The sequence below is a fragment of the Photobacterium sp. GSS17 genome (assembly GCF_028621875.1).
In the GTDB taxonomy this organism is placed as follows: domain Bacteria; phylum Pseudomonadota; class Gammaproteobacteria; order Enterobacterales; family Vibrionaceae; genus Photobacterium; species Photobacterium ganghwense.
The window spans coordinates 1,384,118-1,614,803 of sequence record NZ_CP117517.1 but is presented as its reverse complement, the minus strand read 5'-3'; the positions used below and the strand labels follow the sequence as shown (position 1 = coordinate 1,614,803).

Below are 230,686 nucleotides of genomic sequence, written 5' to 3'. Positions count from 1 at the left end.
GTCTGCACCACGTGGCATTGTTGACAGAAGTAGCGCCGGGGCGAAAGCTCTGCCAGAAAGTTACCGTCACGGTCCATATAGTGCGTCACACTGATCATGCGGGCCTGTGTTTCTTCCACCCGGCTGCGAGCATGACAGGCCATACATTTGTTGGCATTCAGATCGACCTGATAGTTATCGATCTTGTGCGGGATCACCGGCGGCTGCATCGGATAATTGCGTTTCGGTATCCGGTCGGTGTTGAGTGTATTGTTCATTGCCGGCGGCTCTGGTTCGCCCACCAGAGCAAACTTACGCAGCGTCGCCAGCTCATCGCCCTTGATCACAGTGGTGGCGGCAATCACTCCGGTAGTAAACAGCAATATCATCAGCATTATGATGCGGTTCATAGCAGGCTCCTGAGCCAATGCTTGGCTGTTGGGTATGCTCTTCTCGGTATCAGGCCTTCACGACCTTAACGGCGCATTTTTTGAAATCGGTCTGTTTGGATAACGGATCCGTTGCATCCAGTGTCACCTTGTTGATGAGCTGACTGGCATCAAACCACGGCACGTACACCAGACCTTTCGGCGGTTTATTCCGTCCCCGGGTTTCAACCCGAGTAATGATCTCACCTCGCCGCGATATCACTTTCACCGCATCACCCCGTCGCAGACCTCTGGTACGGGCATCTTCCGGATGCATGAAGACCTGTGCATTCGGATAAGCCATGTACAATTCCGGTACACGTCGGGTCATTGAACCGGAATGCCAGTGCTCCAGCACCCGTCCGGTCGAGAGCCACAAGTCATACTCTTTATCAGGGCTTTCCGCCGGCGGCTCATAAGGCAGCGCAAAAATCACAGCCCTGCCATCCGGTTTTCCGTAAAATTCAAAACCGGTTCCGGGTTTCACATACGGATCGGAGCCTTCTCGGAATCGCCATAAGGTTTCTTTACCGTCGACGACCGGCCAGCGCAGCCCGCGTTCTTCGTGGTATCGCTCAAACGGCGCCAAATCATGACCGTGACCGCGTCCGAACTGGGCGTATTCTTCAAACAGCCCCTTCTGGACATAGAAACCGTATTCGGTCGATTCGTCATTACTGCGACCTTCGGCAATCTCTTCCAGCGGAAACTGATTCACCTGACCGTTAACGAACAGCACGTCAAACAGCGTTTTATCCTTATACGCAGGGTTGGCATCTAACAGATCTTTCGGCCACACCTCATCGGTCTTGAAGCGTTTGGAGAATTCCATCAACTGCCAGAGATCTGACTTGGACTCTCCCGGTGCATCGACCATCTTGTGCCAGAGTTGGGTACGGCGTTCGGCATTGCCATACCCCCCCTCTTTTTCGACCCACATGGCCGTTGGCAATACCAGATCGGCTGACTGCGCCGTGACCGTCGGGTAGGCATCCGACACCACGATAAAGTTATCCGGATTGCGATACCCCGGCAGGGTCTCTTCATTGATGTTCGCCCCGGCCTGGAGGTTGTTGTTAACCTGAATCCAGTAAACATTAATCAAACCGTCTTTGAGCATCCGGCTTTGCAGCACCGCATGAGCCCCAACCTTCTCAGGCACAGTTCCCTCCGGCAGTTTCCAGATTTTTTCAGCTGTTTTACGGTGTTCCGGATTGGTTACGACCAGATCAGCAGGCAGTCGATGCGCAAATGTCCCGACTTCACGCGCAGTACCACATGCTGACGGCTGCCCGGTCAGTGAAAACGGACTGTTGCCCGGAGTCGATATTTTCCCGGTCAGAAGGTGAATGTTGTACACCAGGTTGTTACACCAGACACCGCGGGTATGCTGGTTAAATCCCATCGTCCAGAACGAGGTCACTTTGGTTTCCGGGTCGGCGTACAGCTCAGCCAGTTCAATCAGCCGGTTTTGTGGTACACCCGACATTTCGCTGACCTTTTCAACGGTGTACTCCGCCACAAAATTTTTGAATTCATCAAAGGTCATCGGATCCGATTCGCCGCTGTCCGGATTTTTGGCTTTTTGCTGCAATGGGTTATCCGGTCTCAGACCATAGCCGATATCGGTCGCCCCACGGCGGAAATTGACATGCTTATCGACAAAGTCATGGTTCACTTTGTCGTTGGTGATGATGTAGTTGGCAATAAAATTGAGAATGGCCAAATCCGTCTGCGGGGTGAAGACAATCGGAATATCGGCCAGTTCGAAGCTACGGTGTTCAAACGTCGACAGCACAGAGACTTTAACATGCGGATTCGACAGACGCCGGTCAGTCACCCGAGTCCACAGGATCGGGTGCATTTCTGCCATGTTCGAGCCCCACAGCACAAAGGCATCTGCTTCTTCGATGTCGTCATAACAGCCCATAGGCTCATCGATACCAAATGTGCGGATAAACCCCACAACGGCAGAGGCCATACAGTGTCGTGCATTGGGTTCAATGTTGTTTGAACGGAACCCGCCTTTCATTAACTTTGACGCGGCATAGCCTTCATAAATCGTCCATTGGCCGGAACCAAACATCCCGATGGCCTCCGGGCCTTTGGCTTTGAGGGTCGCTTTCCATTTCTCAGCCATGATGTCGAACGCCTGCTCCCAGGTGATTGGCGTAAAATCACCCTCTTTATCAAATTTGCCGTTTTTCATTCTTAGCAACGGCTGCGTCAGGCGATCCTCCCCGTACATAATTTTGGAGAGGAAGTATCCTTTCACACAGTTCAGGCCGCGGTTTACCGGCGACTTAATATCGCCATGAGTGGCCACCACCTTGTCGTCCTTCACCCCGACATTCACCGAACACCCCACGCCGCAAAACCGGCAGGGTGCCTTTTCCCAGGTGATTTGCGTTTTGCTGGCATCGGTAACGACATTACTGGCCACAACCGGTATGGAGATACCAGCAGCGGCAGCAGCCGATGCGGCGGCCTGCGCTTTGATAAAGTTACGCCGTGAACATTTCATTGCGTCCTCACTCTGCTGCTTAATCTATGCTGACAATCTGCTGTGCCTGATCAGCAATCGGCTGTAGGCTCAATGGCTGACCAAAGCTAATAGTAGGCTCTGTAAACTGGCTCTTTAGCTGTTTTTTCATTTGGCGCTAAGCGTTTATCCCGCCATGACCTGTAAAAACCACACTAGGAAGCCGTAGCCACCAACCACAGCGACCGCCAATACAGGAAACAAAATAACGGTGATAAACAGGAAGGCTTTCAGCTCTGAGCCTCGACGGTTTGCGTCACTCATAGTGATATCCCAATATCCATTCCCTATCGGTTTATTATGTTTAACTCTAGTTAGCTTCTGAGAATTTGATAACTTAGTCAGGCAGGAATTAGGACTAAAGGGGTAGCCGATCGGCGCTGACGCACGGTAGAAAAGCGATCAAGGCAAAGAACCTCGATGCAATGAGAATGGACTGTTGCCGGACCCATTTCAGTGATAGGCTTATTTACAGCCTAAACACCTGCTAACCATTTGTTTTATAGGCACCCTGACGATAAGTGTTCAGGCTGAGAAAAACGCGTTCACAAACTGTTCAGCCAAACAGAATTCCATCAGGTATGCGAAGGGAAATGCCGGGCAATAACAAAGGCGACGCAATAAGGATTTTTCAAGAAGGACCGTCTGAAATGACAATTAGCAAGACCAAAACCAGCTTTTACCGCCGCCTTTATGTGGCATACCTGATAGATAACGGCATCGCCACGGTGCCGGGGTTACTGGAATACACCGGTATGCCGCGCCGTACAGCGCAGGACACCATCAAAAGCCTTGCTGATCTAGATATTGTCTGCACGTTTAAGCAGGCGCAAGGTGAACGCAATCGAAGCGGCATGTATGTGATTGAAGAATGGGGTGCCATTAACAAACACTGGATTCATGACAATCTGAGCGACATCAAAATGGTGCTGGACTACCCGTAACATCCCGGATTCACCAGCGAGGCCAATCCGCGTGTTTGCGTCCTGGCTTGCACCTTTACTTGCACCTTTAGCTGAACTATTCATTGCACTCTTAGCCGCGCAATTAACGTCACTCCGCTAACTTAACTCTGCACGCTCTTTGCCCGGCTCACGTCAGACGGGCAAAGCATGTTTTGATTCCACTGCATTAGCCTCATTGCCAAAAACAACCGGCAACGGAGGCATAATCCGTAAACATTTTCCTGCAAACCCAGCCAGATACGCTAAAACTGAAAAGGGATACGCATCTTGTGGCCGACCGGGCAGATTAGCATGCGTATTTTTCCGCGATGACAGAGCTTTGTCAGAGATTTTTGATGGTAAAGTGAGCGACAGCGAAACGAATTGATTTAATTAGGGCAAAAAAATGACAGGCTTAGATGTAATGCACCCTGATTATGATAAGATTCGCCCTAATTTTGAATAAGAATCTCACTGTTTATAGAGAATACGGAATATGGCTTTTGATTTTTCTAATCTGACTGTGGATCTATCGGCAATGCCGACAACTATCGACATGGGTCACGCCTGGCTGGCAGGTCTTGTCGTTGTTCTTCTGGTGCTGTACGTCGCCAAAAAAGGCAAACCGGTAGAAATCGAGAAAGTCGTTGAAAAGGAAGTGGAGAAACTGGTCGAGGTTGAAATACCCGTCGAGAAGATTGTTGAAGTTGAAAAAGTGGTTGAAGTCGAAAAGATCGTCGAAGTTGAACCAAAACTGAAAACCGCCACGCCTGATGCGGCACTTCAGTTACTTTCACTGCTTCAGCAGGAAGCCCGTTTCATCGACTTCATGCAAGAAGATTTGAAAGGCTTTGCCGATGCTGAAATCGGTGCTGCTGCGCGCGTTATTCACGAAGGTGGCCAGAAAGTACTGAACGAGTACTTCAGCTTTGCCCCAGTGCGTAGCGAAGACGAAGAAACCCGCATTACCCTGCCACAAGGCTTTAATGCATCAGAAGTTCGTCTGACCGGCAATGTTGTTGGTGAAGCGCCATTTACCGGAACATTAATCCACCGCGGCTGGAGAGTCACTGACGTCAAACTGCCTAAACTGGCAGAAGGTCATGATGCGCGTATCATTGCCGCCGCTGAGGTAGAACTGTAATGCACGAAACACAAGAACACCGTTACAGTGTCGGTATCGACCTGGGTACCACACACTGCGTTTTATCTTACGTTGATCTGCAAGATGAAGATGCTCGCGTCAACGTGATGCCGATTGCCCAGCTGACTACGCCAGGTAATGTCGAAGAAAAAGATCAGCTGCCGTCTTTTATGTATCAGGCTCACGAGTCTGAACTGGCACCGGGCGACACGGCCCTGCCTTGGAACGGTCAGCCGAAAGCCATCGTCGGTGCCATGGCTCGCCACTTAGGCAGCAAGACCCCTATCCGTCTGGTTGCCAGTGCAAAAAGCTGGCTGTGCCATGGTGGCGTAAACCGCCGTGATGCGTTTCTGCCGCTGAACAGCCCGGAAGAAGTTGAGAAGGTTTCGCCACTGGAAGCGACCCGTCAGTACCTGTCTCACCTGGCTGATGCGTGGAATCACCAGCATCCTGACTCTCCGCTGTTTGATCAGGACGTGACCATTACGGTACCGGCCTCGTTTGATCCGGCAGCCCGCGACTTAACCGCCGATGCGGCCCGCGAAGTTGGTTTCCGACACATGACGTTGCTGGAAGAGCCACAAGCCGCGGTATACAGCTGGCTAAAAAACAATGAAGACAACTGGCGTGACCAGGTTTCTGTCGGCGATGTGGTTCTGGTTGTTGATATCGGTGGTGGTACTACTGACCTTTCACTGGTTGCCGTCACTGAAGAAGACGGCAATCTGGTACTGAACCGTGTTGCAGTCGGCGATCACATCCTGCTGGGTGGCGACAACATGGATTTGGCGCTGGCTTACCGTCTGAAAATGAAACTGGCGCAGGAAGGCAAGCAGCTTCAACCATGGCAGATTCAGGCCATCACACACGCTTGTCGTGATGCGAAAGAAGCACTGCTGAGCGACCCAGAGCTGAAAACGATGCCGATCGTGGTGCCTAGCCGTGGCTCGAAGCTACTGGGCGGCACACTGCAGACTGAACTGACTCAGGAAGAAGTCCAACAGACACTGGTTGAAGGTTTCTTCCCACGCAACAGCATTAACGAACATCCTGTTGAAATGCAGCGTGGTGCACTGACCCAGATGGGTCTGCCATACGCACAGGATGCAGCGATTTCCCGTCATGTTGCCGGCTTCCTGAGCCGTCAATCTTCTGCGGTTGATGAGCTGTTTGAGAAATACGACCAACTGCACGAAGATTTCATCCGCCCGACCGCGATTCTGTTTAACGGTGGCGTTCTGAAATCGGATCTGCTGTCACAGCGTCTGATGTCCATCATCAACAGCTGGCTGACCACCGCAGGCAGCCCGGAAGCGAAGCGCCTGCAGGGTGTGGATCTGGACTTGGCCGTTGCAAGCGGTGCCTCTTACTACGGTTCGGTGCGCAAAGGCAAAGGCGTTCGTATCCGTGGCGGTATTGCAAGCAGCTACTACGTAGGTATCGAAAGCTCAATGCCTGCAATTCCGGGCATGGAGCCACCGTTAGAAGCTCTGTGCGTAGCACCGTTTGGGATGGAAGAAGGCACTCATGCCGACGTACCAAGCCGTGAATTTGGTCTGGTGATCGGTCAGCCGGTTCAGTTCAAATTCTTTGGCTCAACGGTTCGCCGAGAAGACCCGGCCGGCACCCATCTGGACTGGTGGCAACCGGAAGAACTGGAAGAGCTGCCTGCGATTCAGGTTACCCTACCAGTTTCTGAAGGTCGTACTGCAGGTGAAGTGGTCCCTGTTCGTCTGGCTTCTCGTGTGACTGAACTGGGTACTTTGTGCCTGGAAGCGATTCCGACTGACGGCGGCCAGAAATGGCAGGTCGAATTCGACGTTCGCGACAAGTAATCCCCTCCATAAAACGGCGCTTAATGCGCCGTTTTTCTTATCGTTCGTTATTGTAATCAAAGATTTGACTCAACAGAGACCGGTTTACAACGTTATAATGGCCGCTGTCTTTTTGCATACTAATCTGAATAAGGAAGATTCAGTTTCCGGTCAGTCCCCTTTCAGCCCATCCTGATAAGGTGATTTTCAAAACCTGTATCCGCACTGAATCCAACATGTTCTGAACACTGAATGATCAGCCTGGAGTAATCATGTCATCCCCTCGTTATCTTGTCGGTATTGACCTCGGGACAACCCATACCGTTGTTGCCTACACCCCGATTTCTGACGATCTAGAATCGAGTCCAATCAAGATATTTGAAATTGATCAGCTCATTGCTCCGGGAGAGGTCGCCCGTAAGCCGCTGCTTCCGTCATTCCGCTACCACCCAGCCGAAGGCGAAATTGATCCATCTCAGCTGGTACTGCCGTGGGACAATACGCCGGTTCGCGGTGACATTCCTCATGCCATTATTGGTGATTTTGCCCGTGAACTTGGCGCTAAAGTAGAAGGCCGTCAGGTCGTCAGTGCAAAAAGCTGGTTGTCACACACCGGCGTTGACCGTAATGAGCCTATCCTGCCTTGGTCTGCCAACACCAGCGTGCAGAAAGTGTCTCCGGTCGTTGCCAGTGCCAGTTACCTGAACCATGTACGCCAGGCGTGGGACTACCACCACCCGGATGCCAAACTGAACAGACAGGAAGTCGTCATAACAGTGCCGGCTTCTTTCGATGAATCAGCCCGGGCGCTGACCCTGGAAGCCGCAGCCATGGCCGGATTAACCAATATTTTGTTATTGGAAGAGCCACAGGCAGTCTGCTACGACTGGTATGCACAGAATAAATCGCAGGCGGAGCATCTGCTGCAGGATATTCCGTTGCTGATGGTCTGCGATGTCGGAGGAGGAACCACAGATCTCAGCCTGATCAAAGTCGGTACAAAAGCAGGCAAACTAACATTGGATCGTATCGGTGTCGGGGATCACCTGATGCTGGGTGGTGACAATATTGACCTGGCCCTAGCACATCTGGCTGAAAAACGACTTCACGGCGACAGTAAAAAGCTCAGTGCCGCCGGACTATCAAAGCTGATTCAGCAAACCCGCAAAGTCAAAGAACATCTGCTCTCTGGTAACGCGCCGGAAAGTGCCAACATCACCATGCTTGGCAGCGGTTCACGCCTGATTGGCGGAGCAAAAAGTGTGGCTCTGACCCGTGACGAAGTACACGGTGTTGCGCTTGATGGCTTTTTCCCTCGCACTGCGTTCAGTGATCAGCCTGCCCATCGTCAAGCTGCCGTGGTGGAGTTTGGCCTGCCCTATGCTGCCGATCCGGCAATCAGTAAACACCTGGCGCAGTTTATCTCATTGCACGACAGTGTTTGCCGCGAATCTCTTCGTGAAAAAGGTATCGAGCTATCCAATGGGCAACCCGCAATTCCGGCCGCTGTGATCCTTAACGGCGGGGTGTTTAACAGTCCACTGCTCTCCGAGCGGGTGCTGGAAAACTTTTCTGCATGGCGAGGTGACACTGTCACTGAACTTGAAAACCCACATCCGGATCTGGCCGTCGCCTTTGGTGCTGTTGCGTATGCCAAAGCCCGTCACGGGGCACAGCTTAAAATCGGTGGCGGTTCAGCCCGCTCGTTCTTTCTGGTTCTGGATGACAAGAAAAAAGACAGACAAGGCTTATGCCTGCTGCCGAAAGGGCTGGATGAAGGCACTGAAATTCGTCTGAAAGATCGTAAATTTGCCCTGACGCTGGGCGAACCGGTTCGTTTCAACCTTGTTTCTTCCACTGACGATCAGCACACACAAGCCGGCAAGCTTTACCCTATCGATCATGAGAGCTTCGTTAGTCTGCCGCCTTTCATTGCCACACTCGACAGTGAGCGGGATCGCTCTGAACTGGCTGCCAACCAGAAAGATCGCGAGGAAGTTACCCTGGCCTGCCAGCTTACCGAGGTGGGAACACTGCAACTGGAATGCGTCAGTACCCAGGACGACACCAAACGCTGGAAAGTCGAATTTGCCATCCGAAAAGATCTGGCAAAACTGAATCAGTCTGGTCACGCGAATCTGGCCGAGTCCGGTGTACCGGCCAAAATGGATGACGCAGTAGCACTAATTAAACAAGTGTACGGTGGCAGCACCAAAACGGCCGATCCAAAAGCCATCAAAACCATCAACAAACAACTGGAAAAATTACTGGGGAAACGAGATAGCTGGGAAACGCCGTGTTTGCGAGAGCTGGCCAATGCTCTGCTCGACAGCCGCAAGCGCCGTCGCCGTTCAGATTTACACGAACGAAACTGGCTAAAACTGGCCGGATTTACGATGCGTCCCGGTTTTGGTTACCCGTCAGATGAATGGCGCATGGAGCAAATCTGGTCGCTTTACCAGCATGGTATTCAGTTTGATAACCCGAAAACCTGGAGCGACTGGTGGACCTTCTGGCGGCGCGTCGCCGGGGGGCTAACTCAGGAACAGCAAAAACTGATTTTTAAGGAAATTGCCAAGTACATTAATCCGTCGGCATTGCGAAACAGTAAGCTGGCTAAAGAAATGCAGGATCGCAGCTACGAGGACATGGTTCGTTTAGCAGCATCACTGGAAAACCTGCCGTTTGAGTACAAACTGCAGCTGATTGAGTGGCTTTTCGGCCGCTTGCAGAAGCCCCAGTTCGCTCAGGCACATTGGTGGGCCATTGGCCGGATTGCAACGCGTAGCCCGTTTTATGGCAGTGCGCATAACCTGCTAACACCACAGCACGTTGCCTACTGTTTACCAGAGCTGATGGAGCTCGATTGGCGCAATGATTCCAACATCGCCTTTGCGGCCGTTATGATGTGCCGCATGACCGGTGACCGGACACTGGATGTGGATGATGAAAGCCGTCAGGCTGTACTGGAAAAACTGAAGCTCAGCAAAGTACCTGAAAGCTGGATTGAGATGGTATCTTCCGTGAAAATGCTTACAGAAAGCGAAACAAAACGCGTATTTGGTGATGCACTACCAGCAGGTCTTCGCTTGCTCGATTAAGGTTCTGTTAGGGTTCGGCTGGTAATCTCTGTGGCATAAATAAAACGACTTTTTACTTTTGAGCAATTTTAGTCCTTTTTTGCCGAGCGAGTAATACCAGATGAACCGAGCCCAATACCAAATTATCGCACAACGTATTTTTAAATCTGACAATCAACGCGTTGCTGTCGAAGCTGTAGTGTTTGAAGGCCTTTCCAGCTACGAAGCTGAGAAACGCTTTGATGTTCCTAAGGGCACACTGTCACGTAATGTTCGTAAGTACAAGCGTGAAGTAGACTACATCAAGAGTGTCACAACAGCCTGACCGCTGTTGCTGACAGGGAAGAAAATAAAAACGGAGAGCACTGCTCTCCGTTTTTATTTCTATCAGTTCAAGGTGCTAAACAGTGTGTCCTAACTGGCTCTATTCGCTAGCTAACATCGCTATCACATACGTAGCATTTCATCTCGCCCGCGTAACCAGACGGATGCCAGGAACAACAGCACACTAGCAACCAGCAGTACCGCGTTCAGCCAGCCTAACGTCAAATAAGCGAGTAGAGGTTCACTGCTGGTCAATACGGTTACCGGTAGCCAGTAAATATCAGAGAGTCGACTTCCAAGTTCCGTTGAACCTGTCGCCTGAATCATCGCAACCTTGAAGATAACAATCGCCATAATCACTGTTAATAGTGGATAACGTGTCAGCTGAGAAACTGCCAGCAGCAAGGTGGCAATCGGCAATAATGCCAGGCTCATCAAGCCAAGGCGCGTCACATAACCAATCCAGTGCATTGCGGCACCAGTTACTGAAATGCCCAGCGAGGCAATTACGTCCTGCGGCATAAAGAGCGACGCCAGCACCCAGACAATGGCATCAGCGCTAAGCAACAAAACGGAAGAGATAGCGGGAATAACCACCAGCGCGAAACAAAGCTTGGCCGCCACTGCCAGCGTGTCAGACACAGGCATTGAACGCCAGAACATCAGACTTCCCTCTTGTTTTTCTTTACGCATCGTCTTCGGAACATAAATAAAAAACAGCACTAAAGAAACAATACCGGCGAGCAACTCATTCAATTTCCCGATGAGTCCCGCAAACGCATCCACTTCGATTCCCCAGTCAATCATCGCGCCCGAGCTCTTTACAGAGAACATCACCTGACTGTCCCCGCTAAGAACAATGGCAAAATTGACCACGGCAAACACGACAAGAAACAACGGCAGCTTGATAACGATTCGATATTCCAGCAGTTCTTTCTGTAGCAACGTCATCCAGCTTTTCATTGTTCCTCCTGCTGTAATGCCAAAAACACTTCTGCCAACGTTGGGATAGAGAGTTCCCCTAAGCGAGCCAGTTTTTCAGGGGGCTGATTGCGGTAATACCCCACTCGAGAATTTGCCCCATGTTGAATCCAAACCGGGCGGGCCACTTCTGCAGCATGGTATTGCTCGGGCAATAACTGTACTTTCGTCAGTTGAGTTACCGCATCGGCAATGGTTCCCATAAACACAGGCTTGCCGCGTTTTAAAATCAACACATCTGTCAGTAAATGGGCAATTTCATCAACTTCGTGGCTGGCAATAATTAACGCTCGGTCGCCTTGCTCAAACCATTGCATCAGGTGCTGGTAAAATGTCTCACGGAACATTAAATCCAGTCCCAGAGTAGGCTCATCAAGAATCAGAACTTTTGCCTGACTCGACATAACTAACCCTAAATGCAACTGCACTTTCATACCTTTCGACAGACGAGAGATTCGGGTTGATAACTGTATATTTGTTTTTTTCAGAAACTCATGAACAGCGTCTTTACTGAATTTCGGGTGCACGCCGGACACATAATTGATCACCTGCTTCACGGTCATCCACTCCGGTAACATGGCAACATCAGAGATGTAGGCCAGATCACGGACGATGTTCACCCGATCCTTACGGGGCGACAACCCAAAAACAGAAAGCTCGCCATCAAAATCATGGGCACCAAGTAAACTTTTGATTAATGATGATTTTCCTGCACCATTGTGGCCAAGCAGCCCCATCACCTGCCCGGCTTTCAATTCAAAACTGACATCCATCAGGGCTTTAAACCGGCCATAAGATTTGCTCAGTTGTTTCGCTTTAATTAAAGTTTCCACACTTTACGCCTGTATATTTTTTCTTTGCATTTATTTTTTGACAGGCCAGATTTCTTGGCACAATCAATGCTGAAGCACTAGTTTATACCAAGCCTAAATTGATATACAGAATCCAATAGATTGCTCAGTTGATAGCACAGAATGAGCAAGATGACAGCGTCCGTTTCAATTGTAAGAAACTTATATTACATCAGACAAAGGAAAGACAATAAAAGACAGAAGCGCCAAACCATATTTGGCGCCCAAGTAAGAGGTAAAGAGAAAATCACTCTCTTTAATCATTAGAATTCATTGAGAGTTAACTGTGTACGCATTACACGCAACAGAAAATCGATAATTAAATGGCTTAATTATCGGTGAACAAGATATCTTTTTCTTATTCACGAATCAGAACTTGGTGCTCAAAACTCGCCAACCAAATATATGCAGTCAGTTTTATACTTCGTAGCTGTTTTCCAGCAATTCTTCCGGGTGTACCCCGTCTTTTTCCATCTGCGCCAGGATCTCATTCATACGAACCTTACGCGACTCTTCTTTAAACTCGTGCAACACAGCAATCAAGTTATTAATCTTCTGTAATGGAATACGCTTAATTACAGCTTTCTGACGACCAGGAACCTCATCAGCAAAATCAATCAATATCTGGCGGTAATCAACGCGCTCTTCTTTAACTGAACCTGATTTACTATCAACGCTTTTCAGCATCGCTGATAGCGCCTTTTCAGCGGCAGCAAAATTATCCATGAATTATACCTCTTAAACCGAATACCACATCCGGCTCATTCTGAATCGACAGAAGATATGATTGACTCTCAGCGAGGCACGGAATTGATAATCGAAAAGTCACAACAAAAAACACAGCCTCAGAACTGAGCTGGTTTGACAAACATTCTGAACCACATTCAATATGCAGGACACTCGTCATTTAAAGCATTGTCATTGAGAGCATAGAGCGTGGCAATCAGAAACCACTAAGGTTAGACAGGCCGATGATACCTCTACTTCTTGTACATGTGAACTTAAATTTCTTCAAAATTAACCTTCGTTCAGGTAGTAGCAGGTTTTTGTTCTTTCAAAATGAGTGTGGTTCACACTTGTTTGTTTGGCAACAGTTTATCTATATGAATCGTATCCTCTATAATATCTGCAAATATTTCCATACATACGCGCCTAATTAAATCATGCCAATTTCACAGACTCGTCCAATTAAACATTTCGCTTTTCTGCTCATTGCCAGTTTAGTCCCAATTACCAGTTTCGCTTCAGTTAAGGTTAATGGATCGTTCACTGCCTCAGAACGGTGCCCGGCTTTTCAATCCATCAAGAAACAAGCTAACCCGGGCGACTGGTACACTGATTCCGGCAACACCTATCAGGCATTACAGCTTAACAAACCAAATGGCGACTGGGTTCAGTTGGCCATTCCTGGTGCTCACCCGCAAGAACGCTGGGTAAACCTTAATTGCGGTAAAGCGGATTTCACACAATCTCAGTCGCCGCCATTTACGGCATCTCAGAATAATAAACGCCAAAACAACCAATGCCAGATTCCAAACCAGCATGACTCCTATGTTCTGGCTGTCAGTTGGCAAAAAGGATTTTGTGAGCACAACAAAAATGCCAATCAAAAACCTGAATGCCGTGCGATTAACCACAATAAACTCACTGTTAATAATCTGACCTTGCACGGTTTATGGCCGAATCGAAATGTTTGTGGCACCCAATATGGGTACTGTGAACCCGCTGAGCCAATGCGCCTTTCACCTTCCACGATAAAAGCGATCGCTCCCTGGATGCCTAACTTTTATTATGAAACTGACTTTGGTGAATACCAGTGGAAGAAACACGGTGCCTGCCAGAACCGCGCAGATGACGACTATTTCTTATTGGCCACAAAATTAGTGCAACAGGTCGATCAGTCTGTGGTAGGGCAATTCATTAAAGCTAACATTGGCAAATCCGTCCCTGTAACTCACTTCCGTGAGATGATGGTTGCGTCATTGGGCGAAAGTGCGACCCAAGGTATTCAGCTTTCTTGCCTGAACGGTCATTATCTGCAAGAGATACGCCTTTCACTGCCGAATGATTTTGAACAACACTCAACACTGCGTGCCAAGCTTGAAGCATATTCTGCCCAGACCGGTTTTAAAAAACGGGGACAAGACAAGGCGTTCAGAGGGAACTGTCAGGCCAATATCCGCATCGAGGATTAAACGCTCCCCCAGTTATAGCCAGGAAACCTGATTTTCCCACAACACAAATGTTCTCCCATTACACGAATGCAGCCTGTAATGGCCTTACCGGCTGCATTTGTTTCTACCCTTAGCGCGCTATCCTTACTTAGCGCCGCTCCTCGTCATGACTTGATTAAACACCGCGAATGCTTCTCTTACATTTTTACGACAGGCACACAATCATCAGTCAATCAGTAGCCAGTAGCCAGATATCCAAAAACAGACATACACAGCCAGACAGTTACAAACCAGAGATAAGATGGGGAATTTTTCACCAAACAACCGACCTGTTCTGAGAGATAGCTTAAATTTCTCGTGGAGAGGCTATTGCATTCTTTATTTTCTTGAGTACACTCATTTGCACTAACGTAATGAATATAAAGCCTTTTGGCGGACATTAGCGCAGCCTGGTAGCGCACTACTCTGGGGGAGTAGGGGTCGCTGGTTCGAATCCAGTATGTCCGACCAGAAGGCTTTTTTATTCTGATGCATCTTCCCTACTCTCAACATTCACTTTCAGAGCACCTTTTTCATGCCTCCTTCGGCTGAAGGTATTTTTCTGTGTACCTTTCCTTAATCCTTTGTTACCAGTGAAATTTTAGTCATCTCTGATTAATAATGCCGCAGATCCCGTCGCGACATGAGGACGATTCTGACCGTTAGTTTACAGAAAGTTATCAATAAATTAAGGTAGTATACTTACAGCAGGCTTGAGCGTATGTTGTTCAGTCATGCTGCTAATGATGAATAGTAATGAGGCTTTCACAGATATATGGTTCCACTTCTTTTATGAAACTGCTGTTTTTCTTACGCATCAGTGTTGTTTTTCTGATTCTGTTTGCCTCATCTGCCTTGCTTGTTGATCGGTGGTTTACGTCTCAGGCTTCGTCGCGAATTTTTGAAGATACTGCAGATATCCCAGCCCGCTCAGTCGGTCTGGTGCTGGGCACCAGCAAATATATCGCGAAGTCACTGAACCCCTACTATCAATACCGGATGAATGCCGCCCAAAACCTGTACCAGTTAGGAAAGGTCAATGTGCTGCTACTCAGTGGTGATAATGCCCATCGTTCTTACAATGAACCCTGGACCATGAAGCGGGACTTATTGAAAGCCGGGATCCCGGATCAAAACATCGTGCTGGATTACGCGGGGTTCAGAACGCTGGACTCTGTAGTGCGCGCTAAAAGTGTGTTCGATGCCGACCACTTTGTCATTATCACACAGCGCTTTCACTGCGAACGGGCACTCTTTATTGCTAAACAAAACAACATCGATGCCATTTGTCTGGCCGTACCTGAACCCAAAGGTGCTGCGGGAATGAAAATCCGTGTTAGGGAAGTATTCGCACGCGTAAAAGCGGTTATTGATATCTATGTGCTAGATATGCAGCCGAAGTTTCCGGGACCGAAAGAGCCAATCTTGCAACAAAGGCTTGAACAGGATGCCCCACATTCATCACTGTAAGCCCGCAACGCACACGCTGACGTAAATATAATGCTGTGTCATCAATTCCTTTCGATGAACCGGCTGACTAACGGATACAAAAACGCCACTGAGTTTCAGTGGCGTTTTTCATCACAAATACTGTTCAATTGACTTTCGCCTTAGAGCCGTCGGCAAAGGATCTGATAAATTTTGCTCTTACGCTACGCATGTGAGTTTGTACTTCACTCTGAATGCGCTTTTTCATCAAAACCTTCTTTGTACTCATTGTGTCCCTAGCCTTTTTGTATATTAATTATGATTCCTTTTTACTTATGATACATAAGGCATAACAGTAACTAAATACTGTATTCATCAGGCGCCAACCTTAATTGGAGCAAGATCACACTTGTTTCGCCAAAAACCTGCTGTGCGTCCATAACACCAGTCAAAGTATTGACATTGTTGTTCAGGTCAGATTCATCCAAATGATGCCCTTCTGCCAGGCGAACATCATCATTACGCCACGACTTTTTTGTTAACATCTCTGACGGTGTACCCCATAAGATGCGACGGGGAATACTTTCTGTTTCATGGGTGACAGCTTCAATGGGTATATTCCCACACATTCCCTGAACACCAACTCACAAAAAGAAAAACCCACCCGATAAAGGCACAACATTTGCGCGCTCTTTGGTTAACAATAGCCATACAACTGATAACATCTGTACCCGATTCACCGCCAAGACAAGCACTTGCTCGGTAATAACTATAATCTAGCGAAAGGAACTATTATGACAGCCTTGACCATGACCCTACGTAAGTGGCTGTTTGACCGGAACAGTATTATTCTGCTGGCAGACATCGCCCTTTTTACAATACTGCTGAATACCCTGCCTTTTGACCACAACGTGGTTGTCGGCCTGAGTATTCTGGTGTTCGTTGCTGTACTTTGGCTGACGGAAGCGCTACACGTCAGTATTACCGCTATCCTGATTCCTATTCTGGCAATTGGATTTGGCATTTTCCAGACGCCTCAGGCGCTCAGTAACTATGCCAACCCGATTATTTTCCTTTTCCTGGGTGGTTTCGCTTTGGCAGCCGCACTGCATAAGCAAGAACTGGATAAAGCGATTGCTGACAAAGTACTGCTGATGGCTAAAGGCAAGATGTCTGTTGCCGTATTCATGCTGTTTGGGGTGACTGCAGGTCTGTCTATGTGGATCAGTAATACAGCCACTGCAGCAATGATGCTGCCACTGGTACTGGGTGTCCTGAACAAAGTTAACGCCAAAAGTGAACGCAGCACTTATGTCTTCGTGTTGCTGGGTATCGCTTACTGTGCAAGTATCGGTGGTATCGCAACCATCGTTGGTAGCCCACCAAACGCCATTGCCGCTGCAGAAGTGGGTCTGAGCTTTACAGAGTGGATGGCATTCGGTGTGCCAGTTACAGCTATCCTGCTACCTGTTTCTGTAGGTTTGCTGTACCTGCTGCTTAAACCAAACCTGAACCACACGTTCGAACTGGATCATAAGCCGGTTGAATGGACCAACGGTAAACTGGCGACACTGGTTATCTTCTCTATCACTGTCTTCCTGTGGATTTTCAGCAAACCGATTAACGCATTCCTGGGTGGTTTCGGCAGCTTCGACACTCTGGTAGCTCTGTTTGCCATCGTCATGCTGGGCACCTCGCGCGTTGTTGAGTGGAAAGATATCCAAAAATCAACTGACTGGGGCGTTCTGCTGCTGTTCGGTGGTGGTATCTGTCTGAGTAATATCCTGAAAGCAACCGGCACCAGTGTGTTCCTGGCTGAAGGGCTGAGTGGTTTCCTGGATCAAGCTGGTCTGTTCTTCACGATTCTGGTTATTGCGGGCTTCGTTGTCTTCCTGACTGAGTTTGCAAGTAACACGGCAAGTGCGGCACTGCTGGTGCCAGTATTTGCGACCGTAGCAGAAGCGTTGGGTGTATCACCTGTCATTCTGTCTGCTCTGATTGCTGTTGCCGCTTCATGTGCCTTCATGTTGCCAGTGGCAACACCACCTAACGCAATCGTGTTTGGTTCGGGCCACATCAAGCAGTCTGAGATGATGAAAGCCGGTATCTACCTGAACCTGGCTTGTATTGTGGTGCTGACACTGATTGCTTACCTGTTCTGGTAATCCGCCAGCCTGCTCAAACATTCAATAAAAAGGGCCTCTCAAATTGAGAGGCCCTTCTGTTTCTGCCATATCCCGGCCCAATTACCCCCAATCGCCCCAATAAAAACGCCTTCATAGCACTCACGGATGCCAATCTACTGCCCTCTCGTCGTAATACACGAATGCTCCCTAGCGACAAAAAAGCCAGACAAGCATCTCCTGGCCGGGTTACACACAGATTCAAATAAAAAGACCAATATGAACAGCTGTAAGCTGAACATATCGGTCTTTTTTCGTTCATCGATATCGTGCGTCTAAAAGCACCTGTGTTTTTAGGTATCCTTCAGTTGCTGCTTATACATCGACTCAAGTCAGACGAGCAGTATTCACTGATTAGGTATTACAGCTTATCGGCCGGATAGCGCACACCAATAATTTCTCGAGCCTGAGTAATGATTGCACTGACAATCTGGCTGCGCAGTAACCCTTCATGGTCAACCTGCTGGCTCTCTACCAATTCGGCAAAAACTTCGGCCTCATAGCGCATCGCATTCTCATCCTGCGCTACGGACAAATCGACGACGGGTTCACCTCGACGGTGCAGTTTTACACCATGACATTCAGAAATAAAATCAACCAGTAACGTACCCTGCTCGCCCTGAATTTCACTTGGGATAATTCCATCGCTCACTTTTGAGTGACACACCACCACGTCACACTCGCGGTAATGCAACACAAGCGTACCGTGCGCATCAACACCCGAATCCAGAAGTGCCCCCTGTGCCGTAAAACTGTTAGGCTCACCAAACAGTGCAATCGCCGTGCTCAACGGATAAATGCCAATATCCATCAGTGAACCATTGGAAAACGCCGGGTTAAACGTATTCGGATTTTCACCGTCCAGGTATTTCTGGTAACGGGAAGAGTACTGGCAGTAAGACAAATACACTTTGCGCAATTTACCCAACTTCGGTAACGCCTGTTTCATGGCGTAAAAGTTCGGCGTATACGTTGCTTTCATAGCTTCAAACAGCACCACCTGATTCTGTTGCGCGACATCAATCAAGTCCTGAACTTCAGTGAAGTTCGATGCAAGCGGCTTTTCACCAATCACGTGTTTACCTGCCTGAAGAAACTGTTTCGCCTGCGGGGCATGAAACGAGTTCGGGCTGGCAATGTACACTGCATCGATAGCCTCAGAGGCCGCCATCGTTTCCAGCGAGTCAAAGCACTCAGCGGTATCATATTTTGCGGCAAAGGCTTTCGCCTGCTCCATTGTCCGGGAGTATACCGCTGCCAACTGATACTTGCCTGACGCGAGCGCTGCCTCGATAAAACGGTCGGTAATCCAGTTTGTGCCTATTACACCCAAGCGAATCATGGTTTATTCCTTTTTTTAATGTGTACCTGCTGATTGTAACAAATCCTTTTCCTGATGAATCGCTCCATATTTCAAGCTGACGCACTGATTTTCTGTTGTAATTACGTTAAGGTGTCATGGCGAAATTGTGTTGGACAACAATAATAAGAGTCATCCTATGTACTATGCCGAAATTACTGGTTGGGGAAAGTGTCTGCCGCCAACCGAACTGACAAACGAAGAACTGAGTCAGTTTGTTGATACTTCTGATGAATGGATCCGCACCCGCACCGGTATTCATTCTCGTCGCATCAGCCATGTGAAAACTTCTGAACTGGCCAAAGTGGCTGGCGAACGCGCACTGGCTGCGGCAGGAATTGATGGTTCCGAGCTGGACCTCATCATTGTCGCGACGTGCTCACCGGATACCCTGGTTCCAAATATCGCGTCGAAAGTCCAGCTGGATTTAGGGGCTAAGAAAGCCGCAGCATTTGATATGAATGCGGCATGCACAGGATTTCTCTACGGGCTGGAAACAGCCAGTAAAATGATTCAGGCCGGCAACTATGAGCATGCACTGGTTATTGGTGCTGAGCGTCTGTCCTGGTATCTGGACTGGAGTAAACGTGACACGGCAGTTCTGTTCGGTGACGGTGCGGGTGCTGTGGTATTAAGCCGCTCCACACAGCATTCTGGACTACTGACAGCTCAGCTGGGTTGTGATTCAGAAGGTCGCGACGTACTGGCGATTCCGGATTTTGGAGTCGGGATGGATCGCTACAGCCCGGATGCAGGACACTTTGCGTTCAACTTTGTCGGACGTGAAATCTTCCGCCGTGCGGTGCGTGGAATGGGAACCGCAGCCAAAATGGTCATGGAGCGCGCTAACCTGACGCAGGATGACATTGACGTCGTCATCCCCCATCAGGCAAACCAGCGCATTATTGAAGCGCTGTGCGAGCATTCCGGCATCCCGCTGGAAAAAGCCTTCATCAATATCCATAAATACGGCAATACCTCGGCTGCCACTGTGCCTATCGCGCTGTGTGAAGCCGTTGAAGAAGGCAAAATCAAGCCTGGAGACACCATTCTGTCAGCTGCCTTTGGTGCAGGGTTGACCTGGGGGGCTGGCGTCATTCAATGGGGACCGAGGGTTGAGCCACGCCATCCGTGCGATGCGGATTTGCCTGAATGCCACTTCACAGCCACAGAATTACTGGCCGACGCCATCAAAAACTGCAAACGTTAACAGCAGTTATCGGATATGTCCGTCATGAGTCTCTGAAACAACAAAACCCGTGCAGCCTAATGCACGGGTTTCTTTTCGTCGAGAGCACACCTTTTGGGGGCTGAAATATTCTGGTACTTAAGGTGAAGGCTGTGGAAAGTTACGCGATATAGCCAAATACCTATTAACTTAACCAAACAGCTATTAGCTAAACACATATTAGCCAAACATCTATTAGCCAAACACCTATTAAATACAGATACCGTTAGCGGCTGACACGACGCCCACGATTCTTATGAATCTGATGCTTAGCTTTGGCGCGGCGCTTATCGCTTGAACGACCACGACGGAGATTTTCCGGCGGTTCTGCCATTGGATCCGGCTCATAGCCTTCCAGCCATTGCTGCGGCAAGCGGGTATCCAACAGTTCTTCAATGGCTCGCAGCGCCCATTCTTCATCAAGACTCATCAACGAAATCGCCTTGCCAGTCTGGCCTGCACGCCCGGTACGACCGATACGGTGCACATAGTCTTCTGCTTTAAACGGCATATCGAAGTTCACAACATGCTCTAGCTGTTCGATGTCCAGCCCTCGAGCGGCCACATCCGTCGCCACTAATGCACGCACTTTACCTTCTTTGAACTGCTCCAGCGCACGTTGACGAGCGCCCTGACTTTTATCCCCGTTAATAGAAACTGCTTTGATCCCATCTTTACCCAGCTCTTTGGCCAGTTCATCGGAGCCCTGTTTGGTTTTCGTGAAAATCAGTACCTGCTGCCAGTTGCCGGAACCGATCAGATAAGAGAGCAACTCGCGCTTACGATGCTTATCTACCGGGTAGACCATTTGTTCTACCGTGACGGCAGTACTGTTTGCCGGAGATACTTCAATTTCTTTCGGATCCTTGAGGATACGGTACGCCAGCTCTTTCACTTTCGGGCCAAACGTCGCAGAAAAAAACAGTGTCTGACGCTCAGCTTTGATGCGCTTCATGATCCGTTTGATATCGTCAATGAAACCCATATCCAGCATGCGATCCGCTTCGTCCAGCACCAGCATGCTGATCTGGCTGAGATCAACGGTCCCGACATAGGCATGATCCAGCAGGCGTCCCGGCGTTGCGACCAGAATATCCACGCCCTGTTCCAATGCTTTTACCTGCATCTTAATACTGGTTCCACCGTAAGCCGTGACAATGCGTAAATCGGTTTCTTTGGCATAACCGCTCAGGCTTTCAAAAACCTGCTGCGCCAGTTCACGGGTCGGCGTCAAAATCAGCGCCTTCACGGTTTTAGCGCCATAAGAACGTGCCGGTTCCGCCATCAGCTGCTGGATCAACGGCAAGCCAAACGCTGCCGTTTTGCCGGTTCCGGTCTGCGCGCCCGCCAACACATCATGCCCGGCAAGCACTTCAGGAATAGCCTGTTGCTGAACCGGTGTCGGCTGTTGAAAACCCAGAGCATGGATATTGGAGATAAGTTGGCTGTTAAGCCCTAAAGCTTGGAAAGGCATGTTGGAATCCGGCATTGATAAAACGAGCGGGGATTCTAGCAGAGTTCATTCACAACCGTTAGCATCTGGCGAGATTCATTACACTTTCTCACTGTCTACCTTTTCATGATTCTGGCTGTACCCCGTCAGTATCAGCCAACACGCGGATTCCCCGAAAAGCAAAAAAGCACCGCCAGCGGTGCTTTTTTCATTGAGGTTATTTCTTTATAACCTTGTGTCCTTATAAAGAACAAAAATAGTTTTGCTATGCGATTTTGCTACAGCCGCCGATTAGCGGATGTTCAGGAATGCCGCACCACGAACACCACCAGCATCACCGTGTTTCGCTTTGATGATTTTAGGTACGCGGGCAACCGACAACAGGTGCTTAGGCAGTCGTTTAGGCAACTCTGAATACAGCAGGTCAAAATTCGACAGTCCACCACCCAGCACCACCACATGCGGGTCAAACGCCGTGAACAAGTTTGCCAGACAGATTGCCAGCATTTCCATAAAGCGATCGACATGCTCAACGGCTTGCACTTCACCTTCGCCGTACTGCTTGATGATGTCTACCGCTTTCAGATTTTCGCCATAGTAATGGGCATACAGCTGCTCGAAACCACGACCAGACAGGTAGTTGTCAATACAGCCTTTATTGTTACAGCCGCACTCAAACAACGGTGCTTTCTCGCCCAGATGGAACCAGGCATCGATAGGCATACGCGTATGACCCAGTTCACCCGCGACGTGGTTTTTGCCGGAGAAGACCTGGCCATCAATGACAATGCCGCCACCAAATCCGGTGCCCAGGATCAGACCCAGTACGGATTTTTCACCCTGCAGCTCACTGTCCCACGCTTCTGAAAGCGCAAAGCAGTTAGCGTCATTATCAATCTGAACGCTACGACCAATACGGCTTTCCAGATCTTTACGCAGGAAACGGCCTTTGGCTGCAGGCACATTTGAAGTCAGTAGTGCACCATCTTCCGCATCTTCCATACCCGGAATACCAATACCGATCTGGCCCTGAGTTCCAAATTCACGGTCGGCTTTTTCAATAATGTCGACAAGGATATCCACCAGCTTGTCGTAATCATCCCCCGGTGTCGGTACTCGCTCAGTAGCCACCCGCTCCAGTTTTTCGTTAAAGGCGCCAAATTCAATCTTGGTTCCGCCAATATCAAAGCCGTAGTACATCCCGCACTCTCCGAAAGTCATTTAAAAACAAAACTGTAAAAAATTATCCACACTTCTACACCTACAGACTGTGATGAGGTACAGATTTAGCGGGGTCTGTTCCATGCGCTCTGTCGCGATTGCCGAAAGAAACATCGATATGTTGCATATTGTAACGCAGGAATGTCATTTTATTACTGAATAGCCGGCCATACATTCGGACAAATCTTTCAGCGCGTTTGCTTCCGGCAAGGTGCGATTGAGCTTGCCGGTCATGTAGCGTTCGCGAAATACATCAAACCACAAGTCGAGCACCTCGGCATTTTTTGTCTCGCCGTACAGATCCACGATACGTGCAGCCACTTCAGCAGTTCCCAGCTGATTGGCTTTGGTGGCTTCGCGCACCTGATAACGGGAAGGCTTATCCGGATCTATCGACAGCACAGGCAAGTGATTCAGATATGGGCTCTTCCGGAACATTTTCTTGGCTTCCGCCCAGCTGCCGTCCAGCAAAATAAACAACGGCCGCTTATCCGGTTGCGCACTGACTTCCGCGGCCACTCGCTCAGGTACCGCGTATTCGGCTGGGAAAATCACATATGGCTGCCACTGTGGATCATTAAGCAGGGCCAGCATGTCGGGATTGGGCTCCGTCCGTGACCAGATAAACGCAAACGTATCTTTGAACAAATCGGCCACTAATCGCCCGGTATTGCTTGGCTTCAGCACTTCATCGTCATACATCAGCAGCATAAAGGCAGCCTGAGAATCAATGTCTGGCTTACTTGAACAAATACACAGGTGAGTACGTAACATGCAGTAGAGACAGCGCTCAACTTTACCGCCTCGAGCCAGAAATGGCCGGGTTGAGCGAGCAAGACGCTCATCATACAACTTATGAACAGCATGAATACGCATAACAGATACCAAACAATAAAAAACGCCAGCATTGTACTGGCGTCTGAATCAGTTGCAATGATTACGCGTTAATTCCTACCGTTAGACGTGTTCTCATGGTGTTTTTTACGCTTTTTCTGCTCTTTTTTCACAGGGCTTTTTCGCAGGGCATTTTCACAGTTTTTTTTCTGCTCATTGCCTCTGTTGCCTGTTTACCAACAACCTTGCCCGACGGGAAAACAGGCTTATCCGTTCACAGTTTGTAAGTTGCCAGTAAGTCCTGCTGTTGATGAGCAATGTCCGCCACCGCTGCGGCCTGTTTTACCAGGGTCAGTAACTGAGCGTTATTACGTTCTGCCTGCCCGGAAACCTGTCCGACGCTTCGCCCTACTTCGACCGAGGCGTTCTCCTGCTGCTGGGTAGCGGCTGCAATCGTGATGATTTTATCGTTAATGCCCGTGATGACTTGCTGCATCTGGTGAATGGCCTGCTGCACCTCGTGACTGAGGGTGATTGTCGAGGTCATCTCCTGTCGACTTACCAGCATCGCTTCGTTCGCATCCCTCGCGGCGCGGTGCAGTTCGTTAATGGTCTGTCGAATGGATTCTGTTTGCATATTGGTTTCTTTGGCCAGCTTGCGGACTTCATCCGCCACCACCGCAAAGCCCCGCCCCTGCTCTCCTGCTCGGGCCGCTTCAATGGCCGCATTCAGTGCCAACAGGTTTGTGCTGTCCGCAATCGAGCTAATCAGCTCCACCACTTCCGTGATCTTGTTAACATGGGTATCCAGCTCGGTCATGCGCTTTTCATTCACCGCAAACTGATTATCCAGCTCCCGCAGCCTCACAGTACTGCGTTCTATAATTGCGACGCCGTTTTGCGCCAGCTGGCTGGCCTGCTCTGCCTCAAGCTCAGATTCAGCCGTACTGCTGACAATTTCTTTAATTGAAATTTCAAGCTGTGAAATCGCCGCTGAAATCGTATTCAGCTCATCGCTTTGTTCATTCAGCGCCTGACGTGACTGAGAAGCCGCCTGCTGACTGCTCTCTGCGGCAAGATTCAGTTCGTGGCTGTTAGTAACCAATCGCGCCAGGATTTGTCTGTTATTGGCATTTGACTGTTCCAGCAACGAGCCCAGCACCGCAAATTCCTTTGGCATGCGTTGCTCAACCTGAACCGTCAAGTCACCTTCACTGGTCGCTTTGACAACCCGGTCAATTGTCTTTATCGATCGTTGTACCGACACACTGATCCAGACACTGGAAAACAGAGCCAGTATCAGCCCCGCGATACTCAGTGTAAAAAACAGCGCCGTCGCCTGTTCGCTGGCATCAATGACTCCCCGCTCACCTTGCGCCACCAGCTGATTGGCCCCCGCAGTCAGGGTTTCGAGCTGTCCCATCATCTCATCAATATGCAGTCTAACCCGTTCAGCTTTTCCCGCCTGGGTTTGCATCAGTGAAAGGGTTTGCAGTTTCAGCGCGATGATGCCGTCATCGGCAAACAGCGCTTTCACCATATCAAACGGCACGGTGACGCTGGTAAACTCTGTCATCGCCGGGTTGATCCGGTTCATTTCCTGCCAGGCGTATTCCATACCGGATAAATTGGTTCGGCGTAAATCTTTGGCCAGCTCCTGCGCTTTATAGACATCAGTTTCCAGCATCAGCGCCATCAGATGGCTCGCCATCTCAAGCGAATGATTCACGAAGTTGGTCACTTGGTTCATACCGGTCGGATTATCGTAAAACACATCCTGTCCGACACGGCTCATTTCTGCTCTCACTGATGAAACGGCATAATTCATCATGGCTTTATCGGCAAACAGGCGGGTTTGATTCTTCAGGATCTGTTGTTGTGACTGATTGAGCTGCTCGCCCATCGTGACAATTTCCGCATGCTGTTGCTGCAACTTCACCACACCATCCGTTAACCATCCAATACGGTGGTCAGCCGACAGACTTTCGAGCGTCGTCAGCGAAGTGGCCATGGCGGTATACCCGGTTTCAAACTGTTGGTAAGCCGTTTCTAACTCCTCGACCGAGGCGCTATTGATAACTGACGACAAAGCTTGCGCAGATTCCAGAGCGGCCTTGACCATGACAGCATTATTCATGGTGACCGGAATCGCCTGCTGACTCAGTGTTTCAAATTGCCGCGAAACATTTTTAAGGCCATCGTTACCAAAGAAAGACAGTAAACCGCCAGTGGTAACCAAAATGAGGAACACAATCTGAATTGAACGAACAATTGAGACTTTTGCGCCGCTCGGAGAGAGGATTTTCATTATTGTCATATTCCTTTATTTCTGTTTTTGGCGAACAGCATCAGTGCGTGATGGCCTTATACGGAACCGGGATCACACTGATTATCGCTAGCGGGCAAAGTACAAGAGAAATATGACAGGGAGATTTCAGATTTACGGGATTATCAATAAAAACAAAGTGATTGCCTTTACCGGTAACTGTCCAAGCAATCCTTTTGAGTGGTAACCTCGGGATAGATAACCTCGGGAATGGTAATTCCGTGAATGGCAATCCCGTAAATGGTAACCCCGTGTGGGGCTACCCTGCGTAATCCATATGGGTTGCTTATTGGCTTTAAGAAAATGCGAGTAATTCGCTGAACGACGAATCTAACTGCAGTCAGTGTTCAGCAGGAATCGGTTAACGATCTTTCCTACCGTCTGCGGGTCTTCATGGTGACAAGCATGAGAAGTAAACGGCAGGTTGGCAAACTCGGCTTCGGGAATCCTCGCTTTCAGCAACACAGCTTCCTGTAGCGCAAACAGAAAATCATTATCACCGCGCATGATCAGTACCGGACACTGAATAGCTTCGACCGTCTGATTCGGGTAGCCCGTGTGTGAAACATCCAGCCAAACGTCTTTCACCGCATCGACCAACCGCGAGAAATCCGGAGTCGGATTGATGGCCTGATACCTCGCGACATCCTCAGGGAAACGTTGAGCCCAGAAATCCGCTGACAAGCTTTGCAGTACACGAATCGCGGGATCATCAGGCTCAAGACGCCATTGTGAACCGAGTGTCACCAGCCGTTCGACCTTATCCGGATGGGCTGCTGCCAGTCGATACCCGGCAATTCCGCCATCACTGAAGCCAAAAATGGCGTACTGATTTACCTGCAGATGATCCAACACAGCCTCAATATCTTGTTGGTATTGTGCGTAACTGAGCGGAGCATCTCCCAGTGTTGATCTGCCATGCCCCCGAAAATCAACAGCGATAACAAAAGCGTCGGCAGGAATATACGCCCACAGAGGCTGTAAATCATCGATGGACCCAAGACCGCCATGCAGTACCAGCAGCGGTTTGCCATCCCTGTTCCCCGATAATTCATAATAAATATCGGCGCCATTGACCGTTAAATAATGTCCTGTTTTATTCATCATCGTTCCTGATTTATTACACCTAGCCATGTATTTGAACTGAGTCTGTCTCGACGTCCACCAGCAATGTAACGGCGATATCTCGTGCGTCCATCGGGTAAAGCTCAAGCGTACTCAATTGCTCAAAAGGCAGCCAAACTAACTCATAACGGTTTCTGATATTCTGTTTTTCAAGCTCAGGTCCGTTTCCCAGCCTGGCTGGTATGTTATCAACATTGGCAACAAAGAAATGTTCTCTTCGCCCCATATTCAACAATGAAAATACAGGAGAAAACTGCTGAAGGACAAAGGAGGTTTCTTCAAGTGCTTCGCGCTGCGCCGCGGTTAACAGGCTTTCCCCTTGCTCTACACCGCCACCGGGAAACACCCAATAGTCTCTTTCTTCCTTGATACGATGAATAAGCAGGATTTCTCTCTTCGGATTAATCAGAAGTAAACTCACGCGCGGTTTCATGGCTAATCTCTTTGCTAACTTTTATCTGATCTTTTCCTTGGCTTCTCTTTTTGGCCTTGCCTCCCTTTTAGCTTGTCTTTTTGTAACTTGCCTGTGTGTGGCTTGTTCGCTTCGCCCTTCGCTTTCAAGCTGGTCTGACGGGTTAAAGCCATGCTTGGTCAATGCGATCAAAAAAGGCAGCTGAGCTGCCTTTTTACCATTCGGTCTTTAGATGTTTTTGAGACCTCTGTTCGCACCACATGGCCTGCCGTGACCAAGTATCAGGAACGTGGTTTACTTACTGAACGTGCTGGCTGATTGCACTGTCAAACAGGTTTTTGACAAGACCAATGTAGTCTTCCAGAAACATCACCTGCTCATTAGTCGGACTTCGCATCAAGGCCCCGGCGAGGACTTCATTCAGGTCTTCCATCACAGCATCGGCTTCCTGCATCAACCTGAAGCGAAAATCTGGTTCCAAATCTGGGTTTTGCGAAAACACAGCCATTAAATTGGTTGCAATCATGTCCGTGACAACATCTTCAACCGTCTCATTACACGCTTCCGTTTCCGACTTCTCAAACAGTGATAAGTGCTCGGTAAAATACTCAATCAGCGCGTGATAACCTTCTGATTCAACAACCATAATTATTGTAACTCGTTCTAATACTCATTCTAACAGCACAGGTATCGGAAGCGCCGGTGAGCAATCCATTCTGCTACAGCGTTTTCATCACTGGCCTCAATAACGACATTATTGTAGGAGCAAATGAAACAATTACAATGATATAACTAATAAAACCAATAATTTGCCCTTGATTACGTCAAAGACATCTTGTGAGGAGCCGATTCGCGCTGGGTAATGAACATAGTACTTCGGTTACGCCCCCCTTGCTTGGAACGATACAAAGCTTCATCAGCACAAGCCAGCCACTGATTATAGTGCTTCATCCACGGCGCCCACTCACAAATCCCCAGGCTGATAGTGACGCCAATTTCCCGCAGGTCGATTTTTACAGACGACTCATCAACTCTGGCCCGTAATCGCTCGGCAAAATAACTGGTCAGTTCCGACGTTGTCTCCGGTAAAATGACCGCGAATTCCTCGCCGCCATAGCGACCGGCGAGATCATTCTTACGTTTGGCCTTACGCAACATAACCGAAATGTTTTTAATTACAGCGTCACCGGCTACGTGACCGAAGGTGTCATTCACCTTTTTAAAATGGTCGATATCAAACATCACCAAGGTCGACGGAGTCTGTCGCTGCCGGCAGCGTTCAAATTCTTCTTCCAGGCAACGTTCCCAATGACCTCGGTTGTACAACTGTGTCAGCCCGTCAGTAATGCTCAAATGAGTCAGTTGAGCGTTTGTCTCACTGAGCTGCTTCTTACTTTTTGCCGTATCAGACACATCATAGATGGTCATGCAGACATAGCTGTATTCTCCCGTCAGGGATTTAAGTGGAGTCAGCGTCATGTTCTGATACATTTCGACCGATCCCCCAGTCACCGGACTAAAATTCTTGAAATCAAAAATATACGGCCGATCTTCCCAACAACTGAAAGTACGGGTGCGGAGCTTAAACGTGGAGGCTATTTTCTTTTTCAGCCAGTCATCGGGTAATCCGGGCACGACATCGAACAGGTTTTTCCCCATGATTTGCTCGGCGCTGATCCCACTGTAGGCCTGCATAAACGTATTCCATGCCTGTACGGTGTAATTACGATCAAGCAAAACGACACCGGCGTCGATATTATCTATCAGCTGGATCGTCAAATGAAAATCAGACAGATTCATCAGGTCTTTCAATGTAACGTCTCCATCACTCGCTTAATTACTTCCGTCGAATTGTGATCCATCATGAATAAGACATTACACTCGACATCCAAATTTTCTGACTGATAACAGTATTCCACGGTAAATAATTCGCGTTGATCCCGTTTACCTTCTCCCCATACCATATAGTCTTCCATCACAACCGGCTGACGAACAGAAAAAGGGATATTCATTTGTTCAGATAACGAGACCAGAAATGAAGATACCATCAGGTTGGCAATATCCATTACCACCTCACTTTTGAATTCGTCTTTTTGCCCGAAGCCCAGACGATAACCAAATGCTTTAATATCCTGACCATGCAGGCACACCAAGGCCTCTCCATGTATGCCACCACCGACAAAACGCTGCGCAATGGCTTTAGACTGAGCCTGCTGCTTGATATCAAGAATGGCCATAGCCAGTTCCCCCGTGCTCAGCATCGCCACATTGGGCATGGGCATTTTAATAAATTCACCGAAATGATCAGAGATAATTGCGGCCCCCCGCCCCAATGCCACATTCGCTACCTCTTTAAACACGGTCAGAAAATCGTCCTGACCGACATGGTTCCGATCAGGCTGGGTGGAAGCAATGGCAGACGTTGAGGAAGATGCAGCCGCTGACAATGCGTTTGGATGCGAATTCTGATGAACGTATGAGTTTGTTTCAGGGCTATCTGTTTGATGAACCTCGGTTTGAAGGTTCTCGGTTTGAAGGCTTACGTTTTGCGTGCTTGCTGTTTCACTGTACGAGGCTTGAGGAAAAGCAAGCGTTATACCGACCCGCTCCAGGGCTTTAACAAGAATGGCTTGATTGAACGGTTTCGGCAGGAAAAAAGTGGCTCCATTCTGGATACAGCGTTCCATCGCCTGTTTTTGCACATCCGCAGACAGAATAATGATTTTCGTCGGGTACGGATTCACCGGTAAGGTTTGCAGTACTTCAAACCCATCCATTACAGGCATGGTTAAATCAAGAAAAAGAACATCCACCTTGTGCTGTTTCATGCATTCGATGGCTTGCTCACCATTTTCTGCATTGAGCAGGGTCAGCGCTTCGGCGTCCCCCAAATATTTCATTACAGCTTTATGGACAACCGGCGAGTCATCACAAATTAAAATTGTCTTTTTACTTTGCACGAACTCATGCCTTCTCATAAATTATTCATCGATTATGATAATGAATTAAATAAATAATGAAATTAGGTCGCAACACAAAATGATGATGCAGTGAGATAGATCGTTTTTTTCACCATCGACTCCTATTATCTCTATGAATAAATAGCGATGAAATATAAGCGTGCTACTGCAACAGCAGGATGCCGAGGGAATTATCCACATCAATACAAAAGTTTCATTCCTCAATAATGCCACGATCCATTTTCGCCAAATAAGTACCGTATTAAGTACCAATATGGCGGCAAACATAAATACCTTTGTTCATTTTCGGGCGCTTCGTTGATCCTTCGTCAGCCTGCATCACCAACCGCCATACCCCTCCTTTAATCATGGTTTTATCAGAACATGAAAGTCGCTATCATGTCGGCCACAACATGGTGTTAAGAATTGTTTCAAAAGGATAGTCCCTCATGAAAGTCATCCGATTGGTTTTGGGCCAGCTTATTCTGTTGCTCAACGCTATTTTTTCTCCTCGTGCAATGAAACGCAGTGAAGATGCTCAGCAACAAGTCAATGATCAAGCAAAACAGCTTCAGCTTTATCAGTTTGAAAGCTGCCCTTTCTGCGTCAAAGTTCGTCGTTCGGCTAAACGCCTGAACCTGCCTCTGGCGACTGTTGATGCCAAACAACCGGACAATGAGCAAGTGCTGATTGAGCACGGTGGTAAACGCAAGGTACCTTGCCTGCGTATCGAAGACGAATCTGGCCAGGTAAAGTGGATGTACGAGTCAAACGACATTGTCGCTTACCTTGAACAACGCTTTGCCTGATTTGTACTGACTTGTTGTTCTGACTCAGCCAGCAGGGATAAATCCCCTTCGCCACCTAGTCTCGGTCTCCGGTGCTGGCTGATATTCCTCTCCCCGTTTTTTCTTCCATTTGTGTGATCGCGTTTTTTTAGGCAGCTTCACAACAATAAGCTTTATCGCTTTGTCATGTGCAGATTCTTTCCACTTTTCCTGCCTTCCCCCTGAGAAATTAGTGAGCAACATCAACTCCCCGCTTTCAGAGTTGTGCAATTTAACGTGTTTAGTGCCACACTGCGCTTTCGCACGTTTAACTCATTTTGTGACATGAAAAAAACAAAAATTATTACAACTGACGATATTCTGCTGAAACTTTGTCAGTCAATTGCTTCGGTTTTATCCACCGCTACAGACAGCCCTGTTCATTACTCTGCCATGGTGCAGAAAATTCAAAAAACCAGCCTAAAGCCAGACATCGGTTGTTTTGTATTATTTGACGGCGGCTTTACCGGCTTGGTCGTCACTAATTTCTCTCAACAAGCTGCACTTGAGCTTTATCAGGAATACATGTTGAAAATGGGCATGGCTCAGGATGAGCTGGCTATTCACCACACGTCTGATGAAGTTGCCGATGTACTGGGTGAATTAATGAATCAGGTGGTGGGTGATTTCACCCGTAAAGTTCGCCGTGAATTGCAGGTTTCTATCACTCAGAACCAGCCTAAAATGCTGGCACTCAACAAACAGGTTATGCTGTCAGTCGATACTAACCTGGAGCGTCCGCAGGCCCGCCGAGTCAGTTTTACTACGGCTAAAAACAATATTTTCTATCTGGAGCTGGCGATGGATAAAACGGAGTTTATCCAGATTGAAGAATTTGAACATCAGGATGAACTTGATCCAGACAGCATTATTGAGCAAACCCGCCATTCACAGGCCCAAGCAGCATCAACCCACGCGAAAACGCAGCACGCCGAAGTTGATTTAGATCTGCTGGATGAACTGGGTATTTAACTGCTAACCTAGGCGACACCTCAGTTAGCGCATACCATCGGAAATATGGGCTAACTGAATCTTGGCATCAGTGACAAGAGCTTGACGGCGTTTCTCTTCCCCTCAATGATGAAACACGTCTTGCAACTTGAATTTGCTAGACTTCTATCATATTTCGACTCGGGGTTTCTTTATTATGCGCGGTAGGCATCGTCATCTTCGTTTACTCACTGGCATTCTTTGTGGTGCCTTGCTGATTCCTGTTTGTCAGGCTGACGAAGAGAGCGCAAAAAGCCAATACAGCAATCTGGAGAACGGCGATATCATTTCCGTTAGCCTTGATCAGCTCCTGCCTACTCAGGCTGTACTCGATTACGATGCCATTTTCGCGAATTTGCAGCGATATGCTAATGACCCGGCGAATATGTTCAACGATTTGTGTCGCCTTAACGGGGCTCAAAAAGTAAAGTCCTGGACTGAGGACTCCATGCCTACTAACCCGGACAGCTATACCTGTACCGCCAAAAACGGCAGCGATGCTGACGCACTGGCCACGGTTGTCGTTGGGCCTGAAAATGGCGTGCTCTATCTGACCAGTCGCCTGACAGCGCTGTCGACGTTCTGGGATATGCCTAACGGTGGCACCAGCGTGCCAATCACGGTTAAGGTCAGTCATAACCTCATTGAATCCGGTGATGATTTCTGGGCCGAAATGAACCATGACAACGCCGTCTGGCTTTACGATTTCAAGGGAAAGAAAGTCAGCCCGGATGATTTGCCGGAATACATCGGCATGAAGCAACTTAAGCACGACAAATACCTGACCCTGGTTAACCTGTTAAACGGCATCAGCTACACCGCACCGAAGCCGGATGGCAAAGATAACACCAGTGCTACGGTGCCGTTTCTGCATCTGCAATGGGCGCTGGAACTTCGCAAACAGATGAAAATCTCTGAATACGACCTTAATGATCCTGAAGAGTTTGCCACCGCGTTAACGGAAGCTGCCACCATTATGGTTGATCTTCCCGATGATCAGGTAATTGGCAAATCCAAACGTACAGCACTGATGATGGGTCAATTCGATCAGGTGGACAGCAAGGCGCTAGAAGCCCTGCTAACCAACGAAAAATCGCCGTTTGGACTCAGCGTGGCCTATCGACTCGCCCAGAAAGTCAAATCGACCCCGAAAGTCGTTCTGGAAGAAGAGAAAGCCAAAAAAGAGAAGGCCAATAAAGCAAACAGTGAAGAAAAGTCGGACGCTGGCTCTGGCAAAGCGCCCAACAGCACAGACAAACAAAGCAGTGCAGATAAACAAAGCGCTACTGAGAAAGAAACACCGGAAAAATAAACGTCCGCCAACATGTATGAGGATGGATTTAGCCCGTTATCAGCCGGGTTAAATGCCCCTTGCCACCTCGAAGTAGATTTCATTCTATTTTCCAAAGCTGATCTTTCCCAATGTTCTGATTTCAGCAAAACAGGCCACTGACAGCCTGTTTTGCTGACTATACTTTCCGCTGTACAAGCCCTTTTGTTTCAAGAGCATTCTTAACATGCCACCCCGAATGCAGGCTGAGACACTTTCTTCTCCCGGAGGAGAGCATGGCGGATACCTTTCTTCTTTTTTCAGCATCCGACAAAGACAATGTCAGCAAAGAAGTCATCCCATTATTCAGCGACACCCTTTTGCCTGTCATCTGGCCATCAGTGGAACCCATTACGCTGACACCAGACTGCCGGGTATTTGTCTATATCAGTGATGCTCATATCCCAGCGATTATTGATGCGGCTGTCGCTCATCAATGGCAACTGGCGATTCTTCCGCACCCGGAAGCCGGTCATGCATGCCGTGGTTTTGGTATCCCCAAACAACTTGATAACGCCATTCAGTTGGCCTGTGACGCAAAGCCCCTTCATGTTGATGTGTTACGCTGCAACGGCAGTGTCGTGCTCGATACCGTTATTCTGGGACGAGGCAGCATCTTTGGCCTGAATCGCCAAAACCTGAACTGGCAGGAAAAGCTGAAAAAAGTCTTCGTCAACCTCAGTAAAGTCAAAACCTTCATTCCGGCGAAATTTACGATTACGACGGAAAGCGAGAATACAGTGGAAACTGCCGCAATAGGCACGTTGATCATTTCCCATGCTCATGGCACGGCGTTATCACGCAATATTCTCAGTACCTCCAGTGTCAATGACGGCATGTGCCATGCGATTGTGCTGGCACCACACAGCATTATGGAACTGGTACGGTTATTTATTACGGCCCCATTTCGCCGGGATCCCCGTCTACCGGGTTTACTCGGTTTTATCAAATCACGCACGCTGATGCTGTGCGTGCAAAATCCGATGACCTTCCTTCAGGACGGGATTGAAAGTACAGCCCAAGAGCTGATTATTGAAACAACCCCCCGCAGCTTGTGTATTCTGGGCGGTGAGCCTCTTCCGGTAAGTGACAACCCCGGTAGCAGCAAAGAAAGCCGGAAAATTGTTAACTTACCGGCCGGAGGGGCAATTGCCGCCATGATTGATAAGCCACTGCCTTTCATTACGCACGCGGCCACTGATGAATTTAGAGAACTGTATCAATTGCTGCGGGAAAATGCGTCGGCGACACCCTCTTTCCTGACCCTCATGGTGCTGTCTACCCTGCTGGCCAGCATTGGGCTATTTGCCAGTTCAGCCCCCGTGATCATCGGCGCAATGATTCTGGCACCGTTAATGGCTCCAATCATTTCCCTCGCGATGGCCTTAGTCAGGCAGGACACCTCACTGCTGAGTGCCAGCTCACAAACCCTGCTAACTGGCCTGCTGATGGCCACCAGTTTCGCTGCGCTGGCCAGCTTTATCCTGCCGATGGAAATTGTGACACCGGAGATTCAGGCCCGTCTCAGTCCTAACTTACTGGATCTGGGAGTTGCCGTCATTTCCGGTATTGCGGGCGCTTATGCACATGCCAGAATCGACGCGTCAAAAAGCCTGGCGGGCGTGGCTATTGCGGTGGCTCTGGTGCCCCCTCTGGCCGTGACCGGCATTGGGATTGGCTGGGCAGATCTTCATGTCGCTTGGGGGGCTTTACTGCTGTTTTTAACCAACCTGGCAGGCATTGTTCTTTCTGCATCAGTCACCTTTCTGATGCTGGGGTTCGCCCCCTTCACCCGGGCAAAAAAAGGGCTTGCCGTTGCCCTGCTGGCAGTTTTTATTGTGAGTGTGCCACTGCTGATTAGCTTTGTGCATTTATCGCACGAAGCAAAAATCATCAAAGCTCTGGAGGGGCTGACTATCAATCAGGTTGTGCTGCGGCAGGTCAGTGCACGGGATGTGAAACCGCTGGAACTGAGTTTAGAAATCATGACACCGCATGCTCTGAGCGAGCAGGATCTCGACAACATCAAACAGGCGATTGAGCAAGAACTTCAAACGCCTGTGATTCTTGAGGCCACACTGGTCATTCGCCGCGAATAAAACGGGAAGAGCTCAACGGCTCCACATTACCTTAGCAATGATGGCTATGGCTGGCTCGCTATTCAGGTCGAAGTAAGATTACGCCTTTTTATAGCGGCTCAGGTACCGATCCAGCTGATTACCGAAGTTCTGACGGTCGGCCTGACTCAGAGGAGCAGGTCCACCGGTCTGGATACCGGAACTGCGCATGGTTTCCATAAAGTCACGCATTTGCAGGCGCTGCTTTATGGTGTCTTTGGTATACATTTCGCCACGGGGATTAAGAGCTAACGCTCCTTTGGTAATCACTTCGTCTGCCAGCGGAATATCGGCAGTTATAACCAAATCACCCTGCTCTGCCTGCTGAACAATATAATTGTCTGCCACATCAAAGCCAGATTCGACCTGAATGGACTTAATGTGCGGGGAAGGCGGCACACGAATGAACTGATTGGCTACCAGTGTCACTGGGATACCTACCCGATTTGCCGCTCGAAACAGAATTTCTTTGATGACATTTGGACAGGCATCAGCATCGACCCAGATTTTCATTTTGGCTCCACTTAATTAAGCGCAATGGTTTGGCTCTATAACGTTTGATTTTATCAGTCTGACTCATCGAAACCCGCCAGTGTTAAAAAGCCGCCCATAAGGCGGCTTTGGCTCGTCGATGACGACATACAGTTAAGCGTATTGAAAATTAGCCTTCCAGGCCTTTCTTCGCCAGGTACTCATCGTAAGTACCGTGGAAGTCTTCAATACCGTCTTTCGTGATTTCGATGATACGCGTCGCGATAGATGATACAAACTGACGGTCATGGGAAACAAACAGCAGTGTGCCTTTGTAGTTTTCCAGCGCCAGGTTCAGCGATTCGATAGATTCCATATCCATGTGGTTGGTTGGCTCATCCATCAGCAGGATGTTTGGTCGTTGCATAATCAGCTTACCAAACAACATGCGGCCTTGCTCACCACCAGAAATCACACGTACAGATTTCTTGATGTCATTTTGTGAGAACAGCATACGACCCAGAATACCACGAACGGTCTGCTCATCTTCGCCTTCATTTTTCCACTGACCCATCCAGTCCAGCAGGTTCATATCGGTATCGAAGTCTGCAGAGTGATCCTGCGCGTAGAAGCCAATATTGGCATTTTCAGACCACTTCACCATACCTGACATCGGTTCCATTGCACCGGCCAGCGTATTCAGGAACGTGGATTTACCAATACCGTTCTCACCGATGATCGCAATGCGCTCACCCACTTCAACCATCAGGTTAACGCCGTTAATCAGGATGTTGTCACCATAGCCCTGTTTCAGACCTTCCACTTCCAGCGCGTTACGGAACAGTTCTTTTTCCTGCTCGAAACGGATGAACGGGTTCTGACGGCTTGACGCTTTCACTTCTTCCAGCTGGATCTTGTCGATCTGCTTCAGACGTGAAGTCGCCTGTTTAGCTTTAGAGGCGTTAGCAGAGAAGCGGCTCACGAAGGTATTCAGCTCTGCAATTTGTGCTTTTTTCTTCGCGTTATCAGCCAGCAGACGCTCACGCGCCTGAGTCGCCGCAACCATGTACTCATCATAGTTACCAGGGAACAAGCGCAGTGCACCGTAATCCAGGTCAGCCATGTGAGTACAAACGCTGTTCAGGAAGTGACGGTCGTGCGAAATAATAATCATGGTGCAGTTACGCTCAAGCAGAACGCGCTCCAACCAGGCAATCGTGTGGATATCCAGGTTGTTCGTCGGTTCGTCAAGCAGCATGATTTCCGGGTCAGCAAATAGAACCTGCGCCAACAGAACACGAACTTTCAGGCCCGGAGCAACTGCACTCATCAGACCGAAATGCAGATCTTCAGGAATACCCAGACCCAGCAGCAGCTCACCGGCACGCGCTTCAGCAGAGTAACCGTCCATTTCGGCGAATTCTACTTCCAGGTCAGCAACACGCATACCGTCGTCTTCAGACATTTCCGGCATTGCGTAAATACGATCGCGCTCTTCTTTGATTTTCCACAGTTCTTTGTGACCCATGATCACGGTATCAACAACGGTGTACGCTTCAAATGCAAACTGGTCCTGGCCCAGTTTCGCCATGCGTTCATTAGGATCCTTGGAAACAGTACCGGCAGAAGGCTCCAGTTCGCCGCCAAGAATTTTCATGAACGTCGACTTACCGCAACCGTTCGCACCGATCAGGCCGTAACGGTTACCTTCACCAAATTTAACGGAAATGTTCTCAAACAGAGGCTTATCGCCAAACTGCATTGTGATGTTAGCTGTTGAAATCAATGTACTGTTCCAATAATTAGGTCTTTCAAGCATTAAAAAAGCCGTTTCAGGGTCAAAGCCACGCTTCCTGCCTGAACGACTTTTCGTGATGAGCGTGGAGTATATCAGTTTCTGCCAGTGGCATCACCCCATAATAAAACGGGTCTGAAAGCCCGTTGTTAGCGATAGCACAGGACGGTTTATGGGCAGAGGTAATGGGAAGGTTATGGATAGGCACTCACGCCTATCTACAGGTGAAACTTACAAGGCTTTGCCTGAATACCACCATCTGTCTCTGGCATTGATTTGGCCAAACATTCGTTCAGTATCCTCGGTGAAGATGAGCAAGGCAAGGTACTGAACCATAAAACAATAACTCGCTCAAAAGTCCTCTCAACGTTTGCCACTATCCCCCATCCATTGTTGGAATGGAAGCATGCGGAGCTTCCCATTAGTGGGCTCGTGAACGGGTTAAGTTGTGCCACACTGCAGAGATAATGGCATCTGAAGCCGAGCGGCGGGGTGTTAAACGGGCCATTGTTGCTCTGGCCGCCCAAAATGCTCGGATAATATGATCGCTGCTCAGCAATAACAGCGAATACCAACCTATATAAAACCAAGCTGTTTTCTAACGGAATAGCTGACTTCACCGGGTCATTGCAATAGCCAATGATGATGTAAGGTTAAGACCTTTTGCGGTACGGGAGAACCTGATAATGCGGCGGGCACTGTAGAGCCTTCTAACGAATGAGGAACCGCAACCGCGTAGGGTCACAGGGTCATGGCATCAAAAGCTAATAAACAGACCGAATATAGAGCGGCAGTCCCAAACCGTCCATCACCTGACACTGTTGTTGACAACCTGGAGGAGTCCATGTAGCCAGGTTAAAGGGCTGACAACGCAATACCCTGAACTCAAAATCACAACCGTAATCACAACTACTGATTTGAACAACTGAGAGCGCCACGCGCTGGCAGCCCCTATAGAACCGTTTGCGATATCGTGAACCGATGCACAACGTAGGAACTTCTTTATCAATTGCCATAGTCCCGTATAATCGCGGCCAAATTACACCACACCAATCATCAGTGAGTTTCAAATGTCCAAACTATTTTTCAAAGGTCGAATCGATGCTAGACAAAACCACGTCATTTCAGGCTACAACGTAAATCGTGATGTAAAAGCAGGCACTGAAGAAGCTCCAATCAATGTTGTCGTCCCAACCGAGGCTCGTAAAGCAGAGATCGAAACATTGCTTTCTGAGCACTCAATAGTGGCCCATATTGTCATAGACTCAAACCAACCAGAAAGCACAGTTGAGCTTGATACGCTATTAAACAAGCCTAAAACTATTACCTATGACAAAACACCAAACCGTAATGAGCCGTGCATTTGCGGAAGTGGGAAAAAATACAAAAAGTGCTGTGCTTAAGCTACTGATAATTAATTTAAAAGCCGTCATCTGACGGTTTTTTTGTAAACTAGAGCTAACACTCACTTGATACGGTGCTCTGTGCCTAAGTTAAAGCGGTATAACGAATGACATGGACTCCCCCTCATCAGGCACTGGGTAAGTCTGACTACCGTCCTTGGAGGACACCATGTCACTATCAATTTATGGCATTGATTTAGCCAAACATTCGTTCAGTATCCACGGCGAAGATGAGCAAGGAAAGGTACTGATCCATAAAACAATAACTCGCTCTAAAGTCCTTTCGACCTTTGCCAATATCCCGCCAGCCATTGTCGGGATGGAAGCCTGTGGAGCTTCCCATTATTGGGCTCGTGAACTGGTGAGGTTGGGTCACACTGCAAAGATAATGGCATCTAAAATTGATACAGCGGATAAATTCCCGCATGCTTTTTCTCACCAAGAACCGTAACGACTTTTAAAGGATCAGACACTGCCTCAGCAACAATCTCTTTAATTGCTTCCTGTCCGTCTTGGACAGCATTAAGGCAATCCAGGATAAACTGGTTTCGACTGAACATCACGACATCTCCCACACTCTTCTTCAGGTGTGCCTTAGCTAGTTTGCCGACAATTACTATAGTATAGCCATAGTGGGTTTCTGAACATTCAGTTCATGTTGAGGGCTTTATTGGCTATCTGCTTGCCAATTTTAGTTTACGAGCCAGAATACCCATGAAAATAAAATGTGTTTTTCACCAATAGTCATTACTGGCTTTATGAAAAGCTCCTATCGAATGGTTTTAAGGGCTCGGGTCCATTTTGCCAATTCATTCAGCATGGCTGTTGCCGATGATTCATGGTGTTTGGCTGGACTAAAATTACCATTTTCATCAATCAGGGAGCTGGCCATTTGTACCATCACGCCCTCCATCATTGGCATCATTTTTACGGTGGTCGCCAATTGTTTTGCCAATTGTGCTGAACGCAGGCCTCCCGATACACCTCCGTAACTCACAAAACCGCAGGGCTTATAATTCCACTCCTTGTACACATAATCGAGTGCATTAAAATAGCTTGGCGGTGGGCAGTAGTTGTACTCGGGTAAAACAAAAACGAATGCATCAGCCGCTTCAACGGATCGCGACCATGCCTTAGTGTGGCTGTTTTGGTATTGTTTTAAAGATGGATGATTGGGTTCATCGTACATTGGTAGTCCAACGTCTGCTAAATCAACCAAGTTGCTATTGAACTCATCATGTTGATTGGCAAATTCATCAAACCATCGGGCAATTGATGGACCAACTCGACCAGGGCGAGTACTACAAATAATAGTGTTCAATTTGTATGGCATCGTGTCTATCTCCCTCGCCTAATAGGTAGCCATAGAAACCACTGTCTCGTCGGTATTTCTGATGACTCATAAAAGCATGAAAGTAGGGTCATAAAGAGGTTTACCTCTTCTTATATGATAAGTACACGGTCGGAAGTCTTATGAGTCAGTGTAGATCCTTATGACTCAAGGATGGTAGATTATCGTTTCTCGCTGGAAGCGAGACCGTATTGTAGAAGAGTAAAACCGCTCTTCTGCATCTCTAAAAATTGATTTCACCCGTTCTACGTCCCAAGGACGTTCTACTAAGGTTTCGTGGTCCCACTCACTTCTGGGTTCTATTGGTGAAAAAAAGTCGCCCCCATAAACATGAATGGCACCAGTCATTTTACCTATTGGGTTCAGCGCTGAGTGAATGGCGGTTTTGTCCAGTATCACTACGTCACCTGCGCCAAGTGATTTCGCGCCAACGGCTGCAAGGTTCCTATCATTTATTTGCCAGAAGATATTGTCTTCCCGCCCCGAATAGATGCCGACGACAGAAAACATCTGATGATTATGCGGCATCAGACTCATATAAGGTGCCCACGTGAAGTTGATGATGGTCAGAGTCGGTGACTGATACAGCGGATAAATTCCCGCATGCTCTTGCTCACCAAGAACAGCGACGATTTTTGCAGGATCAGACACAACCTCAGCAACAATCTCTTTAATTGCTTCCTGTCCGTATGGTGCAGCATTAAGACAATTCAGGATGAACTGGTCTCTACTGAGCATCACGCCTCTCCCAACACTCTTATTCAAGTGTGACTTAGCTAGTTTGCCGACCAATTACTAGAAGTACAGCAACAGTGGTTTGCTGGAAGATCAGTACATGCTTTGGGCTTTATCGGATTTAATATCGGCCCATCCCGTGGAACATCCCGCCAAAAACAGCCATCAATAGAGCAAAAATAATGCTCAAAATTATAACGGCCGGAATTGATGCAATAGCGAGTTTAACTAAGAAAATAACCATAGACGTAAATGGCATTTTTATATCTACAACAGTAACTTCTTGTTTTTCATTTTCTGCGGACATGCGTATTTCCTTGTTATCCAACGTAAGCAGCATGCTTACTTTAATGAGTAGTGTTGTTCCGTAATATAGCTATTACTTTCATTTTATGGGTTAAAAAACACTCAACACAAGTAAACCGCCATATAGGCGGTTTATACAGTATGCATTGGGTTTTGAGCCAGGTTTGAGCTCACATTTTTAGAGTGGAGCTGAACCTTATCCGTATAACCATGCTACCAAACACACTTTGTGGCGCAGATGGTTCAGCACAGGTGCACTCAGGAATGGAAAGATAGCCTGTTGTAAGGAGCATATCCAAATTTTGAGGAATGCAGTACAAAGGTTAATCATGCCTTACATCATGGTAAGCCCATGATTGTTAATTAATTATCTTGAATTATTGATGCTGCTTAAAAAAACGTTCGGCTTTTGCGAAGAGAGAGTCACAGTGTTTTTGATGCTGGCTGTATTCAGTCGTACCTACCTTCATGGAGTCAAGCATTGCTTTAGCGTTTTGGTATTCTCCAACCATCTGCTCAAATTTTGCTTCATGACCGTTCTTCCACGCCTTCTTCTGATGTTTTTCTCGATTTTTTTTCATTTCGTGTTCCTATGTTGAAATTCATAACTACAACGGAATTTCAGTTTAAAGTATTCATTCACTTCAAATATATAAACATCAATCAATTAATATATTTATTTAAGAATGAAAAAATTGCCAACAGAATAAATAATATAGTTAGCAAAAATTCGACATTAATAAACGTTCATTAATTTACTGAAGTATGGTTTCCATTTAGATTGGAATATTCTAGAATCAGGCTAATTGACTAAAACACTTGTAGCCTGCGGACCTTTACCGCCTTGCTCTATATTGAATGTTACTTTTTGACCTACAGAAAGATTTCTGACACCTTCTGAAGCTATAGAATTAATGTGGACGAATAAATCTGCTCCACCATTGTTTGGAGAGATGAAACCAAAGCCTTTAGTTTCGTTGAACCACTTTACTGAACCTGTTGCTTTATTAGACATAAATACCTCATTAATAGTTAAAAACTGAAACTATTGTATGGAAGATAAAGATTAAGTTGCCTCAGGAGTAGTATAACGAAGTGAATCGAAAGAAAACTAAGAAGATACTTGAACTAAATGTTTCATAAATAGCTCACGTTTAAGAGCTATTTTCACTATACACTGATTACCCTAAATAGATAGAATTTTCTCACTTTATTTTCATAATCAAAATTATTTCAGTATATTATATTACCTTCGCGCATATCATTTTCATTATCGAAGATGAAAGTCACTAAAGGTTTTGACGAAATTTTCCAGATAGACATACTTACAAATTATGGGATCTTTGCTTTTTCCTCATGCTCTATCATATTTAAAAACATAGTTAACAACGCCTCTCAACTGACATGAATATCGGAATTATCTTTCAACACTTCAAAAACCAACATACAACAAGTTTTATATTAACGCTTTCCACCAACTACAAAAAATAACAAAATCATAAGCTTAACTAAAAACACCATCAGAAAATAAAAAAGTGTTCAAAAAACCAAAAATAATACTGTCTATTTTCAATACAACCTGTATAGTGTTCGTAGCTCTTGCAAACGGGCTATTAATAAATATTTAGTACAAGCTTTTTCCCAGTTTCCTTTCGATACCTTCGTCTAGCTCCTGCGATAGCTTTTCTTCATGGTTTTAAAAAATAGCATTTGCTCGCAGTTTTCAATTTTATTTATATCTCAGAGGTATCTATGTCTACTAAAACAACTGGTTCAGTAAAGTGGTTCAACGAAACTAAAGGCTTCGGCTTCATTACACAAGATAATGGCGGACCTGACGTGTTTGTTCATTTCAGAGCTATTGCATCTGAAGGTTTCAGAACGCTTGTTGAAGGCCAAAAAGTCAGCTTCAATGTTGAACAAGGCCAGAAAGGCCCACAAGCAACAAATGTATCAGCGATTTAAAAATTTCAGGTGTAATGTGAAAACATTGCACCTATCTCCTTTCACAGTTTTCCATCCCCCTAAAATAATCTGGATTTTTATTGTCTCGTAGAACAAGTCGCCAGCGATACTGGTATAAAAAATCATTTGATAAAAACTCACAGTCGACAAGCGTAGCTTATGTTTAACATAGAATTTTATTCTTAAAATGAAAGAATACGCTAGTCAACAAAAATACATCAGTTAAATAGTGACATCTTACGACGTCACATTCTTCCAAGAATTTACTCCAGCCATTAAAACCTCCTATTTTCATCTTCTGAAAAAGACAGCAGGGATGTATTGTATCAGGTACAGGAACGCAACTAGGCACTTTCAAGATTTCCTAAATATAATTTTATGAGTAGCAGGCTCGCATGAAAAAGACTAAAAAAACAATAAAAAATAAAGAAAAAGAAAAGACAAAATCAGAAGCGGCTGATAACAAGAACATCCATAAAACCAGAAGAAAAATCGAAGATATTCTTGATAAACGCGACTTTGACAAGCTATATGAATTTTAGCTGATTGTTTAAGTTGTAGCGTTGAAAATGGTTTCGCCCCTCCACTAGTCGCTCGCTAAAAAACGAATAAAAATCCAAAGCTAATGTCCACCTGACTAAAACTTTGTGCGATGAAGCGCTTTTTCAAACAGCATAACTTGCGTTGTTTCGAAACCATAGAATGCTGTCATCATAAGCTAGAAAAAGTGGTATGAGCAGCTGGCGGCACTGAAGTGTCACCAGCGGGTGAGAATATACATATCCGATTGCAAATAGTTCATGGTCTAGCCACAGTTTCGCTATTGCCGTCTCCAGCCACTCCAAACCGGGTAACCTTCCGAATCTCGTAACACTAAAACATCATTTCCTTTGCGAACTTCGGAAGCAATCAGAGTCGGCTCGTCATCAAAGGTGATTCGAGACCCTTTGATGACAACATTGTCCCCAGGCATAATTTTCACATCTTATTTTTCGAGGTACCAAGCCGGGCCTAAAACTGGCATGTTGCCATCGCTGGTCTTGACGGTCAGGTGTACGCCTTCGTGCATTTGATGCATCATCGTAATCCGAACCACCGATACCACTTCACCAGTGATTTCCGTCATGGCTTTATTGTCGAACATCATCCCATAAGTAGAATGGTGTCCCCAGCCTCCACTTCCATACCATGTCATGCCTTGCTGAGCGAATACAGCATCTGCATAAGCCATTTGTAGCAGCGCCAACAGCGAGATGATTACGGTATCAGACTCCTTTGCATCATCATATAGATGAGTTATTGGTTGAGATTTCAAGACTCCCCATGGCAGTAGTTTGCTCGTTTTGGAACTGTCTAGGGTATGTTAGCTGTTTATCACATCCCAATATGGAACATGTACGGCAGAATATTTATTGCGTCGTTCTAATCTCAATCACTTCCCTACTGATACTTATCCAAGAAAGTCTCTGGGCCAGATTTCGCAATGGCTTGAGATTTTTCATAACTCTCAATCAAACATTGATACTCAGGAAGTAACTGACAGATTAGTTGTGCAAATTGCGAACCTTCCGGACGGTTCCAGGTTCTGAACAATTCAGCCAAAATCGCAAAGGTATCCACGGGGATAGCGCCAGCTTGAGCGAGTCGAGCAATGGTTAAATCTGTTGCCATTTTACTCCAGTTCCCTGAAGCATCGACTACAGCATAAACTTTATAGCCCGCCTCTACGGCACTTATGGAAGGAAAGGCAAGACATACGCTAGTTAGCGTACCGGCAATCACTAACGTTTTTCGCCCTGAGTTTTCGATAGCTTCAACGAAAGGCGGGTTGTCCCAAGCATTAACCTGGCCAGTACGAGGAATATATTGTGCGTGTGGGGCCGATTCATGAATTTCGGGAATCAATGGACCATTGGGACCATCGGGTACCGAGGCAGTCGTTAAAACAGGAATGTTTAACAGGGTGGCCGTTTTTGCAAGTGCTATCGCATTGTTACGTAAATCAGCTACTGGGATGTCTTTCACCGTGTTAAATAAACCACTTTGATGGTCGATGAGCAGCATCAGTACATCATCAGGATCTATCATACCGTTTGTAGAAGCCATGGCGTTATCTCCTCACTTAGGGTTATGTATCCTCTCACAAATCCGTTTGCGGTCTTCTTTCCTTAAACTAATGTAACAAACTTAATATCAAGAGCTCATAAAGCACTCATAACTAACTGATAAAATTAATAAAGGCTATTTTAAGACTTAAGTTGATGTAGGTGAGTATAGTCGAGTTACAGGTAGCCATAATGATCACTGTTTCGGCGGCATTCCTGGTTACTCAAAGGGAGCATGAGAGCATAGTCATAAATTAAATGACAAGTGCTCGGTCGGAAGTCTTATGAGTCAATGTAGATCCTTATGACCCGAGGGAGGTAGGTTATCGTTTCTAACTTGCTATGGGACTAGATGGGACCATCCGTGGGACCGTGATGGGACCAAAATGGGACCATTCATGGGGCTAAATACCGCCCCATCTTCCATTTCACTGTTTATGCATACAGCACCGTAGAAATGAAAAAGCGCCCCTTCCGGAGCGCTCTCAATCTTATTCCCAATCAAGGATGACCTTGCCGGAACGCCCGCTACGCATGGCGTCGAAGCCTTTTTGGAAGTCATCAACCTTGAAGTGGTGAGTGATAATTGGGTTCAGATCCAGACCTGATTGGATCAGGCTCGCCATCTTGTACCAAGTTTCGAACATATCCGGTAAGATAGGGTATAAATACTTTAAAATCATAACCTTATTTATTAGCCCCTATCCCGCGGGGCTAAAATGGGGCTATTTAAATAATGTAGATTTCTTCTTAGCTGGCGCCGTGGTCACCAGAAATCCTCAGCTGCAGCCCGGTTTCACTAAGTGACCACTCAACCACCTTAACGCGCCATTTTCCGTCTTCCACATCACCGAAGCCATCTAGGGTTACATGACCTTCAGCGACCAAGGCCATCAGTGATGCTCTTGCTGGCAGGGTAACGTCCAGCGTATCACTGCCAGCTTTGACCTGTTTGGCACGTGCAACCACTGCAGCTTTGGCTTCTTCATAGTTCGGATACGTATAAACAATCTTGAATTCAGGCTCACCGATTCCTGTCGAGACTTCCTTCGTATCGCCGCTCTCCAGGTCATGGTAGGTAGCCACCACCCGGCGGACATCATTCCGGCTGCTGAACCGACACTGCCAGGTCGTCACTTGGTGAGGGTGGAGTGTGATGTTCTTTAGTGCCTTTCCTGATGCCGATTTCCCCTCTCCCTCTTTCAGAAACAGCCAATAGCCATTCGCTGGCTTGCTGACTGCCCCATAGCGCTTCGCCAGCCGGGTAAGCAGGTTCATGTCACTCTCACCGACCTGATCAATATGGGTCAGCGTGAGGCTGGCCAGCTCGCTGCTGACCCGCGGTACCAGGCCGTGCTCAGACACCACAGTTTTCACTAAATCCCCCAGGCTAACGTCATCGAAACTGCGGGTTTTCTGGGTCTGCAAACTCCCGGGCTGCTTGCGGTTATCCATCGGGGCGGCGTTCGCCACTATCTGAACCCGCCTGGGTGGGCCACTGGAGGTCACCTCATCCACCACAAACTGCCCTTTATCAATCAACTCACCATTAAACCCCAACCCAAGGCGCAGGACAGCCCCTTTCTTCGGGGTGGCCACGGTGTCAGGCAGGCTCACAGTAATGGCAAGGCGATCCGACTCACTACCGGCATTATCCGTTAGGGTCAGGCTGATCAGGTTTCGCTGGATGGCAGTCGTGATGTCGTTGCCATCCGCTGAGAGGGAAAAATCCGGGCGGTAATCTAATCCCATAAGCTTGAGGACTCCTTAGCTACAGGAGGCGGCAGGTCAGGCAGCGTGATTTGAATGCCACTAGGCAGAATGGCCCCACGGTCTGCCAGACCCGGGTTGGCGTTTAGCACCTCAATCACGGCGTTTTCCCGCCCGTAATGACGCCAGCAAATGGCATCAAGCATGTCCCCTTCACGGGTTCTGTAGGTCATCGCCATAAAATGCTAACTCCAGAGTAAACGACTGGCGCCTTGGCAGGCCACCTTTGATGAATTTGGTATTGGTTTCACTTAAATCTGTCATCACCCAATACCCCATGACATCGCCAAGGCCGCTGACGAGCAGCTGAGGTCTGTACTCATTGCCCATTGCGGCCAATTTCTCTATCTGATGGGTGCCGACCTCCCGGAACGTGGTCGCGATTTGCCCGTTCAGCGAAATCTTCACGGCGGCTTTGCCGGTGTACTGCAGCAGATCAGACTGGCCAATCCGAGACTGGGCATGCCAGCGCCACTGCCACGTTCTGACCAGTTCATTGTAAGCGGCGGCATCAATGTGGAACTTGAAACCGCCCAGGGACAACATGACTTGAGCCATTAGCCTGCCTCCGGTAAATCATAGAGCGCACTGTCCTGGTAACCGCCAAGCTGAGAGTGAACAGCCTGCGCCACGTCTGCCGGGGATTGCCCCGGGGCGGCATACACTTTAATTTCACCCACACTTTGGTGAACCGTGTGGCCTTTACTGGCGGGATAGGAACTGTTGATGGCGGCAACCGTTCGGCTTTGGGCAGCGTCCTGCTGAATCTGGTGATAAGATTTCACCTGCGGTGCCGGGGAATCGCTATCCCAGAACGTCAGCGAATCCATCCAGCCGCTGACGGTGTCCCAAATGCCTGAGATCTTGGCGAGACTCACATCGAAGATCCCGGTGATGCCGCCCCAGAGATCAGTAAAGAATCCCGTGATCGGCGCCCAATGGTTAACAATCAGCCCCAGGGGCGACCAATCAAACAGCGTCTTGATGACGTTGAAGGTGGCCGGAAACTCGGTCTTGAACCAGGTCAGTTTTTGGCTAAACCACCCTGTGACAGCATCCCAGTTTTGATAAAGCTGAATACCTGCGAAGATAAGCGCACTGACCGCTGCCACGGTTAACCCAATCGGGTTGGCGGCCATGACCGCATTAAAACCAGCCATCCCGACTTTCATCGCACCGATGGCTTTAGCCGCCTGGTATCCGGTGGCTATCATACTGCCCAGCCCCATCACCAACTTGCCAGCCAGCAGGGAGGCAACCGCCAGGCCCACCGTTTCCCAGCCACCGAAGATCTGCACCACCCGGTTAACCGTGGCACCCACATTCCACACGGCCACGGCAAAATCTTTGGCACCGTAGACCATCGTTTTTAATGTGCCGACCACGTCCTCCTTGTTCTCCCAGACGTACTGGCTGACAGTTTGGCCAAGCTGTTGGATATCGCCCGCCATTTCACCGCCAACGATGCCTGAGATTTCCTGCCAGGCTGAACTGATGACCGTTCTGAGGTTTTTGAATGACTGGCCATACGCGACCGCACCACTCGCACCTTCCTCGGTCAGCATGTTGAACTGGCGCTGCTCATCCAGCAACGCATTCAGGCTTTTCCCCGTATTGCGGATATAGGTGGTGACCTTGTTCCCTTCACCGCCAAAGAGCATGTCCGCCAAGGAAGCGGCTTGCTGCTTATCCGTCACCCCTTGCAGGCGTGCCATGATGAACTCAAACTGGTCGGCCGCCGCCATGCCATCCATCATGGCTTCATCGATCCCCAACGCCCCAAACACATCCGCCACCGATGACTGTTCGCCCAAGGCTTTGAACTCACCGAACTTGTTGCTGAGCTCTTCAATCAGGTCACCGATGTGCTCCCCGTTCAGGCCTGCCTGCTGGGCGACCCCACTCCATGCCTGGAAGCGCTCAATGCTCATGTCATAGGACTTGGCCATCCCCGCCAGGGTGGCGGTGCTGTCATTGGTGACGGTCATTAAGCCGGTGATCGCCGTGGTCGTGGCCCAGATACCCCCCACGGCGGTCGCGCCTGCCGCGCCAATCCCAAGTAAGCGGTCGCCCAGCCCGGACGCTTCTTCAAAGGCCTCGGCTTTTAGCCGGGCATCATCCAGCTCCTCACCCAGCTGCTGATACCGGCGGGTGAGCAAGCTGACATCGGCACCGGCTAATTTTGACTTCCGGATCGATTTGGTGAGCTTGCCCTGCTCCCGCTCAAGCTCCTTGACCGTTTTGGTTGCCTTCCCCATAGACTCATTGAACGCAGAGCCCATTTTATTGAAACTGCCATCCACGGTACCGCCAAGGGTAACCACCGTTTTAAGGTTTTGCGTGACCATCTGATTTTTCCTTTTTAGGCAGCAGTTCAATGAATTCCGTGAACGTGTTCAATGGCAGATCCAACAATTCAGAGAGTGACCAGCCGGTGTAGCTGGCCAACGCGATCAACCCTCGCTGGATGTGCCGCTCGCTGAGCGCTTCTGGCGAAAACCCACGATGACTTTTTGCACCTCCGTATAGTCATCCAGATCCAGCTCCTGGATCACGACGGGGTCCACTTCGGCTAACAGCGACATTAAATGCACTTCTTTGTCGGCGTCGCTCTTGTTCTGTTTGTCCGCAATCAGCTGATCGCGAACCTTCGGACGGCGCAGGGCAAGCACCTCAATGGTCTGGCTGCCTACCGTCACGGGATAGTCCAGTTTCACTTCTTTTTTTTCAGCGGCTGGGTATGTCATGATGTCACTCCAATAAAAAAGGCCGCATAAGCGGCCATAAAACGAATGCGACCGCGGGCGCAGGGTGTTAGGCGAGTTGCAGGATGGCGCGGATGCCCTCAAGGACATCGATGCCGCCCAATTTGCGAACGTGGTTAACCGGGTCAATTTCAATCAGCACGGCACCAGACCGCACCACTTTGTAATAATCCAGTTTCATGGTCACTTTCATGGCCTTGTCACGCTGGCTGCCGGTGTCCTGGGTGTCACGCTCAATCTTGGTGATCATGCCGCCCAGCTCTTCAACCAGGTCATAACTGTTACCGTACAGGTCGGTATAGGTCGAACGCACCGACACCGACGTTCGTGACCCCTGGCGCAACCCGAACAGCGGCAGCACCGTGATATCCATCCCGAACAGGGAAAAGCTGGACTCCATGCCTGCCATGCCATCATCCACAGGGATCGGCATGTCCATATCACCGGCCTGAAAGTCAGAGGTCAGCACCTCAAGCACCGGTGGCGTGTACTCTTTGGCATTCCCGGCTTTGCCGACACCATCGACCCAGATAGCCCAGCGGCTCAGTAAGTTGTCCCCTGCCATCAGCTAAATACCTCTTCCAGATAATCATTGTTTAAGCGGCTGCGGAACACGATGTGCTCAGCCGGATACGGCGGGCAGAAATCAAAATCAAAGTACACAAGGCCTTTTTGAATGGTCGCAGGTGTGTTCAGCTCTTTATCCGCCCAACATTCCCCGCCAAGAATCGCCCCGAGCGCCTTTAATTCACGCAGGTAGGCATTGACCCCGGCCGTCACATCATCCACGTAGGTTTTGGTGATGTTGCGGTCTACCGCCCACAAGTGCGAGCGCTGGACGCTGTCGTTGATAATGTCTGCCGTTCGGCGGGTCTGCTCGAACGTCCACTTAGGATCCACACTGCAGGTCCGGTTCCCCCAGTGACGAAAGCCCCCTTCACGGATGATGGTGCTGACCTTGTTTTCGTTCAGCATGTTCGCCGTGGTATTCGCGTCCCCCAACGACCAATCCACTGGCTGAGAAGTACCAACGATGCCATAGACCTGTTGGTTCGACTTCGACCACCAGAAACCTTTCTCCGCATCAATGCGGGCACGCAGGCCTGCCGCCCGGGCGGAATAGGGACGATCAATCTCTTTGGCCAGCTCGGTGTCGAACACACGCACCCATGGCCAGGTCACTTCAACCCGCTCACCGAACTGGCGGGCACGTTTGATCGCATCGGTATAACTGGCAGTACGTTCACAATCTGAGTAGAAGATAGCGCGCAGGCGTTTGGCTTTCGCCTCCCCTTCACTCGATACCGCATCCACCTGGCTGAACTCTGGTGCCACCAGGATGCGCGGGGTGTATCCGGTTTCGGTTTGGCTATCAAGCCAACCCTGCATAGCCTTGATAATGTTTGCCTGTGTAGTGGCATCATCCGCACCTTCTTCGGCGCGAACCACAATGACCAAAGCACCTGTTTGATCAAAGATGTCATCAATCGCAGCAGGTAGCGTACCGCCAACACCCAAGCCTTCAGCACGTTTACGACTACCAGCAACCGCAACGGGCTTATACAGGGGAAATGGCTCATTCTCACCGCCAGTGAGATAAGTGCGAGGGGCAGAAGCCACATCACCACTGCCATCACCAAGTACGGCAACACCCACCAAAGCAGTAGCATCTGCATCGGCTTCAATAGCGGCTTTAATTTCGACTGCAGTCGAAGTGATCACTTTGCTGGCATCGGTGGCCAGCGTGACCTTAACTTTGCTGCCGTCAACTTCAACGGCAAGCGCAGAATCTGCTGCAGCTGGGTCTACGATTTCAATACTGATTGCATTACCTTCGGTGCCTGCATTCTTAGCAGTGAACACCATGCCATCATTCAGAATGGCACTGCCAAGCGTGAGCGTAGCTGCAACTGCAGCGGCAGCTCCTGGTGCCGTACCAACCAAACCAATGACGGCTGATTTTACGGTTTGAATCGGGCGTGAACCGTCATCAATCTCGATGACTTCCACACCATGGAGAAATTGCGTCATTACGATTTCCTCTTTTGGGACAAGCTGCCCCGTTAAGAATCTTGTGTATACATCTCTAACAATCTAAACCGCTTATTAACCCTTTAGATTTGATAAATTCATAAATGGTCTTCCTTAACGTTTCACTCAGCTCAGCACTTTCATCGAGTGTTAATGAAATATCATCGATAAATAAAGGAAGATATTCTTGAGATAATTTATGCTCAATATTGATTGAAACTGATTCATCGTGAATTCCCACGAATCCAATTTTTTTATATGGCAATAAAACACCATAAATCTTCTCAGAATTTTGATTTAAAACTGCCATATTCAATCCTCGGACGCCTGCCAATGAACGGTAGAAGTCACATCACCTCTATTCGTAATAGTAAAACCATTAATTGTTGGTGCTGTCATAACAGGCTCTGAACGTTCCCCACCACCAAGTGTTCCTGTTGTAACTTTGGGAGGCGTGTAGAATGCCGTGGAAAAACTGACTGCCTTTGTTTCACCAGGAAGCAGCGTAACTGCCCCACTTTCCACTTGACCTGTTGTGTGATAACCATACTTTTGAGCTCCTTCACCGACGGCACTGTTAATTATTCGCACTAATCCATTGGGGTCATTCCTATTAAAGTCATCCCTTTTGAAAATACACTCTTTCATGGTTAACCGACGGCCATGCAATACTGAATATAATTGAACTTGAGGGTCTGGGATTTGGAATTCAACGCCTTCAAACGTATTCCCTGCCTGGACATTGCCGCCTAAAACGAGTCCCCTTTCATCAGGGTTATTAAAGGCCATCGTCCCGCCCAACATTCGAAAACCAGAAAACGCTTTTTCTGCATAAATCTGAGTGCCATTTTCCTCAAACCATGCGCCACTTAAAAGCACTCCCACAAGATTTTGATAGGCGCGAATACCGGCTGCATTATCTTCAACATTTGTTCCATATAATTGTAGGTTCTTAGTAAACTGACCCGCGGCGACATCTATGGCAGCAACTTTGGCTTGAGTGAGTGAACCACCAAATAAACGAATATTATTCACCCTGGCCTCAGCACCATTTCTTGACGTGGTAGCGATATTTTTATTGTTCGCCCTTAATTCACAGTCTCGCAATGTACCAATATATGTCTCAGATAATTCTACCGAGTTATCACAATTTGTTATGAGGAGATTATCCAGTATCCATTGACCGGCGTTTTTTTTAGATACCAGCCCATTACTTTTCATATCACCAATAATTGCAAAATCACTGGCATCAAGAAATGAGCCCAACCATAAGTGGCTGCCAATCCCCATCGGTCTTAATATTGACTTTCTACGGCCATGTCCTATCAAAGACACATTTTCAGTATCAAGGACACCAGAAAACTCATAATCCCCATCAATAATCAATGCTCTTTTTTCTGACACTGAAACTGCAAATAGCTTCTGTAAGTGAGAACGATTGTCTATCCCAGAACGGCATTTTCCCTCTGATAATGCAATAGGAGAAAGGTTTGGCTTTTTTAGCCGCCCCCCATTTTTGGGCGTAATTACGGTAATGCCATTTTCTTCTGTTTCAGCGTCTGATTTGTCATAAACAAAATCGCCACCTCCACCTGATAAATGCTCATTAAAATCAGCAACAGATGTTCGATAAACGGCTTTATCAGAAGCAATAATGTTTTTAAGAGAAGCTAAATCATGGCCACGTAAATCAAGCACATCCCGAGTAACAAATTCAAACTGACCATGCTCAGTCGTTACATAGTAACCAGCAATTTCATTGGGCTCTATATTTTTAATGGTATGGGTTGTTGCCCCAAAATTACCGCTGGGAGGCCAGGGAAAAATTAACACTCCGTGTTGATTCGATACCGATTCAATTCTTAAACCAGTCACTCCCTGCAATGAGACAACCGTATTTTGCAATCCCAATGGTAAAACTTTGTCTATATTCTCTGGCCAAATCACGCCATATTGTTGAAGTTCCAGTAAACGCAATTGATTCCTGGACCACTCACGGCTGGCCGTCACCACATTCGGATCAATCTCCACAATCGGCTCGGCACTGGTAATGACAAAAATCATTTCCAACGTCACTGGCGTGCTGACGTTACCGTTATTGACCGGGGCGGGGACATAAATACGAGCGCAGTTACCCACCGCATGAAAGTAGGTATTGCCATCAAACGTCGCCACGGCGGCAAATTCCCGGATAATCAGGTCATTGACATCATCAGGCAGAATCGCCTCGACCTTTAACATCGGGGTGCTGTCGGGGGTGGGCTGCAGCACATCCACCGAATTCACCGGGATACGGGCCAGCTCATTGACCAATGCGGTCTGTTTACGATCGGGCTGCACATAGGTGTCATTGGCATCACCAATCGCAATATGGGTGAAGGTGATTTGTTTGTTCTTCAGCTTACCGTTCTGCTCGGCGTTTTCGCCGAGAATGGTCAGAATCGAGCCATATTGTTGCTGGCTCTCTGGGGGTTGACTCATGTTTGTTACTCCAACACTAACGGTATCGGGCCGGACTTGATCTGTATGCCCTGGCGTGAAATGCAAGCCATGCCGTTATTTGACGAACTCACCATTGACGAAATAATCCACGGACCCGCTTTCAGCTGCATCGCTTGCCGGCTCACGGCAACATGCTTTTCCGGCGCTTCCACTCGGCTGGTAATGGCGACTTTGGTTAAGGTGCTGCGGACATTTTTCACCGCGTTGATAGCAGGCACGAGCTTTGCCAGCTCAGAGCCGTCAACCGGGGTGCCGGTCGATATGTAATCCACCGTGAACTCACCGGGAGCCAGGTTTGCTTTGTCTTCAAACCACTCGGTAATTTTGGTGTCATCCCCGCGGATGGCGCTCACGGCCCGCTCGACCGCATCCCGGGTTCCCTTTTTCCGGTGAATATACAGACTGTCTTTGATGACCTTGCGCTTGCGCTCAACTGGCCAGGCGGAGTCCCAGTTATCCACCGACAACGCCCACGCCAGATGCGGCAGGAGGTGCTCAGGGCATTTGTCCGGGTTCCAGAGATCACGGTTTGGAAAAGAAAGAGGCGGTGAAATCACCGCCTCGACGTCTTTTTCATGTTTGCTGGCATTGGGTGGCAGCAGGCTTTTTCCCGTCACGTGGTCACCCTCGCGGTCAGTGTGATGCTTGACGCAAACCCGGCACTGAATCGGTCATTGATGATGTCGGCCGCTGGCGAGGTTAAATGGACTTTGTAGACACCCGGTACCCGCAACGCGGCATAAAAACCATCCAAGGTTAAATCCAGGCCCTGACGATGAGATTCACTTAACCAGACATCCAGTTTTTGCCGCGCCGCCTTCAACACTTCCGCCTGGTCCGGCCCCGAAAACAGCTCCAATTCAGCCTCCACCGCAAACTCATTGATGTGGGCGCTTTGCACCACCACCTCATCACTGAGCGGCCTTGTGCCTTTTGGCGTGAGCGTGTCTTCAACCAACTGGAGAAGCTCTGGGGTGGCCGTACCGTTCCCTTCATGGGACAGCACCGACACCGTCACGGTTAACGTGCCTTTGGGGGAGTCAGTGGCAATACTCTTTACCCGGCCATCGGCTGACAGCGCCCAGAACTCATAATCATCCGCGCTGCCTGCCGTGTTCTTGGCCCGGTTGGATAGCTGTATCCGGTACCGAAACGCTTCATCTGACTCCATAATGCGCGGGCGTGGCGGCAGGGCTTCGGGATCCCCGTGATCAATCACCAGGCGCTCCACATCAAAATCAGCCCCTCGGATATCCAGGTCGGTACCAGTCGCATACGCCAGCATCGTGGCATGCGCACCATCATTCACGCGCTGACGCAGCACCATTTCACGAAACGCAGCAACCTCCATCAGCTTGTAAACCGGATCAGACTCGTTCACATCCTGGTAGTCTGGGTCGAGTCCCTGATAGCGAACAATCCATTCCTGGAGGATTTGTTCATAGTCCAACTGCTCTATCACCGCAGGTTTTGGCAGTTGGCTCATGTCTACATTCACGACTGCCATTAACTCACCTCAATGCCTTCCAATGTGATGGGCTCACCATTGGGTTTGTATTTCCCCTCGATGGTGAGTATTACCGAGCCCGGCCGGGCTGATGTCACCCGAACCCGGGACACCTCAATCCGCTTTTCCCACTTTTTCAGGGCCTGGGCACTTTCTGCCACAATGTCCGCCACCGTTTCGGGGTTACCCGGGTTATCAATCAAATCGAACAGGCGGCTCCCGTAGTCACGGCGCATTACCCGTGAGCCAATGGGCGTGGTGAGGATATCCCGTACCGACTGTTTGAGGTGTTCCATTCCGCTCAGGGCGCGGCCTGTCGCAGCATCCATCCCTTTCATACCTGCCCTTACTGTTGCGAATTTGGCTCACTGGTGTTGGGCTCACCATGGCGGTGAGTGTGGCCGTTAAAGATGTCCCGGTCGTCGCCCATGCTCCGCACGGCGTCGGTCACCGTCTTCCCTTTCACCTGCTCTATCGCCGTCACATTCTTTTGGACGGTCATGTCACCGGTCGTGGTCTGGTTGCCGTCATGCTGGATATCCGCATTGATGTAGAACGTTTTGCAGTTGAGCTCAGCATTGCCGTCGCTACCCAGCGAAAGGGTAAACTTGTGTTCGGCGCGGTTGTATTTGAGCTCCGTGCCATCGGTATACCGGCTGACATGCTCATCGGGCGAGGTGCTCGGTACCGGGCTGGACGCATCGGCCAGAGAGGGGATCACCACACCGGCAGCCAATTCGCCAGACTCAGACAGAATGATCACCTGCTCCCCGACAGCCAATGGTTCCCAGTCTGATCGACTGCTTTTCGAGGCCCGGCCCGACACCCAGGGTAGCCAGGCAGTCACCGCGCCTTTGGCATACTCAACCCTGACCCGCGGCGGCACCTGGGTGAAATCAACACTGTGGACACGCCCCCGGCGAATCATGTTGGCCATCCGCCGCTGCAGATCCCGGACGATATAATTCAACTCACTCATTCGGTACCACCTGCACGTAATCCGCCTCATGTGCCGCCCCAATCTCCGGCGCGACGCCAACACGCACCATCGCGGGCGTCAGTCCTTCCGGCTTGAACGCATCCTCACCCACTTCCACGTTCTGGCTAAACCGAATCGACCAGACCGCGTAATCATCCAGCTCGGGATTGAAGCCATCGGGTTCCGCGCTAATAAACACGGCAGGTTCTACCGGCAAACCAAAACGGGCGCCTTCAACCTTCAGGCCAATGGCCATCGCCGCGTTACGTACTTCAAGCTGAAGCTGCTCATCGGCCATGCCAAGAACAGCAAGGATTTCACAATTCAATGTGACCGCCAGCTGCCCGTTCATGGGCTGGTCATCGGCCCGATCCCAGTTCATCACCGCAAAGAACAAACAGGGAGTGGACAGCTGGGTTTTGGTTTCCGGGTAATAATCCACAGACTCAACCCACTCCAATTGCTCTGCCAGCCATTGCCTGACTTTGTCGTGATAGTTGGTTAAATGAATGCCATCACTCATGCCAGTTCTTCCTGTTCATTCCCATCTTCACACGGCCTTTCAAGTCGGTTTCAAAATGCTTGAGGAATATTTCCGGCAAACGCTCAAAAATTTCATCTTCGATTGAGACTTGAAGGGAGTCTGAAATCCCCACGCTGGCCTCATCTAGCGGATAACGGTGCTTTGTAGTACGCATATAGATAGACTTCTTCCCATTTCCGTATGGAGAAGCAATAAATCCACGATCATACTGCTTGGAAGGTAGTTTCCCCTTGGGCGTAAACCGTGACCCCTTTGGTTTTTTCTTAGTGCCTAGACGTCTCATCGAGCCCTTTAAGATACCTATCGGCACATTATCAAGACCAAACCACAATTTGATTTCATCCAGTTTTTCCAACTGGCTGGTACTGCGAATGCGGAAATACTTGATACGCTCTCGCAGCTTATTCATCGCTCTTGGCTGAAGCTCATCCCGAACCAAAGACTTAGACAGTTTCCGCAATGTTTGCGCGGTTCGCCCAAGCGCACGATTGTAAGCCGCTTTAACCTGGCTTTCTGTCGCCCCGAGAATTTGCCTAACAGCCTCAAGTTCCTCGGGATCAATATGGAATAGGAGATCGTTGTGATTGCTCGCCATGATGATTCCCTAGCGTCAGCTTCACGAGGCCAGTGCCATCAGGCTCTGGGTTCTTAACCTGGTAAGTTTTAACCGTGCCATCAGAAAATGTCAGAGTCACTAGCGTTCTTCGCGATATTCCAGATGCATTGTGACTTTGAAGGAATAGCTCATTGTCTCTATCTGAGATTTGGCCGCCGCCTGGTAACGAACTGATGGCTGATGGGTTATCAAAAATGCCAGGAACAGGGTTATCTCTCCCTTCGATCGTAACGGTCACATTGGCAAAGGTTTCAAAGATAATGTTGTCCGCTTTTTTCAAAGCAGACTCAAAATCAAACATACACCACCTCTACAGGGTCGCGATCAGGTTTGCCAGACCGGCTTCAACCGCTTCCATCGCTGTTTCTTCATCCAGGTAAGGCTTGTCACCGACGTTGTGCAAAACAGACCGTTTGCCGGTGTGGCTTTGAAACGCTTTCAGTACCAGTACCTGCATTTCACCGTCGTCATTTGTGTTGACCTCAGGTGCCGAGCCTTCATCTACGGACTCTCCATCTGGCAGCTCGCCAATACTGACCAACACTTCTGTGTGACCCGTATCCGCACCCTGGGTTTCCTGGCTTTCATCACTGGCCAGATCTCCAGAGTGAGCTGCTTCCGCTTCGGTGCCAGTTTCATTGTCTTGATTGACTTCATCATCTGACTCATCCTCACCGGGCAGCTTGTCTTCCAGCTCATCAATCATGGTATTGAGCTGCGCTTCTGATGAGGTATCGGAATACGGGACATCGGCGATACCCAGCTCTTGGCACAGCGCATCAATACGTTTTTTCAGGTTGTCTTTACGGCTCATTTCGTTAGCCCCAAAAAAATGGGGCACTCGGCCCCATTAGGTTTCACTCCGCTGGCTAAGGGGTTAACCCACCTTAACCACCACCACTTTGTTCACATCAATCAAGTACATCGCCGGGGCTGATTCCGTTTTGGTTTGACGCACTGCCGGGTCACCGCCTTCGGTCCAGTCCTTAACGTAACGCTCAGCTTCGTCTAGGCCTTGCATTTGCGCATCCAGGTCCTGAATCTGGCCATACAGACGGGCACCGCGAACGGAGGTATGCGCCAGGATCAGGTGGAAGTCACGCTGGACTTTCTTGGTGGTACCGTCTCGGTCAATGTACTCTTCATCAACCACAATGATGGTCACATCGCCCAGGTTACCTTTGATGCTAACGGTTGCCCCCAGGTCTTTGAGCGCAGTTTCCAGCTGGGAGTTGGACCCACGGCGGGTTTCGAGCTTGTCTTTAAATGACTTGAACTCGCACATCAGTGCCCACGTTTTTGGATCCGCAATCACTGTGTTCGTCAGCCCTTCAGACTGCGCTGCCCACTTCGTGATGTCTGCAACAATGTCATATGTTTCACGGTCTAGGTTGTCCCACTGTGCGGCAGAGAGCAGCGTGATGTTGTTACCCGGGTTACGACCGGCATCGATCTCATAAGGCTCTTCGATGTAGGGGCTATCAATGACCGTTTTACCGTCATACACCATTTCGGCACACATCAGCTCTTCACGGTCACGCACCGCCTGCTCTTCGATGTCCATGTTCTGCATCACGACGGCGTTCAGTCGTTCTCCGGCTGACATGGTGCCTCGCACGGGCTCACCCGGACGGCGCTTGATGCTCTGGTTCGCCGTCACAATGTGCTTGGATTTCACGTAGGCAGGTTTAAACGTAGAGGTTTTGAAACCCTGATTGCGGTCCGGTGCTGCACCAATCATCGGTGAGCAATAGGCGGCAATCTTGGTTTTGTTCGGGATCATGTCCAGATCGACTTTTTCCGTGGCGAAGGTGTACGACTCACGGAAAAAGAAGCGCATGAAAAAGTTGTCTCGGCGAATACCGGCTTGCGTCACAGCACCCAGCAGTTCACGCGTTGTGTAGTTATCAGGCATAGTAAGCTCTTTCTAAATTCTAAAGGGAACGACTTAGTATTCGTCGTCGACGTACACGGCACTGCCAAGGAACGCTGCACGTTTGGCTTTATCGGTGGTGACAGTGTCCGGCCAGTTCACGAAACCAATACGGAAACCGCCCTGTGGGTATACCGTCGACACCTGCTCTGAGCCGGAGTCGGTCACGTTACGGGCTGACACCGCAATAGCTTTGCCCGGGGTGCCGTCCCATTTGACCAGCGCAGCAGTATCGGTCGCGTCGAACATCAGCGGCGTGCGGGACGGGAAGGTTTCACCGGCTTTAATCGTGGCGCGGGTTGTCACCGGAGGACCAATCAGGAACTCGTCCGGTGTGTATTCTGTTACTTCACTCATTGCGCTTTCCTTTAATCAATACGCGTATAGGATGCAGCGAGAGAATTGATATTCTGCTGCTCTTCGGATACGTCGGCGGAGTTCACATCCTGGCCAAGCGGTTGACCATGGTCCTGAGCGAGCACCTGAAGTGCCGCATCATTCTCGCTGACCGCACTCTTAGGTGCTGAGGCGAGAAAAGCCTTGGCATCCTCCACCGAAATTTTCGGGTTGCTGGCCAACTGGTGTGCCAGTGCTTCTCGCCCTTTGCTTTCTTCCAGGCCAAGAATCCCCATGCAGCGTTCACGCTCGGCGGTAGCAGGATCAGGGTCGGTGTTGCTCTCTGGTGCCGCCGCAACTACCGGGGCTGGTTGCTCTGGCTGGCCCTGGTCAAGATCGGCTGAGGCTTGTGGGGCTGTCACATTGGCATTGGTGTCATTGCCGGTGGCTTCTGCTTTTGGGTTAGCTGTGGTTCCCATGGAGGCTCCCATATCAAAGTTGGTTGATTTGTTTTTGAAGGATTCAGCCATCAGCTGAATCGCATCCAGACCGTTTACGACTTCATCCGCGAAGCCAATATCCACCGCTTCCTGACCTTCGTAGATCTCCGCTTCGGTGGCCAAAACTTTATTTACATCCATGCCCATATACTGCGCCGCCTTGCTGGCAAACATCTGACGGGCTGACTCGACATTTCGCTGCCATTTTTCCTTCACGTCTTTAGGCAGCGATTTGTAAGGATGCCCATCCGCTTTGTGATCCCCGGCAGTGATCAGGGTGATTTCCACCCCTTCATTTGCCAGCATCTTTTCCACGTTGGTGTGGGCCATAATGACGCCGACCGAACCGGCTATCCCGGTTTGGGTGATTAGGCGGCGTGAGCAGGCGCTGGCCACCATCTGCCCCGCACTGGTATGCATGTCGTAGCCCAAGGACCAGATAGGTTTGATTTGCCGGAGCTGGGCAATCTTGTCGGCCAGATCAAAACACCCGGCGACCATGCCACCGGGTGTGTGCATATCCAGCATGATGGCTTTCACGTCCTTATCACTCACCGCTTCGGCCAGCCGGTACATGATGCCGTCATAACCCGTCATGCCTGAATAGGGTCGGACGTAGCCGTATTTGTGCACCATTGACCCGTCAATCGGGATAACGGCAATGCCATTGATGACCTGGTAGCTGCGGTTTTCAGGGCGGCTTCGGCTGAAACTCGACGCGACTTTTTCCATGTCCCGATCAAGCAGTACCACCCCGTCGGTATCAGTCAGTTGCACCACGTTGCCCATCTTCTGGCTTAACGCCGAAAAGAAAACTCGGGCATAACCCGCTTCCAGCGCCAACGGCCTGTTGAACGTATTACTGATGAGGTGTTGTAAATTATTCATTGGGATTCTCGTTTGGGTTGTCCGGGGCGAGCGCCTGCAGCTTCATCCAGCTTGGAGGCGGTAGCCCTTTGGCTTTCCGCTCTTCCATCTCGGCAACCTGCTGCTCGAAGGTTTCCTGGTAATCTTCACCGAGCAACGCCAGCTCTTTCTCGTAAGTCGACAACCCGGCTTCGATACGCAGCACCGCTTCCTTGACTTCTTTCAACCCATCAATGGCCAGACGGCCAGAGCCAATCCAGTCACTTTTCGTCCAGGCATGGCGGCGGTCATAGAAACCAAACCGGGCTTTACTCGGCAGCGTGATGTACCGGCGTATAATCATTTCTTCAAAAATCAGGGTGAAGATTTGGCTGGCAAACCGGTTGGCAATGATTTTTCTGCGCCCCATGAAGTAACGCCACGAGTCGTTATGGGCTGCCCGCAAGGTGCTGTAAGACATTTGCGCGTAGTTTTTCGATAGCTGGGCGTAATCGACCCCTATGCCAGCCGCAATGTATCGGATGATCGACTGCTCCAGGGCTGAGAACCCGTTGTCCGCATTTCCGGCGCTGTGCAAGTTGATCTTGTCACCTGGCATCAGGTGAGGAAGCTTCACCCCGTTGAATTTCACTTCGTTGGACGCGTAGTATTCCCCGTAGGTCATCAACATCCGCTCGATAGCGCCATTCTGTTGGTTGGCCCCAAACAAGAACTCCATAGCCTGATCCGAGCCCAGTTCAGACTCAATGCTGGCGGCATACATGGCGTTGACGACAGCCCGCTGCAGCGTCGTGTTCTGCAAGGTATCGAGCATTTTGAGCTGCTCTAAACTGGACATGAACCGGTTGACGCCCCTGCACTGGCCGCCTTCGGAGGGTTCAAATACATGCAGAAAGCCGAGTCGGCCGGTGCGGGTGTACTTGGGGATCCGCCGCCATGTTTTGGCAACCCCGAAGTTGTCTGCACCTTCTTCGATATAAAACGCTTCCGCCGCGCCATAGCGGTTGATGTCCATCCCGCCCCTGAGGTCCGGTTTATCCATCGCGTAGTTCGGGTTGTTCACCTTTCGGGGGGCGACCATGCGGATGCAGGTTGCAAACGGCGAATTTCGCCGCTCTATCCATTCCGGCTTCGCCATGATTTCACCGGCTGACGCATGCGTTTCTACCGCTTCGCGCATCATCATGGTGAACGTTCGGCGGCCTTCAGCGTCAATCAGGCAGTTGGGATCCTCGGCAATGTCACGGAAGATGGCTTCCACTTCCCGGACAAACCCTTTGTCGGGCTTGATGCCGAGCAATAGCCAGTTAGGCTTGTAACTGAGCCGAAATTCAGAGCCGATGATGTGGTCTTTGTGGATTTGAATCCCGTTTGCCGCAATACCGTTATTGCGGATCACATCGTCGGTTCGGGCATTGGCCTGCTTCATGACAGGCAGTAAAGCGGCATCCACTGATTTTGACGGCGGATGCCAGTCGCGCATCTGACCACCAAACCCTGAACCGCCAGCTCTAAACACCGCCTCTCGTAATGGTGTCTGACCATCTGGAGCCAGAAGTCCGGTGCTCTTCATTAGAATCCGACTCCTGCTGGGCGGCGACGCCGAACATTGGTGATGCCTAATTGCATTTTGAGATCGTCAATATAGGATCTCAGTTCATGCACATTCGCTCGGTTGTACTCCACCCGGCGGTCTCCTTTTTGGATAGACACCGCCATGGTTCCGGTCTGAATCTGGTGGTAAGCGTGTTCCGCTTCATCCAGTCTTGCTTGTAAGCTCATTATCCACCTTTAAGTCTGGCGGCTAGCTCAGCGATGCTGAGGCCGGAAGATTTCTTCTGTTGAACTAGCTCAGGCTCCTGTAGCACCAAGCCGAATTTTTGAATAAGGATGTTTAACGCGGCATAGGCATAGTTCCAGCCATCCAGCGCTTCATCGTAGGGGTGGTATTGCTTTATCCAGCGCCACATCTGACGACCTGACTTACTGTGCTCGAGCTTTTTGTTGGCAGAGCACAGCTGTTTGAAAAACTCATCCCCGGCAATGGCATCATCCATCGGGAAGTGAACGCAGCCCGGTACCGGCTCGTTGCCGTTGGGTGTCAGGCATAACCGGCTGTACAGCCTTTGCTTGATACCATCGGTACCCAGCCGGGTCAGGTACACTTTCTTGCTGTTTTTCTTGCGCGGGAAGTTTTGGATCGGCTTGCCGTATTGGTTTTCACCCTGAATCGGGATGACCCTGAGAACGCCGTGTTTCCGGCTCATTTCATACACGTCATCGGTTTTGTGCCCCATGGCATCCCAGCACCAGAGCTGGACGTCCATTTCGGTCCCATTGCGCTTTTTGTAGGTATTGTTTAGCTCTTTACCGACCGTATCTTTCAGCACCTGGCTAGAAAGGTCGCCAACACGCACAATATGGTCAACCAGCCAGCACTCTTCACCGGCTCCCCATGCCCAGATGAACATCTCTATCCGGTCATCCTGGGTATCAATGCCACCGGTCAGTACCACCGCGCGATCCGGTACCGGATTTTGTTTCCTGTCTCCGGCCCACCAGATTTCGCGACGTGCTTTGAGTTGTTCCCAGTCCAGCTTGTCGCCGTTCTCCCCTTCCCAGAGTTGGCCGAGAATGAGGTTCACAAAGGTCTTGAGTTTTGCCGGGTCGTTTTTCTTGGTCAGGTACTCGCGAACCAATCCAACCCAACCGTCAGTCATGGTGGTGTTGTACGCCGCCCAGCAATGGATACCGACACTGACCGGGGTGCTGACGGGCTGATTGTCTATGTCAAAGAACGCCAACCCGTCCTTGGTCCAGGTGAAATCTTCGGCCATCCAGCGGCCAGCTTTCTCCATCTTCAGCAGGTCGCGGTAATAAATCGCCTGCTCGCACTCGATGCAGCGGTAATGGGCCGTTTTGGCTTTTTTCTCTATCGACGGCTGTTCGTTGTCCCATTTGAATCCGTGCTTGGTTTCGTCAGAGCCCCATTCCAGCACCTGCTCATGGCCGCAATGCGGACAAGGGAGATAGAACCGGAATGTCAGCTCCATCTCCGCCATCAGTTTTTCGATATGGGATTCACCGGCGTTGGTCGGTGTCGTTCCCCAGCGCTCCATCGGGAACGCGGCACCTTCAAGTCGGGTTCGGGCAAGGGAAATGGGATCCCCTTCTTTGCCCAGCTCCCAGTCCCAACCGTCCACTTCGTCGCCAAACAAGGCGGCTTTGGTGATTCGCCGCATGTTCTTCGGGGTAGCAGCACCTAAAATATCCAGAATCCAACCGAGACCGACTTTCTTTTTGGTGGTGTTGTTTTGGTCTCTGGCGTTAAGGAACGGGAAGATCCGCCTGATGATTGGCATTTCTTCCCAGGCACCGTCTATCTCATCAATGCAGAACCCTTTGGCATCATCATCCGTTGGCTGGTAAATCACGGTGTTTGTTTTGAACTGATGCAGTAAACATGAAACCGCTGCCACCAACATTTTTGACCAGCCGATACGGGCCGATTTTTGAAACGCTAACCGGCGGATGGACCGGTTACACATCATGTTCAGGATTGCGACCTGAAACGGCAACGTGACCCAGGCACCTTCATCTTGTGAAGATCCTGAGGCCAGCCGGTAATGTTCATTCGCCCATTGCGTACCACTAACCGGCGGTGTCCGCTTCATCCCCGACAAGCCACGCTGGACCGCCGAATGGATCGCCGTCCATGTAATCTGAGAAATCTGGTCGAACATCAGCACACTCATTTGACGCAGCGGCGATTTCCGCCTCAAGGACTTCGATGGCTTCTGGCGGCATGTCTGGCCAGACTTTTTTCATCTTTGGCAGCAGGCCATCAAGGCGGGAAGTGAGACGGGAACTGACCTGTTGCAAGGTCTCGACAATGATCTGAATCGGGCCGTAGGATTTCTCAAACAAAACCCGCTTGGCTCGCTTCATGGCGATGGTTTCTTTCTTGTCTTCGTTGGCTAGCCGCTTCTTTTCAATCTCAAGGTTCTCTTCTTCATTTTCTGCCGGGGTTTCCGGTTTTGAATCGACCTGTTTTGCTTGCGATTTATAGCTGATGTACGCATGGGTACACGCTAAAGGATCCATGCCGTTCCGCCCCTTGGCGGCAGGCAGAACCCCTTGATTTAAAAGGTTTCTAACCTGCCTCTCACTGATACCAAGGAGCTTGGCAATATCCGACTGTGTGAACTTTTTGTCGGGATTGAATATGCTGCTCATTCATGGTTAAAAACCGGAAACCGGAAACCTCCAAAATCAAAAAAAATTTTTAACGAGAGCTTTTCTGCGAGGTTACACCCCCGTGGTAATTGCGGATCGCCAAAAGGACCCGCTTACCACTGCGGGTTGAGATCGCAGTCGCCCCCGGATACCGATAAACAAAACGTTCAATGGAAATAAGGGTTCGGGGCGTTATAGTGATTATTTCTCAAGAATGGGTGTAGATGTTTGGGTAGGGTCTACGCAAGGTAAACCCTGTTCGGTTACGGTTGGATGAGGTCTCGCGTTAGTTGTTGGCTTTAAATGCCTCATAATTAAGGGCGTCACTTATAGCTTGTATGTGCGACTCTACTGCCAATATGCCGTTTGTGCCACCAGCCGAGCCTGCTTGCTGATACTCAAACAGGATGCTTTCAAGATAAGGTCTTAGCGTGTTTTTCATGGTGTTGTTATTGGCGTTAACCGCATCCCTAAAACCCTTACAGAATTTATCAACAGGAGGGACTACCATCTCGATTGGGGCTAATGTGGTGTTTTGAGTAGAGATAAAACTCTGAACTTGAGAGAGCACCAAAGGATAGCTTACATTAGGAACACTATCCAATTCAGGGCATCCGCTGCATAACCCGACGTATGTGATAGATTTGAAAAAATCCACAGCGGGATTAGATTGACAAGAGCCATCGTCAACCTGAGCAAAAGTATTGAAATTGTTTGTGCTATCCGATGTGCAACCGCGATACTCGCATTGAGATTGAGCATGAACAGGGTTGGTGTAATCCCCGCTGTTAGCCGTATTTGATGCAGTTGGGTCTAGGCACACTTCCGTTTGTCTTTCCGTCTCTGATGTGTAACCAAGCGCTTTGATGGTAAACCCATCATTTAAGCTAGATAAGCGAAAGGAGCTAACGCCAAGGCCATACAAGTCGATGCCTGATGAAGACTGATGTTCTGATAATGAGTTATAAGCTAAGTCTTCAGAATGAACCTCTCCTCCTTCGTCATCAAGAGACGTGATTCTGATTAGTGGGTCTCCATGCTGAAGCTTGTTGTTCCTATAGATGGTGATATGGTCAAAATGCGAAAGGATATCCTCACCAACTTTTGGGGTTAGGTCTATAAATTCCCCATTATTGAAGAGGATGTCATTCTTGGCCTTTTGTAAAACCCCCATTCCAAATTTATCGAAAGTGGCAAATTGTGCCTCCCCACCATTATCGCCATAGGCATTTATTAAAAAATGCAAGAAAGTGTTTGGTCTATTCTGGTACGAGTCCATTAACTTTATAGCGTCGCTGGTGGTGATTTGCCCATTTTGCAAATAGGTCACCTGCCCCTTAGTGAAGGCGATCTCATGTTGAGTTTCAGCCGACAGTGTGGGGAAAGCTATCAGCGCTAGGCTCATAGCATAAAGTTGTGTAAAGAGGTGTCTCATTTCTCTATCCTCGCCATTAAGTAAAGGACAGTATAGGTATGCAATGCTGGGCGCGGCTGTACCAATTGTGACACACGCTTCGGGGTCAAAAATGCAATCTAGTTTTTTTCAAAAAGAATCGCCATAGTCATAGTTTTGGGTGATCAGTTCTGTTTGTGGCTGCTTACATGTATAAGGCAGAAAGCGTAGAAGTTAGCTTCTCAGTGGTTAGTTCGTGACGTTTTTGGAAGACATCGATTAGAAAATTCGTGCCGTCAATCGAACCAGAAAAAAAAGCCCGGTAGTTAACCGGGCAAACTGGAAACAAGTGGACATATTCAAAGCTGGGCGTCAGCTATTTGCTGGACTGCTTGTCTTGTACCCAGCGGTTAATCTTGTCTATCTTTCCTGCACACTGATCAAACGCCACTTTCCAAACGGGATCTCGTTCGTAGGCGTCACCATAGGTGTCGGGCTCTGAATCAAAAGGCGGAGCGCAATCAACCAAGTAGGCTGGCGGCGGGAACAGATAAACCTCGTTAACTTTGGTGATGACTTCGGGTGTAGACGGCGCGCACCCCGTTAACAACAGCATCAGGAGGACGCTTATCCCGGCATTCATCTTTTGCATCTTCGAATCCCTTTCTGATCACGGCCAAATCTTTTTCCAATTGCTTGCTGGCCACCCGTTGAGCCTGGTTCATTTCAACAGCGGCTAACTGATTGGCTGCCATTTCCGATGTCAGTCTGGTCACTGTCTCATTCAGTGAGGCATTGTATGAAGTGGCCACTTCAGCCATTGACTGGTATTTCTCTTTATCAAGTTCTGATTGGTACAGCTGCCTTTTGAGAAGACCAATCTGAAATTGATTCAGCAACACCATGCCGAACAGGGCTAAAGAAACTATGGCCCAACCATTACTAAATATTCGCTTCAGGAACGCCAAGGCACATCTCCGTTTCTTTCTGGCGGCGACTGATCAAACCGGGCAGCTTTTTACCCCCACCATAAACCCAATAATTAAGCTCACGACAGGCTGAGTCATATCGACCCGTCTTGATCTTGCGGTAAATACGTGTCTCACTGCCGTCCCCGTTAAACCGGAATCGCGTACACCCTGTGTTAAAGATAAAGGACGTGAATGCGTCAACTTGGCCCTGGCGTAAACCGGCATCAGGGGCTGAGGCAATGAGACAATGCTCGGATGACTGGATGTTCTTCACCCAATCTTTAGCAATTTGTTCCAGACTAACCGGGCTATCCGGTACACCGTGGGTATTACCGATACCATTGGTCACAAGGCCAGATGGGCATCGATATGGATCCTGTCGGCAACCCTCAACGTTACCAATTAACTCAAGGGCCGCAGGTGAAACCCGCAAGTTACCCAGTGATTGACCATCAATCACAACCTGCCCCACGGATTGAGTAAAACCGGTGCCAGTGGTGGCTACACCACCAGTGATTAACGCGGCCACTGCCGCCACCGAACAAACAATACGTTTCTTCAAGTTCATGACTGATCAACCTCGTTCATAATCTTCTTTTCACGAGCCGATGAGTGCTTCAGGAGTTCATGGTTTTTGTGTTTGTAGTACCAGCTCAAACCGAAAGAAGCGATACCCAAGACAATCCCCACGATTACCCCCCACTCCTGCACAGTGAACAGACTAAAAAATGTTGACCAACCCGCCCAAAAGCGAGTCGAGCCAGTTGAGAGCTCTTCAGCCCTGACGGTGACAGGAAAAGCTGACCACCACACAGCGACTCTCTTTAACATGCTTTTCATTTCGTCTTGCATGATGATCAAAAAAGGCACCTCACGGTGCCCCCTCATAACAATGAATTGTATTTCCTGAATTTCAGGCATAAAAAAACCGCCAAATTGGCGGTTATTAAGACATCTGTACATTTATCCATATTAGATATATATACACTAATATGCCCCACTTTTATTTTCAAGCGCTTTTTTGAACAACGTCCGGGCTAATTGGTCATAGCTAATTAGCTGCGCCCGAATACTCTCAACATGTGGTTGCCAGGCCGACCAATGGTTCTGATAATACCGTTGGCGTTTTTTCCAAAACGACACGGAGAAATTGTCCTTCTCTTTACAGTCGAATTCCACCAGCGCGGCAATTAAGGCAGAACGTGTCGCGACCGGTTGATATTGCAGATCTGAATTGTGATAGCTTACATCGGCACCTGAGGTTTGTTCCAACGCCAAACCACCAGCAATGAGTGGGACCAATGTTTCTACCCGCCTAAAAGTTCGCTCCTGAATGAAAACGCCATTCCCGGCCAACGTCATTGCCCAGTCATGAAGCAAGTGGCTGAATAATCGTTGTCGATTTTCCAGAGCGTTCCAATAAGGTGAAGAGTAAGCAAACAGGCTCCAGTCAGCCAGATGAGGGGATAGTTTTTCAATCTCATCGATAACAGCTAAGACTTTCGCACCGTCTATTCTTGATGCGATCTCCATGTCTGCAGCACCGAAGCCGCCACCACCAACACCGTGATTGTATTTGGCCTTGATACCTTCAGTCGCCATCCCAATAGCCGCCGGCATACCCCATTTTTCGATATTTGTGATCAGCCCCATAATGCCCCCTTCTCCAAATGAGAAGATCATACCTGTTCATAAAAACAGTATCAAACCACTCACACACAAAGGAGCTCTCATCTCAGTTCGTCTCGGGGGCTTTAACGAGACAACAATTGCTGCCTTTACTAAGGCCAACACAACATATATCACGGAAAATAAAGGTTTTATTTCCTATTGGTGGGTATTAATGAGGTCTCGTTATACGCACTCGCTTGTTTTGTCCGAAAGTAAAACCGTGCGCAGCTATCAAATTTGGACATAAGCTATTGATACTTAATGTTAAAGCGCTAACATCCAATCAAAACAGTCTGAGTGTTATCGAGCATGCTGCATAATACTCTGTTAGTTACATTAGTTTAAACTCATAATTGAAGTCGAATAATGAAAGTATATAAATACACTCCACACATAAAGCTTTTTCTGGAATCCTCTGCTTTGAAATTAACACCGACTTTTCAATTGAACGATCCATTCGAAGCCAAGATTACAGACTCATTTATTGATAATTTTGAGATTGAATATAAGAAAATTTTCAAGGATAACTATAAAGGGGTATTACCAAAAATAAAGAAGGATCTTCAAGATCTTAATCAGTACCAAGGAGTTATATCACTGTCTAAAAAACCACTAGATATTTTAATGTTATCTCACTACGCCTCAGATCATACAGGTGGGATATTAGAATTTGAAGTAAATGCTTTGAATGATGGATATTTTAATGACACAAATCTTTTTGATAGAGATCATGATAGAACCTTCAAATTTGGTAATGTAAAATATAATGATTCACGGCGATATGAATTAAATGAAGATTTTAATGAGTATTTATCAACAGAAGTGTATTTTGATAAGTATTCTGCTTGGAAAGCTGAAAAAGAAGTTAGGTATGTATCTGATTTTAGATATTCTGATTATATAATTATTCCCAAAAGTAGCTTAGTAAATAGCTATTTTGAAGACATAAAGAAGGTTAGCCATTTAGATATGGTGTCTTGGCAGATTGAAGGGGATAGTTTCTACTATATCTTTAAATCATATGATTGTGACTCTGGTGAAGAGCGTTTATATCGTAGCAAAAAGAAAAAAATAAGGAGTATTGTTGGGAAAATATTTGGCAGTAACATTTCTTCTTATGAAGAAACATCCGATAATGTGAATTTAAAACTTAAATGTAGTAAAAGTAGCTTTTTTGGAATAGATCATGCGATATCGTGGCGTACTTTTACAAGTAAAAATTGCGATTTTCATCCAATGATAAAAGTTAATAGGGATGCTCTAACTGGGATCTATTTGGGGTGTAGATTCAATAAAGACGTACTCAATGAATCTTCATTAAATTTATTTCCAAACTTGTCAAAAAACGTAATGCAAGCGGAGCTTTGCGGAAAAGAGTTCAAGTTAAATCTCAGTAATATTTTCGAAATAAGAAACTAAAAAGCGCATCGAAAATGACTTCAAACTCTTGGCTTGCGCTCATTTTTCGCTAATTTTAGCCAAGAATTATCCGCATTTTATGCGGGCGTGCCATGCTCGACGAAATATTTAATTTGGAGACTTATGTTTGAAAATATAGTGGAGATAGACACTAATGTTTCTATTCTCGTGATTGGAATCGGAACAGTTGGGTGCAGAATCGTAGCATCAATAGACGATATAGTAGATATTGATAAGCTTTATCTGCATTCTTCACAAGAAGTGCTACATTCTCATGACTCTATTCGTAGTGACTCGTTACTTTTGTCTGAGCAGGTGTTTTACCTAGAGCAAGAAATAATAGGTAAACTAAAAGCAAGAGATATTGTATTTGTGGTTGCTGGTCTTGGTGGAGAAACGGGCAGTGTTGTTGCACCATATATTACCAGATTAGCAAAACAGCGAGGCATACTTTGTGTGGGGTTGTGCTCGTTTCCATTCGAATTTGAGGGACGTTACAAAAAGAAGCGCTCTCAACAAGCCTATTTGTCGCTTGCAGAGCATACCGACTCTCTTATTTGTATTGATAATGATAGATTTTTAGATTCAAACCTAAAAAACAAAGATCTTCAAGGGGTTAGTGATATCTTCTATGATTCAAACAATCACTTTAAAGCTGTAATCAAGGGTCTCACAGAGCTATTAACTAGACCTGGAATGATTAATGTAGACCTTGTAGACATTCGGACGATATTTGGTGATATGGGTTTGGCAACTGTTGGTTATGCGATTGACCAAGGCGAAGAGCGGTCAGCTACTGCCGTAGCCAACTTGTTAAGTTCTCCAGCATTGAGTAATTATCAATTACAGGAAGCTAGAGGATGCCTCATCAATATTACCGCTGGGCTTGATATGCGGCTAGATGAGTTTGAGGTTGTAGGTATCGCTGTTAAAGACATAATGGGTGATAATGCTACAGTTGTAATTGGTACATCTTTAGAAACTGAAATGGTTGATACTATGGGGGTGACAGTAATCATAACTGGACTTCCAGAATTGCCAATTGATAAAAACATTTCACAAGATCTATTTGATATGGTGACGCTGTCAAAGTCGATCGCTTTTGAGCCACATCAAGCGAGTGCAGGATTGTCAATATTGTCTTACTTCAATGAGTTTCTTCATCAACAATACGCTGGTATTGAAGCAAAAGTTAGTATTAGGCAAGAAGGTAGCAAAATCACACTCATTGTTGAAACAGCTTCAGGTGAAGTCGAAAAAATCGAAAAGTCACTATATGAGTTTGGTTTAGTGGTCATTAAGGAAAAATTGCCTTGTGATGTACTTGAATCGAGTGTCGATATTGAAAAACTCCAGATGAAGCTTGAATTTGCAGAGCTTGAATTGAAACAAAATGCAAGACTTATAGCAAGCTATGAAACAGTAGCTGGTGAGTACCGGCAACGCATTACTTCATTAGAAGATCGTGTTGGAGAATTGCAAAAAGTCATTTGTGATAGCTTAGTGACATCTCAGGAATTACAAAAAATGCAATTGAATAATAACGATCAACTACCTTTAGAGTTGGTTACTCTACTCAAGAAATATGGGGCATCCGAAATGACTCAAGATGTTAAAGATTCAATTGAGCTCAAAGTACGTAGAGAAATTACTACGCAAGAGCAAGCAAGCAAGTTAAGAGCTTTAGCTGAGAATACGTTCTATGGCGTAACTGGAAATTCAATGTATACATTATTAACGAGTATATTAGCTACGCTGCCACGTTAATATGCATATAACGCGGTCAAATTGACCTCCCCCTGTTGTCAACAACAGTGTTAAGTAATCCAAGGGCTGGGACTGCCGCTCTACATTCGGTTTTGTTCCTGACTCTTGATGCCATGATTTGGCGTATGGCCAAACTTACCTAGCTCTCGTGCGCAGTAATGGGAAGCCTCTCCTGCTCCCATCCCGGTGATAGCAGGCGGGATGTTGGCAAAAGTCGAGAGAGCTTTTGATCGCTCTATTGTTTTGTGGATCAACACATCACCTTGGATACTGAAGCTATATTTGGCTAAATCAATGCTATTGACAGATCGTGGCATTGTGACCTCCAGTGATATCGTGTTCGGGCTTACCAAGTGCGGCAAAGTCCAATGAGGGAGAGTCCATCATTTGTTATGTTCTCTTCGTCGAGCAATCGACTAGCTATCAACCTGATGTTAGGATTCAAAGCTTTTAAGATCTAATTATCATATGGATACCTTTTTTGATGCAGAGTTCTTCATATCTAACTCTCTGCATGTTCTCGTTACATTATTTGTACTTACATTGCTCTTTCATATTCCGCTTTTTTTTGGCAAAAACCTCACCAAGGCTGGTTGGAAGAAGGTTGATTATATATGGCTTTCGGTAGCGGCAGTTGCATTGATAGGATCGGCTTCAGAAGTTAGAACTTTTGTTGCGGGAAACTGGTTGCAACATGAGAAACGATTGGCAACGACCAGCTTAAAAAGTTTGACTTACTTCACACTCTCCGTTAATGAGGCGAATGTATGCACAACTTTTAAGCTAAAGCTAAAACCTGAGGAATCTAAAGCTTGTATGTGGTTTTCAGATACAGGCGCTTATCTGGCATCTCTAGATTCAGAGTCCATCCCAGAGCTTCAAATACAACCTTATGTGCAGTTATCTAAAGGTGATTGGCTCTATCAGGATTATGATCAGTTTTCAACACTACTTAATATTTATGAGATGGATTACTCTCGTGTTCAAAAAACATCAAAAGCTGTTGGTAAGTCTTCTACTGAGATATTTTTATGGTATCTCAGTCCATTCTTACTTTGTATTTCGCTAGCAATAAGGCTCACAAAAGTAACCGGTGAAGTGATGCTGGAACAATCATAACAAGACCACCAAGATGCCCCTAAAATCCCCCGTTTTATGGACACACATAACCAACCTTCTCGGTCGCTACGCCTGCTTCTAAAACGGGGGAAGCCTCACCTACCCCAGCGCCCCCAGCTCCAGGGCCTTCCTCAATGTTGCTTTCACATACTCGAGCTGGGAACCGTGCCGTTCTTCCCAACCTTTCGGATCATCATGAAAGCGTCGGTGTTCGTTGGCTTCTAAAGGGATGGTGAAGAGGTCATGGGTTTTGCCGCCCATCTTCCCTTCGCCGTGGCCGATTAAGTGATGAGCGACGACGTTTTCAGTTTTGCCGGTGATCACACAAGGCAACGAGCGGACAAACTTCAGGTACTTTTCACTACGCCAGATGAGCTCTTTTGGCCGGGCCATGTACATCGCTGGTGGCTCGTCATCCACCTTGAACTGGATGGGTTTCACCCTGTCGGCCAGTAGCTCCTTCGTATCGAGGTCGAACCGTTCATCACTTTCTCGGCGAAGCGTGAATGTATCCGACTTTGGTTTTGGTCTCAGACCAAACATCTCATCGACAACAGAGCACGGCAGGTGATCGTACACGCCATTCACCACACTCCACCAGCAGAGTTCAGGTAGTGAAACCGCCCGATCTAACCTCAGTTTGTGCTTTACCGCTTCGAGGCCCCACAATATGACATTACGCCTGGCGATCGCCCTGCCCTTTTCAGTTGGATTAATGCGTTCCTCATTGTCATGGTGCCAGCAAAGCCGAATGGCCCCGCTGGCGTAATCCAAGAACGTCAGGTTTTTATCGCAATAGTCACTGTCTGACAGCTGGCAATGTGGGATCCGCTCTAACCAGTGATAGAAATTACCCAGACGATTTTGAACATCCGGATGAGTAAAGAACTCGAGTAACCGCTCATCCTCCACCAGCGATTTTGAATTATCCGGGAAAACCGGACGGTTCAGCTTCCCGCTGGGTACATTCACCAGCTCTTCAGGTAACGGCATAACCACCAGCCGATTACCCTGACTCATTTTGACCAGTTCAGATAACAGGGTTTTGCCCGGTTTGAACATCATCAAACCCAAATCAGGCTGCAGGAAAGGTTGAAGGACTAACAACGTAACGCCTCCTCAATCATTTTTATCGCTTCCCCACGCTTGATCATGTCTCCGGTAAAACGCAGAACAGTCCAGCCTCTTAATGCCGCGGCATTGTATTTCTCGCAATCACCTTCGAATCCTTTACCTCGCGTGTGCCGGCCATTCGTCCAAGTACCGCCTTCAACCTCTATCGCCACTTGATGCTCTGGATAAGCAAAGTCGAATCGCCACCGACGTTTTTCATGGAACCGGTACTCAGCAACAGGCACGGCCAGTTTTACTGCCCGAATGTGCGTTAACAGCAAACGCTCTAACTGACTCACAGCACCACCTCTTCATTCCATACGGGATTCAGTTCAGCGACAACACGCGCATCACGCCCTGATCCGGCAACAGTAATCGAGGTCACAAAGTATGGTATTCCCTGGTGGTGATAAACACGCTTCTTCTCATAACAAATGCAAAGCGCTTCAACAGCTTTGCTGTCAGGTAACATACGAATAATCATCAGGCTGCCACCGCCTTTAGATGACCGGTTTCAATCAGCTTTTTACGGAGCCAGATTTCCCCCTTACCGGTGATCATCGCTGTATGGCTGATACGGGTCTGAGAGTTTGTTTCATAAGTACCCTGCTTCACCGTAAAGTACCCTCTTTCTACATACTCCTGGTATGGCAGGTTGTACGAATCCCCTCGGCTCATGAATACCTTAATTTCTCGAAGAATACGGAAGATCGTCACCGGCCCTAACCCTACTGTCTTAGCAAACTGGCCAAGCTTCACACCTTTGTCGGCACCCGCAATCGCATCGGCAAACTCGACTTTCGGTTTGGCTAATGCCAACGCATGATTTTTAGCTTCTATCTCTTTCGCCTGATTAGCCGCTAATTGCAGAGCTTCAGCAAACGAAGCTGGCACTTTGGGCTGGTTCTGCTTTTCCAACTCTTGCCAGCGATCAACAACTGCCGCAGTGAAATCAGGAGATAAACGCGCCACCACAACCAGCGAATTACGTCGGTTCAAATGATATTCGTAATAGGTCCTCTGGTTTTGAGGGTGAACATAGGGGGTCTCCTTAATCTCAGGAACCCCATCACTCGGCTTGAGTACTCTGCCGCTCACCAGTTCACGAATAATCTTCATCACATTGTCGTGGCGCTTATTGGTTAACGAAGCAATTTCGCGGCTGCTCATTGTCATTTCTGTTTGGGTCGTCAGTTCAAACATTGGTTATCCCTCCACCAGCCAAAGCTTATGTGTATTCCCTGTCCGCTCGTTGTTCATGATTCGAATATTGGCGCCGGCCTTACGGGCTTTATCTAACAGTCGAACCAACTCACAGACATGCACACCCAGCTCGTCACACAGCTCCTTTGGCGTCCACACTCTGGCTCGGGATACCATCAGCGCTCGAAGATCCTTTTCACTGGCCATTCCTTCCCCCTAGTTCGTCCAGCAGCTGCTGTCGTTGTCGTGACATTTCCGCGATACGACGCTTACTGGAATCGACAGACTCTTGTGTTGCTCCCCAGTCCATAGCGCGCAGCAGCGCTTGGTTTTCGTTGTTGATTTCCATCTCCAGTTCACGAACTTTGTTTTTCAGTTGGGTACGCTGGTCTGGTTTTGGTTTCGAAGTCGGTTGAGCCGCTGCTGGCAACACATAACCGCGGTCTTGCTCTTTGGCCAGCCATGAGTTGATGAACCGCTCGATGCCGGATTTCGTTTTACGGCGGCGAGGGTTCGATGCAAGCCAGCCAATCATGTTCCGACACTGCTGGTGGACGTCTACCGCCGGGTACAGCCCTTCCAGTGCCTGAACGTCCTCGGCATACAACGGGAACAGCGACTTGTCGTTCAAAATAAACTTAAAAACTGGCTGCCGTTCGTCGGCATCGAGCTTGCTCGGTGCATTAGAGATCTGTTTGTTTGTATATGGTTTGGATCTGTTAATGGAATCGGTAATATTCCCAGTTCCATGGTTTTGGTAATCTTCCCGATTCGACTCGGTAATATTGCCGTTTCCATTCGGTAAAATTACCGAATCCATTTGGGAATTCTGTTCAGTTGCAGGAAACAGTAACTCCACCAGCCGATCACCATTAATCTGGTAATGCGTTGTCGGTACGCCATTGGCTTTCTTCACCCGGCTCTGAATCACATCACCCAACCGCTTCTTAAGCTGGCGAACGGCGTAACGCACCTGGTCTGTGGTCAGGCACAATTCAGTGCCCAACTCATCATTTGATTTATAGAACCACTCACCGTCTGCTTTGGTGCTCGACCAGAACACCAGCTGAGACAACACAGCAGCATGAGTATGGTTACCCTCGCAGAATTTAATATAAGGACGTGGAATGCTGATCGCTGCTGCCTGACCAGATAGCTCACGAACTATGTCGAACAACCTAGCCATCAGTTATTATCCTTATCTCTCAAAATAGCCTCACCAATTTCACGCAATCGATCACGGTCGACATATCGAGTTACCAGCCCTGTCCCAAGATCCGAATGTTTGAACACAATCAGAGCGCTTCCTTTGGTGTTTCCATTTACCAGCCTTTTCGTCACCGGATTCATGAATGACACCCGGCCACCAGTAATAAAACGAATTTCAGTCGCGTTCTTAGGCCACCAGTTAGCGTCTGGTGTTGCAGGCACCAGCATTACAGAGTTGATTTGATGGTTAACGCATTGCTCATAAGCCTGTTTGATAAAGGCTTTAATCATTCCGCGAGAATAAGGTGGGTTGATCCATGCCCATTGTTGTTTGAGGTGAAAATCCCCATCCCAAACATCTTTCCAGTTCTCCATGCTCAGCGCGTCCATTTCTTCAGTGATGTAGCAAGGGTGTTTGAAGTTATGCTCACTGGCACAAGCATCTAGCTTGAACCCGAATTCATTGTTCAAAGCTGCATACAGCCAGTCAGGTGTTGCCCATGAATCTTTCTGATTCGGAGATAAGTCCGATGAAATATAATCAGCCACGTAACACCCCCTCATAAATCGCTTTGAAAAATGAGCGACTGATTTCTACAACACCATATTTGCCCACCAAGGAATCTCGCCATTGGTGGTTCTCTATACGGGCCTTTAGTGCTATTCTCCTCATGACTTCTCCGGGTTCTTTCGTAGGTTTTTCGGGGTTGTTAGTGACTTTTCCTCGCAAGAAAATTCACATCCTGGCTTTAAGTCGTTGCCGCGGCTTAAAGCCAACTCAATTCTTTTCTCTAACGTTTGGATATGTAGGTCGCATCGAGCCTTGAGTATCCGAAGTCGTTCCAGTTCGAACCGGTCACCTTCAACGTCCTGCTGCACACGAATCACTCGGCAAGAGTTCATCGTCATGTCCGACATCTGTTTCACCATTTCCCAGAACTGATCTGTTTTCATACGTCCTCCGCGTATAAAGCATCGAGCTTGAGCATGAAGGCCTCAAACATCCCCTGATAGTCATTCTTTAACCGAGCAATGGTCATCCGTTCGCGGGAATCAAACACACCATCGGCCCTCGCCTCTTCAATGGTTTTATCCAGCAGTCCCTTCACCGCATTCAGTTGCAAGTGGCAATCGAACATGTCTACACTGTCCAGCTCTGCGACTCGTGGACGTTCCACAACCATGCTGCCAACACGCTCTGCAAAGTATTCAGCCACGTATGACGTACTCGTCAGATCGGCCATTTCCACCAGCTCATCTACACTGAAGAACCGTGAACCTTTCTTTTCGTATAAATGGTTATTGAAGCTATCCACTGACATACCCAAAACCGCAGCAACCGCTTCCTTCCCACCGGTTACCCCCGCAATGGTCTTGTTCACCATCTCTTTCTTGTTTATCACCATCTGCTCCTTTGTTTGGTGGTTAACGTTCGTGTTCGATCTCGTTAGTATCGAGCTGAGGGTTAGGGAAAACCTCTTCAAAGGTACAGACGACACCTAGTGCATTCAGTGCCTTGACTATTTTCCAGCACATTTCAATGTTGATATTTCTAATACCAGACTCGTAATTCCCAATAGTTGATGGAGTAACACCTACAACTTTTGCTAATCCTGCTTGGCTGACTTTTACTTTGTTACGAAAATCGGAAATTCTGTTCATGAGTACTCCTCCCGGATTGAATATACACAAATCGTGTTCGACGGTAAACACAAAAAGTGTGCTTACTCTGTACACGGAGCGTGGTAATTTAATGACATGAATAAGAAACAAGAAGTCGGAGCACGCCTTAAGCGCTTCCGAGAAGATAAAGGGATGAGTCAAAGATCTCTGGCTGAAAAATGTGGCTGGGGAGCGTCTCGTATTGGGAACTATGAAGCAGGTGTGCGTAGCATCAACCTTGATGATGCAGAAGTCATAGCTAAACACCTTGGTATCAAGCCATATCAAATTTTATTTGATAGCGAAGAGTTAATTGAGTTCGCAAATGTTTCCAACATAGACATTCAACCTTCCTACATACAAAAGTTTCCCGTTTTAAGCTCAGTACAAGCTGGGGCTTGGACTGAAGCCGTTGAATCTTATTCGACCATTGATGCTGATGAATGGTATGAAACAACTGAACGCACCAGCAAACGCTGCTTCTGGTTAAGAGTCCAGGGTGACTCTATGACGTCAGCAATTGGCCTCAGCTTTCCAGAAGGAACGCTAGTTCTGGTTGATCCGGAACGAGAATTTGAAAATGGTTCTTTAGTAGTAGCTAAGCTGATTGATGTGAACGAAGCGACATTTAAAAAGCTCGTCATCGATGCTGGCCAGAAGTTCTTGAAACCCCTAAATCCGTCTTACCCAACTTTACCTATCAACGGAAACTGCAGAATTATTGGTGTCGTCGTCGACGCAAAAATGAAACTTTTCTAATCTAGTCGCCTCGCCAAAACACAAATCTAACCGCCTCTGGGCGGTTTTTTTATACCTATTTTCGTACCTCTCAAACTACGCACACACATTTTGTGTTTGACCGATAGACACGATATGTGTACATTGAAAACACAAAACGTAGCCACCTGACAAATTGCGAGGAAAAACGATGCAGAAACAAGAAGCCGGAAACCTCAGTGTTGAGGATCGCACCACCAACTTCCCCAAGCTGATGCAAGAGCTTGATGGCGGGGTCATCTCAAATGTAATGGGACTGGCCTTGTCGAACGTTGCCCGAGCTGTTTCTTACAGCGACAAAGTCGGCAACGTGAAGATGGATCTCAAGTTGAAGCCAATGGGCACCAACAACGAGATGGTTGAAATCACGGTAAACATGTCGGTGAAAGAACCCAAAGCAGGTTTCGGCGCCAAGAGTGAAGACTTCCAGTACACCTCAATCGCGTATGTAGGGAAAGGCGGCAAACTGACCTACGACCGACCAAAGGAAGACATTCACGGCCAAGTCGTTATGGAAGACACCATGCTGCGGGAAGTTCGCGGCTAATACACACCACCCTATTCAATAACAGAAAGAGAATAATCATGAGCATGGACAAATCTGCTATTCAACACATTCAGGAAACCGGCAGCGCTAAAGAGTTTCTGGCCCAGCTGGCCGTTGCAGGGTTTCCTGTTGCGGCGCTACCTGCAAACTTCGAACTGCACAATCTGGAAAGCTACATGCCTAACCGCAACACTTTCCGCGGCCTGATGAAAACGGCCAACATTGATGAATTTGTTCGCTACCACGAAGAATATCAGACAGAAGGAAACCAGTGTTTTATTAACGCCGACAACATGTCTGCGCTAACCATCTTTGACTTGGGCACTCACAACGTTCCCGGCCATTGCAAACACCAGGCGCAACTTACCTTGCGTAAAACAGCACTGTTTCGATCCCTACTGAACGTGAATGAAGAGCGCCTCGGACAAAAGCAGCTGGCCGAGTGGATCGAAGATTACAGCACGGCTATTCAAGTGTTTTCGACTACCGGTGACGTCATTGATAACGCGATCGCGTCTGCCGCGGTTCGTAACATGAAGTTCGAAGCAAGAGCTGGCCGTGAATCAAGTGTTGATGATTTCAGCCAACACCAATCAGAGTATGAGTCGGTTGCTGTTCGTACCAAAGAAGAATTCCCAATGCCAGCCGTGTTCAAGTTCACCTGCGAACCGTACCTGGGGCTTGATGAGCGTGTATTTGAACTACGCATGAGCACCATCGGGAACGATACGCTGGTTCTGCGCATCAAGAAATTAGAGCAGCATCAGGAAGAGATGGGCGAAGAGTTCCAAGAGAAACTTCAAGCCAAGTTCCTGTCTGAAAGCATCGAAATCGACACTTTTATCGGTTCGTTCACTTCATAACGGGTTAACGCGCCCTTTCATTAGGGCGCTTCTTGCGAGGAAACATGGCTACAACATTTCAAACAAAACACGGGGTGATTACGGTCGGCAAGCCGTATTACCTCTTCCCTCTGGGACAGGTGGTTGATCTGAAGCTGATACGGCATGAAAACCAAGAAAATGGATGGGGAGTCAGCAAGCCCTCCCGGTTTCAACTGAACTCACGTCCGATCTGCTTAACGACTTTGCCGATCAAGCCAGCAAACTACTGTAAGGGACTACCATGCATTACGAAAACGTCACTATCGACATCGAATCCACTGACACAGCAAACACCTCGAAGATTCTCAGCATTGGCGTGGTTCCCTTCAACTGGGGAGAGAACGTCAGCTTTGATGAGCTGTGCAACCGGGAAAGCAGCCTGTATTTGACTCTCGATTTATCCAGCTTTCCAGCCGGTTTCACCGAATCCGCCAGTAAGATGGAATGGTGGGAACGCCAAGGTGAAGCGGCGCGGCATGTGCTGGCACCCAGCCCGACAGACATCAGCATTAAAGATGCTTTGTTGAAGCTGCACATCCACCTTTGTGCTCACGTGCTTCCCCTGACTAAAGACGGCGGACAAGTGTTTTGCCGTGGCTACGACTTTGACGGGGGCATTCTGGAGCATGCCTATGAGCAGCTTGAGTTACTGACTCCCTGGACCTACAACCGTTTCCGCTGCGTTCGTACAACCATTGATATTCTGGCTGACTCGCGTAACGGCTATGTGGTTGAAAAGAATCCTGCCGGTTTCGTCAAGCATCACGCGTTGCATGATGCTGCCAAAGACACCTTAACCATGCTGGCGCTGAATAAGGCACACCACGCATCAAGCAATACCGCGCATTGAGTCGGTAGTTTAACAAGTCAACCACCAGTTCCGCCCGTTACTGGTGGTTACCTTCAACAACAAAACCAGATATATAGGTCACATACATGAGTAGATCTCAAATCGCGATTGTTACGCTGAAGAAGGCTTCTGAAGAAATTGGCCTGAGCACCAAAACATTGCGAGAAAAAGCTCGTGACGGGTTCTATCCATCCACTGTCATGAGAAAGATTCACGGCACCTGGATGGTAGATATTGAGGAATGGAACCGATGGCACCGAATGCAAGCTTGAACAACCTGCCACCAGGTATTGAAGTTCATGGTAATCACTTGCGTATAGTTTTTTATCACAAAGGCAAGCGATTCAGAGAAACACTCGGTTTACCGCCTACGAAACAAAACATCAACTTCGCCATGCGCAAGCGCGAGGCCATTCTTTATGAAATGAAAATCGGTACCTTTAACTATGCGGCACACTTTCCGGAATCTAAACATGCGTCGGGCAAGCCGAAGGCATTAGACTTGGGGCATCTCGCCAAACGGTTTCTTGAGTCCAAATCGCACGATATTCGCCGTTCGACTCACCAGCGGTATGAGTGGGTGCTGCGTGACTTTCTGGAACTCTACGGTGCAAACCGAAGCTGCGACACGCTATCACCCCGGTCACTCACGCAATTTCGGCAGGAGCTGGTTAAAGGGAAAAGTGGCCGGACGATTAACCGCAACTTGGTGACTATTAATGCCTTTCTGGCCTGGTTACACAAAATGGAGTACGTCGAGCGCGACCTTTCTGAGGTGTTAACCCGAGTTAAAGAGAACGAGGTCGACATACAGCCTTTCTCGGTCGACGAAATTACCAAAGCACTGGCTGAATGCCACCAGCTGCAGCACAGGAATATGATCACGTTGCTGGTATACACCGGCATACGCAGCGGCGAGTTGTGTGCCCTCGCCTGGGAAGATGTGGACTTTGAAAACAACACCATTCACATCCGGCGATCAACCTATGACAGACGTGGCCTCAAAACCACCAAGACCGACAAAGAGCGTTTTGTTGATTTACTGCCACCAGCCATTGAAGCACTGAAAGCGCAACGCCACTTAACGTATTTGTTTCCGGCCAAAGACTATGATGTTGAGTTGCCCGGCCAAGCCTATCGCCAAGAGAAGCTCCGTTTCGTCTTCAACCCAAAGGCCGTTCGAGAGCAAAAGTGCAGCGACTACGACTATTACGGGAAACGCGCACTAGGCAAAGTCTGGGAAGCCCTTTGCCAAAAGGCCGGCATTCCACACCGAAATCAGTACCAGTTGCGGCACACCTACGCCAGCTGGATGATCACCCACGCGAACGTCAATGTCAGTTACCTGGCGCAGCAAATGGGTCACGCCGACATCACCATGGTCGCCAAGGTGTATGGGAAGTGGTTAACGGAATCGAACAAGAAAGAGTCCGATCGGGTGTGGGGAGAGTTGCAGAAGGTTCAGAAGAAGTAAACCGCCGGAAGGCGGTTTGTTGTTATCGTAGCTCACAACTGGACGGAAACTCGTTTTATTTTTGACTCTAACGCACCAAAAAATACTAGATAAAGGATCTTGAAACTTTAGCTTCCTTGTTCACTGCCACAAGTAAGGCATATATTACTTGTATGTGATTTATAAGTATCCTTTGGATAAATTACATTTGAGGGACATGATTGCATTTCACAGTGTGTCCTCTCAACTTCTGCATATTTATGGCATAACCAACAATATAATTCGACAGAATCTGGTTCATTCGGTTCCAAACACGCATAAGTTGCTTCAACAAGACCACCTGATTCAATTGAGTTCTCTTGGCAATGTGGACATAAGTAACGTCTGCCACGTAAAGGCATTCCTATTAGTTTCCTGAACTTCCTCTGAGATAAGTAGTCTTCAAAGAACTTGTAGTACTGAAGAAGCTGCATGTTTTCTTCATCTTCATCGAATAGACCATATAGAGGCTCGGTCAGCATAACTTCCCTGAATTCTGATATCCAAGTAGCCCCCCAAATGTTGGTTAAATACTCAGCTATTGACTCAACAATGTAGTTTGGCTCCATAAGTTCTCTATGCAAACCATGTGTAAACTTGTTTCTTCGAACTCTAAGATCTTCTAGCATCGCTAATGCAGACCCAGATAATGCCTTTCCATCAATACGTTGGTATTTTGATATAAGCTCATCTAAGCCAATCAAAAATAGGGTCTCAAATTCATATGATTCTGATGAATCTATGCACTCTCTCGATTCAACAGTTAAAATTTCGTGAGGGTCTAACTGACTAACTTCATATTTGAAGTAGTTTTCAATGCTAAGGAATAGCATTATTAAAGAGTTTCCAAGCACTCCTTGCCTGTTCTCCCATTCCTCATCAAAATCGCCGAAACTTGATACTAAGGCGGCAGGTGAAATAATTAGCTCAGTCCTAAATACATGGTCTATTGCTTGAGCTAGATATTGAATACTTAAGTTTTTGAACTCACTCGATTCTGGTAAATTAATGATCATTCAGCCTCCCTCTGGTGATGACGAACTCTCGTGGAAACATCGCGCTCTGCGGAAAATTTAGAGCGCAGTATGAAATTTGTCCGGAAAAAGCGCTTTGTTGCTCGAGCCACATCATTATCTGCAAAATAGAAGGGAGTATACCTCCCTCGTTCTATTACTCTGTTTGCACCAACCAATCATCGACAATTGGTTTCCAATTAACATCTCGCTGCTCAGCTGAACTTGACCAAACATTCCAGAAATCTGGGTCATCCGACTGTGGTCTTTGATGCTCAGATAGTTCATTCATCCTGACTAAAACAGGCAATTCTGATGCCCACCCGAGTAAAATAGCATGTCGTGAAGGAAGGGAAGGGAGTTCTCGTAACAGTCCCCTCATGTTATCTGGCACTAACCGGTGAACTTGCTCCTGATCCCTGTCATTACTTATTCTATGAAGTAAAAAGGTATTACATTGTGATAATACAGTTGGTGAAAGCTCAGAGGGTCGTTGTGAAGAAACAACTAAGCCCAAACCAAACTTTCGTCCTTCACGTGCAATTTTCTCAAACACCTTACAACAAATGTCTGACACACTTTGGCTTTCGCTGTCTTCTTTGTATCTTTTTATAAAAGTATGAGCTTCTTCGGCCACCATAACAGTAGGAAGAGCTACACCATTTATCTTTCTGTAACGCTGAAGAGCTTCAAAGGTAACGCGAGATATTACGGCTGTCATCAAATGAACAATTTCATTTGGAACAAGAGACAGGTCAATAACGGTGAGGCTGCAACCTGACTTTTCACCTAAAAATGTGCTCAACCAATTCTCTAAAGAAACTGGCTCTTGAGTATCATTCGTAATTTCACTTATTCTTGTATCGCCTAACATTGTACGAATTCGCGTAAGTAGAAAATCTACAAATTGCTCAGTGCCTGTTTCTTGTGCAAGAACCTCAAGATACGATACAAAGTCCTCTCCTTCGAACCTAATCGGTGTATCTTCACTTTTTGGAAGTAGTTCACATTCATTCCCACCGAGAGCTTCGTAACAAGTTCTTAAGTCTTCAAGCAGTTTATCAGTATCAAGGATTGTCGGTTTTGCTGGCCAGTCAATACCACGCCTTGTTGATAGATAACTTTCTATAGAGTCGATTGCTGTATCTAAGGATGCGTCAGCTATTTTGTCCTTCAATGCAAGAAGACTTGTACTCCATGAAGACAGGCTTTCGGCGAAGCCTTTGGCAGGACCAACATCTGTATAAATTTTCCCTTGGCTAATGGTCTGTCTCAAGGAAACTAATAAGACACCACAGAAGTGCTTGGCTTGGATAGTAACGTCATCTTGAGTAGATACATCATTTCTCATAGCTCTTAATGCGCGACGTAGCAACGGTAATTGTACTTTAGGACTTGCTTGCGTGAACGCTCCCCATTCTGAGCTATTCCAAAGCCACGAGGGAACCTTAAGGTTCTGTTCTCCATTTTCAGCTTTGGCTTCTACACGCAACACTTTTCCTTTGTATTTGGATTTTGCTCCAAATGCGCGACTATATTCACCATTTGGATCGAGAACAATGAATCTTGCGTTAGGAAGCTTTCCCTCCATTGTTGCAGCATCTAACGACCACTGGATAAGCCCCGCTACCGAGCACGATTTACCACTACCAGTATTACCTAGAACCGCGATATGGCGACCGAATAATCTATCTGGGTCAACCATGATCTCTGCATTATTTGCTAAGGGACTTTCACCAATTTTGACTCGCCTGTTATCCCCTGACTCTATAATAGCTTTCAGCTGTTCGTCAGTTGGCAGTAAAACAGAATCCCCTACAGATGGGAAAGCATCTGTCCCGCGGGTGAACTTAAAGCTATCCGTATTTCTTCTGAGTGTTCCAACAGGATTCACACTTAATTTTTTGATTGGGAATGGTAGGTCGATTAGCCCGAAGTCTTGCAACCCCTTTCTTTTAGGATATGGAGAGCGTTCTACTGCTATCCATTCTACTTGGCCTACAAGGTAACCATCATCGCTACTAACTAGTATGTAGCTATTAATTCGGGGAAAGTTACGAGGTGCCCCTCCTTGAAGCGATACAGAATCAGGGGAGTCAATTTCTAGAGATACTTTGATTTCATTCGGAGATACGAAATCGACACTACCAACTCGAAGTTGCTCTAATCTTTCAATCGGCAAGTAGCTCATAGTTCAGCCCCCCCACCAGTCATTGCTGAGCTATCACTTTGTAAGAAACCTCGTTGCTTAAGCAAGTCAGCCATTTTGATAGAAGTTCTATCTATCGCAGGCTTAGGTAGGTAGTTTTCAACGAGTGTTTTCAGATCGCCCAAATGCGTTCCCATCAATAATGTGATTTGTGCTTTTCGTGGACTTGCACTGTAAAAACGCATTATTCGACCGAGAGGGTCACCGAAAGCAATGATCACAAGATGAGTCGATGGAACCGTTAGCATGTCTTCAATTACTCTATTAATGTGTTCGTCACCGAAGCTGTATCCGTAAGTAACTAGAGCACTATTTGGCCTGCTTGTGGCGGCTGCCAGATCCCTAAACAGTTCCACATATGGATATTCTGCAGTTTCTCGATCTTTTACCGAGTTTGGATAAATCATCAGCTGTTCGAAACCGTTAGCACCGTGGCCTTCTGCTTCCAAAAAAGGTTCAACCGATTTTGCGCCAAAAGGTAAACCAAACCTTCGAATAGCGCCATCTTGCTCGTGCCAATCTAATGAACCATGTAGCTTGGTGAATCTTGCAACACCTTCTAGATACCTAGGCTCTCCTCTGATACCCGGCGGATTATAGTGGTAATCTACTTCTAATCGTGAAGAACGGAAAACGGGAGCTAAACTACCTACGAATCTGTCGATGAGTCTCAAACCTGCCAGCTCGGCTCCTACTTCAATGATACGGTCATAGTTTGTGGTAAAAATATGTAACCTATCACGCGTGGCTGTTCTGCTGGCAAAGCTCATCAAGAAACTAACAAGATAGTTAAATGTTTCTTCTTTCTTATCCAATTCAGCATGTTTTATCAGATATTCGCCGTTACTGACTGATTCAGAGAATTTCCCCATAGATCTAGAAAGCTCTTTTTTTAGAGCTGTTAGCTCATATTTTAAGTCTCTATAGGGAGGATTTGGATCAAGAGGTTGTTGTGGTGGTGGGACTGGATTTAAAATTGTCATTATTTCTAGCCCACGAATAAGCTCGCTGATTGCACGAATCTGATCTTCGATATTTCCTCCTTGTCGACCTGATTTTTCAGCAGCCTCCTCTGCAAACTTATCTATCTCAGCCTTGTAAACGGATAAATCTTTTATCCACCCCATACCAACCGGCGGTTCACCAGTAGCCGACATTTGAACTGATGTGCTTAATCCCGCGCCAATTAATAAGTTTAGGTGTTCTGATTGAAACAAAGCTGTTAACCATGGTTCGATTTGCTGACGAAGTTTTTCTATAGAAATTTCTGTACCATGCTCTCCCCATATCGAGGTAGATACGGTTGTAAATGAGTTGGAGTCGCCTTCCTTTGGAGTTAACTCGATAACATCGGGAGCACTTCCAATTTTAATGAATTGATTCTCGGTAGTCATAATTCGTGTCTTCTCGTTCCAGCCAGATTAGAAAGCATTTTCTTAAGGCTTCCTTAAAAGGATTTTCACTCAAAAATATATCACTATGTGAATATCCGATACTGAGCTTGTGTACACATTGTTGACATACCGCTATTAATTCAAAGGTAATGAAGTGATTAGACATCAACTACGTCACTAAAAAACAACGTTGTCTACTTAGATTTAGCAAATCCAATTTATCTAAAGTGATCGACATTGAGCGTCAAATCTAACTCACTTTTGTCCAGAAACGACTTTGGTGGTGATAAGGTGACCTGCCCCCACTTTTTGAATCCACCGTTAACTTAGTAATGTTAATCTATCAATGAGTTATCAATACACTAGCCGCATTTGATAATCGGTAAATCCCGCCACTTGGTGGTGTACTGTGGGGACAGAAATTCACGGCGCATGGCCCACTTAGGGGTGACTCCCTGAGCGGCTATAAACACGGTATCTGAACCAAACTTTCCATTGATGCCATCGAAAGCTTTCATCAGTGTTGGGTTTGATGGAGAAGTGTTGAACAAGTCTTGCTGGGCATGGCGGGCGTCTTCTAGGTCGATTATTCCGACACCCACTTTGTAGTAGCGTACACCCGGAATAAAGAGTGATTTGGCGGCTTGAGATGCGAGTTGTGTTAATTGCCGGGTGTCATCTGTCGCGCAGGCAAACCTATACTGAAAACGTCTGCTCACTGGCTCTTCATCGTACGGTGAGTTTCCCGCAAAAATGAGTATATGGCGGCACAATGATTGTTGTCGTCGAGCCTTAGCGGCCGCTATGCCAGCATGCTTGCACAGTGCCTGCTCCAGTTCGGTCAGGGAGGTAATGCGCTGCCCCATACTGCGGGTTGAGAAGATCTGTTTCTTGTCTGCTCTCGCCTCATCCCAGACTTTGCAAGGCTGACCGTTGAGTTCTCGAACTGTCCGCTCCAGTTCGACATTAAACTGCTTTCTGGCAAGGCCTGGGGGCATATCGGCCAGCTGCAACGCCGTTTCAATCCCCATCAGTGATAACCGCCTGGCAATACGCCCACCGATTCCCCATATGTCTCGGGTCATCATCTGAGCCAGTACTGAACGCCATACTCTGCTCTCGTCCAACACACAAACGCCCTGATAACCGGAAATTTTCTTCGCCGCGTGGTTAGCCACCTTGGCCAGCGTCAGCGTTGGTGCCATTCCGACACAGACAGGCAACCGACATTCTTTCCATACCGTTCGTCTGAGCAAAGCAGCATGCTCTGCAAAATCAGGGATAGCTTTACTGCAGTGCTGAAAGGAAAGAAAGGATTCATCAATGGAGTAGATATGTTGCTCTGGGGCAAAGCGGCCGATCACTTCCATCATTTTGCCGGACAAGTCTCCATAGAGCTCGTAGTTGGATGAGCAGACAATCACGCCTTTGGCTTTGCACAGCCCCTTCACTTCAAAGTACGGCTTGAATTTTTCAATGCCAGCTTCTCGCGCCTGCCGGTTTGCGGCCACGATACAACCGTCATTATTGCTGAGCACAATGATCGGCCTTCCACGCCAGTCTGGCCGGTAGACCTGCTCGGCAGAGCAATAGAAACTGTTGGCATCAACCAGGGCAAACATCAGGCCTCCAATAACCGGCTGGCCCGGTGGCAGCGTATTGAACGAACCACGACGCCTTCGACAGAGAACTGATCATCGCCACTTATCCAGAGCGGCGGATACCCAGAGGCGGCTGAGAGCAATCGCCTCTGGCGAATATCGATGATCTTACAGACGAATTCACCATTGTAATTAGCGACGATGACATCGTGGTCTGACACCGAGACATGACGATCTACAATCAGGATATCGCCATCGAATATCCCGACCCCTTCCATCGAGCGACCCTGAGCCCGTCCGATAAAAGTGGCACTGGGATGTTCAACCAGGAGTTCATCCAGGCTGAGTGGTAACTGAAGGTAATCGGCTGCCGGACTCTCAAAACCTGTGATACCGGCACTTGCACAAATTGGGATGACGTTCATACTGCAACAACACTGTTTATATATACAGTATTATTTTCAACGCTACCAGGGTGTTTTGCAAGCGCTCGATCATTTCAATAGAACAACAGATGAAAAGGTAAGCATTATGTGTGGACGATTCAGCATCGACAGCTGGCTGGCAAAAATGGTGAGGGACGAAATGGAGTGCGAGTATTCTCCGCAGGAAAACATGGACTTGAGGCCGACCAATGAGGTCACGGTGCTGATCCACCAGCAGGCATGCTACCAACCACTATTGACGCATTGGGGTATTCAGCCAGGCTGGGCAACCCATATGATCATCAATGCCCAGTCGGAAACGGCGGCTCAGAAGAAAACCTTTCGTGATGCGATGGCGAACCATCGGTGTCTGGTGCCGTGCTCAGGTTGGTATGAATGGCGAGATGAAGGCAATCCCAGAAAACAAAAGTACCTGTTCGCTCACGAGGAGCAGCGGCCACTGTATATGGCTGGCATTTGGTTTCCAGCAGACGAACCGAAACTGCTGTTGCTAACGGCGGAGGCAGATTACCAATGCCTTCCTTACCATCATCGCATGCCATTGCTGGTTGGCCGTGCTCAGGCGAATGAGTGGTTATCTGGGCAGGTTCCCAGGGCATCGGTGCCGTTAGCAATTAAGCCATGCTGAAGTAACGCGGAGGTATTGGCAAAATCGGGGGCAAATGAGCGTGGAATGACTCGTGCTGACAAGCTTTGCTCTGGAAGGAATGAAAAGGGTAGGTCAGAGTGGGATCGCACGAATTTACCTGCCAACGTGTTTGGCAGTGGATGTATCAGTACAAGTAAAAACGCCCCAAGAATCCTTGGGGCTTTTTTGTAATTAGCTTTGGGGCTAAATTGGGGCTTTTTTTGGGGCTAAATACCGCCCCATCTTCCATTCTACTGTTTATGCATACAGCGCCGTGGAAATGAAAAAGCGCCCCTTCCGGAGCGCTCTCAATCTTATTCCCAATCAAGGATGACCTTGCCGGAACGCCCGCTACGCATGGCGTCGAAGCCTTTTTGGAAGTCATCAACTTTGAAGTGGTGAGTGATAATTGGGTTCAGATCCAGACCTGATTGGATCAGGCTTGCCATCTTGTACCAAGTTTCGAACATTTCACGACCGTAGATGCCTTTGATGATCAGACCTTTGAAGATCACCTGGTTCCAGTCGATGCCCATGTCTGACGGTGGAATACCCAGCAGTGCAATCTTACCGCCGTGGTTCATGCTGGTCAGCATGCTGTTGAACGCTGACGGTACGCCTGACATTTCCAGGCCCACGTCAAAACCTTCTGTCATGCCCAGCTCGGCCATCACATCTTCCAGTTTCTCTTCGGCAACGTTTACAGCTCGGGTTACGCCCATTTTACGCGCCAGATCCAGACGGTATTCGTTCACATCAGTGATCACCACGTGACGGGCACCAACGTGTTTCGCAACCGCAGCCGCCATGATACCAATTGGGCCAGCGCCGGTGATCAGCACATCTTCACCAACCAGGTCAAACGACAGTGCCGTGTGAACCGCGTTACCAAACGGGTCAAAAATCGCAGCCATATCATCAGAGATGTTCGCCGGGATCTTGAAAGCGTTAAACGCAGGAATCACCAGATATTCGGCAAATGCACCTTCACGGTTTACACCTACACCGATAGTGTTACGGCACAGGTGCGTACGGCCACCGCGACAGTTACGGCAGTGACCACAAGTGATGTGGCCTTCACCGGAAACACGGTCACCAATTTCAAAACCACGCACTTCCTGACCGATACCTACAACTTCACCCACGTACTCATGGCCAACAACCATAGGAACCGGGATCGTTTTCTGTGACCATTCGTCCCAGTTGTAGATGTGTACGTCAGTACCGCAGATGGCTGTCTTCTTGATACGAATCAGCAGATCATTGTGGCCAAGCTCAGGCTTGTCCACTTCGGTCATCCAAATACCTTCTTCAGGCTTTAGTTTAGAAAGAGCTTTGATTTTCATGTGTTGTTCCTACTGCAGGGTAGAGATCCGGAGGCAGGTTTCACGGCTGCCTCCGGCCCTAGAAATCCATGTTCTGTTATCGCACTGAATCAGCCGATAATCCCCATGTCTTTACCGACTTCGATAAAGGCATCGATAGCTTTATCCAGTTGCTCACGCGAATGCGCGGCAGACATCTGAGTTCGAATACGTGCCTGACCTTTTGGTACAACCGGGAATGAGAAGCCGATAACGTAAATACCTTTCGCCAGCGCGCGCTCTGCAAACTCTGCAGCGACTTTAGCGTCGCCCAGCATGATTGGAATAATGGCGTGATCTGCGCCTGCCAGAGTAAAGCCGGCTTCAGTCATACGCGTACGGAAGTGAGCCGCGTTATCCCATAGCTGATCACGCAGTGAACCGCTTTCTTCCAGCAGATCCAGTACTCGCAGTGAAGCTGAAACAATCGCCGGGGCCACTGAGTTAGAAAACAGGTACGGACGTGAACGCTGACGCAGCCAGTCAATCACTTCTTTTTTACCAGAGGTGTAACCGCCTGATGCACCACCCATTGCTTTGCCCAGGGTACCGGTAATGATGTCGATGCGACCCATAACATCGTGGTACTCATGAGTACCGCGACCGTTTGCACCCATGAAACCAACAGCGTGAGAATCGTCAACCATGACCAGAGCATCATATTTGTCAGCCAAGTCACAGATAGCAGGCAGGTTAGCAACCACACCGTCCATAGAGAAAACACCGTCAGTCACGATCAGCTTATGGCGTGCACCCGCTTCATTAGCCGCGATCAGTTGCTGCTCCAGCTCTGCCATATTGTTGTTCGAGTAGCGGAAACGCATTGCTTTACACAGACGCACACCGTCAATGATAGACGCGTGGTTCAGTGCATCCGAAATAATGGCATCTTCTGCGCCAAGAATGGTCTCGAACAGACCGGCGTTAGCATCGAAACAAGAGGTGTACAGGATTGTATCTTCCATACCCAGGAAGTCAGATAGCTTGCGCTCAAGCTCTTTATGAGAATCCTGCGTACCGCAGATAAAACGAACGGAAGCCATACCGAAACCGTGCGTGTCCATCCCCTCTTTCGCCGCTTCAATCAGCGCCGGGTGGTTAGCCAGACCCAGGTAGTTGTTCGCACAGAAGTTCAGTACTTCTTCACCGGTGTTGATAGAAACAGCAGCTTTCTGCGCTGAAGTGATGATACGTTCGGATTTGTACAGACCTTCAGCTTTAACGTCTTCGATTTGCTGATTGATTTGGTCATAAAATGCGGCAGACATGATGTTCCTCTCATTATTGGCAAGACACCGCGCAGGCTGCTCCCGCTTGGTGGAAGTAAATAGTATGATTATTTACTTTTGCAATATTTCCATTTTTAGATTAGGTGACATACCTGCAAAAATGCTAATTTCACAGGTTACCTCATGTAACGCCATTCTAATCAAACCCCTTTCAGACTATTATCCCCTCTTCCGGAAAAGGACTCTTGAATTATGGACACAAATACATTAATTGCCCTGATGTCGGAGCTGGCCGTTTTTAAGATAGTGGTTGATGAGGGAAGTTTTACCGCAGCCGCCCGCAAACTCGGCGTCACTCCGTCAGCCCTGAGCAAACAGCTTTCTCGTCTGGAGCATACCCTGTCGACCAAGCTGCTCGAACGCACCACCCGTAAACTGGTTATCACAGAGTCCGGTAAAGGTATTTACAATCAATGCTGTACGCTGATTGAAGCGACTAAGCAGGTGGTTGAGTTCACCAGTTCGGAGCACACAACCCCATCGGGTTCGTTAACCGTCGCAGCGCCGAAAGCGTTTTTGAGCATTGTACTTCAGCCGATGGTACTGCCGTTTTTAACGAAGTACCCGGACATCGAGCTCAAGCTGAAAGCTCGCGATGGAGAGATTGATCTGATCTCGGAAGGGATTGATGTGGTTTTCCGTCTGACAGAAAAACCGACCGAAGGGCTGGTTTTAAAGCAAATGGGTAAGGTCAGCCTGAGCTTATGTGGCAGCCCTGACTATCTGGCACAACGCGGTACACCCATGCACCCGACAGAGTTACGTCAGCACGACTGCCTGTACCTTGGCGAAACCCCCACCGATCATATTTGGGAGTTTGTTAAAGAAAATGAATCCCACACGGTCGCCGTGACAGGACGCTACGCCGTTAACCACTCCCAGATGCGCCTGCGTGGTGTTATGGACGGACTGGGAATCGGTATTTTTCCGGATTTTGTCATCAAAAAAGCACTGGAAGAAGGCAGCGTGAAACAGGTGCTGGCAGACTGGACAATTAAAGGCAACTATCAAGGTGACATTGCCCTGCAATTTGCGCAAACCAAGTTCATGCCGGCTCGCCTGCGGGTGTTTATTGACTATGTGTCTGAACACCTGTCCAAATACACGGTGTCCTAAATTTATACCTCCGCCTCTTCTTGCTTTTGCCATTGGGCACGTTTTCGAACAGCTCACAAAGTGATTCAGAGGGAAGATTAGCGGCGCAGTGTTAACACTGCGCCCTTGCCTATTCAAGCCGGAGTGACTCCGGCTTTTTTTCCACCTTGGTGTTCTATACTGAGACACAACACTCAGATTTCTTCGCTGCAGGCGATTTAAGACGATCAACCAACAATTATTTGCGTAAGACACTCAGACCGTTTCTTATCGTTGATCCAATCCGACAGGCGCGTCGTTAGATATTGGCAATGGCACAACGGCCATAACCCGCTTCAGACCGTGATTGACTAAGCCACTCTCCATACTCAGTCAACGGCGGAGGGAGAACGATGATGAAGATTTGTGTTCAATGGCTGATGATCCTCCTTCTCATGGCCGGATCACCGCTACTACTCGCCTACCCTTACGGATCCATTCACTGGAATCACCGAACCATTCTGTACTTTGCACCTGAAAAAGATCTGCACGTCGACAGCTTCCTCAAAGAATCTCTGATGAATGATTGCCTGCTCAAAGAGCGGGACATCATGGTATTTGTTATGACGAAAGACGGCTTTAACCAACCTGGCGATCTTCTCAGCCCAGAAGAAGTACGCCGCCTGACCCTCAAATACAACATTGATGAAAGCAGCCATACCGCCATTCTGATTGGTAAAGACGGCAAAGAAAAATACCGTTGGCGCGATACCACCAATTGGCAGTATCTGACCCAGCTGATAGACAGCATGCCGCTGCGAAAAGAAGAAATCGCCGCCCAGACCAGCAGCCCCTGCTCCATTTAACTTAAAGACGGGGAGTGGCTTCATCACAGTATGTCGTTCAAATCGAACCTTATTTTTCTCATCGACACACAGGTCAAATCCGCAAGCGTACATTTTTAATGTGCTGCAACAGGCTGTTATTACAGCTACGCCCCGCACTACGCCTCCAAAAATTGAGGCAGGAGGATTTTATTTACCTGCAAAACCAGTAAGGTAGATCAACACTTCCATACAGGGGGCTATTAGTACAATGATGAATACGCCTTTTCTTTTCCACGGACAGGATCCATCGTGGATTGAAGTCACCGACCAGACTCTGAACCTTACTCTGGTCAGCGATGCTGACACGCCAATTACCGCCATTTTTATTCGCTGCGAACCCGACAATGAAGAACGTCTTGTCGATATGGAGCGTGGCCAGCAGATGGGAAAACGGCAATTCTGGCACGGTCAAATTCCGCTGAACCAAGATAAAACCATGACGCATTACTGCTTTAAAGTCATGCAGAACAGCCGTCAGTGGTGGTTACATGCGCAGGGCATCAGCCCGCGAATGCCGAGCCGCCATCAGCATTTTAAATACAACCGACAAGATCACCCTCCGGGCTGGGTGAAACAGCAAGTGTTTTACCAGATCTTCCCGGATCGATTCTGCAACGGCGATCCGACAATCAGTGTTCAGGATCAGGAATATTGCCTGAGAGGGGATCAACTGCCTGTTATCGCCAAACAGTGGGGAGACGCGGTATCCGGCCATGACAATAATGAAGAGTGCGACAACCGCAACGGTGCCAGTGAGTTTTATGGTGGCGATCTGCAAGGCATTCACTCCAAGCTGGATTACCTGGCTCAACTCGGCGTCACCACGCTCTATCTGAACCCGATTTTCAGTGCCCCCAGCAACCATAAGTACGACACCACCGACTATCTGCGAATTGATCCGCACTTAGGTACGAATACACAGTTTGCCGAACTGGTGGCAGATATTCATCGCCGTGATATGAAAATCATCCTTGATGCGGTGTTTAACCACACCTCGGTTGATCATCCGTGGTTTGATAAATACGGCAGACAAACGTCTACGCCAGGCGCTTACAATCATCCGGATTCTCCGTATCGGGACTATTACCAGTTTGACGGCGCCACCAACCAGTATATCGGCTGGAACGGCATCGATACCCTGCCCAAGCTGAATTTCTCCAATCCGAAAGTCCAGAACTACCTCTACGCAGGTGACAACGCCGTTATCAAAACCTGGCTGCGGCCACCTTACAATATTGATGGCTGGCGATTTGATGTCATTCATATGTTGGGTGAAGGAGCCGGAGCAAAAAACAATGCCCATTACGTGAAAGCCTTTCGCGAGGCGGCGAAATCAGTAAATCCGGACTGCCTGATTCTCGGCGAACACTTCTTTGAAGCGACCCAATGGTTGCAGGGCGATCAGGAAGATGCAGCAATGAACTATTTCGGATTCGCCCACCCGGTGCGGGCCTTCTTTGCCCATAAAGATATTGCCTATCACAACTGCCAGATTGACGCCGAAGAACTGATCGCCTGGCTGGATGAAGCTCGGGCACAAATTCCGTGGCAGAACCAGTTGGCGCAGCTGAACCAGCTCGACAGCCATGACACCATGCGTTTTTTCACCCTGCTTGATGGCGATGAAGCCACCATGCAACTGGCACTGCTGATGCTGTTTGCGTACGTCGGTACACCGTGTCTGTATTACGGTACTGAAGTCGGCCTGGAAGGCGGGATGGATCCGGATAACCGCCGTTGCTTCCCATGGGATCGCATTACCCAACCAACAGAAAAAATCAGCAATACCTTTCAATATGTCCGTCAACTTATTGAGCTGAGGAAGACGCGTCCGTCTTTACAGGAAGGTAGCTTGCAGTGGCTACATGGACAGAATAATGCGCTGGCTTTTTCTCGATCTACAGAGCAAGAAACCACACTTTGTTTAATCAACAACAGCGACCATGCCGCTACCTTTACCCTACCCCTGTGGCAGGTAGGCATTGAGGAAGGGACACTGACCGATCTGCTGACCGGGGATGAATGGAGCTGCAAACATGGCGAGCTGTCTCTGACGCTGGCGGGGAAAGAAGGTGTGCTGCTGAGTCACTGAACCTGACCGCAACATCATTCAAAACAAGTGAATCAAAAACAGGAGCCTGATGGTTCCTGTTTTATTTTGGCTGCTTTGCCTCTAATACCGCCCACAGCGCCTGAAACAGTTCAGTTTTAAAGACGGGCTTGGTGACAAAATCGTTCATCCCGGCATTCAGGCAACGTTGTCGCTCAGTCTCCGAAACATTGGCTGTCAGTGCCACAACGGGAAGTTGATTGCTACCGTAGTATCGCCTGATGGCAGCTGTGGCCTCGATACCGTTCATCTGCGGCATCTGGCAGTCCATCAACACCACATCCGGTTGGTTAGCCTTCACGGCAGCCACCGCTTGCCGCCCGTCATCAGCAAATCTAATGCGGCTCATCCCCATCGATACCAGCAGGGCTTTTACTAACAGCTGGTTCACCTTGCTGTCGTCTGCCACCAGAACAGAGCAGGCCTTAAACCGGGATAAATCACATGTCCGGAATGTCCCTTCAACAGGGAGGGTTCCCTGCGTGGCCTGATTCGCCGTCAGCGTCAGACAACATTCCACGCCTTTGCCTTTACTGCTGTTCAAGCGCAACCTGGCACCCATCAGCTTCGCAAGTCGACTGGCAATGGTCAGCCCGAGGCCAAGACCACCATAATGTTCTGCCACTGCAGCATCCGCCTGTATAAAAGGACGAAACACCGCCTGTAGACGATTGACAGGAATCCCTCCCCCGGAATCCTGAATGCGAATATCGATATCAACATCGGACAGCAGCACGCGTTCACTCACGGAACGGTCATCTTCCGGCTCGCCATTTTGTGGCAATGCTGCCGCTTGAGGTGTTAACGTCACACTCACCCTGATCTCACCGTCATCGGTAAACTTCACCGCATTGTCCAGCAAGCAGCCAATGATTTTTTGCAGATGTTGGGTATCAAGCATGACGGGCAGATTAGCATCAGACGGAAGCCTGACATCCAGCAGAAGCCGCTTCTCTGTCGCGCGAGCAGTAATGTTATCGACACACTGCCTAACCAGTTGCGACACCCGCACGCACTGCATCTCGGTCACCACATCACCTTGCTCCAACCGAAGATAATCCAGCAAACCCTCGATCGAATGATTCAGTGTCAACGCGGCCTGTTTAATAAACGCGGTCTGCTCCAGCATCGGTGACACAGTTTCTACTGTTGACGCTGGTGTTGGCGCTGCTATTTCCGCCTCTTTTGCCACTGGTAGAATTTCATCTTTATGGCTTTTCGCTTTTGCTACGTCACTTGCCTCTTTATCTATTCCTTTATTTCTTCCTTTATCTCCTCCTTTATATAGCGGCTTATCAGACAAAGCATGCTCATGTTCAAGGCATTGCACAAAGCCCAGAATGCCATTTAACGGCGTACAGAGCTCATGACTAACATTCGCCCATATATCAGGATATTGTTTCAATTGGGATGATACCGAGGAATCGAACGTTGATGGTGCTGGTTGCCGACAATCGCGAAGTTCTTCTGTTAACTGTTCGGTCATTGCCAAACCCGTTTCAAGCAGGCGTCGGGACTCCTGAGATTGCCTGTGAAGCCAGCGGTAGAGAATCACAAAAGCGGCACTAAGGCTCATCAGATAGATCACCAGCAGAGGCAGTGCTTTGCTGAAGGCGCTAAACCACATTACCGCAATACAGTAGTCAACCTGATACACCATCGACTTTTGAGGCGGGTCCCCCAGGCTCCCCGTAATATTGAGGGTCCACAATGGATACCCTTTCACCGAAGGGCAACACACAGAAGAGCAAAGCTGTGATTCACCAAGCTCTGATGCTTCAAGTTCTGTTGCTTCAAGTGCTGATACAGCAATCTCTGATGTACAAAGCCCTGAAGAACAAATTGCCTCCTCGCTTTGCCGGTGCGCCAGACGCGTACCGATAACCTCTACGCTGTTAACCTTATTATCCCCGGATAGAGTGACAACCAACCGGGTAATGTTGTCGTCATGCTTAAACAATTGCTCAACCAAGGCCTCAGCGTGCTTCAGGGTGAACGCCTCTTCCTTCAATCGGTCATCCGTCATGTACGGCATACCGGTTTTTGAGGGGGTTTCTGTTATAGCAAACACGTCGGTGTCAACAGGCATAACCGAATGATCAACCCCACCCTCTTTGCCCGGCGCCTTCGTTCTGGCATAGGCAGACCGCTCAGCACCGAGCGGCAGAGCCATACTCATCGCCAGCTGAACTGACTGTTCCGCTCTCAGCACCGTCAGCTTCGTGACGTAGAGCACCACCATCAGCAGGCTCATTACCATCACAAAGCTATAAATCATCACGATCACTCGTCCCAGCCTAAGCTGTAGCCCAAATTGAGTTCGCCATGGGCGGCAAGTCGGCCTAAACCGGGAATGATCTGAACCAGAATGCACCATTGAGCTACCTCATCACAGAGCTTCCTCATCACACATTCGGTGTTCCACAGGCTGAGTTCTTAGTCGCAGGCACTGAGCGCCATCACAAATACCCAACCATCAGGATTCCGAATGATACAGTTGCCACCTAACGCCTGTTGCTTGTGCTTGCTACTTGCAAGGCACATGCAACAACCACCAGACTTGCTAAGGGACGACTGTTTGAACGTTAAAAATGAAGGAGCAAAAAATCTGCCAACTTTGGGCAGGAAATAACCAATTGATTTTTAATGAGGTCTTTAAGGAAAAATCAGAGGGACAGCCTTAAAGCGGCGTATTACCGGATTCTGGATGCAAATTGAAAAGAATTTACTCAAAAAGCGGTGATATTTCATTCGCTAATTATCTGCTAAAAAAAAGTGCTCGGTAAGTTAAATGTGTTACATAAACGTTCACTCAAAGTTTGCGCATCATCACCTTTTATCGACGTTTTAGATCACATTTATAAATCATTAATTTTACTAGGATAAAAACGACGCAAACGTTACACTTCCCGCCATCAAAAATCATAACAATAACATCACAAGCCGAAAATAACGGTTTTACCTCTATCTTCCCTAAGTGAAAGGTCCAAACGAAAGATGAGTCCAGAAAAATACCTGCTAGACTGGCAAACCAGCCAAACCGACGCCGAAACCATCGCTCCACTGCTAGGTCAGCTATATCGCCAAAAAGGTGTAGAAGTGCTGCTATTTGGTCGTCAGGTAGTTAACACTTCAGTGATTGATCTAATCAAATCACACCGTCTGGCCCGCCGTTACACCGGCTGCGAAGTTTCACCGACTCAAACCCTGCCTTTAATCCAAGCGCTGACTGAACTGGATCTCTCTCCTTGTCGTATCGATGTCGGCCAACTTGCCGCGACATACTGGAAAACTAACAACGACGAAAGCAATATCCAGGACTTCCTGCAAACTGCACTGATTGAATCCATCAACAGCACGCAGTCTGTCGAAGCTCGTGACGTTGTTCTGTACGGCTTTGGTCGTATCGGCCGTCTGCTTGCTCGTCTGCTTATCGAGAAAAGCGGCCAGGGTTACCCTCTGCGCCTGAAAGCTATCGTTGTTCGTGGCGGTAAAGGTGGTGACCTGGAAAAACGTGCCAGCCTGCTGCGTCGTGACTCAGTACACGGCCAATTCAATGGCAGCATCACTGTTGACGAAGAGCGCAAAGCCATCATCGTTAACGGTAACTACATCCAGGTTATTTACGCGAACAGCCCTGCTGATGTTGATTACACCACTTACGGCATCAACAACGCACTGGTTGTTGATAACACCGGTATCTGGCGTGACAGCGAAGGTCTGAGCCAGCACCTGGCTTCCCCTGGCGCAGCGAAAGTTCTGCTGACCGCTCCAGGTAAAGGCGATATTAAGAACGTTGTATTTGGTGTGAACGAATCTGTGATTCTGGAAAATGACACCATCATCTCAGCCGCTAGCTGTACAACTAACGCCATTACGCCAGTACTGAAAGCGATTAACGACAAGTACGGCATTGACTCTGGTCACATCGAGACTGTTCACTCATACACTAACGACCAGAACCTGATCGATAACTTCCACAGCGGCGAGCGTCGTGGTCGTTCTGCATCACTGAACATGGTTCTGACTTCAACAGGTGCTGCGAAAGCTGTAGCTAAAGCGCTACCTGAACTGAGTGGTAAGCTGACTGGTAACGCAATCCGCGTACCGACACCAAACGTGTCTATGGCCGTTGCTAACCTGAACCTGAACTCAGAAGCTGAGAAAGACGAGCTGAACACATACCTGCGTGAGATGGCGCTGAACTCACCGCTTTCTGGTCAGATTGATTACACGCAATCAACTGAAATCGTATCCAGCGACATCGTAGGCTCACGCCACGCGGGTGTTGTTGACGGTGCAGCAACTATCGCTCAAGGCAAACGTTGCGTACTGTACATCTGGTACGATAACGAATTCGGCTACAGCTGCCAGGTTGTTCACTGTATGGAACAGATGATGGGTGTTCGCTACAAAACTTACCCAGAATTTGCTAAGAAATAAGCCCTACACATAATAATAACACTGTTGTACTTTTGAATTTGCCGCCATGTTTCCTGGCGGCTTTTCTTTATCTGCAACTTTTCTGCTTACAAACATTCACCTCCCCCTCTCTCACAGAGTCTTTCCGCAAACCACCACAACATCCCCTGCAACTGCCCTCTTTAAACAAATCTCAAAAACACAGCTTAAAACAGGTATTATCCGGTCTCAGGATCGAAAGATGTTTAACAAGAAGGATATTATGGCCATTTTAGACATACTCACCGCACCAGACCCAAAACTCAAGGTACAAGCCGAAAAAGTTGATGATGTTAAAGCGGTGCAACAACTTATTGATGACATGCTGGAAACACTTTACGCCACCAGCAATGGTATAGGTTTAGCCGCTACTCAGGTCGGTAGGAGAGAAGCCGTTGTTGTTATCGACCTTTCCGAGCAACGTAATGAACCTTTGATACTGATTAACCCTGACGTGGTCAGTGGGGCACATAAAACAATGGGACAGGAAGGGTGCTTATCGGTTCCTGACTATTACGCCGATGTCGAGCGCTACAGTTCGGTCGTTGTCTCGGCGCTTGACCGCAATGGAACTCCAATCACCATTGAAAGTGACGATTTTCTTGCCATTGTGATGCAACATGAAATTGACCACCTAACCGGCCATTTATTCATTGATTACCTTTCGCCGTTAAAGCGCCAATTGGCATTAAAAAAGGTGAAAAAACACCTGAAAGCCAAATCCTTACCAGCAAAGTAAGCGTGTCGTCAGACATTCGTCAGCGTTTGATACCGCCGGATGTGCTTGATACTTAGAATTTCGCTTCATATAGCCTGCTAGAGCCTCTGAGGCTTCATATCCGGGGAGCTAATAACATTCGACTTCATCGAGGCTCTTATGGTCTGCTACAGCGCTTTAGGGCGGTTTTCAAACTCAGGCCATTAAACTAAGGTCATTAGATGCTGTGATTTGGATGACGTTGCTTATTGGATGAGCTATAAATGCCTTTACTGTGAATACCGCGATTCTGAAAGCTGCACTTCTGAAAGCGGTACTTCTGAAAACTATACTTCTGAGAGCTGTACTTCTGAGAGCTGTACTTCTGAGAGCTGTGCTTCTGAGAGCTGTGCTTCTAAGTATGTGCTTCTAAAGGCTGGGAGTCTGCATTTTGAGCTTCGCAAAACAAAAAGCCTGCAACTTTCATTGCAGGCTTTTTTCATTCAGCGTTTCGCAGTGATCAGATCATTGCGAGGTAAGCTGGTATGGAATTATTGTTTTGAACCCAGGTGTAGCCAGGTTTCAACAACTGTATCCGGGTTCAGAGAAACAGAATCGATGCCCTGCTCCATCAGCCACTGTGCCAGATCATCGTGATCCGACGGGCCCTGACCACAAATACCAACGTATTTACCCGCTTTGTTCGCCGCTTTAATGGCCATGCTCAGCATCGCTTTCACCGCTTCGTTACGCTCATCGAACATGTGCGCAATTTCACCGGAGTCACGGTCCAGACCCAGCGTCAACTGTGTCATGTCATTTGAACCGATAGAGAAGCCGTCGAAGTACTTCAGGAAGTCTTCCGCCAGAATCGCGTTAGAAGGCAGCTCACACATCATGATGACTTTCAGGCCATCTTCACCACGGCGCAGGTCGAATTTCGCCAGCAGGTCGATGACAGACGCTGCTTCGCTGACTGTACGCACGAATGGGATCATGATTTCTACGTTCTTCAGACCCATACGGTTACGAACACGTTTAATCGCTTCACACTCCAGTGCAAAACAATCCTGGAACTTAGGTGAAATGTAGCGAGACGCACCACGGAAACCGATCATCGGGTTTTCTTCCGTTGGTTCGAAGTTCACACCACCTACCAGGTTACGGTATTCGTTTGACTTGAAGTCAGACATACGAACAATCACACGCTTCGGCCAGAAGGCTGATGCCAGTGTAGAGATCCCTTCAGTCAGTTTCTCAATGTAGAACTCAACCGGATCGCTGTAGCCTACAATGCGTTTGTCGATTTCAGCTTTCAGCTCATCAGACTGCTCGCTGTAGTTCAGCAATGCTTTCGGGTGAATACCGATCATCTTGTTGATGATGAATTCCAGACGGGCCAGACCAACACCTTCGTTTGGAATACAAGCGAAGTCGAAAGCACGATCCGGGTTACCCACATTCATCATGACTTTCAGAGGCAGGGTTGGCAGATCATCAACCGCTGAGCGACGAACTTCAAAGTCCAGCTCACCTTCGTAGATGTAACCAGTTTCACCCTGAGCACAAGAAACCGTTACTTGCTGACCAGTCTTCAGCAGTTCAGTCGCGTCGCCACAACCCACTACTGCCGGAATTCCCAGCTCACGGGCAATGATAGCTGCGTGACATGTACGGCCACCGCGGTTAGTCACGATAGCTGCCGCTTTTTTCATCACTGGTTCCCAGTCAGGGTCAGTCATGTCAGCAACCAGTACGTCACCTTTCTGAACCTGATCCATTTGAGACAGGTCAGATACCACACGAACCACACCACTACCGATACGCTGACCGATTGCACGGCCTTCAATCAGAGCTTTACCTGTGCCGTTCAGGTGGAAGCGTTCCATCACACTTGCATCATCACGTGAACGAACGGTTTCCGGACGAGCCTGAACGATGAACAGCTCACCAGTGATTCCGTCTTTTGCCCACTCGATATCCATTGGACGACCGTAGTGTTTCTCGATGATCAGCGCCTGTTTCGCCAATTCTTCGATTTCCTGGTCGTTCAAAGAGAACTGGTTGCGTTCTTGAGCAGACGTTTCCAGTGTCTCAACCTGAGTACCCAGTGCTTTACCGTCGGCGTAAACCATCTTAATCAGCTTAGAACCGATTGTACGGCGTACTACCGCCGGGTTACCGGCTTCCAGAGTTGGTTTATGAACGTAGAACTCGTCCGGGTTCACCGCACCCTGTACAACCATTTCACCCAGACCCCATGAAGAGGTCACGAACACGACCTGGTCAAAACCAGACTCGGTGTCCAGGGTAAACATTACGCCTGAAGACGCTTTGTCTGAACGCACCATGCGCTGAATACCAGCAGACAATGCAACACCTTTGTGGTCGAAACCCTGGTGCACACGGTAAGAAATCGCACGGTCGTTGAACAGAGAAGCAAATACATGCTTAACCGCTTCAATAACAGAGTCGATACCGCGAATATTCAGGAACGTCTCCTGCTGGCCTGCGAACGAGGCATCCGGCAGGTCTTCTGCAGTTGCAGAAGAACGTACCGCGACAGACAGCATGTCGTCACCTTCGCCCAGCTCGGCGTAACATTTGCGGATATCATCTTCCAGGTCTGAAGGCAGCGGTGCATCCAGAACCCAATTACGAATAGTTTCCCCAGCCTGTTGCAGTGCGTTGACATCGTCAACATCCAACGAGTCCAGCAACTGGTAAATTCGCTCGTTCAGCGAATTCGCCTCCAGAAACTGGTTAAACGCATATGAGGTTGTCGCATAGCCATTTGGCACTTTAACGCCAGCGTTTGCCAGGTTAGCTACCATTTCACCTAATGAAGCGTTCTTTCCACCCACTTTATCAACATCGTTCATTGACAAAGCATCGTACCAGACAACATTCTGTTGCACGGTCATTCTCCTTTATTGGATTCAACAGGTTATATTGGGGTAGTTTCAGGCTAAACGATTGCGCCATCGTTTAAAAAAAACGCGGTCGCAGCCGGTATTACCTTCCTATGCAAACGTCACACTCAAAAATGTAAACGAGGCATAGCCACCCTGTGTGGTTATTGTTATAAGTAATATTGAGCTTTAAGCTACAGAAATTTTTTAAGGATTCAACTTTTTATGCAGCCCAAAACTAATTTTCGTGACGTGTTTTACGTTTCTGATGGTACAGCGATTACTTCTGAGACACTTGGCCATGCTGTTCTGGGACAATTTGACATTGAAACCCGCCAAACGACCCTTCCCTTCGTCGAAACCATCGAACGAGCGGAATCTGTACGACGAAAAATTGAAGCGGCCTACGAAGAAACCGGTATCCGACCGCTTGTCTTCTATTCCATTGTAATCCCTGAAATAAAAGCGGTTATTGAGCAAGGCCCAGCGCATTTTTATGACATTCTGAACTCGCTGGTTGTCCCCCTGAAAGACGACCTTCAATTAGAGCCGAGACCAATGCTGCAGCGGTCTCACAGCATCAATAAAGATGCTGCCAGCTACCAGGATCGTATTGCCGCGATTGAATATACCCTTGCCCACGATGATGGTATTTCTCTCAACAATCTTGATCAAGCCGACATCATTTTGTTAGGTGTGTCACGTTGTGGAAAGACCCCTACCAGCCTCTATTTAGCCATGCAATTTGGAATTCGCGCCGTGAATTATCCTTTCATTGCGGAAGATATGAAGAGCCTGGTGCTGCCGAAAGCGATTGAACCGTATCGTTACAAAACCTATGGCCTGACTATCGATCCAGAACGTCTGGTTACCATTCGTCAGGAACGTTATGCCAACAGCCAGTACGCCAGTGCGATGCAGTGCGAGCAGGAACTGGACAAAGTGGAAGCCATGTTCCGCCGTGAAGCCATCCCTTATCTCAACACCAGCTCTCTGTCGGTAGAAGAAATTTCAACCCGTCTGCTGGACATGAGCGGGTTAAAGCGAAAGATGTGCTAAGCCGCTAAGCAGACTGACCGATCAGCCTCGGCTATATGCCACTGTGGGCAGGTTCAAACCTGCCCCATTTATCTCAACTCAAGGTCTTATTCTTGTCTCAGCGCAAAATCTCATTCCTGAGAGCAAAAAAATCACACGCTTTCAGTCACTTATTATTTTCTTAATTTTCTCCCCGTTATTCGTCAAAAAATTATCAGTTCTTGCAATATGCTTATCCTGAGCTTCAGAAATTATTATAACGAGGTTCCTAGCATGATTAGGCCAGCGCTAACAATTCTCACGACCGTTCTTTTATTTGGCTGCGGCGGAGGTGGCTCAGACGGAGACCCCACCCCTTCTGTCAGTTCAATGGATGATATCAGTGTCAGAAAAGCCGGGATTGATTTAATTAATATTGTTAATGAATCAATAGACTTTTATGTCAAACAGACATCCGACAGTTCTCAGTTATTCGACGGCAATAATAAAGTTGCGACAGTGTTGGATAACGATGGACAATATCATTCAATTAGCTGGACCACATCAACACCAACAAAAGTCAATATTGGTGTGACCGATACCAATAGCCAGACTTTTGTTAATCAGGTGGATGATGTTTTGCTGAATAACTCAGAGAAGCTCTGGGCAGTATCCTGGGCAGACAGTGGTGACCTGATGCTGTCCACGGATCTGCATACACCATCACCGGTTGCAGAAAAGTACCGAATCAGGATATTTACAACGAAAGATACTCAGGTATTAACTCTGTCATCGGCGATGTCGACAATAGAAGTAAAAAAAGGCACCTTTTCACCCCACATGACATTAGACAATTGTAACGGTGAACTTTATTTAGGTGCGAACTCTGCCGATGTTTGTAATTTAGATATTGGGAAGTCATATCTTTTGGTGACTGATGGGGAACATCTGTTGTTAGAAGCAGAGGAATAATAACAATAAAAAAGAAATATAAAATAAATAAAAAACAAACTGGGAAATATAATAACGATAAAACTTGCGCTTTAAATTAATTATACGCAGGGAAAGTCTACTTATAACTAGTGCGTCAATCAGAGCTTGCTGTACATTGTACAGCATTGGGGGAGCGTCACTCTGAAACCTAAATAAGGTGACCACGACACAAAATCGTAGGCAGCGGTGGCAACAGCCCCGGCAATTTACGCCGGGGCTTTTTTTAGGATTTCAGAAACAGAACCTGATTATTTTGCTGTACTGCTTATTTTGCCTGCGCCGCGACCAGCAATTCTTCATCCGATTTCTTCAGGAATGCGTACGTCACACCGGTAACGATAGTACCGGCAGCAATCGCGACCAGATACATGAACACGGGTGTGATTGCATTCGGAATCAGCAGAACAAACAACCCACCGTGCGGAGCCATCAGTTTTGCGCCGAACAACATCGACAATGCCCCAGTCAACGCGCCACCCATCATACAACTAGGGATCACTCTCATTGGGTCACGGGCTGCGAAAGGTATTGCCCCTTCTGAGATAAAGCACAGTCCCAGAACAAAGGAGGCTTTACCGGCTTCTGCTTCGTTAGCATTAAACTTGCGTTTAGCCAGAAACGTCGCCAATCCCATCCCCAGCGCCGGTACCATACCAGCCGCCATAATGGCCGCCATCGGGGCATAAGTTTGTGAAGCCAGCAGTCCTACCCCGAAGGTGTACGCTGCTTTGTTCACCGGACCACCCAGGTCGAAACACATCATGGAACCCAGAATAATCCCCAGAAGAACAGCATTTGCTGACCCCATGTTATTTAGGAAATCAGTCAGTGCTGTCATTGCCGTCGAAACCGGGCCACCCACCACATAAATCATGATAAGACCGGTGACCAGGCTGGCAACCAGAGGAATAATCAGGATAGGCTTCAACGCTTCCATCGACTGTGGCAGTCTGACTTTATCTGCGACAAATTTCGCGGTATAACCGGCAAGGAAACCGGCTACGATCCCCCCCAGGAAACCGGCACCCGTTGAGCTAGCCAGCATACCGCCAATCAGACCCGGCGCCAGTCCCGGACGATCCGCAATCGAAAATGCGATATAGCCTGCCAGCACCGGAACCATCAGCGCAAACGCCGAACCCCCGCCGATGCTCATCAGGGCCGCTGCCAGTGTGCCTTCTTCTTTAAATGCCTCAATACCGAATACGAACGACAGCGCAATAGCCAGACCACCAGCCACCACCAGCGGCAGCATGTGTGACACCCCGGTCATCAGGTGTTTATAGGCACCGGCTTTCTCTTGCTTTTGTTCACCGTCAGACGCCTGACCACCCTGATGGCGATAAACCGAGGCCGTTGAGAAAGCTTTATCCAGTTCGGAGGCTGTTTTCTTCAGTGCCAGACCCGTACTGGTTTTATACAGTTTCTTACCGTCAAAGCGCGATAAATCCACTTCGATATCCGCTGCGATAATAACCAGATCCGCCGCCGCGATTTCTTCAGCCGTCAGCTGGTTTTTTGCGCCCACCGAACCACGGGTTTCAACCTTGATCTGATGCCCCTGACGCTTGCCTTCATCTTCCAGCGCTTCAGCTGCCATAAAGGTGTGCGCCACCCCGGTCGGACAGGCCGTAATCGCCACAATCCGCTTGGTGCCAGAAACGGGTAACGCTTCACTCGACGCACTTTGCTCTGAACTTAGCCCTGAGCTTGGTATAGAACTTGGCACGACGCTCTCAGCAGTCTGCAATACAACGGCATTGGTAACAGCAATTTCAAGGAAAGCTTTTGGATCGGCCAGACAGTCAGCAATACAGGCCTGATAAACTTTCTTACCCACAAAGCGACGGGTATCGACCGCCGTGTCAGCAACGATAACAATACAGTCTGCATCATCAATTTGTGCCTGAGTCAGTGTCTTACCCGCGACGACTGAAGACTGGCACTCAATACTTGTTGTCCATTTCAGATCGGCGGACGCTTTTTCCATCAATCCCGCCGCAATCACACTGTTTGCAATACCGCTAGGGCACGCTGTTAGAATCGCTAATTTCATATCAAAACCCTCTGATCCGCGTTAGCACGTCACGTTATCAATCCGGACACTTTCTTTTACTTTCAGCACTTGCTCGATGTCTTCCACACCGACGCCGACCTGACTCACGGCCAGCGCAGACAATGCCGTTGCAAAACTCAGTGTCTCTTCTTTGTTCCAGTTATTCAGGTGTCCCCAGCACAGCCCGGCTACTAATGTGTCACCGGCCCCGACAGTACTTACCACTTGCATTTTCGGTGGCTGAGAACGCAGCCAGCCGTCTTTGTCCAGCCACATCACCCCTTCAGCCCCCAGTGATACCACCACATTGGCGATCGCTTTGGTTGCCAGCTGCTCTGCGGCCGATTTAAGCTCTGCTTGATGAGCCAGCGGCTTGCCCGCCCAGTCAGACAATTCTTCATCATTGGGTTTCACCAGCCATGGTGCGGCTTCGAGACCCGCCGTCAGCGCGGCTTTGCTGCTGTCAAACAGCACTTGCTTGCCTTGCTCATGCAGTGTTGCAATCCATTGTGCGCATTGTTCAGGCGACAAACCGCGTGGCAGACTGCCTGATATAACAAACACATCGTGGGTTTCCGCCAGCGTAAACAAGGTGCGTTCGAACGCAGCAATGTCATCCGCCCCGACTTCAACGCCCGGGAAATTAATGTCGCTGACACGGCCGTCCTGCTCCACCAGCTTTACGTTTATACGGCTGGCACCTTTCACCCGGACAAAGGCATCTTCTGCTCCCAGCTCGGTAAACAGTTGACAGAAAGGCTCCTGATTATCCGCTCCCAGCAAACCGGTCACGGTCACTTTCGCCCCGAGTTCGGCCAGCACTTTGGCAACATTCACGCCTTTTCCGGCCGGATGCAGACTGCCGCTTTCCACCAGATTCACCGTGCCCGGCGTCAGGGATGCCAGATTACCGGTCAGATCCAGCGCCGGATTCAGGGTAACAGTGACAACACGTGGTGCATTTTGATTGACTTGACTCATCATCTGCCCTCACCCAGACCATCGGCAATGGCCTGACCAATAGCGGCCAGCGCCTCATCAGCGTCATCACCTTGCGCTGTAAAGGCCAGCTCATGACCTTGTTTAACCCCAAGGGCGATCACTTTCATCAGACTCTTGGCATTCACGGCTTTACCATCCCCATTCAGGTTGGCAACCAGAATGTTGGCATCAAATTTCTTCGCAACACTAACCAGCATCGCTCCCGGACGGGCATGCAGACCATGCGGGTTACGAATTTTGAACGTCTGGCTGTTGCCTTCAATCACTTCTTCGGTCAGCAGCGCAACGATCTTGTCAGCAGCAGAGGTGAACAGTTTGTCAGCCTGCTGCTTGTACAGCAGTTGCGCCAGGTAAGTGAGATTTTTTACATGTGCGCCATTACACGCAGCCACAAACAGCAAGCCGTTTACCGGCAGCCCCTCTTCCTTAAAGGCTGTAGCAGGAGTGACCAATGACAGCGTGGTACGAGTAACACCGGCTCGGCTTTTTGCCAGCCATAATCCCTGCCCCAGATACGTCGCGCCTGTTGCGATGGCTGCTGCCACGGTTTCGTTCGTGGCAGACTGACGGTTTTTCACCAAGCCGGCCGCCACGGCCGTCAGCTGAATCAGATCGGTCGCTGGGAACTCGAGCTGAATCAGTGAGTCATCAAAATCGGCTTCCAACTGTGTTTCACCGTTCAGAATCGCGATCAACCCTTCTGCGTTTTCTGCGGTACGCAGTTTTTCTTCCACGCCGTCAGCGGACAGCACTTTGGTCAGTTGCTTGAGAATGCCAAGGTGTTCATCCGATTTGGCAGCAATACCAATTGCCAGATACACGGTTTTGTCATCCCCCCAGCTGACGCCCTGCGGAAAATGATGAATACGCACGCCAGTCTGCTTAACCAGACCGCGGGTGTCTGTTGTACCGTGCGGAATCGCAATGCCGTTGCCAAGAAAAGTGGAATTCTGAGCCTCCCGATCCAGCATCCCCTTCACGTAACCCGTTTCAACCAGCCCCTGCTGCTCCAGACCGGCCGCAATGGCTTTGATGGCTTCCTGCTTGTCTGCCGCAGCTTGCTGTAGCTGAATATCTTTTGTCGATAATGTCAGCATGTATTCACTCCCATTCTGTTCAACCCGGTGAGGATGTCCTGCCTCTTCCCGTCTAAGTCTAGTCTACCCCTTGCTTACTGAATCGTTTCAGCAAAAGGGAAAATAAAAAGTTTCAGCACAATAAATGGAATAACTCGCTCTCTGCTGAAACCTTTCAGCTTGAATGCTGAATGGTTTCAGCTAATAATGCAAATGTGTTCGACGGTTCATGATTCAATCTATGATCCGCCGCACAAAACAGGATCGGGAAGCCGTTACCCTAGCCATTCAGGATCCATGATCCTGAGAGGCTCACCGGGGCGAATGCCTTTTCGGAACGAGACAGCCTTTGCGTATGCCGACCAAGCCAGTAGAATGCAACGGTCTGCCTACCTCGTTAAGAAAAAGAAATCACATGAAGCTAGACGAAATTGCCAAACTTGCCGGAGTCTCCCGCACGACAGCCAGCTACGTCATTAACGGCAAAGCGGAGAAATACCGCATCAGTGACAAAACCCAGCAAAAAGTCATGGCGGTGGTTAACGAACATAACTTCCGTCCGGATCATGCGGCCACGTCACTGCGGGCAGGCAGCAGCCGTTCGTTTGGCCTGATCATTCCCGATCTGGAAAACAGCAGCTATGCCAAACTGGCAAAACTGCTGGAGAGCAATGTTCGTCAGGCGGGTTATCAGCTGATCATCTCCTGCTCTGATGATGATCCGGAGACCGAAATGAAAGTGGCTGACACCTTGTTAAGCCGTCGCATTGATGCCCTGCTTGTGGCCAGTTCGCTGCCCAGTGACAATGCGTTTTACAAACGGATTCAGGCCAGCGGTGTGCCGGTGGTTGCCATCGACCGTGCACTTGATGATGAAGTGTTTGCCAGTGTGATCAGTGAGGATCTGAACGGAGCCTATGCCCTGACGCTTAGCCTGTTGCAGGAAGAGGTATCCAGTATTGGCCTGATCGGCGCAGTACCTGAGCTGGGTGTGTCCCGTGAACGTGAACAGGGTTTCCTGTCGGCAGTTCGAACTTACAGTCAGCAGAAAGATCAGCCTGAAGTGAAAACCCTGATTGCCAATGGCGATCATTTCAGCCAGAAGCAAGGGCAATACCTGGTGGAACAATGGATTCAGCAGGACATCATGCCAGATGCGATTCTGGCCACGTCTTACACCCTGTTTGAAGGGGTTCTCGATGCCCTGCTGGCAAATCCTTCCCTGATGCAGTGCACGCGACTGGCAACATTTGGTGATAACCGGTTACTGGATTTTCTGCCGATGAAAATACAGTCGCTGCCTCAGCAATTTGAACTGATTGCGGACAGTGCGCTGGAGCTGACACTCAATGCGATTGCGGGACGTTACCGGGCGGGCGTTGAGGTGATCCCGCGCAAAATCATTAATCGTTAATCGTTAATCGTTAATCGTTAATCGTTAATCAGAAAAACAGTTCAGAACAATAATTCAGAAGAACAGTTATCGCCGACTGTTCCGTGGAAACGGCGATAACTGCTTACTCATGGCGTTTAAGTTTTGCATTTATGACAAATGCACCGCTCACAAATACAGTAATCAGGTAAACCACTGACTCAGAGCGACTTTACTCAGTCGATACAGCCGTTTTGCCTGATCGCCTAACGCGCCACGCGCATGCTCAAGCCGACGCCGGTTGAGCTGTGTATTAACGCCATCCTCAAACGCTGCTAGCAGGCTTTCCCCCACTTTCTCCAGCTGATAGGCCGGTTGCTGATCTGGCATGGCAATCACCACTGCATCATCCGGCTGCAACTGAGCGATGTTGTACGCCAGTGCCGCCTGAATATTCTCAGCTTTCCGGTTGGTCGGCTGGTCCAAACGATATGGAGGATCCCATTCGGTAACCGGCGACAGACGATCCACCTGATTCAGCAGCATGATGATTTTAGGCCGCTTGCGGCTGCGATGTTCCGGTTGCTGATAAAAAACATCAAGCTCCTGTTTGAAGGCGACATCAAGCTGTCTGGCCGGTTGATTGGCTTTTACGACCCAGAGCACCACATCGCTGTTCGTCACCTGTTTCAGCAGTAATTTCTGATTGGCTTCGGTTCCGTCTATCCCGGGCAGATCCACCAGATGAATACAATCAATGCCTTCCACCTCGCATTTATGGATCACTACACTGTCAGTTGTCGGAATAGCATTCACCTCGGCGACCAGGTTTCCGATAAAGGCATTAATCAGCGACGATTTACCGGCACTGATCTGCCCCAGCAGAGCGACCCGCAACGGCTCGATTTCGGCCGCAAGGTGACTCTGATCGGTTTCGTGGCCATGACTTTCCCCCAGTTCATCGTCAGCCAGAGCAAACCGGCCGCTGTACAGGTCGATGGCAACTGAGATCACCTCCTGCATCAGCACCTTCTTCAGTTTGTACTGTACGTCCACGTTCACTTCATCAAACAGGTAACCCAGCACTTGTCCCCGGGCTTCAGCAATCCATCCGGCAGGCGTGACCAGTCGAAACAACCGGTAAACATCATAGACCTGTTTGGCCGTATCCAGCTTCTCTTTGTACAGGTAACCCTGTTTAAGGGTTGACAGTTTCAGCTGCTCGGCAAAAGGCACATGGTTGAGCAGAAACCGGCGGTATCGCTGACTGACGTTTTCCAGCATCAGCAAAAACTCCGGCGCAGTAAAAGCCAGCGCCTTCCCCTGCCGTTCTGGATGGTATTGCCCGGCCACTTCCATCGCCAAATCTGTGCCCAGTTCACGCAGTGAAGGCCAGGTCGTGGTTTTATCAAGCCTTGCATCCAGCTCTCGGTTCACCGCTTGCCAGACCTCGCGTTCGAAGCTGCCCCATTCACCAGAAGGCGCAACCTGATAGTCCCCTTCCAGCTCGAAATCGGTCATCGCTTCCACGTTAGCCCGGCGTCGCTGTAAGCTGAGATAACCGATTAGCACCAGCAAGGCCGATCCGGCCAGCACCAAAGACAGCAGTAACCAATAGTCATTCTGAAACACACTGACCAGCCCGAGCCCGGCCAGCACCAGTAACGGCAGCGTCAGGGCTGCCATGAGCAACGGCACGACACCGGCGGACAGACGAGATAACATCCCGAGGCTATTTTTTGTTCTTTTCATTATGATCTCCGGCCTTGTCGCGCAATCCGTTAACGCCACTGGCTTTTACCTGTTTCAGTGCCTCTTCAAACACGCTTTTCACGTCCTGCGCAGTCACCGATTCCCCTTTGCTTAGGTGGTAGAGGTACTTACAGGCGGCACGCCCGATGGCATAGGTCATGGCAAAGCTGACCGCAACAGCCACCGCGCTGCCGACGGTCTGGCCATACACTGGTACCAGCTTGACGATTTGTCTGACCCCGAGTTTGGTCAGGTACTTAAGGGCAAATGTTCCTCCCAGCAGACCGACAAACTCGACAAAACGCTGCCGTGTCCATGTCACGCCATAGTGACAGCCCAAACTGTGCAGCATTTTGCCCTGAATAGCCGGAACCGAAACCAGCCCTACCGCGGGCAACGCATCGGATGCCCCCGCTGTACCGGCATACCACAATACTTCCCGCTGCAAGGTCGCAAAATTCCTGTGTTCCACGTCTTTATGCTGCTGCTCCTGACGCAGCAAATACAACACCGGCATCAACTCGGCCAGCTGCGCCGTAAGGGCTGACCAGCCATGCAGTGCCTGCGAACCAGTACTATCCGAAGACTCAAAAACAGCAAAATCCACCTCGACCGAAGTGAACGACTTACCCCAGACTGCCGTGACCTGCGCCTGGTTATGGGCTATCGCCTGCTGGCGCTGATCACGTTGCGGAATGGATAAACAACCGGTATGCACCAGCAGCAACGACTGGATTCGGGCATCTTTACGGATTTTTTCCAACGCGCGCAACACGTCACCCTGCTCAGGCTCTTCAGCTTTCATGACGACGATCAGTGCATGGCTCTGACTCAGGCAGGCGGCAATGTCTTCTGCCGGATCATAACTGGCTTCCGCCAGTCCCCGAGTATCAAGAAATCGAATGATCGGATTATCCTGCGGAAATGCATAAGCCACTGAGGTTTGCGTGCAGGGTTGAAAACCATTGCCGATTTCAATTGCGCTGTTTCCGGTCACGGATTCAATCAGAGAAGACTTGCCCGCACCGGTTTTTCCCAGTAACCAGAGCGTGGGCAACTGGGCTTCCCATTGCTCACTGGCGGGAGAAAGATCAGGATTTTTGGATGGATTCAGGTATTGATAAATTTGTTCAAAGAACTGCTGCATGACAACCCCGTTGCTTGCGATACTGCGACCACGATAACAGACTCAAAAGGTTTCATATAGCAACTGTATAGTGCTGCTGGTAATAGAATAACGCCCTCGGTAGCCAGATAGCGACTTTACCACCGGGTGTGACCAAACGAACATTACCAGGCGGTTGGATAAACTCAGCCCCATCGTCAGGTGACAGACGGGGCTAATAACGTCAGTCCTCGGTATTTTGGGCCGTCTCGTCAGCCTTTTCAGGCTGGCCGACCGGGGTTCTCACCCAATGGGTGAACAGTTCGTACCAGATAGCCAGTACTACGGCTCCCACAAACAAACCGATGATTCCCGAGACCAGCATCCCGCCGATGGCACCAATCAGGATAACCGGCATAGGTATTTCGACGCCCCGTCCCATTAGCATGGGTTTCAGGATATTGTCCGACAACCCAGCCAGCAGAACCCAGACCGTAAAGATGGTCGCCGGCGTCGTATCCATGTACGAAAAGACATAAATGATCACCGGCAGCACAATGATCAGTGCCGGTAACTGGGCAATCGCCAAAATAAAGACCAGCAGTGTCAGACCGCCTGCCGCCGGAATGCCGAAGACGAAAAACGCCGCGCCAATCAGAATGGCCTGAATAAAGGCCACCCCAACCACGCCCAGTAACACACTGCGAATCGTTGCGGCAATCAGGCTTGCCCACTGTTCCCCTTTCGGGCCGGCTATCCGTATCGACACGGTTTTGACCGCTTTCGACATGGACTCCGCATTGGCCATAAAGGCGGCGGCAATCAGCAGGGAAATGACGGACATCACCACCGTGAGCACCCCGCTTCCAAGGATGCCCGCAAACGCCCCGACGGCGGTTTTAATCTGTGGCAGATAATTGGTGATGGCTTGCTCCAGATTGGTAGAGAATAATGACCAAATACTGTAGAGCTTGTCCCCTATCACCGGAATAGCCGCTATCCGGTCGGTCGGGCCGGGAATACGAATCTCTCCGGCCTGAAACACCTCCGTGAGCCTGATAATGCCATCATAAATTGACCCCATGACCAGAATCAGCGGCACAATCAGCACCAGCACACCGAGCAATGCCAGCAGCGTGGCGGCCAGACTTTCCTTGCCGTTGAGCCAGTTGGCCAGCTTTTTGGTCACCGGCATCAGCGCCACCGCAATAATAGCCCCCCACAGCACCGGGATAAGAAAGGGTTTAATGATGTCATAGGTCCACACGACCAGCACAAACAGCAAACCAATTCGAATGGCTGACTCGACCATGTTGTTGATAAAGGCACTGCTCGATTCTGAGTGTTGCGGATTTTGATTATTCATCATGCTTTTCCTGATTACTCTGACTGGCACCAACAAGGCTGGCTACCACAATAGCCATATAGAACACACCGGCAATCGCTTCCAGATACACGACAACCTGAGCAAACGGCGTCACCGGGCTGATATCACCGTAGCCCAGCGTTGTAAGGGTCACGAAGCTGAAGTAAGCAACATTGGTAAAGTTCAGCCCCCAATCCTGATATTCCAGCCCGTCAAAAGAACTAGGCGAAAATTCCAGAATTAACAAATAAAGAATCGCCCATATCAGCCCCAGCAACAGAAAGAGCGCGAGCGAGCCAACCACTTTGTTGTTATCAATCGAGCCCGTGAACAAGATCTGCCGAACAATGGCTTTAAAGGTGCCGATAAAAAACATGAGCATCAACAACATCATGGCAATGTCGACCTGCGTAATGCCGAAGACATTTTTGCTGATTGCCAATACGACCCAGATAATCATGATAGTCATCAAAAAACGATACCATCCGACGGCAAAGCGGAGGCTGATCAGGCAGACGAGAAAAGTAAAAATCGTGATGGCCTGAAAAATTGTGTCCAACCAGTTCTGTTTAATGACCATGCCGAGTGACGTGGAAATCAACAAAATGATCAGGGCCAACGTCATGTAGTAGAAATTGTTCTGCTCGGTGATTTTTCGCCCCATCCTACTGCCTCCTCATTGGTTCTGTTGCTTATCTGATTGGTCGAGGACCATGACCGACGCTGTCATACCGAATCGCAGGTGAACCCCTTCCGGCAGATCGCCAACCGTAATGCGCACCGGAATACGCTGTGCCAGCCGAATCCACTGGAAAACCGGGTTAACGTTAGGCAACAGGTTATAACCGACACTGCCGTCCTGCGGGGCAATCCCCCAACCCAGCGAGTCGACCACCGCATCAATTGGCTGCTCCGGATACGCCATCAGCGTCACTTTGGCATCATCCCCGATGTGAATACGAGACAGCTCATTTTCACGGAAGTACGCAAACACCCAGAAGCTGTTAACATCCACCAGCGCCAGCAACGGCTGATTCGCGACGGCCTGCGTTCCCTCCCGGATATCCAAGTTAGACACATAGCCATCGACCGAAGCCACTATCCGGGTAAACTCAAGATTCAGTTTAGCCGCATGTACTTTCTGCTCCGCAATACGAATTTGCACCAGCGATTCCTGATAGCTGATTTCCCTACGGGTTAAGTCTTTCAGCGACACCGCGCCACGATCTTTAGCCTGAATATCCAACAACCGGTCGTATTCGATTTTTTTACCCTTGGCGCTGATACGGGAGCGCTCCAGTGCCGATTCAGCCTGAGACAGCGCAACATCAAAGGTGGTCGGGTCAATTTCAAACAGCAAATCCCCTTTGCGCACAAACTGGTTGTCTTTCACCGCCACCGTTACCACCGGGCCGGAAACCCGCGGTGCCACTTTCACAATATTGGCCCTGACCTGTCCGTTTCGGGTCCAGGGATTGGCAAAATACTCCTCGTATTTCTGGTAGCCGAAATACACCGCCCCGCCAATGATCAGGACATTAATCAGCACCACGATGAGCTTTTTAATTTTTTTCATAGCTGCACCTAAAAACGGATAAAGTAGGCATCCACTGCCACGATGTAGAACACGACAAACGCCAGAAAAGTGACCGACGGAAAGGCAATCAGTCGGGACAACCGCGTGGCATTCAGCACCATCACGGTCACCCAGGCAGCCACAATGGCAATGACCACCACCAGCAAAAACGGGGAAAAATACACATCTCCCCACGATAATTCATATGGCATCAGGGTCCTCCCGGATAACGTTGCTTGGCCGGGTCAATCGGATCCCCGAACGGGGATTTGGCCGGCGTGACCGGTTCCGGCGCCCACGGCGGCAGTGTTGTCTCTTCCAGCATGTCACCCCAGTCGGTGCGCTCCGCCATTTTTTCGCGGGTTGCCTCACTGACGAATGCCTTGCCGGTATTGGCTTCCCAGCCGCCGCCCAGCGATTTGTAAAGCGCCACAACCTGCGTCGCGACACTGCCTTTCACAATGGCGTAGTTATCTTCACTGCGGGTCATCTTCTCGACAGAATCCAGTAATCGCTCAAAGCTAATCTGACCGTTCTGGTACTGGGTCAGTGAGATGTTAAAGGCCCGAACCGAGGCATCCACAGAGTTAAACGCCAGCAGTTTCTGCTCACGGTTAAGCTGATAAGACTCCAGGGCATTCGTGACTTCCTGCACCGCCAGCAACACCTGCCGGTTGTAGTTGGTCAGGGTTTCCTCGAAACGGGCATCTTCCAGCCGGATATTATTTTTCACCCTGCCGTACTGAAAAATGTTCCAGGAAAAAGAAGGCCCCATTTGCAGGTTCAAGGCTTTACTGGAAGAAAAGTCACCACCGGCCGGTACTGTGCTGTCAAAACCAATGGCACCAAAGAGCGTAAACTGCGGATACAGGTCTGCCTGAGCGATCCCTATCCGGCTGCTTTGCGCATGTGCCTGTAACTCCGCCAACTGCAAGTCCGGGCGCCGCAACACCAGGGATGCTTCAATGCGTGGCTGAACCCGCGGCGGAACCGGTATCAGGGACAATTGATCATAGTTTTCAGACAGTCGGCTGTTGAGGTGGGTCTCATACTTGTTATCAAAGGCAGCGACTTTTGCCCTGACGGCGGGACTCTTCAGCAAGATCTCCACGTCGTCCGGCAGCATTCCCAGCAACACAGCCAGCGCATTACGGGACTGTATCAAACCGATTTTCAAGCTGGGCAAGGCAGACTGAGTGTTATACAGCTGGGTGTTCGCCTGCTGTACATCGAGCTCCGTCACATCGCCCGATTCATACTGCACCTGGGTAATTTTGGCGACCCGTTTCTGGATATCGATGTTACGCAGCGACAGCAGAATACGCTCTTCGAAGGTGCGGTAGTTGATGTAATTGCGGACCACTTCCGCCGTAATGGTCACCAGCACATCATGATAAGAGGCAATAGAGGCATACATTGCCGCTTCTGCCGATTCTACGCCCCGCACGTAACGCCCCCAGACATCAAGCTCCCAGGCCGCATCAAACGTCAGGTTGGTATTATCGAAAGTTTGTTCCGACTGATAGACCTTTGCCAGTCGCCCGGATACCGTCTGCCGTTGTGGATACCGCAATCCGTCAGCCACCCCTAATGCCGCTCTGGCCTGCAGAATCCGCAAACCGGCCGCGGTCAGATCCAAATTCTGCTGCGCCGCCAAATCAACCAGATGATTGAGGTTAGGGTCGTTAAACTGCTGCCACCAGCGTGCGGTCTGCGTCTGGCTGAGCTGATAATCCCTCTGATCCCAACTGGCAGGCAACGGCACCGGATCAACTCCGGTAAAATTCGGCCCCAGTACGGTACAACCGGGCATGGAGGCCAAGACACCCACGAGAAACCAGACATTCAGTTTGCCTGTCACGCCTTTCCCCTTAAAAACGTGTCATGCGAAGTGCCGACCAGGGAACCTGATCATGGGCACGCTTACATAACATCAATGATTCAAATAAGTTTTTCTTCAAGTTTAGGAAAAAATAAAATCCGGCAATGTCTTTACTGCTGTGCTTTTCCAGCACGATATGCTCAAAATACTGATCCAACCGATGTTCCAGTTCATGATAATCCTGCCGGAGATCTTCCGATTCATGTGGTGGTGGATCCCTCTTCTCCGGTGCAGCCATCAGAGATTTAGCGACCGCCGGTAAAATTTGGTCCCGGTGTTTTTTCTGTGCATTAAGCACAATTTCGTTGTCGCTCAGCTTTGACTTGCCCCGATCCAGCATTAATAAATGATGCTGAAATACCTCACACGCAGCGATAAACGCTGCCATGTCCTGCTGATCGATATCGGGAAACGACTTTGTCGGTACTTTCTGGCTCCAGACCTTCATTTTACCCAGCGTGGCCTGCATGGTGACCCGATGCCACCGGCGCAGAATACGATCCCGAATTGTCAGCTTTGGCTTTTGCATCAGCCGGAATAAGCGATAGCAGTGGCGGAAAAAACGTTCGCGGAAAATCAGCATCAGCGCTTCGGGGCGGCTGGTAAACGGCAGGTAATGCGACAAAATTACCGTGAACGTAATGAGATAAAACATCGTCACTATGGTGATGGTGATATTGAAGTTGTACACCATAGTGTTGTTGATACCGATCGTGAACATCCCAAGCAGGAAGAAGATCGTGACCGGCCCTTTCAGCAGGTAGAAACCAATAAATGTATACAGAAAAATGAATACGGCCAGTTCTGAGCCTATGGTCAGCTGTGGCAGGATAAAAACATAGGAAGGCACAGAAAACGCAAACCCGAGGGTAAACAGAATCAGCAACAGCACCGGGTGTATCGGCATATAAGACAGCAGCGAAACCAGCAAGGCGCTGTATATCACCACATTGTATCCACCGGGTGGATTGAAATTGATCCAGAATGCGGCGGCCAGCCAGTAGGTCAGCAGTACCTTTATCGAAGTTTTGGCATTTTCAGCATCCCACCAGCGGAAGTCAGGTGTGGCGGCAGGCGTTGGCAGATCCAACCCTAATCCGCCCGTCACCGAATCAATACTGCTGATGCAGGTGCGCAACTGACACAGTTTTTCCTGAAGCTGACCAAGCAGATAATTCAGCGTGATCGCTTCGCCACGATAGAGATGGCTCGCCTGTTTCAGTACATCACCATCACACTCTATCGGTTCAAGTGCCACAAGCGGATACACTTCTTTGCTCTCCCACGCTTCCGGCAAGCTGGCAAACAGCGCCGTAATCTCTTCACAGCGGGCAGAAAAATCACGGATATAATGCTCCGGGTGCCCCCCGGCGCGGGGATGCTGTCTGGCAGCCATCGCGAGCAAATCTGTGATTTGGCTGAATAACGCCTGAGCACCGTCCCATTCCGTTTTATAGGCAGAAATTTCACTGCAATCGGCATTCAGGGTCTGATACCGGGTATCAAAGGCTTTCTGAGCGGCAAACATCGCTTGTGTTAATGCCATTAAATCTGTGTGAGAAGCGTTTTTATCTGCTTCCGGCGAGATATGAGGCTGGGCCTGAGTCTGAGTCTGCGGAGCACTCCCTGAACCTGCATCGGAAACAATTCGCTCGGTATCCGTGCTGCGACTCTTATCGGTCTGAAATTCCGCCGATTGGCTTTTGTCCGCCATGTGGCTAACCGTTTCTGATGACGGGGATTCCGGCGGTTGGCAGATAGCATCAAATAACGCTTTCTGCGCCGCGGCCAGTGCGTCAGCCATCTGATGCAAGTTTTGCTCTACCCGGGGTGGAAACAAAAAGATCCCAATCAGGGTGTACACCACCACACCAAACACAGTCATATAAATACGTTCGATGCCGTAAAGAAACGCGCCCTGTGCATCACCACCGTGATACATTATCAGCGTGGTGACCCCGGTGAGCATGAACAAGGTGGGATCATTGAGATAGGCAGAGCGAATATAGAAAACCACTGTCACGACCAGCGACACCACCAGCAGATACAGCATGCGGTCTTGCGCGAACATGCCCACCAGCACCAGTCCGATAAAGCCACCGAGCAGAGTGCCTAGAACCCGCAATGTCCCCTTCGCCAGCGATTCACGCCGACTGCCGGTTGATGCAATCAACATGACTGTCGTGGCTGCTGTTGACGGGTTACTCCAGCCCATCGCCATGGGGAACAAGTAGGCAAATGTCAGACTGACCGCCACACGGAAGGCAAATTTGAACTTATCGCTCAGACAAAAAGGGATCAGCCACGTAGATGGCCGGGTCATCACAATTTCTGATTCGGCTGAGTTGCTGCCTTCTGTACTGGACAAGTGCGGCTCCCTCATGTGAACGACAACGCGTTGGGCTTAGGTCCGTGAAATTAAAGTCTGTGAAATTAAAGTCTGTGAAACTCAAATCAATAAAACTCAGGCACTCTGGATACTGCGGATCGAAATGCAGTTCGGAGTCACTAGTTCGGCGCTGACAAAGCTTCCTGACGGTTTCCCGTCGGCGCATGACAATGAAAGTTATTTTTCTTTAACCATAGAAATAATATGCGCTTTTTGAAAAATTTTTGTGCTGAACCTTAAACAAATTCGTTTCAGTATAAAAAAGACCCCGAAACTTTCGCTTCAGGGTCTGTCGGAGGTGTCCTTACAATGAGCAAGGCTATCGCTGAGGTCTGTATATCGGTTTGTCTCTAACCTTGTAGAGCTAACCCTGTGGAACATTTGTGCCAGATATTAGGCCGGAAATTGGTTGGCTTAATTCATTGCTACTCAGGCTGTGCTCCCGTGCTATGTTTTTGAGCTGTGATCTTGTATCTATACTCGTAGCTATGCTTGAATCTATGCTCGTAGCTAGCTTGAATACATGCTGATAACTATGGCTCTTAAACTACTTTATTGAGCTATTTCACTGGGACGCGTCATTCAACTGCGCTTCCCGTTGCAAGCTACTGATCGCATTCAGAAACAAACGCACAGCAGGCAACATACGGCTTTCATCAATATCAAAATCGCCGTTGTGGTGGCCAGCTGTCAGGTCTGAACCAATCAGGCAGTACACCGCCTTACCACCGTTCGCCTGCACCCGATCAACCAGATAACCGGCGTCTTCACTGGCACCGAAATCTTTCTCACGCATCACATCGGCAAAGCCGCTCGGTTTCCCCAAGCGTTCCAGCAGATTCACCATCTCGACATCGTTTTCCAGCCCAATCGCTTCACCTTGTGGCCGGATCTCCACCTGCACGTTGTGCATCTGCCCTGCGGCCTTGGCGATCGTTTCAACCTGCTGGAACATATACGCGTTCAGCTCGCGATTTTCACCGCGGGTTTCCCCCATCAGCACCGCATTTGCCGGAATCACGTTGCGCCCGTCACCGGCATGCATCTGGCCAACGTTCACCCGTGTCATCCCGTCACGGTGACGGGGAATCGCCAGCATCTGAGTCACAGCCGTACAGGCCGCCGCGAGGGCGTTGTGACCGGCGTTAGGTTCAATACCGGCGTGAGCCGGTTTACCGGTAAAGTGCAGGTCAAACTTGGAACTGCACAGGAAATGCTGAGGGTCACACACCAGCGTCCCGCTCGGCACATTCATTCCGATATGGGCGGCAAAAAGGTAATCCACATCGTCCAGCCAGCCACTTTCAGCAATGGCTTTACCGGCGCGACAGCCTTCTTCTGCCGGTTGGAACAGCAGCTTGATGGTACCTGTCATCTGAGATGTGTTGGCTGCCAGAATTTCTGCGATCCCAAGACCAATCGAGCTATGGGCATCATGGCCACAGGCATGGGTCACGCCCGGCTCCAGCGACGCAAAGCCCAGAAAACGGGGACGATGTGAGTCATTCTGGCTTTCCATCACTTCAACAGCATCAATGTCAAAACGCATGGCAATGACCGGCCCCGGTTTACCGGTATCAAGAATGGCACCGACACCGGTAATGCCGTTCATTCTGGCCATGTAGCGCTCATCCGCACCCCAGACCATTGCACGCTGCTGCGCTTGCGCCACCAGCGTTTCATCCCGCCCCATGATGGCATCCCGATGAATGATTTCATCGCTGAAACACAGGGTATATCCCAGCGCTTCCAGGTGACCGGCAATCCGGCTAGTCGTGAAAAATTCCCGCCAGGCAGCTTCCGGGTAACGGTGAAATTCCCGGCGAAAATTCATTAAGCGTTGGGTCAGCGACGATTCATCGAATTGTAAGTTAGTTAACACGTGTGTCTTCCTATTCGTTTCCTACGGCGTGCCGGCATTAATAGCCGGTCAGTTCCATATATCCTTGTCCTGAATGGCTGCCCGTTACTTTCACAGGTCCTTCCCAGTATGAAAAGATAAACGGCAACCATTGTTCCTTGCGGACAGTATCCACTTTCAGTTGTATTTGATAAGCAGGTAACTCAATGTACCAGGCGTGAGGGTAACTGTGTCCCTCATCGTTAGTCGTAAAAGACACGGGCGACAGCTTAATATCTTCCGGCTTCAGCCCCTGAGTACGCCCATCCGGCCAACTGAGGGAGCCAAAATAATACGGACGGTGATCTTTTTCCCTGATCTGGTACAGCATCAGGGCACGACCGTCATCAAGGTGAATCGCAAACCAGTCCCAGCCCAGCTGGCTGTCTGACAGTCCGACACTGCTCCATTCCCGATCCAGCCAACCCTTACCTTCGACGTGGTAAAGTTTGCCGTCCAGCTCCAGTTCACCCTTCAGTGTCAGAAACGGCGCGCTGTAATAGTAAGAAGCGATCGGCTGAGTAGCATGTTTGCGGTTATAACCCTGATCGCCCTGCAGCACCAACGGACCGGTTTGCGTGATCTCCAGCTTACCCGCCATGTCCGGCTTGGGTGACTCCCCGTCAGCAAAGGTCAGTGTCGAGGGAAACGGTGAGTCGCTGTGAGACAACCATAACCAGTTATCCAGCCAGGCACGAAACGGCCGTCCGGTGACTCCGGCCTGACCAATCCCGCCACGGGCAAAGCGTTCTGCCGCCCAGAGCTTCTTCTCACCGGTGACCACCAGATGTGCCATATAACGTTGCGGATCTTGCCAGCCATTACCCGGTTGAGTCGATACGGCGTTGCGGAACAATGTCCATTGCAAGCCAAACTCTTCCCCGGTTTCACTTTTCAGGTTCGCAGTGAGATACCACCATTCATTGCGAAATTCCGGATGTGGCAGGTGATCCTGCGGAAATGTCAGCCTGACTCCCGGTTCGACTCGCGCAAACTGCTCACCACTTTCCTGACTGAGCATCACAATAGCCTGATCTTCGGGGTCGGACTCCGTCTCACACCCCTGCAGCGTCAGCAGACAGGCGGCCATCAGCAAAAATACCGGCAGCAGGCTGAGGGTTGATAGTGTGCGCATCAGAATGACTCCCGCAAAGACAGAATGGCTGACCGCTTCACCAACCGCCAGACCGGCCAGGCTCCGGCCAGCAACAGGACAAACAAGGCGGAGCCCAATGACATCAGGTAGTCGACCGGAAAATATTCGACCGGCATCGTCCAGCCAAACGAGTATTTGAGCACCACATCAATCAGCAACTGCGCCAGAATCAGCCCCAACGGCAGTGCAATCAGCGCGGTCATCACCCCGATCAGCAGCAACTGGCCGCCGCCCAGCAAGGCTAACTCGCGTCCGGTCATGCCCATGCAACGTAACAGAGCAAACTGGCGCTGACGCGATAACTCACCGGCAACCGTCGCAAAAAACAGACCGCAGACTGCGACAAACAGGGTCAGCTTACCCAAAGTGGCCGTGACCACAAAAGTACGGTCGAACACCCGCATGGCCTGTACCATCAGCTCGGCATTGTTGCGCACCCGCTCAGGTGGCAGACGGAATGTCTCCCCCAACTTTTTCATCATGCTCATGGTGTCAGCCCCTGGCTGCAGATGAATAGCCAGCCCAACCTGACCACGGTGCGGCCACAACTGCTGCCAGCGTTTGTGCGGAATAATCACCTGACCATGCGGGTTGCCGTAGTCGTAATACACGCCCGCGATCAACCATTTCTGGTTCAGCGGTGCAGGCATATCAATCACCTGACCCGGTTCCCAGTTATGTTTAATGGCCAGCGACTCACTGACCAGCATTGCCCGGCCATAATGCAGCCGCTGCCAGTATTCCGGCATGGCGACTTTAATGGCCAGCGCGGCTTTTTCTTCTTGGGTGCCGCCTACGCTGACCACCTGCAGTTTGCCGTAATCAGAAGGAATGGTATGACGCCATTGCCACCAGACCTGATCCACTTCTTCCTGCTTTTCCAGCCAGCTGGCAATGCGTGGTGCTACATTCGCCGATGGACGCACATAAATGTCCGCCGCCAATCGCTGATCCAGCCACACCTTGGTCGTATGGCGGAAACTGCCGGTCATGGTTTCCATCCCGATATTGGAAGCCAGAGCCAGCATGAAAGCCATTGCTGCTACCCCCCGATAGCTGAGGCTGGCCGCGGCATCGGAGAAAAACCAACGCAGACGTGCCGAACGGACGACAACGCCCAGCAACCGGAACAGTTGCCACAACAGATAAGGCATGCCTAATGCCGATGCAATCAGAATGCAGGCAATCAAAACAAACCCGGCCTGCTGTCCATGTGGCAGCTGATAAATACCATAGGCCGCTACCACAAACAAACAGGAAACCAGCGCCTGAATCGCAAACTCACGCCCGCTGAAACGCACCAACGACATATGTGTGGCCAGTCGTGCCGGCGGCGTTCGAATCAACCGTATCAGCGGCCAGCCACAGGCCAGCAGGCAACCCAGCAAGGCAATCAGCACCGAGGCAACGCCCCATTCCCAGTGCCAGCTGACTGACAGGCTGACGTTTGCACCGTACAAATTGTTCAATGTCTCGGCGACCGATGGCAGCAGTTGTTCGGCCAACATCAGGCCCAGCAGATTTCCGCCCACCAGCCCGAGCACAATCCAGACCAGCAATTCCACAATCAGGGCTTTGGCCAGTTGCAGAGAAGATACCCCAGCCTGACGCATCAGCCCTACCAACGGCTGGCGCTGCGTCAGCGATAACGACATCGCCTGATAAAAAATGAACAGTCCGACCACAAAGGCCAGCATTCCCATCGCAAATAGGTTCAGGTGAAACGCATTGGTCAGCGGTTCCAATCCGGCCGCTTCTTCTTTTTCCAGCTTAAGGGCAATTGGCAACTGACTTTCCAGACGGCGTAGTGCCTGCGGTGTCATCTTGCCGCACAGGATAGCGGTCAGGCCTGAGCCCGGCTGAATACTGCGCAGCAGGCTCATGTCCGCCAGCATACGGGGGCCGTTGATCCGCTCTTCATCCACCACATGAACAGGCCCGAGCTGACGCCCGTTTTCCAGCGTCAGGGGCTGGCCGTCTTCGATGCCCATGTAATTAGCCAGATGAGCCCCCACCATGATGGGATACGGCGGCTGCATCAGCTGCATGATCTGGTTCTGATTACGTGACGATAATAAAGAGGCACCGTTAAACAAGGCGACCGGATCGATCCCGACGATTTCCACATCGCGTCCGTCTTGAGTGACGACCCGGATCTGATCCATAGGTACACACTGTTTGAACCCGTCACGGCGAAGCTGGATATAAAACCCTTGCGGGACTTTCAGGGACGGCTGAGCATGGCGAATACGGTAGGGATAAGGATTGGAAAACAGTTGCTCACCGTCGCGGTAGCTTTCTCTGGCCTGCTGGTTGACACCCATAACGCCCACCAGCAGTGCGATACCCAGTGTCAGGCCAAACCAGACCAGTACTATTTGCAGGGGGTGGCGTTTGTAGTGCCCCCATAGCGCCTTAGCTACGGGGTTTGACATGCAACTGCCCTCCCTGAAGGCGAATACAGCCGTTCATGTGATCGGCCACTTTGTGGCTGTGGGTCACCAGCAGCAACGTGCAATCCAGCTGTTTGGTCAGACGCACCAGCAGGCGGATCACTGCGTCGGCATTTCGCTCATCCAGACTGCCGGTCGGTTCATCGGCCAGCAGGATCTGCGGTTCCATGTATAACGCGCGGGCAATCGCGGTACGCTGTTGCTGACCGCCGGACATCTCCTCAGGATAACGGCCCAGCAGCGGCATCAAATCTAGTGCAGAAATAATCTGACGCCAGAGCACAGGATCTTCATCCATCCCTTTCAGCTGTCGACAAAAACGGATATTGTCGGCCGTGGTTAAGGTAGGCAGCAGATTAAACTGCTGGAAAACGAGGCCGATATTGTTCCTGCGAAACGCCGTTCGGGCCCGCTCAGGGATAGCATGAATAGGCTGGTCACCGAGCCAGATTTCTCCGGCATCAGCGGTATCCAGCCCGGCGATCAGATTCAGCAACGTACTTTTGCCGGAACCACTTTCACCCATGAGTGCGAGTTGTTCACCTTGGTCTAATTCCAACTCAGCCCCTTGCAAAACAGAATGGTATTCATCACCATCCAGATAGCCTTTGCAAAGATTGACCAGTCGTAGCATGTGTATCCCCAAATTCAGGAAAGCAATTTGACGGGGGAATGTACTGTAATCCCTGTGTGGGTAAAAAGAGAATCGGGAAAAATCAGCGGTTCTTGTTATTTATTCAACAAATTCACCGCAATTTATCCAAATCTCATACACTTCCCGTCAAAAATTCATAAAAACAAGCCACTTAGCTATTTGGTTGCCCTAAGTGTTCTTTCTCAATTGTACCCTATTGGGCCCAAATAACTAACCCTTGTCACATTTTTCCACTACAGTGAATAGAGTCAGACACAAGGAGTAAGTGGCTTATGGGACAAACAATTTTGGTTGTTGGCGCTTCTGGATACGTTGGCAGCCACCTTGTTCCTGAACTGGCAAATGCCGGTTACCGCGTTAAAGCCACTGCAAGAAATATTAAACTGTTAGAACAACGAGGCTGGCAGGAAATCGACAACATTGAGATCCACCAACTGGATCTGGATACCCCCGACAACCTCGACACACTCCTTTCTAATACTGACATCGTTTTCTTTCTGGTACATGGCATGAATCACGGCCATGACTTTATTGATTTCGAAGCGCATGTTGCCCGAAATTTCAGTCAGGCGCTAAAACAAAGTACCGTAAAACGGGTGATCTATCTGGGCGCTTTGCAACCCAAAGAAGGTCACTCATCCCACCTTGCCGCACGCAAAGCGACTGGCGAAATTCTCAGAGAAAGCGGTATTCCCGTTACCGAACTGCGAGCCGGCATTATCGTTGGCCCGGGATCTGCCGCATTCGAAGTGATGCGGGACTTTGTCTATCATTTCCCGGTCCTGATCACGCCAAACTGGGTGCACACCCATAACTCGCCGATTGCGCTGCGCAACCTGCTCTATTATCTGATGGCATTATTGAAGTTTAACCCCTGCCGCCATCAGATCATGGACATTGCCGGTCCGGAGCCTCTGACTTATGCCACACAGTTGAGAAAAATCGGTCAGCGTGCCGGTAAAACAGTGCGGATTCTGCCCCTGCCCTTTTTGTCGCCGAAGTTTGCCGCGCTCTGGCTGCGTTTTGTCACGTCAGTTCCGACCAACATCGCCAGAGCCTTAATTGGCGGGATCAGTCTGGATCTTAAAGCAGACGGTTCAGCCATACAGTCGCTGATCCCGCAACGTCTGCTCAGTTACGACGAAGCCGTTGATGAATCACTCAGTCATGAAACCGAAGTCGTACGCAGCGAAATTTGGGGGTTCGATCCCGATGCCCTCGCCCGCTGGCAACCCGGTTACGGCTATTACGCCAAGCAGGCGGGCTATACCTTAAAAACCGATGCGACAGCCGAGCAGCTATGGCATCAGGTGCAACTTGTCGGAGGCAAAGAAGGGTATTTTTTTGCCAACATGTTGTGGCGGATTCGGGAATGGATGGACTGGTGTATCGGTGGTGATGCGCTGAAACGCTATCGGCGGGATCCGGAAAACTTGAAACTGGGAGACAAGGTCGATTCCTGGAAAGTCATCAACATAGAGCCAGGCCGCTTCCTTTCCCTGCTGTTTGGCATGAAAGCACCAGGGCTGGGACGGCTCGAATTTACCATTGATGATCATGGCGATCACCGTACGTTGGATATTCGCGCCTGGTGGCACCCGGCAGGGTTTTCCGGGTTACTGTACTGGTTTGCCATGATGCCGGCCCACCTGTTCATTTTCCGCGGCATGACGCACGCTGTGGTTAAACGCTGTAAGGCCACAGCGCAGGAAGGCAAAACGGAAACCATCTGAACTTCTCACCTTCTGGTTAAGCTCGAAGGCATACAAAGAAATTCCATAGCGGCGATGCCCACTCACTGATTCCTTGAAAAAAGCGATATTCCAAGCAAAGATGCAAGACAAAAAAGCCTGTGAGAAAACAAAAAACGAGCCTCTCAGAGGCTCGTTTTCATCGGGTTACTGGTGCTGAACCGGAATCTCAGGAATGGACGGCCCGGCATTGCGCGGATACAAAATGTACTCACCGTGATATTTCACGATGGATTTATAATCGGTCACTTTAAACAGCAACAGGCCGTGCTGATACGCCACTTCAACCAGCTCACGCACATCGCCACGAACAAACAGCGACAGGGGTTTTACCATCAAGCTGTCGGCTGTGTCACCGTCAAATCCCAGTTTCGACTGAGTCGCACACACTACCAGCGATGCCTGACCGTCGGTGTGATGCGTCACCTTGCGGTTGACCTCATATTCCGTCGTGACCAGCCAGTCTTTTTCGGTCAGAGACGCATACAGCCCTGTCAGTTGTGAACGCGTAATGTCAGCGGCCTTCTCTTCAACCGCCTGTTCTGCCTCGTCACCCTTTTGGCGCGGCACACCGGCATAAGTGGCCTGAATCTGCTGAAACTGCTGCTTCATCTGGGCCTTTGTACCCTGACTGCGCGCCTGTTTCTGCCAGCTCACCAGTGTTGTGGCAACACTGTGATCATAGCGCTGCTGTTTGATCGCCTTGGTCACCCAAGCACTGAGAAAATGCGTTTCACTCACCGGGTTATTCGGCGTTTTACCGCTGCGGATGGCTTCCGCCAGTTCGTTTAACCCGTCGGAGACCAGCTTGCTGAGCTCCTCAATATATACAGCCATGTGTTTCCTTATGCGTTTCGGGAAAATAACCAATAAAAGCCCGCAGATAATACTGCACATAACGCCATGGTCAATGCCATTGGCCACGCTGTCGCATCCGGCATGGCTGCAACCAGACTACCAATAACCGAACCGGTACCAAATCGCATTGTGCCCGCCAGTGAAGACGCTGTTCCCGCCATGTGCGGATACTTCGCCAGCAAGCACGCCATGGTGTTACTCCCGATGATCGAAATAGTACCAACATACAGCATCACCGGCACAACAACGCCCCACAGCCCCAGATCAAACACCTGACCGATAACCAGCCCTGCTCCGGCGATCAATTGAACCCCCAGACCAAAACGCAGCATCCAGTGCGACCCTTTTTTGCGTACCAGACGGCCATTCAGGCTGGTCATCAGAATCAGGCAGACAATGTTAAGGCCAAACAGCAAACCAAAGTTTTCAGTGCTGACCTGATACAAATCGATATAAACGAATGAGCCGACCGTCAGGAAAGTAAACATCCCGGCAAACGAGAAACCGCTGCTGAAGATCAGACCGACGGCTTCTGGTGTCACCAGCATCCGGGCATAGTTCCGCAAACTGGCGCCGAGATGAAACGGCAGGCGTTTTTCTACCGGCAGGGTTTCGGGTACTTTTCCCAGCACCGCCAGAATGATGATGACGGCAAACAGTGCCAACACCCAGAAAATAGAACGCCAGCCCAGCCATATCGACAGATAGCCACCGATCATCGGGGCAGCAAGCGGCGCAATCGTCATGACCAGGGTGATAAACGACATGGTGCGGGCAAACTCTTCCCGCTCAAACATATCCCGCACCAGCGCCTGAATAATGACCGCAGCAGCCGCTCCGGCAAAACCCTGAGCAGCACGTACCCATGTCAGCTGAGTAATATCCTGACTGAGCGCACTGACCACTGCCGCCGCAGCGAACAGCAACACCCCGATCATCAGTACCGGACGTCGCCCGTAGCTGTCTGCCAAAGGTCCGTGTAATAACTGACCAATCGCAAAGCCAGCAGTATAGGCCGTCAGAGTTACCTGCACAGCACCGGGTACAACCCCGAGATCTCTGGCAATGCTCGGCATCGCCGGCAGATACATATCAATCGCCAGCGGCGTCAGCGCTGCTATCGCCCCCAGGATCAGAATCATTTGAAAACTCAGCCTAGGGCTGTCGGATGTGGTCATAAAATCTCAATGCAGAAGATGAGGAAAAAGAGAGCTATTGTACGATGAATTTCATCATTTCACTCTTTCCTAATAGGAAATGATAAGTTTCTGATGAATTGATCTTGATCACAGGTATAAAAATAAGCAAGCCCCGGTTCGGGGCTTGCTTATTACATTAGAACAGTTTTTCCGTGACGAGCGGTTAATCAGCCGAGGAATCTCGATAATGGTGCAACACGTGAGATAACCAGCCAGTCCAGCACCAGAACCGTCACAATCGCCAGGCCTGCAAGCGGAAAACAAACACCAAGTACGGCGATCACTACCATTGCGCCTTTCCAGAGTGCCGGATCATTAGGTGCTGGCGGAGGTGACAGACTCAGCTTGCCTTTCGGGCGACGTAACCACCACATCACAATGCCGCTCAGGCTGATCAGAACAAAGGACAGACACAATACCGTGTTCACCGCTTTATTTGCATACCCCATATCGCCCTCATGCAGGGCAATTCCCCATGCCATTGTTTTCGCCATCGCGGTGTAGTCAGCATATTTCACATCAGCCAGCACCTTGCCGCTGTATTGATCAATATGCATGGTGCGATCCTGCGTGGCGTCGGTAATGTCTTTCCCCATGGTACTGGCCATGATGGTGTAAACACCGGTTGCGCTCTGCGGCAGATTCAGACGGTAGTTCGTGAACCCTTCCTGACGGGCAAAAGCCGTCACGCTATCAATGTTGACGTTGCCGACGATGCCCTGTTGCAGCGGACGAGCCGGTACTGATGTCATCATATGATGACCTGCATGATGGCTGGCCGCATTCGCCGTGTCGGCTGCCGTCCCGGTCATCTCTTCCTCAGTGATAACGGACATGGGCATTGGCGTTTGCTCAAGGTTCCACGGCACCTCTTCCGCTTCACCATGATTCATTGCCGCATGGGTAACATCCGACAACGGCGCATCACCAAAGACCCCGGCAGGAAAACTGTTCCATGCCTGAACCATTTTACTGCCCCATACACCCGACCAGGAAAGGCCGGAGAGTAAAAACAACAGCAGGAACACTCCCGTTACTACCCCGACATTGGCGTGAGCGTCTCGCCAGAAGGTTCGCTTGCCCTGCCCCAAACGTAGCCGGAACATCCCTGCGCGGCTGGCATTGTCGCGTGGCCACCACAGGTACAACCCGCTGACCAGCAAGATCACCCCGAAGCTGGCGGCCAGTTCAATCAGACGATCTCCGGTTTCACCAATGAGGAGTGTGCCGTGAATATCATTCGCCAACTGATACATGGTGTTATCACGCGGGATACTGCCGAGCACCTGCGCCTGATAAGGGTTTACCGTGACAAACAGCCCTTCGCCCTGTTGGGTAACAACGGCAAAACGGCTGACATCCTCAGGGGTTTTCGGCGGGAGGTATTGCTTTATGGTTGCCTCAGGAAACTGCTGGCGAACCACCTCCAGCTGCTGGCTAACCGATATTATCGGCCCGGCAGGTTCTACATGTAACAGGTTCTGATAGCGGTAATTTTCAAGGGTGCCGGCATACATCATCATCAAACCGGTAATCGCCAGCATGATAAGAAACGGCGCGACATACAATCCGGCGTAAAAATGCCAGCGCCATGCCGTCCGATAAAATGCCCGGCGTTGAGACAGGGGCGATTGAATGTCAGATGCAGAGACCTGACACTGAGAAGTGTTCATGGTATTTCCTTTACAAAGCTGCTTTTTTAAACACACAACAAAAAACGGCTCCGCCTACTGCGCGATAAGAAGTCGCATCAGCAACGAAGTCGATGATGAATGTGTCTGATTTTTTATTTTATTGAGAGAAGTTCAGGCTTAGCTGAAAGATGATGTGATGACGACCGGCGGGGCTCGGGTGATAAAAAAGGCATACTCCCAGCCTTGGGGAGTAAAGTGATACCGGTACGGGGCCAGTTCCTGATGCTTAACACCAGGGTCAAGCCATCGGTCATCAGCATGAGCCAAACTGAATAAACCAATGGGACATTGCCCGTGGGTGTCATGCTGGAACTGCTGGGTTTGCCCGTCAGCCAGTTTCACCAACTTGAAGCCACTTAAGGTACAGAGAGAAGCCCACACACCAACAGGTTGGTTATGGGCGTTGACAACCGGCATAGCAACGAGCACAAACCAGCTCAGCAGGCTGGCCAGAAACATCGTTCTGATATAAGGCGTTCTCGGTTGCATCGTTCCCTGTTGCATAAGTATTCGTAACGAAGATAGGGACGAGATAGTAAAAAGATTGGATACTGTTTACAACCAAATGTAAGAAATTAGTGACATTGTTAACAGGAAATCAGGCGTCCCATAAGCATGTCGCCAGGACACGACTTTTCTTGTCTGATTGTTCGGTGAAAATGCGAAGAAGTTGAAGAAGTGAAGAAGTGAAGAAGTGAAGAAGTGAGAGAGTAAAAATAAAAACTGAATGATGTGGCACCCTGACCGGGCCAAGTAAAAAAACAGGCTCTCAGCCTCTACTTACGCAGATTTAATGCTAAGAGCCATATATTCATCATGTTTAACCCACGCTCGTGAACGCAGATTAAAAGAAATCAGAGGACATCAAAGAAAAGCAGCGATCTCTTCGTCGGTCAGCGGACGGTACTCACCCGGTTCCAGATCGTCATCCAGCTCGACAGCGCCGATTTTTTCACGGTGCAAGGCTTCAACCTTGTTTCCTACCGCAGCAAACATACGCTTCACCTGGTGGTATTTACCTTCAGAGATGGTAATCACCGCTTCACGCTCACCCAGAATTTCCAATTTCGCCGGGCGGGTCAGTTCTTTTTCGCCACGCAGCTGAACGCCTTGTGCAAACTGTTCAATTACCTCTTCGGCAATCGGATCAGCCAGTTCAACGTAGTACACTTTCTCACACACATGGCGTGGGGATGTAATACGGTGAGACCACTGACCATCATCAGTCAACAGCACCAGACCGGTGGTATCACCGTCAAGACGGCCTGCAACATGCAGTTTCTCCGGGCTGACTTCATCCAGCAACACAAAAACGGTCGGGTTGTAGTCATCGACATGTGAACAGACAAAACCGGATGGCTTGTTCAGCATAAAATAACGCGGCCCTTCAAAACGGAGTGAACGCCCGTTGAATTCGACATCGCAATCATCCGTCACTTTCAGCGCGCCGTTCTTCACGACTTCGCCATTGACTTCAACCTGTTTATCTTTTAGCAGCTTACCCGCTTCTTTTCGGGTAATGCCCAGTGTGGTGCACAGAAATTTATCAAGCCTCATGAGGGGCTCCAGATGGTACAAAAACGCGTATTCTACCAACATCCGCCAGCGCATAACATCCTGGTCATGGAAAATGGGCTAAAATGGAATCACATCATTAAATGAGCACTGTTCATTGCTTACAGGTATCCCTTTTGGGCAAAGTAGATTTTCAGTGCTAACCTGAAACCCGTTACAAATGCATTTTCCAACTAAGCTCATAAACTAGAACATTTTTGGGTTTTTGTGGTCTGAATCAGTGGACGTGTCGGAAGATGGTTACGTATAACAGGATGTAATACCGATTCATCAAACATGATGGAGCTCAACTGCAAAGGTCAAACTATGAAGATTTCACTTGTTGCGCCAAGTCTGTCCTCAATGGATATGCTGCTTAAGCTTGTTGGCGAATTGTTTGAATATGAAGTGCTGCCTCAGAAAAAAGAGCAAACCCAGCACGCTATTCAACAGTTGCTGAACAACCCTGAGCTTGGCCAGGCTTGGTTTATTGAAGTGGACGTTGACGGTGAAAAATTCATCGCCGGACATATTATTATCAGCTTCAGCTTTAGCCTGGAACATGGCGGCCGTATAGGCCTGATTGACCAGTTCTACCTTAAACCGGAATGGCGCCAACAAGGGATTGGTACCGAGCTAATCCCACAGGTTGAACAGCATGTTGCTTCTGCCGGGGTCAATGCCCTGTCGCTAGAGGTTAACATTGGTAACAGCGGTGCCCGTAAGTTCTATGAAAAACACGGTTTTGTACCGCGTCGTCAGTTCTGCATGATGACCAAGGTTCTTAAGCCAGCTGAAATGCCGCTAAATCTTGCTTCTTAAAACGTTTCAGGCCCTGTATGTACACAGGGCCTGCTTCATTGTGGTGATTTCCCCAGCTCCTCCTCTGTACCATTTTTTCACGCTAATATCGGCTTACGAATCTCAGCTCTCTAATCCCTGCTGCTCCGTAATCTCTTCTCCGGCTCGCTAATTGGTGTCACAATCTGTACACTGTCGCTTCACCAGATTTACTCTCATTGATTGTCCCGCTCTGCCGGACTGACCCTTGTTTTCAACTATGTACACTCTTCGCCCATACCAACAAGACAGCGTTAACGCGACCATCCATTATTTCCGAAAGAACAGCACCCCAGCCGTGCTGGCTCTGCCAACCGGTGCAGGTAAAAGCCTGGTTGTTGCCGAGCTGGCTCGTATTGCGCGCGGCCGGGTATTGGTTCTGACCCACGTCAAAGAGCTGGTTGAGCAAAACCATGCCAAATATGAAAGCTATGGCCTGAAAGCCTCCATTTTCTCTGCGGGCCTGGGCCGCAAAGAAACGGATCAGAAGGTGGTATTTGCGTCTGTACAATCGATGGTTAACAGTCTGGATCAGTTTGCGAACGAGTTTTCGCTGCTGGTTATTGACGAGTGCCACCGGGTTCCGGATGACGAAAACAGTGCGTATCGCCGGGTAATCAAGCATGTGCAGGATATTAACCCCGGCATCAAAATTCTCGGATTAACCGCCACCCCATACCGACTTGGGATGGGCTGGATTTACAAATACCATACCCGGGGTCAGGTTCGAACCGAGCAGGACAGATTCTTCCGAGATTGCATTTTTGAGCTGCCAATCCGCTACCTGTTGGATGAAGGCTTTCTCACCGAACCCAAAGTCATGGACATGGCCGTTATCGGCTACGACTTCTCGAGCCTGAAACCGGCCAATAACGGCCGGTTCCGGGAAGCAGATCTGGACAGTGTTATCGAACAGTCGGGCCGTGCCACTCCGATGATCATTGATCAGGTCATCGACTATGCGAAAGATAGGCGGGGGGTGATGATTTTTGCTTCTACCGTCAACCACGCCAAGGAAATCATGGGCTATCTGGCCAATGAAAAGGCCGCTCTGGTGGTAGGCGACACTCCGCAAGATGAGCGGGATCGCATCATCGATGACTTCAAGCAACAGAAACTGAAATATCTGGTGAATGTCTCGGTGCTCACCACCGGATTCGACGCGCCGCACGTGGATTTGATTGCGATTCTGCGTCCGACAGAGTCCATCAGCCTGTACCAGCAAATTGTCGGACGCGGCCTTCGCTTGTTCGAAGGTAAAAAGGACTGCCTGGTGCTGGAATACGCCGGTAACTGTTATGACCTTTATCAGCCGGAAGTCGGTGATCCCAAACCGGACAGTGACAGCGAAGTGATTATGGTGCCCTGCCCCGCCTGCGGCTTCAATAACAGCTTCTGGGGTAAATTAGACGCGGCAGGTTTCCTCATTGAGCATTATGGTCGTCGCTGCCAGGGGTATTTTGAAGATGATGACACCGGCGAGCGGGAAGAATGTGGTTACCGTTTCCGGGCTAAATACTGCGAAGAATGCGGTGCCGACAACGACATCGCCGCCCGACGCTGCCATGTCTGTGATGCCGTAATGGTCGATCCGGATAAAAAACTGCGGGATGCCCTGAAACTCAAAGACGCGATGATCATGAAATGCACCGATTTGCGCCTTGAACCCGGCAAGAACAAGTTTGGCAAACCACAACTGAAAGTGATTTATGTCAGTGATGAAGGGGCGGAAATCAGCGAAGTCTGGACCTTATCGACCAAAGGGCAAAAAGACGAATTCCTGCGCAAATTTATTAACCCGCATCTGGTCGACCGCCACCGTCCGTTTACCGATACGGCTCCCACCAAAGTGGCCAATAATGAGCACCGCCTGAGGCCGCCCGAAGTGGTGATTGCCCGCAAAAATGGTCGCTTCTGGGCGATCAGAGACAAGCTGTTCGATCTGGATCAGTACCAGAAAGCCTGATGCTGAAACTAAAAAATACAAAACTAAAACGAAAAGGCCGCATATTAATGCGGCCTTCTGTTTATGGCTTTGGACTGATAACTTTCGTCTTATCGCTTTCGACGATTTACCTTTTGCGCCAGTTAAAACGCGTAGTCCACAGTAACCCCCCAGTTACGGCCAGCTTCCGCCTGACGGTCCAGTTTGCCCTGTTCGGTTGCCGTAGAGTCACCCGCAAGATTCTGGTACTGCCAGTATTTCTTATCAAAGGCATTAAAGAGGCCCGCACGTAGCGTCAGATCATTGGTGGGACGATAGTAAGTGGTCAGGTCAACCACCGCATAGCCCGGAGCATCCACATTCTGCTTTTGACCTGCATCAGGACGTTCCCATTCGTCTTTACGATCCGCCGCGGTAACCGTCAGTGCCCCACCCCACATTTCGCTTGGCGCATCGTAACCTAGACCAACGACTGCAATAAACGGCGCCACGGTGTCCAGGGTATCGCCGGTTTCTTTATTTTCCCCATCCATGTAAGTCATCGCCAGACGGGCATAGGTTCCCATCGGCGCACCAAAGGCTTCATCCAGCCACAGGCTGCCCTTCAGTTCTGAGCCATAAATACGGGCTTTATCGATGTTTTCATTTTTCGTGATATCAATGCCTCCCACATCATTGGTTTGACTCTTAATGAAGTTCTTATAGTCGTTATAGAAGAACGACATTTCGACTGCACCATAGCGGTTGTTCCCGCGCAGACCAATTTCGTAAGACTGGCTCTCTTCTGGTTTCAGGTCAGGGTTGGCTTCCAGTTTGTAGCCGTGTGCCGCATTGTCTTTGGCGTAGTACAGTTCGTAAATTGTCGGAGAGCGGAAACCTTCGCTATATTGCGCATAGGTGCTGAAATTATCTGTCCAGTGATAAACCGCCCCAAGGCGGGACGTCAGTTTGTCACTATTGTGTTCCTTCAGGCCAGAATCACCTTGCGGCTTGGCTTTAAAATCGTCATAACGCAGCCCCGCAGTAACCACCATCTGGTCATCCATCAGGAAAATCTGGTCCTGAACAAAAACTGCGCGCTTCTCGGAATCAGACTTAGGGACTTCAGATGAACCCGGCGATGATGTGCCGCGATCCAGGAAGTAGTCAGTATAATCAAGGTCAAAACTGGCGTCAGAAGCTGCGATGCCGTAAGTCAGTTCGTGACGGCTACGGCTTAGCTGCAGTTCTTTCTGCATCTGAAGATCAAACTGCAGGCTGTCATCTTTGCCTTTTCGCAAACGATCGCGGTTGCCGTAACGACCAGTGTGGTCGAAGTTATGGTGTTCGGTTTCGCTTTCCGACCAACTCAACTGCCATTTCAACGTATCAAAGACAACGTTGTTTGCCAGCCACTCGTGCTCCAGACCTACGCGATAGCGGTCATCTTTATCATCAAAATGCACGTTGGTGTAAACGAAGCCCGGCATCATACCCATGCCGCCATCATAGCCTTCCTGTGACAGATTCCGACCATCCTGGCTCTTGGTATTAAATTCCCCTGTCAGGCCGACACGGTGATTTTCGTTGAGCTGATAAAACAGTTTACCCAGCACATTGTGAGAATCGTAGCCAAACGGGTTCGCCGCCCCACGCTGCTCGCCAATCACATCAGCACCATCGCCGTGTACTTCTGTCTCATGACCATTGCGGTAAGTATAAATAACCATTGATTCCAGATCGCCGGTACGGTTTGCCAGCTCCACTGTGGCTTTATACTCATCGTTAGCACTGGCATAGCCAGTTTTAACGCCCACATGCGTATCGTCACCCGCTTGCAGCATATCCTCCGGTTTCTTCGTACGCATATACACGGTACCACCCAGCGCATCGCTTCCGTAAAGGGTTGAAGACGGCCCTTTATTGATTTCAATTGCTGTCAGGGTATCAACATCAAACCCGTTCGAGTTTTTACGCATTGCGTCAGCACCCGGGTTATAAGAGGAAGGCTGCTCTACGCCATCCAGCAACACTTTGACACGGTTGCCGCTCATGCCGCGGATGGTGAAATCCTGCATGCCAAAGCGACCTCTGCCATTCACCTGCACCCCCGGCTCATACTTCACCGCTTGGGTAATGTCTGTGGCCAGATTCTGCTCCATCTCCTCCGCTGTAACTTTTGACACGCTGCTCGGTACATTCTTAATGCTTTGTTCAGAACGAGTACCCGATACAACGACTTCATCAAACACAGACACATTTTCTTTTGCCTGCAGTGAAGGAGAGATTGCCAGAATGACTGAGCTGGCGATCAAAGTGAGCTTGTTTGTCATAGTTTCCTGCTTATTGAAATCATTATCAAAAACAACATTTGATAAATTATCACAAATAAAAACGATAATTACTATCATTTGCATTGTGATCAAGATCAATTTTCAGAATTTATTGCACACAAGGTCTCACTTTTAGCTATACCGACTTTTCATAAAAACGATGGCTAGTCTAGGGGTAGTACGGTTATCATTCTTGTCTTGCTGAGCTCTGCCGGATAATAGCAACACAATAAAGCAGCAATCCGCTTAACATCTCAGTAGTTAGTGAAAACAAATGACATTTCCCCTTGCCGCCTGTACCGAACACTGCTAATATCCGCGCTCAATTTATGACATCGCGTAAGGTCGCATTATGCGATGTCCTTATTAGACAACTTAAAGAGACTTTAAGATGAAATTTGAAGCAGAAGTACGTACTGACCTAGGTAAAGGTGCGAGCCGCCGCCTGCGTCACGCTAAAAAATTCCCAGCTATCGTTTACGGTGGTGAAGAAGCGCCAGTAGCAATCGTTCTGGAGCACGACTCAGTGATCAACCAAATGGATAAGCCTGAGTTCTACGAAGCAATTACTCTGGTTATCGACGGTAAAGAAGTTCAGGTTAAGCCTCAGGACATCCAACGTCACCCGTACAAGCCAAAAGTTGAGCACATGGACTTCAAACGCATCTAATTGCGGTTGTCTATTGCGAAAAAAAGCGCCCATTGGGCGCTTTTTTTATACCTGATCGAAACGCAAACTCATCGATGAAAAATTGATGAAGAAAGCGTTCAGTGCTGGCTTCCTCACTCGCCCCTGCCGATTAGCCGTGTGGCTATTTTCAAAACAGATCTTGTTGAGGGGAGTCATGATCCTGAACGGGCTGACCTGCATCTTGCTGTTGTCTGGCTTTCAATACACGTTGATAACGTTGCCGACATAACCGAATCACATTGCGTTTCTGCTCATTCGTCAGATTTTGCCAGTGAAACCGCTCATCACGAGAACGGAAACACCCTTTGCAATAACCCCGATTATTGGCCTGGCAAACACCGACACACGGGCTGGGAACGGTAAAGAAGTCTAATTGTTCCATCTCCCCCTCCTTCGGCGGCCATGATTTCATCAGTCTTTCTGATAATAATCGCTATTGGCTTTTTCTCCAACCGGTTAACACTTCATTAACTAACATACCGTCCACTTTACATGCTTCCGCTTGGATTAGGATCAATTGCCAGAGAAAAGCGGGGAAAAGACCCAACTTGCAAGACTAACAATAATTCTGCTACTGTTTACGAGGTTATCTGGAAGGAGCCAATCACTACTCATCCCACAAAAGACCGATGAATGGTTCATTGATCTTAGTGAGAACGCTGATTTTAAGGAGGGAGCCATGGATTTTTTTGTACCATCTGCATCTGACCCACAGCAAGCCGAAGCGGTATTCACCTCGATTGCCAAACACATTCAGGCGCCAGCACAACAACAACGCGTCTACAAACTCGAATGGCGACATGAAGGAAAAGTCTGCCAATGCGAAATCGGTAAGCCGTTACCGGCAATTTTCCGAAACGACGAAACAGTTCTCGCAATTTATGACTGCGGCGAGGTTTACAAAATTTGTACCCCTAACCGTGGTGCCATCAAATTTGACCCGATTCTGGCGTCTAAATCGGCCGTGCAACATGTAGAGTTTTTCAGCCACTAGTCACTGACTCGTCACTGGTTACTAAAAACGCGCCATCTGGCGCGTTTTTCAAAACAGCCCTAATTGCGGCGCTGTGATCTCTTCAAAATACTTACCGATAAATGGCAAAATACCGTCAGCGACCGGCTTAAGTTGCTTATCGACATAGTGCTCGTAGTCAATCGGGCTCTGCTGGGCTTCTATCGGTTCGGGACCGTTCAGCGTAATCACATACTCAATCCAGCCACCATTCTGGTACTGTAATGACCGCCCTGCTTTCTGGTTCACTTCATCCGCCATACGGGCGGCCCTGACATGAGGTGGCACATTTTTCTGATATTCAGATAAGTTACGTCGTAACCTTTTGCGATAAACCAGCAACGCATCGTGCTTGCCGCTACGGGTATCCTCCACATATTGTCTGACGTAGTCTTCCACATCCTGGGCGTGAAACACCTTATGGTACAGGGCCTGCTGGAAATTCTGAGCCAGTGCCGTCCAGTCTGTCCTGACGGTTTCCAGCCCTTTAAATACGATCTCTTCCTGATCCCCTTTCACCACCAGCCCGGCATAACGTTTCTTACTGCCAGTCTCCTGCCCCCGAATGGTCGGCATCAGAAACTGGTGATAATGAGTCTCGTATTCCAGCTCCAGTGCGGATTCCAGGTTATAGGTTTCACGCAAATGATCCCGCCACCATTGGTTGATATAGGCAACCAACTCTTTCCCGATGGTGTCTGCCTGCTTGGCACTGTGTGCTGTTTTCAGTGAGACGAAGGTCGAATCCGTGTCCCCGTAAATCACTTCATAGCCCTTAGCCTCAATCAGCTCACGGGTTGTCTTCATGATTTCATGCCCACGCATGGTGATGGAAGATGCCAGGCGATGATCAAAGAATCGGCAACCGGACGAGCCCAGCACGCCATAAAAGGAGTTCATAATGATTTTCAGGGCCTGAGAAAACGCCTTCTCACCTTCCCGCTTGGCCTGATCACGGGCAGCCCATAACTCTTCAATCATTTGCGGCAGGAAGTGGCGCTTACGGTGAAAACGGCCGCCCCGGAATCCGGCAATGGCCTGATCATCTTCCTTGCCTTCTTCCAGCAAGAGTCCCTCCACCAGCCCGAGAGGGTCAATCCGAAAAGAACGGATAATGGACGGGTACAGCGACTTAAAATCGAGCACCAGTACCGACTGGTACAACCCCGGTTTGGAGTCCATAACGTAGCCACCGGGGCTGGCAATCCAGTTCTCGCTTTCCAGATTGGGGGCGACATACCCGGCACGGTGCAACTGCGGCAAATACAAATTGGTAAACGCGGCTACCGAGCCACCGACCCGGTCCAGTTCTACCCCGGTCAATCGACTGCGTTCAATGGCAAAATCCAGCAGGTGGGTATGCTCGAAAATACGTGAAACCAACTTACAGTCCTGCAAGTTGTATCGCGCCAGCGACAGCTTGTCATGACGATACATGTGGTTAATTTCCGCCATACGGTCATGGGCGTTATGGATCGCCTTGCCCTCGCCCAGCAGTTCACGGGAGACCGACTCCAGCGACCAGGAACGAAAGTTGTAAGTGGCCGTTTTGAGGGTATCAATACCGTCGAGCACAACCCGACCGGGAAGCGTCAGAAACCCTTGTTGCGGATTTTGGGTAGACTGCCGCCAGTGCGGCGTTTGTCTGCCTCGTCCGATCCGCAAGCTCAACCCATTCCATTCAGCACGACGCAACAGCAGGCGGAAGTCGAAATCAATCACGTTCCAACCGATAACAATATCCGGGTCAAACTGTTCAAACCAAGTTTCCAGCGCCAGTAACAAAGCCTTTTCTGACTCAACCCATTCAATCCACGGCGCCGCCTCTTTCACCTCTTCCGGATTACCGACCATGATGACCCGGCTGTCAGTGTTACTATGCAACCCGACGGAGTACAGCACGCCTTTTTCTGAACATTCGATATCCAGTGACACCACAGATAAAACCGGCTTGTAGTCAGCGCTCTTTGCTTTTACCTGGGTGAAATCCTGATAACCATTCCGCTGCTGTTTAACGCCGCTGAACGCGATGCCGCCGCGAATAAAACGCTCCATCAAAAAGCGGTCCGCGAGGCGGATATCTGCCTCATACGCTTCAATGCCTTCCGGAGTCAGATACTGACTGACCTGTAAGCTGTCTTTGACAGAGATGCAATAACACGCGGTCATCGGTTCATGCCGAAAATTTTTCATCGGCAACGATTTCCAGTCAGCGGCAATCCCAGCCTGACGTAACAGCTGTTCTGCCTGAGCCTGATCCTGCTGGCGAATGAAGCACACCGGCTTATCCCCCTGCACTACCAGCTTTGCCGGACCGTCATCGGTACTTACCCATAAGGTGATTTCTGTCGTACCGCGAACATCGCGACTCTGACGTGTCAGCACAAAGCCTTTTGATTGAATAAGCAATGAAACCTCAGCAGCCATGACGGCTTAACCTATCTTTCTATCAATCTTATCAAACTCAGCCACAATCCAGCCGCCAAAGTCAGTAATCATGAAAAGAGTTGCTTTTTTTGGCACCTGAGTGCCGGAAATCAGAACAAATAGACGTTCAATCTCGGTCTTTTTTTCCGGGTAGTAACCCAAAAACATCTCGGCGGCCTGCTCAACAGACAATGCCAGGCGTCGTTCTCGATGAAACACCAATGAAAAACAGCTCCAGACCATTTTTTTGGCAACAGAACGGCAGTCATCAAGATACTGGGCTACCACCCGGGTCGCCATAATGCGGCGTCGGTAATTTTCCAGTTGCTCGCGCAAATCACCGTTTTGCATTTTGGCGATGTCCCAGCTAGCCTCAAATTGGCCGAATCGGGATGACAGATCATCGCCCGACAGACACCGGCACCCGTGCTTCAACCAGAACCCCCAACGGAATATCCCATCCAGACCCAGAACGTCGTCCAGCGTCACCCACTGGATATCCAGCCCTCGAATCACCGAGCCGTATAGGTGGGCGGTGCGTCGTTCAATAACATCCAGCGTACTCAGTTGGGCTGCGGTAAGGGGCCGGTGCAGCACCAGCGTCAGATTCAGATCAGATTGTCCGGGGTGCCCATCTCCTCTGGCAATACTGCCTGCGAGGTACACGCTGTGCAGATGTGCGGCCAGCCCCGCTTTAAGTTGATGGAGAATCCCGCTGACAACAGGCTGAAATTCCGGTTGAAGTGCAAAACGATTATCGAGAACAGGTAAAACACGTGTCACAGCTGGCCCTTATAGCGATCAGTCAACCTGCGAATTATAACGGTTTCATCCGTATCTGTTGAACGTAAATCCCCGCTTAGTCGCAGTTACCGGAGACAAAATTTTTGGTTTCCCCATCATACCCATCATGAAAATGTTGGTGTTGCTGCCTTTCCGTGGTAATTTCCGTTTTTTATCTCACAGAAAGATCAAATCCATGCCAAAAGCGAGTGATATTAAGAAAGGGGCCGCTGTACAGTACAACGGTAAATTGTTGCTTGTTAAAGATATTGATGTTCAGAGTCCGAGTGCTCGAGGCGCAGCTACCCTTTACAAAATGCGCTTTCGTGACGTGGCTACCGGCCTGAAAGTTGAAGAGCGTTTCAAAGGCGATGATGTTCTGGACACTGTCGACCTGTCCCGTCACCAAGTGACGTTCTCTTACGTTGACGGTAGCGAATACATCTTTATGGATGTAGAAGATTTCAGTCAGTACAGCTTCAACGAAGAAGACATTGAAGACGAACTGCTGTTTATCACTGAAGAAATTCAGGGACTGAGCGTACTGGTTGCTGATGGTAAACCAGTTGGCCTGGAACTGCCTGCAACCGTTGAGATGGTGATCAACGAAACTGATCCGTCAATCAAAGGCGCATCTGCGTCTGCTCGTACCAAGCCAGCCCGTTTTACAACAGGTCTGACTGTTCAGGTACCTGAGTACATCTCAACCGGCGAAAAAGTTAAAATCAACGTTCAGGAACGCCGCTTCATGAGCCGAGCAGACTAATTGTCTTGCTCCTGCTGACCATTGAAAGGACAAGCTTCGGCTTGTCCTTTTTGTTTGGCCAAACCTCAGGGATTCAGTCTTTACCCTCTCGCCAAAACCGCCTGGTTTATACCAAACAGGCTTGCCAGGAAAACATACCCTGATTGTTGATGGCCTGGATTAAATCCCCCTGCCCGCCCGCAAACGCTGGTATTCAGTGATGGTATCGTTATACTGTCGCTTTACTCCTTCATTAGACTGATACCGCTCATGGACAATCAAGACCTGATTTCATACGACGACGTGATCGACACCGCCTACGACATTTTCCTGGAAATGGCTTCAGACAATCTGGAACCTGCTGACGTGATGCTTTTCACCCTGCAGTTTGACGATCGCGGCGCTGCCGAACTGGTAGAAACACAAGACGACTGGGCAGAACACGTAGGTTTTGACGTCGATAAAGACGTATACGCAGAAGTACGTATCGGCCTGGTTAATGAAAAAACCGACGAGGTGGACGATGTTTTCGCCCGTCTTCTGATCTGCCGCGATCCAGACAACAAATTCTGCCACATTCTGTGGAAACGTGACTGATTCAAGGCAACTGGTTCTTAAGTGATAGATTCAAAAGTAACAGATTCTAAAGTAACGAATCTAATGTGACTGATGCATTGTCTGGTTGAAGACCGATTCGCGTCAGAAGATACATCACAAATAAATAACTCACTTAGACATCAGATTTCAGTGCCACGAAAAAGCAAAAGGCGAGGTAAATACCTCGCCTTTCTTATTACCGGCTCCGCTAACTGAGTAGTTATGACGCCAGAACTGACTTATCTTCATTCTGACTGCGACGAACCCAGATCAGACTCAGCATCACCAGCACAGCCATAACAGACATGACCGCTCCCAGGTTGTACTGATTTTCAGCCCCCATTAACGAAGCCGCCAATGTTGCCAGACCTGCACCCAGGTTCTGCAAACCACCCAGAATTGCGCCAGCCGTACCAGCATGATGTGGGAATGGTTCAACCGCTGCCGTTGTCGCAGCCGGAAACAGCACCCCAGCTCCGATAAAGTAAAGAAACGCACCACCAATCAATGAATTAACGGTTACCAGCCCGGATAACCCCGGCAGCAGGATAGTCAGTGATCCAGCAATGATAGCGATCATACCCAATGTCATCACTCGGCGGTTACCCAGTTGTTTCACCAGCACGGCCGACATCCATGAGCCCGCCAGATATCCCGGTAATGGCAGGACAAATAACCAGCTGACCGTTTCCGGATCTAATTTCAGTACACTACCAAGCAGCACACCCGCGGCAGCCTCAAACACCGCAATACCTGCAAATGTCGCGACCAAACACATTACATAGCCCTGGAACCGACGATGCCCTAGCACATAGCGGTAGCTGACCATTACACGTTCATGACGGCGTTTCTCTGCCGGCAAGGTCTCTGAAAACTGAGACATCATTGCCAGTGTTACCACCGCACCAAAGGTCAACAGGAACAGATAGCTGGCCTGCCATTCAAAGTAAGAGGACAGATATCCCCCCAATACTGGTGCAATCAGTGGCGAGAATATTATTCCCATACTAACCAGACTATTAGCACGGTGTAACTCTGCCCCTTCATATGCGTCACGGGTTACCGTACGGCACATAGCTCCGCCACAACCGGTACCCATGCCTTGAATAAAGCTGGCCAGCAGGAACAACTCAAATGACGGCGCAAACAGTGCGCCGATAGTACCCAGCAAAAAGATCCCCATACCGAGCAGAATAACCGGACGGCGTCCGACGCGATCTGACAATGGCCCATACACAAACTGGGATAAGCCATAAGGGATCAGGTACGCAGCCATGACGGCCTGCAGGTATGACGACTGTACTGAAAAATATTCCGACATCACAGGAATAGAAGGCACATACATGGTTTGTGTCATTTGACCAACCGCGGCCAGAATGATTATCAGAAATAACAGTTTTACCATGTTGGTAGAAGACGATTGCATTTCCACAACCAGAATCCTTATCACAGAATAATGTTTCGATACATGCGGTAGATTTGAACGAAAACCGCCAACTTAAAGAACAATTCTCTTTTAAATTTCAGGTTTGCAATTTATAAGGCCAAAATAATTAGCCTTGATGGCAAGATTAACTGGAGAATTCGAGCAGATAGTAATCCTGAAGCCCTGACTAAGCAAGGACTTAGCCCACTCAACAGCACGATACTTTATTATGAATCGGATTAGTTAAACTAATATTACTGACGCATTTTCCACATCATGAGAAAAACCCGCCTACATGCATTTTTACGCAACCATTTTGAATAGAGTGAATATTCATTTTCAGTATGTTCTCATGCTCCAGATGCAAATGCATCTGGAGTAATATCCTTGCCTGATCACTATCGGAACCATAAAGTTTCAAGGAAGCCAGAATACAAAAACAGGCGGACAATCAGATGACGAAGCGGTGTATGCCACGACGAGAACTTACTCAGTATGTCAACCCACCCAAAGCGGGCAAATAAAAAGCCCTGCCAGAAGGCAGGGCTTTATATACTTGACTGACATCAGTTTGAATCAATCAAAGTGGAAACGGTGCTTACCGTGGCTCGCTTTGGTACGCAGGTAATTTTCATTACCGTCTTTAACATACGCTTTCGTGCCCACAACTTCCGCAATCTCAATACCCAGAGACTCCAAGTCACTGATTTTTTTTGGGTTATTGGTGATTAGACGGATTGCATTAATCCCCAGAGCTTTCAGCATCATCGCCGCTTCAGTAAAGTCACGCAGATCATCCCCGAAACCCAGGTGGTTATTTGCTTCGTATGTATTCATGCCCTGACTTTGCAACTCATAGGCATCAATCTTGTTATACAAGCCAATCCCACGGCCTTCCTGACGCAGGTACAGAAGAACGCCGCCTTCCTGACCCATTCTTTCGATCGTTTCGTCCAACTGCTCACCACAGTCACAACGTGAAGAATGAAACACATCGCCCGTCAGACATTCAGAGTGCATACGAACCAGAGGCGGTACATCGCCCTTGTCCGCACCACGGAAAATCAGTGCTACGTGTTCTTTACCTGATGCTAACTCATTAAATGAAAGCAGCTCGGCCGGTATATGACTTTTCTGGCCGACTTTGAATGGCACTCGGGCCCTTACAGTTACCATGTTGTTCCTAATTACGTTTGCTGCCGGGATTGCAATACCCAGTCAATGAGACAGTTATCAGCAGAAACAGCCTATCGTACTCGCGACAATGCTAATAACTCAAAAAAACTAATCAGCCCAACGGGAGTCAAACGGCTCTACCCGGACTATCACTTAGCAGTGATGATATCTAAAATTATTACACTTAAACAGCGCTAAGGCACTGTGATAACAAATTAGCCTGTTGAGGCATACCGCTAAGATCGCCCCGCTCCTGTTTCTCAAATGATCCTTCACCACTTAAGATATGTTATAACATAACATATCTTGATCTTGCAATGAAACACTTCGTGGCGTCATCTTGCAATCCGCGCTAACTGGTGGCTTTTATCGAGGAGTAATAAGCCCTGACTTTATCGCTCTGGAACACGACCGCTGACAGTAGCGTAAAACAGATCACCCCTCCCATGATAAACAGCAATCTCCCCCAACTTTCCCCCATTACAAGACGGACAGAAAGCATGTCATAGGTCACCAAGCACCAGATAGCGGCATTGAGCAGCAATCCCGCTCCCATCACGACAGGTATCCAGGCGGAGCGCATCTTGAGTAAGAGCGGTAAGCACACCAGCAATAACGCCACATCAAACACCGAATGGCGAAAAAAATGTGCTGCTAACAACCAGTAACTTATCACAACCGGCAACAGACGCCACATTCTTAACTCTCCTTCTCACGCATTCAAACATCGCATCAATATTGATAGTCATCAACATGATGGTCCCAAAAACACAGATTCATTAACACAGCCTATTAACAGTCATTATACATACATGTTATAAGTGGTATTTGCCTTAGATTAAGATCAATAAAGCATAGATCCTCTGCAAACAATTATGCTGAGTTATTAGTCAGTAATGTACAATGAAAATAACATCCAATTACGTACCTGATGGTCTGTAATATCCGCACGAATTATGGTTGAATGTTTTTCCTTCGTTAATTCTGACGCATGTACCGCACTATGGATCTGACATTCTGGCGACGCTGGCGCTTGCCCGCTCTGGTATTTATTCTGGGTACATTAGTCATTATGGTAAGCTCACCGTTTCTTGGGGAGAGATTATTTGCGTCTGAAGCCAAGGAAAGGATGGACAATCTGTTCGACTTCTACCAGAAGCGCTACATGGATATCGGCAAGGAAGCAAGGCGACTCGCCACGCAGTTATCCTTCACTTGTGATGAACACGATATCGGTATTCTACGCGACGCCAGTGAAAACCCGACGGTCATTCAGTTCCTGGAACTCCAGACCCCTCATGAGCATTGTTCCGTCTACGGGAAGGATGTCAGCCTGATTAAAGACTTCCGGAACAAAGAATTCTTTTTCCTGCATGACAGCCAGTACAATGCGTTTATGGTTGAGCCATATTTCAATCAGCGTCTGAAAATCACCTTCTATCTGGCCAAAGGTGAAATGATCCTCATCACAGAGCCTTTCCAGAATGTCTTCACGGACAGCGAAGCCTGTATCAACTGTTTTGCGATGTCACTGCTGTATCGAAATCGTGAATTGCCCATAAAACGTAAAACAGCCGACCAGTCTTATCGCCTCATTGCCAGTAAAGCATTCACAAAAGAGTTTGATGTCCAGCTTTACGCCACTGAGCAGGGTCTAAGGGAAGTTGTCGATCATGATGTCGAAATTACCCAAATGCTGCTGATGTCTCTGCTGCTGTCCTTCAGTCTGATTCTGGGTTTGCGCAAGCCTCCTGAGAAACGGCTCAGCGATCTGATCGTTCACGGATTGAAAAACAATGAATTTGTTCCTTATTACCAGCCTATCATCAATACGGAAACACATAGGGTGGAATGCTGTGAGGTGCTGATTCGCTGGCACAGGGCGAACGGAGAGGTCATTGCCCCAAATCAGTTTATTCCCATCGCGGAGCACAACGGGCAAATCCTAGAACTGACCGAAAACTTACTCGACAAAGTCGTCCATCAGTTCTCAGAGACGTTTCCGACAGGGCCGACCTTCTCCCTGAGTGTCAATGTCACTCCGCAGCAGCTGGAAAACCATCGCTTTGTTGACTGCGTACTGAATATACTCAGCAAAGGTAAGCTGCCAGCAGAAAAAATTGCGTTTGAAGTAACCGAACGCACGCCTTTTACTGATGTGTTACGGGCGAAAGAAGTCCTGGACCGCTTCAAGCATCACGGAATCAGTATCAAGCTGGACGATGCAGGCACGGGCTATGGCGGCTTCAGCTACCTGCAATCACTGCCGATTGACACCCTGAAAATCGATAAAATGTTTATCGATACGATTGGCACCAATGATGTGAAATCCTCCCTGCTGGATGCAATTATCCTGTTTGCTCATCACGCAGGGGTTGAGCTGATCGCAGAAGGGGTCGAATCGCAAACACAAGTTGATTACCTGCAAAGCAAAGGGGTCTTGTTACTGCAAGGGTACTATTTCGCCAAACCAATGCCGTTTGATGAACTGTGTCAGTACCTGAGTCGCCATCACGGTCTGGAGATTCCTGCAGCTACCGCGAACGAAAACAAACAAGAAGTTCCAACGGCCTGATGCTTGCGAGTTTGTTTCATATCAATCGTTTTGCAATAACACCCCATTACACTATGCCCCTTTCAGGCAGGGGCAATATTAATCGTCAAGAGGCGCACAGGCTGCGACTCTTATTGACCGTAACGTCCCTTCCCTTCCTCTTCTAAAAATACAGGAAACAACATGATTGAAGTCGTAGGTCACAAAAACCCTGACAGTGATAGCATCTGTTCTGCATTAGTGGCGGCTGAACTACTTAAAGCTCGCGGGCTGGATGCAAGAGCGGTACGTCAGGGAGACATCAACCGTGAAACCCAGCATATCCTCGAAACCGCAGGTGTTGAAGCGCCGGAAATGTGTACCACCGTGGCTGGTAAATCTGTATGGTTGGTCGACTTTTCCGATCTGGCACAAGGCCCTGACGACCTTCAAGCCGCCGAAATCGTAGGCATTGTTGACCACCATCGTCTGGGCGATGTGACCACCGTTAACCCGCTGGAAGCCTGGATCTGGCCAGTGGGCTGCACCTGCACCATCCTGTTTAATCTGTTCCAGATGGAAAATGCCACTATCACGCGTCCATTGGCGATTTTGATGATGTCGGCCATTCTGAGCGACACCGTAGGCTTTGCTTCACCAACCTGCACGGATAAAGATAAGGCCGCCGTCACTGCTCTGGCCGAAATTGCCGATGTACAGGATCTGGATGCTTTTACTGAAGCATTGCTGATTGCCAAAACCGATATTGCCGGACTTTCCGCCGATGAGCTGGTCAACAAAGACCTGAAAGCGTATGCCTTTAATCAGCGCGATGTGGTTGTTGGTCAAATTGAGCTGGCAACACTGGCTCAGGTTGAAGAGATGATTGACCAACTGGAAGCAGATCTGCAGCGTCGTTGTGACAAGGAAGGTCTGGCACTGGCCGCACTGATGCTGACAGATATTACCACCAGCACTACCCGACTCCTGTTCCGCGGCGAATGGTCAGAAAAGCTGGCACCATTTGCAGACGCTGCCGGTCACCTGATGATGGAAAATACTCTGAGTCGCAAAAAGCAAGGCTGGCCTTGGCTGCAAAACGTGCTTGCCTGAGAGAAGTGACAAGGCAAATATTTTTCCAAGACCTTAAGCATGCTTAAGAAATGAAGTAAAAGGAACCAGACGGTTCCTTTTTGCTTTCTGATGAGCGGCTGAGAATTCTCTTCAGCCCAGAAGTGCTTCAATACAACAGAAGAAACACTTGCGACACCGTATGCACCAGAGAGACACAAGAGAAAAGCACCAGAGAGATACCAGAATCAACGCTATCGCCGCTTGGGCAAGCTGGTCGTGTCGTTTAGGATATCTGCGAAATGCGCGATAAACTCTCTGCCGACAACTTTCCCCTCCCGGTAGTCCACTTCCAGATCATCTTTATCACTCAGCAAAGCGCGACTACGCAGGCTTTTTTCCGGTGCAATCTGGATCACCTGCAACCCTTCAGGTGGTGCATACATAAAATCATGTGCCGCCTGGTAGGTCGTGTAATAGCGATTGAGCATCTCAATCACCTCGGTACTTTTACTCTTACCGGCAATTTTGAGAAAACGTTCGACATTATCGACCGACAATAAGCTCCATTTTTTTCCTTTGCTGGCTTCAGCTTCAATTAACTCACCGGCACTTTCTTCAATGGCATTGTCGACCGGATGGCGCTCATTCCTCGCTTGTTTCCAGCTATCAAACTTTGATGTCCATTCACTGTGCAGTACCTTTACTTTATCAATCGACTCATTCAGGCTGAGACGATCAATATACTCAGGCACCAGTGTTTCTATTTTTTCCCGCCAGTCTTTTAACAGCCGGTTGTCGTCTTGCTGCGGCCTGAGTAACAAGGGTTCAGTGCGAACGACAATGACTAAATCCGCCCCCCGGTTCCAGGCTTCTTTTACCGGTACCGCAGCACTGACACCACCATCAACCCACTCCAGTTCATCGATATTCACCGGCAAGTTATAAATCACCGGTATTGCACAGGATGCCCGTAATACATCAGTCCAGTTGCCCTGATACATGGGCATATATATATCCTGCAAGGTATCTTTTCGGGTCATGCAAGCCAGAGCGGTACGGTAACGCAGCACCTGCTGCGCCGTCACGACATCCAGTGGCGTAGAGCCTTGCTCTCCTACTTCGCGCAATGCCCAGTCCAGATCCATTGACTGTTGCTGACTCAGATATTTGTAAAGATTGAAGAATTTACTGTCGGTGGTGTAATTGACAATAAAATTGTAGCCAAATTTAGGCTGACGACTAATGAAAGAAGAGAGATTCAGAGCGCCGGCAGACGTTCCGATATATAACTCGAAGGGATCAAAACCAGCTTCAAGAAAAGCGTCAAAAACCCCGGCAGTAAAAATACCCCGCTGGCCTCCCCCTTGCACGACAAGAGCGATACGACGCTTTTTTGCAGTTTTCAGTTTAGAGGAGAAATTGTTAACCAGTTGTATATCAATATCTTTTAAACTGAATGGCAAATGATTAGTCATACACCTGCCTCTTTCATAACGAACACGTTGGCAGACAGTATATCGCACTCCCCATTCAGTTTTTCAATAGTGATCACAATTTGCTTTATTATTAATAAATTACGTAGTAATCGCGATAATGCCGAATGAAAACAGTACCGTCATCACAACAGCAACGGTGACAAGTGCTAACTTGAGATCAAAGTCCATCATAAAAACCTCACTACTTATCATGGCTTAACATATTTTTAACCCTATTTTAGGGAGACTTCAAGATTATGACTATTGGAAAAGCACTAATTTCGGAAAGCTGTCACACTAAATTTCTGTTTAGAAAACTGGACAAGGAAATGAAAATACCCAAGTTGCTTTTTGCAGCCGTCGGCCTGTTCACCTCAATGCATGCGCTGGCAGAAAACACAATTTATGTCACTCCTTATATCGGCTACACCTTTTCCAATAACATCCGGGATGAAAATCAGCTGAACATTGATATCGATAACGATGTTCACTACGCCCTGGGCCTGGAAACAGATTTTGAAAATGGTCGGGTCGGCCTATTTATCAGCCACCAAAAAAATGAAGCCAGCCCATTCAGTGATGACGGCACCCTGACCTACGTACATATGCAAAGCGCCCTTCACTATCAATTGCAGCACCGGCTGAACAGTTTTATTGGTGCCAGTATAGGCACCACGATCCTGGATGTTGACTGGAGTGACAGCGATTTAGTGTTTTCTGCTGGTATCCACGGTGGAATGACCTACCAGCTGGCTGACAATTTTGCGGTGGTGTTTGAAGCTCGATGGCTGGCCAACCTGATTGATAGCGACACCAGCACCATTTGCACACTGCACACGGGGAATGAAACCTGCAACGTTTCAATCGATTCAGAGTGGCTGACGCAGTTTCAGACCAATCTCGGCCTCACATATTCGTTTTAAAAGAGCCAAATGACAGCAGAGAAGACCAAATGCTCTGGTCTTTCTCTGTTTTTTACAGTGAATAACTCCTTTTTGGCTATTTTATGGTCATTGATTGCAAATATGTAAAATAAAATTTATCACTAGCGTAAAACTTAACAATAGTGAATTAAACCAGCCTTTTCCCAAGCCCCACTCCGTTGTTTCATCCTACCTACTGCTACCAATGAATATCACCACTGGACATAAGCAGGTCCTCTACTATGCTCTATTGCGTAAGACATTTTCTCTAGCTACTCTCGAAACATCTGCCTGGTCTAACCTTTCAAAGATCATGCAAGTCACGGTTTATTAATGGAATATTTCTCTACTAATTCCTCGTTATATAGGGATTTGCAGTACATAAGGAGATGCATATGAAACGAGAACAATGGGGCTCACGAGCCGGGTTTATCCTGGCAGCAGTGGGATCAGCAATTGGCCTGGGGAATATTTGGCGATTCCCATATATGGCTTATGAGAATGGTGGCGGCGCATTTTTTATCCCTTACCTTTTTGCCATGCTCACCGCAGGTATCCCTTTTATGATCATGGAATTCAGCCTCGGTCATAAATTACGTGGTGCCGCTCCCCGCGCTTTTTCTAAGCTGGGTGTGAAGTATGAATGGCTGGGCTGGTTCCAGGTGTTTATTGCTGCTGTTATCGCCGTTTATTACGTCGCGGTTATCGGCTGGGCAATTTCCTACCTTGGTTTTTCTTTCTCTCAAAGCTGGGGATCGGATACCAACGCCTACTTCTTCAGCGAATACCTGAAGTTAGGTGAAAACTCACCGTCTAAACTCGGTGACCTGCAATTCCACATTGCCATTCCAATGGCCATTGCCTGGGCAGTCACCTTTGCAGCTATCTTTACCGGCGTAAAAGGCGGGATTGAACGCGCCAACAAAATCATGATGCCTCTGCTGTTTGTCATGGTTATCGCGCTGATTGCTCGTGTAATCTTTCTGCCGGGTGCGGTGGATGGTATTAACTATCTGTTCCAACCTGATTTCAGCAAGATCATGGACGCAAAAGTATGGTCTGCAGCTTATGGTCAGATTTTCTTCACCCTGAGTGTGGGCTTTGCCATCATGGTGGCTTACTCCAGCTACCTGCCAGAAAAATCTGACATCAACAACAACGCCTTTATGACCGTGTTAATCAACTGTGGTTTCTCAATCACGGCGGGTGTGTTGATCTTCGGCGTACTGGGCTACATGGCTCAGGAGCAAGCGAAGCCACTGACAGAAGTCGTTTCTGCTGGTGTGGGGCTGGCCTTCGTGACCATCCCTGCAGCTATCAACTTGCTGCCAGCACCTTATATTCTGGGTCCGCTGTTCTTCCTGGCTCTTGTGGTCGCCGGTTTGAGCTCACACATCTCGATTCTGGAAGCTGTCACCAGTGCCATTATCGACAAACTGCACTGGTCACGTAAGAAAGCCGCTTCAGTCGTATGTGGTGTCGGTTTTGTGGTGTCAATGGCATTTGCAACCAACGGCGGTCTGCTACTGCTGGATTTGGTCGACTACTTCATCAACAACATTGCCCTGCTGAGCAGCTGTCTGGTTGAACTGGTTATCATCGCTTGGCTACTGAGAGTCTCTGACATTCGTGACTATGTTAACGAGCGTTCAGAAATCACTGTCGGCAAATGGTTTGAAGTCTGTATCCGTTACCTGAGCCCACTGATGCTGGCTGTAATCCTGGGCACCAACCTGCTGAATACAGCAAGTGAAGGCTACGGCGGTTATGAAACATCCGACCTGCTGATGCTGGGTTGGGGATTGGTTGCGGCCATGTTTGTTTTGGCTGTCATCATTAACCTGTCATCTAAACCACAGACTCATCAGGAGGCATAATTATGACTACAGGTGCAATTATCATGATGCTGTTCGGACTGGGCATTACCTGGGGTGGAGCTGCCTTCTGTATCTCCGTCGCCATGAAAGAGCGCGGACACTGAACACTTCAGATCTCGTTCTGATTCAAAAAGTAAAAAGAGGCTCACATGGGCCTCTTTTTTTATTTGGGCCAGCTACTGTGTTAAGCATTTTTAAACACAACGGTTTAAATACCACTAAGGCCACGACTCTCCCGTTCAATTGTGTTAACAGTGATCCATTCCCACAAAGAATCCTTTTCCTTTGCTCAATCATCCCGTTACAATCAGCGAACCATCAGGACATAAGATGGCTTAGCAAAAATAAAAGCGAACTCAAGCGCTATCGCGACAACTTGGGCCCAATAGATATTACATTCAAGGAAAGGCAATGAAGTTAGCTGCAATTTTACTTTCAGCCGCCATGCTACCAGCCACTGCTCTGGCTGCCAATGACAGCTGTGAAAGCCAAAAATATCACCAATATATCGATGCCTCACTGACCTGGTACCAGCAACTGGTTGATATCACTGTCGAGAAAGATGCCAGCCTGAAAGACGTCGGCGACTGGTTTTTAGAAGGACGTAAGCACCACTTTGAGCTTAACCGTGAAGTGTTCGACTGGTATCTTGCCAACGACAAAGAAAAACTGGATTTGTCGCAGCCGGTTGAATCCTGGCTGAAACTGACCCAGCAGGATGTAAAGGCATTAGCTGAGCAACATTCAGAACTGGGTAAAACCGCCAAGCAGGCTTTTGATGACCGCCAGAGCAAGCCTCACCCTCAGAACTATGCACTGCGTAGCGCCTTCGCCGAACTCCTGACCCATCCGGGTAAAATTGAAAAGCCTCTCAACGATTACAACAAAGCGATGACAGCCATTGCTGACATCTCATGTGATTAAGGCTGCACCTGTTGGCTGGCAGGGAAAGTGCGATGTGATCACACTTTCCCTGCCAGCCAATTTTGCCCTCACAAAATGGTCACCTTCGTATTCACTTTGTCTTTGTCTCAATATCCGCCTGTAATACACCTACCGTAATCCATTACAGCAAAGCTCACTGAAAAAAATGGATTATGTTCACGGCCAACTTCTATCGTCATTTGTATAAATAAAAAGCGCGGAAACTATGTGGAATCGTTTGCGAAAAATAAACGAAGTTCACAATATACCCTCTGCTTATGCATCAACGCCGTAAAGCAAATTACTGCCTGCTTTTATTTAATAACTAACTCTGTAAAAATCCCCCACATAACACCTACAAAAATAACAAACAATCCACATCAGCTTAAATCAGGAGTCTTCATGAGTTCGCATTCTCTGGGTAGAATTGCTCACATTTCCGCACTGCTTATTGCCTCATTCCCCGGCTATGCCGCAACAGCTAAAGACTGGCAACCAGGTCTGAGCGGCGATATCGCTGTAATGGCCGGTTATTCACACACACGCTCTCAATTTGATACCGATAACAATGTTACCGACAGCTTGGACAGCCAGGGACAAGGACGTGACAGCGGCATTATTTTCCCTCTCGGTACCCTGAAATACACCAACCAGGCCGGTGACAAACAAGTCTACATGGGGAGTAACCAAAGTGACTTGATCTACGGTCGATTCAACCTGGAGCTGGGTTATAAGCAGCGATTACAAGATAACAGTGTTATCACTATTGCGTATGCGCCGGGCCTTATTGCCTCAGAAACCTGGAAAGATCCCTTCGTAACCAACGTGAACCGTGAAGAGACCGACGTAAATACCAAGGCTCTGCGTCTGATCTATGACCGCATCCTGGGCACAAATTTCTCGTTTGAATTTGCACTGCGTGAGCGCGAAATTGACAATGAAGAAAGCGGTCTGGCTAATTTCACGCCTGATGAACAAGCACTGCTTCGCCGTGACAGCGATATCTATTACAGCCAACTGAGCTACCTGCATCGGATTAATCAGGATCTGGCCCTGCGTGGCGCAGCCAGTTACACCAGAACTGACGCCGATGGTGATGCGATGTCCAATGACAGATATGGTGCGGATATTACCGTTATCAAAAACTTTGAACGCTCTAATCTGGCCGTCACACTGCATTACGACTACTCCGAATATGATAAAGCTAACCCCGTTTTCGGCAAAAAACAGGAAGACAGCTTGCTGGCAGCTTATCTCGCATACCGATATGCCGAACCTTTTGGCTGGAAACAGTGGAGCTTCCTGGGCATTGCAGGGTACGGCTACAGCGATTCGAAGATCAATTTCTATGAAAACGAAGGAACAGTGATCACTGCCGGTTTGAGTTATCACTTTTAATTTTTTTCGACAGCGGCGGCAATTTGCATTAAATTAGCAACAATTTGCCGAACAAAATTACAAGATATCAAGTGATATGGCAGTGATGGATTCTAAAAAAGCCGATGCGACCCAAGCGTCATTACATCGCATTTTTACGGTGCCGGAAGCACCAGACTCAACCCTGGGCCGGATCGAGAAAGAGATTTCGGAAAACCTGAACGCTTTTCTTCAGACGCACATTGCGGCCAGAGAAAAGCCACTGGCCGAGATCGAAAAAGACTTTTCTTGCGCAGACATTCCTGAGTCTCCCAGCTTTGTCTCAGACCATACGCATTTCTTGCTGGATAAACTGGTGGCGCAGTCTGTCCATACCTCGGCGCCGACCTTTATTGGTCACATGACCTCAGCACTGCCCTATTTTTTGATGCCGCTGTCAAAAATCATGATCGGGCTGAACCAAAACCTGGTAAAGATCGAGACCTCGAAAGCATTCACCCCTCTGGAACGTCAGGTACTTGGCATGCTGCACAACCTCATCTACGACGAAGATGAGCGTTTTTATGCGCAGTGGATGCACAGTGCTAACCATTCGCTCGGGGCATTCTGCTCCGGGGGCACCATTGCCAACATTACCGCCCTGTGGGTGGCACGCAATAACGCCCTGAGGCCAGATGGTTCATTCCGTGGTGTGGCGCAGGAAGGCTTGTTCCGGGCAATGAAGCACTACGGCTATGAAGACTTGGCTGTGCTAGTCTCAGAGCGGGGCCATTACTCGCTGAAAAAAGCCGCAGATGTTCTCGGTTTAGGCCGGGATTGCCTGATTCCGATCCAGACAGACAGTGATAACCGGGTTTGTGTTGATCAAATGCGTGCCAAGCTGGAATCACTGAAACAGCAGAATGTGCGAGTTTTTGCCATTGTTGGTGTCGCCGGTACAACGGAAACCGGTAACATTGATCCCCTTGATGCACTGGCTGATTTGGCTGCCGAATACGACTGCCATTTCCATGTGGATGCAGCCTGGGGCGGCGCAACACTGATGTCCAATAAGTACCGTCCATTGCTTAAGGGCATTGAACGTGCAGACTCCGTCACCATTGATGCTCATAAACAGCTGTATGTGCCAATGGGCGCGGGTATGGTCATTTTCAAAAACCCGGCATCCATGAGTGCGATTGAACACCATGCGGAATATATTCTGCGTAAAGGTTCAAAAGACTTAGGGAGCCACACGCTGGAAGGTTCACGCAGCGGAATGGCAATGCTGCTTTATGCCAGCCTGAACATTATCAGTCGTCCCGGCTACGAAATGCTGATCAACAACAGTATCGAGAAAGCCCGCTATTTCTCTGAACTGATCAAGGCGCACCCTGACTTTGAGTTGGTCACGGAACCGGAACTTTGCCTACTGACCTACCGCTACCTGCCGGCTCGCACTCAGCAAGCACTGGCAATCGCCAACACGGCGCAGAAAGAGCTTCTGCTGGATGCTCTGGACGATCTGACCAAGTTCATCCAAAAACGTCAGCGTGAATCAGGGAAGTCTTTTGTCTCACGGACTCGGATTACCCCTGAAAAGTGGGATCGTAAACTGACTACCGTTTTCCGCGTGGTGCTGGCTAACCCTTTAACCACAGAAGCCATCCTACAGGATGTGCTTGAAGAGCAGACTCAGATTGCTCAGGAAAGTGAGAAAAGTTATCCGCTGATCATGAACATGACAGAGTCCATTCTGGCAAATGCCTAAGGCTACCACCGTTGACCGCTCAGGATGCGCTGTGCTCATCTTGGGCTATTCATCGTAAGCTGCTATCAGCAAGAGGCTATCTGTTTTCAGGGCGATTCGTTTACAAGATGATTCGTTTACAAAGCTAAGTGTTTACAAGGCTACCCGATCTGACTATTCAGCTGGGTAGCTTTTTTCTTCTCCTTTATCATTTCCTCATTTCCTCAATATTTCCATTCCTCATTGATACTGAGCGGCTTAAGATGCTGCCTTTACGAACCATGTAAAAATTGACAGGGTAAGCTGAACTTCACTTAGTACTCACGCTCAGTTAATGAATGATTTTTCACCATCAACGGTATTAATTTGACGCATTCTTTTCGAGTAATCTGGAAATTTCATTCGGGAAAAGTATCGAACCGCTTTGTTGAATGGCTATTATTTAATCAGCCACTCTGCGATTATCCGTTATGAAAAATTTGTCTTCAGAAAAAAATTTAAATATTCCGGTTACTTTGAATTTATAAAATGTATAACCGCCAATTTTTCATTTACATTTAAGAAAAGATTTAGGCCCATTTTTGTTACCAGGATAAACCATGGATAAAAACAATAACCATTAAAAAATACATATTTAAAGTTAATGATAAATTAATGGTCAAAATTGATATTCCAGGCATATTAATATCCAGTAATAAAAATTGATCAATATCAATGAAAGGTCGGATTTATCGCTATGGAAAAGGTCGACACACCTTGTGAGTCGACCTAAATATGACAAGTTATGACAAAACAGAATTGAAATTGTATGGGATATTAGTCACCCGCAAACATGTAACCTTCACCATGAACGGTCACAAAGATCTGGGGATTTTTAGGGTCAGTTTCCATTTTAGAACGCATACGACGAATCAGAACATCGATGGTGCGATCGTTCGGTGCTTCTACCCGATGGCTGAGCATATTCAGAATGCGCTCGCGGCTCAGTACCACATTGGGATGGGACGAAAACGCGACCAACAGTTCGTATTCAGCCTTGGTCAGTTTTACCGGCACACCATTGTGGGTCAGCGCACGTTTGTTGATATCAAATACCCAGTCGCCAAATCGGATGATGCTGTCTTCCTGCATTTCAGTCACTGTCTCGCAACGGGCCTTTTCCACCAGCGAGATACGCCACAGCAGGTTTTTCACACGTACCAGTAACTCCCTCAACTCAAACGGTTTAGTAACGTAATCATCGGCCCCCATTTCCAGCCCGACAATACGATCAATACTGTCTGTACGACCTGTGACGAGAATGATGCCGACTTCCGAACGGCTACGCAGTTCACGGGTCAGCATCAGACCGTCTTCACCTGGCAGATTAATATCCAGCATCACCAGGTCAATCTTTTCCTGAGCCATAATCTCGCGCATTTGCATGCCGCTTTCCGCCTGGCTGACTTTATACCCTTCATTTTCAAAATAACCGACCAACTTGGTACGGGTAACAATCTCATCCTCAACTACAAGTACGTGATGACTCATTTCATTCTCTTTATGTCTATTTAACTGTTCTTTTTAACGGTAGTACAAAAGGCGGCTATTCACAATTTGTCATAACACAGACATTTCTGTTAATCGCCACCGTTAACCTTATTCACATCGTGGAATTAAGATTACCCCATAAAAATTTAAACGTCACCGTTGTTTACGGCAGGCAATTCATCCATACACGGAATCATACTATGAAAAAACTTTGGCAAAAGTTAATAAAGCCAAGCAGCAAGTATCCTATTATTGCGCTGGTTTTAGTGGGCATTGGTATTACATTGGCGGGCACCTTTGTAGTTCATAAAGGATTTGAACTGACATCCTCAATTGAATTCTGTACGTCTTGCCACACCATGGAACAGAACTACGAAGAATATAAACAAACAGTTCACTTCAAAAATGCTTCCGGTGTGCAGGCTATTTGTACTGACTGCCACCAGCCTAAAGATTTTCCGGGCAAAGTATTCCGTAAACTGGAAGCGGCAAAAGATCTGTATCACCACTTTATTACCGGCAAAATCGATACACCGGAAAAATTTGAAGATCACCGTTTGGAGATGGCTCAGAAAGTCTGGGAACGCATGAGCAGCCAGAACTCGAAAACCTGTAAGAGCTGTCACTCCTACGACAACATGGATCACAGCAAGCAATCAGCGAAAGCAGCTTTCGAAATGAAGAAAGCGGCGGCCGAAGATCTGAACTGTATCGAGTGTCACAAAGGTATTGCGCACGAACTACCAAACATGGCAGGTGGCTTCCAGAAAGACTTCCAGGCGCTGCAGGCAACAGCAAACAGCCAGGGTGCCAATGCCGAAGTCCTGTACTCGCTGGGTGAAAAAGACCTGTATGCCGTGGCTGACCCTAACAGCAAAGCTGACGGTAAACTGCTGCCGGCTTCTCAGGTCAAAGTGCTGGAACGCAAAGACAACATGCTGAAAGTACAAATCGACGGTTGGCTGGAAAAAGCAGGTAAAGGCCGTGTGATGACCGAATACCTGGGTAAACGTGTCTTTAAAGCGACCATTCGCGGTGATGTGAAAGCGACTGAGAAACTGATTGAAGAGAAAACCGACAGCGCAACAGACATCGTATGGCAGCACGTTTCTGTCGAAGCCTGGATTACTGCGGAAGACATGATTGACGATATCCAGCCAATCTGGAACTACGCAAAGACCATGTACGGCTCAACCTGTAACGCCTGCCACGCGGCACCAGACCCAGCGCACTTCACTGCGAACGGCTGGATCTCTGGCCTGAATGCAATGAGCGCATATTACCGCCTGAGCAAGACAGAAGAACGTACTCTGCTGAAATACCTGCAGAACCACGGCAAAGACACAGGCGGCGCAGGCGCGCACTAATTCCTGAACGGTGGCGGGAGCACAGCTCCCCCCACTTTTCCACAAAGAATTTAAAATTAAGGATTGTTCAATGGCGACTCAAATTCTCAATAAAGGCGTTTCACGCCGTCGCTTTCTGTCTGGTCTGGTAGCGGCCAGTGCAGCATCCGTTGTGGGCACCAGCCTGCTGGCTCCTCGCAGCGCACTGGCAGCCACAGACACCAAAGCAACCTTCACCGGCGAAGTACTGTCTGGTTCACACTGGGGCGCATTCCGTGCCAAAGTCGTGAATGGCGTATGGGTAGATACCGTTCCTTTCGAGAAAGACAAACACCCGACCACGATGATCAACGGTGTGCGTGAAGTGGTATACAACCCGGCTCGAGTGAAGTACCCGATGGTTCGTCTTGACTGGCTGAAGCACGGCTTTAAGTCTGACACCAGCCAGCGTGGTGATAACCGCTTTGTGCGTGTGCCTTGGTCGCAGGCGCTGGACTTCTTCTATCATGAACTGGAGCGCATTCAGACCACGTACGGCCCAAGTGCCCTGTATGCCGGTCACACTGGCTGGCAGTCTGTGGGTAAACTGCACTCTGCAAGTACCATGATGATGCGTGCTATCAGTCTGCACGGTACTTTCCTGTCAAAAGCCGGAGACTACTCAACCGGTGCTGCACAGGTTGTACTGCCGTATGTTGCTGGTGCGATGGAAGTGTACGAGCAACAAACCTCATGGCCGCTGGTGCTTGAGCATTCTGACACCATCGTGATCTGGGGTTCTGACCCAATCAAGAACCTGCAGGTTGGCTGGCTGGTGCCTGACCACAGCCCGTACGCGTACTACGAGCAACTGGCTGAGAAAGTGAAAAATAACGAGATCAAAGTGATCTACGTTGACCCTGTGGTTTCCGATACCCAGAAATTTGTCGGTGGCGAGCAGGTGCGTGTGAACCCGCAAACTGACGTGCCACTGATGCTGGCGATCGCTCATACTCTGTATAGCGAAAATCTGTACAACAAAGAGTTTATTGCTGACTACACCACAGGTTTTGATAAGTTCCTGCCTTACCTGCTGGGCGAGAAAGACGGCGTAGCAAAAACACCGGAATGGGCGGAAAAGATCTGTGGCGTCAAAGCTGACAAGATCCGTGAAATTGCGCGTCAGATGGCGTCAGGCCGTACCCAGATCATCGGTGGCTGGTGTCTGCAGCGCATGCAGCACGGCGAGCAGTACGCGTGGATGCTGGTTGTGGTGGCCGCCATGCTGGGACAAATCGGTCTGCCGGGCGGTGGTTTCGGTTTCGGCTGGCACTACAACGACGCCGGTTCCATTACCTCAAATGGCCCACTGATGTCAGGCTTCAGCGGTGTAACGGGTGTTGACCCGATTCACAACGGCTCTTACAAAGGCTACTCGACCTACATTCCTGTGGCCCGCTTTGTCGACTGTATTGAAAACCCGGGTAAAACCATCAAGTGGAACGGCCATGATGTGACCTTCCCTGAAATGAAGATGGCGGTATTCTGTGGTAACAACCCGTTCCACCACCACCAGGATCGTAACAAGATGATCAAAGCGTGGCGTAAGCTGGAAACCGTGATTTCAATTGATCACCAGTGGACAGCGACCTGCCGTTTCGCGGATATCGTCCTGCCGGCAACAACCACGCACGAGCGCAATGACATTGAGCAATACGGTAACCACTCCAACGCCGGTATCATCGCTCTGCCGAAAGTGGTTGAACCTATGTACGAAGCCAAAGATGACTTCGACATTTTCAAAGATCTGTGCCGCCGATTCGACCGTGAAGAAGCCTTTACTGAAGGCAAAACACAAATGGAATGGATTGAGCAGATCTATAACGGCGCTCGCCTGCAAGGTCGTGGTTTGGGCGTTCGTATGCCTAACTTCAAGAAATTCTGGGAAGGTGAAGGCTTTATCGAATTTCCTGCGGGTCAGGAATGGGTACGTCACGAGTCATTCCGTAAAGAACCGGATCTGGAACCACTGGGTACGGCTTCCGGCCTGATTGAAATCTACTGTAAGACCATTGCCGACATGGGCTACGACGACTGTCAGGGTCACCCGATGTGGTTCGAGAAAAATGAGCGCAGCCATGGCGGTCCACGCTCTGACAAGTTCCCGATCAACCTCCAGAGTACGCACCCTAAACACCGTCTGCACTCGCAGTTGTGTTCGTCAACTGAGCACCGTGCGACCTACTCTGTGGCCGATCGTGAACCGATCTACATCAACACAGAAGATGCCAAAGCACGCGGCATTAAGTCTGGTGACATTGTGCGCGTATTCAACGACCGTGGACAGGTGCTGGCGGGTGCTGTCGTGACTGACGACTACATGCCTGGCGTGTGTCGTATTCACGAAGGTGCATGGTACAGCCCGCTGGAAGGCGGTAAACCAGGTACGCTGTGTACGTACGGCGATCCAAACGTACTGACTCAGGATGTGGGCTCTTCCAAACTGGCACAGGCAACATCGGCCGCATCGGCACTGGTTCAGATAGAGAAATACACTGGTCCGGTGCCGGCTGTTACCGGCTTCAACGGCCCGACAGAAGTAACTGAGATCAACCCGTTGTTCCCGGCGATGGATATTTAATATAAACCCGGAACTACGCTAATAATCTGTACCTCAGACAGCCAGGGGTTTCCCCCTGGCTGATTTCTCTTCGCTGAGCCGGGTATCTCAGGTACACCGACCCGTATCGACGAGAGCCTATTCACATATACTAAGGTCAGCACCTTAACTATCTGAATATGCTTTTCAAACGGCGCATATTAAGACGCCGACAGCCTGATTTGGAGTGATCATGAAAGAACTCATTGCTTTCAACGAACAACGAGCCGAGTTTTACTGGTGGATGTCTTCCCTGTTTGCCCGTGAGCTGACGGCAGAAGACATTGCCCAATACCAGGACGGCGAAATGCTGACCTACCTGTCCGGCCTTGGCATGACCGAAGAACTGAAGCAACAGGTTGACGCATTTCGTGATGCTATCCATCGTCTGGGACAACGCGCAGACGCTCAATTAGAACTGGCTGCCGATTTTTGCGGCCTGTTCCTAAGCACACCCAAATCCGGTGCTTTGCCATATGCATCCATGTACGTCGGCGAAAGCGGACTGATGAATGACAAACCGGCGCAGGATATGAATCAGTTACTGGATGAATACGGAATTGCCCAACGTAAGGATTTTAACGAACCGGCCGATCACCTGGCGATCGAGTTGGATTTTCTGGGCAACCTGATTATCATGGCCAATCAGCAAAAGACAGAAGCCGATGCCGAACCGCAGATGCAGGCGCAACTTCACTTTCTGGAAAACATGCTGCTGAACTGGCTGCCGGCGTTTACCAGTGCCGCCAAAGCGCGAGACCCGTTTGGGTTCTATGCGGCCGCAGCCAGCCTGCTGCTGGCCTTCTGCCGACTGGATACCAACTTCCTGAAAGGCGAAGAATAATATCCCCGCTGGTCGTAGCAGCCAGCGGTTTTCCATCACTATCGTGACGTTGCCGGCAGAAGGATTGCCGGCTTTTTTCTGTTATGCTGTTCAGTTTTCGTGCAGTATTCATGACACAATACTGACATATCGATAAACAAGCTTCGATACATTGATTTCAACCGGAAATCGACGTTTCATTCTGGGTTTAGCCCTGAACGAGAAAGTCACAACTAGCAAAGGTTATTCTATGCAAAACAGCTTAACGCGTACTGCCACATTCCCAGCACTTACCCGCAAAGCCATGAAGCTGTCACTACCTGTGATGCTGGCCGCGTTGTTTACGCTGACTCAGCCAGTACAGGCAAGCGAAACGACCGATAACGTTGCCAGTCAAGCCGCGGCCACGAAAGCGACCACACAGCGAATCAATGCGATTCAGCGTGATTTGACCAGCATTCGTCAGCAAGCACTGAAAGCAAACCCGGAACTGGTTGAACAAGCCAAAGCGTTCGAAAGTGCTTACAAAGAGAAAGCACAGGAAATCGGCTATAACCCTGAAGAATTTATTGCTCAGGCCCAAGAGTTGCAGGTAAAGATCCGTGACGAAGGTTTGTCTGAACAAGAGCGCAGCGACCTGCTGCATGAATTTGCGAAAGCCAAGCAAACGCTGGCCAAACAACGCCAGACACTGCTTGAAGATGAATCGCTGATGGCACTGCAAAACGAACTGCAAAACAATACCCTTACAGCGATGAAAAACCACAACCCGAAAACCGAAGAGCTGGTTTCAGAACTCAACCAATTGATTGAGTCTCTTCAGTAACCCCATCCCCCTGGCATTGCCGTGGCTCCCTGTATTCCACGCCGCGGCAATGCATTTTCTCCTGTAGATTGCGCTTCCTCTGCTGATGTGTTGCTTGTGGCATTCTGGTTTGTGGCGGTCTGGCTTCTGGTAGTTTAGCTTCGAGTGCTCCGCTCCTGATGCGTCAAAGCTCGTCATCCGCATACGGACTTAAATCAATCCCCATTTCTTCCGCCATGTCTGCCCAGTAAGGCTCCGCCTCACAAACACAGCAGTCATACCACAATGCAATTCCGTCATGCATATTCGTTTTCTGGTGGCTCCCTTCATGTTCGCGTGCAGATTGCGGTTGTGATGCCGAAGCCACTTTGCCATGCGTTGTTACTTTTCCCATCTGTCTCCCCTCTCCTTCATCTATACCGCCAACGCTAAATCCACCCGTTGCTGCGACTTTGCCGGTACAAAGCAATCGGATTAACACTGCTGATTCCGGTTCCAGTTCTCTACAAAGTATAGAAACGACCCAAGAATAGAATCGACCTGAAGTGACAAATAGGAGCGGTAATTGCGTCGTGCCACTACAGCGACAGCGACAGCGACAGCGACAATGATGGCAGCGCATGCATTTATGACAGAATAAGCGGAGCCGATAAGTAGATGAAAAAAGCCGGTTGGTAAAACCGGCTTATTAGAAGTGACGTTCTACAACAAGGAACGATGGAGACCAGAGACTCATCACCCGCCAGGGCGAATATCACAGCTCAATCGCCTTGTGCTCATTCAGTAAGCGGATGCCTTTGAGGTGCTGAGCAAACCACTTCACAATCGCCAGCCCGGCAATCGCTAAGCCAACCACTGGAATGGCTTTAAGCAAGACATCCAGCCAGCTGCTGTGCACCCAGTACGTTGCCCCTGCGACCATGCCGCTCATTGTCGCAGCAGTTACGCCTAATACCACGAAAAACGTAAAGAAAAGAAAAAACGTACGGATGAGGGTGTAATAATGGCTGTAACTGAATTCATCCGTCCCTTTGTTGAGCTTATACCCGGCGTAAATCACCGCGACAATCCCGGAGATCATCAGTGTCAGTGGGGTCAACAAGCTGGCGATATAGGCAAACCGCAAGCCTTTCATATCCTGATTTTTATTCACCATAATCAAACCTGAAAAAAGGGAAGAATAGGGTTAATTATCACACGGTTTCAGAACTCAGCAAGCCAAGACAGGACAGAGGATGATCATGATCATCGGAATCCGGCAGAGTCCGTTAAAATCCCCTAAACGCACACAGCCCGGCAGTTACACCGGGCTGTGAATGGTTCAATACGGAATCAACCCGTTGATGCTATTACAGTTCTTCAGACGCTTCCGTCACTTCACTGCCGTCTTTGATCCGCTTGTGTCCTTCCTGCAGGTGGACAAAGTCCACCAGATCATCACCAGATACCTGGAACGCCTGACCAAAGCCTTTAACAAACAGTCCCTGCGTAGGTGACAAACGGAACAGGGTAAAGTCTTCCAGTCCGCTCAGCCCGTCAACGATATCACCGAAACGTGCCTTCAACGCTGCAATCGCGTCCTGCCACTTGTCAGTTGTACGTTCCACCACCGTCACATCAGCTTCAAACGTCAGTCGTTTACGCGCATAAAGCGTCTTTGACAGGCTTTCATCTTCAATCATCATCAGCGAAACCTGCGGGTTTTCCAGCAGGTTACGGGCGTGCTTGGCAATCTGGCTGATCAGTACATAATAACCGTCGTCCAGCATAGCAAACGGTGCATAGCTGACATTGGGTTTACCGGCAGCATCGACGGTTGCCAGTTGCAAGGTCTGGCAGGCTTCACGAAATTCTTTAATTTCCGGGCCAAGGCGATTTTGCAGGCGCTCTTGCTTTACTTCACTCATTCTGACTTTTCTCCGTGGAACGCGAATTTTAATTGTTGGAATTTTTCAATTTGTTCTGGGAACAATTGTCGCTGCTTGTCGCGACCAAGATACACCTTGAAGACACATTCACCGCCAGTCGCAAAGAAGCCGATAAAGTAGCTTTCCTGCCCCATGAACGGTTTACTGACCAAGGCGATATCCGAAATACGCTCCAGACGCAGGTGGCCATGCAATTCACCCGGTTTCCCCATTAAATTGTAGTAGCCGCGTGCTTCCTTTCCTTTTGGAAACGGCGCTTTGACTTCAAAGATGGAGCCCATTGAATGCACGATCGTCGTCACTGGCCCCCAGCCGGACAAATCTTCCAGAATTGCTTTGGCGTGCTCACCCGGCAAGCTGACCACCAGCTCTTCAGGCATCGCCATGATGATCTCTCCTTCAGTCACGTCCAGCATCTCAGCCATAGAAACAGCATGTAACTTCGGGTCTTCGGCCAACATCTCAGCAACGTTGGCTTTCAGTGAGGCTAGTGAGATTTTCTCAAACACAATATTTCTCCAGATACTGGCTCCATGACGACGGCTGCCGACGACCGGAACAGATTGATTTCAGTTTTTCACAATTTCTTCATCAGAAAGAGGCGGTTTCTGAGTGATTATGCGGTCAGACGTTCGTTGCCAGTCAAGGCCTGCTCCATCACCTGAATCAGCCCCTGCGCCAGCGTGACAGACCAGAACGCTCCCGCCAGGGTCAGCGTGAGGTAACTATCTTGCACGTTAACCAGCCCGTTGCGCTGCCACACCTCAAACAGCGGGTGACACCAGCGGAAAGCGTCCCATCCCGCAGCGCGATTCAGCGCTTTTTCTGACAAAGCACCACGATCAAAACCGGCTTTAATCGAGGCATGCACTGCCGCATTGGGCGACATTGTCATCATCATAGCAACCGGGTGTTGACCCTGCCTGACCGCATTGAAATATGACGGTAACTGACGGCATTGCATCAGGCTGATCCCACCTACGTGGCCACCGGCACCGGCACCAAGCGGAAGCACTTCAGCCGACGTTTTCGCCAGGCTGTTATACAGGCTGCGTTCCCGGTTATCCCGCGCCCAATGATTAACACTCAAACGGTGCAGGTGGTGTTTGTCCATCATCTGTACGCCGAGTTCAAACATCCCGGCTTTGCTCGCGGTATCCGCAGGAGGCGGTAAACGCTGGTTAGCCACCAGATCCATCATGGGCGTGCTACCCATAGGGATCAGCTGATACAAATCAACACCATGAGCACCACAATCCAGAAAATCCGTCAGATCCTGCGCCCACACATTCATTGTCTGATATGGCAGACCGTACAGCAGATCAATCACAATAGGGGCATCATTTCTTGCACTAAGGGTCTGTATTCGTGTCAGAACCGCCTCGCGATCGTCCAGCCGTTTGGCCTTACGTCGCACTTGCGTATTAAAGCTTTGTACCCCGAATGAAAAGCGGTTAAAGCCCCCTTCCAGCGCGGCATCAAACAAAGCATCATCAAATCTATTAATCCGCCCTTCCAGGGTGATTTCACAGTCATTCGTCAGTGGAAAATACTGTCGGATTAACTGCCCCAACCGGGCAATCTGCCTTGCGGTCAGATCCGTGGGCGTCCCTCCCCCCACATACACAGCCTGAAACGGTGCGGCCTGTGTCCACGGCTGGGCAGCTTTCATTTTCAGTTCTAGCACCAACGCATCGAAATACTCTTCAATGAGCGATGCACTCGCCGCATGCTGGAAAAAATTACAGTAGGTGCAACGTACCCGACAAAATGGGATATGCACGTACAAACAACGATTCGCGGGCTTTTCTGCCGCCAGCAACACATTCTCAAACTGAGACTGAAAAAGGTCAGGCGATATAGGCTGCTGGCTGCCACCCGCATGCGCCGAAGCTTTATTGTCAAACGCAAACCGCAGCGGGTCAGGCGTATGCCGACCTGTTACCAACTCAGGCAACGCTGTCACCTTCAGCTCAAAGCCAGGCGCATGATCTTCGAATGCAATGCCCTGTTGCTGGGGCAACCCATCCTGTGATGTATCATGCTCGGCCGCTGTACACTGGGAAACGTTAACCTTTGATACTTTATGTACTTCTTTCTGATGCATCTCTTTTGTATGCATTTCTTTTTTGTACATTTCTTCTTTGTACACTTTTTCTTTGTACATAGACACTTAAGCCAAAATGGCTTCTCCTCAACGGGCATTGTCTGACGTGCCAGACGACCTTGAGCACCGCAATACCAGCATCCTCTATGTCAGAAAAGAAACTGTTTCAGCATTACCAGTGCTGCGCCTTGTTGAGCGAAAGTGACGACTTTCTCCGGGAAACATCTGACAAGAGCTGAATGAGACCCACAGCTAGCTCGTCGTTTACACGGCCTGTCTTAACCGGCCGCTTCCCATGTAATCTTTTTATCTCACCAACGGAGACGTCCTGTCTGCGTGCATTAATGAGAACATATCTTATTTGCGTGCACTATAATTACCCACAAACAATATTGCAAATGATAATTGATATTATTACCATTCCATGGATAATGAGAACCGTTATCGAATAGAGTTGTTCAAACAACTCCCCGATTGAAAACCTTTTCCTGTTAAAGCAATAAGATAAAGCAACATTTAGCTTTGGGTGATTCTGTGAACACAAAACGATATGTCATCGCTGGTGCAATTTCTGTCGCGTTCCACGGAATGCTTTTATATACCGTGCCAAACACACAAGTGATGGCGATGCCCATTGGGACAGAATCGACCAGTGTTTCGCTGAATTTGATGTCAGCACCAACCCCATCCGCTTCAGCGCCAACACCGCCGCCGGTCACCCAAAAGTCCAGCGTGACTCAGCCTGTTGAGCAAAAAACTGACATTAAAAAGCTGGTCAAAAAAACGCAATCTGAAGCGAAACCAACCAGCCAACCAGTGCATCACCCTGAACCAAAAGCGAAGCCAAAAGCTGAACCAAAAACACAACCCGAGTTTAAAACCTCACGCAAGGTGACAGCGCCACAGCCAGACAAACGCCAGTCAGAAGCCGCGCCAAATACGGCTGCCACCAATTCGCAGGATACCCATATAACGGAAACCAAGGCGTCACCCTCAGCGAGCGCAGCCGGGGTCAATAGCCCTGCCCTCGTCAACCAGCCAACCTTTGCCACCAAACCTTCGCCGGTCAGCTATCCGCGTATCGCACGTCGACGTGGACTGGAAGGTCAGGTCACGGTTGAAGTCTGGATTGATGAGAAAGGCAGACAGGTCAAGCAAATGCTGGTGCAGTCCTCCGGTGCGCAGGTACTGGATGAGGCCGCGTTGGACGCGATTAAACGCTGGCGTTTTTCCTCACACATTGTCGATGGGCACGCCATTGCCCATCGGGTTCATATTCCTGTTCGATTCAAGTTGGATTAATTCATGGACACGTTTCAAAGTCTTCAAAACCAGTTCGGCATAATGACTGGCCCTCTGCTGCTGTGTTCAGCACTGACCGTCATGATTCTGGTCGAGCGCAGTATTCAGGTTCTGCGCTGCACCGGTGTCGGCCGAGGGAAAATCAATGCCCTGCTCAGTGCACAAGATCGTGGTGACGAAGCCGGGCTGGATAGCCTGGCTCATTCCCTTAAACAGCAGCGCCCTCTGTTGTGTCGGGGGGTCTCAATGCTGATTGCCCATCGCCATTTTGATAAGCCGCTACGTGAAGACGCAGCAGGTATCTGGTTGCAACAACAACGCAGCCAGTTGCGTGCCGGCCTTCGCCTGCTGGGGTTAATTGGTGTCATCAGTCCACTGATTGGTTTATTAGGCACCGTTCTTGGCCTGATTGAAATGTTTAAAGGTATTGCGGCCAGTACCGGCTCTGTCACGCCAGGCGATCTGGCTGATGGACTGGGGCTTGCGATGCGTACCACCGCCGCCGGTCTTCTGATTGCGCTACCGGCCATTACCGGGTCGCAACTACTGGGCCTTTGGGCAGATAAAATCACCGCCAAGCTCGAACACAGCCTGAACCATTGCAACTTATGGCTTGAAGGGCTCACCCTTGAGGGTGCAACCCGCCAACGTACGGCCACTCCGGCGGAACAGTCATGATCCGTACTCATCAAGGCATTAATACGGACGACGATCTGAAGCCTGATCTTACCCCGCTGCTCGACATTATTTTTATCGTCATGGTCTTTCTGCTGCTGACGGCCAGTGTGAAGTTGCAATCACTGGAAGTCGATTTACCGCAAACCGACACCCGGACACTGCAAACCACACAGGCCGATCCGATCACGATCAACCTGATGTCTCAGTCACCTTACTGGGCCTTGCAGGGAGCAGCTGTGGAGGACTGGGAAACCTTTAAAACTAAGCTGGTTGAGGCTGTCAAAGCCGCACCGGAAAAGCCAGTAGTCATAGGAGCCGATAAAACAGGATCGGTCGAAAACATGCTCAAACTGCTGGCCTTTTTACAGCAAAACAACATCAAAGCCACGCAGCTATTGATGGAAGAAGAAAAGTAATATCAGACGAAGTAATGGAAGAGGAAGAATTATGAAACATCTAGTCATCGCCAGCGCATTACTCATGACGACGGCCACAAGCTTTGCCGCTGAACGTATTATCAGTGCCGGCTCTGCCATTACTGAACTGGTCTACGCATTGGGCGCGCAGGACCAGTTGGTTGGCGTAGATCAAACCAGTAAGTTCATCGTTGCCAGCCAAGCTCTTGAAAACTCGGATGCCATAGAGCAAAACGTCAAAAGCCAATACGTCAATAACCAATATGTCAAAAACCAAGACGTAAACAATACCGCCATTCCCGTGCTCGGTTATCACCGTCAGCTCGCGGCGGAGAGCCTGCTTTCTCTCAACCCGACCCGTATTCTGGGTTCAAGTGAAATGGGACCGCAAACCACGCTGACCCTGCTGCGTCAAGCCGGTGTGGCAGTAGATGTTCTCAACTCAGGTGAAACCGTCGAAGATCTGCTTGTGCGTATTGAGCAGGTGGGTCGCCTTACTCAGCACGAATCTACCGCACAAGCCCTGCAAAAAGAGGTAAAAGACAAGGTAGCAGCCATTAAAGCCAACCAGGCCAATACAGAAACGCCGAAAAAGGTTTTATTTCTGATGATTCACGAGGGACGACCAACCAATGTCGCCGGTCGCCATACCCCGGCAGACAGTGTCATCCAACTGGCTGGCGCTATTAACCCGGCAGCCGACAGCATTGAGTCATATAAACCGATTTCACAGGAATCGATTGTCGAGATGCAGCCGGACATTATTCTGATCAGCGAACGTACTTACAGCCAGCTTGGCAGTGTGGAAGCCTTGCTGCAAAAAATGCCTATGCTGGCAGCCACGCCTGCAGGACAGAATCAAGCCGTTGTGACCATTGATGGTACAGCATTGATTGGCGGACTCGGGATACAAAGCCTGAATGAAGCAGAACGCCTCAACCGCGAATTTTATCCTCAGTCATTCTGAGTCACCCTCAACCTACCCTGAGTCATTTTCCCGAGTAGTACACAACATGCAGTTACAACGACTCCCAACCCGCGTGGTCTTTCCGGCTGGTCTGGCTTTGCTGACAATGACGCTGATCGTCTCAATGACGGTCGGCCCAATGGCAATCAGCGTCAAGGACAGCCTCCATGCGCTTCTGCCGTGGCAGACCGAACTGCCGACTCATATCAGTATGGTCATTCAGCAAATTCGCCTGCCCCGAACCCTGATGGGAATTGCCGTCGGTGCCATTCTGGCGCTGTGTGGTGCTGTGATGCAGGGGTTGTTCCGCAACCCGCTGGCTGACCCGGGCATCATTGGGGTATCCGGCGGAGCAAGCCTGGGGGCCGCAGTCGGAATCGTGCTTTTTGCCCCGCTTGCCGCCCTTTCCCCCTACCTGCTCACACTGGGCACAGTGCCCGTGCTCGCTTTTCTGGGCGGCACTGCCACAACGTACCTGGTATACACTTTGGGAACCGATAAAAATGGCACATCCGTCACCGTCATGTTACTGGCTGGGGTTGCTATTGGCGCGCTGTCCGGCGCAGCACTGGGCCTGATGAACTACTATGCCGATGATCAGGCACTGCGAGATCTGTCATTGTGGACATTAGGCTCACTGGCTGGCGCAACCTGGCCCAGCATCGCTCTGGCCTATATGACGCTGGCGCTGCTGATTGTTCTTTTTGATCGCCATGCCAACGCCCTGAATGCCTTTTTGCTGGGAGAAGCAGAAGCTCGTCACCTGGGTGTTAACGTCCAGCACCTGAAACGCAGCCTGATTCTGCTTTGTGCCGCTGGCGTCGGAGTGGCCGTTTCCCTGACCGGGGTGATCGGTTTTGTTGGCCTGATTGTTCCCCATATTTGTCGAATGCTGATCGGGCCGAACCACAAAACCCTGCTTCCGCTGTCCGCTTTGCTTGGCGCTTTACTGCTCCTGATTGCTGACATGCTGGCGCGCGTTGTCGCGGCACCGTCAGAGCTTCCTGTTGGCATCATCACCGCGTTAATTGGCGCGCCATTTTTCATCACACTGTTAGTTAAGCAAAAGGGCAAACTGTCATGAGTGACAATCCAACAACCGTGAACGCTTCGTCCTTTGCACGCCAGCCAGCAGATTCGGCCAACCGCTCGTCTTTGGTAACAAAGCCAATTGTGGTAACAGAGCCCGTAGCAGTCAGCGTCACGGGTTTGAACCTCAGTCTGGGCGACAAAGTGATTCTGGACGACTTCTCGATCGACATTCGCTCAGGCGAGCTGACTGCACTGTTAGGCCCCAACGGCGCAGGGAAAAGTACCCTGCTGAAAGTTCTGTGTGGTGAACGGAGCGTGCCAGGGGAAATCTGCTATTTCGGCCGCAACCGACAAAACTGGCCACCCCATCAGCTGGCTCAGCATCTCGGCATCCTGCCGCAGCACAGCAGTCTGACATTTGCCTTCACGGCTGAAGAAGTGGTGGCTCTGGGGGCTTTGCCTCTCAATATCTCGCAGGCCCGTACCCGAAAAATTGCCAGTGAAAAAATGGCGCAGGTAGACGTGACTGCCCTGTCTTCACGTCTGTACCCGACCTTATCCGGCGGAGAAAAACAGCGGGTTCATTTTGCCCGCGTGCTGACACAATTAAGTCAGGCGGGCGAACAGTGCGTTCTGATGCTTGATGAACCGACCTCAGCGTTAGATCTGGCGCATCAGCACAACACGTTACGCGTCGCCAGAGACATGGCTCGGGCCGGCGCGGCGGTCATCGTCGTCATCCATGATCTGAACCTTGCTGCTCAGTACGCTGACCGGTTAGTTATCATGAACAACGGCAAAATCCAGGCAGATGGTAGCCCGCAGCATGCGTTAAGCGAATCGCTCATTGAAACCGTATATGGCTGGCCGGTATGCATCAGCCACCACCCGGTCGACGGCTACCCTGTCGTGTTACCGGCCGGTGAAAACGCAGACAGAAAAAAGGCAGAAAACAGAGCCGCTATTACTATCAATCAAACCTCGTGAAGCAGAGTGATAACGCCGCTTCAAGTGAAAAGACCACGGTTTTATAAGAGCGGAAACATCGTTGATTGAGCGAAATTAGTACCGGTTGTCGCGCAGCAAGCACAACCGGTATTTTTATTCCATGCAAACTGATTTATTGCAGGATATTAAATTTGTTTCAAATCAAGTTATTACCATAACAATAAATTGCAGCGTAGAGCCTTGTTACAAGCAAAATATTGATAACTGTCAATTAATATCCATGACTTTGGCCAGAAACATTGCACTATTGGCCACACTCAGTAAAATGTGATCGCAAGCGATTAAACAATGCAAATGATCCATGCAACGCGTTTTATTAGCGCGGGTACGATTTTTTGTTATCAGAGATGAAGCCGCCCGTTCGAGATGCGGCCTTTTGGCGTTTCTGGTAATTCCACCTAACAGAATAGTGAATGGCATCCCTGACATCGCAACTCATCACTGTCCTCTTAGGTAATGCATTCAATTTAAAGGTCTGCGGACCCATTCACTAGAAGAATAACTATGGCAACGATTAAAGATGTTGCACGTATGGCTGGTGTTTCAACCACCACCGTTTCACACGTGATCAACAAAACACGCTTCGTGGCTGAAGCAACACAGAAGAAAGTTCTCGCGGCGGTTGAAGAGCTGAACTACGCACCAAGTGCCGTAGCACGAAGCCTGAAGTGCAATACAACCCGCACCATCGGCATGCTGGTAACCAAATCGACCAACCCGTTTTTCGCTGAAGTTGTCCACGGCGTTGAAGAATATTGCTACGGTGAAGGCTATACGCTGATTCTGTGTAACACCGAAGGTAACCTGGAAAAGCAAAGAGATTACCTGCGTATGCTGGCCGAAAAACGGGTAGATGGCCTGCTGGTGATGTGTTCGGATCTTGACGAGCAACTATTGGAACTGCTGGAGCGCCAGAAAGATCTGCCGATGGTGATCATGGACTGGGGTCCGGAAAGCCCGCACACCGATAAAATTCAGGACAATGCTGAACTTGGCGGCTACGTGGCAACCAAATTCTTTATTGAGCACGGTCATAAGGAAATTGGCTGTCTGACTGGCCACGCAGAAAAAGCGGCCTGTCGCGAACGCCTGAAAGGTTTCCGCAAGGCAATGACAGAAGCCGGACTAGACATCAATGAAGACTGGATTCTGGAAGGTGACTTCGAATGTGAATCTGCGGTAAAAGCGGCCAACACATTTATGGCAATGGAAAAGCGTCCAACCGCGATTTTCTGCTTCAATGACATCATGGCGATGGGCATGATCAGTACATTTGAGCAAGCCGGTATCCGTGTACCTGACGATATGTCGATCATTGGCTACGATAACATCGACCTGGCACCGTATTTTTCACCGCCACTGACCACGATCCACCAGCCTAAACGCCGTTTGGGTAAGAGTGCGGTTGAGATTCTGATGGATCGCGTGAAGAACAAAGAACACGAGCATCAGGTTTTTGAAATGATACCAGAACTGGTCGTTCGCAAATCAGTGCGTAACCTGAACAGCTGATATGCATAACTTGATGACAAATGTATGACAAACCGGAGATTTTTATCTCCGGTTTTTTTGTACCACTTTTGACTTAAACAGTAATAAATTCACAACATTAGAAGTATATCACTATAAAAATTGTGAGATATTACTGGGAGCAATATCACACTTTAAAAGTTGGGAGCAAGTTCAAAATAATCTTCTGAGATATGCTTTAGGTGTCACGAACAAGGCAAACCTATCGAAAGGTAGGGACGCAAAGCTTCCGGCCTAAGAGTAGGCAGTTTTATTTTTAAAGCAGTCAACTTATGGTAGCGGGGTTGCCGATGGATATAGCAGATAACATCAGGAAATAATTTCACTTTTCCCTGACAGTTCGTTTTACAACTCTGCTATTCTTGAATCCTCGCTCGTTGTTAGGTGACCTAGTAACAATTCACCGAGAAGACGCATGGACAAACCAGTACTCAAAGATTCATTACGCCTTTTTAATAATTTCGATAACGTCAAATCACGCTCAATGTTTGGCGGCTTTGGCATATTTTCTGGCGAAACAATGTTTGCACTCGTGGTAAATGACAAACTGCATTTACGGGCGAATGCCGACAATGAAAAGGAATATAAATCCGCAGGAATGAAACCTTATGTATATAAGAAACGTGGCTTTCCTGTTGTAACCAAACATTATGCCATTCCTGAAGAGTGGTGGGACGATACTGATAAAATTCTGGCTCAGGCGAAATTGTCTTTATCTGCCGCTAAAGCAGATAAAGAAATAAAAAATAACACCTCTCCCAATCGAATCAAAGATTTACCCAATCTTCGCCTGGCGAATGAGAGGATGTTGAAAAAAGCCGGAATAACCACAGTGGATGAGCTGTACGAAGCCGGTGCCCTGAATGCGTATAAAGCGCTACAGAGCACTCATGAAGGCGAAGTAAGTATCGACTTACTGTGGGCTTTGGAAGGAGCAATCAGTGGCAAGCACTGGTCTGTTATCCCGAAAGAGCGGCGCTCAGAACTTCTTGCGAAATTAAGTTAATCGCAACCTAACACATATAAAAGAGATCTTCGGATCTCTTTTTTATTCCCAACATATTTTTGGCTCTGCAATGACAGAATAATGTCATTCCCTGTCAAACATTGAATTAACTCACAAAGCTGCTTATTAATTCGGCAACACACTTTTATTCAATGAGGGCAATTGTAGAATTAGCCGGATGTAAAACACCGGAGGTTATATGAACTATTCCCAACCTTTCCCAGGACAAAATGAACAGATGTTCAAGGATAAGTTTGGCAAATGGCCACGCCTGATGCGAGCGGTGGTTCTTATTAGCCTGCTTCCGCCTGTGGTTGTCTATTTATTGGTCAGCCAACAAGTGGCTTCACCGGTGGCTATGCATGATGTGTTACTGTCGATTACCGTGTTAAACGTCACTTTATTCGTCTGGGGACTACTCCTCAAAATCCGCGCTAGAAAGTATTGGTATCGTAATTACCATATTGGTAAAACCATGTTGTTGTCTGTCGCCCCGATTATCGCTTGTGGCTATATTCTGATCACCGATGCACCAAGCAGTCGCAATCAGGTGGCTAACCAGCCGCAATCCATTCCTGTACGAATTTCCATCGATCAATCCTGATTTCTGCTATTTTCATTAGCGACTGAAATTTTTTACCTCTTTATCAGGTCTTTGTCTGATATTTACCGATAAAATGATCCATGATCTTTATATTGGACTCAGACAGTTACACGACACACCGACGAAAAAGAGGTTCCTGTGCGTATTTCGGCTAAAAAGCGTTACTCCGTTCTGATCAGACCCCTGCTCTGGCTCCAACAGCGGCACTTCGGCAAAGTGCTGAATCCTGCTTTACTGTGGGGTAGACGTCCGCCTTTATTTTGGCTGGTCGCCGGATTTTTTGGTTATCTGGATCGCCGTTCTTCTCCCCTCTCCCCGGTGATTCGCTCGCTGGTGTGTGTCCGGGTCTCCCAACTCAATGATTGTGCCTTCTGTGTCGATGCCAACGGCATGCGACTGGCAGAACGTTGCCAGTCTGTCGAGAAAATCAAAGCGCTGGCACATTGGCAACAAAGTGAGCATTTTGATGAATGTGAACATGCCGTTCTGACCTATGTGGAAGCCGTCACTGTCACCGGGCAACGAGTCACGGATTCCATGCTGGTTAGTCTTAAACAGTGGTTCGACGAAGATGCCTTAGTAGAGCTCACTGCCCTGATTGCCTTCCAGAACTTGTCGGCCAAGTTCAATACTGCGCTGGATGTACCAGAGCAAGGCTTCTGTTCGCTACCCATTCAGCCTTCGGCTTCAGAATCTGACACAACTCCGACCACAAACACCGTTCAGGCCGACAAGGATGCTAACAGGAAGCCGTTATGACGAATAAACCTGTGGTGGACAAAAAGCCCGCCATCAATAAAAAGAAAGTTATCACGATCCTGCTGGTCAGCCTGCTGTTTGTACTGTGGTACGCCCTCGATTTAGGGCAATACCTGACGCTTGAACATGCCAAGGCTCAGCAACAGGTTTTGCGGGATACCATCCTCGCCCAGCCACTGCTGTCCAGTGTGCTGTATTTTATGGTGTATGTGGTCGTGACCGCGCTTTCCCTACCGGGGGCCGTCATTATGACTTTGCTGGGGGCCGCCTTGTTTGGTTTCTGGTGGAGTCTGTTGCTGGTGTCGTTCGCTAGCACCATCGGCGCAACACTGGCATTTCTGTTCAGTCGCTATATTTTGCATGACTGGGTGCAGAGCCGTTTCAGTAAGCGACTGAGCGCCATCAATGCCGGAGTCAAAAAAGATGGGGCTTTCTATCTGTTTACACTGCGTTTGATTCCTATTTTTCCGTTTTTCCTGGTTAATCTGCTGATGGGGCTGACCCCTATCACGACCCGAAAATTTTATGTTGTGAGCCAGTTGGGCATGCTGGCGGGAACGGTTGTTTACCTGAATGCAGGTACCCAATTAGGTCAGATTGAGAGCCTGAGCGGGATTATTTCCCTGCCGGTATTGGTGTCTCTGATGTTGCTCGGTGTCTTCCCATTTTCAGCCAAAGCAGTCATGCACATCATCAGTCGTCAACGACTTTACGCCGACTGGACGAAACCCGCACAATTTGATCAGAACATGGTGGTTATCGGTGCAGGTGCTGGCGGACTGGTCAGTGCATATATCGCGGCCGCCGTAAAAGCTAAAGTGACCCTGATTGAGAAAGAGAAAATGGGCGGCGACTGCCTGAATACTGGTTGTGTACCGTCAAAAGCCATTATTCGAGCCGCGCATGCCATGTCTGAAATCAACAACGCGAGTCGGTTTGGTATTCAGGCCACCGCTCCTCAGGTTGACTTTGCCGCGGTGATGGCACGGGTACGCCACGTTATCAACCGGATTGAACCCCATGACAGTGTGGAGCGTTATTCTGCTCTTGGTGTGAACTGTATAACTGGCGAGGCTCGGATCCGCTCTCCGTGGGAAGTTGAGGTAAACGGCCAGCGCATTACAACCCGCAACATAGTGATTGCCACCGGTGCCAGACCTCTGGTGCCGTCCATTCCGGGGCTGGAAAATGTACACTACTTCACCTCTGATACGATCTGGTCATTGACGGAACAACCAAAACGCATGCTGGTACTGGGTGGCGGGCCGATCGGCTGTGAGCTGGCCCAAAGTTTCAGTCGCTTGGGCAGCCAGGTCACACTGGTCGAGATGGCGGATCAGTTGCTGATCCGTGAAGATCAGGATGCCGCCAGACTGATCAAGCAAAGTCTGGTGCAGGATGGCGTGACCGTTTACACCAGCTACAAGGCAGTGAAATTCGAAGTATCCCCTTGTAAACCACCGCAGTCTGAGTCGCAGACACCTGATTTATCTATGGCAGAAACCGATACTCAACGAGTCTGGTTAGAGGCAATGGCAGCCGCTCATACCCATGCCCCTGGTAATCGTGAGACAAATACTCAACCTGAAAACCTACAGGTCGAATTTGACGTCGTACTGCTTGCATTGGGCCGTGTGGCCAATGTCAGCGGATTCGGACTGGAAGAGCTGGGCATTTCCGTCAATTCACGCGGTACTGTGGCTGTGAATGACTATCTGCAAACCAAATACCCCAATATTTTTGCCGTCGGGGATGTGGCTGGCCCTTATCAGCTCACTCATGCCGCAGCACATCAGGCATGGTATGCCGCCGTCAATGGCCTGTTTGGTCAGGTTAAGACATTCAAGGCGGATTACTCTGTCCTGCCGGCAGCGACCTATACTTCGCCGGAAGTGGCACGCGTGGGCATCAATGAAAAAGAAGCCAAGCAGCAAGGTATTGATTTTGATATTGTTACATACGGTATTGACGACCTTGACAGGGCCATCACCGATGGCGAGGACCATGGCTTTATTAAAGTCATCACCCCAAAAGGGAAAGATAAAATTCTTGGCGTCACCATTGTCGGCCATCAGGCCAGTGAAATGCTGGCCGAGTTCACGCTGGCGATGCGCCACGGATTAGGTCTGAACAAAATACTGGGAACGGTGCACCCTTATCCAACTATGAGTGAAGCCGTCAAATATACCGCCGGCGCCTGGAAGCAGGCAAATGCGCCACAAGGACTCCTGACACTGGCCGAAAAATACCACCGTTGGATGCGCCATGAGAAAAACCACGCATCAAACGCGGTAAACAGCCAGACATCGCCCCCAGTGACCGATAATCGCCCAATCAGCCCGGAATCCGCAGAAACCCGGCCGACAGATGCTGACAGCGATACTCAGGCTTCGGAAAATACGCCGATTAAGCGCAATGCCGATGGCGCGTTCAGCGATAAGTAAAAACAAGGGACAAGAAAAATTCAAGTAAGGATAAACAATGAAAGCGTTTCTAACAGGTTTAACGTTCACACTGGCGAGTGCAATGTCGGGGGCCACAATGGCTGCCACGGCGTCTGCCGACAACGCCGCATTGCCATCAGATTCTGACTGGCCGCAGATTGTCGAGCAAGCCCGGGGACAGGTTGTGTACTTTAACGCCTGGGGCGGTAGCCAGGAGATCAATGACTACCTGCGCTGGGCAGATCGCCAGCTTCGCGCCCGTTATGGTGTCGAGTTACGCCATGTCAAAGTTGCCGATATCGCAGAAACCACGCAACGGCTACTGGCTGAAAAAACCGCGGGCAAGAATACCGGTGGCAGCGTGGATCTGGTTTGGATTAACGGCGAAAACTTCCGCTCGATGAAACAAAGTGGCCTGCTTTACGGCCCCTTTGTTCAGGCCCTCCCAAACTGGCAACTGGTGGATCAAAGCCTGCCGGTTAGCGAGGATTTCACCGAACCCACCGATGGACTGGAAGCACCATGGGGCGTCGGCCAACTGGTGTTTATTCATGACAAGCAGACGCTCAATAATCCCCCACAGAACTTTGCCGAATTGCTGAGTCTGGCGCAGGCGTTTCCAGGCAAAGTCACTTACCCGCAGCCACCGGAATTTCACGGCAGCAGCTTTCTGAAAGCCGCCTTGCTGGAGCTAACCCAGGATCCAGCGGCGCTGTACCAGCCAATTGATGCCGAAAAACAACCGGAACGCTTTCAGCAGGTAACGGCCCCACTCTGGCAATATCTCGATCGCCTCCATCCGGTTGCCTGGCAGCAGGGCAGACAGTTCCCGTCAGGCAGCAGTGAAATGATCCAGCTACTTGATGACAGGCAGTTATATCTGGCAATTACCTTCAATCCCAATGCCGCCAGAGCAGCCATAGAAAACGGCAAGCTCACTGCGTCTGCCGAGACCTATGCCTTTGAGCAAGGAGCCCTGTCAAACATCCACTTTCTGGCTATTCCATGGAACGCGAATGCAAAAGCCGGCGCATTAGTCACTATTAATTTCCTGATGAGCCCGGATGCACAAGCCAGAAAAGCCAATGCGAGTATCTGGGGAGATCCATCTATCCTCAAACAAGAGGCTTTAGCTTCGCAGGGCTCTCAAGGATTCAGCCTGTTCAAGGCTATTCCGGAACCGCATCCGAGCTGGTTAACTGCTATTGAGCTGGAGTGGCAGAAACGCTACGGCAGCTGAACACTGATGTTGCCGGGTCAACCGATCCGGCAACCGGAAACATTATGATTCAATTGATTTTTCTACTGGCGTTGTTGCTCTGCCTGATCCCGTTGATCCCCGGAGTTATTGGGCTGATCCTCCCCGCCTTTTCCTGGCTGCCGCCACTGGGTCATCAGACGCCGGGACTTTCCGCCTTTACGACAGTGATTCACTGGCCGGGGCTGGGTGAGTCTATTTTGTTGTCTCTGTTTACCGGCCTTGGCAGTACGATTCTGGCCCTGTTGTTCACTTTTACGATCCTTCAGCGTTACTGGGACAGTGAGGGCTGGCGTCGCCTTGAGCGCACGCTTTCTCCTATGTTGGCTATGCCGCATGTGGCTTTTGCCATCGGCTTTGCGTTTTTGCTTTCGCCATCTGGCTGGCTTTACCGGCTGCTGGAAACCGTAGGTATTCCTACCGGGCAGGCGTTCAGCCTGATTCAGGATCCGTACGGCGTTGGCATGATGCTGGCGCTGGCCATCAAAGAAACCCCTTTTCTGTTGATGATGAGCATCCCGGTTCTGCAGCAACTGCAAACCGCTCGACTGCTGACAGTGGCGACAAGCCTGGGTTACTCCCACCGGCAAAGCTGGCTGAAAGTCATAATGCCGCAATGGTTACCGTTGATTCGTCTGCCACTGTTTGCGGTCGCCGCTTACGGGCTATCCGTGGTGGATGTCGCCCTGATTATCGGCCCGACTCGCCCTACAACACTGGCGGTGCTGATCTGGCAATGGTTTAACGAGCCCGATTTACACCTCCTGCCACGGGCGGCGGCAGGTGCCCTGCTCCTCCTATTGTTAACCGCTTTGACGCTGCTACTGATGCGTCTGTGTGAGCATGCTCTTGTACGAGGCTGGAAAAGTTGGCAGCTAAATGGTGCCCGAGCACATCGCCATCGCAGGCTGAACGCATTCCGGTTATTTCGGTGCCCGGCTCCGATAAGTGCATCTAAGAATTATGCACCTTCATCAATGGCATCTTCGTCGACGACAGGGCTTGGTCTGTACTGGCCGTTCGTTGCCATTCCTGTGCTGGTCATTCCGGTGCTGGCCGTTTGGTCTGTTGCACTGCGCTGGCGTTTTCCGGATCTGCTTCCCAGTCGCTACAGCCTGCGTTTCTGGCAACAGGAAATGCTCTCACTCTTCGAACTGGCCTCGAACAGCCTGACTCTGGCCCTTGCCAGCAGCCTGACCGCGCTGATTCTGGCGATTGGCTGTCTCGAATACCGACAACAAACACAGCGTGGCCTGCCCATCTGGCTGATAGCTACACCTCTGGTGGTACCGCAATTATCCTTGCTGTTCGGCGTTCAGATCGCCACTTACCTGATACCAGGGCAACACTACTGGCTCTGGGTTTACTGGAGCCACCTGTTTTTTGTCTTTCCTTACCTTTACCTGACACTGGACGGGGCATGGCGCAGCTATGACATTCGCCTTGATCAATGCAGCCGCAGCCTTGGCATGACAACCTGGCAGACATGGTGGAAAGTCAAACGTCCCCAAGTACAGCCCGCCATGATTATGGGGTTGGCGGTCGGTATCAGTGTCAGTCTGGCTCAGTATCTACCTACACAAATGCTGGGGGCGGGGCGACTATCCACCATTACAACCGAAGCAGTCGCGCTTGCCAGCGGGCAGGACAGACGCGTCAGTGCCATTTATGGCCTGATTCAGGGCTCGCTTCCGTTTTTCTTTTTCACTCTGGCATTCGTGGCAAACCGGCTAACGTCCCATTATCGCCACGGCAGACCCTACACAAGGAGCACACTCGCAGATGACACTGTCTGTGGAAAACCTCACTATAAATAATGGCCACCAGCCGCTGTTTGCTCCCGTCTCCTTCACGGTGTCCCCCGGTGAAGTCGTTACCCTGATGGGCCCCAGTGGTTGCGGGAAATCCACCCTGCTGAGCGCTATTGCCGGACATCTGGCTCCGGCGTTTCATTGCCAGGGCAATGTCAGTCTTAATGGCCACAATGTCATGGGGCTGGCACCGAACCTGCGAAAAATCGGTGTGCTGTTTCAGGACGATCTTCTGTTTCCGCACCTTTCAGTGGGCGAAAACCTGATGTTTGGCCTGCCCCGCTGCTATCAGGGTAACGAACGGGCTGCAAAAGTAACCGATACGCTGACGACCCTGAATCTGACGGCGATTGCCAACAAAATGCCGGATGAAATTTCCGGCGGACAACGAGCCCGTATCAGCCTGATGAGAATGTTACTGTCTGAACCACAAGCCGTATTGCTGGATGAACCGTTCAGTAAGCTTGATAAAGCACTGCGTGATGAATTTCGCCAGTTTGTCTTCAGTCAGATTCAGCAACGGCAAATCCCAGCGATCATGGTAACCCATGATGACGCGGATATTCCCGCTAATGGACAAGTGCTGAACTGGCCATGGCAAACGAGTTAGGATTCGGCAGAGATGGTCTGCGACCTTTCTCAGACGACAAAAGCCTTTAATACCCAAAGCACCATAAACGCCTTAGCATCATAAACGTCTTAAGCCCCATAAGCGCCATAAATGGACAGACAAAAATGCAACCACAAGTAATACAACTGGAAGCAATAGTGCAGTGAAAGAAGCGGTAACCGACATGACAAATCAGGTAGCAACAACGTGTTAGACAAATATTCAATCAAAGTGATCAAATGGCCGCTCAACACCCTCGCGGTATGGCCGGATAAATTGGGTATCACCGCGAATCAGGTGACGATAAGTGGCTTTCTTATCGGATTACTGGCACTGCCGGCTCTGGCATGGCAACAATACGAATGGGCGCTCGCGTGTATTCTGTTGAACCGTATTTTTGACGGTCTTGATGGCGCAATTGCCCGTCGGCAGGGCATTACCGATTGCGGCGGATTTCTCGATATCACCCTGGATTTTCTGTTTTACTCTCTGGTGCCCTTTGGATTTGTGCTGGCCAACCCTGAAGCCAATGCGGTCGCCGGTGCTTTTCTGATTTTCTCGTTTATCGGTACCGGCTCAAGTTTCCTCAGCTTTGCCATTATGGCAAGCAAGCGCAACATTGAAAGCCCGGTTTACAAGCAGAAATCGCTGTATTACCTGGGAGGGTTGACTGAAGGTACCGAAACCATTGCCTGTTTCGTGCTGTGCTGTCTGCTGCCGCAACATTTCGCCTTGATTGCCTGGGTGTTCGGCTCACTGTGCTGGTTTACCACCGGTACCCGTATCTTGGCTGGGTACCAAACCCTGAAACAGGAATAACCCTACGATACAACCTTGCTTGGAAACAATTCGGAAGGGGCCAGCGATAGCAGCCCCTTTGTTAACCCCTCTTCATCTCTATCTACCATTCAAACTTTTCGCTGGGCTTGTTTCCCGGCGTTTTTTCTCAGCATCTTCGATACTTTTCTCGCTGCTTTTCCTGAAATACCCGCTTTCATTTATCTCTTGCCATTGCAGACCACTGCTTTACAATCGCTGCTTTTTTACGACGACAGATTGGAGCCTCGAATGAATCGCAGAAAGAAAGTCATCGAGACGCAGAAGAAAAAGCTGAAAAAGCAAAATGCCAGAATACACCGCAGCAATAAGCCGCGTTACATATCTAAGGCTGAAAGAGCACAGATGGAAGACGAAGCTGCGATGCCAGAAGCTATGCAAGGGACATTACAAGAATCTATGCAGAGCACCGCGGCTGATCGTCAGGACGACAAAACGATATCAGATGACGACACCCACAGCGAAAAGTAATACCGGCAGAGGCCGAAAGCCTTCCCCGATTGACAGCTTGTTACCACGTGGCCACTTTTATGGTGGCCATCTGAAATCTTATCGGCAATATAGACTTGCAAAATCCTTTCTGTATTGGCTGATGCAGCTCCGTTATGAACTTCAATACTGTTCTGAGTATCAACTCGGTGCTGAACTCGGATACCACGCATGACCCCATGGTTCCGAAATAGCTCTGTGAGACAACTAACGCATCCACTCACGGTGCAGCTGCTCGCTGTCACCCAAGTATTCCAGCAGCCATTCAATGGCTGGATTGCGTGTTGCTTTGTTCCAGGCCAGGCAACACGGGCTGAATGCTGGTTTTACTGCAAGCTCCTTTTCCACCAGCTCACCATTGGCTATCCGTGGCAGCGCCATATGAGCCGGAACAACCGTAATACCCAAACCGGATTTCAGACAGGACATCGCACTGTGCCAGTTTGGCACCATAATTCGGCGTTGGTTATCCATCAGCCAGGTGACCCGTTTAGGCAGTACCCGTGAGGTATCTTCCAGGCAGATGGCCGGATACTGGCTCAGCTCTTTCTCTTCAAGCGGATGGCTGGTCGCTGCTAACGGATGATCCGGCGAGACAACAAACCGCCACTCCAGCACGCCCATATCGCGATAATCAAAATGCCCACTGACCGGAATCGCCGCCGTCGCACCGATAGCAATATCGGCCCGGCCATCAGCCAAGGCGTCCCAGACCCCGTTGAACACTTCCATGGTAAGGTGCAACTCCATATCCGGAAACTGCCGATAAAAGTCACGGACTAAGGTATTAACACGGCTTTCCCGGACCACCGTATCCAGCGCAACGGAAACACTTTGCGACCAGCCGTTTGCCACACGCTGCGTTTGCAACCTGAGCTGTTCCATCTGCTTGAGCAAATTTCTCGCTTCTTCGACAAAATACTGGCCAGCAGGGGTCAATTCGACCTGCCGGTGAAGCCGAACAAATAATTCGACAGCCAGCCGCTCCTCAATGGTTCTCACTGTGTAACTGATTGCACTTGGCACTTTATGAAGCTCTTCTGCGGCAGCGGAAAAGCTGCCTCGCCGAGCAACAACATCAATTACTTGCAGGTCATTGTATGAAAACATAGCAATATTCCACTACGAAAACGTGTGCGTGAATTTCAAATCAATTTATTTGAAAGCAATGTTGAAATTTTACCGTTTCACAGTCTATGAAGCCAGTTATAGACTTGCAGGCAAAGCAATTAATCTAATGCACTAAAACTATGACTAATCAACCATCAAAAATCACCATTCTCTGGTTTGCATGTTTAAGTATGCTGGGTTTCCTGGCAACGGACATGTACCTTCCCGCTTTTGAAGTTATTCGGCAGGATTTTGAAACTTCACAATCACTTATTGGACTGACGCTCAGTATTTTCCTTTTAGGGATGGCACTTGGCCAGCTGGTTTATGGTCCGTTGTCTGACCGTATCGGCCGTATCAAAGTCCTGTTGGGCGGCATGGCATTGTTCTCAGCTGCTTCAGTTGCCTGTGCTTTTGCCCCGAATGTCGAAGTCATGCTGATCGCCCGATTTGCTCAGGCTCTGGGCGCATGTAGCGCAACGGTTATCTGGCAGGCAGTGGTTATTGACCGCTACGAAGGCAAAGTGTCAGAGCGTGTTTTTGCCACCATTATGCCACTGGTTGCCCTGTCTCCGGCGTTAGCACCTCTGGCCGGTGCCGTGCTGGAAAGTCAGCTGGGCTGGCGCAGCATTTTCATCGCCCTGGTAGGATTTGGTGCTATTTTATCCATCATGACGCTAAAGGAAACTGAAAGCGTCAATCTGGATAAAAAACAAGAAAAACTCAGTGTTCAGTTGCGCCAGGATTATCGCCAGATCCTGAGTTCAAAAAAATTCGTGGGTAATATGATCATTTTCGCTGCCTGCTCAGCAGCCTTCTTTGCATACCTGACCGGTTCTCCGTTTGTTATGTCTGCAATGGGTTATTCGGGTGCGGATATCGGTCTGAGCTATGCGCCGCAAACTGTCGCCTTTATTCTTGGCGGTTACGGTTGCCGTGCCCTGCTGGGTAAAGTTGACAGTCAGCGCCTGCTGCCATGGATTTTGAAACTGTTCGTGGGCAGTGTCCTGGTGATGCTGTTGGTTTCCGTCAACACTGAGCCAACAACTATCTGGCCTATCCTGGTTCCATTCTGTTTCCTTGCGGTAGCAAACGGTGCGATTTACCCGATTGTGATCAGCAAAGCGCTGGAAGACTTCAAGAACTGCAGTGCTACTGCGGCCGGTCTGCTGAACTTCCTGCAAACCATGGTGTGCTTTGCGGCCAGCGGCCTGGTGTCTGCTTTTGCGGGTTACGGTTTGATTACAGTTACCATTGCTATGTTCTCGACCGGTATTCTTGCCCTGATCGGCTTCTCGCTGGTCGTCAAATCTCGTCGAGGTAATCCGGCAGTACAAACTGCCTAAGCAAAACACTCACTTCGAATAATTATCAAGGCTGCCATTCGGCAGCCTTGTTTTTATCTACAGTATCCCACCCCTTCTAAAACTGCGTACTTTTCCAATCCCATTGATAGGTTTGTTTATTATAATTTCACATTTGCACTAAGAATCACCTAAAAACAGGTCATTCCGCCTTAAAGGCCCAGCATTCACAGAACAAATATTAAACAAAACCCTAACATCAAAGTTTTTTTATACATTTTTCTTGCATAAGCACTCACCATGGGTAATATAACTTCAATCCACGGTTTAATGCAGTCTGTCAGCATGAGTATTCAAGTAAAGTCTATTAACAAATTCTACGGAAATACCCAGGTTCTCCACGAGGTAGATTTTACCTGTGAGAAAGGTGACACCCTGGTACTTCTGGGCCCAAGTGGCGCAGGAAAAAGCTCTTTACTTCGCGTCCTCAACTTGCTGGAGACCGCCACATCAGGCCAACTGCATATTGCTGATGAGCATTTCGACTTCACTGGGTCTATCAACGAAAAGTCAGGGCTTCAGCTCAGACGTAAAGTCGGCATGGTGTTCCAGCAATATAACCTCTGGCCGCACCTCACAGTGCTGGAAAACCTGATTGAAGCACCGGTGAAAGTCGCGGGCATGAACAAAGCTGCGGCTATTGAAGAAGCGATGACAACGCTTCAGACACTGCAGCTTGCCGATAAAGCCGATGCCTGGCCGTTACAACTTTCCGGCGGTCAGCAACAACGAGTGGCTATTGCCCGTGCTCTGATGATGAAACCTGAAGTTTTGCTGTTTGATGAACCAACTGCCGCGCTGGACCCGGAAATTACCAACCAGGTAGTCAAAATCATCAAAGATCTGAGCGGTACTGGTATCACCCAGGTAGTCGTTACCCACGAAGTCGACTTCGCAAAAAAAATTGCCAGCCATGTGCTGTACCTGGAAAAAGGACGCATGGTGGAGTTTGGCACCCATGAGGCATTCACCCGACCAGCCACCCCGCAGTTTGCTGAATACCTCACGCACTAATTAAATCTCAACCCTTATTGATACACCGGTATCAGGCCGAAAGCCGTGATGCGCGGTTTATAACGCACGGAGTAATGCGATGAAAAAGATTTTACTGGCATCCCTGATCGGTCTGGCTTCCACTCACGCCCTGGCACAGGACGAAATTAAATTTGCAATGGAAGCAACCTACGCGCCATTTGAATATGTTGATGAAAACAATCAGATTCAGGGCTTTGATGTGGATCTGGCCAACGCGCTTTGTGAAGTCATTGATGCAAAATGCAGCTTCCATAACCAACCTTTTGACAGCCTGATCCCTGCATTGAAATTCCGTCGTTATGACGCTGCAATTTCTGGTATCGATATTACGGAACAACGCCAGCAAGTCGTGAACTTTACTGCGCCTTACTACGACAATGCAGCCGTTTTCGTTGCCCTGAAAGACAAGGTCGCTGACCAGTCTGCACTTGCAGGTAAGCGCATCGGTGTTCAGAACGGTTCGACCCACCAAAGCTACCTGACCGATACCATGCCGGGTGTAACTGCGGTGCCTTATGCGAGCTATCAAGATGCGTTCCTGGATATGCAAAATGGCCGTATTGATGCGGTATTTGGTGACACCGCCGTTGTCGCTGAATGGTTCAAGAAAGGCGATACCCTGAACTATGTCGGCCAGCCCGTTACTAACGCGCAATACTTCGGCAACGGTTTTGGTATCGCCGTAAATAAGAACAACGAAAAGCTGCTGGAACAGCTGAATGGCGCCCTGAAAACCGTCAAAGCTAACGGTACCTACCAGCAGATTTTTGATAAGTACTTTGGTGAGTAATTTATGGCGTTATCGGGATATGCATTAACGTTATTGGAAGCGAGCTGGATCACTATCCAGCTTAGCTTTGCCAGTGTCATCGTCGGATTGTTGCTCGCCGTCGCTTTTGCCGGTGGTGAAATGTCACGCTACAAATTGTTGTCGTGGCCAACAACTGCGTTTGTGACGGTACTCCGCGGATTACCGGAACTACTGGTTGTGCTGTTTATCTTCTTTGGTTCGACCCAGGTGTTGTTTCTCATCACCGGTGATTATGTCGAAATCAGCCCGTTCTGGTCTGGAGTGATAGCCTTGTCGCTCATTTTTGCCGCTTATGCTTCGCAAACCCTGCGGGGCGCGTTGAAAGCGGTACCAAACGGACAACGAGAAGCCGCCAGTGCACTGGGTATCCCGAAAAGCCATGCCTTTATCAAAATTGTGCTTCCACAGGCTATCCGCCATGCCCTGCCAGGGCTGACGAACCAATGGCTAGTGCTGCTGAAAGACACCGCACTGGTCTCTCTGATTGGGGTCACGGACCTGCTTAAACAAGCCCAGTTAACGGCAGCAGCTACGCACCAGAGCTTTACCTGGTATGCCTCGGCGGCGGCGGTCTATCTGGTGATCACCATTGTCACCCAACGTTTTGTTAAAGTGCTTGATAAGAAATACAGTGTGCAGGATGCCAGCCAGGGCCATTCGGTTTCCGCGACATCCACCAAGGAGGCAACGGCATGAACGAACAACATGTCTGGCAGCTCGTTGACGGACTCGCAACCAGCCTTGAACTGACTGCCGTTTCCTTACTGGTGGGCTGTGTGATTGCACTGCTGATGACACTGACACTGATTCTGAAAACACCAGGGTTCCACTGGATCAGTCGGGGGCTAATAACCCTATTTACCGGTACTCCGTTGCTGGTACAGATTTTCCTGATCTATTACGGGCCAGGTCAGTTCGAGGCCGTTCGTGACAGTATTGCCTGGAACTGGCTTAGCCAACCGTGGTTCTGTGCCATGCTGGCACTGGCACTGAATACCGCGGCCTACAGCACCCAACTCTTTAAAGGGGCGTTTAATGCGATCCCGTCAGGACAGTGGCAGGCATGCCGGGCGCTGGGGATGGATACCAAAGCCACGCTGGGTGTCTTGCTACCCTACGCCATTCGCAGGGCTATTCCGGCTTACTCCAACGAAGTGATTCTGGTATTTAAAGGAACGTCTCTGGCCAGCACTATCACCATCATGGATATCATGGGTTACGCGCAGCGTATCAATGCCCAGACCTACGACACTTTGGTCGTGTTTGGTGTCGCTGGCGCGTTTTATCTGGTGATTAATGGTTCTCTGACCTTACTGTTTCGTCAGGTCGAACGCAAAGCCCTGGCCTTTGAAACCGCCCGTTAATGTCAACGTCCGGCCATGTGCAGTGGCCGGACGTTAAATTAGGGGGTCATTGTGTTGTATTAAGGCTCATTACGGCACTGGCTCAGCTCATTGCTTTCCGAGCGCCGACATTCCACATCCGCCCATTTGCCCTCAAAGCTGTCGAGTGTCCCATCTGTAGCGGAATAGCCCCACAGACTGCCGCTGCTTACGACACCTTCCAGGCTGATTTCACTGTCTTTGCTTTCCTGATCAATCTTCTTGGCTCGGTGTTCACCATTCAACGAACGTCCCTGAATTTCTACCCACATCCCATTGATGGAAGAGAGCGATAATCCATCCACAAACTCAGTGTTTGCATCAACGATAAAAGGGATTTGGTTAATCGTTAGCTGATTGCCAGCAAAACTGGCCTCACCTTCCACCTTAAACTCAAAGCTGGTGCTGGTTGGTACAGAAGGACTGGAACCACTGGCTTGAGATTCAAAATCAACCTTTGTTGCGACCAGTTGCCCATTCAACTCGACCAAATCTAATTCCACGATGGCGCCGGGTTTCAAGTCCGCAGGAGAACCATCATCAAAGACAGTACTGCCATCAACCTTGACACGCAGATATCCACCGACTTCAAACTCCGCCCCGTCATCACTGACCCAGGTAACTATGCCCTCAAATTCACTCCCGCTGACATCACGTCCTTGCTTAACCTCAATACGGGAGGCCACAAAGGTGTCACCTGAGAATTGACCGTGTACTTCCGCCCATGCACCATCCAGCAATGGCCGGCTGTCATCAATCACCGCATTACTGAAATCCACCTTCACCGTCTGCAACAAGAAAGTACTGCTGGCAGTATCTAACTGGGAAATCCCGCCTTCTAATTCTGCTGACGTGAGAGAAGGCGTTTTGGCCACATGCAGCACCTGCCAGGAATCGTCTGGCTGAAGCATCGCAAAAACCAGCACCCAGTCGCCCACAGCAAACCCTGAGCCACTGGTTGCCACAACAACCCCGTTCACGGTAATACTGTCCGCAGACACCGCCGTCACCGGCCCACTCAATACCGGCTGCAAAGTGATCTGCTGGCTAACCCGCTGAGCCTGTGTCCCTGATACGATGGCTTCGACAACCATCCCCTGAGCCAGATCATTGAAGCTGAACGTGTTATCGTCATACGACACCGTAGCCGCTGAGCCATCCAGCTGATGGCCATTAACACTTAACGTTTCATCATCATATGAAATACTCTCAACCGGGCCGATTATTCGGGCTAACGTTGTCGCATCATTACCGGTACCACTGTCGGAAGAATCACTCCCACACCCCGCAAACAACACCGAAACTCCCACCATCACCAAGCCCGAGAACATCTTCATAAACTTGCTCCAATAACGAATCAGGGCGGATACCCCAACAGGACGGTACAGCACCGAAGCTGGCCACTTATGTTACCTACCCACTTGTAGCAGGTAACGTCAAACTGTTCGCTTGTAACTGTTTGCTTTAACTCATAGCTGCAAACTAACAGCTAATCAGCGCCTTACTGTTTGGCACTGACGGAATAACACCGGCCCGGGTGCTGATACTCGCAATATGCGCTGAGTATAGGCGGGCAGCAGGAAGCATTAAGACTCATGTGTTAGACAATTCGGGCAGCAAAATGGAGAATGCGCTGAGTTTCAGGCAGTTAACCTTTAGCGCGACAGTTTTGACGAAACCTCTGATAACCTGGATTGACCTCACTGCATGCATGGCTAATGGCCTGTGTACATTTGCTTAACGTCAGTGAAAGGTGTTTAATACCGGGCGTTTGCTGGCCGCAGGTTATCATTGTCTGATTGCTCGACTTGCAACATGGATATTAAGAAAAAGAGGACCTTATGAACGATTTAGAAAAACAGCTTGCCTTCATTACAGAAATTGACCGTTTGAAAGCTGTTCGACGTCAAACCATGGTCAAGCCAGACAATAACCGCCGTGAAAACAGTGCCGAGCACAGCTGGCACATCGCCCTGATGGCGCAGGTACTGAAAAGCTATGTCGAAGAGCCGGTAGATATCAATCGTTCTGTCAGCATGTTGCTTATTCACGATATTGTTGAGATCGATGCCGGTGACACGTTCGCTTTTGCCGCGCAACATGAGCTGGATAATCAGGAAGAGCAAGAAATTGCCGCGGCTAATCGCTTGTTCGGATTGCTGCCTGACGAACAATTTGAAGCAATGAGAGCGCTGTGGATTGAGTTCGAGCAAGCAGAAACGGCCGATGCCCGCTTCGCCAAAGCCATGGACCGTATTCTGCCGCTCATTCAAAATATGGCCAATAACGGCGGCACCTGGGTGGAGCACAACGTCACCAAGCAGCAAGTACTGAAACGTAATCAATACCTGCAAGCAGTGACACCCAAACTGTGGGCCTACGCCTGTCAGCAAATCGACCTTGCTGTTCAAAATGGCTGGTTGATTGATCAGTAATGGTTATGACTTCATGATTGTTTTGAGCCCGTGACATCGGGCATCACTCACATTATGAAGAACAATAATAATGAGTAGCCGGAGCCACGCTGGCGGCTTCGGTATCATGCCCCTTCCCTAACTTATCCCTTTTCGTCTGCCGCAGGTTTTCCCTACTTTTCCCAGTCTGTCCCTACTGGCTTTTTTCCTGTTTTATCCACCTGTATTTAGGCTGGTTGACTCACCTGCTTTTTTAGCTTCATTGTTATTATTTCCGTCACGTAACCACCTTTTATTTATAAAAGTGAAACAAAAGCACCTATACTTAAGTTGCCTGTGAAAAAACACATCCATTAATTATTGACAGTAATAACAATCAATTTAAATGCAGCTTTTATTTTTCTGACATTTAATTATTAACCTATCATTAAATAGGCATTCAGCTTATTACCAACTGATAATTTACTGACGCTAATTCGGAAAAAAGTTGTGCTTCAACTCGCAGAAATCATGCTTTTTGAAAGAAAACGCACGAAAACTCACTTTTTATACGACAGCAAGCAATCGGGTCCTATACTTAGTTCTGATGTGGCTTAATCATGGAAGATGTATGAAGGTAGTATTGTTGAGATTTCTGGTTCTGTTGATCCCTCTGCTATCGCTGACAGCCGTTGCTTCCTATTATATCTATCAAGAAGATGCAAAACAGTTAAAGCAGCGTATCCACGAAAGGGAACAAAGCCGGCATATTTCTTCATTGCACATCACTCGACTGCATTTTTCACCGATCTTGGAAGATTTACATTATTTAAGTGAAAAATCGCGTGAAGAGTTTGTCTTATCCGGCCATTCTTTTGATGAGTCATTAACAATATTAACAGCGACATTTAAACGCCTGGCTAATACACGTCGATATTATGATCAAGTCCGTCTTCTGGATGAAAACGGCCAAGAAGTTATCCGTATTAACAGTGTTGATGGTAATACCACTGTTGTGCCAGATAAACAACTGCAAGATAAAAGCCATCGCCCGTACGTCGTCGAAGCCCTGAATATTCCTCCGGGCCAGATCTATACTTCACCCTTTGACCTGAATATGGAAAATGGACGGATAGAACTGCCCTACAAACCCATGATTCGCTTTTTCAGCCATCTGAAAGTGAACGGGAAAAGTTATCTGGTCGGGCTAAATTATCTGGGGATGGATTACCTGAACGAACTTACCCAACAGTATGGCTGGCAGAACAGCCAGAACTGGTTGGTCAACAATGAAGGACAGTGGTTACTCGGGCCGGACAGAACCAGCGCCTGGCAATTTATGCTGCCGTCCAACAATCCCGCAGTGACAGATTTCAATCAGGACTTTCCGACACTGTGGCAGCAAATTCAGCTAAATGCCAAAGGACAGTTTATTTCGGGTGACTACCTCTATACTTTTACCCGTTTTTTTTCCGGGAAAGGCTTCTCCGGCGATAAGCCCTTCACCCTGCCTTTTGACGGTGCCGACTTACCCTGGACTATCATCAGCCGGGTAAATCTCACCAATGCCATTGATGAACTGGCTTTCTCACAACAACGAATCATCAAGTTTGTGGCTTTTGTCATTCTGATCCTCGCTCTGCTGTCAGGCTGTATTGTCCTGACCTGGCACCTGTCTCAGATGCTCAATGCTCAGCGCAGGCTGACCCGCAACGTTGAAGACGCAGCGCTTAAGTATCAGACCGTGTTAACCAGTGCGCCTGATGGGCTGATTACGCTCGACATGCAAATGAACGTGCTGACGATGAATCCGGCAGCCCACAAAATTTTAATGCTACCGAATAAAAGCCTGAGCGGAAAAAACCTGCTGCGACTGGTAGCGGGCGGAAAAACCCGTAAACAGCTTAAAGAGCTGATCGACGATCTGCATGAGCGAAAAGTCGGTCAAAGCAACGAGGCTTCACCCGTCGTTAAAGCCACCATTCAGCTGAGAGGCATCCGCCCCCGCTATATTGAAATCATCGCAACCGAAACCACCTACAGTGAAAGCGATGAAATTTTGCTGAACATCCGGGATGTCACTGAGTGGTCATTGCGTGAAGATAAGCTGAAAAGCCTCTCGCGCGCACTTGAGCAGAGTAACGACGCTATCATTATCACCGACTATAAAGGGATTGTTGAATACGTAAATCCTTCGTTTGAAAAGCAGAATGGCGTGCGTTCAAAAGAAATTGTCGGCACTCAGTCTACCCGCCTGCTGCGCCAGTCATTGCCAAGTAACCATGAACTGATCAAAGTGCAGGAGCAGTTGAAACTAGGGATGACGGTACAACGGGTGATTGCGCATGAGCAAGATGACAAAGATGTGCTCTACGAAGAAAAAACGATTTCACCTATACGCAACAGCAGGGGCAAAATCAGCCACTATATCTCGACCGGGAAAGACATTACCGAACGGGTTCTGTTCGAGACACGCCTGCAAAAGCTGGCCCATTTTGATTTACTGACCGAACTGCCCAACCGCACCCTGCTCCAGCAGAAAATCGACAGTACCATCAATGGTCATCATCGCCCGGAGCTGTGTGTGGCACTTCTGTCGGTGGATCTGGACCATTTCAAACAAGTCAATGACTCGTTCGGCTACGACTTCGGTGACAAGCTCATCCAGACTGTGGCCGGACGAATTCAGCATATATTACGCGAAACAGACTTTCTTGCGCGCTTGGGGGGGGATGAGTTTGCCATCCTCATTTGTGGTGAGATGACAGTCGAACACATCAGTCGCTTGGCAGAACGGATTATTACGCATATCTCAGACCCCATGTGTGTCGATAATAAAGAAGTCTTTCTGACCGCCAGCGTCGGGATAAGCCTCTACCCGATGGATGCCGGTACGGCCGATGAGCTAAGCAAACATGCAGACATCGCGTTGTATCGGGCTAAAGAAGAAGGCCAGAACCGTTACTGTTACTACACACCCGAGATGGGTCGAGAAAGCTTGCTGAAACTCCAGTTGGAGTCAGAGCTTCGTAAAAGCATCGGTTCCGACCAATACGAACTTTACTATCAGCCCAAGGTGAATGCCACAAACCACACTCTGTGCGGTGTTGAAGCACTGCTGAGATGGCACAATGAAGCCGGTGAGATTCAACCGCCTGTTGAGGTAATTCCGATTCTGGAGCGCTCCGGCTTGATCATTCAGGTAGGTCAACAACTTATCCGCACGGCGTGTCAACAACTCAGGGCCTGGCAGGAAAACGGCGTGTATATCAATTTTGCGCTGAATATATCAGCCCGCCAGCTGCTGAACTCCAACCTGGTCGAAACGGTGCAGCAAGCCATCGAAGATTTTCAGTGTGACCCCAACTTCCTGGAGCTGGAAATTACTGAATCCGTCATTATGTCCGACGTAACGACCGCGCTGGATCGTCTTGTCAAACTGGAAGCGCTGGGAGTAAAAATCGCAGTGGATGATTTTGGCACCGGCTATTCCTCACTGGCTTACCTGAGCCGTTTTCCTATTCACATCCTGAAGGTCGACCGTGAGTTTATAAAAGAGCTGCCATGGAACCAGGATAATGTCACCATTACCCGTTCTATTGTCGAACTGGCACATAACCTGAACATGCGGGTCGTCGCGGAAGGCGTGGAAACCGATCCCCAGCAGCGTTTTCTGGCCAGCATTGGGGTCGAGGAATTTCAGGGCTATTATTTTGGTCACCCTGTCCCTGTTAATACGTTCGAAAATAAGTATATTACACAGGACAACGAATCTGTCCTCTGAGCGAGCACGGGTTTTAATTGCAAATCTGCCTTTGGCGCTATACCGTTAAGAAAACCCAACGTGATTAGGTGTGTAACATGAGTTTCAGTGAGCATCTTGAAAACTACATCAAACAACGTGACCAACAACAGCAACAGGGTCAGCCATTACGACACAAATACGTAGTTCAGGATCCGACGAACCAAAGCCTGGCACGCGAAGCAATGGCACAAGCACAGGAAGATGCTTCCCGACAGGCGACGGTTGAATCAAAGCAACCGCACTACCGGGTGAATGGCCGCTGCATGACACAAAATGAAGCCAGCGCGATGGAACAGCTAAAACCAACCAGTGCTCCGGCAAACCCTGACCGAATTGCATATATTCAACAACTGCGCAAAAACCTGAAATTGAGAAAACCCAGTTAATCCCTCCCCCACTTTTGTCGCTCTTCTTTATTAACGATTCTCAGAAGAGCGATAAATTTGTGACTTCAATACAATGAAACGCTGATTTATTAATCACAACATCCCCCCTTCAATGCCGTTATCACTCTCGCGATATAATAAAAAGCCAATTAATTTCAAATTTTTTAAGTTAATTTTTGGTAGTTTTACGCAATATAATCCTGCTTTTAGTCAGATGGCTACTATTTAGCCGCAACATATTCATCCTTAACAGTTCGATTACAATTCACCAGAATGATAGTTGCTGATATTCATCGTCTTCGAAACATTCAGAGAATTGACAGGGTCATGATTTTTAAGTGCTACAGCGGGTTTGGTGGTGAACCTTTGAGCGAATATTAAATCTGACATTTAATTTTCGCCTTCAGGTTAACTACGCCAACAACGAACAATATTTTAACAAATACACCAAAAGCATTATCAAGATACAAGAAACACATCAAAAAATTAAACAATCACAACAACATAGAAACTGGAGACCTACAACATTTTGTTCGGGATAGCAATATATGCAGGTGCTTATTTAGGAGTTAATATGGCCACCTAAAAAAACAATGCAAAGACATAATCATGAATACAGTCGTACAAGTAAGTGAACTTGAATCGTTTCTGATAGCGATTATTGTGCTTTTTATTGGCTATTTCGTTAATAGCAAAGTAAAGATCTTCAGAAAGTACAATATTCCCGAGCCTATTGTCGGGGGCCTTATCGTTGCCTTGATTATTACCATTTTGCACAAGCAAGGTATCGATATTACTTTTCAGCTAAGCCTGAAAAACACACTGATGCAGATGTTTTTTGCCACCGTTGGTCTGGCGGCCAGTTTTAAATTACTGGCTAAAGGAGGCTCTCGGGTTTTCTTATTCCTGGCCGTGGCAACCATCTTTATTGTCATTCAGAACGCCGTAGGTGTCGGAATGAGCAGCATGCTTGGCCTGGATCCGCTTCTGGGACTGATGGTGGGGTCTATTACCCTGTCTGGTGGTCATGGAACCGGTGCAGCTTGGTCACAAACCTACAGTGAGCTGTTCAATCTGAACACTTTGGAGCTGTCGATGGCAGCCGCGACCTTCGGCCTGGTAATGGGTGGCATCATTGGTGGCCCTGTCGCTCAGCGACTGATTAACAAATTCAATCTTAAATCGGATTTTGGCCCGGGTGAGAAACATCATGTTGAGCATCCTGATCTGGTGACGTATATCGATCATGAAGAAGATCGCATCACCGCCAAGAACACGATTGAAACCCTGTTTATTCTGTTAATCTGTGTCGCGGGTGCCGCTCACTTTAAAGCGTTTGTGGATAGCTTTGGAATCAGCTGGCTTCGTATCCCGGACTTTGTCTACGCCCTCTTTATTGGTGTTTTCATCACCAATGTGTGTGAGACAACCAAGGCTTACAAGGTCAACACGGAAACCGTGGATGCCCTGGGCACTATCTCTCTGTCGCTCTTCCTGGCGATGGCATTGATGAGCCTGCAACTGTGGGAACTGCTGGGTCTGGCTCTGCCGATGCTGATTATTCTGTCGGTACAGACTCTGTGTCTGGCTGCGTTTGCCTACTTTGTGACATTCCGAATGATGGGCAGTAGCTATGATGCAGCGGTCATTGCCGGAGGCCACTGTGGCTTCGGTATGGGGGCAACCCCGACGGCAGTAATGAACATGGGCTCGCTGGTCTCTCGTAACGGGCCATCTCCGCAGGCATTCATGATAGTCCCTATCGTCGGCGCGTTCTTCATTGATATCGCTAACCTAGTGGTACTACAAGCCTATATCAGCTTTATCCAGTAAGTCGCCACTTACTCATGAAAAGGCCAGGTTAATCACCTGGCCTTTTCTGTTTCAGGAATCCACAGCTATTATTATCTTAGCGGTTCGCTGTATGCGGCATTGTTCGCAAGAGCACTATAAAGTAATCAGCGCCATACAAACGTTGTATTACGACAATAATGACTTTCTTCACTCTGGGTGCGCTAGGAACCGAAAGCAACACGGTAGTGCCGTACACGCTTTCTCACGAGGCCGTTGCAAGCGGTGGTCCATAAGCTGAAATTACGGAGTATCACGATGTTAGGTGAAAATCACTCGCTCTTCATTGAGTACCCAGAACTAAGTGACAGAATCAAAGAACTGAAGACATCCGATGAACACTTTAAAAGGATGGCAGATCGTTATCATCATCTTGACCATAAAATTCGAGGTTTAGAAGGCAGCAACATTCCGACAGACGACCACCACTTCACGCAACTCAAACTTGAACGCCTCCAGCTTAAAGACAAAATCTTCAGTATCCTTTCAAACTAACACACGCTCCCGATATAGCGCCCTCCCCGCCATCCTGTATGGCGGGGAAACATTTTCCTGAATTCCCCTGCACACCTGAAGCGAATGTAACCCATTGAATTACGATGTTATAAATGAAAACAAACCGATGACAGCTGTTATCCGCCCGACAAACATTTGTAACAGGATGTGTCTATCTGTTTTCTGTCAAAAAAATATTGATAGAATCCGCGCTCCCTTGGCAAAAATGTCATTTTTGTTGATTAAAGACAAAAAAATTTTAGTAGAAAGCCCGCTGTCTTCGCGGTAGCGGCTTTGTTCGTGGTGACTGAGAGCAAAATGAAAAAATTTGATAGAGCTAAGCAGATCCTGCTGGCAGGTTTCTGTATTAACTTATGTATGGGCATTCTGTACGCTTGGAGTGTATTTAAGCAAGCGCTGGTCGTTGACCTGGGTTGGTCTAATGCTGATGCCTCAATGCCTTATACTGTCGCGGTCATCGCGTTCTCTGTATCTCTGCTGATTGCAGGCGTGCTGCAAGACCGCATGGGTCCACGCCGTATCCTGATTCTGGGTACCGTAATGGTGGGCCTGGGTATGATCATTTCCAGCTTTGCGACGTCACCACTTCTGCTGATTCTGACTTTTGGCCTGATGACCGGTTGCGGTATCGGTTTTGGTTACGCCTGTCTGGCACCATCAGCCATGAAATGGTTCCACCCGTCGAAGAAAGGCCTGGTAAACGGTCTGATTGCTGCAGGCTTTGGTCTGGCTGCGGTTTACCTGGCTCCTTTGACGTCCAGCCTGATTGGCACCTTCGGTATCAATACCAGCTTCATGATTCTGGGTGTGGCTGTCCTGCTGATTGCAGTGCCACTGGCATGTACCATCAACAACCCACCAGCCGGTTACCAGCCAGAAGCACCTGCCAATGCCGCGAACAAGCCAGCGTCTAAACCGGTTGATATCAACTGGCGTGCAATGGTCAAAACCCCGCAGTTCTATTCACTGTGGCTGATGTTTGCACTGGCTTCATCGGCAGGTCTGATGGTGATCGGTAACATCACCTCTATTGCCGCCCAACAGGCTAACATCACCGAAGCCGCTTACCTGGTTGTGATCCTGTCGATCTTCAACTCTGGTGGCCGCGTCGTTGCAGGTATCCTGTCTGATAAGATTGGCGGCGTGAAAACCCTGATGCTTGCCTTCATCATGCAAGGCATCAACATGGCGCTGTTTGCGAGCTTCAATTCAGACTTTACGCTGATGATTGGCGCAGCACTGGCAGGTGTCGGTTACGGCACCCTGCTGGCAGTGTTCCCATCTATTACTGCTGATTACTACGGTCTGAAAAACTACGGTGCAAACTACGGCGTACTTTACACCGCATGGGGTATCAGTGGCTTTATCGGCCCTGTGGTTGCAGCAGTCGCGGTTGACACAACCGGTACTTACACACTGGCTTACACGATCTGTGCCTGTATGATGGCAGTAGCAGTCTTCCTGTCTTTCATCACCAAGCCTGTCGATGCCGTTGCGCTGGAAAGCAAACTCGCTAAGGCGTAACCCGCACCACGTACGATGAAACCCAATCAAGCGCAGCTCAGGCTGCGCTTTTTTATTTTTAGAACAACTGTCGCATGTCTCAGGCGGTCTTGCGAGGTTCTGAAGCCAATCTTAAGATTGGTGCGAAATCTTATGAGACAACGCAGGTTGCATATTTACACCTCCCCGATTGGCTTAAAAAGCTCTCAGAAAAATTGTCCTATTTTGTGGTGAGTTATCGTCAGAATATTCATAGCTGGCATAAAAAAGACTTAGTCCAGCTTTGGGACATATCCTCACTTTCGCTACCCGCATCGCGGATAAGACTGAATTATTACCCCTAATGCAATTGTCTATATTTCCGGCTTAATTTCTAAATCAATAAAAGTACCGTTATTCACAAAGTTAATAATCAAGACTTCGCGTTTCACCCATCTTTATTTCACGAGTTTCCGCTCGTAATAAAAAACTAACAGTTTGTAAAAATGGAAGTTAGGGGTGAGTGATGAACGAAGTGAAGTTTTCTAAAAAACGTCAACTTCAAGCGATAATAGCGTCATGCATATTAGGCTTAACCGCCAGTATCGCGATCGCTGAAGTGGCCGAACCAACACCGGAGCCTGTCGATCTCTCTGTACTGAAATCGATGAAAGGGATCCAGCCCGCGCCCGTTTACGGGATAGAAAAATATGTCAAAGACAAAAATGCCGCGATTAAATTAGGTAAAGCACTTTTTTGGGAAATGCAGGCAGGTAGCCAGGGGCAAAGTTGTGCCAGTTGTCACTTCCACGCAGGGGCTGATAACAGGATTAAAAACCAGCTTAGCCCCGGTTTAAAACATACCGAAGAAGACAAACGTGAGATTTTTGACCCGACCCGTACTGGTCATGGTGGTCCTAACTACACACTGAAAAAAGAAGATTTCCCATTCCGTGTGTATCAAAACCCAGACGATCGTGAATCTTATGTAATGTTCGACAGTGATGACGTTGTCTCGTCTCAAGGGGTATTTGCCAGTACCTTCGATGATCTGTTTGGTGCCGACTACGACCAACACTTCACCGATGGCCGTGAGGGATGTACCAACATCAATGACATCTTCCATGTCACCAACATTGGTACCCGCCGGGTTGAGCCACGTAACACGCCTACCGTCATTAACGCCATTTTCAACTTCCGTAACTTCTGGGATGGCCGGGCGAATAACGTGTTCAATGGAATTGACCCATTTGGCCGTCGCAACAAAGATGCCAAAGTTATGCACTTTGATCGCTACAGCAACACGATTAACCTGAAGGAAGTGAATCTGGTTAACTCCAGTGCTGCATCTCAGGCGGTAGGGCCTCCAGGAAGTGATTTTGAGATGACCTGTGCATCTAAAGCCTTCCAGTCCATGGCAAAAAAACTGCTGCGTCTGGTTCCTCTGGGGCTGCAGCAAGTCGACAAAACCGATAGCGTACTGGGTTATCTGAGTGCCTACCCTAACAATGGTCTGCGTACGAGCTATCGTCAGATGATTCAGGATGCTTTCCATGAAGATCTCTGGGGCTACAGCCGTAAGATCGATGACTTTGAGCAAATCGAGCACAACTTCAGCCTGTTCTGGGGTTTGGCCATTCAGCTCTATGAAGCGACGCTGATTTCAGATGACTCACGTTATGACCAATATGTAGAAGGTGATAAATACGCATTGACTGACGAAGAAATCAAAGGGATGGAACTGTTTGTCGGGAAAGGTAAGTGTATTAACTGTCATAGTGGACCTGAGTTCTCGAAAGCCGCAACCCATCTAAACCCTGAGCAACAGGAAGGGGGGCTGGTTGAACGGATGATCATGGGCGATAACAACGCGGCGATCTACGATAACGGCTTCTACAACATCGGTGTACGTCCAACCAAGGAAGACATTGGGTTAGGTGGTGATGATCCTTGGGGCAACCCACTATCTTTCACTCGTCAGGCGCAGCAAATGGCCGCGGGTAAGAATGTGCCGGATAGCTTCGAGGTCGACCACAATACGTTTGAAGTCGATCCAAATGAACCGGTTAAATCTGACGAGCGGAATGCGGTTGATGGTTCCTTCAAAGTACCAAGTTTGCGCAATGTTGAGCTGACCGGCCCATACATGCACAACGGCAGCATGTCGACCCTGTTCCAGGTAGTGACTTTCTATAACCGTGGTGGTAACCGTGAAGACATGATGGAAGGACACGGCGACTCAACCGGATTTGGTGAAAACGGTTCTAACCTGGATCCAGACATCAATAACCTGGGACTGACTCTGGAAGAGAAATACGCGCTTGTCGCGTTCCTGAAAACGCTGACAGATGAGCGGGTTCGCTGGGAGAAAGCACCGTTTGACCATCCACAACTGCACGTTCCTGTCGGTGCCATCGGTGATGAATACGCGGTCACTGATAACGGCAACGGTATCGCGGAAGAAGAATGGATGGAAGTACCTATGGTTGGTGCTGGCGGTCGCTATGCCAAAGGGCTGTCTCCAATCGAACCATTCATGAATGACAAGCCGGTTAGTTCGGTATACGCCAAGGATGACTACCCTTCAGTGAAATACCGGTACAAAGTGACATTTGATGTAACAAGCAATGATTACGCTGACGGCGCAACTATCGATATGAACAGCGTCAACGTGATCAATGGCCCGGACCCACTGCTCGGTAAACTGGAAAATCATGGTAACGGCAGCTTTACCTACACCGCGACTCGTGCCAAGGATGCTACTTTCACTTACACCGTGAAAGACAGCTATGGAAACCTATCGAATGTCGCCACAGTGACCATCAAAGTCTCTTACTAACTTGCAGAAGCAATATCATAATAAAACGCCCCGTCCTGCGACGGGGCGTTTTTACGTGTTTGATAGTACCAACTGACTGGATGATACCAGCAGTTTTGCTGCTACCAGCGGTATGGCTATGCCGACAAGATTGGGACGGATCATTCAGGCATAAAAAAACCGCTGACAATGCAGCGGTTTTTTCGAATGTGGCGGAGAGATAGGGATTTGAACCCTAGATACGCTATTAACGTATGCCGGTTTTCAAGACCGGTGCTTTCAACCACTCAGCCATCTCTCCGTGAGCAAAGAATACTAATCATCCCGCAGCCTGCTGTAAAGCCTTTTATTGGCACTTGTGATTGATTGCTCAAACAACCAACAAGACTACTATGAAATCACCAAAGCTAAGCAATCAAAACTAGTCATAAAACCTGGCCATCAAATGAAACTACCGAATCCAACCTTTTCATAATAAGCCACTAGAGTGGTACATCCATCAACCTTGATCCTTTGAGTAAACCACTAGCAGTATTTCAAACTGTTTCTATACTCAATAGTGACAAGAAAAACAGATAGTTAATATTCACTCTTCCGGGTGAGGCCATTCCGTGCCGATTATTCTCATTGCAGAAGGAATGACAGGACGTATTTATGAAGCAATCCATGACCTTTACCTTTCTTATCCCTTCAGCCCTGCTCTTTCTGGCAGGCTGTGATGACGGCACAGCCCGGGATCAGGAACTGATTCAGCAACTTCAGAATAAAATTGACGTCCTGGAGCAACAACTCTCCCAGTCATCGCCCGGAGGCATCGCCAACCTCCCTACCGATACCATGGCGCTCCAGCAAAAAGTCATGGAGCTGGAAAAACTGCTGTCCGAACAAAACAACAAAACACAACCGCTGGTTTCAGAAACATTGGCGCAAATTCGGCAAAAAGGTTATTTGCAATGCGGTGTGAGTACCGGGCTGCCCGGTTTCTCTTACCCGAATGACAAAGGCGAATGGAACGGGTTAGATGTGGAGTTATGTCAGGCTGTCGCCGCAGCCGCGCTCGGTGACAAAAACATGGTCAAATACATTCCCCTCACCGCCAAAGAGCGTTTTACCTCGCTGCAATCGGGCGACATCGACATTCTTTCACGCAACACGACCTGGACCTTAAATCGGGATACGGCACTAGGGCTGAACTTTGCCGGAATCAATTATTACGATGGTCAAGGGTTTATGATTCACAAGTCACTGGAAATCAGCAAAGCAACCGAGCTGGATGGCGCCAGAATTTGTGTTCAGGCCGGAACCACCACCGAGCTGAATCTGGAGGACTATTTCCGCTTTCATGAAATCCGTTATACCTCAGTCCCGTTTGATACCGCATCTGAAACCGTAAAAGGCTTTGAGGCCGGTAAATGTGATGCCCTGACGGCAGATCAGTCTGGTCTTTATTCCCTGCGCCTGCATTTGGCAGAACCGGAAACCGCTGTTGTATTAGCTGACATCATTTCCAAAGAGCCTCTCGGGCCGGTTGTACGCCAGGGCGATGACCTGTGGTTCAATATTGTGAAATGGACGTTATTCACCATGATTCAGGCTGAAGAGCTGGGAGTGTCCTCACACAATGTGGACGACATGAAGGCATCTAATGACCCCGACATTCTCCGTCTAATCGGTTTGTCAGGGCCGAAAGGCAAAGGACTTGGCCTGAATGACGACTGGAGTTACCAGGTCATCAAACAAGTAGGTAACTACGGCGAGAGCTTTGAACGCACAGTAGGCATGCGTTCCTCACTCAAAATTAAACGCGGCCTCAATGCACTCTGGTCTGATGGTGGACTGCAATACGCCCCGCCGTTACGCTGACGCTTCAACAATCTGATGCTTGAGAAAACTGATACTTAAGAAAACTGGCACTTAAGAAAACTGGCACTTAAGAAAACTGGCACTTAAAAAGAAGCTTGATGGTTTATGGCATGAGCACAAAACCATCAAGCTTCTTTACATTTGGGATGCTGAACAATTACCTTCGAAGTGATTTGATCCGCCAGGTTGTAACATTCGTTTACAACTTTAGCCACCACGATAAGGAATTGTTAAGTATCATCTTTGTCAAACAGTTACACTGACATACAATGCCTGGGGCAAGCCTCATCCAATAACGAGCGACTTGTAATTGGCGACACTCGCCCCAATCTATGTATTATCAGAATATCTACATAACTAACCCTGAGGGGACTATTTATGAACGATCGTATTGTCAATCGTGACACAGCTTACGAGAGCGTACTATCTACCAACAAGGTTCTACGTAACACTTACTTCCTGCTATCTCTGACGCTGGTCTGGTCAGCCGTTGTTGCCGGTTTTGCAATGACGATGAACCTGCCTCACCCCGGTCTGATTCTGACTCTGGTTGGCTTCTACGGTCTGCTGTTCCTGACAGAAAAGAACCGCAACAGCAGCTTGGGGCTGGTTTTCACATTCGCACTGACAGGCTTCATGGGCTATACATTGGGTCCAATTCTGAACATGTACGTCGGCGCAGGTCTTGGCCATGCCATTATCCCTGCACTGGGTGGTACAGCTCTGACGTTCTTTGCGTGTTCAGCCTACGCCCTGACCACCAAGCGTGATCTGTCTTTCCTGGGCGGCATGCTGTTGGCTGGTTTCGTGGCCATTGTTGTTGCCATGATTGCGAACATCTTCCTGCAAATGCCAATGCTGTCTCTGGCTATCAGCGGTATGTTTGTACTGTTCTCATCAGCAGCGATTCTGCTAACGACCCAGAGCATTGTGCGTGGTGGTGAGACTAACTACATTTCAGCGACTGTGTCTCTGTATGTGTCGATCTACAACCTGTTCCTGAGCCTGCTGCAAATCCTGGGCGTAATGGGCAGTGACGACTAATTCGCTAGTGGTCAGAAGCTGAACATCAGCGTATAGCCAACGAATATACAGCTGCCGTTTTCATCTTGGCAATATTCCATTTCATTCAAAAAGCGCCTTCGGGCGCTTTTTTCATTCTGTCGCCACCTTTCCTCTTCCTTGTACCAATTTATTTTTCCAGCCGTAATTTCTCTTTACTCGCCGCAAATGGAAACTTGCAGCGTCTCACGATAATCACTATTCTTTCCCCGTTCCAAAAACGAGGCGCAACATGCTTGAATTTGAAGGTAAACAGATCGAAACCGATGCACACGGTTATTTAAAGCACACTGATGACTGGTCAGAAGCCTTGGTTCCTGTCCTGGCACAGGAAGAAGGCATTGAACTGACTGACGCACACTGGGAAGTCGTGCGTTTTGTGCGTGAGTTTTATCAAGAGTTTAACACCTCGCCAGCTATTCGCATGCTGGTGAAGGCTATGGCGAAAAAGTACGGTGAAGAGAAAGGCAACTCACGTTACCTGTATAAACTGTTCCCGAAAGGTCCGGCAAAACAAGCAACAAAGCTGGCTGGCCTGCCTAAGCCGGTGAAGTGCATTTAAGATGAGATGCACATAGCCTTAAAGTGCATGGTGGATAACGGACATCCCAGATTTTGCTATTAATAAGAGGCCAAGCCATAACAACAGCTTGGCCTCTTTGCTCATTCTTTCCCTGAATTCTCTTAACGCCTTCATTGGCTTAATAACTTAATTTACATACAGAACAGCGCTTAACCGCCACAAGTGCTCTGATTGTTCACACTGTCGTGAAGGCAATCTCCAGTTCCGTTATGGCGCAATGGTGCAATGGTGCAGTCCCATTATCGTGCAGTGCCTTACGTACATGATTTACATGATTTCAAAGCCATCAACATGGCGCCATTCGACGGTTTCGCTGGCTATACCATCAACCCGGGACGTGGCCGGACCTCTGTTTAACCATTCCAGGAGCTTCCCTACCTGCACCTCATTGCCACAGGCGAGTACTTCAACACTGCCATCCGGTAAGTTTTTCGCATAACCGCTCAGCCCAAGCCGTAATCCCTCATGCGCAGTGTGGAATCGAAACCCTACCCCTTGCACCATTCCATTCACTACGGCTTTTGCACAAATTTGTGACATGCATCACCTCAAGTATTCTATCCATTAATCGATATTATTTTACAATCAGCACACATTGCTAAGCTTCTGTTTTATAGGAATTAACATGAAAGAAGTTGCATTCAGATGGATCGACAAATACCTTATCCACTTAACAATACAGGAAAAATTCACTCTCCTATTCCTTCTTCCCGTCATCGCTATTGTTAGCGTAGCTTCTATTTTAGTGGACGCGGCAGATGAACAACGTATTGAAATCACGACGCAACACCTGCAAAACACCGCAAGCATTCTTTCCCAGCATCAAATTCCTTCCTCAGAAGCCGCCGGTTTACTGCTGAACAGCGGACTTTCCGTTGGCACCAGCTCAGGCTCAATCACAGCCAATGTACCGGGCATGGCCTACAGCATTAGTGCGACTGACATGCCGGGACTGCTGAGCTATTTGAGCACCGGCCAGATCGCATTAATGGCTACCCTGATCGTTCTGGCAATGGCCGTGGTGTACTACATCATGACATTTATTGGCGGTGCCATGTTTACCACCAATAAAGCGCTGCAGGCTCTGGCAGACGGTGATCTGACTAACCGCATGAACTTCTTTAAAGTCCGTGACGAATTCAGCACCATTGCCATCACGATTGATAAAGTTAGCGAACGTGAACAGCAGTTGGTTCTGGCGACTCAGCAGGCGACTGCCCTGATGCAGCAAATCAGCAGCAGTCTTCGTCAACGCAGCCTGGAAAGCGAGCACTTGTCATCGTCTCAGCAACAGCATTTAGACTCACTGGCCAGCGCCACCGAAGAAATGGCGACCTCAATCCGCGAAGTCGCCAGCCATGCCCACGAAACGTCTGAGCAGACCCGAGAAGCTCAACAGGTTTCGGAACAGGGACGCGCCCAGGTGAACCAGACGCGTGATGCCATTTCTCGCCTCAGCACCGAGATTGCGCTGGCTGCGGAAGCCGTTGCAGAGCTCGACAGCAATGCCGCAAGAATCGACGACGTTGTTACCACCATCAACGGTATTTCTGAGCAAACTAACCTGCTGGCGCTGAATGCAGCCATTGAGGCCGCCCGTGCGGGTGAGCAAGGCCGTGGGTTTGCCGTGGTAGCCGACGAAGTTCGTACCCTGGCGGGGCGTACTCAGAGTGCCACCGTTGAAATTCAGCAGATGATTGAATCTTTACAGCAGCACAGCCAGCAGCTGATGGCCGTGATGAAAAATACCGTCGATAACGCCCAGAGCAGTGAGTCCCTGATGCATTCTGTCGACAATGAAATCACTCATATCACGGAACGCAACCAACTGATTTCTGACCGAAGTACAGAAATTGCTGCCGCGGCCGAACAACAAGGTGCCGTAGCTGACAATATCGCCGGAGATGTTGAGCAGGTGCGAACCCAGTCTCATCAAATCTGCGATGTTATCAGCCAGTCTGCGCAGGAAATCGAGCAACTGAACAAACAGGCTGAAGTGCTGGAGTCGCTGATGAACGGGCTTAAAGCCTGATCACTCTGATATATCGCATCACATGGCAAGGGGAATGGCGGACCATTCCCCTTTTTTCTTTGTTCAGAATTTGATTTTCCGCTGTTTCGACAACATAATACGCCCCCATTCTTCCATCCATACAGAGCATGTCATGACAGCTTCTATTTATCTGGTTAAAGGCCGTGAAAAATCACTTCGCCGCCGCCACCCTTGGGTCTTTTCTCGTGGTATCCAACGCGTTGAAGGTAAGCCATCATTAGGTGAAACGGTTGAAATTTTTGACCATAAAGGCGAATGGTTAGCACGTGGTGCTTTCTCACCTCAGTCTCAAATCCGTGTACGTGTATGGACTTTTGATCGTAACGAAGCAATCGACGTTAACTTTTTCATCAAACGTCTGAAAACAGCGCAAGGGCTGCGCGACATCCTGGCGGATCGAGATGGCCTGACGGGTTACCGCCTGATTGCGGCTGAATCTGATGGTCTGCCGGGTATTACCATTGACCGCTACCAGGACTTTCTGGTGTGCCAGCTGTTAAGTGCCGGTGCAGAAGCACAAAAAGAAGCGTTAATTGAAGCTCTGAACACTTGCTACCCGGAATGCAGTATCTACGAGCGTTCTGACGTTGCCGTCCGGAAAAAGGAAGGCCTGAAACAACGTACCGGCGTACTTTCTGGCGAAGAACCGCCAAAATTTGTCGCCATTGAAGAGAATGGCGTCAAAATCAACGTTGATATCGTGGGCGGCCACAAAACCGGTTTCTACCTGGATCAACGTGACAGCCGTCAGGCTGCCGTGAAATATGTGAACGGCAAACGTGTGTTGAACTGTTTCTGTTACACCGGCGGTTTCGGCCTGTATGCCCTGAAAGGCGGTGCAAGCCAGGTGGTGAACGTTGACGTGTCTCAGCCTGCGCTGGACACCGCACGCATGAACGCCGAAATGAATGGCTACCCGCTTGAGAATGCTGAGTTTCTCAATGCCGACGTCTTCAAACTGCTGCGCGAATACCGTGATCGTGGTGAGCTGTTTGATGTAGTTATCATGGATCCGCCAAAATTTGCAGAGTCAAAATCTCAGCTGGTTGGCGCATGTCGTGGCTATAAAGATATCAATATGCTGGCGATGCAGATTCTGAAACCAGGCGGCACACTGCTGACTTACTCCTGCTCAGGACTGATGGACAATAACCTGTTCCAGAAAATTATTGCTGATGCCGCATTGGATGCCAACCGTGAGGTACAGTTCATTGAGCGTTTCGCTCAGGCAGCCGACCACCCACTGGACAGCGCGTACCCGGAAGGTTTCTACCTGAAAGGATTTGCCTGCTACGTGAAGTAATAGTCTTTACTGCCGAACTGCTATCACAAAAAGAGCCAGCGCTATGCTGGCTCTTTTGTTTGGCTTTGCCTATTCCGTCGGATTTGACCTGCGTTAAATGCGTTTAACACAGGGTTAGGTCAGCATAGCTGCCACACAACCACACAGCGTCATTACAAACAAAAACCACTTCAGGGTTTCCGGCTTAGCACGAATGGCAAACTTCACCGCCAGATGAGAACCCACCATAGTGCCGACAGCCAGTACCAGACCCGGGATCCACATCACCAGCCCTTCCATGACAAACAACGCCAGAGCAACGACGGTGAACACCAGTGTACACAACATTTTCAGAGCATTCGCCCGAACCAGATCATAGCGGAGCGTCCCGGCCAATGCCGCCAGCAACACAAACCCGACACCGGCCTGCACAAACCCGCCGTAAAATCCTGCCAGCCCCAACCCCCACCATGAACTCGGGGTGTCTTTCACTTTACGAGGCTCTGTGCCCGGAGGGGGCGCAACGATAGCGGGTTTGAGCAAAATAATCAGCGCCATAGACAGCATGGTGCCGAGCAACAACGGTTTGATAATTCCTGCCGGGGCGTAAGCCGCCGCCGCTGCGCCCAACAAGCCACCAATAATGGTGGGTACCATTATCCCGCCAGTATCAGAGGCATCCAGCTTACCGTGATGTCTGAAGCCAAGGAGTGCGGTCAGACCCTGCAATACGACCCCGACCCGGTTAGTAGCATTGGCCACTTCAGCCGGCATTCCCATCACCATCAGGGCAGGCAGTGTCAGGTTTGAGCCGCCCCCGGCGAGCGTATTAATAATGCCGGCAAGAAAGCCGGTGCTCACCAGCAGCCCGAGGTGAAACCAAGAAATGTCCATTTACTCTTTCCTTGTTGTGGTTATTTTTTATCCCTTGCGGGCATGCCAGAGTAAACAAAAAGTCACATAAGATCATTACTTTCTAACCATTCAACGTTATTATTCAGGATAGATTCAGCGATACAGAGCCAGACTTCTCAGATCAAAACAAAATCTCAGTAACCTGTTTGGAATTCAGACATTTTTCAAGGACTTTCTATGAAATTGCGTACTGCGTTATTAGCCATTACAGCGTGTGGTCTTAGTTTCTCATCACTGGCGGACGTAAAACTGGCCATGCCTTACCAGGCCGAAACGATTCTGGTCAATGGCGTCAAAAATAATGGTGATAAGTCACTGACACTTCCAAACGGTGTCAATCAGATTGCTTTCAAATTCAAGGATTCCCTGCGTGAAAACGGTGATGACCACCTTTTCACGTCTGATGTTATCGTCGTAAAATTTGACGCCTCCGACGCCAATATCAACCTGGAACTGCCAAAAATCCGTTCAGGTCAGGAAGCACGTAAATTCAACCAGGAGCCAACATTCAATCTTGTTGATGCTTCTGGCACCAACGTGGACTTTACTCAGGACAAACTTCTGAAAAAAGGTCTGCAATTTGGCCGTAACTATGAAGCTGAAATTGTGGCATACAACCAGTCTGGTCAAGCTGCCGCGATTGCACCGATTGCTGCAATTTCAACGGCACAGGCAGTGACAACTTTGCCTGCTAATGCAGCGCCGCAAGGTCAGAATGTTGCAGAAAACATGCTGATGTACTGGTATGCCCAGGCTGACGAGCAGACTCGCGCCCGCTTTAAGGCCGCGATTAGTCAGTAATACTATCTAACAAGCTGTTAAGCCATACATCAATACCTCAGACTGACAATCAGTCTGGGGTATTTTTATCCCTTCGAATAATAATTCATTTTGCCATGCCCAGCCTCAGTGGTTGCGCACGCGCTTGCACGCTGTCGTTCATACAGTCGTGACTCTTCGCTACAAAGCTACCTTCTGACAATATTTCCGCTTAATTTTTTCATTAAAAACCGGTTATTGCTGCAAATTAACTGATGAATCTTTGCATCTGAATGCAGATATTTTGCGAGTTATTCGATGAATAACGAGAAATGTCAGTGAATATCTGATCCCTCTCCCTATAGTTATTTCACGGCAGAACAAAAGACCACTACAGCCGTCATTCTGAATATCCAACGTTCAATAACTAAGGAATATCAATGAACAAGAAGATCCAAAGGAAGGCAGTCTATCAGGCATTTCGCCTCAGCACCCTTGCCATATCGTGTATTGCCGCTTTTAATGCTCAGGCAGCAATAGACTGTGGGACCATTGAAAGCTGGAGCAACACCACGGCCTATGCTGGCGGTACGCAAGTTCAGCAGAATAACAGTGTCTATGAAGCGAAATGGTGGAGCCAGGGCAGCGATCCGGCAAAGAATTCCAGCTCTTATCAGGAATGGAAACTGGTTGACCAATGCGGCACGGGTGTCAGCAACCAGGCACCTTCTGTTCAAATCACTTCCCCGTCAGGCAGCAACCAATTGGTAGCTGGTGATGTCGTCACCATCAGTGCGGATGCCAACGACGTCGACGGCACTATTGCCAACGTCGAGTTTTACATTGGCACCACCCTGTTGGCCTCTGTGTCTAAAGCACCGTTCACCACTAACTGGACGGCAGTGAGTGGTTCTGCCGAAATAAAAGCCGTTGCCACCGACAACCTGGGCGCAACCAACACTTCTCAGATCACGCTGTCTGTTCTGGGTGAATCTAACGTTCTGCCAAATGTCGGTCTGACGGTTTCAGCCTCTGCGGTAGAAGCCGGCAGCGTCGTAACATTAAACGCCAGTGCTGCCGACAGTGACGGGCAAGTTGAAAAAGTCGACTTCTTCGCCAATGGCAAACTGGTTGGCACGTCAGCCACGGCGCCATATACCTTCAGCTACACTGCTCCACAATCAGGTAGTGTTTCCTTGTATGCGCGCGCGACCGACAACCTTGGCGGTTTCAGCGATTCTTCTGCCGTTTCGATTACAGTTTCCGGCGTTACACCACCGTCAGCACAAAGCTGTCGTCCGGATGGACTCTACCAGACTGAAGGCGTAAACGTACCTTACTGTACTATCTATGACGATCAGGGCCGCGAAATCATGGGCGCCGATCACCCTCGCCGTGTCATCGGCTACTTCACCAGCTGGCGTGCCGGTGACAACCCTGACAGCCGTTATCTGGTCAGCGACATTCCGTGGGAGCAGCTGACACACATCAACTACGCCTTCGTCAGTATCGGTTCAGACGGCAAGGTCAACATAGGTAACGTGAACGATCCTGCCAACCCGGCGGTCGGCCAGGAATGGCAAGGCGTTGACATCGATCCGTCTCTGGGTTTCAAAGGCCACTTTGGTGCGCTGGCTACCGCCAAGGCCAAACATGGTGTGAAAACCCTGATTTCTATTGGCGGCTGGGCTGAAACAGGCGGGCATTTTGGTCCTGACGGCAATCGCGTTGCCGATGGTGGTTTCTATACCATGACGACGAATGCCGACGGCAGCATTAACCATGCCGGCATTCAGACATTCGCCGATTCAGCCGTTGCAATGATGCGTCAGTACAAGTTTGACGGACTGGATATCGACTACGAATACCCAACCAGCATGTCTGGAGCCGGTAACCCGGATGATAAAGCGTTTGCTGAGCCTCGCCGTCCGCACCTTATGAAGTCTTATCACGAGCTGATGCGTGTACTGCGTGAAAAACTGGACCACGCCAGTGCACAAGACGGCATTCACTACATGCTGACTATCGCAGCGCCTTCATCGGGTTACCTGCTGCGCGGCATGGAAACCATGTCTATTACCAAGTACCTGGATTACGTAAACATCATGTCTTACGACCTTCACGGTGCCTGGAACGATCACGTAGGTCATAATGCTGCCCTGTATGACACAGGTAAAGACTCAGAGCTGGCTCAGTGGAACGTCTACGGCACCGCGGCCTACGGCGGTATTGGTTACCTGAATACTGACTGGGCATACCACTATTTCCGTGGTTCTATGCCTGCTGGCCGAATCAACATCGGTGTGCCGTATTACACCCGTGGCTGGCAGAACGTCACCGGTGGCGAAAACGGCCTGTGGGGCCGCGCTCCGCTGCCGAACCAGTCACAGTGCGCGGCCGGTACTGGCGAAGGTGAGAAAAACAACTGCGGCTACGGTGCAGTCGGTATCGATAACATGTGGCATGACAAAGATGCAGCAGGTAATGAAATGGGTGCGGGTTCCAATCCAATGTGGCATGCGATGAACCTGGCCCGTGGTATTTACGGCAGCTACACCGCAGCCTACGGCCTGGATCCAGTCAATGACCCACAGGACAAACTGGTCGGCGCATACACCCGTCATTATGACAATGTAGCCGTGGCACCTTGGCTGTGGAACGCAGAGAAGAAAGTCTTCCTGTCGACTGAAGACAAAGAGTCGATCGAAACCAAAGCCAACTACGTCATGGACAAGGGTATTGGCGGTATCATGTTCTGGGAACTGGCTGGTGACTATAACTGTTACGTAGTCGATGCTAACGGCAAGCGCACCACTGTCGATCCGACGGAAGCGGCCTGTCAGTCCGGTAACGGTGAATACCACATGGGTAACACCATGACCAAGGCGATTTATGACAAGTTCCAGTCAGCCACGCCTTACGGTAACACAGTTGCAACCGGGGCAATTCCGACAGAAACCGTTGACATTACGGTGTCTATCGATGGTTTCAAAGTCGGCGATCAAAACTACCCTATTAACCCGAAAATTACTTTCACCAACAATACCGGCCAAGCAATTCCTGGCGGAACGGAGTTCCAGTTCGACATTCCGACATCTGCGCCGGATAACGCCAAAGACCAGTCTGGTGGTGGTCTGAAAGTGATTGCATCCGGCCACAACCGCGCCAATAACATCGGCGGCCTGGATGGCGAGATGCACCGTGTTGCCTTCAGCTTACCGAGCTGGAAAGATCTGCCTGCTGGCGACAGCTATATCCTGGACATGGTGTACTACCTGCCAATTTCAGGCCCGGCTAACTACAGTGTTACAGTGAACGGTAAAGAGTACGCCTTCAAGTTTGAGCACCCAGAGTTGCCTGTTGGCGATATCGGGGCTGGCAATGGCGGGGGCGATACCGGTGGCGGTGATAACGGCACCTGCAACACAACCGGTATCAACACTTATCCTAACTGGCCGCAAACCGACTGGTCTGGTAACCCGAGCCACGCCAACCAGGGTGACAAAATCATCCACAACGGCGTTGTTTATCAGGCTAACTGGTGGACAAGTTCAGTTCCGGGAAGCGATGGCAGCTGGAAAACCGTCTGCAACATCTAATCGTTGTTAGACTGGTTACATCAAAGCGCAGGGTTGCCCTGCGCTTTTTCCTTCTCGAATGCGTAATCTTTTTTCCTTTATCCATCAGCATGCAAAGTCTGCGTTCTTCGTCTGAATCCTCAATCAGTCTCAATCGGCTCTCAGATTTGCTGTTTTAAAACCATCGCCGAAATCTGCCCTGTCTATCAGTCTTCGCTCGGTAGCAGCAAGAGTTAACGGGTGACATCCGGCTCCTTGTTGCCTTCCGCCTTCATCAATGCTCATTTTATAACCACTAAAACGCGACATTACGCTCATTTTTCAACCGAACAGCCAAAAGTTGAATTTTTCTATAGTTACAAAAACATGATCCTGATTTCTATCATTACAAACAGATATTTATGCCATTCTCAATGCTGTGATTTATAAATTTAGCGAAAAGCGAAAGAACTAGGACAAATTTGATGATAAGAAAAACAAACTTATTTAACGCATTGTAATGAGCGTTCTTTTCCATCAGGACAAGAAATAAAACTTGATTTTTTTGCTTTTCATTCGGTCAATCTGAACCTTTACCAAGCCTAAACAAAAGTTTTTTTTATGGTAGAGTCCTTTCCCACTAATGATAAACAACTCACTTTTATACTTTACAGGGAAAATGAAAAAAGTAATTTTTTTGTTTGTTTGGGCTCTGCTCAGCTTACCAGCACTTGTATCGGCGAGTGTGATCAATGCTCAATCGTACACAAAGAGCAATAATTCAGACATCCTTGCCAAGGATGTTTATAAGAAAGCCAAACTAGAGGGCGTAATTAATTATCAAGTATTTGAAGAGGGTTTTAATGCTTATTACAAAACACAACAACGTAAAAAACAATTGCTGACAATCATTGATTTCAGTAAGCCATCAACACAAAAACGTTTTTACGTCATTGATTTAAGAACTAACCGCCTGCTTTATCACACCTACGTGTCACACGGTGTCAACAGCGGGGGTAAAGTGGCCAACCGTTTTTCCAACACGGTAAATTCACGCCAAAGTTCGCTGGGCACCTTTCTGACCGACACGACCTATTATGGTGGTAATGGTTACTCACTCCGCCTGGACGGACTCACAAAGGGCATCAATGACAACGCTCGCCGCCGCTATATCGTGGTTCACGGTGCAGACTACGCGACAGAGTCGTTCATTCGCCGACATGGTTATCTGGGACGAAGCTGGGGATGTCCAGCGTTACCGGAAGAACTATCTAAAGAGATTATTAACACCATTAAAGGCGGTAGTGTGATTTACGCACACGCCTAATGGCTAACTGTTCCTCTTCAAATCAGCTTAGAATAAAAAAGCAGTACATTCATGTACTGCTTTTTTATTCTTATCACTTCCATCAATCGGTTATATATATCATGCGCATATAAGCGTTACCTGACTAGAGATGCGATATATGCCCTCTGAACGATAACTTCTTATAAACAGAAAGCAATTTTTTAAATACCGCCGATTTTTCAAAAAATATTTTTATTCTTTTCATCAAGCACTTATTAATCATTTTTCTGTCACCATAAGATCACTTAACTACGTCTTTTTTAGGCCGATAACGCTAAGATCATGAAATAAAATAATTTTCATGCTATGACAGATAAAATCAACCCAAATAAGCGCCATAAAAAACAATTAACACAGTGGCGAATAAAGTCGGTAAATAAAAAATCCCCGTAAACGGGGATTTCATATGATTATTCAAGAAATTGAATTAACCGGCCAGTGCGCTTTCAGGCGTTACATATGGCAGGTTTAACGATTCTGACACTTCGCGACAGGTCACCTGTCCGCGGTAAACATTCAAGCCGTGAAGTAGGTGCTTATCTTCCTGCAGTGCCGCTTTATAACCTTTGTCTGCCAGTTTCAGAATGTACGGTAATGTGGCATTGTTCAGCGCAAAGGTGGATGTTCTTGCCACCGCTCCTGGCATGTTCGCCACGCAGTAGTGCACAACATCGTCCACGATGTAGGTCGGTTCACTGTGGGTTGTCGGGTGCGATGTTTCGACGCAGCCCCCTTGGTCAATCGCAACATCCACAATCGCAGAGCCCGGCTTCATTTTTGACACCATTTCTGCAGTGACCAGTTTCGGCGCAGCCGCACCGGCCACCAGCACTCCACCAATGACTAAGTCAGCGTCAAGCACATGCTTTTCGATAGCGTCTTTTGTTGAGTAAACACACTGCACTTTTCCATCAAACTGGGCATCAAGACTGCGCAACACGTCGATATTACGGTCCAGGATTACCACGTTAGCCCTCATACCAACGGCAACTTGAGCGGCATTGGCACCCACGACCCCGCCACCGATAATCACGACATTAGCTGGTTCTACACCCGGGACACCGCCCAGTAACATGCCACGGCCGCCACGAGATTTCTCAAGTGCAAAAGCCCCGGCCTGTACAGACATACGACCCGCGACTTCAGACATCGGTGCCAGTAACGGCAACCGGCCTTTATCATCGGTCACGGTTTCATAGGCAATACATACCGCTTTGCTGTTGATCAGATCGTGCGTTTGCTCCGGATCAGGCGCAAGGTGGAGGTAAGTAAACAGGATCTGGCCTTCACGCAGTAATGCACGCTCAACAGCCTGAGGTTCCTTGACCTTTACAATCATGTCTGATTCTGCAAAAACAGCGACGGCTGTTGGCAGAATCTGGGCACCTGCATCAATGTAGTCCTGATCACTGAAACCGATCCCAGAACCCGCATTGGTTTCCACATACACAGTGTGTCCATGCGCAACAGCTTCACTCACTGAAGCCGGCACCATACCCACACGGTATTCGTGAACTTTAATTTCCTTAGGTACACCAATAATCATATTTTGTATCCTTGCGGCCTTGTTAAAAGTTATATACACAATAATGTAAATAACTCGGAATGTGCGCCCGTTTTTTAACCACAAATCAACAAATCGAACCGGGATTTTCTACCATCAAAGATGATTAATCGGTTTTTGAGCCACATCACACACCAAAAACCTGACTTATATCAATTAAACAGACCAGTAGACTATATATAAGCATACTTCCAGTCCAAATCACTAAAAAATTTCTTTTTTAAGGTTAAATCATAAGCAAGGAAGCGGGTTAAAAGCAGTGGTGGCCTGATGGCGCCTAATGAAATTAAACAATTCATCGGATAAAACCAGAAAAACAGGATAAATCTCATAGATGATAGTCTTGTCTTTAGCCTGACTGACAAAAACCAAAGCCAACAAACAATTAAACTACCCGCAACAAAAAGAGTCTGGCCAATGGGACAATCTGGATTTGAGGACAAAAAAAGAGCCGCATCGTGCGGCTCCTTTTTTATACCTTGTCAGCAGGTTCAGAAGAATCAGTCTTCAAATTCCCACGGCATATCCGGTAATGCATCAAGGTTTTCGCTGTAACGTTTCAGATCAAAGCTACCGCCATTTTTCGCCACATCGAATACTTCAACCGATAAAGCGCAAGCGATCATCTCAATTGCTTCATCACGCGGCGTGCCGGTCATTACCAGTCGCATCAGCGTCTCTTTCACCTTGATCGGATTACCATCATCAAGCTGGTTTTTTACCGTTTCAACCAGCATGTCGCCAGTCATAATCTCATCATCTTGCATAAAAATGCCTTACATTTTTGTCATTTAGTGCTGCTGCAAGCAACACGTTAAGCAACCAGCCAGCTGGCGCGCTGCTCGTGCGCTTCAACCAGTGTCTGGTAACGATACGGAGTCATCTCCTGCCCGACCGGATGACTGTCATTCACGACAACAAGTCGCAACCCGGCCGAGGTGGCCGACATCGCACCGGTCATACTGTCTTCCACGGCAACAACTTGCGTGGTGCAGTAACCCAGAGTCTGGCAGGCAAGCTGATAGATATCCGGAGCAGGCTTATTGGAAGCCACTTCATTTCCGCAAAAAATATGATCGAAAAACTCCAGCCATCCCAGCTTTGCCAGAATCCCTTCGACGTACTCACGCGGAGCGCCGGTCACCACCGCCAGCGGTAGTTGGCCATGTAGCTGGCGCAGCAATCCTTCCGCACCATGTTTAGGTGGTACGCCACGTTCAATCAGGGCGATGTGTGTCAGGTGCTCCATGTCAGCCACCGTTGTAGACGGGCAATGGGTCAGCTGATATTGCTGGTGAAACGCAGTGGCAACCTTCTCCCACGGTACTCCGGCATAATCACGTAAAAAGTCTGCGGCAGAGATATCGACTCCCCATTTAGCCAGATACTGGCTCCAGTTCTCAGCGTGAAAAATCTCGGAATCTACCAAGGTACCATCAAAATCAAAGCATACAGCCTGCATCTAACTACTCCTGTCATGTTTCGGCTGCTATGTTACTCATCTTGCGCGCATAATGCCAAACGTGTCGTGATACCGATTTATGACGAACACGAATGGCTTTGCTCTTATACCTGAGCTAAATACCTAGTCGCTACTTACCCAGAACCTAATTACCTATTACCCCGAACCTAGCACCTAGCACCGAGTAATTAGATCTCAGATCTCTTCCTGTTGAGCATCGTATAAATCATGGCTTCTGTCATCTTCAAGCCCTTCCTCATACTGATTGTTCAGCATTACCAGGCAATCGGTCAGCGGGCGTGCCGGGCTGTAGTAAAAACCCTGAACGTAATGACAGTTCAGTTCCTGCAGACACTCAAGCTGAGCCCGATTCTCCACCCCTTCCGCCACCACCTGAATACCGAGTTTGTGGCTGAGGTCGATAATCAGAGATACCAGTGTCCGACTATCCTGGCTGTGTTCCATCTCCCGGATAAAACTCCGATCAATCTTGATAATGTCGGGCCTCAGCTCGACCACAGAACTCAGCGAGGAATACCCGGTTCCGAAATCATCCAGCGCCACCTTAATGCCGCGCTGTTTGAACTCTCCCAATAGCGCCTGAATGTTCTGGCTCTCACTGGATGCGGTCGTTTCCGTGATTTCAATGATCACCGAATCCGGCGTCAGGCCATACTTCTCAATTACATCCCAGACCATAGGTGTGGCCTGATAATTCATAAACTCTTTTACGGAGCGATTGATATTAAATGCGATATCGGTATAGCCGGCCTGATGGACTTTGCACAAATCACGGCACGCCTGATGCAGAACATATTCGCCAAGGTGAGTAATAAGCCCATATTTTTCTGCAACCGGAATAAACTTTTCGGGAGAAATGAATCCCTCGACGTCATCGAACCAACGCAGCAAGGCTTCAAACCGTTTTATTTTACCGCTGTCGGCATCAATGATCGGCTGGTAGTGCACCGTCAACGCATTTTCGGTAATGGCTTTTTTCAGGCGGTCACGCAGTTTCAGTTTTTCGATGTACTGAGACTGCATGTTGCTGTCATACTCACAGATCCCATTCCGGCCATTGCCTTTCATGTTGTACATGGCGTAATCGGCATTTTTCAGCAGCTCACTGTGCGTCTCCCCGCTTTCCGGATAAGAAGAAATGCCAACGCTGACCGTCGTATTCACCTCCACGCCATCAATCATAAAGGTCTGAGAGATACGGTTAACCACTTCTTGTCCCCACTGCCGGGCTTCAGCTGCGGTGGTGTCAGGCAGTAAGACACAGAATTCATCGCCGCCATAGCGGCAGATGTCATCATGGTTTGCAAAAATACCTTTAAGGCAGTTCGCGATATGTACCAGTACGTTATCGCCAAAATCATGCCCGTAGAGATCGTTGATCGATTTAAAGTCATCGGTATCAATAAACAGCAGAGCGAAGGCCTGGGTATGGCGATTGGACACCTGGTCGATATGTTTGCTAACACGATGGGCAAAACTACGACGGTTTACCAGTCCGGTCAACGGATCGTTATAGGCATAAAAGCTCAGTTGCTCTTCCGCTTTTTTCCAATGGCTGATATCCCGAAATACCGCGACGAAGTTAATCACTTCCTGATTATCATCACGAATCACATTGATGGACATTTCTTCTGGATAGATTTCACCGTTCTTGCGTTTATTCCAGACTTCCCCTTTCCAGTGTCCGTATTCACTCAGGTGCTTCCACAGAGATTCATAATACGATTTATCATGAATACCCGACGACAACACATTCGGGCGCAAGCCTAATATTTCATGCTCGCGATAGCCGGTAGTTTCTTCCAGCGCACGGTTAACCGAAATAATACGGTTATGTTTATCTGTGATCAGAATACATTCCGACGTATTATCAAATACGACCTTAGCACGGCTGAGCTGACGCTTGGTTTCGACACTACTGGTAATATCACGCTGTATACCAGCGATTTTAACCGGATTACCCGCTTCATCTTTGGCAATCACACTGCCTTTAATCTTTAGCCAGTGTTCTTTACTGACTGACTCACCAGAAGCAAAATGCTGTTTCCGGCGAAACTCAAATTGAAACACTGAAGTATGACGTTGCTGAAGAAAGCTATTAAAAAAGGTCAGCCCTTCTTCTTTGTCTTCATCAACAATAGAGTCAAGCCAGATATCAAGATCATTACCGCAGGTCGGTTTTTCCCTTCCCAGAATTTGCCAGAACTTCGGGGATGTCGCGAATTCGCGTTTTTCGATGTCGTATTCCCAGATACCTTCTTCGACATAGGTAAATGCAGTGTTCAGTTGGCGCGACGTTTTCGTTAGTTTGGCGGAAATCTGATACACATCGGTGACATCATGCACGGTTCCACGCATTTGTACCGGTGCGCCAAATTCGTTGCGAATCACTTCCGCCCGCTTTCGCAGGTATTTAATTTGTCCGTCTTCCAGCAATGTCCGATGAACCAGGTTGTAGCTGTGCGATTCTGAAGCAATGGCGCTGTGCAGGGCATTCAGTACCCAATCTCGGTCTTCCGGGTGAATCAGGGTTTTCAGCAGAGTCAGCGACGGTTCCAGTGTTTCATCTGGCAAACCGTAGATCCGGTATACCTCTTTACTCCAGCGGAAAGATTCCTGATTCAAATTCCAAACCCAGCTACCAACCTTGGCAACACGCTGACCTTCTTCCAGCGCCCACAGCAACTGATCCTGGCGCTCCAGCAACGCAGAATATTGCATTTCCACACCAAGGTAATAACTCAGTGACTGGCAGCCCGCCACCAGTTCATCCGGCAGCTCAAATGGCTTATCAAACAGACAGACAATAATGCCTTCCGGGGTACTTTTTTTCGCATAGACAGGAATACCCACATAGGCTTCGGCCTGCAGATCCTTCAACGCAGTATCTCGGGGGAATAACGCCTGAATATTGGCGCTGTAACAACAAATCTGATTTAAACAGCGCACATCAGAGCATGGAGTTCCATCCAGCGGGTAGCGAAAATTGTCGCTTATTTCGCCGCGATGGCGATAAGACAGCGTCTGAATAGAGGTGTTGCCATCGACAAAATAGCCAATAAAGACATCTGTCGCGCCAAAATGTTTATAGAGTAGTTGTGTGGTGGCTTCGAATAATGCTTCTCCACCCAGCCATTTCAGCTCGTTTATTATTGCTTCCATCACTATTGTGTAACCGCTGAATTCATAGAAAACGCTGTCACCCATTCCTTAGACGTATTGAGAAACGGGGGCGACTTTACAGCATGCAGCTTCGCGTTAAAAGTGCATCTACTTTAATATAAATTAACAGTAAACAGAATATTGATAAACATCACTATTTCATCAATGGTTTTTATCAACAACGTTAACGACGGAAAAAATATGCAAAAAAGAAAAGCCCGGAGCACAACGGTACTCTGGGCTTTGTATCTGAGTGTCGAATAGTTAATCAGTGACTAAGTCGAAAAGCTTAATCCGCTTTATGGGCGGGTAGCCAGAAAGAAATCAGCGTTGTCACGGCCAGAAATACAAATGATACCCACAAGCAGGCCGCCAGTCCGAATGCCAGATATATCCATCCCGACAAAATGGTGCCAATTAATCGCCCCATCGCATTGGCCATATAATAAAAACCAACATCCAGAGACACACCGTCTTCTTTTGCATAACTGACAATCAAATAGGAATGCAGTGATGAGTTGATGGCAAA

At 49.0% G+C, this 230,686-nt stretch carries 209 protein-coding genes, 2 tRNA genes, 2 pseudogenes and 1 riboswitch (2 of these 214 cut by a window edge); of the genes and pseudogenes, 91 read left to right on the top strand and 122 right to left on the bottom strand.

Translation table 11 applies throughout. The features are described 5' to 3' along the window. The 3 genes from PGW97_RS07195 to torE all read right to left on the bottom strand — a co-directional run. On the bottom strand, positions 1–389 hold the 5' portion of the coding sequence (locus tag PGW97_RS07195) for a nitrate reductase cytochrome c-type subunit (RefSeq protein ID WP_047885520.1). The gene continues 67 nt to the left of window position 1, outside the view; the window shows 389 of its 456 coding nt (coding positions 1–389); its start codon is at positions 387–389; the stop codon falls past the left edge of the window. Between the two features lie 49 nt (positions 390–438). Then, complete coding sequence (gene napA, locus PGW97_RS07190) at positions 439–2,931, bottom strand: nitrate reductase catalytic subunit NapA (protein WP_047885521.1); 2,493 nt, start codon at positions 2,929–2,931, stop codon at positions 439–441. Positions 2,932–3,075: 144 nt separating this feature from the next. Beyond that, complete coding sequence (gene torE, locus PGW97_RS07185; protein ID WP_084712569.1) at positions 3,076–3,213, bottom strand: trimethylamine N-oxide reductase system protein TorE; 138 nt, start codon at positions 3,211–3,213, stop codon at positions 3,076–3,078. A 386-nt stretch (positions 3,214–3,599) separates the two neighbouring features. On the opposite strand from torE, the gene PGW97_RS07180 reads away from it, so the two are divergent. The 5 genes from PGW97_RS07180 (at position 3,600) to PGW97_RS07160 (ending at position 10,256) form a co-directional block, all read left to right on the top strand. Further along, positions 3,600–3,893 (top strand): winged helix-turn-helix domain-containing protein, encoded by a 294-nt coding sequence (locus tag PGW97_RS07180; protein WP_047885522.1) that lies wholly within the window; start codon positions 3,600–3,602, stop codon positions 3,891–3,893. Positions 3,894–4,410: 517 nt separating this feature from the next. Continuing rightward, positions 4,411–5,037, top strand: a complete 627-nt coding sequence (locus PGW97_RS07175; RefSeq protein WP_207103702.1) for a DUF2760 domain-containing protein — start codon at positions 4,411–4,413, stop codon at positions 5,035–5,037. Further along, the gene (locus tag PGW97_RS07170; protein ID WP_273859483.1) at positions 5,037–6,872 is read left to right on the top strand and encodes an Hsp70 family protein; all 1,836 of its coding nucleotides are present in this window, start codon (positions 5,037–5,039) and stop codon (positions 6,870–6,872) included. Before PGW97_RS07175 ends, PGW97_RS07170 begins: the two co-directional genes overlap by 1 nt. A gap of 251 nt (positions 6,873–7,123) precedes the next feature. After that, positions 7,124–9,952 carry an Hsp70 family protein gene (locus PGW97_RS07165; RefSeq protein WP_273859480.1) on the top strand — a complete coding sequence of 943 codons (2,829 nt, stop codon included), beginning with the start codon at positions 7,124–7,126 and terminating at the stop codon, positions 9,950–9,952. Positions 9,953–10,052: 100 nt separating this feature from the next. After that, positions 10,053–10,256, top strand: coding sequence for a helix-turn-helix domain-containing protein (locus tag PGW97_RS07160; RefSeq protein ID WP_047885526.1), 204 nt, complete (start codon positions 10,053–10,055; stop codon positions 10,254–10,256). Between the two features lie 122 nt (positions 10,257–10,378). Here the strand turns inward: PGW97_RS07160 and PGW97_RS07155 are convergent, their stop codons facing one another. The 3 genes from PGW97_RS07155 to PGW97_RS07145 form a co-directional block, all read right to left on the bottom strand. Beyond that, positions 10,379–11,218 (bottom strand): ABC transporter, encoded by an 840-nt coding sequence (locus PGW97_RS07155; RefSeq protein ID WP_273859477.1) that lies wholly within the window; start codon positions 11,216–11,218, stop codon positions 10,379–10,381. After that, a complete protein-coding gene (locus PGW97_RS07150) occupies positions 11,215–12,069 on the bottom strand; it encodes an ABC transporter ATP-binding protein (RefSeq protein ID WP_217391192.1) in 855 nt (284 codons plus the stop codon). The genes PGW97_RS07155 and PGW97_RS07150 overlap by 4 nt, the downstream gene beginning before the upstream one ends. 435 nt (positions 12,070–12,504) lie before the next feature. Next, the gene (locus PGW97_RS07145; RefSeq protein WP_047885529.1) at positions 12,505–12,813 is read right to left on the bottom strand and encodes a hypothetical protein; all 309 of its coding nucleotides are present in this window, start codon (positions 12,811–12,813) and stop codon (positions 12,505–12,507) included. Between the two features lie 437 nt (positions 12,814–13,250). On the opposite strand from PGW97_RS07145, the gene PGW97_RS07140 reads away from it, so the two are divergent. From PGW97_RS07140 to PGW97_RS07130, 3 genes are all read left to right on the top strand, one after another. Next, positions 13,251–14,282, top strand: a complete 1,032-nt coding sequence (locus PGW97_RS07140; protein WP_047885530.1) for a ribonuclease T2 family protein — start codon at positions 13,251–13,253, stop codon at positions 14,280–14,282. A gap of 412 nt (positions 14,283–14,694) precedes the next feature. After that, positions 14,695–14,771, top strand: a tRNA-Pro gene (locus PGW97_RS07135). A 321-nt stretch (positions 14,772–15,092) separates the two neighbouring features. Beyond that, complete coding sequence (locus tag PGW97_RS07130) at positions 15,093–15,770, top strand: SanA/YdcF family protein (protein ID WP_047885531.1); 678 nt, start codon at positions 15,093–15,095, stop codon at positions 15,768–15,770. Positions 15,771–16,087: 317 nt separating this feature from the next. Here the strand turns inward: PGW97_RS07130 and PGW97_RS07125 are convergent, their stop codons facing one another. Further along, a complete protein-coding gene (locus PGW97_RS07125) occupies positions 16,088–16,357 on the bottom strand; it encodes a hypothetical protein (protein WP_217391191.1) in 270 nt (89 codons plus the stop codon). A gap of 165 nt (positions 16,358–16,522) precedes the next feature. Here PGW97_RS07125 and PGW97_RS07120 point away from each other — a divergent pair, with 165 nt between their 5' ends. Next, a complete protein-coding gene (locus PGW97_RS07120) occupies positions 16,523–17,893 on the top strand; it encodes an SLC13 family permease (protein WP_047885533.1) in 1,371 nt (456 codons plus the stop codon). 379 nt (positions 17,894–18,272) lie between these two features. On the opposite strand, the gene PGW97_RS07115 is transcribed toward PGW97_RS07120, so the two are convergent. Next, positions 18,273–19,253 carry a Gfo/Idh/MocA family protein gene (locus PGW97_RS07115; protein ID WP_047885534.1) on the bottom strand — a complete coding sequence of 327 codons (981 nt, stop codon included), beginning with the start codon at positions 19,251–19,253 and terminating at the stop codon, positions 18,273–18,275. Positions 19,254–19,410: 157 nt separating this feature from the next. Here PGW97_RS07115 and PGW97_RS07110 point away from each other — a divergent pair, with 157 nt between their 5' ends. Continuing rightward, positions 19,411–20,481 carry a ketoacyl-ACP synthase III gene (locus tag PGW97_RS07110; protein ID WP_047885535.1) on the top strand — a complete coding sequence of 357 codons (1,071 nt, stop codon included), beginning with the start codon at positions 19,411–19,413 and terminating at the stop codon, positions 20,479–20,481. Positions 20,482–20,725: 244 nt separating this feature from the next. Here the strand turns inward: PGW97_RS07110 and PGW97_RS07105 are convergent, their stop codons facing one another. The 9 genes from PGW97_RS07105 to PGW97_RS07065 all read right to left on the bottom strand — a co-directional run bounded on the left by PGW97_RS07105 (position 20,726) and on the right by PGW97_RS07065 (position 30,770). Beyond that, on the bottom strand, positions 20,726–21,988 hold the full coding sequence (locus tag PGW97_RS07105; RefSeq protein WP_273859471.1) for a DEAD/DEAH box helicase: 1,263 nt from the start codon (positions 21,986–21,988) through the stop codon (positions 20,726–20,728). Positions 21,989–22,243: 255 nt separating this feature from the next. After that, on the bottom strand, positions 22,244–23,152 hold the full coding sequence (nagK, locus tag PGW97_RS07100) for an N-acetylglucosamine kinase (RefSeq protein ID WP_047885536.1): 909 nt from the start codon (positions 23,150–23,152) through the stop codon (positions 22,244–22,246). Between the two features lie 165 nt (positions 23,153–23,317). Then, entirely contained in the window at positions 23,318–24,049 is a 732-nt protein-coding gene (locus PGW97_RS07095; protein WP_047885537.1) for a tRNA-uridine aminocarboxypropyltransferase, read from the bottom strand. 232 nt (positions 24,050–24,281) lie between these two features. Further along, positions 24,282–26,315: a methyl-accepting chemotaxis protein gene (locus PGW97_RS07090; protein ID WP_273859467.1), complete on the bottom strand. Its 2,034-nt coding sequence runs from the start codon at positions 26,313–26,315 to the stop codon at positions 24,282–24,284. Positions 26,316–26,663: 348 nt separating this feature from the next. Then, the gene (locus PGW97_RS07085) at positions 26,664–27,440 is read right to left on the bottom strand and encodes an alpha/beta fold hydrolase (protein WP_273859465.1); all 777 of its coding nucleotides are present in this window, start codon (positions 27,438–27,440) and stop codon (positions 26,664–26,666) included. 19 nt (positions 27,441–27,459) lie between these two features. Next, positions 27,460–27,891 carry an NUDIX domain-containing protein gene (locus PGW97_RS07080; protein ID WP_047885540.1) on the bottom strand — a complete coding sequence of 144 codons (432 nt, stop codon included), beginning with the start codon at positions 27,889–27,891 and terminating at the stop codon, positions 27,460–27,462. Positions 27,892–28,168: 277 nt separating this feature from the next. Further along, the gene (locus tag PGW97_RS07075) at positions 28,169–28,516 is read right to left on the bottom strand and encodes a DUF3802 family protein (RefSeq protein ID WP_047885541.1); all 348 of its coding nucleotides are present in this window, start codon (positions 28,514–28,516) and stop codon (positions 28,169–28,171) included. Between the two features lie 173 nt (positions 28,517–28,689). Beyond that, positions 28,690–29,682 carry a sensor domain-containing diguanylate cyclase gene (locus PGW97_RS07070; RefSeq protein ID WP_273859462.1) on the bottom strand — a complete coding sequence of 331 codons (993 nt, stop codon included), beginning with the start codon at positions 29,680–29,682 and terminating at the stop codon, positions 28,690–28,692. Continuing rightward, positions 29,679–30,770, bottom strand: coding sequence for a response regulator (locus PGW97_RS07065; RefSeq protein ID WP_273859460.1), 1,092 nt, complete (start codon positions 30,768–30,770; stop codon positions 29,679–29,681). The genes PGW97_RS07070 and PGW97_RS07065 overlap by 4 nt, the downstream gene beginning before the upstream one ends. Before the next feature lie 509 nt (positions 30,771–31,279). On the opposite strand from PGW97_RS07065, the gene PGW97_RS07060 reads away from it, so the two are divergent. The 4 genes from PGW97_RS07060 to PGW97_RS07045 all read left to right on the top strand — a co-directional run bounded on the left by PGW97_RS07060 (position 31,280) and on the right by PGW97_RS07045 (position 36,076). After that, positions 31,280–31,639: a glutathione S-transferase N-terminal domain-containing protein gene (locus PGW97_RS07060; protein ID WP_273859458.1), complete on the top strand. Its 360-nt coding sequence runs from the start codon at positions 31,280–31,282 to the stop codon at positions 31,637–31,639. A 303-nt stretch (positions 31,640–31,942) separates the two neighbouring features. Further along, on the top strand, positions 31,943–32,629 hold the full coding sequence (locus tag PGW97_RS07055; RefSeq protein WP_273859456.1) for a DUF3334 family protein: 687 nt from the start codon (positions 31,943–31,945) through the stop codon (positions 32,627–32,629). Positions 32,630–32,804: 175 nt separating this feature from the next. Further along, positions 32,805–33,959 carry a ParB/Srx family N-terminal domain-containing protein gene (locus PGW97_RS07050; RefSeq protein ID WP_273859455.1) on the top strand — a complete coding sequence of 385 codons (1,155 nt, stop codon included), beginning with the start codon at positions 32,805–32,807 and terminating at the stop codon, positions 33,957–33,959. Between the two features lie 254 nt (positions 33,960–34,213). After that, positions 34,214–36,076 (top strand): TIGR00341 family protein, encoded by a 1,863-nt coding sequence (locus tag PGW97_RS07045; protein ID WP_047885544.1) that lies wholly within the window; start codon positions 34,214–34,216, stop codon positions 36,074–36,076. A gap of 78 nt (positions 36,077–36,154) precedes the next feature. Here the strand turns inward: PGW97_RS07045 and PGW97_RS07040 are convergent, their stop codons facing one another. After that, entirely contained in the window at positions 36,155–36,607 is a 453-nt protein-coding gene (locus PGW97_RS07040; RefSeq protein WP_047885545.1) for a YaiI/YqxD family protein, read from the bottom strand. 148 nt (positions 36,608–36,755) lie between these two features. After that, positions 36,756–38,351 (bottom strand): ABC-F family ATPase, encoded by a 1,596-nt coding sequence (locus tag PGW97_RS07035; RefSeq protein WP_047885712.1) that lies wholly within the window; start codon positions 38,349–38,351, stop codon positions 36,756–36,758. A 1,079-nt stretch (positions 38,352–39,430) separates the two neighbouring features. Here PGW97_RS07035 and PGW97_RS07030 point away from each other — a divergent pair. Next, entirely contained in the window at positions 39,431–39,763 is a 333-nt protein-coding gene (locus tag PGW97_RS07030) for a PBPRA1643 family SWIM/SEC-C metal-binding motif protein (RefSeq protein ID WP_047885546.1), read from the top strand. Between the two features lie 169 nt (positions 39,764–39,932). Continuing rightward, positions 39,933–40,163: pseudogene (locus tag PGW97_RS07025) on the top strand (IS110 family transposase); the annotation flags it as partial. A 369-nt stretch (positions 40,164–40,532) separates the two neighbouring features. On the opposite strand, the gene PGW97_RS07020 reads toward PGW97_RS07025, so the two are convergent. The 5 genes from PGW97_RS07020 to PGW97_RS07000 form a co-directional block, all read right to left on the bottom strand. Further along, positions 40,533–41,096: an NADPH-dependent FMN reductase gene (locus PGW97_RS07020; protein WP_217394266.1), complete on the bottom strand. Its 564-nt coding sequence runs from the start codon at positions 41,094–41,096 to the stop codon at positions 40,533–40,535. A gap of 165 nt (positions 41,097–41,261) precedes the next feature. Further along, entirely contained in the window at positions 41,262–41,852 is a 591-nt protein-coding gene (locus PGW97_RS07015; protein ID WP_273859452.1) for a hypothetical protein, read from the bottom strand. A gap of 118 nt (positions 41,853–41,970) precedes the next feature. Beyond that, positions 41,971–42,156, bottom strand: coding sequence for a hypothetical protein (locus tag PGW97_RS07010; RefSeq protein WP_217394270.1), 186 nt, complete (start codon positions 42,154–42,156; stop codon positions 41,971–41,973). Positions 42,157–42,532: 376 nt separating this feature from the next. Further along, positions 42,533–42,736, bottom strand: a complete 204-nt coding sequence (locus tag PGW97_RS07005) for a hypothetical protein (protein ID WP_273859451.1) — start codon at positions 42,734–42,736, stop codon at positions 42,533–42,535. Positions 42,737–42,957: 221 nt separating this feature from the next. Beyond that, entirely contained in the window at positions 42,958–43,170 is a 213-nt protein-coding gene (locus PGW97_RS07000; protein WP_273859450.1) for a cold-shock protein, read from the bottom strand. Between the two features lie 737 nt (positions 43,171–43,907). On the opposite strand from PGW97_RS07000, the gene cspE reads away from it, so the two are divergent. Both cspE and PGW97_RS06990 read left to right on the top strand, forming a co-directional pair. Continuing rightward, a complete protein-coding gene (gene cspE / locus PGW97_RS06995; RefSeq protein WP_217394274.1) occupies positions 43,908–44,120 on the top strand; it encodes a transcription antiterminator/RNA stability regulator CspE in 213 nt (70 codons plus the stop codon). A 395-nt stretch (positions 44,121–44,515) separates the two neighbouring features. Continuing rightward, the gene (locus tag PGW97_RS06990) at positions 44,516–44,662 is read left to right on the top strand and encodes an adenosine deaminase (protein ID WP_273859449.1); all 147 of its coding nucleotides are present in this window, start codon (positions 44,516–44,518) and stop codon (positions 44,660–44,662) included. A 443-nt stretch (positions 44,663–45,105) separates the two neighbouring features. Here the strand turns inward: PGW97_RS06990 and PGW97_RS06985 are convergent, their stop codons facing one another. From PGW97_RS06985 to PGW97_RS06830, 33 genes and pseudogenes are all read right to left on the bottom strand, one after another. After that, on the bottom strand, positions 45,106–45,435 hold the full coding sequence (locus tag PGW97_RS06985; RefSeq protein WP_273859448.1) for a hypothetical protein: 330 nt from the start codon (positions 45,433–45,435) through the stop codon (positions 45,106–45,108). Positions 45,436–45,560: 125 nt separating this feature from the next. After that, positions 45,561–46,226, bottom strand: coding sequence for a hydrolase (locus PGW97_RS06980; RefSeq protein ID WP_217394280.1), 666 nt, complete (start codon positions 46,224–46,226; stop codon positions 45,561–45,563). A 490-nt stretch (positions 46,227–46,716) separates the two neighbouring features. After that, positions 46,717–46,875 (bottom strand): annotated as a pseudogene (gene tdh / locus PGW97_RS06975) (L-threonine 3-dehydrogenase); the annotation flags it as partial. A 100-nt stretch (positions 46,876–46,975) separates the two neighbouring features. Then, positions 46,976–47,977 (bottom strand): contractile injection system protein, VgrG/Pvc8 family, encoded by a 1,002-nt coding sequence (locus tag PGW97_RS06970; protein ID WP_273859447.1) that lies wholly within the window; start codon positions 47,975–47,977, stop codon positions 46,976–46,978. Then, the gene (locus PGW97_RS06965) at positions 47,968–48,174 is read right to left on the bottom strand and encodes a tail protein X (RefSeq protein WP_443147111.1); all 207 of its coding nucleotides are present in this window, start codon (positions 48,172–48,174) and stop codon (positions 47,968–47,970) included. The genes PGW97_RS06970 and PGW97_RS06965 overlap by 10 nt, the downstream gene beginning before the upstream one ends. After that, a complete protein-coding gene (locus PGW97_RS06960) occupies positions 48,149–48,553 on the bottom strand; it encodes a phage tail protein (RefSeq protein WP_047885551.1) in 405 nt (134 codons plus the stop codon). The genes PGW97_RS06965 and PGW97_RS06960 overlap by 26 nt, the downstream gene beginning before the upstream one ends. Beyond that, entirely contained in the window at positions 48,553–50,343 is a 1,791-nt protein-coding gene (locus tag PGW97_RS06955; RefSeq protein WP_273859444.1) for a phage tail protein, read from the bottom strand. Before PGW97_RS06955 ends, PGW97_RS06960 begins: the two co-directional genes overlap by 1 nt. A 105-nt stretch (positions 50,344–50,448) precedes the next feature. Continuing rightward, positions 50,449–50,742 (bottom strand): phage tail assembly protein, encoded by a 294-nt coding sequence (locus PGW97_RS06950; protein ID WP_273859442.1) that lies wholly within the window; start codon positions 50,740–50,742, stop codon positions 50,449–50,451. A 67-nt stretch (positions 50,743–50,809) separates the two neighbouring features. Beyond that, entirely contained in the window at positions 50,810–51,325 is a 516-nt protein-coding gene (locus PGW97_RS06945; RefSeq protein ID WP_273859440.1) for a phage major tail tube protein, read from the bottom strand. Next, complete coding sequence (locus PGW97_RS06940; RefSeq protein WP_273859438.1) at positions 51,325–52,791, bottom strand: phage tail sheath C-terminal domain-containing protein; 1,467 nt, start codon at positions 52,789–52,791, stop codon at positions 51,325–51,327. Before PGW97_RS06940 ends, PGW97_RS06945 begins: the two co-directional genes overlap by 1 nt. 55 nt (positions 52,792–52,846) lie before the next feature. Continuing rightward, on the bottom strand, positions 52,847–53,101 hold the full coding sequence (locus tag PGW97_RS06935) for a hypothetical protein (protein WP_273859436.1): 255 nt from the start codon (positions 53,099–53,101) through the stop codon (positions 52,847–52,849). Positions 53,102–53,103: 2 nt separating this feature from the next. Beyond that, positions 53,104–55,272, bottom strand: coding sequence for a phage tail-collar fiber domain-containing protein (locus PGW97_RS06930; protein WP_273859434.1), 2,169 nt, complete (start codon positions 55,270–55,272; stop codon positions 53,104–53,106). Positions 55,273–55,277: 5 nt separating this feature from the next. Continuing rightward, positions 55,278–55,910: a phage tail protein I gene (locus PGW97_RS06925; protein WP_273859433.1), complete on the bottom strand. Its 633-nt coding sequence runs from the start codon at positions 55,908–55,910 to the stop codon at positions 55,278–55,280. Further along, the gene (locus tag PGW97_RS06920) at positions 55,907–56,800 is read right to left on the bottom strand and encodes a baseplate assembly protein (RefSeq protein ID WP_273859432.1); all 894 of its coding nucleotides are present in this window, start codon (positions 56,798–56,800) and stop codon (positions 55,907–55,909) included. Before PGW97_RS06920 ends, PGW97_RS06925 begins: the two co-directional genes overlap by 4 nt. Beyond that, on the bottom strand, positions 56,800–57,138 hold the full coding sequence (locus tag PGW97_RS06915; RefSeq protein WP_047885558.1) for a GPW/gp25 family protein: 339 nt from the start codon (positions 57,136–57,138) through the stop codon (positions 56,800–56,802). The genes PGW97_RS06920 and PGW97_RS06915 overlap by 1 nt, the downstream gene beginning before the upstream one ends. An 8-nt stretch (positions 57,139–57,146) precedes the next feature. Then, on the bottom strand, positions 57,147–57,779 hold the full coding sequence (locus PGW97_RS06910; protein WP_273859430.1) for a phage baseplate assembly protein V: 633 nt from the start codon (positions 57,777–57,779) through the stop codon (positions 57,147–57,149). Beyond that, the gene (locus PGW97_RS06905) at positions 57,772–58,302 is read right to left on the bottom strand and encodes a hypothetical protein (RefSeq protein ID WP_273859429.1); all 531 of its coding nucleotides are present in this window, start codon (positions 58,300–58,302) and stop codon (positions 57,772–57,774) included. The genes PGW97_RS06910 and PGW97_RS06905 overlap by 8 nt, the downstream gene beginning before the upstream one ends. Further along, positions 58,295–58,918: a phage tail protein gene (locus tag PGW97_RS06900; RefSeq protein ID WP_047885561.1), complete on the bottom strand. Its 624-nt coding sequence runs from the start codon at positions 58,916–58,918 to the stop codon at positions 58,295–58,297. The genes PGW97_RS06905 and PGW97_RS06900 overlap by 8 nt, the downstream gene beginning before the upstream one ends. Further along, the gene (locus tag PGW97_RS06895) at positions 58,881–59,240 is read right to left on the bottom strand and encodes a head-tail joining protein (protein ID WP_107193795.1); all 360 of its coding nucleotides are present in this window, start codon (positions 59,238–59,240) and stop codon (positions 58,881–58,883) included. The genes PGW97_RS06900 and PGW97_RS06895 overlap by 38 nt, the downstream gene beginning before the upstream one ends. A 9-nt stretch (positions 59,241–59,249) precedes the next feature. Continuing rightward, positions 59,250–59,753 carry a hypothetical protein gene (locus tag PGW97_RS06890; protein ID WP_273859427.1) on the bottom strand — a complete coding sequence of 168 codons (504 nt, stop codon included), beginning with the start codon at positions 59,751–59,753 and terminating at the stop codon, positions 59,250–59,252. A gap of 63 nt (positions 59,754–59,816) precedes the next feature. After that, complete coding sequence (locus PGW97_RS06885; protein WP_273859426.1) at positions 59,817–60,854, bottom strand: major capsid protein; 1,038 nt, start codon at positions 60,852–60,854, stop codon at positions 59,817–59,819. 33 nt (positions 60,855–60,887) lie between these two features. Next, positions 60,888–61,229 (bottom strand): head decoration protein, encoded by a 342-nt coding sequence (locus PGW97_RS06880; RefSeq protein WP_273859424.1) that lies wholly within the window; start codon positions 61,227–61,229, stop codon positions 60,888–60,890. Between the two features lie 11 nt (positions 61,230–61,240). Then, complete coding sequence (locus PGW97_RS06875; protein WP_273859423.1) at positions 61,241–62,596, bottom strand: S49 family peptidase; 1,356 nt, start codon at positions 62,594–62,596, stop codon at positions 61,241–61,243. Further along, positions 62,589–64,148 carry a phage portal protein gene (locus PGW97_RS06870; RefSeq protein WP_273859422.1) on the bottom strand — a complete coding sequence of 520 codons (1,560 nt, stop codon included), beginning with the start codon at positions 64,146–64,148 and terminating at the stop codon, positions 62,589–62,591. Before PGW97_RS06870 ends, PGW97_RS06875 begins: the two co-directional genes overlap by 8 nt. After that, positions 64,148–64,357 carry a gpW family protein gene (gene gpW, locus PGW97_RS06865; RefSeq protein ID WP_217393383.1) on the bottom strand — a complete coding sequence of 70 codons (210 nt, stop codon included), beginning with the start codon at positions 64,355–64,357 and terminating at the stop codon, positions 64,148–64,150. The genes PGW97_RS06870 and gpW overlap by 1 nt, the downstream gene beginning before the upstream one ends. Continuing rightward, complete coding sequence (locus PGW97_RS06860) at positions 64,357–66,318, bottom strand: phage terminase large subunit family protein (RefSeq protein WP_273859421.1); 1,962 nt, start codon at positions 66,316–66,318, stop codon at positions 64,357–64,359. Before PGW97_RS06860 ends, gpW begins: the two co-directional genes overlap by 1 nt. Continuing rightward, positions 66,227–66,811 (bottom strand): helix-turn-helix domain-containing protein, encoded by a 585-nt coding sequence (locus PGW97_RS06855; RefSeq protein WP_443147110.1) that lies wholly within the window; start codon positions 66,809–66,811, stop codon positions 66,227–66,229. The genes PGW97_RS06860 and PGW97_RS06855 overlap by 92 nt, the downstream gene beginning before the upstream one ends. A gap of 286 nt (positions 66,812–67,097) precedes the next feature. Next, on the bottom strand, positions 67,098–68,246 hold the full coding sequence (locus tag PGW97_RS06850; RefSeq protein WP_273859418.1) for a hypothetical protein: 1,149 nt from the start codon (positions 68,244–68,246) through the stop codon (positions 67,098–67,100). A gap of 334 nt (positions 68,247–68,580) precedes the next feature. Then, the gene (gene lysC, locus PGW97_RS25180) at positions 68,581–68,820 is read right to left on the bottom strand and encodes an Rz1-like lysis system protein LysC (RefSeq protein ID WP_443147121.1); all 240 of its coding nucleotides are present in this window, start codon (positions 68,818–68,820) and stop codon (positions 68,581–68,583) included. Continuing rightward, positions 68,765–69,172, bottom strand: a complete 408-nt coding sequence (locus PGW97_RS06845) for a hypothetical protein (protein ID WP_273859417.1) — start codon at positions 69,170–69,172, stop codon at positions 68,765–68,767. Before PGW97_RS06845 ends, lysC begins: the two co-directional genes overlap by 56 nt. Continuing rightward, positions 69,147–69,743: a lysozyme gene (locus tag PGW97_RS06840; protein WP_273859415.1), complete on the bottom strand. Its 597-nt coding sequence runs from the start codon at positions 69,741–69,743 to the stop codon at positions 69,147–69,149. The genes PGW97_RS06845 and PGW97_RS06840 overlap by 26 nt, the downstream gene beginning before the upstream one ends. Continuing rightward, positions 69,740–70,096 carry an HP1 family phage holin gene (locus PGW97_RS06835; RefSeq protein ID WP_273859414.1) on the bottom strand — a complete coding sequence of 119 codons (357 nt, stop codon included), beginning with the start codon at positions 70,094–70,096 and terminating at the stop codon, positions 69,740–69,742. Before PGW97_RS06835 ends, PGW97_RS06840 begins: the two co-directional genes overlap by 4 nt. A gap of 66 nt (positions 70,097–70,162) precedes the next feature. Then, on the bottom strand, positions 70,163–70,828 hold the full coding sequence (locus PGW97_RS06830) for a hypothetical protein (protein WP_273859411.1): 666 nt from the start codon (positions 70,826–70,828) through the stop codon (positions 70,163–70,165). Between the two features lie 384 nt (positions 70,829–71,212). On the opposite strand from PGW97_RS06830, the gene PGW97_RS06825 reads away from it, so the two are divergent. After that, on the top strand, positions 71,213–72,265 hold the full coding sequence (locus PGW97_RS06825; protein WP_273859410.1) for a DUF2971 domain-containing protein: 1,053 nt from the start codon (positions 71,213–71,215) through the stop codon (positions 72,263–72,265). Between the two features lie 123 nt (positions 72,266–72,388). Beyond that, positions 72,389–74,032 (top strand): cell division protein FtsZ, encoded by a 1,644-nt coding sequence (locus PGW97_RS06820; RefSeq protein WP_273859408.1) that lies wholly within the window; start codon positions 72,389–72,391, stop codon positions 74,030–74,032. 80 nt (positions 74,033–74,112) lie between these two features. Here the strand turns inward: PGW97_RS06820 and PGW97_RS06815 are convergent, their stop codons facing one another. Next, complete coding sequence (locus PGW97_RS06815) at positions 74,113–74,349, bottom strand: hypothetical protein (protein ID WP_273859407.1); 237 nt, start codon at positions 74,347–74,349, stop codon at positions 74,113–74,115. Positions 74,350–74,500: 151 nt separating this feature from the next. Between PGW97_RS06815 and PGW97_RS06810 the strand changes: the two genes are divergently transcribed. After that, entirely contained in the window at positions 74,501–75,151 is a 651-nt protein-coding gene (locus PGW97_RS06810) for a hypothetical protein (RefSeq protein ID WP_273859406.1), read from the top strand. Positions 75,152–75,250: 99 nt separating this feature from the next. On the opposite strand, the gene PGW97_RS06805 is transcribed toward PGW97_RS06810, so the two are convergent. The 10 genes from PGW97_RS06805 to PGW97_RS06760 form a co-directional block, all read right to left on the bottom strand. Continuing rightward, the gene (locus PGW97_RS06805; RefSeq protein WP_273859404.1) at positions 75,251–76,258 is read right to left on the bottom strand and encodes a DUF968 domain-containing protein; all 1,008 of its coding nucleotides are present in this window, start codon (positions 76,256–76,258) and stop codon (positions 75,251–75,253) included. Next, positions 76,252–76,563 (bottom strand): hypothetical protein, encoded by a 312-nt coding sequence (locus PGW97_RS06800; RefSeq protein WP_273859403.1) that lies wholly within the window; start codon positions 76,561–76,563, stop codon positions 76,252–76,254. Before PGW97_RS06800 ends, PGW97_RS06805 begins: the two co-directional genes overlap by 7 nt. After that, complete coding sequence (locus PGW97_RS06795; protein ID WP_273859402.1) at positions 76,560–76,748, bottom strand: hypothetical protein; 189 nt, start codon at positions 76,746–76,748, stop codon at positions 76,560–76,562. The genes PGW97_RS06800 and PGW97_RS06795 overlap by 4 nt, the downstream gene beginning before the upstream one ends. Beyond that, entirely contained in the window at positions 76,748–77,467 is a 720-nt protein-coding gene (locus tag PGW97_RS06790) for a phage antirepressor KilAC domain-containing protein (RefSeq protein WP_273859400.1), read from the bottom strand. The genes PGW97_RS06795 and PGW97_RS06790 overlap by 1 nt, the downstream gene beginning before the upstream one ends. 3 nt (positions 77,468–77,470) lie before the next feature. After that, positions 77,471–77,674, bottom strand: coding sequence for a hypothetical protein (locus PGW97_RS06785; RefSeq protein ID WP_217393396.1), 204 nt, complete (start codon positions 77,672–77,674; stop codon positions 77,471–77,473). Further along, entirely contained in the window at positions 77,664–78,653 is a 990-nt protein-coding gene (locus PGW97_RS06780) for an ATPase (RefSeq protein WP_273859396.1), read from the bottom strand. The genes PGW97_RS06785 and PGW97_RS06780 overlap by 11 nt, the downstream gene beginning before the upstream one ends. Further along, positions 78,653–79,225 carry a phage N-6-adenine-methyltransferase gene (locus PGW97_RS06775; protein ID WP_273859394.1) on the bottom strand — a complete coding sequence of 191 codons (573 nt, stop codon included), beginning with the start codon at positions 79,223–79,225 and terminating at the stop codon, positions 78,653–78,655. Before PGW97_RS06775 ends, PGW97_RS06780 begins: the two co-directional genes overlap by 1 nt. Positions 79,226–79,345: 120 nt before the next feature. Beyond that, a complete protein-coding gene (locus PGW97_RS06770) occupies positions 79,346–79,630 on the bottom strand; it encodes a hypothetical protein (RefSeq protein ID WP_273859392.1) in 285 nt (94 codons plus the stop codon). Then, entirely contained in the window at positions 79,627–80,082 is a 456-nt protein-coding gene (locus PGW97_RS06765; protein ID WP_047885584.1) for a YmfL family putative regulatory protein, read from the bottom strand. The genes PGW97_RS06770 and PGW97_RS06765 overlap by 4 nt, the downstream gene beginning before the upstream one ends. A 19-nt stretch (positions 80,083–80,101) precedes the next feature. After that, positions 80,102–80,338, bottom strand: a complete 237-nt coding sequence (locus PGW97_RS06760) for a helix-turn-helix transcriptional regulator (RefSeq protein ID WP_273859390.1) — start codon at positions 80,336–80,338, stop codon at positions 80,102–80,104. Between the two features lie 96 nt (positions 80,339–80,434). Between PGW97_RS06760 and PGW97_RS06755 the strand changes: the two genes are divergently transcribed. From PGW97_RS06755 to PGW97_RS06730, 6 genes are all read left to right on the top strand, one after another. After that, positions 80,435–81,097, top strand: a complete 663-nt coding sequence (locus PGW97_RS06755) for a LexA family protein (RefSeq protein WP_273859388.1) — start codon at positions 80,435–80,437, stop codon at positions 81,095–81,097. 169 nt (positions 81,098–81,266) lie between these two features. Then, positions 81,267–81,662 (top strand): hypothetical protein, encoded by a 396-nt coding sequence (locus PGW97_RS06750; RefSeq protein ID WP_047885587.1) that lies wholly within the window; start codon positions 81,267–81,269, stop codon positions 81,660–81,662. A 38-nt stretch (positions 81,663–81,700) separates the two neighbouring features. Then, positions 81,701–82,525 carry a DUF2303 family protein gene (locus tag PGW97_RS06745; RefSeq protein WP_273859387.1) on the top strand — a complete coding sequence of 275 codons (825 nt, stop codon included), beginning with the start codon at positions 81,701–81,703 and terminating at the stop codon, positions 82,523–82,525. 262 nt (positions 82,526–82,787) lie between these two features. Beyond that, positions 82,788–83,396 carry a 3'-5' exonuclease gene (locus tag PGW97_RS06740; protein WP_273859386.1) on the top strand — a complete coding sequence of 203 codons (609 nt, stop codon included), beginning with the start codon at positions 82,788–82,790 and terminating at the stop codon, positions 83,394–83,396. 86 nt (positions 83,397–83,482) lie between these two features. Beyond that, complete coding sequence (locus PGW97_RS06735) at positions 83,483–83,668, top strand: hypothetical protein (RefSeq protein WP_084712572.1); 186 nt, start codon at positions 83,483–83,485, stop codon at positions 83,666–83,668. Next, positions 83,647–84,870, top strand: coding sequence for a site-specific integrase (locus tag PGW97_RS06730; protein ID WP_273859385.1), 1,224 nt, complete (start codon positions 83,647–83,649; stop codon positions 84,868–84,870). Before PGW97_RS06735 ends, PGW97_RS06730 begins: the two co-directional genes overlap by 22 nt. Positions 84,871–84,977: 107 nt before the next feature. Here the strand turns inward: PGW97_RS06730 and PGW97_RS06725 are convergent, their stop codons facing one another. From PGW97_RS06725 to PGW97_RS06705, 5 genes are all read right to left on the bottom strand, one after another. Further along, the gene (locus PGW97_RS06725; RefSeq protein ID WP_273859384.1) at positions 84,978–85,904 is read right to left on the bottom strand and encodes a hypothetical protein; all 927 of its coding nucleotides are present in this window, start codon (positions 85,902–85,904) and stop codon (positions 84,978–84,980) included. A gap of 154 nt (positions 85,905–86,058) precedes the next feature. Next, positions 86,059–88,092 (bottom strand): ATP-binding protein, encoded by a 2,034-nt coding sequence (locus PGW97_RS06720; protein WP_273859383.1) that lies wholly within the window; start codon positions 88,090–88,092, stop codon positions 86,059–86,061. Further along, positions 88,089–89,504 carry an SIR2 family protein gene (locus PGW97_RS06715; RefSeq protein WP_273859382.1) on the bottom strand — a complete coding sequence of 472 codons (1,416 nt, stop codon included), beginning with the start codon at positions 89,502–89,504 and terminating at the stop codon, positions 88,089–88,091. Before PGW97_RS06715 ends, PGW97_RS06720 begins: the two co-directional genes overlap by 4 nt. A 362-nt stretch (positions 89,505–89,866) precedes the next feature. Continuing rightward, positions 89,867–91,126, bottom strand: coding sequence for a Y-family DNA polymerase (locus PGW97_RS06710; protein ID WP_273859381.1), 1,260 nt, complete (start codon positions 91,124–91,126; stop codon positions 89,867–89,869). Beyond that, the gene (locus PGW97_RS06705; RefSeq protein WP_047885595.1) at positions 91,126–91,530 is read right to left on the bottom strand and encodes a LexA family protein; all 405 of its coding nucleotides are present in this window, start codon (positions 91,528–91,530) and stop codon (positions 91,126–91,128) included. Before PGW97_RS06705 ends, PGW97_RS06710 begins: the two co-directional genes overlap by 1 nt. A gap of 106 nt (positions 91,531–91,636) precedes the next feature. Here PGW97_RS06705 and PGW97_RS06700 point away from each other — a divergent pair, with 106 nt between their 5' ends. Beyond that, on the top strand, positions 91,637–92,179 hold the full coding sequence (locus PGW97_RS06700) for an SOS response-associated peptidase (protein WP_273859380.1): 543 nt from the start codon (positions 91,637–91,639) through the stop codon (positions 92,177–92,179). Positions 92,180–92,493: 314 nt separating this feature from the next. Here the strand turns inward: PGW97_RS06700 and tdh (PGW97_RS06695) are convergent, their stop codons facing one another. Next, positions 92,494–93,525: an L-threonine 3-dehydrogenase gene (tdh, locus tag PGW97_RS06695; protein ID WP_047885602.1), complete on the bottom strand. Its 1,032-nt coding sequence runs from the start codon at positions 93,523–93,525 to the stop codon at positions 92,494–92,496. A gap of 89 nt (positions 93,526–93,614) precedes the next feature. Further along, a complete protein-coding gene (locus tag PGW97_RS06690) occupies positions 93,615–94,811 on the bottom strand; it encodes a glycine C-acetyltransferase (RefSeq protein ID WP_047885603.1) in 1,197 nt (398 codons plus the stop codon). Positions 94,812–95,024: 213 nt separating this feature from the next. Between PGW97_RS06690 and PGW97_RS06685 the strand changes: the two genes are divergently transcribed. The 3 genes from PGW97_RS06685 (at position 95,025) to malZ (ending at position 98,885) form a co-directional block, all read left to right on the top strand. Continuing rightward, positions 95,025–95,948, top strand: coding sequence for a LysR family transcriptional regulator (locus tag PGW97_RS06685; RefSeq protein ID WP_047885604.1), 924 nt, complete (start codon positions 95,025–95,027; stop codon positions 95,946–95,948). A gap of 374 nt (positions 95,949–96,322) precedes the next feature. Then, positions 96,323–96,772, top strand: a complete 450-nt coding sequence (locus PGW97_RS06680; RefSeq protein WP_273859379.1) for a DUF4174 domain-containing protein — start codon at positions 96,323–96,325, stop codon at positions 96,770–96,772. 232 nt (positions 96,773–97,004) lie between these two features. Next, complete coding sequence (malZ, locus tag PGW97_RS06675; RefSeq protein ID WP_443147120.1) at positions 97,005–98,885, top strand: maltodextrin glucosidase; 1,881 nt, start codon at positions 97,005–97,007, stop codon at positions 98,883–98,885. Positions 98,886–98,946: 61 nt separating this feature from the next. On the opposite strand, the gene PGW97_RS06670 is transcribed toward malZ, so the two are convergent. Then, positions 98,947–101,181: a response regulator gene (locus PGW97_RS06670; RefSeq protein ID WP_273859638.1), complete on the bottom strand. Its 2,235-nt coding sequence runs from the start codon at positions 101,179–101,181 to the stop codon at positions 98,947–98,949. A gap of 719 nt (positions 101,182–101,900) precedes the next feature. Between PGW97_RS06670 and PGW97_RS06665 the strand changes: the two genes are divergently transcribed. Both PGW97_RS06665 and def read left to right on the top strand, forming a co-directional pair. Next, positions 101,901–103,346 carry a glyceraldehyde-3-phosphate dehydrogenase gene (locus tag PGW97_RS06665; protein ID WP_047885607.1) on the top strand — a complete coding sequence of 482 codons (1,446 nt, stop codon included), beginning with the start codon at positions 101,901–101,903 and terminating at the stop codon, positions 103,344–103,346. A gap of 241 nt (positions 103,347–103,587) precedes the next feature. Next, a complete protein-coding gene (gene def, locus PGW97_RS06660; RefSeq protein WP_273859637.1) occupies positions 103,588–104,103 on the top strand; it encodes a peptide deformylase in 516 nt (171 codons plus the stop codon). Positions 104,104–104,612: 509 nt separating this feature from the next. Here def and ppsA read toward each other — a convergent pair. Beyond that, positions 104,613–106,943, bottom strand: a complete 2,331-nt coding sequence (gene ppsA, locus PGW97_RS06655; RefSeq protein ID WP_254462952.1) for a phosphoenolpyruvate synthase — start codon at positions 106,941–106,943, stop codon at positions 104,613–104,615. Positions 106,944–107,198: 255 nt separating this feature from the next. On the opposite strand from ppsA, the gene ppsR reads away from it, so the two are divergent. Both ppsR and PGW97_RS06645 read left to right on the top strand, forming a co-directional pair. Continuing rightward, complete coding sequence (ppsR, locus tag PGW97_RS06650; RefSeq protein WP_047885608.1) at positions 107,199–108,032, top strand: posphoenolpyruvate synthetase regulatory kinase/phosphorylase PpsR; 834 nt, start codon at positions 107,199–107,201, stop codon at positions 108,030–108,032. Between the two features lie 252 nt (positions 108,033–108,284). Continuing rightward, a complete protein-coding gene (locus PGW97_RS06645; protein ID WP_273859377.1) occupies positions 108,285–108,962 on the top strand; it encodes a hypothetical protein in 678 nt (225 codons plus the stop codon). Positions 108,963–109,248: 286 nt separating this feature from the next. Here the strand turns inward: PGW97_RS06645 and fruA are convergent, their stop codons facing one another. From fruA to fruB, 3 genes are read right to left on the bottom strand one after another with little or no spacing between them, the layout of a single operon-like run. Further along, positions 109,249–111,039 (bottom strand): PTS fructose transporter subunit IIBC, encoded by a 1,791-nt coding sequence (fruA, locus tag PGW97_RS06640; RefSeq protein ID WP_273859376.1) that lies wholly within the window; start codon positions 111,037–111,039, stop codon positions 109,249–109,251. Between the two features lie 21 nt (positions 111,040–111,060). Beyond that, positions 111,061–112,020, bottom strand: coding sequence for a 1-phosphofructokinase (gene pfkB / locus PGW97_RS06635; RefSeq protein WP_443147119.1), 960 nt, complete (start codon positions 112,018–112,020; stop codon positions 111,061–111,063). Next, positions 112,020–113,138: a fused PTS fructose transporter subunit IIA/HPr protein gene (fruB, locus tag PGW97_RS06630; RefSeq protein ID WP_273859373.1), complete on the bottom strand. Its 1,119-nt coding sequence runs from the start codon at positions 113,136–113,138 to the stop codon at positions 112,020–112,022. Before fruB ends, pfkB begins: the two co-directional genes overlap by 1 nt. 394 nt (positions 113,139–113,532) lie before the next feature. Here fruB and cra point away from each other — a divergent pair, with 394 nt between their 5' ends. After that, positions 113,533–114,531 (top strand): catabolite repressor/activator, encoded by a 999-nt coding sequence (gene cra / locus PGW97_RS06625; RefSeq protein WP_273859371.1) that lies wholly within the window; start codon positions 113,533–113,535, stop codon positions 114,529–114,531. Between the two features lie 162 nt (positions 114,532–114,693). Here the strand turns inward: cra and PGW97_RS06620 are convergent, their stop codons facing one another. From PGW97_RS06620 to PGW97_RS06565, 12 genes are all read right to left on the bottom strand, one after another. Next, positions 114,694–116,241, bottom strand: coding sequence for a GTPase family protein (locus PGW97_RS06620; protein ID WP_273859370.1), 1,548 nt, complete (start codon positions 116,239–116,241; stop codon positions 114,694–114,696). Then, a complete protein-coding gene (locus PGW97_RS06615) occupies positions 116,222–117,388 on the bottom strand; it encodes a YcjF family protein (protein WP_273859367.1) in 1,167 nt (388 codons plus the stop codon). Before PGW97_RS06615 ends, PGW97_RS06620 begins: the two co-directional genes overlap by 20 nt. A gap of 202 nt (positions 117,389–117,590) precedes the next feature. Next, a complete protein-coding gene (locus PGW97_RS06610; RefSeq protein ID WP_207103705.1) occupies positions 117,591–118,712 on the bottom strand; it encodes an AI-2E family transporter in 1,122 nt (373 codons plus the stop codon). Then, a complete protein-coding gene (locus PGW97_RS06605; RefSeq protein ID WP_047885617.1) occupies positions 118,705–119,376 on the bottom strand; it encodes a potassium channel family protein in 672 nt (223 codons plus the stop codon). The genes PGW97_RS06610 and PGW97_RS06605 overlap by 8 nt, the downstream gene beginning before the upstream one ends. A 12-nt stretch (positions 119,377–119,388) precedes the next feature. Next, positions 119,389–120,279 carry an HlyD family secretion protein gene (locus tag PGW97_RS06600; protein WP_273859636.1) on the bottom strand — a complete coding sequence of 297 codons (891 nt, stop codon included), beginning with the start codon at positions 120,277–120,279 and terminating at the stop codon, positions 119,389–119,391. A gap of 17 nt (positions 120,280–120,296) precedes the next feature. Then, positions 120,297–120,500 (bottom strand): DUF1656 domain-containing protein, encoded by a 204-nt coding sequence (locus PGW97_RS06595; protein ID WP_207103209.1) that lies wholly within the window; start codon positions 120,498–120,500, stop codon positions 120,297–120,299. After that, complete coding sequence (locus tag PGW97_RS06590) at positions 120,500–122,101, bottom strand: TolC family protein (protein ID WP_217391736.1); 1,602 nt, start codon at positions 122,099–122,101, stop codon at positions 120,500–120,502. The genes PGW97_RS06595 and PGW97_RS06590 overlap by 1 nt, the downstream gene beginning before the upstream one ends. Before the next feature lie 58 nt (positions 122,102–122,159). After that, the gene (locus PGW97_RS06585; RefSeq protein WP_273859635.1) at positions 122,160–124,457 is read right to left on the bottom strand and encodes an FUSC family protein; all 2,298 of its coding nucleotides are present in this window, start codon (positions 124,455–124,457) and stop codon (positions 122,160–122,162) included. 667 nt (positions 124,458–125,124) lie between these two features. Next, entirely contained in the window at positions 125,125–126,441 is a 1,317-nt protein-coding gene (locus PGW97_RS06580) for an amidohydrolase (RefSeq protein WP_273859363.1), read from the bottom strand. A 37-nt stretch (positions 126,442–126,478) separates the two neighbouring features. Further along, positions 126,479–127,594, bottom strand: coding sequence for a lipocalin-like domain-containing protein (locus tag PGW97_RS06575; RefSeq protein WP_273859362.1), 1,116 nt, complete (start codon positions 127,592–127,594; stop codon positions 126,479–126,481). After that, the gene (locus tag PGW97_RS06570) at positions 127,594–130,050 is read right to left on the bottom strand and encodes an ABC transporter permease (RefSeq protein WP_047885622.1); all 2,457 of its coding nucleotides are present in this window, start codon (positions 130,048–130,050) and stop codon (positions 127,594–127,596) included. The genes PGW97_RS06575 and PGW97_RS06570 overlap by 1 nt, the downstream gene beginning before the upstream one ends. Next, complete coding sequence (locus PGW97_RS06565) at positions 130,031–130,702, bottom strand: ABC transporter ATP-binding protein (RefSeq protein ID WP_273859360.1); 672 nt, start codon at positions 130,700–130,702, stop codon at positions 130,031–130,033. The genes PGW97_RS06570 and PGW97_RS06565 overlap by 20 nt, the downstream gene beginning before the upstream one ends. A 293-nt stretch (positions 130,703–130,995) precedes the next feature. On the opposite strand from PGW97_RS06565, the gene PGW97_RS06560 reads away from it, so the two are divergent. Next, on the top strand, positions 130,996–132,456 hold the full coding sequence (locus PGW97_RS06560; protein ID WP_273859359.1) for a DUF2867 domain-containing protein: 1,461 nt from the start codon (positions 130,996–130,998) through the stop codon (positions 132,454–132,456). A 165-nt stretch (positions 132,457–132,621) separates the two neighbouring features. Here the strand turns inward: PGW97_RS06560 and PGW97_RS06555 are convergent, their stop codons facing one another. The 5 genes from PGW97_RS06555 to rsuA form a co-directional block, all read right to left on the bottom strand. Further along, the gene (locus tag PGW97_RS06555; RefSeq protein WP_273859357.1) at positions 132,622–133,311 is read right to left on the bottom strand and encodes a DUF2913 family protein; all 690 of its coding nucleotides are present in this window, start codon (positions 133,309–133,311) and stop codon (positions 132,622–132,624) included. Positions 133,312–133,319: 8 nt separating this feature from the next. Next, entirely contained in the window at positions 133,320–134,510 is a 1,191-nt protein-coding gene (locus PGW97_RS06550) for a Bcr/CflA family multidrug efflux MFS transporter (RefSeq protein WP_207103216.1), read from the bottom strand. A gap of 188 nt (positions 134,511–134,698) precedes the next feature. Further along, positions 134,699–136,204 carry a PepSY-associated TM helix domain-containing protein gene (locus tag PGW97_RS06545; RefSeq protein WP_273859355.1) on the bottom strand — a complete coding sequence of 502 codons (1,506 nt, stop codon included), beginning with the start codon at positions 136,202–136,204 and terminating at the stop codon, positions 134,699–134,701. A gap of 138 nt (positions 136,205–136,342) precedes the next feature. Further along, a complete protein-coding gene (locus PGW97_RS06540; RefSeq protein ID WP_146149653.1) occupies positions 136,343–136,714 on the bottom strand; it encodes a hypothetical protein in 372 nt (123 codons plus the stop codon). Between the two features lie 375 nt (positions 136,715–137,089). After that, positions 137,090–137,782: a 16S rRNA pseudouridine(516) synthase RsuA gene (gene rsuA / locus PGW97_RS06535; RefSeq protein WP_047885628.1), complete on the bottom strand. Its 693-nt coding sequence runs from the start codon at positions 137,780–137,782 to the stop codon at positions 137,090–137,092. 324 nt (positions 137,783–138,106) lie between these two features. On the opposite strand from rsuA, the gene PGW97_RS06530 reads away from it, so the two are divergent. Together PGW97_RS06530 and PGW97_RS06525 are read left to right on the top strand one after the other, a co-directional pair. After that, positions 138,107–138,601, top strand: coding sequence for a GNAT family N-acetyltransferase (locus PGW97_RS06530; RefSeq protein WP_207103218.1), 495 nt, complete (start codon positions 138,107–138,109; stop codon positions 138,599–138,601). A 238-nt stretch (positions 138,602–138,839) separates the two neighbouring features. After that, positions 138,840–140,585, top strand: coding sequence for a DEAD/DEAH box helicase (locus PGW97_RS06525; protein ID WP_273859351.1), 1,746 nt, complete (start codon positions 138,840–138,842; stop codon positions 140,583–140,585). A gap of 122 nt (positions 140,586–140,707) precedes the next feature. Here the strand turns inward: PGW97_RS06525 and PGW97_RS06520 are convergent, their stop codons facing one another. Then, positions 140,708–142,876, bottom strand: coding sequence for a TonB-dependent hemoglobin/transferrin/lactoferrin family receptor (locus tag PGW97_RS06520; RefSeq protein ID WP_273859349.1), 2,169 nt, complete (start codon positions 142,874–142,876; stop codon positions 140,708–140,710). 391 nt (positions 142,877–143,267) lie between these two features. Here PGW97_RS06520 and rplY point away from each other — a divergent pair, with 391 nt between their 5' ends. Next, positions 143,268–143,546: a 50S ribosomal protein L25 gene (gene rplY / locus PGW97_RS06515; protein WP_047885630.1), complete on the top strand. Its 279-nt coding sequence runs from the start codon at positions 143,268–143,270 to the stop codon at positions 143,544–143,546. A gap of 148 nt (positions 143,547–143,694) precedes the next feature. On the opposite strand, the gene PGW97_RS06510 is transcribed toward rplY, so the two are convergent. Beyond that, positions 143,695–143,949 (bottom strand): DUF1289 domain-containing protein, encoded by a 255-nt coding sequence (locus PGW97_RS06510; protein ID WP_273859347.1) that lies wholly within the window; start codon positions 143,947–143,949, stop codon positions 143,695–143,697. 297 nt (positions 143,950–144,246) lie between these two features. Between PGW97_RS06510 and PGW97_RS06505 the strand changes: the two genes are divergently transcribed. After that, positions 144,247–144,561 (top strand): hypothetical protein, encoded by a 315-nt coding sequence (locus tag PGW97_RS06505; protein WP_047885632.1) that lies wholly within the window; start codon positions 144,247–144,249, stop codon positions 144,559–144,561. A 48-nt stretch (positions 144,562–144,609) separates the two neighbouring features. On the opposite strand, the gene PGW97_RS06500 is transcribed toward PGW97_RS06505, so the two are convergent. Next, entirely contained in the window at positions 144,610–147,006 is a 2,397-nt protein-coding gene (locus PGW97_RS06500; RefSeq protein WP_273859345.1) for a DNA polymerase II, read from the bottom strand. 6 nt (positions 147,007–147,012) lie between these two features. After that, positions 147,013–147,789, bottom strand: a complete 777-nt coding sequence (locus PGW97_RS06495; protein WP_273859343.1) for a nucleotidyltransferase domain-containing protein — start codon at positions 147,787–147,789, stop codon at positions 147,013–147,015. 196 nt (positions 147,790–147,985) lie between these two features. Here PGW97_RS06495 and efpL point away from each other — a divergent pair, with 196 nt between their 5' ends. Together efpL and PGW97_RS06485 are read left to right on the top strand one after the other, a co-directional pair. Beyond that, positions 147,986–148,555, top strand: a complete 570-nt coding sequence (gene efpL, locus PGW97_RS06490) for an elongation factor P-like protein EfpL (protein WP_047885725.1) — start codon at positions 147,986–147,988, stop codon at positions 148,553–148,555. A 249-nt stretch (positions 148,556–148,804) separates the two neighbouring features. Beyond that, on the top strand, positions 148,805–149,131 hold the full coding sequence (locus PGW97_RS06485) for an HI1450 family dsDNA-mimic protein (RefSeq protein WP_273859341.1): 327 nt from the start codon (positions 148,805–148,807) through the stop codon (positions 149,129–149,131). Between the two features lie 220 nt (positions 149,132–149,351). Here PGW97_RS06485 and emrD read toward each other — a convergent pair whose 3' ends face one another. From emrD to PGW97_RS06470, 3 genes are all read right to left on the bottom strand, one after another. Then, positions 149,352–150,557, bottom strand: a complete 1,206-nt coding sequence (gene emrD / locus PGW97_RS06480; protein WP_273859634.1) for a multidrug efflux MFS transporter EmrD — start codon at positions 150,555–150,557, stop codon at positions 149,352–149,354. 576 nt (positions 150,558–151,133) lie between these two features. After that, complete coding sequence (locus tag PGW97_RS06475; RefSeq protein ID WP_047885636.1) at positions 151,134–151,733, bottom strand: GTP cyclohydrolase II; 600 nt, start codon at positions 151,731–151,733, stop codon at positions 151,134–151,136. Positions 151,734–152,085: 352 nt separating this feature from the next. After that, on the bottom strand, positions 152,086–152,430 hold the full coding sequence (locus PGW97_RS06470; protein WP_047885637.1) for a hypothetical protein: 345 nt from the start codon (positions 152,428–152,430) through the stop codon (positions 152,086–152,088). A gap of 306 nt (positions 152,431–152,736) precedes the next feature. On the opposite strand from PGW97_RS06470, the gene PGW97_RS06465 reads away from it, so the two are divergent. Then, the gene (locus tag PGW97_RS06465; RefSeq protein WP_217391728.1) at positions 152,737–154,308 is read left to right on the top strand and encodes an EAL domain-containing protein; all 1,572 of its coding nucleotides are present in this window, start codon (positions 152,737–152,739) and stop codon (positions 154,306–154,308) included. A gap of 162 nt (positions 154,309–154,470) precedes the next feature. Then, positions 154,471–155,379, top strand: a complete 909-nt coding sequence (locus PGW97_RS06460) for a manganese-dependent inorganic pyrophosphatase (RefSeq protein WP_273859338.1) — start codon at positions 154,471–154,473, stop codon at positions 155,377–155,379. 212 nt (positions 155,380–155,591) lie between these two features. On the opposite strand, the gene PGW97_RS06455 is transcribed toward PGW97_RS06460, so the two are convergent. Both PGW97_RS06455 and cydH read right to left on the bottom strand, forming a co-directional pair. Then, positions 155,592–156,815, bottom strand: a complete 1,224-nt coding sequence (locus tag PGW97_RS06455; RefSeq protein WP_273859337.1) for a patatin-like phospholipase family protein — start codon at positions 156,813–156,815, stop codon at positions 155,592–155,594. A 99-nt stretch (positions 156,816–156,914) separates the two neighbouring features. Then, the gene (gene cydH / locus PGW97_RS06450; protein ID WP_207103222.1) at positions 156,915–157,007 is read right to left on the bottom strand and encodes a cytochrome bd-I oxidase subunit CydH; all 93 of its coding nucleotides are present in this window, start codon (positions 157,005–157,007) and stop codon (positions 156,915–156,917) included. Positions 157,008–157,144: 137 nt separating this feature from the next. Between cydH and PGW97_RS06445 the strand changes: the two genes are divergently transcribed. The 6 genes from PGW97_RS06445 to panP all read left to right on the top strand — a co-directional run bounded on the left by PGW97_RS06445 (position 157,145) and on the right by panP (position 163,666). Continuing rightward, entirely contained in the window at positions 157,145–157,738 is a 594-nt protein-coding gene (locus PGW97_RS06445; RefSeq protein WP_273859336.1) for an outer membrane beta-barrel protein, read from the top strand. A gap of 395 nt (positions 157,739–158,133) precedes the next feature. Beyond that, a complete protein-coding gene (locus PGW97_RS06440; RefSeq protein WP_217391732.1) occupies positions 158,134–159,615 on the top strand; it encodes a sodium-dependent transporter in 1,482 nt (493 codons plus the stop codon). Between the two features lie 2 nt (positions 159,616–159,617). After that, entirely contained in the window at positions 159,618–159,719 is a 102-nt protein-coding gene (locus tag PGW97_RS06435; RefSeq protein WP_107193797.1) for a MetS family NSS transporter small subunit, read from the top strand. 307 nt (positions 159,720–160,026) lie between these two features. Beyond that, positions 160,027–160,539: a hypothetical protein gene (locus tag PGW97_RS06430; RefSeq protein WP_047885641.1), complete on the top strand. Its 513-nt coding sequence runs from the start codon at positions 160,027–160,029 to the stop codon at positions 160,537–160,539. Between the two features lie 402 nt (positions 160,540–160,941). Next, positions 160,942–161,937, top strand: a complete 996-nt coding sequence (locus tag PGW97_RS06425) for a DUF2860 family protein (protein WP_273859333.1) — start codon at positions 160,942–160,944, stop codon at positions 161,935–161,937. Positions 161,938–162,013: 76 nt separating this feature from the next. Beyond that, complete coding sequence (panP, locus tag PGW97_RS06420) at positions 162,014–163,666, top strand: pyridoxal-dependent aspartate 1-decarboxylase PanP (RefSeq protein ID WP_273859332.1); 1,653 nt, start codon at positions 162,014–162,016, stop codon at positions 163,664–163,666. A 795-nt stretch (positions 163,667–164,461) separates the two neighbouring features. On the opposite strand, the gene torR is transcribed toward panP, so the two are convergent. After that, on the bottom strand, positions 164,462–165,175 hold the full coding sequence (gene torR / locus PGW97_RS06415) for a two-component system response regulator TorR (protein WP_047885644.1): 714 nt from the start codon (positions 165,173–165,175) through the stop codon (positions 164,462–164,464). Between the two features lie 200 nt (positions 165,176–165,375). Here torR and torC point away from each other — a divergent pair, with 200 nt between their 5' ends. From torC to PGW97_RS06395, 4 genes are all read left to right on the top strand, one after another. Beyond that, a complete protein-coding gene (gene torC / locus PGW97_RS06410) occupies positions 165,376–166,542 on the top strand; it encodes a pentaheme c-type cytochrome TorC (RefSeq protein ID WP_047885645.1) in 1,167 nt (388 codons plus the stop codon). A 70-nt stretch (positions 166,543–166,612) separates the two neighbouring features. Next, complete coding sequence (gene torA / locus PGW97_RS06405) at positions 166,613–169,141, top strand: trimethylamine-N-oxide reductase TorA (RefSeq protein ID WP_207103223.1); 2,529 nt, start codon at positions 166,613–166,615, stop codon at positions 169,139–169,141. Between the two features lie 211 nt (positions 169,142–169,352). Further along, positions 169,353–170,003 carry a molecular chaperone TorD gene (gene torD, locus PGW97_RS06400; protein WP_273859331.1) on the top strand — a complete coding sequence of 217 codons (651 nt, stop codon included), beginning with the start codon at positions 169,353–169,355 and terminating at the stop codon, positions 170,001–170,003. A 229-nt stretch (positions 170,004–170,232) separates the two neighbouring features. Continuing rightward, entirely contained in the window at positions 170,233–170,808 is a 576-nt protein-coding gene (locus PGW97_RS06395; RefSeq protein ID WP_047885648.1) for a hypothetical protein, read from the top strand. A gap of 163 nt (positions 170,809–170,971) precedes the next feature. On the opposite strand, the gene PGW97_RS06390 is transcribed toward PGW97_RS06395, so the two are convergent. From PGW97_RS06390 to hutW, 5 genes are all read right to left on the bottom strand, one after another. Continuing rightward, positions 170,972–171,181 carry a hypothetical protein gene (locus PGW97_RS06390; RefSeq protein WP_273859329.1) on the bottom strand — a complete coding sequence of 70 codons (210 nt, stop codon included), beginning with the start codon at positions 171,179–171,181 and terminating at the stop codon, positions 170,972–170,974. Positions 171,182–171,541: 360 nt separating this feature from the next. Further along, entirely contained in the window at positions 171,542–171,943 is a 402-nt protein-coding gene (locus PGW97_RS06385) for a hypothetical protein (RefSeq protein ID WP_273859327.1), read from the bottom strand. Positions 171,944–172,136: 193 nt separating this feature from the next. Beyond that, complete coding sequence (hutZ, locus tag PGW97_RS06380) at positions 172,137–172,694, bottom strand: heme utilization protein HutZ (protein WP_047885651.1); 558 nt, start codon at positions 172,692–172,694, stop codon at positions 172,137–172,139. Further along, positions 172,691–173,224 (bottom strand): heme utilization cystosolic carrier protein HutX, encoded by a 534-nt coding sequence (gene hutX / locus PGW97_RS06375; RefSeq protein WP_273859324.1) that lies wholly within the window; start codon positions 173,222–173,224, stop codon positions 172,691–172,693. The genes hutZ and hutX overlap by 4 nt, the downstream gene beginning before the upstream one ends. A gap of 107 nt (positions 173,225–173,331) precedes the next feature. Continuing rightward, positions 173,332–174,882: a heme anaerobic degradation radical SAM methyltransferase ChuW/HutW gene (gene hutW / locus PGW97_RS06370; protein ID WP_273859322.1), complete on the bottom strand. Its 1,551-nt coding sequence runs from the start codon at positions 174,880–174,882 to the stop codon at positions 173,332–173,334. A 474-nt stretch (positions 174,883–175,356) separates the two neighbouring features. On the opposite strand from hutW, the gene PGW97_RS06365 reads away from it, so the two are divergent. From PGW97_RS06365 to PGW97_RS25175, 16 genes are all read left to right on the top strand, one after another. After that, positions 175,357–176,124 carry an energy transducer TonB gene (locus PGW97_RS06365; protein WP_273859320.1) on the top strand — a complete coding sequence of 256 codons (768 nt, stop codon included), beginning with the start codon at positions 175,357–175,359 and terminating at the stop codon, positions 176,122–176,124. A gap of 3 nt (positions 176,125–176,127) precedes the next feature. Next, positions 176,128–176,802, top strand: a complete 675-nt coding sequence (locus PGW97_RS06360) for a MotA/TolQ/ExbB proton channel family protein (protein WP_273859318.1) — start codon at positions 176,128–176,130, stop codon at positions 176,800–176,802. Continuing rightward, complete coding sequence (locus tag PGW97_RS06355; protein ID WP_217392200.1) at positions 176,799–177,218, top strand: ExbD/TolR family protein; 420 nt, start codon at positions 176,799–176,801, stop codon at positions 177,216–177,218. Before PGW97_RS06360 ends, PGW97_RS06355 begins: the two co-directional genes overlap by 4 nt. A 31-nt stretch (positions 177,219–177,249) precedes the next feature. Beyond that, positions 177,250–178,185 carry a heme/hemin ABC transporter substrate-binding protein gene (locus tag PGW97_RS06350; RefSeq protein ID WP_273859316.1) on the top strand — a complete coding sequence of 312 codons (936 nt, stop codon included), beginning with the start codon at positions 177,250–177,252 and terminating at the stop codon, positions 178,183–178,185. 46 nt (positions 178,186–178,231) lie between these two features. After that, positions 178,232–179,269, top strand: coding sequence for a FecCD family ABC transporter permease (locus PGW97_RS06345; protein ID WP_273859315.1), 1,038 nt, complete (start codon positions 178,232–178,234; stop codon positions 179,267–179,269). Further along, positions 179,266–180,204, top strand: a complete 939-nt coding sequence (locus PGW97_RS06340) for a heme ABC transporter ATP-binding protein (RefSeq protein WP_273859313.1) — start codon at positions 179,266–179,268, stop codon at positions 180,202–180,204. Before PGW97_RS06345 ends, PGW97_RS06340 begins: the two co-directional genes overlap by 4 nt. 525 nt (positions 180,205–180,729) lie before the next feature. After that, positions 180,730–181,737: an HTH-type transcriptional repressor PurR gene (purR, locus tag PGW97_RS06335; protein WP_047885657.1), complete on the top strand. Its 1,008-nt coding sequence runs from the start codon at positions 180,730–180,732 to the stop codon at positions 181,735–181,737. Between the two features lie 203 nt (positions 181,738–181,940). Next, positions 181,941–182,047, top strand: a riboswitch (cyclic di-GMP riboswitch). Between the two features lie 123 nt (positions 182,048–182,170). Further along, positions 182,171–182,761, top strand: coding sequence for a TfoX/Sxy family DNA transformation protein (locus tag PGW97_RS06330; protein ID WP_047885658.1), 591 nt, complete (start codon positions 182,171–182,173; stop codon positions 182,759–182,761). Positions 182,762–182,960: 199 nt separating this feature from the next. Beyond that, positions 182,961–183,365, top strand: coding sequence for a hypothetical protein (locus PGW97_RS06325; protein ID WP_242551818.1), 405 nt, complete (start codon positions 182,961–182,963; stop codon positions 183,363–183,365). 138 nt (positions 183,366–183,503) lie between these two features. Continuing rightward, complete coding sequence (locus PGW97_RS06320; protein ID WP_273859308.1) at positions 183,504–184,124, top strand: carboxymuconolactone decarboxylase family protein; 621 nt, start codon at positions 183,504–183,506, stop codon at positions 184,122–184,124. Positions 184,125–184,156: 32 nt separating this feature from the next. After that, positions 184,157–186,568 carry an FAD-dependent oxidoreductase gene (locus tag PGW97_RS06315; RefSeq protein WP_273859633.1) on the top strand — a complete coding sequence of 804 codons (2,412 nt, stop codon included), beginning with the start codon at positions 184,157–184,159 and terminating at the stop codon, positions 186,566–186,568. 97 nt (positions 186,569–186,665) lie between these two features. Continuing rightward, a complete protein-coding gene (locus PGW97_RS06310) occupies positions 186,666–187,808 on the top strand; it encodes an ABC transporter substrate-binding protein (protein WP_273859632.1) in 1,143 nt (380 codons plus the stop codon). Positions 187,809–187,852: 44 nt separating this feature from the next. Then, complete coding sequence (locus tag PGW97_RS06305) at positions 187,853–189,643, top strand: ABC transporter permease (protein ID WP_273859306.1); 1,791 nt, start codon at positions 187,853–187,855, stop codon at positions 189,641–189,643. Continuing rightward, complete coding sequence (locus PGW97_RS06300; protein WP_273859304.1) at positions 189,609–190,247, top strand: ATP-binding cassette domain-containing protein; 639 nt, start codon at positions 189,609–189,611, stop codon at positions 190,245–190,247. The genes PGW97_RS06305 and PGW97_RS06300 overlap by 35 nt, the downstream gene beginning before the upstream one ends. Positions 190,248–190,454: 207 nt before the next feature. Beyond that, on the top strand, positions 190,455–191,066 hold the full coding sequence (locus PGW97_RS06295; protein WP_047885736.1) for a CDP-alcohol phosphatidyltransferase family protein: 612 nt from the start codon (positions 190,455–190,457) through the stop codon (positions 191,064–191,066). A 15-nt stretch (positions 191,067–191,081) separates the two neighbouring features. Then, the gene (locus tag PGW97_RS25175; protein ID WP_273859301.1) at positions 191,082–191,555 is read left to right on the top strand and encodes a DUF2986 domain-containing protein; all 474 of its coding nucleotides are present in this window, start codon (positions 191,082–191,084) and stop codon (positions 191,553–191,555) included. A gap of 225 nt (positions 191,556–191,780) precedes the next feature. Here PGW97_RS25175 and punR read toward each other — a convergent pair whose 3' ends face one another. After that, positions 191,781–192,683 (bottom strand): DNA-binding transcriptional activator PunR, encoded by a 903-nt coding sequence (gene punR, locus PGW97_RS06285; protein WP_047885662.1) that lies wholly within the window; start codon positions 192,681–192,683, stop codon positions 191,781–191,783. 140 nt (positions 192,684–192,823) lie between these two features. Between punR and punC the strand changes: the two genes are divergently transcribed. From punC to artM, 5 genes are all read left to right on the top strand, one after another. Continuing rightward, positions 192,824–194,029, top strand: a complete 1,206-nt coding sequence (punC, locus tag PGW97_RS06280; RefSeq protein WP_273859299.1) for a purine nucleoside transporter PunC — start codon at positions 192,824–192,826, stop codon at positions 194,027–194,029. A gap of 303 nt (positions 194,030–194,332) precedes the next feature. Next, the gene (gene artP, locus PGW97_RS06275) at positions 194,333–195,061 is read left to right on the top strand and encodes an arginine ABC transporter ATP-binding protein ArtP (protein WP_302481119.1); all 729 of its coding nucleotides are present in this window, start codon (positions 194,333–194,335) and stop codon (positions 195,059–195,061) included. A gap of 79 nt (positions 195,062–195,140) precedes the next feature. Continuing rightward, the gene (locus PGW97_RS06270; RefSeq protein WP_217392406.1) at positions 195,141–195,872 is read left to right on the top strand and encodes an arginine ABC transporter substrate-binding protein; all 732 of its coding nucleotides are present in this window, start codon (positions 195,141–195,143) and stop codon (positions 195,870–195,872) included. A gap of 3 nt (positions 195,873–195,875) precedes the next feature. After that, complete coding sequence (artQ, locus tag PGW97_RS06265; protein WP_273859296.1) at positions 195,876–196,589, top strand: arginine ABC transporter permease ArtQ; 714 nt, start codon at positions 195,876–195,878, stop codon at positions 196,587–196,589. Continuing rightward, on the top strand, positions 196,586–197,257 hold the full coding sequence (artM, locus tag PGW97_RS06260) for an arginine ABC transporter permease ArtM (RefSeq protein WP_273859294.1): 672 nt from the start codon (positions 196,586–196,588) through the stop codon (positions 197,255–197,257). Before artQ ends, artM begins: the two co-directional genes overlap by 4 nt. Positions 197,258–197,316: 59 nt before the next feature. Here artM and PGW97_RS06255 read toward each other — a convergent pair whose 3' ends face one another. Further along, positions 197,317–198,612 carry a DUF5666 domain-containing protein gene (locus PGW97_RS06255; RefSeq protein WP_273859292.1) on the bottom strand — a complete coding sequence of 432 codons (1,296 nt, stop codon included), beginning with the start codon at positions 198,610–198,612 and terminating at the stop codon, positions 197,317–197,319. A 504-nt stretch (positions 198,613–199,116) separates the two neighbouring features. Between PGW97_RS06255 and PGW97_RS06250 the strand changes: the two genes are divergently transcribed. From PGW97_RS06250 to PGW97_RS06220, 7 genes are all read left to right on the top strand, one after another. After that, complete coding sequence (locus PGW97_RS06250) at positions 199,117–199,710, top strand: HD domain-containing protein (RefSeq protein WP_217392403.1); 594 nt, start codon at positions 199,117–199,119, stop codon at positions 199,708–199,710. Between the two features lie 589 nt (positions 199,711–200,299). After that, entirely contained in the window at positions 200,300–203,452 is a 3,153-nt protein-coding gene (locus tag PGW97_RS06245) for a sensor domain-containing protein (RefSeq protein ID WP_273859288.1), read from the top strand. A 77-nt stretch (positions 203,453–203,529) separates the two neighbouring features. Continuing rightward, the gene (locus PGW97_RS06240; protein WP_047885670.1) at positions 203,530–203,859 is read left to right on the top strand and encodes a hypothetical protein; all 330 of its coding nucleotides are present in this window, start codon (positions 203,530–203,532) and stop codon (positions 203,857–203,859) included. Positions 203,860–204,468: 609 nt separating this feature from the next. Then, complete coding sequence (gene gltS, locus PGW97_RS06235; RefSeq protein WP_047885671.1) at positions 204,469–205,692, top strand: sodium/glutamate symporter; 1,224 nt, start codon at positions 204,469–204,471, stop codon at positions 205,690–205,692. 276 nt (positions 205,693–205,968) lie between these two features. Further along, positions 205,969–206,205 carry a YdcH family protein gene (locus tag PGW97_RS06230; RefSeq protein ID WP_047885672.1) on the top strand — a complete coding sequence of 79 codons (237 nt, stop codon included), beginning with the start codon at positions 205,969–205,971 and terminating at the stop codon, positions 206,203–206,205. Between the two features lie 318 nt (positions 206,206–206,523). Further along, a complete protein-coding gene (locus tag PGW97_RS06225) occupies positions 206,524–207,750 on the top strand; it encodes an L-lactate MFS transporter (protein WP_047885673.1) in 1,227 nt (408 codons plus the stop codon). A 484-nt stretch (positions 207,751–208,234) separates the two neighbouring features. Then, positions 208,235–210,547: a cytochrome c peroxidase gene (locus PGW97_RS06220; protein ID WP_053061850.1), complete on the top strand. Its 2,313-nt coding sequence runs from the start codon at positions 208,235–208,237 to the stop codon at positions 210,545–210,547. Between the two features lie 189 nt (positions 210,548–210,736). Here the strand turns inward: PGW97_RS06220 and PGW97_RS06215 are convergent. Next, positions 210,737–210,827, bottom strand: a tRNA-Ser gene (locus PGW97_RS06215). A 353-nt stretch (positions 210,828–211,180) separates the two neighbouring features. On the opposite strand from PGW97_RS06215, the gene PGW97_RS06210 reads away from it, so the two are divergent. The 3 genes from PGW97_RS06210 (at position 211,181) to tusE (ending at position 214,013) form a co-directional block, all read left to right on the top strand. Then, entirely contained in the window at positions 211,181–212,389 is a 1,209-nt protein-coding gene (locus PGW97_RS06210; RefSeq protein ID WP_443147109.1) for an amino acid ABC transporter substrate-binding protein, read from the top strand. Between the two features lie 378 nt (positions 212,390–212,767). Further along, positions 212,768–213,433 carry a Bax inhibitor-1/YccA family protein gene (locus tag PGW97_RS06205; RefSeq protein ID WP_047885674.1) on the top strand — a complete coding sequence of 222 codons (666 nt, stop codon included), beginning with the start codon at positions 212,768–212,770 and terminating at the stop codon, positions 213,431–213,433. A 250-nt stretch (positions 213,434–213,683) separates the two neighbouring features. After that, positions 213,684–214,013: a sulfurtransferase TusE gene (gene tusE / locus PGW97_RS06200; RefSeq protein ID WP_047885675.1), complete on the top strand. Its 330-nt coding sequence runs from the start codon at positions 213,684–213,686 to the stop codon at positions 214,011–214,013. Between the two features lie 288 nt (positions 214,014–214,301). Here tusE and yccX read toward each other — a convergent pair whose 3' ends face one another. Continuing rightward, positions 214,302–214,574, bottom strand: a complete 273-nt coding sequence (gene yccX, locus PGW97_RS06195) for an acylphosphatase (RefSeq protein ID WP_047885676.1) — start codon at positions 214,572–214,574, stop codon at positions 214,302–214,304. 85 nt (positions 214,575–214,659) lie between these two features. Between yccX and PGW97_RS06190 the strand changes: the two genes are divergently transcribed. Then, positions 214,660–216,066 carry a methyl-accepting chemotaxis protein gene (locus tag PGW97_RS06190; protein ID WP_217392272.1) on the top strand — a complete coding sequence of 469 codons (1,407 nt, stop codon included), beginning with the start codon at positions 214,660–214,662 and terminating at the stop codon, positions 216,064–216,066. Positions 216,067–216,199: 133 nt separating this feature from the next. Continuing rightward, positions 216,200–217,390: a class I SAM-dependent methyltransferase gene (locus PGW97_RS06185; protein WP_273859282.1), complete on the top strand. Its 1,191-nt coding sequence runs from the start codon at positions 216,200–216,202 to the stop codon at positions 217,388–217,390. 114 nt (positions 217,391–217,504) lie between these two features. Here PGW97_RS06185 and PGW97_RS06180 read toward each other — a convergent pair whose 3' ends face one another. Continuing rightward, positions 217,505–218,263 carry a sulfite exporter TauE/SafE family protein gene (locus PGW97_RS06180; protein WP_047885679.1) on the bottom strand — a complete coding sequence of 253 codons (759 nt, stop codon included), beginning with the start codon at positions 218,261–218,263 and terminating at the stop codon, positions 217,505–217,507. Positions 218,264–218,461: 198 nt separating this feature from the next. On the opposite strand from PGW97_RS06180, the gene PGW97_RS06175 reads away from it, so the two are divergent. From PGW97_RS06175 to PGW97_RS06165, 3 genes are all read left to right on the top strand, one after another. Beyond that, entirely contained in the window at positions 218,462–219,085 is a 624-nt protein-coding gene (locus tag PGW97_RS06175) for a YccT family protein (protein WP_273859281.1), read from the top strand. A gap of 398 nt (positions 219,086–219,483) precedes the next feature. Further along, positions 219,484–222,642, top strand: coding sequence for a chitinase C-terminal domain-containing protein (locus PGW97_RS06170; RefSeq protein ID WP_273859279.1), 3,159 nt, complete (start codon positions 219,484–219,486; stop codon positions 222,640–222,642). A gap of 637 nt (positions 222,643–223,279) precedes the next feature. Then, positions 223,280–223,927, top strand: a complete 648-nt coding sequence (locus PGW97_RS06165) for a murein L,D-transpeptidase catalytic domain family protein (RefSeq protein ID WP_047885682.1) — start codon at positions 223,280–223,282, stop codon at positions 223,925–223,927. Between the two features lie 448 nt (positions 223,928–224,375). On the opposite strand, the gene ald is transcribed toward PGW97_RS06165, so the two are convergent. From ald to arsJ, 5 genes are all read right to left on the bottom strand, one after another. Beyond that, positions 224,376–225,494 (bottom strand): alanine dehydrogenase, encoded by a 1,119-nt coding sequence (ald, locus tag PGW97_RS06160; protein WP_047885683.1) that lies wholly within the window; start codon positions 225,492–225,494, stop codon positions 224,376–224,378. A gap of 518 nt (positions 225,495–226,012) precedes the next feature. After that, the gene (locus PGW97_RS06155; RefSeq protein WP_047885684.1) at positions 226,013–226,279 is read right to left on the bottom strand and encodes a hypothetical protein; all 267 of its coding nucleotides are present in this window, start codon (positions 226,277–226,279) and stop codon (positions 226,013–226,015) included. A 47-nt stretch (positions 226,280–226,326) separates the two neighbouring features. Further along, complete coding sequence (locus PGW97_RS06150; RefSeq protein ID WP_217392268.1) at positions 226,327–226,974, bottom strand: HAD family hydrolase; 648 nt, start codon at positions 226,972–226,974, stop codon at positions 226,327–226,329. Positions 226,975–227,169: 195 nt separating this feature from the next. Next, positions 227,170–230,157, bottom strand: a complete 2,988-nt coding sequence (locus PGW97_RS06145; RefSeq protein WP_273859275.1) for a sensor domain-containing protein — start codon at positions 230,155–230,157, stop codon at positions 227,170–227,172. Positions 230,158–230,446: 289 nt separating this feature from the next. After that, on the bottom strand, positions 230,447–230,686 hold the 3' portion of the coding sequence (gene arsJ / locus PGW97_RS06140; RefSeq protein WP_273859274.1) for an organoarsenical effux MFS transporter ArsJ. It continues 981 nt past the right edge of the window; 240 of the gene's 1,221 nt are visible here — the last part of the coding sequence; its start codon lies off the right edge, out of view — the gene reads right to left on this strand; its stop codon occupies positions 230,447–230,449.

Bases quoted from the DNA above. Each gene is read 5' to 3' on its own strand.
- napA (WP_047885521.1), bottom strand. From the start codon at position 2,931: ATGAAATGTTCACGGCGTAACTTTATCAAAGCGCAGGCCGCCGCATCG.
- torE (WP_084712569.1), bottom strand. From the start codon at position 3,213: ATGAGTGACGCAAACCGTCGAGGCTCAGAGCTGAAAGCCTTCCTGTTT.
- PGW97_RS07180 (WP_047885522.1), top strand. From the start codon at position 3,600: ATGACAATTAGCAAGACCAAAACCAGCTTTTACCGCCGCCTTTATGTG.
- PGW97_RS07170 (WP_273859483.1), top strand. From the start codon at position 5,037: ATGCACGAAACACAAGAACACCGTTACAGTGTCGGTATCGACCTGGGT.
- PGW97_RS07165 (WP_273859480.1), top strand. From the start codon at position 7,124: ATGTCATCCCCTCGTTATCTTGTCGGTATTGACCTCGGGACAACCCAT.
- PGW97_RS07160 (WP_047885526.1), top strand. From the start codon at position 10,053: ATGAACCGAGCCCAATACCAAATTATCGCACAACGTATTTTTAAATCT.
- PGW97_RS07155 (WP_273859477.1), bottom strand. From the start codon at position 11,218: ATGAAAAGCTGGATGACGTTGCTACAGAAAGAACTGCTGGAATATCGA.
- PGW97_RS07145 (WP_047885529.1), bottom strand. From the start codon at position 12,813: ATGGATAATTTTGCTGCCGCTGAAAAGGCGCTATCAGCGATGCTGAAA.
- PGW97_RS07140 (WP_047885530.1), top strand. From the start codon at position 13,251: ATGCCAATTTCACAGACTCGTCCAATTAAACATTTCGCTTTTCTGCTC.
- PGW97_RS07130 (WP_047885531.1), top strand. From the start codon at position 15,093: ATGAAACTGCTGTTTTTCTTACGCATCAGTGTTGTTTTTCTGATTCTG.
- PGW97_RS07125 (WP_217391191.1), bottom strand. From the start codon at position 16,357: ATGTGTGGGAATATACCCATTGAAGCTGTCACCCATGAAACAGAAAGT.
- PGW97_RS07120 (WP_047885533.1), top strand. From the start codon at position 16,523: ATGACAGCCTTGACCATGACCCTACGTAAGTGGCTGTTTGACCGGAAC.
- PGW97_RS07115 (WP_047885534.1), bottom strand. From the start codon at position 19,253: ATGATTCGCTTGGGTGTAATAGGCACAAACTGGATTACCGACCGTTTT.
- PGW97_RS07110 (WP_047885535.1), top strand. From the start codon at position 19,411: ATGTACTATGCCGAAATTACTGGTTGGGGAAAGTGTCTGCCGCCAACC.
- PGW97_RS07105 (WP_273859471.1), bottom strand. From the start codon at position 21,988: ATGCCGGATTCCAACATGCCTTTCCAAGCTTTAGGGCTTAACAGCCAA.
- nagK (WP_047885536.1), bottom strand. From the start codon at position 23,152: ATGTACTACGGCTTTGATATTGGCGGAACCAAGATTGAATTTGGCGCC.
- PGW97_RS07095 (WP_047885537.1), bottom strand. From the start codon at position 24,049: ATGCGTATTCATGCTGTTCATAAGTTGTATGATGAGCGTCTTGCTCGC.
- PGW97_RS07090 (WP_273859467.1), bottom strand. From the start codon at position 26,315: ATGAAAATCCTCTCTCCGAGCGGCGCAAAAGTCTCAATTGTTCGTTCA.
- PGW97_RS07085 (WP_273859465.1), bottom strand. From the start codon at position 27,440: ATGATGAATAAAACAGGACATTATTTAACGGTCAATGGCGCCGATATT.
- PGW97_RS07080 (WP_047885540.1), bottom strand. From the start codon at position 27,891: ATGAAACCGCGCGTGAGTTTACTTCTGATTAATCCGAAGAGAGAAATC.
- PGW97_RS07075 (WP_047885541.1), bottom strand. From the start codon at position 28,516: ATGGTTGTTGAATCAGAAGGTTATCACGCGCTGATTGAGTATTTTACC.
- PGW97_RS07065 (WP_273859460.1), bottom strand. From the start codon at position 30,770: ATGAAATATTTGGGGGACGCCGAAGCGCTGACCCTGCTCAATGCAGAA.
- PGW97_RS07060 (WP_273859458.1), top strand. From the start codon at position 31,280: ATGAAAGTCATCCGATTGGTTTTGGGCCAGCTTATTCTGTTGCTCAAC.
- PGW97_RS07055 (WP_273859456.1), top strand. From the start codon at position 31,943: ATGAAAAAAACAAAAATTATTACAACTGACGATATTCTGCTGAAACTT.
- PGW97_RS07050 (WP_273859455.1), top strand. From the start codon at position 32,805: ATGCGCGGTAGGCATCGTCATCTTCGTTTACTCACTGGCATTCTTTGT.
- PGW97_RS07045 (WP_047885544.1), top strand. From the start codon at position 34,214: ATGGCGGATACCTTTCTTCTTTTTTCAGCATCCGACAAAGACAATGTC.
- PGW97_RS07040 (WP_047885545.1), bottom strand. From the start codon at position 36,607: ATGAAAATCTGGGTCGATGCTGATGCCTGTCCAAATGTCATCAAAGAA.
- PGW97_RS07030 (WP_047885546.1), top strand. From the start codon at position 39,431: ATGTCCAAACTATTTTTCAAAGGTCGAATCGATGCTAGACAAAACCAC.
- PGW97_RS07020 (WP_217394266.1), bottom strand. From the start codon at position 41,096: ATGCCATACAAATTGAACACTATTATTTGTAGTACTCGCCCTGGTCGA.
- PGW97_RS07015 (WP_273859452.1), bottom strand. From the start codon at position 41,852: ATGCTCAGTAGAGACCAGTTCATCCTGAATTGTCTTAATGCTGCACCA.
- PGW97_RS07010 (WP_217394270.1), bottom strand. From the start codon at position 42,156: ATGTCCGCAGAAAATGAAAAACAAGAAGTTACTGTTGTAGATATAAAA.
- PGW97_RS07005 (WP_273859451.1), bottom strand. From the start codon at position 42,736: ATGAAAAAAAATCGAGAAAAACATCAGAAGAAGGCGTGGAAGAACGGT.
- PGW97_RS07000 (WP_273859450.1), bottom strand. From the start codon at position 43,170: ATGTCTAATAAAGCAACAGGTTCAGTAAAGTGGTTCAACGAAACTAAA.
- cspE (WP_217394274.1), top strand. From the start codon at position 43,908: ATGTCTACTAAAACAACTGGTTCAGTAAAGTGGTTCAACGAAACTAAA.
- PGW97_RS06990 (WP_273859449.1), top strand. From the start codon at position 44,516: ATGAAAAAGACTAAAAAAACAATAAAAAATAAAGAAAAAGAAAAGACA.
- PGW97_RS06980 (WP_217394280.1), bottom strand. From the start codon at position 46,226: ATGGCTTCTACAAACGGTATGATAGATCCTGATGATGTACTGATGCTG.
- PGW97_RS06970 (WP_273859447.1), bottom strand. From the start codon at position 47,977: ATGGGATTAGATTACCGCCCGGATTTTTCCCTCTCAGCGGATGGCAAC.
- PGW97_RS06965 (WP_443147111.1), bottom strand. From the start codon at position 48,174: ATGGCGATGACCTACAGAACCCGTGAAGGGGACATGCTTGATGCCATT.
- PGW97_RS06960 (WP_047885551.1), bottom strand. From the start codon at position 48,553: ATGGCTCAAGTCATGTTGTCCCTGGGCGGTTTCAAGTTCCACATTGAT.
- PGW97_RS06955 (WP_273859444.1), bottom strand. From the start codon at position 50,343: ATGGTCACGCAAAACCTTAAAACGGTGGTTACCCTTGGCGGTACCGTG.
- PGW97_RS06950 (WP_273859442.1), bottom strand. From the start codon at position 50,742: ATGACATACCCAGCCGCTGAAAAAAAAGAAGTGAAACTGGACTATCCC.
- PGW97_RS06945 (WP_273859440.1), bottom strand. From the start codon at position 51,325: ATGGCAGGGGACAACTTACTGAGCCGCTGGGCTATCTGGGTCGATGGT.
- PGW97_RS06940 (WP_273859438.1), bottom strand. From the start codon at position 52,791: ATGACGCAATTTCTCCATGGTGTGGAAGTCATCGAGATTGATGACGGT.
- PGW97_RS06935 (WP_273859436.1), bottom strand. From the start codon at position 53,101: ATGGCAGTTTTAAATCAAAATTCTGAGAAGATTTATGGTGTTTTATTG.
- PGW97_RS06930 (WP_273859434.1), bottom strand. From the start codon at position 55,272: ATGAGTCAACCCCCAGAGAGCCAGCAACAATATGGCTCGATTCTGACC.
- PGW97_RS06920 (WP_273859432.1), bottom strand. From the start codon at position 56,800: ATGGCAGTCGTGAATGTAGACATGAGCCAACTGCCAAAACCTGCGGTG.
- PGW97_RS06915 (WP_047885558.1), bottom strand. From the start codon at position 57,138: ATGAAAGGGATGGATGCTGCGACAGGCCGCGCCCTGAGCGGAATGGAA.
- PGW97_RS06910 (WP_273859430.1), bottom strand. From the start codon at position 57,779: ATGAGTGAGTTGAATTATATCGTCCGGGATCTGCAGCGGCGGATGGCC.
- PGW97_RS06905 (WP_273859429.1), bottom strand. From the start codon at position 58,302: ATGAGTGATGGCATTCATTTAACCAACTATCACGACAAAGTCAGGCAA.
- PGW97_RS06900 (WP_047885561.1), bottom strand. From the start codon at position 58,918: ATGGCGAGCAATCACAACGATCTCCTATTCCATATTGATCCCGAGGAA.
- PGW97_RS06895 (WP_107193795.1), bottom strand. From the start codon at position 59,240: ATGTTTGATTTTGAGTCTGCTTTGAAAAAAGCGGACAACATTATCTTT.
- PGW97_RS06890 (WP_273859427.1), bottom strand. From the start codon at position 59,753: ATGAGCCGTAAAGACAACCTGAAAAAACGTATTGATGCGCTGTGCCAA.
- PGW97_RS06885 (WP_273859426.1), bottom strand. From the start codon at position 60,854: ATGCCTGATAACTACACAACGCGTGAACTGCTGGGTGCTGTGACGCAA.
- PGW97_RS06880 (WP_273859424.1), bottom strand. From the start codon at position 61,229: ATGAGTGAAGTAACAGAATACACACCGGACGAGTTCCTGATTGGTCCT.
- PGW97_RS06875 (WP_273859423.1), bottom strand. From the start codon at position 62,596: ATGAATAATTTACAACACCTCATCAGTAATACGTTCAACAGGCCGTTG.
- PGW97_RS06870 (WP_273859422.1), bottom strand. From the start codon at position 64,148: ATGAAGAGCACCGGACTTCTGGCTCCAGATGGTCAGACACCATTACGA.
- gpW (WP_217393383.1), bottom strand. From the start codon at position 64,357: ATGAGCTTACAAGCAAGACTGGATGAAGCGGAACACGCTTACCACCAG.
- PGW97_RS06860 (WP_273859421.1), bottom strand. From the start codon at position 66,318: ATGTTCGACCAGATTTCTCAGATTACATGGACGGCGATCCATTCGGCG.
- PGW97_RS06855 (WP_443147110.1), bottom strand. From the start codon at position 66,811: ATGAGCAGCATATTCAATCCCGACAAAAAGTTCACACAGTCGGATATT.
- PGW97_RS06850 (WP_273859418.1), bottom strand. From the start codon at position 68,246: ATGAGACACCTCTTTACACAACTTTATGCTATGAGCCTAGCGCTGATA.
- lysC (WP_443147121.1), bottom strand. From the start codon at position 68,820: ATGCTGTTGTTAACGGGGTGCGCGCCGTCTACACCCGAAGTCATCACC.
- PGW97_RS06840 (WP_273859415.1), bottom strand. From the start codon at position 69,743: ATGAACTTGAAGAAACGTATTGTTTGTTCGGTGGCGGCAGTGGCCGCG.
- PGW97_RS06835 (WP_273859414.1), bottom strand. From the start codon at position 70,096: ATGCCTGAAATTCAGGAAATACAATTCATTGTTATGAGGGGGCACCGT.
- PGW97_RS06830 (WP_273859411.1), bottom strand. From the start codon at position 70,828: ATGGGGCTGATCACAAATATCGAAAAATGGGGTATGCCGGCGGCTATT.
- PGW97_RS06825 (WP_273859410.1), top strand. From the start codon at position 71,213: ATGAAAGTATATAAATACACTCCACACATAAAGCTTTTTCTGGAATCC.
- PGW97_RS06820 (WP_273859408.1), top strand. From the start codon at position 72,389: ATGTTTGAAAATATAGTGGAGATAGACACTAATGTTTCTATTCTCGTG.
- PGW97_RS06815 (WP_273859407.1), bottom strand. From the start codon at position 74,349: ATGCCACGATCTGTCAATAGCATTGATTTAGCCAAATATAGCTTCAGT.
- PGW97_RS06810 (WP_273859406.1), top strand. From the start codon at position 74,501: ATGGATACCTTTTTTGATGCAGAGTTCTTCATATCTAACTCTCTGCAT.
- PGW97_RS06795 (WP_273859402.1), bottom strand. From the start codon at position 76,748: ATGATTATTCGTATGTTACCTGACAGCAAAGCTGTTGAAGCGCTTTGC.
- PGW97_RS06790 (WP_273859400.1), bottom strand. From the start codon at position 77,467: ATGTTTGAACTGACGACCCAAACAGAAATGACAATGAGCAGCCGCGAA.
- PGW97_RS06785 (WP_217393396.1), bottom strand. From the start codon at position 77,674: ATGGCCAGTGAAAAGGATCTTCGAGCGCTGATGGTATCCCGAGCCAGA.
- PGW97_RS06780 (WP_273859396.1), bottom strand. From the start codon at position 78,653: ATGGCTAGGTTGTTCGACATAGTTCGTGAGCTATCTGGTCAGGCAGCA.
- PGW97_RS06770 (WP_273859392.1), bottom strand. From the start codon at position 79,630: ATGAAAACAGATCAGTTCTGGGAAATGGTGAAACAGATGTCGGACATG.
- PGW97_RS06765 (WP_047885584.1), bottom strand. From the start codon at position 80,082: ATGGTGATAAACAAGAAAGAGATGGTGAACAAGACCATTGCGGGGGTA.
- PGW97_RS06760 (WP_273859390.1), bottom strand. From the start codon at position 80,338: ATGAACAGAATTTCCGATTTTCGTAACAAAGTAAAAGTCAGCCAAGCA.
- PGW97_RS06755 (WP_273859388.1), top strand. From the start codon at position 80,435: ATGAATAAGAAACAAGAAGTCGGAGCACGCCTTAAGCGCTTCCGAGAA.
- PGW97_RS06750 (WP_047885587.1), top strand. From the start codon at position 81,267: ATGCAGAAACAAGAAGCCGGAAACCTCAGTGTTGAGGATCGCACCACC.
- PGW97_RS06745 (WP_273859387.1), top strand. From the start codon at position 81,701: ATGAGCATGGACAAATCTGCTATTCAACACATTCAGGAAACCGGCAGC.
- PGW97_RS06740 (WP_273859386.1), top strand. From the start codon at position 82,788: ATGCATTACGAAAACGTCACTATCGACATCGAATCCACTGACACAGCA.
- PGW97_RS06735 (WP_084712572.1), top strand. From the start codon at position 83,483: ATGAGTAGATCTCAAATCGCGATTGTTACGCTGAAGAAGGCTTCTGAA.
- PGW97_RS06730 (WP_273859385.1), top strand. From the start codon at position 83,647: ATGGCACCGAATGCAAGCTTGAACAACCTGCCACCAGGTATTGAAGTT.
- PGW97_RS06725 (WP_273859384.1), bottom strand. From the start codon at position 85,904: ATGATCATTAATTTACCAGAATCGAGTGAGTTCAAAAACTTAAGTATT.
- PGW97_RS06720 (WP_273859383.1), bottom strand. From the start codon at position 88,092: ATGAGCTACTTGCCGATTGAAAGATTAGAGCAACTTCGAGTTGGTAGT.
- PGW97_RS06715 (WP_273859382.1), bottom strand. From the start codon at position 89,504: ATGACTACCGAGAATCAATTCATTAAAATTGGAAGTGCTCCCGATGTT.
- PGW97_RS06710 (WP_273859381.1), bottom strand. From the start codon at position 91,126: ATGTTTGCCCTGGTTGATGCCAACAGTTTCTATTGCTCTGCCGAGCAG.
- PGW97_RS06705 (WP_047885595.1), bottom strand. From the start codon at position 91,530: ATGAACGTCATCCCAATTTGTGCAAGTGCCGGTATCACAGGTTTTGAG.
- PGW97_RS06700 (WP_273859380.1), top strand. From the start codon at position 91,637: ATGTGTGGACGATTCAGCATCGACAGCTGGCTGGCAAAAATGGTGAGG.
- tdh (WP_047885602.1), bottom strand. From the start codon at position 93,525: ATGAAAATCAAAGCTCTTTCTAAACTAAAGCCTGAAGAAGGTATTTGG.
- PGW97_RS06690 (WP_047885603.1), bottom strand. From the start codon at position 94,811: ATGTCTGCCGCATTTTATGACCAAATCAATCAGCAAATCGAAGACGTT.
- PGW97_RS06685 (WP_047885604.1), top strand. From the start codon at position 95,025: ATGGACACAAATACATTAATTGCCCTGATGTCGGAGCTGGCCGTTTTT.
- PGW97_RS06680 (WP_273859379.1), top strand. From the start codon at position 96,323: ATGAAGATTTGTGTTCAATGGCTGATGATCCTCCTTCTCATGGCCGGA.
- malZ (WP_443147120.1), top strand. From the start codon at position 97,005: ATGAATACGCCTTTTCTTTTCCACGGACAGGATCCATCGTGGATTGAA.
- PGW97_RS06670 (WP_273859638.1), bottom strand. From the start codon at position 101,181: ATGATTTATAGCTTTGTGATGGTAATGAGCCTGCTGATGGTGGTGCTC.
- PGW97_RS06665 (WP_047885607.1), top strand. From the start codon at position 101,901: ATGAGTCCAGAAAAATACCTGCTAGACTGGCAAACCAGCCAAACCGAC.
- def (WP_273859637.1), top strand. From the start codon at position 103,588: ATGGCCATTTTAGACATACTCACCGCACCAGACCCAAAACTCAAGGTA.
- ppsA (WP_254462952.1), bottom strand. From the start codon at position 106,943: ATGAACGATGTTGATAAAGTGGGTGGAAAGAACGCTTCATTAGGTGAA.
- ppsR (WP_047885608.1), top strand. From the start codon at position 107,199: ATGCAGCCCAAAACTAATTTTCGTGACGTGTTTTACGTTTCTGATGGT.
- PGW97_RS06645 (WP_273859377.1), top strand. From the start codon at position 108,285: ATGATTAGGCCAGCGCTAACAATTCTCACGACCGTTCTTTTATTTGGC.
- fruA (WP_273859376.1), bottom strand. From the start codon at position 111,039: ATGAAATTAGCGATTCTAACAGCGTGCCCTAGCGGTATTGCAAACAGT.
- pfkB (WP_443147119.1), bottom strand. From the start codon at position 112,020: ATGAGTCAAGTCAATCAAAATGCACCACGTGTTGTCACTGTTACCCTG.
- fruB (WP_273859373.1), bottom strand. From the start codon at position 113,138: ATGCTGACATTATCGACAAAAGATATTCAGCTACAGCAAGCTGCGGCA.
- cra (WP_273859371.1), top strand. From the start codon at position 113,533: ATGAAGCTAGACGAAATTGCCAAACTTGCCGGAGTCTCCCGCACGACA.
- PGW97_RS06620 (WP_273859370.1), bottom strand. From the start codon at position 116,241: ATGAAAAGAACAAAAAATAGCCTCGGGATGTTATCTCGTCTGTCCGCC.
- PGW97_RS06615 (WP_273859367.1), bottom strand. From the start codon at position 117,388: ATGCAGCAGTTCTTTGAACAAATTTATCAATACCTGAATCCATCCAAA.
- PGW97_RS06610 (WP_207103705.1), bottom strand. From the start codon at position 118,712: ATGAATAATCAAAATCCGCAACACTCAGAATCGAGCAGTGCCTTTATC.
- PGW97_RS06605 (WP_047885617.1), bottom strand. From the start codon at position 119,376: ATGGGGCGAAAAATCACCGAGCAGAACAATTTCTACTACATGACGTTG.
- PGW97_RS06595 (WP_207103209.1), bottom strand. From the start codon at position 120,500: ATGCCATATGAATTATCGTGGGGAGATGTGTATTTTTCCCCGTTTTTG.
- PGW97_RS06590 (WP_217391736.1), bottom strand. From the start codon at position 122,101: ATGCCCGGTTGTACCGTACTGGGGCCGAATTTTACCGGAGTTGATCCG.
- PGW97_RS06575 (WP_273859362.1), bottom strand. From the start codon at position 127,594: ATGCGCACACTATCAACCCTCAGCCTGCTGCCGGTATTTTTGCTGATG.
- PGW97_RS06570 (WP_047885622.1), bottom strand. From the start codon at position 130,050: ATGTCAAACCCCGTAGCTAAGGCGCTATGGGGGCACTACAAACGCCAC.
- PGW97_RS06565 (WP_273859360.1), bottom strand. From the start codon at position 130,702: ATGCTACGACTGGTCAATCTTTGCAAAGGCTATCTGGATGGTGATGAA.
- PGW97_RS06560 (WP_273859359.1), top strand. From the start codon at position 130,996: ATGGGACAAACAATTTTGGTTGTTGGCGCTTCTGGATACGTTGGCAGC.
- PGW97_RS06555 (WP_273859357.1), bottom strand. From the start codon at position 133,311: ATGGCTGTATATATTGAGGAGCTCAGCAAGCTGGTCTCCGACGGGTTA.
- PGW97_RS06550 (WP_207103216.1), bottom strand. From the start codon at position 134,510: ATGACCACATCCGACAGCCCTAGGCTGAGTTTTCAAATGATTCTGATC.
- PGW97_RS06545 (WP_273859355.1), bottom strand. From the start codon at position 136,204: ATGAACACTTCTCAGTGTCAGGTCTCTGCATCTGACATTCAATCGCCC.
- PGW97_RS06540 (WP_146149653.1), bottom strand. From the start codon at position 136,714: ATGCAACCGAGAACGCCTTATATCAGAACGATGTTTCTGGCCAGCCTG.
- rsuA (WP_047885628.1), bottom strand. From the start codon at position 137,782: ATGAGGCTTGATAAATTTCTGTGCACCACACTGGGCATTACCCGAAAA.
- PGW97_RS06530 (WP_207103218.1), top strand. From the start codon at position 138,107: ATGAAGATTTCACTTGTTGCGCCAAGTCTGTCCTCAATGGATATGCTG.
- PGW97_RS06525 (WP_273859351.1), top strand. From the start codon at position 138,840: ATGTACACTCTTCGCCCATACCAACAAGACAGCGTTAACGCGACCATC.
- PGW97_RS06520 (WP_273859349.1), bottom strand. From the start codon at position 142,876: ATGACAAACAAGCTCACTTTGATCGCCAGCTCAGTCATTCTGGCAATC.
- rplY (WP_047885630.1), top strand. From the start codon at position 143,268: ATGAAATTTGAAGCAGAAGTACGTACTGACCTAGGTAAAGGTGCGAGC.
- PGW97_RS06510 (WP_273859347.1), bottom strand. From the start codon at position 143,949: ATGGAACAATTAGACTTCTTTACCGTTCCCAGCCCGTGTGTCGGTGTT.
- PGW97_RS06505 (WP_047885632.1), top strand. From the start codon at position 144,247: ATGGATTTTTTTGTACCATCTGCATCTGACCCACAGCAAGCCGAAGCG.
- PGW97_RS06500 (WP_273859345.1), bottom strand. From the start codon at position 147,006: ATGGCTGCTGAGGTTTCATTGCTTATTCAATCAAAAGGCTTTGTGCTG.
- efpL (WP_047885725.1), top strand. From the start codon at position 147,986: ATGCCAAAAGCGAGTGATATTAAGAAAGGGGCCGCTGTACAGTACAAC.
- PGW97_RS06485 (WP_273859341.1), top strand. From the start codon at position 148,805: ATGGACAATCAAGACCTGATTTCATACGACGACGTGATCGACACCGCC.
- emrD (WP_273859634.1), bottom strand. From the start codon at position 150,557: ATGCAATCGTCTTCTACCAACATGGTAAAACTGTTATTTCTGATAATC.
- PGW97_RS06475 (WP_047885636.1), bottom strand. From the start codon at position 151,733: ATGGTAACTGTAAGGGCCCGAGTGCCATTCAAAGTCGGCCAGAAAAGT.
- PGW97_RS06470 (WP_047885637.1), bottom strand. From the start codon at position 152,430: ATGTGGCGTCTGTTGCCGGTTGTGATAAGTTACTGGTTGTTAGCAGCA.
- PGW97_RS06465 (WP_217391728.1), top strand. From the start codon at position 152,737: ATGGATCTGACATTCTGGCGACGCTGGCGCTTGCCCGCTCTGGTATTT.
- PGW97_RS06460 (WP_273859338.1), top strand. From the start codon at position 154,471: ATGATTGAAGTCGTAGGTCACAAAAACCCTGACAGTGATAGCATCTGT.
- PGW97_RS06455 (WP_273859337.1), bottom strand. From the start codon at position 156,815: ATGACTAATCATTTGCCATTCAGTTTAAAAGATATTGATATACAACTG.
- cydH (WP_207103222.1), bottom strand. From the start codon at position 157,007: ATGATGGACTTTGATCTCAAGTTAGCACTTGTCACCGTTGCTGTTGTG.
- PGW97_RS06445 (WP_273859336.1), top strand. From the start codon at position 157,145: ATGAAAATACCCAAGTTGCTTTTTGCAGCCGTCGGCCTGTTCACCTCA.
- PGW97_RS06440 (WP_217391732.1), top strand. From the start codon at position 158,134: ATGAAACGAGAACAATGGGGCTCACGAGCCGGGTTTATCCTGGCAGCA.
- PGW97_RS06435 (WP_107193797.1), top strand. From the start codon at position 159,618: ATGACTACAGGTGCAATTATCATGATGCTGTTCGGACTGGGCATTACC.
- PGW97_RS06430 (WP_047885641.1), top strand. From the start codon at position 160,027: ATGAAGTTAGCTGCAATTTTACTTTCAGCCGCCATGCTACCAGCCACT.
- PGW97_RS06425 (WP_273859333.1), top strand. From the start codon at position 160,942: ATGAGTTCGCATTCTCTGGGTAGAATTGCTCACATTTCCGCACTGCTT.
- panP (WP_273859332.1), top strand. From the start codon at position 162,014: ATGGCAGTGATGGATTCTAAAAAAGCCGATGCGACCCAAGCGTCATTA.
- torR (WP_047885644.1), bottom strand. From the start codon at position 165,175: ATGAGTCATCACGTACTTGTAGTTGAGGATGAGATTGTTACCCGTACC.
- torC (WP_047885645.1), top strand. From the start codon at position 165,376: ATGAAAAAACTTTGGCAAAAGTTAATAAAGCCAAGCAGCAAGTATCCT.
- torA (WP_207103223.1), top strand. From the start codon at position 166,613: ATGGCGACTCAAATTCTCAATAAAGGCGTTTCACGCCGTCGCTTTCTG.
- torD (WP_273859331.1), top strand. From the start codon at position 169,353: ATGAAAGAACTCATTGCTTTCAACGAACAACGAGCCGAGTTTTACTGG.
- PGW97_RS06395 (WP_047885648.1), top strand. From the start codon at position 170,233: ATGCAAAACAGCTTAACGCGTACTGCCACATTCCCAGCACTTACCCGC.
- PGW97_RS06390 (WP_273859329.1), bottom strand. From the start codon at position 171,181: ATGGGAAAAGTAACAACGCATGGCAAAGTGGCTTCGGCATCACAACCG.
- PGW97_RS06385 (WP_273859327.1), bottom strand. From the start codon at position 171,943: ATGGTGAATAAAAATCAGGATATGAAAGGCTTGCGGTTTGCCTATATC.
- hutZ (WP_047885651.1), bottom strand. From the start codon at position 172,694: ATGAGTGAAGTAAAGCAAGAGCGCCTGCAAAATCGCCTTGGCCCGGAA.
- hutW (WP_273859322.1), bottom strand. From the start codon at position 174,882: ATGTACAAAGAAAAAGTGTACAAAGAAGAAATGTACAAAAAAGAAATG.
- PGW97_RS06360 (WP_273859318.1), top strand. From the start codon at position 176,128: ATGGACACGTTTCAAAGTCTTCAAAACCAGTTCGGCATAATGACTGGC.
- PGW97_RS06355 (WP_217392200.1), top strand. From the start codon at position 176,799: ATGATCCGTACTCATCAAGGCATTAATACGGACGACGATCTGAAGCCT.
- PGW97_RS06350 (WP_273859316.1), top strand. From the start codon at position 177,250: ATGAAACATCTAGTCATCGCCAGCGCATTACTCATGACGACGGCCACA.
- PGW97_RS06345 (WP_273859315.1), top strand. From the start codon at position 178,232: ATGCAGTTACAACGACTCCCAACCCGCGTGGTCTTTCCGGCTGGTCTG.
- PGW97_RS06340 (WP_273859313.1), top strand. From the start codon at position 179,266: ATGAGTGACAATCCAACAACCGTGAACGCTTCGTCCTTTGCACGCCAG.
- purR (WP_047885657.1), top strand. From the start codon at position 180,730: ATGGCAACGATTAAAGATGTTGCACGTATGGCTGGTGTTTCAACCACC.
- PGW97_RS06330 (WP_047885658.1), top strand. From the start codon at position 182,171: ATGGACAAACCAGTACTCAAAGATTCATTACGCCTTTTTAATAATTTC.
- PGW97_RS06325 (WP_242551818.1), top strand. From the start codon at position 182,961: ATGAACTATTCCCAACCTTTCCCAGGACAAAATGAACAGATGTTCAAG.
- PGW97_RS06310 (WP_273859632.1), top strand. From the start codon at position 186,666: ATGGCTGCCACGGCGTCTGCCGACAACGCCGCATTGCCATCAGATTCT.
- PGW97_RS06305 (WP_273859306.1), top strand. From the start codon at position 187,853: ATGATTCAATTGATTTTTCTACTGGCGTTGTTGCTCTGCCTGATCCCG.
- PGW97_RS06300 (WP_273859304.1), top strand. From the start codon at position 189,609: ATGACACTGTCTGTGGAAAACCTCACTATAAATAATGGCCACCAGCCG.
- punR (WP_047885662.1), bottom strand. From the start codon at position 192,683: ATGTTTTCATACAATGACCTGCAAGTAATTGATGTTGTTGCTCGGCGA.
- punC (WP_273859299.1), top strand. From the start codon at position 192,824: ATGACTAATCAACCATCAAAAATCACCATTCTCTGGTTTGCATGTTTA.
- artP (WP_302481119.1), top strand. From the start codon at position 194,333: ATGAGTATTCAAGTAAAGTCTATTAACAAATTCTACGGAAATACCCAG.
- PGW97_RS06270 (WP_217392406.1), top strand. From the start codon at position 195,141: ATGAAAAAGATTTTACTGGCATCCCTGATCGGTCTGGCTTCCACTCAC.
- artQ (WP_273859296.1), top strand. From the start codon at position 195,876: ATGGCGTTATCGGGATATGCATTAACGTTATTGGAAGCGAGCTGGATC.
- artM (WP_273859294.1), top strand. From the start codon at position 196,586: ATGAACGAACAACATGTCTGGCAGCTCGTTGACGGACTCGCAACCAGC.
- PGW97_RS06255 (WP_273859292.1), bottom strand. From the start codon at position 198,612: ATGAAGATGTTCTCGGGCTTGGTGATGGTGGGAGTTTCGGTGTTGTTT.
- PGW97_RS06250 (WP_217392403.1), top strand. From the start codon at position 199,117: ATGAACGATTTAGAAAAACAGCTTGCCTTCATTACAGAAATTGACCGT.
- PGW97_RS06245 (WP_273859288.1), top strand. From the start codon at position 200,300: ATGAAGGTAGTATTGTTGAGATTTCTGGTTCTGTTGATCCCTCTGCTA.
- PGW97_RS06240 (WP_047885670.1), top strand. From the start codon at position 203,530: ATGAGTTTCAGTGAGCATCTTGAAAACTACATCAAACAACGTGACCAA.
- gltS (WP_047885671.1), top strand. From the start codon at position 204,469: ATGAATACAGTCGTACAAGTAAGTGAACTTGAATCGTTTCTGATAGCG.
- PGW97_RS06230 (WP_047885672.1), top strand. From the start codon at position 205,969: ATGTTAGGTGAAAATCACTCGCTCTTCATTGAGTACCCAGAACTAAGT.
- PGW97_RS06225 (WP_047885673.1), top strand. From the start codon at position 206,524: ATGAAAAAATTTGATAGAGCTAAGCAGATCCTGCTGGCAGGTTTCTGT.
- PGW97_RS06220 (WP_053061850.1), top strand. From the start codon at position 208,235: ATGAACGAAGTGAAGTTTTCTAAAAAACGTCAACTTCAAGCGATAATA.
- PGW97_RS06210 (WP_443147109.1), top strand. From the start codon at position 211,181: ATGAAGCAATCCATGACCTTTACCTTTCTTATCCCTTCAGCCCTGCTC.
- PGW97_RS06205 (WP_047885674.1), top strand. From the start codon at position 212,768: ATGAACGATCGTATTGTCAATCGTGACACAGCTTACGAGAGCGTACTA.
- tusE (WP_047885675.1), top strand. From the start codon at position 213,684: ATGCTTGAATTTGAAGGTAAACAGATCGAAACCGATGCACACGGTTAT.
- yccX (WP_047885676.1), bottom strand. From the start codon at position 214,574: ATGTCACAAATTTGTGCAAAAGCCGTAGTGAATGGAATGGTGCAAGGG.
- PGW97_RS06190 (WP_217392272.1), top strand. From the start codon at position 214,660: ATGAAAGAAGTTGCATTCAGATGGATCGACAAATACCTTATCCACTTA.
- PGW97_RS06185 (WP_273859282.1), top strand. From the start codon at position 216,200: ATGACAGCTTCTATTTATCTGGTTAAAGGCCGTGAAAAATCACTTCGC.
- PGW97_RS06180 (WP_047885679.1), bottom strand. From the start codon at position 218,263: ATGGACATTTCTTGGTTTCACCTCGGGCTGCTGGTGAGCACCGGCTTT.
- PGW97_RS06175 (WP_273859281.1), top strand. From the start codon at position 218,462: ATGAAATTGCGTACTGCGTTATTAGCCATTACAGCGTGTGGTCTTAGT.
- PGW97_RS06170 (WP_273859279.1), top strand. From the start codon at position 219,484: ATGAACAAGAAGATCCAAAGGAAGGCAGTCTATCAGGCATTTCGCCTC.
- PGW97_RS06165 (WP_047885682.1), top strand. From the start codon at position 223,280: ATGAAAAAAGTAATTTTTTTGTTTGTTTGGGCTCTGCTCAGCTTACCA.
- ald (WP_047885683.1), bottom strand. From the start codon at position 225,494: ATGATTATTGGTGTACCTAAGGAAATTAAAGTTCACGAATACCGTGTG.
- PGW97_RS06155 (WP_047885684.1), bottom strand. From the start codon at position 226,279: ATGCAAGATGATGAGATTATGACTGGCGACATGCTGGTTGAAACGGTA.
- PGW97_RS06150 (WP_217392268.1), bottom strand. From the start codon at position 226,974: ATGCAGGCTGTATGCTTTGATTTTGATGGTACCTTGGTAGATTCCGAG.
- PGW97_RS06145 (WP_273859275.1), bottom strand. From the start codon at position 230,157: ATGGAAGCAATAATAAACGAGCTGAAATGGCTGGGTGGAGAAGCATTA.